At 64.7% G+C, this 230,686-nt stretch carries 191 protein-coding genes and 4 pseudogenes (2 of these 195 only partly in view); 97 read left to right on the top strand and 98 right to left on the bottom strand.

The genetic code is table 11. The features are described from left to right. From AC5QPF_RS13075 to AC5QPF_RS13190, 24 genes are all read left to right on the top strand, one after another. Positions 1–145, top strand: partial view of a DNA cytosine methyltransferase gene (locus AC5QPF_RS13075; RefSeq protein WP_494963612.1) — the 3' end only. 782 nt of this gene lie to the left of the window's left edge; only the last 145 of its 927 coding nucleotides appear in the window; its start codon lies beyond the left edge, outside the window; its stop codon occupies positions 143–145. After that, positions 142–1,725 (top strand): hypothetical protein, encoded by a 1,584-nt coding sequence (locus tag AC5QPF_RS13080; RefSeq protein WP_494963613.1) that lies wholly within the window; start codon positions 142–144, stop codon positions 1,723–1,725. The genes AC5QPF_RS13075 and AC5QPF_RS13080 overlap by 4 nt, the downstream gene beginning before the upstream one ends. Further along, complete coding sequence (locus AC5QPF_RS13085) at positions 1,725–3,278, top strand: phage portal protein family protein (protein WP_494963614.1); 1,554 nt, start codon at positions 1,725–1,727, stop codon at positions 3,276–3,278. The genes AC5QPF_RS13080 and AC5QPF_RS13085 overlap by 1 nt, the downstream gene beginning before the upstream one ends. A 405-nt stretch (positions 3,279–3,683) precedes the next feature. Then, the gene (locus tag AC5QPF_RS13090; RefSeq protein WP_494963615.1) at positions 3,684–4,964 is read left to right on the top strand and encodes a PBECR2 nuclease fold domain-containing protein; all 1,281 of its coding nucleotides are present in this window, start codon (positions 3,684–3,686) and stop codon (positions 4,962–4,964) included. Positions 4,965–5,066: 102 nt separating this feature from the next. Next, positions 5,067–5,615 carry a phage virion morphogenesis protein gene (locus tag AC5QPF_RS13095; protein ID WP_494963616.1) on the top strand — a complete coding sequence of 183 codons (549 nt, stop codon included), beginning with the start codon at positions 5,067–5,069 and terminating at the stop codon, positions 5,613–5,615. A gap of 292 nt (positions 5,616–5,907) precedes the next feature. Continuing rightward, on the top strand, positions 5,908–6,885 hold the full coding sequence (locus AC5QPF_RS13100; RefSeq protein ID WP_494963617.1) for a phage protease: 978 nt from the start codon (positions 5,908–5,910) through the stop codon (positions 6,883–6,885). 4 nt (positions 6,886–6,889) lie between these two features. Continuing rightward, on the top strand, positions 6,890–7,285 hold the full coding sequence (locus AC5QPF_RS13105) for a hypothetical protein (protein WP_494963618.1): 396 nt from the start codon (positions 6,890–6,892) through the stop codon (positions 7,283–7,285). A gap of 26 nt (positions 7,286–7,311) precedes the next feature. After that, positions 7,312–8,220: a Mu-like prophage major head subunit gpT family protein gene (locus tag AC5QPF_RS13110; RefSeq protein ID WP_494963619.1), complete on the top strand. Its 909-nt coding sequence runs from the start codon at positions 7,312–7,314 to the stop codon at positions 8,218–8,220. A gap of 3 nt (positions 8,221–8,223) precedes the next feature. Continuing rightward, positions 8,224–8,811, top strand: a complete 588-nt coding sequence (locus AC5QPF_RS13115) for an HI1506-related protein (RefSeq protein WP_494963620.1) — start codon at positions 8,224–8,226, stop codon at positions 8,809–8,811. After that, positions 8,808–9,299 carry a phage protein Gp36 family protein gene (locus AC5QPF_RS13120; protein ID WP_494963621.1) on the top strand — a complete coding sequence of 164 codons (492 nt, stop codon included), beginning with the start codon at positions 8,808–8,810 and terminating at the stop codon, positions 9,297–9,299. The genes AC5QPF_RS13115 and AC5QPF_RS13120 overlap by 4 nt, the downstream gene beginning before the upstream one ends. After that, a complete protein-coding gene (locus tag AC5QPF_RS13125) occupies positions 9,299–9,871 on the top strand; it encodes a phage protein Gp37 (protein WP_494963622.1) in 573 nt (190 codons plus the stop codon). Before AC5QPF_RS13120 ends, AC5QPF_RS13125 begins: the two co-directional genes overlap by 1 nt. Beyond that, a complete protein-coding gene (locus AC5QPF_RS13130; protein WP_494963623.1) occupies positions 9,872–10,081 on the top strand; it encodes a hypothetical protein in 210 nt (69 codons plus the stop codon). It abuts the gene before it with no gap. Further along, entirely contained in the window at positions 10,078–11,175 is a 1,098-nt protein-coding gene (locus AC5QPF_RS13135) for a phage tail sheath C-terminal domain-containing protein (protein ID WP_494963624.1), read from the top strand. Before AC5QPF_RS13130 ends, AC5QPF_RS13135 begins: the two co-directional genes overlap by 4 nt. An 11-nt stretch (positions 11,176–11,186) precedes the next feature. Next, the gene (locus tag AC5QPF_RS13140) at positions 11,187–11,558 is read left to right on the top strand and encodes a phage tail protein (RefSeq protein ID WP_494963625.1); all 372 of its coding nucleotides are present in this window, start codon (positions 11,187–11,189) and stop codon (positions 11,556–11,558) included. Positions 11,559–11,561: 3 nt separating this feature from the next. After that, positions 11,562–11,945, top strand: coding sequence for a hypothetical protein (locus AC5QPF_RS13145; protein WP_494963626.1), 384 nt, complete (start codon positions 11,562–11,564; stop codon positions 11,943–11,945). Between the two features lie 162 nt (positions 11,946–12,107). Then, positions 12,108–14,732 (top strand): phage tail tape measure protein, encoded by a 2,625-nt coding sequence (locus tag AC5QPF_RS13150; RefSeq protein WP_494963627.1) that lies wholly within the window; start codon positions 12,108–12,110, stop codon positions 14,730–14,732. Next, complete coding sequence (locus AC5QPF_RS13155; protein ID WP_494963628.1) at positions 14,732–16,204, top strand: DNA circularization N-terminal domain-containing protein; 1,473 nt, start codon at positions 14,732–14,734, stop codon at positions 16,202–16,204. Before AC5QPF_RS13150 ends, AC5QPF_RS13155 begins: the two co-directional genes overlap by 1 nt. After that, complete coding sequence (locus AC5QPF_RS13160; RefSeq protein WP_494963629.1) at positions 16,188–17,318, top strand: phage baseplate assembly protein; 1,131 nt, start codon at positions 16,188–16,190, stop codon at positions 17,316–17,318. Before AC5QPF_RS13155 ends, AC5QPF_RS13160 begins: the two co-directional genes overlap by 17 nt. Further along, positions 17,315–17,839 carry a phage baseplate assembly protein domain-containing protein gene (locus tag AC5QPF_RS13165; protein ID WP_494963630.1) on the top strand — a complete coding sequence of 175 codons (525 nt, stop codon included), beginning with the start codon at positions 17,315–17,317 and terminating at the stop codon, positions 17,837–17,839. Before AC5QPF_RS13160 ends, AC5QPF_RS13165 begins: the two co-directional genes overlap by 4 nt. Before the next feature lie 65 nt (positions 17,840–17,904). After that, complete coding sequence (locus AC5QPF_RS13170) at positions 17,905–18,255, top strand: phage GP46 family protein (RefSeq protein ID WP_494963631.1); 351 nt, start codon at positions 17,905–17,907, stop codon at positions 18,253–18,255. After that, entirely contained in the window at positions 18,255–19,325 is a 1,071-nt protein-coding gene (locus tag AC5QPF_RS13175) for a baseplate J/gp47 family protein (protein ID WP_494963632.1), read from the top strand. The genes AC5QPF_RS13170 and AC5QPF_RS13175 overlap by 1 nt, the downstream gene beginning before the upstream one ends. Further along, entirely contained in the window at positions 19,322–19,897 is a 576-nt protein-coding gene (locus AC5QPF_RS13180) for a putative phage tail protein (protein WP_494963633.1), read from the top strand. The genes AC5QPF_RS13175 and AC5QPF_RS13180 overlap by 4 nt, the downstream gene beginning before the upstream one ends. Before the next feature lie 41 nt (positions 19,898–19,938). After that, positions 19,939–21,522 carry a tail fiber protein gene (locus AC5QPF_RS13185; protein WP_494963634.1) on the top strand — a complete coding sequence of 528 codons (1,584 nt, stop codon included), beginning with the start codon at positions 19,939–19,941 and terminating at the stop codon, positions 21,520–21,522. Positions 21,523–21,537: 15 nt separating this feature from the next. Beyond that, entirely contained in the window at positions 21,538–22,128 is a 591-nt protein-coding gene (locus tag AC5QPF_RS13190) for a tail fiber assembly protein (RefSeq protein WP_494963635.1), read from the top strand. Positions 22,129–22,269: 141 nt separating this feature from the next. On the opposite strand, the gene AC5QPF_RS13195 is transcribed toward AC5QPF_RS13190, so the two are convergent. Together AC5QPF_RS13195 and AC5QPF_RS13200 are read right to left on the bottom strand one after the other, a co-directional pair. Continuing rightward, on the bottom strand, positions 22,270–22,764 hold the full coding sequence (locus AC5QPF_RS13195; RefSeq protein WP_494963636.1) for a GNAT family N-acetyltransferase: 495 nt from the start codon (positions 22,762–22,764) through the stop codon (positions 22,270–22,272). After that, complete coding sequence (locus AC5QPF_RS13200; protein ID WP_494963637.1) at positions 22,761–23,204, bottom strand: MaoC/PaaZ C-terminal domain-containing protein; 444 nt, start codon at positions 23,202–23,204, stop codon at positions 22,761–22,763. Before AC5QPF_RS13200 ends, AC5QPF_RS13195 begins: the two co-directional genes overlap by 4 nt. Before the next feature lie 110 nt (positions 23,205–23,314). On the opposite strand from AC5QPF_RS13200, the gene AC5QPF_RS13205 reads away from it, so the two are divergent. The 3 genes from AC5QPF_RS13205 to AC5QPF_RS13215 all read left to right on the top strand — a co-directional run bounded on the left by AC5QPF_RS13205 (position 23,315) and on the right by AC5QPF_RS13215 (position 27,178). Then, entirely contained in the window at positions 23,315–23,845 is a 531-nt protein-coding gene (locus tag AC5QPF_RS13205) for a sigma-70 family RNA polymerase sigma factor (protein WP_494963638.1), read from the top strand. Next, positions 23,842–24,672, top strand: coding sequence for a FecR domain-containing protein (locus AC5QPF_RS13210; protein ID WP_494963639.1), 831 nt, complete (start codon positions 23,842–23,844; stop codon positions 24,670–24,672). The genes AC5QPF_RS13205 and AC5QPF_RS13210 overlap by 4 nt, the downstream gene beginning before the upstream one ends. A gap of 100 nt (positions 24,673–24,772) precedes the next feature. Beyond that, a complete protein-coding gene (locus tag AC5QPF_RS13215) occupies positions 24,773–27,178 on the top strand; it encodes a TonB-dependent siderophore receptor (protein ID WP_494963640.1) in 2,406 nt (801 codons plus the stop codon). Positions 27,179–27,260: 82 nt separating this feature from the next. On the opposite strand, the gene AC5QPF_RS13220 is transcribed toward AC5QPF_RS13215, so the two are convergent. From AC5QPF_RS13220 to AC5QPF_RS13245, 6 genes are all read right to left on the bottom strand, one after another. Further along, a complete protein-coding gene (locus tag AC5QPF_RS13220) occupies positions 27,261–28,424 on the bottom strand; it encodes a diguanylate cyclase domain-containing protein (RefSeq protein ID WP_494963641.1) in 1,164 nt (387 codons plus the stop codon). 209 nt (positions 28,425–28,633) lie between these two features. Continuing rightward, a complete protein-coding gene (locus AC5QPF_RS13225; RefSeq protein WP_009407100.1) occupies positions 28,634–29,869 on the bottom strand; it encodes a saccharopine dehydrogenase family protein in 1,236 nt (411 codons plus the stop codon). Positions 29,870–29,895: 26 nt separating this feature from the next. Beyond that, positions 29,896–30,993, bottom strand: coding sequence for a carboxynorspermidine decarboxylase (locus tag AC5QPF_RS13230; RefSeq protein ID WP_494963642.1), 1,098 nt, complete (start codon positions 30,991–30,993; stop codon positions 29,896–29,898). A 276-nt stretch (positions 30,994–31,269) separates the two neighbouring features. Then, complete coding sequence (locus AC5QPF_RS13235) at positions 31,270–32,271, bottom strand: hypothetical protein (protein WP_494963643.1); 1,002 nt, start codon at positions 32,269–32,271, stop codon at positions 31,270–31,272. 89 nt (positions 32,272–32,360) lie between these two features. Beyond that, the gene (locus AC5QPF_RS13240) at positions 32,361–32,702 is read right to left on the bottom strand and encodes a hypothetical protein (protein WP_494963644.1); all 342 of its coding nucleotides are present in this window, start codon (positions 32,700–32,702) and stop codon (positions 32,361–32,363) included. Between the two features lie 5 nt (positions 32,703–32,707). After that, a complete protein-coding gene (locus AC5QPF_RS13245; RefSeq protein WP_494963645.1) occupies positions 32,708–33,319 on the bottom strand; it encodes an NAD(P)H-binding protein in 612 nt (203 codons plus the stop codon). Between the two features lie 133 nt (positions 33,320–33,452). Here AC5QPF_RS13245 and AC5QPF_RS13250 point away from each other — a divergent pair, with 133 nt between their 5' ends. Together AC5QPF_RS13250 and AC5QPF_RS13255 are read left to right on the top strand one after the other, a co-directional pair. Next, the gene (locus AC5QPF_RS13250; RefSeq protein WP_494963646.1) at positions 33,453–33,896 is read left to right on the top strand and encodes a CopD family copper resistance protein; all 444 of its coding nucleotides are present in this window, start codon (positions 33,453–33,455) and stop codon (positions 33,894–33,896) included. Positions 33,897–33,912: 16 nt separating this feature from the next. After that, a complete protein-coding gene (locus tag AC5QPF_RS13255; RefSeq protein WP_494963647.1) occupies positions 33,913–35,100 on the top strand; it encodes an NnrS family protein in 1,188 nt (395 codons plus the stop codon). Between the two features lie 34 nt (positions 35,101–35,134). Here AC5QPF_RS13255 and AC5QPF_RS13260 read toward each other — a convergent pair whose 3' ends face one another. Beyond that, a complete protein-coding gene (locus AC5QPF_RS13260; protein ID WP_494963648.1) occupies positions 35,135–36,142 on the bottom strand; it encodes an MsnO8 family LLM class oxidoreductase in 1,008 nt (335 codons plus the stop codon). Positions 36,143–36,373: 231 nt separating this feature from the next. Between AC5QPF_RS13260 and AC5QPF_RS13265 the strand changes: the two genes are divergently transcribed. From AC5QPF_RS13265 to AC5QPF_RS13280, 4 genes are read left to right on the top strand one after another with little or no spacing between them, the layout of a single operon-like run. Next, a complete protein-coding gene (locus AC5QPF_RS13265; protein WP_494963649.1) occupies positions 36,374–37,594 on the top strand; it encodes a putative DNA modification/repair radical SAM protein in 1,221 nt (406 codons plus the stop codon). After that, on the top strand, positions 37,591–38,448 hold the full coding sequence (locus AC5QPF_RS13270; protein ID WP_494963650.1) for a TIGR03915 family putative DNA repair protein: 858 nt from the start codon (positions 37,591–37,593) through the stop codon (positions 38,446–38,448). The genes AC5QPF_RS13265 and AC5QPF_RS13270 overlap by 4 nt, the downstream gene beginning before the upstream one ends. A gap of 6 nt (positions 38,449–38,454) precedes the next feature. Then, positions 38,455–39,156 (top strand): WYL domain-containing protein, encoded by a 702-nt coding sequence (locus AC5QPF_RS13275; RefSeq protein WP_494963651.1) that lies wholly within the window; start codon positions 38,455–38,457, stop codon positions 39,154–39,156. 38 nt (positions 39,157–39,194) lie between these two features. Then, positions 39,195–39,506, top strand: coding sequence for an antibiotic biosynthesis monooxygenase (locus AC5QPF_RS13280; RefSeq protein ID WP_494963652.1), 312 nt, complete (start codon positions 39,195–39,197; stop codon positions 39,504–39,506). A 7-nt stretch (positions 39,507–39,513) separates the two neighbouring features. Here the strand turns inward: AC5QPF_RS13280 and AC5QPF_RS13285 are convergent, their stop codons facing one another. The 3 genes from AC5QPF_RS13285 to AC5QPF_RS13295 form a co-directional block, all read right to left on the bottom strand. Then, positions 39,514–40,260: a TSUP family transporter gene (locus tag AC5QPF_RS13285; RefSeq protein WP_494963653.1), complete on the bottom strand. Its 747-nt coding sequence runs from the start codon at positions 40,258–40,260 to the stop codon at positions 39,514–39,516. 438 nt (positions 40,261–40,698) lie between these two features. After that, entirely contained in the window at positions 40,699–40,956 is a 258-nt protein-coding gene (locus AC5QPF_RS13290) for a hypothetical protein (RefSeq protein ID WP_494963654.1), read from the bottom strand. A gap of 141 nt (positions 40,957–41,097) precedes the next feature. Then, positions 41,098–41,778, bottom strand: a complete 681-nt coding sequence (locus AC5QPF_RS13295) for a phenylalanine--tRNA ligase beta subunit-related protein (RefSeq protein ID WP_494963655.1) — start codon at positions 41,776–41,778, stop codon at positions 41,098–41,100. A gap of 108 nt (positions 41,779–41,886) precedes the next feature. On the opposite strand from AC5QPF_RS13295, the gene AC5QPF_RS13300 reads away from it, so the two are divergent. The 3 genes from AC5QPF_RS13300 (at position 41,887) to AC5QPF_RS13310 (ending at position 43,772) form a co-directional block, all read left to right on the top strand. Beyond that, on the top strand, positions 41,887–42,348 hold the full coding sequence (locus AC5QPF_RS13300) for an NUDIX domain-containing protein (protein ID WP_494963656.1): 462 nt from the start codon (positions 41,887–41,889) through the stop codon (positions 42,346–42,348). 84 nt (positions 42,349–42,432) lie between these two features. Beyond that, entirely contained in the window at positions 42,433–43,260 is an 828-nt protein-coding gene (locus AC5QPF_RS13305; protein WP_494963657.1) for a hypothetical protein, read from the top strand. After that, on the top strand, positions 43,257–43,772 hold the full coding sequence (locus AC5QPF_RS13310) for a DUF4123 domain-containing protein (protein WP_494963658.1): 516 nt from the start codon (positions 43,257–43,259) through the stop codon (positions 43,770–43,772). The genes AC5QPF_RS13305 and AC5QPF_RS13310 overlap by 4 nt, the downstream gene beginning before the upstream one ends. Before the next feature lie 349 nt (positions 43,773–44,121). On the opposite strand, the gene AC5QPF_RS13315 is transcribed toward AC5QPF_RS13310, so the two are convergent. The 4 genes from AC5QPF_RS13315 to AC5QPF_RS13330 all read right to left on the bottom strand — a co-directional run bounded on the left by AC5QPF_RS13315 (position 44,122) and on the right by AC5QPF_RS13330 (position 48,405). Continuing rightward, a complete protein-coding gene (locus tag AC5QPF_RS13315) occupies positions 44,122–45,237 on the bottom strand; it encodes a class II histone deacetylase (RefSeq protein ID WP_494963659.1) in 1,116 nt (371 codons plus the stop codon). Positions 45,238–45,271: 34 nt separating this feature from the next. Next, on the bottom strand, positions 45,272–46,435 hold the full coding sequence (locus AC5QPF_RS13320) for an MFS transporter (RefSeq protein WP_494963660.1): 1,164 nt from the start codon (positions 46,433–46,435) through the stop codon (positions 45,272–45,274). Between the two features lie 16 nt (positions 46,436–46,451). Continuing rightward, positions 46,452–47,321, bottom strand: coding sequence for a transporter (locus AC5QPF_RS13325; protein WP_494963661.1), 870 nt, complete (start codon positions 47,319–47,321; stop codon positions 46,452–46,454). A 106-nt stretch (positions 47,322–47,427) separates the two neighbouring features. Further along, a complete protein-coding gene (locus AC5QPF_RS13330) occupies positions 47,428–48,405 on the bottom strand; it encodes a LuxR C-terminal-related transcriptional regulator (protein ID WP_494963662.1) in 978 nt (325 codons plus the stop codon). A 381-nt stretch (positions 48,406–48,786) separates the two neighbouring features. Here AC5QPF_RS13330 and AC5QPF_RS13335 point away from each other — a divergent pair, with 381 nt between their 5' ends. The 4 genes from AC5QPF_RS13335 (at position 48,787) to AC5QPF_RS13350 (ending at position 51,191) form a co-directional block, all read left to right on the top strand. Then, positions 48,787–49,794, top strand: a complete 1,008-nt coding sequence (locus AC5QPF_RS13335) for an AraC family transcriptional regulator ligand-binding domain-containing protein (RefSeq protein ID WP_494963663.1) — start codon at positions 48,787–48,789, stop codon at positions 49,792–49,794. 126 nt (positions 49,795–49,920) lie between these two features. Then, entirely contained in the window at positions 49,921–50,772 is an 852-nt protein-coding gene (locus tag AC5QPF_RS13340) for a hypothetical protein (RefSeq protein ID WP_494963664.1), read from the top strand. Next, complete coding sequence (locus AC5QPF_RS13345; protein WP_494963665.1) at positions 50,696–50,956, top strand: hypothetical protein; 261 nt, start codon at positions 50,696–50,698, stop codon at positions 50,954–50,956. The genes AC5QPF_RS13340 and AC5QPF_RS13345 overlap by 77 nt, the downstream gene beginning before the upstream one ends. A 25-nt stretch (positions 50,957–50,981) precedes the next feature. After that, a complete protein-coding gene (locus AC5QPF_RS13350) occupies positions 50,982–51,191 on the top strand; it encodes a hypothetical protein (RefSeq protein ID WP_494963666.1) in 210 nt (69 codons plus the stop codon). A 109-nt stretch (positions 51,192–51,300) separates the two neighbouring features. Here the strand turns inward: AC5QPF_RS13350 and AC5QPF_RS13355 are convergent, their stop codons facing one another. The 4 genes from AC5QPF_RS13355 to AC5QPF_RS13370 all read right to left on the bottom strand — a co-directional run bounded on the left by AC5QPF_RS13355 (position 51,301) and on the right by AC5QPF_RS13370 (position 55,132). Continuing rightward, the gene (locus AC5QPF_RS13355) at positions 51,301–52,167 is read right to left on the bottom strand and encodes an isocitrate lyase/phosphoenolpyruvate mutase family protein (protein WP_494963667.1); all 867 of its coding nucleotides are present in this window, start codon (positions 52,165–52,167) and stop codon (positions 51,301–51,303) included. A 71-nt stretch (positions 52,168–52,238) separates the two neighbouring features. Continuing rightward, entirely contained in the window at positions 52,239–52,847 is a 609-nt protein-coding gene (gene ttdB, locus AC5QPF_RS13360; RefSeq protein ID WP_494963668.1) for a L(+)-tartrate dehydratase subunit beta, read from the bottom strand. Continuing rightward, positions 52,844–53,743 (bottom strand): L(+)-tartrate dehydratase subunit alpha, encoded by a 900-nt coding sequence (ttdA, locus tag AC5QPF_RS13365; RefSeq protein WP_494963669.1) that lies wholly within the window; start codon positions 53,741–53,743, stop codon positions 52,844–52,846. The genes ttdB and ttdA overlap by 4 nt, the downstream gene beginning before the upstream one ends. 48 nt (positions 53,744–53,791) lie before the next feature. After that, entirely contained in the window at positions 53,792–55,132 is a 1,341-nt protein-coding gene (locus AC5QPF_RS13370) for a C4-dicarboxylate transporter DctA (RefSeq protein ID WP_494963670.1), read from the bottom strand. Between the two features lie 197 nt (positions 55,133–55,329). Between AC5QPF_RS13370 and AC5QPF_RS13375 the strand changes: the two genes are divergently transcribed. From AC5QPF_RS13375 to AC5QPF_RS13390, 4 genes are all read left to right on the top strand, one after another. After that, on the top strand, positions 55,330–56,244 hold the full coding sequence (locus AC5QPF_RS13375; protein ID WP_494963671.1) for a LysR substrate-binding domain-containing protein: 915 nt from the start codon (positions 55,330–55,332) through the stop codon (positions 56,242–56,244). A gap of 127 nt (positions 56,245–56,371) precedes the next feature. Next, complete coding sequence (locus tag AC5QPF_RS13380) at positions 56,372–57,280, top strand: LysR substrate-binding domain-containing protein (protein WP_494963672.1); 909 nt, start codon at positions 56,372–56,374, stop codon at positions 57,278–57,280. Positions 57,281–57,473: 193 nt separating this feature from the next. Beyond that, positions 57,474–58,313, top strand: a complete 840-nt coding sequence (locus tag AC5QPF_RS13385) for an AraC family ligand binding domain-containing protein (protein WP_494963673.1) — start codon at positions 57,474–57,476, stop codon at positions 58,311–58,313. 50 nt (positions 58,314–58,363) lie between these two features. Then, positions 58,364–58,969, top strand: coding sequence for a LysE family transporter (locus AC5QPF_RS13390; RefSeq protein ID WP_494963674.1), 606 nt, complete (start codon positions 58,364–58,366; stop codon positions 58,967–58,969). A 122-nt stretch (positions 58,970–59,091) separates the two neighbouring features. Here the strand turns inward: AC5QPF_RS13390 and AC5QPF_RS13395 are convergent, their stop codons facing one another. Beyond that, positions 59,092–59,508, bottom strand: coding sequence for a Rid family hydrolase (locus tag AC5QPF_RS13395; protein ID WP_494963675.1), 417 nt, complete (start codon positions 59,506–59,508; stop codon positions 59,092–59,094). Beyond that, a complete protein-coding gene (locus tag AC5QPF_RS13400) occupies positions 59,508–60,824 on the bottom strand; it encodes an NAD(P)-binding domain-containing protein (RefSeq protein WP_494964167.1) in 1,317 nt (438 codons plus the stop codon). Before AC5QPF_RS13400 ends, AC5QPF_RS13395 begins: the two co-directional genes overlap by 1 nt. Positions 60,825–61,736: 912 nt before the next feature. On the opposite strand from AC5QPF_RS13400, the gene AC5QPF_RS13405 reads away from it, so the two are divergent. The 3 genes from AC5QPF_RS13405 to argE are packed head-to-tail and all read left to right on the top strand — an operon-like array spanning position 61,737 to position 65,094. Beyond that, positions 61,737–63,230, top strand: coding sequence for an aldehyde dehydrogenase family protein (locus AC5QPF_RS13405; RefSeq protein ID WP_494963676.1), 1,494 nt, complete (start codon positions 61,737–61,739; stop codon positions 63,228–63,230). A 33-nt stretch (positions 63,231–63,263) separates the two neighbouring features. Next, positions 63,264–63,941: a DUF1028 domain-containing protein gene (locus tag AC5QPF_RS13410; RefSeq protein WP_494963677.1), complete on the top strand. Its 678-nt coding sequence runs from the start codon at positions 63,264–63,266 to the stop codon at positions 63,939–63,941. After that, on the top strand, positions 63,934–65,094 hold the full coding sequence (argE, locus tag AC5QPF_RS13415) for an acetylornithine deacetylase (RefSeq protein WP_494963678.1): 1,161 nt from the start codon (positions 63,934–63,936) through the stop codon (positions 65,092–65,094). Before AC5QPF_RS13410 ends, argE begins: the two co-directional genes overlap by 8 nt. A 95-nt stretch (positions 65,095–65,189) precedes the next feature. On the opposite strand, the gene AC5QPF_RS13420 is transcribed toward argE, so the two are convergent. The 4 genes from AC5QPF_RS13420 to AC5QPF_RS13435 all read right to left on the bottom strand — a co-directional run bounded on the left by AC5QPF_RS13420 (position 65,190) and on the right by AC5QPF_RS13435 (position 78,995). Then, positions 65,190–68,459: an RCC1 domain-containing protein gene (locus AC5QPF_RS13420; RefSeq protein ID WP_494963679.1), complete on the bottom strand. Its 3,270-nt coding sequence runs from the start codon at positions 68,457–68,459 to the stop codon at positions 65,190–65,192. 210 nt (positions 68,460–68,669) lie between these two features. Next, positions 68,670–71,888, bottom strand: coding sequence for an RCC1 domain-containing protein (locus tag AC5QPF_RS13425; RefSeq protein WP_494963680.1), 3,219 nt, complete (start codon positions 71,886–71,888; stop codon positions 68,670–68,672). A 13-nt stretch (positions 71,889–71,901) separates the two neighbouring features. Continuing rightward, the gene (locus AC5QPF_RS13430; protein WP_494963681.1) at positions 71,902–75,177 is read right to left on the bottom strand and encodes an RCC1 domain-containing protein; all 3,276 of its coding nucleotides are present in this window, start codon (positions 75,175–75,177) and stop codon (positions 71,902–71,904) included. A 224-nt stretch (positions 75,178–75,401) separates the two neighbouring features. After that, complete coding sequence (locus tag AC5QPF_RS13435; RefSeq protein ID WP_494963682.1) at positions 75,402–78,995, bottom strand: RCC1 domain-containing protein; 3,594 nt, start codon at positions 78,993–78,995, stop codon at positions 75,402–75,404. A gap of 506 nt (positions 78,996–79,501) precedes the next feature. Between AC5QPF_RS13435 and AC5QPF_RS13440 the strand changes: the two genes are divergently transcribed. Then, positions 79,502–79,744 (top strand): hypothetical protein, encoded by a 243-nt coding sequence (locus tag AC5QPF_RS13440; RefSeq protein ID WP_494963683.1) that lies wholly within the window; start codon positions 79,502–79,504, stop codon positions 79,742–79,744. A 118-nt stretch (positions 79,745–79,862) separates the two neighbouring features. Here AC5QPF_RS13440 and AC5QPF_RS13445 read toward each other — a convergent pair whose 3' ends face one another. Both AC5QPF_RS13445 and AC5QPF_RS13450 read right to left on the bottom strand, forming a co-directional pair. Continuing rightward, positions 79,863–83,420, bottom strand: coding sequence for a hypothetical protein (locus tag AC5QPF_RS13445; protein WP_494963684.1), 3,558 nt, complete (start codon positions 83,418–83,420; stop codon positions 79,863–79,865). Positions 83,421–83,537: 117 nt separating this feature from the next. Beyond that, complete coding sequence (locus tag AC5QPF_RS13450) at positions 83,538–84,950, bottom strand: cytosine permease (protein ID WP_494963685.1); 1,413 nt, start codon at positions 84,948–84,950, stop codon at positions 83,538–83,540. A 988-nt stretch (positions 84,951–85,938) separates the two neighbouring features. Between AC5QPF_RS13450 and AC5QPF_RS13455 the strand changes: the two genes are divergently transcribed. The 4 genes from AC5QPF_RS13455 (at position 85,939) to AC5QPF_RS13470 (ending at position 90,486) form a co-directional block, all read left to right on the top strand. After that, the gene (locus tag AC5QPF_RS13455; protein WP_494963686.1) at positions 85,939–86,448 is read left to right on the top strand and encodes a sigma-70 family RNA polymerase sigma factor; all 510 of its coding nucleotides are present in this window, start codon (positions 85,939–85,941) and stop codon (positions 86,446–86,448) included. Positions 86,449–86,451: 3 nt separating this feature from the next. Next, positions 86,452–87,387, top strand: a complete 936-nt coding sequence (locus AC5QPF_RS13460; RefSeq protein ID WP_494963687.1) for a FecR domain-containing protein — start codon at positions 86,452–86,454, stop codon at positions 87,385–87,387. Between the two features lie 106 nt (positions 87,388–87,493). Further along, positions 87,494–89,956: a TonB-dependent siderophore receptor gene (locus AC5QPF_RS13465; RefSeq protein ID WP_494963688.1), complete on the top strand. Its 2,463-nt coding sequence runs from the start codon at positions 87,494–87,496 to the stop codon at positions 89,954–89,956. 110 nt (positions 89,957–90,066) lie between these two features. Next, on the top strand, positions 90,067–90,486 hold the full coding sequence (locus AC5QPF_RS13470; protein ID WP_494963689.1) for an RDD family protein: 420 nt from the start codon (positions 90,067–90,069) through the stop codon (positions 90,484–90,486). A gap of 114 nt (positions 90,487–90,600) precedes the next feature. Here AC5QPF_RS13470 and AC5QPF_RS13475 read toward each other — a convergent pair whose 3' ends face one another. Genes AC5QPF_RS13475 through AC5QPF_RS13485 form a run of 3 tightly spaced genes read right to left on the bottom strand, consistent with a single transcriptional unit; the run spans position 90,601 to position 93,992 of the window. After that, positions 90,601–91,620, bottom strand: a complete 1,020-nt coding sequence (locus AC5QPF_RS13475) for an AraC family transcriptional regulator ligand-binding domain-containing protein (RefSeq protein WP_494963690.1) — start codon at positions 91,618–91,620, stop codon at positions 90,601–90,603. After that, entirely contained in the window at positions 91,617–92,537 is a 921-nt protein-coding gene (locus tag AC5QPF_RS13480) for a diguanylate cyclase domain-containing protein (protein ID WP_494963691.1), read from the bottom strand. The genes AC5QPF_RS13475 and AC5QPF_RS13480 overlap by 4 nt, the downstream gene beginning before the upstream one ends. A gap of 54 nt (positions 92,538–92,591) precedes the next feature. Beyond that, positions 92,592–93,992, bottom strand: coding sequence for a metallophosphoesterase (locus AC5QPF_RS13485; protein WP_494963692.1), 1,401 nt, complete (start codon positions 93,990–93,992; stop codon positions 92,592–92,594). A gap of 363 nt (positions 93,993–94,355) precedes the next feature. On the opposite strand from AC5QPF_RS13485, the gene AC5QPF_RS13490 reads away from it, so the two are divergent. The 5 genes from AC5QPF_RS13490 (at position 94,356) to AC5QPF_RS13510 (ending at position 100,778) form a co-directional block, all read left to right on the top strand. Continuing rightward, complete coding sequence (locus AC5QPF_RS13490) at positions 94,356–96,785, top strand: TonB-dependent receptor (protein WP_494964168.1); 2,430 nt, start codon at positions 94,356–94,358, stop codon at positions 96,783–96,785. 21 nt (positions 96,786–96,806) lie between these two features. Beyond that, positions 96,807–98,708 carry a phytase gene (locus AC5QPF_RS13495; protein ID WP_494963693.1) on the top strand — a complete coding sequence of 634 codons (1,902 nt, stop codon included), beginning with the start codon at positions 96,807–96,809 and terminating at the stop codon, positions 98,706–98,708. A gap of 80 nt (positions 98,709–98,788) precedes the next feature. Then, complete coding sequence (gene tolQ, locus AC5QPF_RS13500) at positions 98,789–99,502, top strand: protein TolQ (RefSeq protein ID WP_494963694.1); 714 nt, start codon at positions 98,789–98,791, stop codon at positions 99,500–99,502. 14 nt (positions 99,503–99,516) lie between these two features. Continuing rightward, positions 99,517–99,960: a biopolymer transporter ExbD gene (locus AC5QPF_RS13505; RefSeq protein ID WP_494963695.1), complete on the top strand. Its 444-nt coding sequence runs from the start codon at positions 99,517–99,519 to the stop codon at positions 99,958–99,960. Positions 99,961–99,962: 2 nt separating this feature from the next. Beyond that, entirely contained in the window at positions 99,963–100,778 is an 816-nt protein-coding gene (locus AC5QPF_RS13510) for a TonB family protein (RefSeq protein WP_494963696.1), read from the top strand. Positions 100,779–100,832: 54 nt separating this feature from the next. Here AC5QPF_RS13510 and AC5QPF_RS13515 read toward each other — a convergent pair whose 3' ends face one another. After that, positions 100,833–101,435, bottom strand: a complete 603-nt coding sequence (locus AC5QPF_RS13515; protein ID WP_494963697.1) for a YIP1 family protein — start codon at positions 101,433–101,435, stop codon at positions 100,833–100,835. 555 nt (positions 101,436–101,990) lie between these two features. On the opposite strand from AC5QPF_RS13515, the gene AC5QPF_RS13520 reads away from it, so the two are divergent. The 6 genes and pseudogenes from AC5QPF_RS13520 to AC5QPF_RS13545 all read left to right on the top strand — a co-directional run bounded on the left by AC5QPF_RS13520 (position 101,991) and on the right by AC5QPF_RS13545 (position 107,780). Then, positions 101,991–102,284, top strand: a complete 294-nt coding sequence (locus AC5QPF_RS13520) for a hypothetical protein (RefSeq protein ID WP_494963698.1) — start codon at positions 101,991–101,993, stop codon at positions 102,282–102,284. A gap of 331 nt (positions 102,285–102,615) precedes the next feature. Continuing rightward, positions 102,616–103,830 carry an SfnB family sulfur acquisition oxidoreductase gene (locus AC5QPF_RS13525; RefSeq protein ID WP_494963699.1) on the top strand — a complete coding sequence of 405 codons (1,215 nt, stop codon included), beginning with the start codon at positions 102,616–102,618 and terminating at the stop codon, positions 103,828–103,830. 9 nt (positions 103,831–103,839) lie between these two features. After that, entirely contained in the window at positions 103,840–105,213 is a 1,374-nt protein-coding gene (locus AC5QPF_RS13530; RefSeq protein WP_494963700.1) for an NtaA/DmoA family FMN-dependent monooxygenase, read from the top strand. Continuing rightward, positions 105,210–105,875, top strand: a complete 666-nt coding sequence (locus AC5QPF_RS13535) for an ABC transporter permease subunit (RefSeq protein ID WP_494963701.1) — start codon at positions 105,210–105,212, stop codon at positions 105,873–105,875. Before AC5QPF_RS13530 ends, AC5QPF_RS13535 begins: the two co-directional genes overlap by 4 nt. Positions 105,876–105,946: 71 nt before the next feature. Then, on the top strand, positions 105,947–106,723 hold the full coding sequence (locus AC5QPF_RS13540) for a MetQ/NlpA family ABC transporter substrate-binding protein (protein ID WP_494963702.1): 777 nt from the start codon (positions 105,947–105,949) through the stop codon (positions 106,721–106,723). Between the two features lie 72 nt (positions 106,724–106,795). Next, positions 106,796–107,780: pseudogene (locus AC5QPF_RS13545) on the top strand (methionine ABC transporter ATP-binding protein). Between the two features lie 111 nt (positions 107,781–107,891). Here AC5QPF_RS13545 and AC5QPF_RS13550 read toward each other — a convergent pair. The 5 genes from AC5QPF_RS13550 to msuE form a co-directional block, all read right to left on the bottom strand. Further along, positions 107,892–108,740 (bottom strand): amidohydrolase family protein, encoded by an 849-nt coding sequence (locus AC5QPF_RS13550; protein WP_494963703.1) that lies wholly within the window; start codon positions 108,738–108,740, stop codon positions 107,892–107,894. Continuing rightward, positions 108,737–109,867 (bottom strand): FMNH2-dependent alkanesulfonate monooxygenase, encoded by a 1,131-nt coding sequence (gene ssuD, locus AC5QPF_RS13555; RefSeq protein WP_494963704.1) that lies wholly within the window; start codon positions 109,865–109,867, stop codon positions 108,737–108,739. The genes AC5QPF_RS13550 and ssuD overlap by 4 nt, the downstream gene beginning before the upstream one ends. 61 nt (positions 109,868–109,928) lie before the next feature. Continuing rightward, complete coding sequence (locus AC5QPF_RS13560) at positions 109,929–111,029, bottom strand: sigma 54-interacting transcriptional regulator (protein WP_494963705.1); 1,101 nt, start codon at positions 111,027–111,029, stop codon at positions 109,929–109,931. Positions 111,030–111,038: 9 nt separating this feature from the next. Then, a complete protein-coding gene (locus AC5QPF_RS13565) occupies positions 111,039–112,223 on the bottom strand; it encodes an acyl-CoA dehydrogenase family protein (protein WP_494963706.1) in 1,185 nt (394 codons plus the stop codon). Positions 112,224–112,232: 9 nt separating this feature from the next. Continuing rightward, the gene (gene msuE, locus AC5QPF_RS13570) at positions 112,233–112,799 is read right to left on the bottom strand and encodes an FMN reductase (protein ID WP_494963707.1); all 567 of its coding nucleotides are present in this window, start codon (positions 112,797–112,799) and stop codon (positions 112,233–112,235) included. Positions 112,800–113,227: 428 nt separating this feature from the next. Between msuE and AC5QPF_RS13575 the strand changes: the two genes are divergently transcribed. Next, a complete protein-coding gene (locus AC5QPF_RS13575; protein WP_330075935.1) occupies positions 113,228–113,620 on the top strand; it encodes a DUF4280 domain-containing protein in 393 nt (130 codons plus the stop codon). 30 nt (positions 113,621–113,650) lie between these two features. Here the strand turns inward: AC5QPF_RS13575 and AC5QPF_RS13580 are convergent, their stop codons facing one another. The 9 genes from AC5QPF_RS13580 to tssB form a co-directional block, all read right to left on the bottom strand. After that, on the bottom strand, positions 113,651–114,193 hold the full coding sequence (locus AC5QPF_RS13580; RefSeq protein WP_494963708.1) for a toxin-antitoxin system YwqK family antitoxin: 543 nt from the start codon (positions 114,191–114,193) through the stop codon (positions 113,651–113,653). Next, on the bottom strand, positions 114,190–116,196 hold the full coding sequence (gene tssI / locus AC5QPF_RS13585) for a type VI secretion system tip protein TssI/VgrG (protein ID WP_494963709.1): 2,007 nt from the start codon (positions 116,194–116,196) through the stop codon (positions 114,190–114,192). Before tssI ends, AC5QPF_RS13580 begins: the two co-directional genes overlap by 4 nt. 67 nt (positions 116,197–116,263) lie before the next feature. Beyond that, complete coding sequence (gene tssH / locus AC5QPF_RS13590) at positions 116,264–118,819, bottom strand: type VI secretion system ATPase TssH (RefSeq protein ID WP_494963710.1); 2,556 nt, start codon at positions 118,817–118,819, stop codon at positions 116,264–116,266. 2 nt (positions 118,820–118,821) lie between these two features. Beyond that, positions 118,822–119,847, bottom strand: coding sequence for a type VI secretion system baseplate subunit TssG (gene tssG / locus AC5QPF_RS13595; protein WP_494963711.1), 1,026 nt, complete (start codon positions 119,845–119,847; stop codon positions 118,822–118,824). Beyond that, the gene (tssF, locus tag AC5QPF_RS13600) at positions 119,811–121,613 is read right to left on the bottom strand and encodes a type VI secretion system baseplate subunit TssF (protein ID WP_494963712.1); all 1,803 of its coding nucleotides are present in this window, start codon (positions 121,611–121,613) and stop codon (positions 119,811–119,813) included. The genes tssG and tssF overlap by 37 nt, the downstream gene beginning before the upstream one ends. Continuing rightward, the gene (tssE, locus tag AC5QPF_RS13605; protein WP_494963713.1) at positions 121,597–122,034 is read right to left on the bottom strand and encodes a type VI secretion system baseplate subunit TssE; all 438 of its coding nucleotides are present in this window, start codon (positions 122,032–122,034) and stop codon (positions 121,597–121,599) included. The genes tssF and tssE overlap by 17 nt, the downstream gene beginning before the upstream one ends. A 12-nt stretch (positions 122,035–122,046) precedes the next feature. Then, positions 122,047–122,544, bottom strand: coding sequence for a type VI secretion system tube protein Hcp (locus AC5QPF_RS13610; protein WP_494963714.1), 498 nt, complete (start codon positions 122,542–122,544; stop codon positions 122,047–122,049). An 80-nt stretch (positions 122,545–122,624) separates the two neighbouring features. Next, on the bottom strand, positions 122,625–124,118 hold the full coding sequence (gene tssC, locus AC5QPF_RS13615; protein WP_494963715.1) for a type VI secretion system contractile sheath large subunit: 1,494 nt from the start codon (positions 124,116–124,118) through the stop codon (positions 122,625–122,627). Positions 124,119–124,176: 58 nt separating this feature from the next. Beyond that, complete coding sequence (gene tssB / locus AC5QPF_RS13620) at positions 124,177–124,755, bottom strand: type VI secretion system contractile sheath small subunit (protein ID WP_494963716.1); 579 nt, start codon at positions 124,753–124,755, stop codon at positions 124,177–124,179. Between the two features lie 202 nt (positions 124,756–124,957). Here tssB and AC5QPF_RS13625 point away from each other — a divergent pair, with 202 nt between their 5' ends. The 7 genes from AC5QPF_RS13625 (at position 124,958) to AC5QPF_RS13655 (ending at position 133,593) form a co-directional block, all read left to right on the top strand. Beyond that, positions 124,958–125,428 carry a type VI secretion protein gene (locus tag AC5QPF_RS13625; protein ID WP_494963717.1) on the top strand — a complete coding sequence of 157 codons (471 nt, stop codon included), beginning with the start codon at positions 124,958–124,960 and terminating at the stop codon, positions 125,426–125,428. A 49-nt stretch (positions 125,429–125,477) separates the two neighbouring features. Continuing rightward, positions 125,478–126,818, top strand: a complete 1,341-nt coding sequence (gene tssK, locus AC5QPF_RS13630; RefSeq protein WP_494963718.1) for a type VI secretion system baseplate subunit TssK — start codon at positions 125,478–125,480, stop codon at positions 126,816–126,818. A 16-nt stretch (positions 126,819–126,834) separates the two neighbouring features. Next, positions 126,835–127,605: a DotU/TssL family secretion system protein gene (locus AC5QPF_RS13635; RefSeq protein ID WP_494963719.1), complete on the top strand. Its 771-nt coding sequence runs from the start codon at positions 126,835–126,837 to the stop codon at positions 127,603–127,605. Continuing rightward, on the top strand, positions 127,602–131,411 hold the full coding sequence (locus tag AC5QPF_RS13640; protein WP_494963720.1) for a type VI secretion protein IcmF/TssM N-terminal domain-containing protein: 3,810 nt from the start codon (positions 127,602–127,604) through the stop codon (positions 131,409–131,411). Before AC5QPF_RS13635 ends, AC5QPF_RS13640 begins: the two co-directional genes overlap by 4 nt. After that, positions 131,408–132,493, top strand: a complete 1,086-nt coding sequence (tssA, locus tag AC5QPF_RS13645; RefSeq protein WP_494963721.1) for a type VI secretion system protein TssA — start codon at positions 131,408–131,410, stop codon at positions 132,491–132,493. The genes AC5QPF_RS13640 and tssA overlap by 4 nt, the downstream gene beginning before the upstream one ends. 147 nt (positions 132,494–132,640) lie before the next feature. Further along, complete coding sequence (locus AC5QPF_RS13650; RefSeq protein WP_494963722.1) at positions 132,641–133,111, top strand: GNAT family N-acetyltransferase; 471 nt, start codon at positions 132,641–132,643, stop codon at positions 133,109–133,111. Then, positions 133,108–133,593 carry an AAA family ATPase gene (locus tag AC5QPF_RS13655; protein ID WP_494963723.1) on the top strand — a complete coding sequence of 162 codons (486 nt, stop codon included), beginning with the start codon at positions 133,108–133,110 and terminating at the stop codon, positions 133,591–133,593. The genes AC5QPF_RS13650 and AC5QPF_RS13655 overlap by 4 nt, the downstream gene beginning before the upstream one ends. Positions 133,594–133,652: 59 nt before the next feature. Here AC5QPF_RS13655 and AC5QPF_RS13660 read toward each other — a convergent pair whose 3' ends face one another. From AC5QPF_RS13660 to AC5QPF_RS13695, 8 genes are all read right to left on the bottom strand, one after another. Beyond that, positions 133,653–134,318 (bottom strand): LysE family transporter, encoded by a 666-nt coding sequence (locus AC5QPF_RS13660; RefSeq protein ID WP_494963724.1) that lies wholly within the window; start codon positions 134,316–134,318, stop codon positions 133,653–133,655. 169 nt (positions 134,319–134,487) lie between these two features. Further along, entirely contained in the window at positions 134,488–136,929 is a 2,442-nt protein-coding gene (locus tag AC5QPF_RS13665) for a TonB-dependent siderophore receptor (RefSeq protein WP_494963725.1), read from the bottom strand. Between the two features lie 97 nt (positions 136,930–137,026). Next, positions 137,027–137,968, bottom strand: coding sequence for a FecR domain-containing protein (locus AC5QPF_RS13670; RefSeq protein WP_494963726.1), 942 nt, complete (start codon positions 137,966–137,968; stop codon positions 137,027–137,029). Next, positions 137,965–138,489, bottom strand: coding sequence for a sigma-70 family RNA polymerase sigma factor (locus tag AC5QPF_RS13675; RefSeq protein WP_494963727.1), 525 nt, complete (start codon positions 138,487–138,489; stop codon positions 137,965–137,967). The genes AC5QPF_RS13670 and AC5QPF_RS13675 overlap by 4 nt, the downstream gene beginning before the upstream one ends. Positions 138,490–138,649: 160 nt before the next feature. Beyond that, complete coding sequence (gene mgtA / locus AC5QPF_RS13680; protein WP_494963728.1) at positions 138,650–141,364, bottom strand: magnesium-translocating P-type ATPase; 2,715 nt, start codon at positions 141,362–141,364, stop codon at positions 138,650–138,652. Between the two features lie 205 nt (positions 141,365–141,569). Further along, complete coding sequence (locus tag AC5QPF_RS13685) at positions 141,570–142,274, bottom strand: MgtC/SapB family protein (protein ID WP_494963729.1); 705 nt, start codon at positions 142,272–142,274, stop codon at positions 141,570–141,572. A gap of 433 nt (positions 142,275–142,707) precedes the next feature. Continuing rightward, positions 142,708–143,004 carry a DUF3144 domain-containing protein gene (locus AC5QPF_RS13690; RefSeq protein ID WP_494963730.1) on the bottom strand — a complete coding sequence of 99 codons (297 nt, stop codon included), beginning with the start codon at positions 143,002–143,004 and terminating at the stop codon, positions 142,708–142,710. A gap of 25 nt (positions 143,005–143,029) precedes the next feature. Further along, on the bottom strand, positions 143,030–143,746 hold the full coding sequence (locus AC5QPF_RS13695) for a phytanoyl-CoA dioxygenase family protein (RefSeq protein ID WP_494963731.1): 717 nt from the start codon (positions 143,744–143,746) through the stop codon (positions 143,030–143,032). 190 nt (positions 143,747–143,936) lie between these two features. On the opposite strand from AC5QPF_RS13695, the gene AC5QPF_RS13700 reads away from it, so the two are divergent. The 3 genes from AC5QPF_RS13700 to AC5QPF_RS13710 are packed head-to-tail and all read left to right on the top strand — an operon-like array spanning position 143,937 to position 146,590. After that, a complete protein-coding gene (locus AC5QPF_RS13700; RefSeq protein ID WP_494963732.1) occupies positions 143,937–144,332 on the top strand; it encodes a hypothetical protein in 396 nt (131 codons plus the stop codon). Next, entirely contained in the window at positions 144,325–144,639 is a 315-nt protein-coding gene (locus AC5QPF_RS13705) for a hypothetical protein (protein ID WP_494963733.1), read from the top strand. Before AC5QPF_RS13700 ends, AC5QPF_RS13705 begins: the two co-directional genes overlap by 8 nt. A gap of 7 nt (positions 144,640–144,646) precedes the next feature. Continuing rightward, complete coding sequence (locus AC5QPF_RS13710; protein ID WP_494963734.1) at positions 144,647–146,590, top strand: hypothetical protein; 1,944 nt, start codon at positions 144,647–144,649, stop codon at positions 146,588–146,590. A 94-nt stretch (positions 146,591–146,684) separates the two neighbouring features. Here the strand turns inward: AC5QPF_RS13710 and AC5QPF_RS13715 are convergent, their stop codons facing one another. Then, positions 146,685–146,978, bottom strand: coding sequence for a DUF3077 domain-containing protein (locus AC5QPF_RS13715; RefSeq protein WP_494963735.1), 294 nt, complete (start codon positions 146,976–146,978; stop codon positions 146,685–146,687). 408 nt (positions 146,979–147,386) lie between these two features. On the opposite strand from AC5QPF_RS13715, the gene AC5QPF_RS13720 reads away from it, so the two are divergent. Then, on the top strand, positions 147,387–148,442 hold the full coding sequence (locus tag AC5QPF_RS13720) for a transketolase-like TK C-terminal-containing protein (protein ID WP_494963736.1): 1,056 nt from the start codon (positions 147,387–147,389) through the stop codon (positions 148,440–148,442). On the opposite strand, the gene AC5QPF_RS13725 is transcribed toward AC5QPF_RS13720, so the two are convergent. After that, entirely contained in the window at positions 148,427–148,882 is a 456-nt protein-coding gene (locus AC5QPF_RS13725) for a MarR family transcriptional regulator (RefSeq protein WP_494963737.1), read from the bottom strand. The genes AC5QPF_RS13720 and AC5QPF_RS13725 overlap by 16 nt on opposite strands. A 136-nt stretch (positions 148,883–149,018) precedes the next feature. On the opposite strand from AC5QPF_RS13725, the gene aceE reads away from it, so the two are divergent. After that, positions 149,019–151,688: a pyruvate dehydrogenase (acetyl-transferring), homodimeric type gene (aceE, locus tag AC5QPF_RS13730; RefSeq protein ID WP_494963738.1), complete on the top strand. Its 2,670-nt coding sequence runs from the start codon at positions 149,019–149,021 to the stop codon at positions 151,686–151,688. A gap of 99 nt (positions 151,689–151,787) precedes the next feature. Here aceE and AC5QPF_RS13735 read toward each other — a convergent pair whose 3' ends face one another. Further along, on the bottom strand, positions 151,788–153,368 hold the full coding sequence (locus AC5QPF_RS13735; protein ID WP_494963739.1) for a hypothetical protein: 1,581 nt from the start codon (positions 153,366–153,368) through the stop codon (positions 151,788–151,790). Between the two features lie 116 nt (positions 153,369–153,484). Here AC5QPF_RS13735 and AC5QPF_RS13740 point away from each other — a divergent pair, with 116 nt between their 5' ends. Then, complete coding sequence (locus tag AC5QPF_RS13740; protein WP_494963740.1) at positions 153,485–154,024, top strand: histidine phosphatase family protein; 540 nt, start codon at positions 153,485–153,487, stop codon at positions 154,022–154,024. On the opposite strand, the gene AC5QPF_RS13745 is transcribed toward AC5QPF_RS13740, so the two are convergent. The 3 genes from AC5QPF_RS13745 to AC5QPF_RS13755 are packed head-to-tail and all read right to left on the bottom strand — an operon-like array spanning position 153,987 to position 156,677. Then, a complete protein-coding gene (locus AC5QPF_RS13745; protein WP_494963741.1) occupies positions 153,987–154,139 on the bottom strand; it encodes a hypothetical protein in 153 nt (50 codons plus the stop codon). The genes AC5QPF_RS13740 and AC5QPF_RS13745 overlap by 38 nt on opposite strands. Before the next feature lie 42 nt (positions 154,140–154,181). Then, on the bottom strand, positions 154,182–155,093 hold the full coding sequence (locus tag AC5QPF_RS13750) for a CorA family divalent cation transporter (protein WP_494963742.1): 912 nt from the start codon (positions 155,091–155,093) through the stop codon (positions 154,182–154,184). Positions 155,094–155,096: 3 nt separating this feature from the next. After that, the gene (locus AC5QPF_RS13755) at positions 155,097–156,677 is read right to left on the bottom strand and encodes a RimK-like ATPgrasp N-terminal domain-containing protein (RefSeq protein WP_494963743.1); all 1,581 of its coding nucleotides are present in this window, start codon (positions 156,675–156,677) and stop codon (positions 155,097–155,099) included. A gap of 96 nt (positions 156,678–156,773) precedes the next feature. Between AC5QPF_RS13755 and AC5QPF_RS13760 the strand changes: the two genes are divergently transcribed. Further along, positions 156,774–157,871: a peptidase C39 family protein gene (locus AC5QPF_RS13760; RefSeq protein ID WP_494963744.1), complete on the top strand. Its 1,098-nt coding sequence runs from the start codon at positions 156,774–156,776 to the stop codon at positions 157,869–157,871. A 3-nt stretch (positions 157,872–157,874) separates the two neighbouring features. Here AC5QPF_RS13760 and AC5QPF_RS13765 read toward each other — a convergent pair whose 3' ends face one another. From AC5QPF_RS13765 to AC5QPF_RS13795, 7 genes are all read right to left on the bottom strand, one after another. Further along, on the bottom strand, positions 157,875–160,403 hold the full coding sequence (locus AC5QPF_RS13765; protein ID WP_494963745.1) for a TonB-dependent siderophore receptor: 2,529 nt from the start codon (positions 160,401–160,403) through the stop codon (positions 157,875–157,877). 144 nt (positions 160,404–160,547) lie between these two features. After that, on the bottom strand, positions 160,548–161,516 hold the full coding sequence (locus AC5QPF_RS13770) for a DUF4880 domain-containing protein (protein ID WP_494963746.1): 969 nt from the start codon (positions 161,514–161,516) through the stop codon (positions 160,548–160,550). Further along, positions 161,513–162,022 (bottom strand): sigma-70 family RNA polymerase sigma factor, encoded by a 510-nt coding sequence (locus AC5QPF_RS13775; RefSeq protein ID WP_494963747.1) that lies wholly within the window; start codon positions 162,020–162,022, stop codon positions 161,513–161,515. The genes AC5QPF_RS13770 and AC5QPF_RS13775 overlap by 4 nt, the downstream gene beginning before the upstream one ends. An 81-nt stretch (positions 162,023–162,103) precedes the next feature. Next, positions 162,104–163,702: a histidine kinase famiy protein gene (locus tag AC5QPF_RS13780; RefSeq protein WP_494963748.1), complete on the bottom strand. Its 1,599-nt coding sequence runs from the start codon at positions 163,700–163,702 to the stop codon at positions 162,104–162,106. Between the two features lie 108 nt (positions 163,703–163,810). Further along, the gene (locus AC5QPF_RS13785) at positions 163,811–164,740 is read right to left on the bottom strand and encodes an HNH endonuclease family protein (protein WP_494963749.1); all 930 of its coding nucleotides are present in this window, start codon (positions 164,738–164,740) and stop codon (positions 163,811–163,813) included. Beyond that, positions 164,740–167,025: an AAA family ATPase gene (locus AC5QPF_RS13790; RefSeq protein WP_494963750.1), complete on the bottom strand. Its 2,286-nt coding sequence runs from the start codon at positions 167,023–167,025 to the stop codon at positions 164,740–164,742. The genes AC5QPF_RS13785 and AC5QPF_RS13790 overlap by 1 nt, the downstream gene beginning before the upstream one ends. 44 nt (positions 167,026–167,069) lie before the next feature. Next, positions 167,070–168,587, bottom strand: a complete 1,518-nt coding sequence (locus AC5QPF_RS13795; protein WP_494963751.1) for a hypothetical protein — start codon at positions 168,585–168,587, stop codon at positions 167,070–167,072. A 224-nt stretch (positions 168,588–168,811) separates the two neighbouring features. Here AC5QPF_RS13795 and yddG point away from each other — a divergent pair, with 224 nt between their 5' ends. Together yddG and AC5QPF_RS13805 are read left to right on the top strand one after the other, a co-directional pair. Next, positions 168,812–169,702 carry an aromatic amino acid DMT transporter YddG gene (gene yddG / locus AC5QPF_RS13800; protein WP_494963752.1) on the top strand — a complete coding sequence of 297 codons (891 nt, stop codon included), beginning with the start codon at positions 168,812–168,814 and terminating at the stop codon, positions 169,700–169,702. Positions 169,703–169,729: 27 nt separating this feature from the next. After that, positions 169,730–170,632 (top strand): LysR substrate-binding domain-containing protein, encoded by a 903-nt coding sequence (locus AC5QPF_RS13805; protein WP_494963753.1) that lies wholly within the window; start codon positions 169,730–169,732, stop codon positions 170,630–170,632. Between the two features lie 96 nt (positions 170,633–170,728). On the opposite strand, the gene AC5QPF_RS13810 is transcribed toward AC5QPF_RS13805, so the two are convergent. Together AC5QPF_RS13810 and AC5QPF_RS13815 are read right to left on the bottom strand one after the other, a co-directional pair. Then, complete coding sequence (locus AC5QPF_RS13810; protein ID WP_494963754.1) at positions 170,729–171,961, bottom strand: iron-containing alcohol dehydrogenase; 1,233 nt, start codon at positions 171,959–171,961, stop codon at positions 170,729–170,731. Positions 171,962–172,044: 83 nt separating this feature from the next. Beyond that, a complete protein-coding gene (locus AC5QPF_RS13815) occupies positions 172,045–173,529 on the bottom strand; it encodes an amino acid permease (protein WP_494963755.1) in 1,485 nt (494 codons plus the stop codon). 374 nt (positions 173,530–173,903) lie between these two features. Between AC5QPF_RS13815 and mqo the strand changes: the two genes are divergently transcribed. From mqo to AC5QPF_RS13830, 3 genes are all read left to right on the top strand, one after another. After that, positions 173,904–175,568, top strand: coding sequence for a malate dehydrogenase (quinone) (gene mqo / locus AC5QPF_RS13820; protein ID WP_494963756.1), 1,665 nt, complete (start codon positions 173,904–173,906; stop codon positions 175,566–175,568). A gap of 153 nt (positions 175,569–175,721) precedes the next feature. Further along, positions 175,722–176,558, top strand: a complete 837-nt coding sequence (locus AC5QPF_RS13825) for an AraC family ligand binding domain-containing protein (RefSeq protein WP_494963757.1) — start codon at positions 175,722–175,724, stop codon at positions 176,556–176,558. A gap of 31 nt (positions 176,559–176,589) precedes the next feature. Continuing rightward, complete coding sequence (locus AC5QPF_RS13830) at positions 176,590–176,958, top strand: cupin domain-containing protein (protein ID WP_494963758.1); 369 nt, start codon at positions 176,590–176,592, stop codon at positions 176,956–176,958. Positions 176,959–177,246: 288 nt separating this feature from the next. On the opposite strand, the gene AC5QPF_RS13835 is transcribed toward AC5QPF_RS13830, so the two are convergent. The 10 genes from AC5QPF_RS13835 to AC5QPF_RS13880 all read right to left on the bottom strand — a co-directional run bounded on the left by AC5QPF_RS13835 (position 177,247) and on the right by AC5QPF_RS13880 (position 190,980). Further along, complete coding sequence (locus AC5QPF_RS13835) at positions 177,247–178,857, bottom strand: dipeptide ABC transporter ATP-binding protein (protein ID WP_494963759.1); 1,611 nt, start codon at positions 178,855–178,857, stop codon at positions 177,247–177,249. Next, positions 178,854–179,699: an ABC transporter permease subunit gene (locus tag AC5QPF_RS13840; protein ID WP_494963760.1), complete on the bottom strand. Its 846-nt coding sequence runs from the start codon at positions 179,697–179,699 to the stop codon at positions 178,854–178,856. Before AC5QPF_RS13840 ends, AC5QPF_RS13835 begins: the two co-directional genes overlap by 4 nt. Beyond that, complete coding sequence (locus tag AC5QPF_RS13845) at positions 179,696–180,637, bottom strand: ABC transporter permease subunit (protein ID WP_494963761.1); 942 nt, start codon at positions 180,635–180,637, stop codon at positions 179,696–179,698. Before AC5QPF_RS13845 ends, AC5QPF_RS13840 begins: the two co-directional genes overlap by 4 nt. Before the next feature lie 2 nt (positions 180,638–180,639). Continuing rightward, positions 180,640–182,226 carry an ABC transporter substrate-binding protein gene (locus tag AC5QPF_RS13850; RefSeq protein ID WP_494963762.1) on the bottom strand — a complete coding sequence of 529 codons (1,587 nt, stop codon included), beginning with the start codon at positions 182,224–182,226 and terminating at the stop codon, positions 180,640–180,642. 9 nt (positions 182,227–182,235) lie between these two features. Beyond that, a complete protein-coding gene (locus AC5QPF_RS13855) occupies positions 182,236–183,555 on the bottom strand; it encodes an NtaA/DmoA family FMN-dependent monooxygenase (protein ID WP_494963763.1) in 1,320 nt (439 codons plus the stop codon). Between the two features lie 52 nt (positions 183,556–183,607). Beyond that, positions 183,608–186,043, bottom strand: a complete 2,436-nt coding sequence (locus tag AC5QPF_RS13860; protein ID WP_494963764.1) for a TonB-dependent receptor domain-containing protein — start codon at positions 186,041–186,043, stop codon at positions 183,608–183,610. Positions 186,044–186,205: 162 nt separating this feature from the next. Next, complete coding sequence (locus tag AC5QPF_RS13865; RefSeq protein ID WP_494963765.1) at positions 186,206–187,192, bottom strand: ABC transporter substrate-binding protein; 987 nt, start codon at positions 187,190–187,192, stop codon at positions 186,206–186,208. A gap of 10 nt (positions 187,193–187,202) precedes the next feature. Then, positions 187,203–188,012 carry a class II aldolase/adducin family protein gene (locus AC5QPF_RS13870; protein WP_494963766.1) on the bottom strand — a complete coding sequence of 270 codons (810 nt, stop codon included), beginning with the start codon at positions 188,010–188,012 and terminating at the stop codon, positions 187,203–187,205. A gap of 416 nt (positions 188,013–188,428) precedes the next feature. Next, the gene (locus AC5QPF_RS13875; protein ID WP_494963767.1) at positions 188,429–190,381 is read right to left on the bottom strand and encodes an ATP-binding protein; all 1,953 of its coding nucleotides are present in this window, start codon (positions 190,379–190,381) and stop codon (positions 188,429–188,431) included. Then, positions 190,291–190,980: a response regulator gene (locus AC5QPF_RS13880; RefSeq protein ID WP_494963768.1), complete on the bottom strand. Its 690-nt coding sequence runs from the start codon at positions 190,978–190,980 to the stop codon at positions 190,291–190,293. The genes AC5QPF_RS13875 and AC5QPF_RS13880 overlap by 91 nt, the downstream gene beginning before the upstream one ends. Before the next feature lie 221 nt (positions 190,981–191,201). Between AC5QPF_RS13880 and AC5QPF_RS13885 the strand changes: the two genes are divergently transcribed. From AC5QPF_RS13885 to AC5QPF_RS13895, 3 genes are all read left to right on the top strand, one after another. After that, entirely contained in the window at positions 191,202–197,252 is a 6,051-nt protein-coding gene (locus tag AC5QPF_RS13885; RefSeq protein WP_494963769.1) for a YDG domain-containing protein, read from the top strand. 3 nt (positions 197,253–197,255) lie between these two features. Then, complete coding sequence (locus tag AC5QPF_RS13890; RefSeq protein WP_494963770.1) at positions 197,256–198,908, top strand: ShlB/FhaC/HecB family hemolysin secretion/activation protein; 1,653 nt, start codon at positions 197,256–197,258, stop codon at positions 198,906–198,908. 274 nt (positions 198,909–199,182) lie between these two features. Then, entirely contained in the window at positions 199,183–200,358 is a 1,176-nt protein-coding gene (locus tag AC5QPF_RS13895; RefSeq protein WP_494963771.1) for a ShlB/FhaC/HecB family hemolysin secretion/activation protein, read from the top strand. 4 nt (positions 200,359–200,362) lie between these two features. Here the strand turns inward: AC5QPF_RS13895 and AC5QPF_RS13900 are convergent, their stop codons facing one another. The 6 genes from AC5QPF_RS13900 to AC5QPF_RS13925 all read right to left on the bottom strand — a co-directional run bounded on the left by AC5QPF_RS13900 (position 200,363) and on the right by AC5QPF_RS13925 (position 207,259). Further along, entirely contained in the window at positions 200,363–202,084 is a 1,722-nt protein-coding gene (locus AC5QPF_RS13900) for a hypothetical protein (protein ID WP_494963772.1), read from the bottom strand. 106 nt (positions 202,085–202,190) lie between these two features. Then, a complete protein-coding gene (locus AC5QPF_RS13905) occupies positions 202,191–203,078 on the bottom strand; it encodes a hypothetical protein (protein WP_494963773.1) in 888 nt (295 codons plus the stop codon). 154 nt (positions 203,079–203,232) lie between these two features. After that, entirely contained in the window at positions 203,233–204,576 is a 1,344-nt protein-coding gene (locus tag AC5QPF_RS13910) for an NtaA/DmoA family FMN-dependent monooxygenase (RefSeq protein WP_494963774.1), read from the bottom strand. 31 nt (positions 204,577–204,607) lie between these two features. Beyond that, entirely contained in the window at positions 204,608–205,300 is a 693-nt protein-coding gene (locus AC5QPF_RS13915) for a redoxin domain-containing protein (protein WP_494963775.1), read from the bottom strand. Continuing rightward, complete coding sequence (locus AC5QPF_RS13920; RefSeq protein WP_494963776.1) at positions 205,293–205,673, bottom strand: 4Fe-4S dicluster domain-containing protein; 381 nt, start codon at positions 205,671–205,673, stop codon at positions 205,293–205,295. Before AC5QPF_RS13920 ends, AC5QPF_RS13915 begins: the two co-directional genes overlap by 8 nt. Further along, positions 205,670–207,259 carry an FAD-dependent oxidoreductase gene (locus AC5QPF_RS13925; protein WP_494963777.1) on the bottom strand — a complete coding sequence of 530 codons (1,590 nt, stop codon included), beginning with the start codon at positions 207,257–207,259 and terminating at the stop codon, positions 205,670–205,672. The genes AC5QPF_RS13920 and AC5QPF_RS13925 overlap by 4 nt, the downstream gene beginning before the upstream one ends. 282 nt (positions 207,260–207,541) lie before the next feature. Between AC5QPF_RS13925 and AC5QPF_RS13930 the strand changes: the two genes are divergently transcribed. After that, the gene (locus tag AC5QPF_RS13930; RefSeq protein WP_494963778.1) at positions 207,542–208,648 is read left to right on the top strand and encodes an HNH endonuclease; all 1,107 of its coding nucleotides are present in this window, start codon (positions 207,542–207,544) and stop codon (positions 208,646–208,648) included. On the opposite strand, the gene AC5QPF_RS13935 is transcribed toward AC5QPF_RS13930, so the two are convergent. The 3 genes from AC5QPF_RS13935 to AC5QPF_RS13945 all read right to left on the bottom strand — a co-directional run bounded on the left by AC5QPF_RS13935 (position 208,621) and on the right by AC5QPF_RS13945 (position 212,182). Continuing rightward, positions 208,621–209,574, bottom strand: coding sequence for a LysR substrate-binding domain-containing protein (locus AC5QPF_RS13935; protein WP_494963779.1), 954 nt, complete (start codon positions 209,572–209,574; stop codon positions 208,621–208,623). The genes AC5QPF_RS13930 and AC5QPF_RS13935 overlap by 28 nt on opposite strands. Positions 209,575–209,758: 184 nt before the next feature. Then, a complete protein-coding gene (locus tag AC5QPF_RS13940; protein ID WP_494963780.1) occupies positions 209,759–211,114 on the bottom strand; it encodes an FAD-dependent oxidoreductase in 1,356 nt (451 codons plus the stop codon). Between the two features lie 12 nt (positions 211,115–211,126). Next, positions 211,127–212,182, bottom strand: coding sequence for a Rieske 2Fe-2S domain-containing protein (locus AC5QPF_RS13945; protein ID WP_494963781.1), 1,056 nt, complete (start codon positions 212,180–212,182; stop codon positions 211,127–211,129). A gap of 279 nt (positions 212,183–212,461) precedes the next feature. On the opposite strand from AC5QPF_RS13945, the gene AC5QPF_RS13950 reads away from it, so the two are divergent. Genes AC5QPF_RS13950 through AC5QPF_RS13960 form a run of 3 tightly spaced genes read left to right on the top strand, consistent with a single transcriptional unit; the run spans position 212,462 to position 214,208 of the window. Further along, positions 212,462–213,142 (top strand): hypothetical protein, encoded by a 681-nt coding sequence (locus AC5QPF_RS13950; RefSeq protein ID WP_494963782.1) that lies wholly within the window; start codon positions 212,462–212,464, stop codon positions 213,140–213,142. Beyond that, entirely contained in the window at positions 213,139–213,663 is a 525-nt protein-coding gene (locus AC5QPF_RS13955) for a hypothetical protein (RefSeq protein WP_494963783.1), read from the top strand. The genes AC5QPF_RS13950 and AC5QPF_RS13955 overlap by 4 nt, the downstream gene beginning before the upstream one ends. Continuing rightward, the gene (locus AC5QPF_RS13960; RefSeq protein WP_494963784.1) at positions 213,660–214,208 is read left to right on the top strand and encodes a hypothetical protein; all 549 of its coding nucleotides are present in this window, start codon (positions 213,660–213,662) and stop codon (positions 214,206–214,208) included. Before AC5QPF_RS13955 ends, AC5QPF_RS13960 begins: the two co-directional genes overlap by 4 nt. Here the strand turns inward: AC5QPF_RS13960 and AC5QPF_RS13965 are convergent. Continuing rightward, the gene (locus tag AC5QPF_RS13965) at positions 214,189–215,436 is read right to left on the bottom strand and encodes an oxidoreductase (RefSeq protein WP_494963785.1); all 1,248 of its coding nucleotides are present in this window, start codon (positions 215,434–215,436) and stop codon (positions 214,189–214,191) included. The two genes, AC5QPF_RS13960 and AC5QPF_RS13965, sit on opposite strands and share 20 nt — an antisense overlap. 78 nt (positions 215,437–215,514) lie before the next feature. On the opposite strand from AC5QPF_RS13965, the gene AC5QPF_RS13970 reads away from it, so the two are divergent. Continuing rightward, entirely contained in the window at positions 215,515–215,937 is a 423-nt protein-coding gene (locus tag AC5QPF_RS13970) for a MerR family transcriptional regulator (protein ID WP_494963786.1), read from the top strand. A 58-nt stretch (positions 215,938–215,995) separates the two neighbouring features. Here the strand turns inward: AC5QPF_RS13970 and AC5QPF_RS13975 are convergent, their stop codons facing one another. Next, positions 215,996–216,874, bottom strand: coding sequence for a LysR substrate-binding domain-containing protein (locus AC5QPF_RS13975; RefSeq protein ID WP_494963787.1), 879 nt, complete (start codon positions 216,872–216,874; stop codon positions 215,996–215,998). Between the two features lie 112 nt (positions 216,875–216,986). Here AC5QPF_RS13975 and AC5QPF_RS13980 point away from each other — a divergent pair, with 112 nt between their 5' ends. Further along, the gene (locus AC5QPF_RS13980) at positions 216,987–218,483 is read left to right on the top strand and encodes an MFS transporter (protein ID WP_494964169.1); all 1,497 of its coding nucleotides are present in this window, start codon (positions 216,987–216,989) and stop codon (positions 218,481–218,483) included. An 85-nt stretch (positions 218,484–218,568) separates the two neighbouring features. Beyond that, positions 218,569–219,174 (top strand): LysE family transporter, encoded by a 606-nt coding sequence (locus tag AC5QPF_RS13985; protein WP_494963788.1) that lies wholly within the window; start codon positions 218,569–218,571, stop codon positions 219,172–219,174. A gap of 14 nt (positions 219,175–219,188) precedes the next feature. Here AC5QPF_RS13985 and AC5QPF_RS13990 read toward each other — a convergent pair whose 3' ends face one another. The 3 genes from AC5QPF_RS13990 to hisD form a co-directional block, all read right to left on the bottom strand. Further along, positions 219,189–220,238 carry an alcohol dehydrogenase catalytic domain-containing protein gene (locus tag AC5QPF_RS13990; RefSeq protein ID WP_494964170.1) on the bottom strand — a complete coding sequence of 350 codons (1,050 nt, stop codon included), beginning with the start codon at positions 220,236–220,238 and terminating at the stop codon, positions 219,189–219,191. An 86-nt stretch (positions 220,239–220,324) separates the two neighbouring features. Further along, a complete protein-coding gene (locus AC5QPF_RS13995) occupies positions 220,325–220,804 on the bottom strand; it encodes a VOC family protein (protein WP_494963789.1) in 480 nt (159 codons plus the stop codon). Between the two features lie 172 nt (positions 220,805–220,976). Next, positions 220,977–222,284, bottom strand: coding sequence for a histidinol dehydrogenase (hisD, locus tag AC5QPF_RS14000; protein ID WP_494963790.1), 1,308 nt, complete (start codon positions 222,282–222,284; stop codon positions 220,977–220,979). Positions 222,285–222,359: 75 nt separating this feature from the next. Here hisD and AC5QPF_RS14005 point away from each other — a divergent pair. Together AC5QPF_RS14005 and AC5QPF_RS14010 are read left to right on the top strand one after the other, a co-directional pair. Continuing rightward, positions 222,360–222,593 (top strand): annotated as a pseudogene (locus tag AC5QPF_RS14005) (chemotaxis protein); the annotation flags it as partial. 22 nt (positions 222,594–222,615) lie between these two features. Next, positions 222,616–223,218, top strand: a complete 603-nt coding sequence (locus AC5QPF_RS14010; RefSeq protein ID WP_494963791.1) for a DUF1349 domain-containing protein — start codon at positions 222,616–222,618, stop codon at positions 223,216–223,218. Between the two features lie 127 nt (positions 223,219–223,345). Here the strand turns inward: AC5QPF_RS14010 and AC5QPF_RS14015 are convergent, their stop codons facing one another. From AC5QPF_RS14015 to AC5QPF_RS14030, 4 genes are all read right to left on the bottom strand, one after another. Beyond that, entirely contained in the window at positions 223,346–224,593 is a 1,248-nt protein-coding gene (locus tag AC5QPF_RS14015; protein ID WP_494963792.1) for an SLC13 family permease, read from the bottom strand. 33 nt (positions 224,594–224,626) lie between these two features. Continuing rightward, complete coding sequence (locus AC5QPF_RS14020; RefSeq protein ID WP_494963793.1) at positions 224,627–226,126, bottom strand: diguanylate cyclase; 1,500 nt, start codon at positions 226,124–226,126, stop codon at positions 224,627–224,629. Positions 226,127–226,277: 151 nt separating this feature from the next. Next, positions 226,278–227,051, bottom strand: a complete 774-nt coding sequence (locus AC5QPF_RS14025; protein ID WP_494963794.1) for an SDR family NAD(P)-dependent oxidoreductase — start codon at positions 227,049–227,051, stop codon at positions 226,278–226,280. A gap of 4 nt (positions 227,052–227,055) precedes the next feature. After that, on the bottom strand, positions 227,056–227,745 hold the full coding sequence (locus tag AC5QPF_RS14030; protein WP_494963795.1) for a DJ-1/PfpI family protein: 690 nt from the start codon (positions 227,743–227,745) through the stop codon (positions 227,056–227,058). A gap of 362 nt (positions 227,746–228,107) precedes the next feature. Between AC5QPF_RS14030 and AC5QPF_RS14035 the strand changes: the two are divergent. Together AC5QPF_RS14035 and AC5QPF_RS14040 are read left to right on the top strand one after the other, a co-directional pair. Continuing rightward, positions 228,108–228,764: pseudogene (locus tag AC5QPF_RS14035) on the top strand (MCP four helix bundle domain-containing protein); the annotation flags it as partial. Positions 228,765–229,070: 306 nt separating this feature from the next. After that, a pseudogene (locus tag AC5QPF_RS14040) lies at positions 229,071–229,670 on the top strand (methyl-accepting chemotaxis protein); the annotation flags it as partial. 96 nt (positions 229,671–229,766) lie between these two features. Here the strand turns inward: AC5QPF_RS14040 and AC5QPF_RS14045 are convergent. Next, positions 229,767–230,686, bottom strand: partial view of an FAD:protein FMN transferase gene (locus AC5QPF_RS14045; RefSeq protein ID WP_494964171.1) — the 3' portion only. Its footprint extends 46 nt past the window's final position; only the last 920 of its 966 coding nucleotides appear in the window; the start codon falls outside the window, past its right edge; it ends in the stop codon at positions 229,767–229,769.

The following is a 230,686-nucleotide window of genomic DNA, read 5'->3' on the forward strand; positions in this document are numbered from 1 at the left end:
GGCTGACGAGAATCTGCGTGCGATGACTTTCCCGGCAGATGTGAAGCGGCCCACCAATCACAGGCTCACGGTCCACATGGCGGGTAACGCCTTCCCGCCGCTTGCCGCCCAGCGCGTGATCACAGCTTTGAAGGCGGCAGCATGACCGCGCTTCGGTCTGGCGCAGCACCGCATCAGCGGTCACCGCTCGCGGACATCATCAGCGTCGGCGAGGTCGTCGACGTCCCGTCCGTCCTGCTCGACTATCAAAAGCGCTGGATCGGTATCCGAGCACCGCTGAAGGTCGGGGAGAAGTCTCGCCGGATCGGCCTGACCTGGGCGGAGTCAGCGGACAACGTTCTGGTTGCGGCATCGCAGAAAAAAGCCAACGGTATGAACGTCTACTACCTGGGCTACAACCAGGACATGACTGTCGAGTACATCCAGGCGTGTGCGATGTGGGCCCGCGCCTTCAACTACGCCGCCGGGGAAATCGAAGAAGGTATCTGGCCGGATGAAGACCCGGACAAGCACATCAAGACATACACGATCACCTTCCCCAGCGGGCATCGCATCGTCGCCTTGACCAGTCGCCCGAGCAACTTGCGGGGCCGTCAGGGCATCGTGGTCATCGACGAAGCTGCGTTCCACCAGGATCTTGCCGAGCTGCTGAAAGCCGCCCTTGCGCTTCTGATTTGGGGCGGTGAGGTGCATGTGATCAGCACGCACGACGGCACCGAGAATGCTTTCAATGAACTGATCGAGGAAATCCGTGCAGGCAAGCGCAAGGGCGAGCTGTTCCGTTGCACCTTCCGCGAGGCTGTCGAGGATGGGCTCTACGACCGTGTTTGTATGCGCAAAGGTATCCCGCTAGTGGAGGCCGAGCGCGACGCTTGGGTGCAGGACGTGTACGACTTCTACGGCGATGCAGCCAATGAGGAACTGGACTGCATACCCAGCCAGGGCGGCGGAGCCTACTTCTCGCTCGCCTTGGTCGAAAGCCGGACCAGCCGTGAGGTGCCAGTCGTACGGCTCAAGTACCCGCAGGGCTACGAAGCCACGGCCGAGCACCTGCGTATCGCCGAAACGAAAGAGTGGTGCGACAGCGAGTTGCTGCCGCTGCTGGAGAGCCTGCCGCCGGACGTACAGTCGTTTTACGGAATGGACTTCGCGCGATCTGGCGACCTGTCGGTGATCTGGCCTCTGCTGAAAGAGCAGAACCTGCGCAAGCGAGTCCCGTTCGTGCTGGAACTGCGAAACGTGCCGTTCAAGCAGCAGGAGTTCATCCTGTTCTACATCGTCCGGCGGTTGCCGAACTTCCTCAAGGGCGCGCACGACGCCCGGGGCAACGGCCAGCAGATCGCCGAGTCGGCCGCTGTTGAGTTCGGTTTCAACCGCATTGAGCAGGTGATGCTCACCGAGGGGTGGTATCGCGACAACATGCCGCCGCTCAAAGCCGCGCTTGAAGACGACACGCTCTACGACATCCCTGCGGACAAAGACGTGACAGGCGACATCCGGGCTTTCCGGGTCGTGAAAGGCGTGGCGCGCATTCCAGAGAAACGCACCTCGGAGAAAGGCGGCGACAAGCGTCACGGCGACGCCGGGGTCGCGCTCGCCCTGGCCGACTTCGCCAGCCGGCAAGAAGTCGAGATTTTCGAATATCACCGCGTCCAGCCAAGTGCCGATCACGACCGCCAGGTCAAGATGGGCGCCGGCTGGCGTTCTGGAAAAGGCATCTACTAATGGCTCGCTCACCAATCGTCGACCACTATGGCCGTCCAATCGAGTACGACCAACTCACCGAGGATGTTGCAGCGCCGCGCGTGGCCGGTGTGCGGCAGGTTTGGCACCCGTCCGTGGCCGGTGGCCTGACGCCCGGCCGACTGGCGACTCTGCTCCAGGCCGCCGCCGAGGGTGACGCCCGCGATTACCTGACCCTCGCCGAGGAAATGGAAGAGCGTGACCTGCACTACGCCTCCGTGCTCGGGACTCGCAAGCTCGCCTTGGCCGGCCTGAGCGTTCGGGTAGAGGCTGTCAGCGACGAAGCCGAGGACGTTCGCCGGGCCGACATCTTGCGCGAAGTCGTCGAGGCCGCCGAGTTCGGAGAGATGCAGACGGACCTTACGGACGCCTTGGGCAAGGGCTACTCTGTTTGCGAGATTGTCTGGGACCGCAGCGGCAAGACCTGGATGCCGGAGCGTTTCGAATGGCGCGACCCGCGCTTCTTCATGTTCGACCGGGAGACAGGCCAGGAGCTGCGCCTGCTCGATGAGGCCGATGTGGTCAATGGCTTAGCGCTCGCCCCCTACAAGTTCATCGTTCATCGCCCGCGCCTGCGTGCCGGCTTGCCGATCCGTGGCGGCTTGGCTCGTCTGGCTGCCGTGGGGTACATGTGCAAGGCTTGGACGTGGAAAGACTGGATGGGCTTCGCGGACATCTACGGTATCCCGATGCGGGTCGGGCGCTACGGTCCGAACGCATCCAAGGAAGACATCGGCATTCTGATGTCCGCCGTGGCGAACCTGGGCAGTGATGCTGCGGCAGTCATTCCGGATTCGATGCGCATCGACTTCACCAACGCCGCCAACGTTGCCGGCGCCGGGGAGTTCTTCAAGGGACTTGCCGAGTGGTGGGACAAACAAATTTCCAAGGCCATCGTCGGGCAGACGATGAGCACGGACGACGGCTCGTCCATGGCTCAAGCCAAGGTCCACAACGAAGTGCGTCTGGATCTGCTGGAGGCAGACGCAAAGGCGGAATCGAACACGCTCAATCGCATGTTTGTGCGTCCGTTCTGCGATCTGAACTTCACACCAGGTCGGCGCTATCCGCGACTTGTGATCGATGTCCCCAAGCCCGAAGACCTGAAGCTGCTGACCGATGCCCTGTCTGCGCTGGTGCCTCTTGGGCTGCGTGTCGAGCAGTCGGTCGTCCGCGATAAGTTCGGCATCCCTGAGCCCGCAGAAGGCGCCGAAATCCTAGGGAAGCCTGTTGAGCCGGGTGCACCGGCAGTAGCGACAGCGACCAACCGTGAGCAGCCAGGTGCCCCTGCAGGAGCGCTAGACATTGTGGACCTCCAGGCCAAGACCTTGGCAGCCGCAAGTGCATCAGCCATGGACGACATGGTTGATGTCATCCGCGAGCTGCTGGATTCGGTGTCGAGCCTGGAAGAGTTCAGAGATCGGCTGATTGAGGCGTACCCGGGAATGAGTCCGGATCAACTTGCCAACGCGATGGCGGATGGTATGGCGGCGGCGAGCATGGCTGGGCGGTATGACGTGCTGAGGGGGCTGTGATGCGAGGTAATGACGAGGGCTCCAAGACCAAGAAGAAAGTGGTCTCGTTCTACAGCACGGATGGGGTTGGCTTCTTGGTGTCCTGCAATGCAGACGGTAAGGCTGTATTCACCATACAGACCGAAGACGGATATCAGGACATCGAGCTGGCTCGCGCTGAGGCGATTGAGGTCGCCGAATTCATACGGCGTGGGGTGTGACGAAGGGGGTGATGGTGCCGCCAGTGAAGTGTAACTGCCGGCGCAGCGGCTCTTTACCGTAACGGGAGCTAGGCTCCGCTAGGCCTACAGCCGTGACTGGGTTAGTCAAGACTAGATCGGTCGTAAAGTATTTTGGGGCCGCCACATGTTCACACCCCCTTCGTCACCCAGTAATTCTAACGCAGCACACATCGCGGAATAAACAATGGCTGTCTCACACGGCTCACTTCCCTTTCAGGAACAGATCGACTACTTCAAAGGCAAGACCAACCTGCCGACTCGCGCCTGGACTGATGTCTACGCGGCCGAGCATGACTGGGCATTTGTCGTCGCCGGCACGACCAAGCGCGAGCTACTGGCTGACATGCGGGGCGCTGTCGACAAGGCGATCACGAAGGGCCTGACACTGGAGCAGTTCAGGACCGACTTCGACAAGATCGTCGGACAGCACGGCTGGCAGTACAACGGCGGCCGGGCATGGCGAACCCAAACGATCTTCGAAACAAACCTGCGCCAGTCGTACAACGCTGGCCGCGAAGCGCAGATGGCTGACCCCGAACTTCGCAAGGCCAGGCCGTACGCGATGTACCGACACGGCGACAGCGCGCATCCGCGACCGCAGCACAAAGCCTGGGACGGTACGGTGCTACCGCACGACGATCCCTGGTGGTCGACGCACTCGCCCCAGAATGGCTGGGGCTGCAAGTGCAAGAAGTTCATGCTGAGCGAGCGTGACGTGCAGCGCCAAGGACTGAAGGTCGGCCCGGCGCCGGCAATCGAGTACGAAGACCGTACCATCGGCGTGAACAGCCCGAACGGGCCCCGCACCGTGCGCGTTCCAGTTGGCATAGATCCCGGCTTTGAGTACGCACCAGGTCAATCGCGGCTGACGTCAGCAGTGCCACCGCTTCGCGCGTACGACCCGCTGCCTGAGCCGGGCAACCGTACCGCGGTACAAGGTGCCGGGCTGCCAAATCGGCGTCCCCCTGGTCCGCTACCAGCGCCCCGGCCTGCTGCGGCTGACCGCCTGCTGCCGGCCGGACTGTCGGATGAAGAGTACGTCGAGCGCTTCATGGGCGAGTTCGGCGCGACTTCGGCCAAGCCGGCTGTGTTCCGCGACAAGGCCGGCGACGGTGTGGTGATCGGGCGGGACTTGTTCACCAATGCCAAAACCGGCGCTCTTAAGGTGGGCAAGCGCGGCCATGCGCGCGAGCTGCTGTTGCTCGCCGATGCACTGAAGGAACCGGATGAAGTATGGGTGCGGCTTGAGTGGCAGTACGCGCAGAACAAGGCCGTTGTGCGTCGCCGCTATATAAGCCGGTTCCAGGTCGAGGGGGAGCCAGTCGCAGCGCTAGCGGTGTTCGAAGTCGGTCCAGATGGCTGGGACGGCATCACGACCTTTGCCCCTGACGCGAGTAATCCAGACTACCTGGAACAGCTTCGTCTTGGCGTGCGCCTGTACCGCCGCCCGGAAAGCGGGCAATAAAAAACCCGCGCCGCCGCACGGGTTCTAGCTCTGGCTGTAGGCTTGGAGGTCCCGGCGGGGACTGCTCAGCCAATGAACGTATATAGATAGTAGGAGGCATCGATGTCCGGGGCAATGCTTGATGTGACGATTGACGTGTCGAGCGTCGGCCGGGCGCTGGAGCAACTGGCCGAGCGACTGGGGGACATGCGCGTCCCTCTGCTGGACATCGGCGAGTACCTGCACCAATCCACCGATGCTCGGGCCCGTAACCAGGTCGGCCCGGATGGTAGGCCTTGGGCACCACTGTCACCGCGCACCTTGGCGAAGAAGAAAGGCAACAAGAAGCTGCGCGAGTCCGGTGCGCTGCTCGACACGCTTCGCCACAGTGTGGCGGGTGATGAACTTCAGTTCGGCACTGACCGCCCTTACGGCGCTATTCATCAGTTCGGCGGCAAGATCGAGCACGCTGCTCAGTCACGGCAGGTTTACTTCAAGGAGAAAGGTGGGGTTGTTGGCAACCGTTTTGTGAAGAAGCGGCAGTCGAACTTCTCGCAGTGGGTCACACATGGCGCACGCACAGTCGTGATGCCAGCCCGTCCATACCTCGGGCTCTCCGCCGAGGACGAAACGGAGCTGCTGGAGATCGTCGGGGCCTATCTGAAGGGTTAAACAACGCTCGCCTCCTGCGCGCCTCTGTGAGCGTTGTAGGAGCGTTAGCCGGTACATCCGGGCGAAAGTTGAAACGAAACAGCGTTAGACGTGCGTTAGATGTCGTTCCTGCCCTATAGGCGCAGCTCGGAAGCCGGCCAATTTCTAAGTTGGGCGAGAAAACCGAAAAATCACCTGGGCCGCCAAGCGAATCCGGGTAGTATCAGTCCCCCTCGATCCGCCCCCTCCATCGGCCTTTTTCTTGCGTCGAGCTTAAAAACACTTCCCCCGACATGCCGCCGACACTGGCGGCATGAAAACACTCGCACTCAATACCGACCTCTCCGCGCAGCCCTCCACCGAGGGCCAGGCGCCTGACTGGATCGAACTGCTTCCCTCCGGGCCGGTGATCAACGGTCGCGACGGGCGTAAATGGCTGTTTGACGAGCTGGCACAGCAGTTGGTCGATACCGCGTTCGTTGAGCGCGGTATCGACATGGTGATCGACTGGGAGCACGCAACTGAAAAGGTTGCCCCGCAGGGCGAACCCGCACCGGCGGCCGGCTGGATTGATCGCTTGGAAATTCGCTCGGGCGCGCTGTGGGGCCATGTCACTTGGACGCCTCGCGCTGGTGAGCAAGTCGCCGCCCGTGAGTACCGATTCGTTTCCCCTGTCTTTGACTACGACGACACCTATCGTCGAGTCCTTCGCATGGTCAGCGTCGGCCTGACCAACAAGCCCAACCTCGTTCTTACCGCCCTCAACCACGAAACCTCGGAGACTCCGAAAATGGCAATCCCTCTGGCATTGGCGGCGCTGCTCGGCCTGGACGCGACCGCGACCGACGAGCAGGCCGTCGCCGCTGTAACTCAACTGAAGGCCACCGCAACCGCCCGCAACAGCGAGCAACCGCCCCTGGACAAGTTCGTTCCTCGCGGTGACTACGAGCTGGCTGTGTCCCGTGCAACCAATGCCGAGCAAGCGCTCGCCACACGCAAGGCCGACGAGCACAAGGCCGTCGTTGAGGCCGAGATCGAGGCCGCTCTCAAGGCCGGGAAGATCACGCCGGCAACTGCTGACTACCACCGCGCCGCCTGTTCTGAACAGTCCGGCCTGGACCGTTTCCGCGAGTTCGTGAAGGCCGCTCCATCGGTCGCTGATCCGTCCGACCTGGGCGACCGCAAACCCGACGGCACCTCCATCGCCCTGAACGCCGAGCAGCAGGCTGCCTGCGCCCAGTTCGGCCTCGATCCGTTGGAATTCGCCAAAACCCTGAAAAGCGAGGGCTAGCCCCATGGCGTTGACCGCTGACCGCAATACTCCCAAGAAGAAATCCGACGTCCTGGTTGTCGGTGTCGGCACCGGCGTGCGCATCCAGGCTGGCGCGCTGGTTGTGCTGTCTGCATCCGGCTTCGCCGTTCCCGGCAAAACCGCTACCGGGCTGACCTACGCCGGGCGCGCCGAGGAATCCGTGGACAACGTGGCGGGCATCGACGGTGCGAAGTCCGTTGAGATCAGCCGTGGCGTCGCCTTCAAGTGGGACAACGACGGCTCCGTCACCCAAGCGCACCTGCTGAAACGGGCCTACGTCGTGGACGACGCCACGGTCAGCGCTACCGACGGCGGCGGGACGCGCTCAGCGTCCGGCCTGATCGTCGGCATCGACTCCGACGGTGTCTGGGTCGAGTAACCCCTCTATATAGGAGCGCACTGCGCATGCTGGTAAACAAGAGTTCCATCCAGGCGGCATTTGTCGCCATGAAAACGCTGTTCAACAACGCTTTCGCGGCAGCGCCGAGCAGTTGGCAGAAGATCGCCATGAAAGTGCCGTCCAGCGCCGGCAGCAACCTGTACGCCTGGCTCTCGGCATTTCCCAAGATGCGCCGCTGGGTAGGCGCCAAACACGTCAAAAACCTCCAGGCCTACACCTACTCGGTGGTCAACGAAGATTTCGAGGCCACCGTCGAGGTGGATCGCAACCACATCGAAGACGACCAGTTGGGCATCTATGAGCCTCAAGCCAAGATGGCCGGCCACTCGGCGAAGCAACTGCCGGACGAGATCGTCTACGAGCTGGTGAACAAGGCATTCACCACGCCGTGCTACGACGGTCAGTATTTCTTCGACACGGACCACCCGGTTGCAGGCCGGAGCGTGAGCAACATGGGCACCAAGCCTCTGTCCGTCGCCACGCTTGCGCACGCGGAAGAAAGCTTCGGCGCCGCGCTCACCGTCCTGCAGGAGTTGAAGGACGAGGACGGCCGCCCCATCGGCGTCATGCCGAACGTACTGCTCGTTCCGCCGGCACTGCGCGACACCGCACGCCGCCTGCTGACCTCGGAGAAGTTGGCAAACGGCGAAGACAACCCTTACAAGGGCGCCGCCGAAATGGTGGTCGAGCCACGCCTTATTTCGCGTACTGCCTGGTTCGTGCTCGACACCACAAAGCCAGTGCTGCCGTTCATCTACCAGGAGCGCAAGGCCCCGGTGTTCGTTCAGCAGACGGATGCCGAAGCTGACGACGTCTTCAACCGCAAGAAATTCAAGTTCGGCGCCGAGGCCCGAGCGGCCGGCGGCTATGGCTTCTGGCAACTGGCATACGGCTCCACCGGTACGGGGGAATAATCAATGGGCGTTGTTATCAAGGCCGTGGTTGACGGCTTCCGTCGCGGCGGCATCGCACATCGGGCTCGTGGCACCTACTACGAGGACGGCCACTTCACCGATACCGAGCTGGAACTGCTGCGGGCTGAACCCCTGCTGCTGATCACCGAGCAGGCTGAGTTTGCTCAGGGCGCCGACGAGGATGCCCAGTTGCTCCAGCAAATGGGCGACACCATCGCGCACCTGGAGCACTCCCTGGAACAGGCTCGCGCTGGACTCAAAACCGCCTCTGCCGATGTGGTCGGGTTACTGGATGGCCAGAAGCGCCTGCCAGGCCTGGTCCTCGATGCTATCCGCCTGCTGGAGCCGGCCCCGGTCGACGGAGTGATCACGATCAATGAGGACGCCCTGGTCGAGATCATCGGCCAATGCCTGAAGGAGATCCGTAGTGATGCAAGCCAATCGGCGCTCGAAAATTCCGGCGGCGATGACGCATCGTCGACTTCGGCGTCGGTTTCGCCAGTGGCTGCGCCACCTGGTGCTGACACGCCCGTGAAGGTCGAGAAGCCGACCGGCAAGCGCGGCAGCGAAAAGAAAGGAGCCGGTGAATGAACCTCTCGCTGCCGAGCGCCATATCGCTGATTACCCGTTTCGGTGCCAAAGAGATCGCGGACCTCGCGGTCCCCGAGATCAACCGGGCTATCTCTGGCGAGCTGATGGAAGCTGCCGCCAAGGGCGATCCGTTGGACGGCTGGGACGCCGAGGATGTGGCGTCCGCCATCGCGGCATTGGCTCGCATCGCTGATGCGGCCACACGGGCTCGCAGCGAGATCCAGTATTACCTGCGCTTTCGCCAGCCGGGGCAGGACGCCCCGGACTGGGTCACCGACGACATGCCCGAGCTGACCCGATTCCATCTGTACGGCGAAAAGGCCAACGCTGAATCCGCCGTGCGCCTGCGCTACCGCGACATCATCAAGCGTCTGGAAAAGCTGGCTGATGAAGACAAGCAAGGTGGTGCTGCGGAGTCTGGCCAGTCGGGTTTGCAGATCAGCCACCAGCCACGGTTGTTCGACCGGGCCAGGTTGCGGGGGCTGTGATGATTGGCGAATTGGAGGACGCCATCAAGGCCCGGCTGGACGAGTTGAAGAACCAGGTGCGCCGGCTGACTGTCGGCGACTACGGCGGCGAACTCAGTGACGACGACCTGCTGGTCGAGATGCTGAAGAACTCGCCAAGCGTATTGATCACGACGCCAAAGATCGTGTTCAAGCCGAAGTCGAACCGTCGCTACCTAGCCACTGTCGTGTTCCGCCTGGTCATTTCCAGCACCTCGGTCCGGGGTGAACGCGAAACCCGACGTGGCTCCGGCTCGGTTGCCAGTGATCCGGGCAGCTACTGGATCTGGGAAAGCTGCTTGCGGCTACTGGCGAACTGGCCGCACAAGCCGGACGGTGCTCTGGTGAAACCGACCGAGTTCACCAACCTGGTCAATGGCAAGTACCAAGGCAGCCACCTCTCTGTACTCGGCCAGTCCTTTGCAGTCGAGACGGACTGGGAGATTCCCGAGGGCGAGTTGCCGTGGCTTGAGGGCGTCGACATTGGCTACCACGTCCCGGCGGGCAACCCGGACGCCACCGTTACCGACTCAATCGACCTGGGAGAGCAATAGATGCTGGTGATCGCTACCAAACACCCTGTGCCGGTCCTGCCGGGCACTACCAAGGACGGCATCGAGTTCATCAAGCCGTCCCCGGGCAAGCCCGTGGACGTTGAAGAGCACCCTTACTACCTGCGCCGGATCACCGCTGGCGAGCTGGAGCGGGTGAAACCCAAGGGCGGTGCCAAACAGGCCGCTCAAAACGAAGAGGCCAACCAATGACCATTGCTTTTGACACGATCCCGGCGAGTATTCGCAAGCCTGGTGTGTACATGGAGTTCAACACCAGCTTGGCGGTGCGTAACCTGCCGACCAATGCTCAGCACGTTTGCCTGGTCGTTCCACTCGAAGAGGGTGCAACTGCCGGGGCAAATCTGCCCCAGCAGGTCTATAGCGCCGCCGAGGCCAAGACTGCGTTCGGGGCCGTGGCCGAGGAAATGGTTGCGGCGGCTATTGATGCCTATCGCTATGTAGCGATTTCGTGCGTCGGCGTGACAGTGGCCGGCGAAGCCGAACCGGCTATCGCCGAAGCCTTGGCCTCGACGGCCCAAGGCGGATTTACAATCGTGGTTCCGGCCTGGTACAGCCAGGTAGCCATGACCGCCCTCCGTACCCATATCGCGACCTGGACCAGCTCGATTGAGCAACAGTCGATTCTCGGTGTCGGTGCCGTCACTGGCACTCTGTCAGCCGCTACGGCGCTGGCTGCCAGCTTGAACGGCGGCGCGATCACCCTGGCCTTGCTTCCTGGTACTCCTTCCAGCGCTCGCCAGGTGGCTGCTGCCTACGCTGCGGTGATCGCGTCCGAAGAAGATCCGGCGCGGCCGCTGAACACTCTCGCGCTGGCCGGGATTGCCGTTCCTCCGATCGCCAGTCGTCTGGGTCGGGTCGAGCAGGAAACCTGCCTGGCGAACGGCGTGACCCCGCTGGAGGTAGGTCCCGGAAACGTGGTCCAGATCGTCCGCGCAGTCAGCACCTACACAAAGAGCGCTGCCGGTGCGACTGATGTGTCGCTGCTCGATCTGACCTCGATCCGCACCCTGTACTACGTCCGCCAAGCCTGCCGTGATCGCATTCGCCTGCGCTTCCCTCGCTCGAAACTCAGCAGCAAGACGCCGGACGCAGTGCGTGGCGAGCTGCTGGACGTGCTCAAGAAATGCGAAGAGCTGGAGATTCTGGAGAACGTCGACGACAACGCAGCAGGACTGATTGTCGAGCGCTCGGGCCAAGACGTGAACCGACTCAATGCCGCCATCCCCACTGACATCGTCAACGGCCTGCATGTGTTTGCCGGCCGCATCGATCTGCTGCTGTAGGAGCAAAGCCCATGTCTGACAAATTCGTCGGAATGATCGTTCTCGAAATCAACGGGAGCGAATACGAAGTGACCAGCGTTGAACCGTCGATCAAGACCGGCCGCAAGGTTGTCAAGACAATGAACCGTTCCGGGCGACCGACTGGCACGTCCAAGGGCATCGAAGAGTACGACCTGAAAATCTCGGTCGCGATTCCGAAGACTGGCGAGCCGGACTGGCGGGCTCTGATTGACGCGAAGATCACCATCTTCCCCCAAGACGGCGGCGGCAAACGCGAGACATACACCGGCTGCAGCCTGATCGAAGTCGGCAGCAAGTATGCAGTCGACAACGAAGCCACTCGCGACCTGACCGTCGTCGCCCTGAACTACTACACGGAATAAGCCATGAGCGAACAAGACAAGCGTTGGGACGGCCTGACGATCACCCGCGAGCTACCTATCGGCGTCTACTTCGGCGGCATGCGGCACAAGCAGTTCACCCTCCGTGCCGGCGTCACTGGCGATCTGATCGCAGCGCAGGAAGCCCACCCCGATGGCCCCATGCAACTGATTACTTTGGAGGTCTTCCGCCGCCAGTTGCTCAGCCTGGGGGACATCGAGCTGAAGTACCTGACCACGGATCTGCTGCGTGAAGAATTGCTGGAAACGGATCTGGCGGTCATTGCTGACGCGGACGTTGAACTGGAAAAAAAGCTGAAGCCGCAGAGCGCGGCCAACAAAGTTGGCGCCGCATCGAGCACAACCTCGCCCGACACGGCTACCGGCTAGACGAGATCCGCACCATGACCCGCCGTGAAGTTGAAACGCGGCTGGACCTGATTGCCGGCAAGACCAAGCGCGAGCGCATCGTCAGCAAGCGCACTGGCAGGCTTAAGCAATAACCAAAAGGCTCGGCAACGGGCCTTTCTTCTATCTGTAAGGTGAGTACCCATGTCTGATTTGCGCGTCGCGTTGCGCATCCAAGCCCATGCTGGTGACAGCCGGCGAGAGATCGGGCAGTTGAACCGTGACCTGCACAACGCCGGCAAGCAAGGGGCGCGGTCGCTCGCGGATGAAAGCTGGAAAGTGTCGACCGCAATCACCAGGATTGGCGCTACTGGTGCCACCAGTTACAAGGTCGTGCGTGACGCGATGCGGGACACGGCCAAAGCCAGCCGGACAGTTGCCGAGGAAAGCACCAGGTCTGCGGGGGCCATGAGGAAGGCCGGTACGGACGGCGCGACGAGCTATAAGGTCGTGCGCGAGGCTATGCGTGCGACGGCCAAGGAAGGCAGCGGCACTCAGTTCGTGGTGACGAAGACTGCCGCAGAATTCAAGAAGCTGTCGAACGACGCGCGCAAGGCCGCGCGCGATGCCAAGACCGAACTGAACAGCACGGAACGCCAGGGCGTCGAGCCGCTGCGGCAGAGCGTGGATCGGACGGAGCAGTCATTCCGTCGCCTTGCGCAGAATGGCGGCCGCAACCTGCGCGGCCTAAAGGCCGTAGCTGCGGGCGTGCGCTCGGAGTTTGAACGAATCAAGCGAGCAGGCAGCTCGGCTCAGGGGCAACTTGCCGGGCTCGGCGTCGGTATCGGTGTCGCCTCTGGATTGAAGTCGAGCGCAACGCTCGACCGCCAGTTGATCCGTACCCAGCAGACGGCGGGACTGAAGGCTGAGGAACGAGATGAATGGCGCGGCGGGCAATGGAAGCTGGCTCAGAAATATGGCGTTGAGCGTGAGCAGGTCCAGACCGGCTTCGACACGCTGATCGCAAGCGGCCTCTCTTACGCCGAAGCCAAGCCGAGTGCCGACGCTATCGCCCAGGCCAGCGCCGTGACTGGAGCCGATAGCGGGATTCTTGCGAAAGCAGTCGTGACCGGTGCGGGTGCGTTCGACATCGACTTGTCCAAGGCAGGGGCTGCGTTGGACATCTTGCAAAAAATGACCGTGGCCGGACGCCTGGGTAACGCTGAGCTTGAAAACCTGTCGAGCATCTTCCCGAAGATCGGCCAGGACGCGAAGTCCGCCGGCATGTCGATGGCGCAGGCGCTGTCGTTCGTCGAAACCCTGTCCCTGATCGAACTGGAGCCTGACCGCTTGGGTACGCTCGCGCAATCGACGTTGCGCATGTTCAACAACGGCAGCTACCGCAAGGAAGTGACCAAGGCTACGGGCGTAGAGTTCTTCAATAAAGACAAGAGCCTGCGGGACACGAAAGACGTGTTTGCCGACCTTCAGCGTAAGTACAAGGCTCTGAAGACCGACAAGGATCGCGCCAAGTTCATGGACGTGGCCTTCGGCAAAATGGACCAGGACACGCAGAAAGGCATCAAGGCATTTCTGACCGGCGACCGCCTGGAGAACTACGCAAAGGGCACCGAAACCATCGGCGGTGCCAAATCTATTTTCGAGAAGGATCTGGCGGACAACGTCGACAGCGCCACGGGTACGGCAGGCCGGCTGAAAGCAACGCTTGGTGCGGCGATTGACCGGATGTCGCAGCCCCTCAACAAGGGGTTGGCAGACATGGGCAACTACCTGCTCAACGACCTCAACCTGTCCGGTGAGCAGATGCTCGGCGCCGGACTGGCGACAGGCGTCGGTGGATACGTCGCCGGTCGTGGTGCGATGGCGGGAGGTGGTGCGCTGCTGAACAAGTTCCTTGGCGGTCCTGAGACCCTGAAGAATATTGCTGTCGGCAAGGTGCTGGAAGAAGCGACAGGTGTAACTTCTGTATTCGTGACGAACTGGCCCGGGGGTGACGGCGGTGGCATGTCCATGCCCGGTGGCCCGGACAAGAAGCCAAGCGGCACGAAGGTTCCGCCTGCCGGCCCTGTTGAGCAGTCGCCGAAGGCGAAAGTTGCCGGCGGTATCGCGCTGGCAACTGTGGCATCCGTCATCAGTGGTTCAACAGAAAACACGGACGAAGGGCGCCTGCGTGCGGCCGAGAACTCAAAGCTGCTGACCGAGGACCAGCGGTCCTACTACAGCGCGTTCTACCGCAATCGAATCGACCTCGCGCAGGCGAGTCCTGATGCTTCTGATGGATGGGTTTCCGACCAGGCTCGGCAGCTTGCGCAGCAGCAAACCGGACTGACGGCCTCGGGCGGTCGAGTATCCGAGGCTAACGCCTGGGCTCGCCGCATTGCCCTCGCTGGCCTGGCCGAGCCTGCAAAAGGGCTCGACCTGCTGCGCGCGGCGGAGCCAGGTCGCAACACAGTCGGAATCATGGCCGCAAAATCCAAAGCAGCCCCCTTTGGCCTAGAGTCCCCAATCGACGCCAGCCGCTTGATGCCAGGTATGCCTGCGCCAAGCGCTTCCTTGGCGCAATGGGCGAGCCAGGCCTTGGGTCGTATGGGAACGCAAACCCTATCTCAACCAGGTTCGCTCGGCATGGTGCAAAACGACGGCCAGGACGCCGAGACGTTGCGACAACTGTCAGAAACACTGCGTCAGCAGATCAACCAGCTCCAAGGTCTGGTTGGACGTCCGCTTGTGATCGAGGTGCGCAGTGACAGTGACAACATCTATGCCGAAGTTGAGCGGCGTGTCGGCATCCAATCGAGGCGCGGCTGATGAGCTGGAACGAAACATTACTGGACGCCTCCTTCCGGGGCGTTGCGCTGGAAGTCCTTGCCGAGAATCTTGGCGGTGGTCGGGAGCTGGCACAGCACGGCGTGCCGTACCGCGACGGCGACGACTTAGAGGACATGGGGCGCAAGGCCCGTGAGTTCTCGCTGTCGGTCGTCTTCTTTGGCACCAACTACGAGATCGCGTTGCAGAACCTCCTGGCGGCAGTTGATACGCCGGGCCCGGGAGAGCTGATCCACCCCATCTACGGCCGGGTGGATGTGCTGACCCGGAGCTGGAAAGTCGAGCATTCAGCCGAGCGCCCGGATTACACGCAGGTTGACCTTCAGTTTGTCGAGCGTACGCCCTCGGAACCGTTCTTCGCCCGCCAGTTCGAGTTTGTTGACGAGGGCGTGCTCACGGGTGAGGACGAGCGGCGCTGGCAAGACGGCCTGCTCGATCTTATCGGGCAGGTCGATGCCCTTGTCGCAGCGGTGCAGCAGTTGATTGGTGGAGGCTGGATCGGGCTGCTTGAGAACCTGCTCGGCCTGCCCGGGATTGGCCTGCGGCTGTTGCAGTTGCGTAGCCAGATCCTGGGCATCGTCTCCGGGCTTGCGAGTCTTTTCGGCAAAAGCGCAGGCGCGCAGTTCGACCCGCTTCTGGACCTGCACCGCACTCCAACTGAGATCCGCGCCGCGATTTCCGCGCACATCGACCCGTCTCCATACGACGGTTCCTCAGCCAGCACATTTGCTATAGCTACGGTTTCGAACGTCACGGACTCGTCCAGCTCGGGCAGTGTGATCGAGCAAACGAACGCAGCGCTTGAGCTGATCAATCAGCGCCTGGTCGCTCAGGACAATCTTCTGTTGGTGCTTCCCGGGGCGGATTCAATCGAAGCCAGTCCAGCTCGCGTCGGCACTGCGGTACTTGCGCAGGCCCGACTCGGCCTGGCTCTGGACGACACATTGTTGGCGGGGGTGCCGGTCGGTGGCTTGGTTTTGGGCTCTGCAAGCATGCTGCCACCAACCACCGCAGTTGCCTGGGAGTTGGTTCTGTTGGTCGTTACTGAAACTGCGCTCGCCCAGGCCTCGGCTGTCATCGCGTTGCTCGATGCCGAGCGCAAAACGCCGACGCTCACGCCGGAGCAGTTGGAAACGGTTGTCTCCAGCACTCGCGCGCTCGCGCAAGCGTCAATCGTGCTGCACCGCCAGTTGCTCGACGTCGAGAGCGCGTTGCGGGTCATCGAGCCTCTACGTGCAATCTCCGGAATCGTACAAGCCGCTGGGCGGCAGGTGCTGCAACTGCGGCCTCCGATTGTTCAGCGCACGGTTGGCAGTGAAACCAATCTGCGACTGCTCGCCCACCACTGGTACGGCGATCACTCCAGGGCTGCTGAGCTGCTGCGCTTGAATCCAACATTGCGAAGTCCACAGGCGATTAGCGCCGGGGAGGTGCTGCGTGCCTACGCTCAATAAGCCGCTTGAGCAAATCCGCCTTGCGGTCGGTGCCCATGCGCATGAACTCTGGGAGGGCTGGTCAGTGGAAAGCGATCTGCTGACACCTGCGGACGCTTTCCAGCTTGAGCTATTTACCCGCGAACCGGGGCCGCTGCCGGCGACGCTCCGGGAAGGTTCCCCGTGCACACTGAGCCTGGGCACCGACCGAGTGCTGACGGGCGTCGTTGACGAAGTTGAACTCGATATTTCTCGCAAGGGGCGCACGATACGCATCAACGGGCGCGATAACGCGGCCGTGCTTGTCGACTGCTCGACGCCCTTCGTCGCGATGCGAGAAGTCGGCCTGGCCGACATCATCGACAAGGTTGTCAAGCCGCTCGGAGTGGTCCGTGTTGAGATTCGCGCCGAGAAGATAAAGACGCGGAAACGCATACAGGTTGAGCCCGGCCAGAGTGCCTGGGAAGTGCTGCTCCAGGTCGCTGAAGCTAACGGTCTTTGGCCTTGGATGGAGCCCGACGGACGCCTGGTTATCGGTGGTCCGAACTACACCGCACCACCTGTCGCAACGCTGATCCTGCGTGAGAATGGCGTGGGTAACAACGTCGAGCAGCTATCTCTTCGCCGCTCGCTGCCTGGCCGGTTCAGCCAAGTGACCGTTCTCGGGCAGCACGGCCAGTACGACGCGGACGGTTACGACACAAGTCGAACGAAGCTGAAGACTGTCGTGCGCGATGATGCGCTGGCAAAGCGCGGGATCTTCCGTCCCAAGGTCGTGATAGACAGCTCGTGCGAGAACCAGGACATGGCTTCGTCCCGCGCCCGCAAGCTGCTCGCTGACAGTCGCTTGGAAGGCCTTGAGATCCGGGCAATCGTCATGGGGCACAGGGCCGGTAATGGGGCCGTATGGTCGCCCGGGCAGCGCGTCAACGTGTTCAGCGAGCCGCATGGCTTGAACGCGACCTACTTCCTCATGTCCCGCACGTTGCGCCTCACGCGGCGCGAAGGGGCAATTACAGAGCTGCGGCTGCGAGAGGACAAGACCTGGGTGCTGGACGGCAACCCGTCGAAGTCGAAGAAGAAGCGCAAGTCCGATGCTGACGCGGCATTCATCCAGGAGCTGCACAAGCTATGAGCATTCTCAAGACAATGCGAAATCAGGCACAGAACGCACAGCGTGGCATACGTCAGGCGTTCAGAGCTATCGCAGCGCGCAACAGCCATTCCGGCGCGCAGATCGGCGTAGAAATGGAAGGACTGGCTGGCGAGTCGGTTAGCGGTGAGCTGATGCAAGACTACGGCTTTGTCTCTGCACCGCTTCCGGGTGCCGAGTACATCGTCCTGCCCGTCGGCGGTGACACGAAACACTCGGTTGTGATCGCCAGCGGTGACGGTCGCTATCGGCTCCACGTGGCCGATGGTGAGGTCGCACTCTACACCGACGAAGGCGACCGCATACACATGAAGCGGGGGCGTCTGATCGAGGTCGAGACTGAAACGCTTGTGATTCGAGCGTCAACGAAAGTCGTGCTGGAAACACCTCTGGTCGACGCAACTGGAGAGATCAAGGACCAAGTGCGGACTATGCAGCAGGATCGTGATCTGTACAACGAGCATGTCCACGGCAACAGTCCGAAGCCCGCACCTCGGCAGTAGCGCGGCGCAGCGACTTACGTCGACAAGAAAGGCATTTTCTTGGCGATGTAAGGGACCATCGCTCAATGGACACAGGCATAAACCCAATTACAGGCGACACGACCGGCAAGCGCATTAGCTCCCTTGCCAACGCTGTCTATCTCCGACTCATGACCCCCTTGGGCAGCTACTGGGCGGACCCGTTGCTGGGCTCTCTGCTCCACACGCTTCGCCGAGAGAAAGACAGGCCTCGCGTGGGGCGTCTCGCGGTGCAATACGCCGAAACCGCACTCAAGCCGTTGCTCGACGATGGGCGGGCTACGGCGATCACAGTCACCGCAGAACAGCCTCACAACGGCTGGCTGCTTCTTGCCGTCGAAGTTGTCGAGGCAGATGGTCAAGTCCAAACATTCACACATAACGTTCGGGTGATTTGATGCCGTTTCAACCGCCAGCATACGACAGCATTCGGGATGCGATCCTGCGGGACATTCGCAGCCAGTTGCCCGACGCAGACATAACCAGCGACTCGGATAACTTCATTCGAAGTGCGGCTGTTGCTGCTGCAATCGAAGGTCTCTATCAGTACCAGGCCTGGATTTATCGGCAGATTTTTCCAGACACCGCAGATGAGGCGGAAGTGCTTCATCACGCCGCAAATCGCGGCATTCGTCAACGAGCGCCCGTAGCTGCAACAGGCGTTGCGCAAGTTGGGGGGGCATCTGGAGTTAGTCTTGGCGTCGGCAGCACGCTGAAGCATGTTGCCAGCGGTGCGCTGCTGACAACAGCGGAGGTAGTGAGCATCGGAAGTGCAGGCAATGCATTTGTGCCAGTAATTGCACAGTCGGTCGGAGTGAGCGCGAACGGTCTGACGGGGCAAGTCATCTTGACCAGTCCGCCGCTGGGCATCGACGCAGCGGCAACGATCACCGAGGCGCTTACCGGCGGTAGCGATATCGAGTCGCCGGCATCCGTACTTGTTCGACTGCTCGATCTGCTGCGCAACCCTCCAGCCGGCGGCGCGGCATACGACTACAAGCGCTGGGCGCTTGAGGTTGATGGTGTCGCGTCGGCCACTGTCCTGCCTCTTCGGCGCGGGCCGAATACCGTAGATGTCGTCATTACAGGCCAGGGCGGTGCGCCATCGGACCATGTAATCGACGCGTGTATTAGTCATATCGAATATCTGCGCCCGGTGACGGCTGAAGTATTCGTGTATGCCCCGGCGATTCGAACCGTTGCGGCCAGCGCGAATATTGAGCTTGTAGCTGGCTACAAGCTTGATGAAGTGCAACAGGCCGCTCAGGCGGCATACAACGAAGAACTCAACACACTGCCGATCGGTGCCCCTCTGAAGCGAAATCGCATCGGTACTGTCCTCGGCAACCTGGCTGGGGTCGCTGATTACCAGGTGCTGACGCCCGTCGCAAATGTGCCCGCGACTGACATCGCTGATGCTGTCGGCTGGATCAGGCCCGGTGCGATCACTCTGGGGCTGATGTCTTGAGCAGCTTGGCTACCCAGTTGCGTCTTCTGCTACCGCCGGAGACGTATGACGGCGCAGGGCCGGTTCTTTCGAAGTTGCTAGCTGCCGAGGCAAATGCGCTGGACGGGGCGCAGGTGAGTAGCAATCGACTCTATGACCGCATCTGGCCGGACTCTGGGGCGGCTCTGGACGAATGGGAGCGTGTCTTGGGGCTGCCGGACCCGTGCATGCTCAATGAGGCGCTGGCGGCCAGGCAGCGTATAGCGGCAGTCATGGCAAAGCTCAAAGGTGTCGCCGGACAATCAAATGCTCTCTTTATTCGTCTCGCTGAAAGTCTCGGTTACACCATCACGATCACAGAGTTCCGCCCGGCCCGGGCCGGATTCGCGCGTGCCGGTGACTCGATTTACGGAGACGGCTGGACTGGTGCTTGGATGATCAACGCCAGCGCTGTGAGTGTATTTCCGGCCCGGGCAGGCAACGCTGCGGCAGGAGAGCCCTTGGCGGTATGGGGTAATAAGCAATTGGAGTGCCGGATGCGCACAATGAAGCCGGCGCATACAACTTTACTTTTTAGCTATGGCGAAACTTAAAGCTCTGTGAGGTTTTGTTGGTCAATTTTTGGAGGCGATAAATGCAATTGATTGGAAGTAGTACGAGCACTGCGACTCCAACCGGCGAGTTTACTGAAGGTAGTGCAGCTGGGGGAGTACCCGCCACTCTGCTTAAAGCCACTTGGCTAAATTGTATTCAGCGCGAGTTAGTGGCCGTAGTTCAGGCGGCTGGTATTCAGTTGAGTTCCGTTGACGATACGCAGCTTTTAAAGGCACTCAGGACGTTTCTGAAAGACTACGTGCCTACATCTGGCGGGGCGGTGGCGGGATCAATCATCCTTTCAAACGGCACCGAGGATGCTCCCGAATTTGGCTGGAAAACACCTTCCGGCACTGTAAACGTCGACGTGCTAAACAGTCAGTTCCGAATCTCGGCAAGCTACGGAAGCACGTTTTCGACAGCGCTCTTGCTGGATATTCCCGGCAAAACTGCGGCCATTTTCGGGAGCAACATCTGGCATGCCGGAAACTTCAAACCCAGCGACAAGCTCAATGCGGATGCAAATGCGGTCTCTGCGTCGAGGCTGGTGACTCCCCGAACTATTTCTGTGACGGGGGCTGCAGCAGGTAGTGCTACTTTCGACGGAACTTCAAATGCCACGATAAATATTGCGCTGGCGGATATTGGTGTAGTTGCTGGCACTTACACAAAAGTCACGATTAACGGAAAAGGCCAGGTTATCGGCAGTTCTGTACTTGTGCCGGCTGATATCCCATCGCTGGACTATTCAAAGATAACCACAGGAAGGCCGACGACTCTAGCCGAGGCCGGTATCACTGATGCTTTGGGTAAAGACTCAAATGCGGTCTCTGCGTCGAAGCTGGCAACTCCCCGAACTATTTCTGTGACGGGGGCTGCAGCAGGTAGTGCTACTTTCGACGGAACTTCAAATGCCACGATAAATATTGCGCTGGCGGATATTGGTGTAGTTGCTGGCACTTACACAAAAGTCACGATCAACGGAAAAGGCCAGGTTATCGGTAGTTCTGTACTTGTGCCGGCTGATATCCCATCGCTGGACTATTCAAAGATAACCACAGGAAGGCCAACGACTCTAGCTGGTGCCGGCATCACTGATGCGCTTGGTATTTCAGCGAAAGCCACTCAGGCTGATATTGAGTCGGGTGCTAGTGCGAATAAATATATTGACCCTGCCGGCGCATTTGCAGCTACGCAAGACGTGTTTTGCGGAATGATCTTCTATCACGCAAGCAGCGCGCCGCCGCCTGGAAGCGTGAAGGCTAACGGTGCTGCCGTGAGCAGGGTTCTCTATGCGAAGTTGTTCGCGCGGATTGGAACGTATTATGGTGCGGGTGATGGTGTAACGACCTTTAATTTACCGGATGTTCGCGGCGAGTTCGGGCGATTCTGGGATGATGCGCGCGGCATCGATTTTGGTCGAGTATTTGGCTCATGGCAGGCTGGCGCATTAGAGTCACATACTCACACTTTGGCGGGTTCGGTTAACTTCACATATGTTGCGAACCCAGATTCAAACATGAAGCCGTTTCGGGACGGCGGAAGTACATATCAGACGGGCTGGACGGGTGGTAACGAAACCCGTCCGCGTAACTTGGCATTTCTTGGTTGCATCAAATATTGAATATTGAGGTGAAGCATGAGCAAACTTACTCCGCCAACAGTCTACCAGGCGCACCTAGTGACGGGCGAGTACATCGGAGCTTCGCTAGCAGACCCTGACCCATTAGACGAGGGTAACTGGCTGATACCGGGGATGGCGTTTCTTGAGGCCCCCCCAGACGCGCCGGTAGGTTTCGCTGCGGTGCATGTGAAGGGTGAGAGCGAGTGCTGGACGCTCTTGCCGGATTTTCGCGGCGACGTGTGGCGCACTGATACCGGACTACAGGAAAACTGGACAGCTCTAGGAGAATTGCCGGCGGGGCTGACCGCTAAGCCATACCCTGGCGCACACCACGTTTGGGCCGATGGGGAATGGCGTATTGACGCAGCAGCGGAAAGCGACGCGTTGAAGTCGGGGGCATTTGATGCCCGGGACCGGCTGTTGAGTGACGCAGCTACGCGCATTGCGCCGCTTGCGGACGCCGCCGATCTGGGGGAGGCGACGCCAGCGGAGGAAGCTGAGCTAAAAGCCTGGAAGCGGTATCGGGTAGATTTGAACCGAATTCAGCTACAACCTGGCTTTCCCTCGACGATCAACTGGCCTGTTGCGCCTGGCGCGCCGATCTGAGGTCCGGCCACGATGCCAAATCCGGCGCACGCCGGTGCCAAACCCGGCGCGCGCTTACACATCGCGGGCAACGCCCGCTCCCACAAGGACCGTATGCGCCGCGAAAACTGTGGGAGCGGGCGTTGCCCGCGATGAGGCCGGTCAATCCAGCCTCAATTCCATGGCCTGGCACATCAGCGGCGACCCCTCGCGCAAAGGCTCCAGTGTCCCGACCGGGCGGAATCCATGGCTCCGATACAAGCGCATCGCTGCGGACTCACTGGCCGTCACCCCCAGGCAAACCCTGGCCACGCCAAGCCCCCGCGCCCAGGCAACCACCGCTTCCAGCAAACACCGCCCGGCACCCAACCCCCGTGCCTGCGGATCGACCCACATCTGGAACACCTCCACCCTATCCTCGGCAACCCGCTTGCCCCAGACCAGGCCGCAGGCAGCCTCGCCATGAACGGCGAGCCAGGCCTGGTCGTCGTTGCCAGTCGCCGCCCGGATTGTCCGCTGCATCCAGTCCTCATCGGTGCGCACGATCTCCGCCGCCAAGGTACTGCCGAAGGCGTCCGGCGCATCCCGCAGCGCCCGCAGGCGCAGCTCGCGATACAACGGCCATTGCTCGGCCCGCAACGGACGCAGGGCGATCATTTGCGGAAACACAACACTTTCGAGGTCAGCTTCTGGCACACCTCATCCCGCTGGTTGGTGGTCAACGACTGCACCACCACCATCCCCCGATCCGGCTTCGAGCGCGACGGAATGATCTCCAGCACCGTGGTAGTGACCTTGAGCACATCCCCCGGCCGGGTCGCCTGGGGCCAGCTGATTTCACCACCGGCGCCGATCACCCCGCGGGCCAGGGGCAGGCTCTGCACCAGCAGCTTCATGGTGATCGCCGCGGTGTGCCAGCCGCTGGCAGCCAGGCCCTGGAAGAAGCTGTCCTTGGCCTCCTCGGCGTCGACATGGAAGGGTTGCGGGTCGAACTGCGCGGCAAATGCGACGATCTGGTCGGCATCCAGCGCATGGCTGGCACTGACGAAAACGTCGCCCACCTTCAGGTCATCCAGGTACACGGGCACTGCGGTCATGGCCTTCTCCGTCGATGAGTGCGGATCCCGATATTCCACCCTGATGGCTTGGCAAGCAAATTGCCATGTCTATAATGCGAACCACTTTCATTCGCACGCCTGTCCCCGTCATGTCCGACTCTTCCTCCAACCCCGAACTGATCGGGGCGCTGGCCTTGCATTACGACGACCTGGTCGCCTATATCCGCCGGCGCTTCCAGGGCAGCCAGTTCGCTCGCGAGGTGGTGCATGACGTGTGCGTGCAGTTGCTGGAGAGGCCGCCACAGCAGCCGGTGAAGCTGCCGTTCGCCTTCCTGCGCAAGGTTTCGTTCAACAAGGCCATCGACCGCCGTCGCGCCGATGGCACCCACGCTGCCCATATCGAGTTCACCGCCGAGGTGCCGGACTGGCATGTCCACGACCTGGACGGCGCCGCCAGCCTGGACTTCGAACAGCAATTGCATGCCTTGCTGGCGATCATCGACGCGCTACCAGCGCGGGCGCGCCAGGTCTTCCTGTTGCATCGTATCCATGGCATGCCGCAGAAGGAGATCGCCGCCGAACTGGGCATTTCCCTGAACATGGTCACCCAGCATTTCTCCCGGGCGATGCAGGCCATCGTCCGCGACTGGGAGCCGGCACGCCGGGCGCTGGCGAAATGAAGCAGCAGGACAAGCCCGCCAGCGACGCCCTGGGACCTTTCGAACAGGCCCTGCGCGACCGCGTGCCGTCCCGCGAGGCGCTGCTGGCCGAGGCCAAGGCGCAGACCGCACGACAACGGCGGCGCAAGCAGACCCTGGGTGGCGGCCTGTCGCTGCTGGTACTGGCGACCGGGCTGTGGTTCGTCGATCCGTCCTGGTACAGCGAGGACATCCACGTTCCGGTGGGCAGCCGAGACAGCCGGCAACTGGCCGACGGCAGCACGCTGATCCTCGACAGCGCCAGCCACCTGCGCATCGAACACCGCCTGCGCAGCCGCCAGTTCGAACTGCTCGAAGGCGAGGCGACCTTCACCGTGGCCCACGGACCACAGCCGTTCATCGTGCGCAGCCAGGGTGTGTCGGTGCGGGATATCGGCACGGTGTTCAATGTGCGCAGCGACAGCCGCGGCGTGGCCGTGGCGGTGGTCGAAGGCGAGGTGGAAGTGTCCAACCGGGCCGCCGGTTCCAGCCGTCTGCGCCAAGGCCAGGTGCTGCTGGCCAACGAGCAGCAGCTCAGTGCGGTGGGCAAGGTCGATCCGGCGCGGATCACCGCCTGGCAGCAGGGCAAGCTGCGCTTCGACGGCACGCCGCTGCGCGAAGTCATCGTCGACTTGCAACGCTATCGCCAGGCCCCCATCCGCCTGGCCGACGCACGGGTCGGACAGTTGCGCCTGTCCGGCGAGTTCGACAGCGTGGCGGTGGAAACCCTGCTCGACGGCCTGCCGGCGATTTTGCCGGTGAGCCTGCTGCGCGGCGAGGACGGCAGCCTGACGATTCGTGCCCGCTGACGGAAAAGAGAATATTTTTCATTCCCGACCTCAACATTTTCCCGGTGCCATTCGCCACTCCCTGTGAAGGTCACTTTCGAACCTGCATCTGGGGAGTCAAATGAGCACCATCGCATTCTCGCGCCGCCTGTCGTTGCTGGCCGCCGGCATCACCCTCGCCTCGACGCTGCATGCCCAGGAGGCCAGCCACGCCGTGAGCCTGCCAGCGCAACCATTGGACCAGGCGCTGAACGCCCTGGCCGGGCAGACCGGCGCACGCATCCTGTTCGCCACCGACAGCGCCGAGGGCCTGCGTGCCCCCGGCCTCAGCGGCGAGCTGACCGTGGAGCAGGCCCTGCAGCGCCTGCTGCGGGGGACGCGGCTGACGGTGCAGAAGACCAGCGATGGCAGCTACCTGGTCTCGCCGCCGCAGGGCGACAGCGCGGCACTGGAACTGGGCGCCACCAGCGTCAATGCCAGCCAGCTCGGCGCCACCAGCGAGGGCACCGGTTCCTACACCACCGGCACCATGAGCAGCGGCACCAAGCTGGCCCTGACCCCGCGCGAGACCCCTCAGTCGGTCAGCGTGGTCAGCCGCCAGCGCATCGAGGACCAGGCCATGAGCACCCTCGGCGACGCGGTGAAGTACACCACCGGTCTCACCGTGACCAAGTGGGGCGGCGAGCGTGAGCGCTACAACGCCCGGGGCTTTCAGCTGAGCAACCTGATGGTCGACGGCATTCCCGTGCAGTACGACGAGGCCAGCCTGTCCACCGGCCTGCTGTCGATGTACGACCGGGTCGAGGTGGTGCGCGGCGCCGCCGGCCTGATGGAGGGCGCCGGCTCCCCGGGTGGCTCGATCAACCTGGTGCGCAAGCGCCCGACCGACACCTTCCAGGGCAGCATCAGCGCCGGTGCTGGCAGTTGGGACGACGACCGCATCGAGCTGGACCTGAGCGGCCCGCTGAACGCGACGGGCAGCCTGCGCGGGCGCACGGTGCTGTCGTTGCAGGACAAGAACTCCTTCATCGACGACTACCAGAATCGCCGCAGCCTGGTCTATGGCGTGCTTGAAGGCGACCTGGACGAAGACACCACCGTGAGCCTCGGTGCCAGCTGGAGCCAGGACAACAACCCCGGCGCCGACTGGAACGGCCGCGGCACCAACCCCGACGGCAGCTTCCTCGACATTTCCCGCTCGCGGCGCCAGAGCCCCAACTGGTCGTACTGGGACAAGGAGACCAGCACGGTCTTCGCCGACATCACCCGGCGCTTCGCCAATGGCTGGACCGGCAAGCTCGCCGCCACCGCGCTGAAAAGCGAGATGGACATGTTCGGCTCCTACCTGTATCGCCCGGATCCCAGCGCCCGCGACTTCGGCTTCGGCTATGGCAAGTACCACTACGAAAACACCCAGGCCAGTCTCGACGGCTATGCCAGCGGGCCGTTCCAGCTGTTCGGCCGGACCCATGAGCTGGTGGTGGGCGGCAGCTACCGCAACCAGGACATCGACGACGGCCCTGGCGGCTGGCCGCTCGGCGCTGCGGCCTATGAATTCGATCCGTTGGGCTTCGACGGCAAGTCGGTGCCCAAGCCGACGATCACCTATGCCTGGTCGCGGGAGGGTGAGGTCAAGCAGTCCAGCGTCTACCTCACCACGCGTTTCAGCCTTACCGACCGGCTCAAGCTGGCCACGGGCGGGCGCCTGGACTGGTACGAGTACGAGTTGACCAGCCATGCGGGGACCTGGACCGGCAATGACGCGTACAAGGTCACCCGCGAGTTCACCCCGTACCTTGGTTTCACCTATGACCTCAACGACACCTACACCGCCTATGCCAGCTGGACGCGGATCTTCAATCCGCAGAACTACCAGACCCCGACCGGTGGCCTGCTCGACCCACAGGAAGGCAGCAATTACGAGATCGGCCTCAAGGGCGAATATTTCGACGGACGCCTGAATGCCAGCGTGGCGCTGTTCCAGATCGACCTGGAGAACCTGCCGGACCCGATCGTCGGCGGCTGCGGCGGTCGTGATTGCTACACCTCGGCCGGTGAAGTGCGCAGCCGCGGTATCGAGCTGGAAGTCAGCGGCGAGGTTTTGCCGGACTGGCAGGTGTCGGCGGGATACACCTACAACTATGCCAAGCACCAGAAACCGTCGGAGTATGCGCCGATCGGCACTTTGTCCAGCGGCGAGCGCTACGCCACCAACCTGCCGTTGAACCTGTTCAAGCTGGCCACCAGCTACCGCCTGCCGGGCGACCTGAACCGCTGGCGCGTGGGAGGCGGGTTGCATGTGCAGAGCGATGTGTACGCTACGGAAGGCAGTGCCCGGATCGAGCAGGGCGGCTATGCGGTGACCGACCTGTTCGCCAGCTATGACGTGGACGCCCACCTGACCCTGAGCCTGAATGCCAACAATGTGTTCGACCGGGATTACTACTCCAGCATCATGACCACGGTGGGCGGCAACTTCGTGGGGGATCCGAGGAACTACAGGGTAACGGCGAAGTATCGTTTCTGATCCCGCCGCAGACCTTGGACTGCCCCCCAAGGGTTGGATTGGTGTCCAGCTTCTTGGGGGCAGTCCACCTTGTGGGAGCGCTTCAGATCGGACCGCTGATCGTCCGGTCCACCAGCCGAATGCTGTCCCGCCCCCCACGCTTGGACTCGTACAACGCCGCATCGCTCTGCTCGATCAGCGCCGCCAGGCTCGCTGGCGGGTACTCGAACAGGTTGGCACCGATGCTCAGGGTCACCGGCTCCGGGGTGTCGAAGGCCGCCGTCGCCTCGCGCTGGAACTGTTCGCGCAGGGCGCTGCCGAGGGCGACGATCTGTTCGCTGGAGGCATTGCCCAGCAGGATCAGGAATTCGTCACCGCCCAGGCGCGCGGCCAGGGCGTCTTCCGGGAGCTGGGCGAGGATCATGTTGCTGAGGTTGACCAGCAGGCGATCGCCGGCCGGATGCCCGTAGAGATCGTTGACCAGCTTGAAGTTGTCGATATCGATCAGCAGCAGGGCGCCCGGCTGCTGCACCGAAACATTATCCAGCAGGCGCGGCGCACGCACTTCCAGGGCGCGGCGGTTGTACAGGGTGGTCAGCGGGTCGCGGGCGGCGAGGCGGGCGATGCGTTTTTCCCGGCGGTAGCGCTCGCTGCCGGTCATTGACAGGGCGATCAGCATCAGCGCCACCGCGCCTTCCACCAGCGACACCTGGATGATCTCGCCGCGGAACGACGCCAGGTCGAGCAGGGCCCCGGGCAGCACGGCGAGGACCGCCTTGACGCAATAGAAGACGCCATGGCTGAGCATCACATAACGCAACTGCACGGCACCGACGCTCAACGACTTGCCATGGGGGCGAAGCAGGAAGCTGGCGCGCAGGGCGAGCACACCGACCAGTCCCGAGTTGGCGAAGGTCATCACGTTCGACCACCAGGCGGCGTTGGGCAGGGCCAGCAGCGCCGTCCAGAGCACGAAGATCAGGTACCAGGCGCGGGACAGGCGGGTTTCGGTGAAGCGCGCGACGCCCAGCAGGAACAGCCAGTGGGCGGTGACCAGCAGGCCGTTGGCGAACCAGATGCCGAGGACCAGCAGGCCGTTCATGCGCATCAGGGCCAGGGTCGAGCCGACGGTGATGGTGGCGAAACCGGCGCTCCAGAACAGCAGGGACGATTCGCGCACGCTGGTCCACTCGATCGCCAGGTAGGCGGACGCGGTGGCGGCGAGCACGATGGTGAGCACCAGCATGGTAGGTGGATCGAGCGTCATGTACTGACGGGCCTTTCTTGTTAACTACGGAATGGGCGGGATTGTAAGCTGTTGAAACGATTTTTCAGAGGGGCGCAGATCGTTTTATCGTCGCACCCCTGAAGTCATCCGCAGACCCTGTGGGAGCGGGCGTTGCCCGCGATGAGGCCCTCGAGAACGAAAAAGGGGCGCCTGTGCGGGCGCCCCTTCCTTGTCACCTCATGAACCCATCAGGCCCACGGACGGTCACCGTTCTCGTCCTTGACGCGGGTCGGCAGACCCATCACGTCCAGGGCATGCAGGAACGGCTCGGCCGGCAGTTCCTCGACGTTGACCATGCGCTGCACGTCCCACTGGCCACGGGCGACCAGCAGGGCCGCAGCCACTGGCGGTACACCGGCGGTGTAGGAGATGCCCTGGCTGTCGGTCTCGGCGTAGGCTTCCTCGTGGTCGGCCACGTTATAGATGAAGACTTCGCGCGGCTGACCGTCCTTGGTGCCCTTGACCAGGTCACCGATGCAGGTCTTGCCGGTGTAGCCCGGAGCCAGCGAAGCCGGATCCGGCAGCACGGCCTTGACCACTTTCAACGGCACCACTTCCAGGCCTTCTGCGGTCTTCACCGGTTGCTCGGAGAGCAGGCCAAGGTTTTTCAGCACGGTGAACACGTTGATGTAGTGCTCGCCGAAGCTCATCCAGAAACGCACGTTGGGCACGTCGAGGTTCTTCGACAGCGAGTGCACTTCATCGTGGCCGGTGAGGTAGAGGTTTTGCGAGCCGACCACCGGCAGGTCGTCGGTACGCTTCACTTCGAACATGGTGTTGCTGGTCCACTGGCTGTTCTGCCAGCTCCACACTTGTCCTGTGAATTCACGGAAGTTGATTTCCGGATCGAAGTTGGTGGCGAAGTACTTGCCATGGGACCCGGCATTGACGTCGAGAATGTCGATCGAGTCGATGCGGTCGAAGTACTGTTGTTTCGCCAGCGCCGCGTAGGCGTTGACCACACCCGGGTCGAAACCGACACCGAGAATGGCCGTGATGTTCTTCTGCTGGCACTCTTCGAGGTGTTTCCACTCGTAGTTGCCATACCAGGGCGGGGTTTCGCAGATCTTGCCCGGTTCTTCGTGGATCGCGGTGTCCAGGTAGGCGACACCGGTATCGATGCAGGCACGCAGCACCGACATGTTGAGGAAGGCGGAACCGACGTTGATCACGATCTGCGATTCGGTCTCGCGGATCAGCGCCTTGGTCGCCTCGACATCGAGGGCGTTGAGCGAGAAGGCCTGGATGTCGGCGGGTACCTTGAGGCTACCCTTGGCCTTGACGCTGTCGATGATGGCCTGGCATTTGGAGATGTTCCGCGACGCAATTGCAATACGACCGAGTTCGTCGTTGTGCTGCGCGCACTTGTGGGCCACCACCTTGGCGACACCTCCTGCACCAATGATAAGAACGTTCTTCTTCAATTCTCTATCTCTCCTTATCTGCCAGCTCAGGAAAGGCTGGACAGGTAGTCTTCGAAACCGAACTCACGAACCAGCTCGACGCTACCGTCGAGTTGTTTCACTACGATGGACGGCATTTTCAGGCCGTTGAACCAGTTTTTCTTGACCATGGTGTAGCCTGCGGCGTCGACGAACGACAGCCGATCGCCGATGGTCAGCGGACGATCGAATTGGTACTCGCCGAAGATGTCGCCGGCCAGGCACGACTTGCCGCAGACCATGTAGGTGTGCTCGCCGTCGTTGGGGGCCATCTTGGCATTGAGTCGGTAGATCAGCAGGTCGAGCATGTGCGCTTCGATCGAGCTGTCGACCACGGCAAGGTGCTTGCCGTTGAACAGGGTATCGAGGACGGTGACTTCCAGCGAGGCGCTGTTGGTGATCGCCGCTTCGCCGGGCTCCAGGTAGACCTGCACGCCGTACTTCTCGGAGAACGCTTTCAGGCGCTCGCAGAAGGCGTCCAGGGCGTAGCCTTCGCCGGTGAAGTGGATGCCGCCGCCGAGGCTGACCCATTCGACCTTGTGCAGCAGGTGGCCGAAGCGTTCCTCGATGGTGCCGAGCATCTTGTCGAACAGGCCGAAGTCGCCGTTCTCGCAGTTGTTGTGGAACATGAAGCCGGAGACCTGCTCGATCACGCCTTCGACCTTGACCGGGTCCCACTCGCCGAGACGGCTGAATGGACGGGCCGGGTCGGCCAGCAGGTAGTCGGAGCTGCTCACCTGCGGGTTGACGCGCAGGCCACGGACCTTGCCTTCGGACTGCTCGGCGAAGCGCTGCAACTGGCCGATGGAGTTGAAGATGATCTTGTCGCAGTTGGCGAGCATCTCTTCGATCTCGTCGTCGGCCCAGGCCACGCTGTAGGCGTGAGTCTCGCCTGCGAACTTCTGGCGACCGAGCTTGAGCTCGTAGAGCGAGGACGAGGTGGTGCCGTCCATGTACTGCTGCATCAGGTCGAAGACCGACCAGGTGGCGAAGCACTTGAGTGCCAGCAGGGCCTTGGCACCGGATTTTTCACGCACGTAGGCGATCTTTTCCATGTTGCCCAGCAGCTTTTGCTTGTCGATCAGGTAGTACGGGGTCTGGATCATCGAGAGGCTCCGGGAAGGCCAGCCAAAAAAAGAGCCGCATTGTGCCCGTACTCGATACATATCGAAAGGGCGGGATGCGGATTTTGCAATGTCAATGGGCCAGCCAACTGCATTGCAGATGACTGGCCCTGAACGGGTTGCAAGATGTTACGTGAAGTAGGAGGGACGCGGCGGACCGTCAGGCCGGTCGAGGCGCCATGGGATGTCGAGACTCAATACTGATAGCGCAAGGTGACGGCGGAGTTACGGGCCGGTTAGCTGTTCGCTTTGTTCGAGTCATTTCTCGGAGGGAAGCTTGACCTGGCGATAGCTGAGCGGAAGTTTGAAGCTCTCAGAAAGGAAGCTGAGGTAGGCGTCACCGTCCGGACCCAGCGGGGTTCTGCCAACGGCCACCAGACGAACTTTCCTGGTTGCATGAGGTTCATGGAACCAGGCGTACTCAAGCAGTTGACCTATCGCCAGGCGCAATACCCTACGGGTGGAATAGTCGGACTTGACCTCGAACAGGATCCATTCGGCGTCGGTCTTGACAGTGACATCAACGTAGTTTTCTTCGCAGACGATGGTGGCTGCGGGATATTCCTTCGCCAGTTCCTTGCACAGCACGGCTCGCATCAGATCGTGCTCGGGAGAGCACTCGCGGCCTTCGCTGCCGTTTCGGAAGTAGTTGTTCTGCTGGGGTGGAATGGTCACGCCTTTGCGGCTGCGTTGCTGGTTTCCCACCACGGGCAAAGCGAAGTTGCTTCTTGGCCGGATGAGCTGATACCGATTCCAGCGCATCATTGGATCATCGGCCTCAGCGAATTTGTCGTGTTCGAACCATTCAACGTCCTCCGGCCGAAAGCGCACGTTGAAAATGTAAGGGGCCCAGTCAGCATTTCCCAGCCCCGACCTGTCGCCGTTCACGTCATCGACTTCTTTCAATATGCGCTCGTACCATCCTCGTTCCTTGTAAACCTCAAGGATTGCATTGCTCTGCGTATCATCCAGCAACTCGATGTGCCTGATTCTAGCGACGTAACGGCGTCCGCGTGGATCAAGGGTAAAGAGGACAACCTCTCCCGCTCGCTCCCTACGCTTGAGCCTGGACTTCCTGCCTTTGTTCACCCCTTGAAGAAAACCGTACTGCCAACCGCCGATCTGCCACTCGAAGCGGAACAGCCATTCCTCGTGGCCATAGCCGTGCTGGGAGTAGAAGGTATCTCCAGATTCCCGGGCCTCACCGGTCGGATGCTGCCAATTGGATTCGTTGTAGCAAATACGGGTGATGTAGGTCATTGCAGATCCCTGTCTGCGATAGTGTCTTTGTGATATTGCTGCAGGCGGGTCGAATCGCAAAGGCTGTTTCAGCGCGACCTTCGTCGGCTTTACCGCCGCGCTGATCGGTGGGCTGCTGGTCGTGGCCGTCGCCGCTCCAGCAGCAACAAGCGCAAGGTCTTCGCCACCAGCGCTCCGAGGATGCAACCCGCCGCCGTGGCGATCATCTGCAACAGCAGGCCAAGACCGCTGGCCAGCGACTGCTCTTCGACGAAATGCGCAACCTCCGGCCACAGTGCCAGCCACACGGCGATGAAGCCCAGCACCAGGTCGTACCAGCGGCTGCTGACACCGCTGGGCCGATAACCGCGCACGAAGAGGATGAACGCGCTGAAGGCCATGGCCAGCAACAGGGTGCCGAAGGTCTGGCTGAGGGCATCGGGTCCGGACATGGCATTTACCTCCCGTCGTTGTCGCGCAGGCGCAGGCATTGATGACGGTGCAGGCCCAGGTGTACTTCATCCAGCAGGGCCTCGGCGCAGTCGAGGGCGCGGCGGGCGTCGGCGGCGATGGTCGTGGCCGCGCCGCTGAAATCATCCACCCGCAGGCCCGGCGCCAGTGCCGGCATCTCCACCAGGGTCCAGTCCAGGCCGCTGACGTCCAGGCTGCGACGCAGGCCTGCACCCAGGGCTTCGTCATCGCTGTCGTCCGAATCCAGCAGCCATTGCCAGTGACCGACCAGGAACAGCCGCGCCACACCGGCGCTTCCCAGGCCCAGGGCACCGTCGAGCAGGTGGCCGCATTGCGGTGGCAGGTCTTCCTCGATCTCATCGCCCAGGCAGGCAAAGACCACGTCGAGGCCGGCAATGGCGCGCTTCACCGTTTCCACCGAATCCAGGCTGCCAAGCTTGCAACGCAGGCCGGGGCGGGCGGTGATGCCGTTGAGGTCGTCGAGCAGGGCGCTGACCTCGTGCTGGCGATGCAGCGCAGCGGCGATCAGGGCCTGGCCGAAGCTGTCCCGTGGATTGAACACGCCCAGCTTCAGGCGCGGCGTTTCGAGGTTATGCATGCAGCCTCCTGGCGAAAACGGGCCGATATGAGTTTCGAAGCCGGTCTTTCGCGCGGAGTTCCACTGGCTTGACGAGCGTCAAGCCCGGGCGGTCGTGGACGCGCTAGTCTGCCGCGCACAATGAGGCCCCGCCATGATCTATCCCGTTCTGCTCACGCTGCACCTGTTCGCCGCCATCGTTTTCATCGGCACGGTGTTCTTCGAAGTCCTGTTCATTGGTGGTATCCGCCAGCAACTGCCCGACCGTCTGATGATGATGCTGGAACACGCCATCGGCCAGCGTGCCCGGCGGTTGATGCCGTGGGTGTTGCTGGTGCTGTTCGGCGCGGGGGTGGGCATGGTCCGTGAGCGCTACCTGGCGCAGCTGTCGGCGCCTCTGGAGTCGCCGTTCGGCGCGTTGCTGGCGCTGAAGATCCTCGTTGCCTGCAGCGTGCTCGGGCATTTCGTCACTGCGCTCTGGCTGTTCCGCAGCGGGCGCATGACCGCGCGGGCGGTGCGCTTTATCCACGCCAGCGTCTTTACTCATTTGTTGCTGATCGTGCTGCTGGCCAAGGGCATGTTCTATATCAGCTGGTGAACCGCGGAGCCCCGCCATGCAAGTGATCGACCGCAAGACGGCATTGGCCATTCCACCCCTGTGGCGCCTGGCGTTTCGTCCATTCTTCCTCGGCGGCAGCCTGCTCGCGCTGCTGGCGGTGCCCCTGTGGCTGGTCGCCCTGAGCGGCAAGCTGGACTGGAGCCCCGCCGGCGGCTGGCTGGCCTGGCACCGGCATGAACTGCTGTTCGGTTTCGGCCTGGCGATCATCGCCGGTTTCCTGCTGACCGCCGTGCAGACCTGGACCGGCCAGCCTGGCCTCAGCGGCAAGCGCCTGGCAGCGCTGGCCTTGCTCTGGCTGGCGGGACGCCTGGCCTGGCTGGGGGCGGCGCCGTGGCCGTTGCTGGTGCTGCTGGAGCTGGGCTTTCCCCTGTTGCTGGCATGGATCATGGGACGGACCTTGTGGAAGGTCCGCCAGCAGCGCAACTACCCGCTGGTGGCGCTGTTGCTGCTGCTCACGCTGGTGGACAGCATCGCCATGGCCGGGCTGGTCGAGGGCCACGACGGCTGGCAGCGCCAGGGCGTGCTCGGTGGCCTGTGGCTGGTGGCGGCGATGATGGGTCTGATCGGTGGCCGGGTGATTCCGTTCTTCACCCAGCGCGGATTGGGACGGGCGGCGGCAGTGCAGCCGTGGGCCTGGCTGGACTGGCTGCTGCTGGGCGGCTCGGCGCTGGTGGCGGTGTTGTATGCGACGGGGCCGGGGCTGCTGCCCAACCTGTTGATCGGTGTGCTGTTCGCCGTACTGGCGATCGGGCATGGCGTTCGTCTTCTCCGCTGGCATGACCGCGGCCTGTGGCGGGTGCCGCTGCTGTGGTCGCTGCACCTGGCCTATGCCTGGCTGTTGCTGGCGTGTGCCGGCATGGCACTGTGGCATTTCGGCGTGCCGCTCAACCCGAGCCTGGCCGTGCACTGCCTGACGGTGGGGGCCATGGCCGGGCTGATCCTGGCGATGATCGCCCGGGTCAGCCTCGGGCATACCGGGCGGCCGTTGCAGCCGCCGAAGTGCATGACCCTGGCCTTCGTCCTGCTCAACCTGGCCGGGTTGAGCAGGGTGTTGCTGGTGCCGCTGCAGACCCACATGGGCCTGGGCATCGCGGCGCTGTGCTGGGCACTGGCCTTCGGGCTGTTCGTGCGGGGCTACGGGCCGATGCTGATGCAAGCGCGGCTCGATGGCCATCCCGGCTAGGTGTGAGCGGCATCGCTGCTTCGGTACTGCGGAGTCAGCAGGCGTTGCCGAGCAACTCGTAGCTGCGCAGCCTGTCCTCCAGCCGGTAGGTGACCGTCACGATGCCGACTTCTTCGCAGCCGAACTCGCCGGCGATCCGTTGGATCTGCCGGTGGCAGGTTTCGGGAGCGCCCACCACCATATCGCTGAGGGTGTCATCGAACGCCTGTCGTTGGTGCGGGGGCATGAGCGCGTAGCGACGTTGCACCTCGTGAGGATCGAGCAAGGGCTCCCTGGGCGTGACGCCTGCCATCAACTTTCTGTAGACCGCCGTGCCGGCGATGAAGCGAGCTTCTTCATCCGATCCGGCACAGATCACGGCCAGCGCCACCAGGCGAGGTGGCGCAGTAGTGATGCCGGACAGTCGGTACGTGTCGGCGTGGTGCTGGAAGATCGCCGGGGAACAGGCCTTCGGCGCGATGAACCTGGCCAATGCCAGCCCCATGCCGAGCTGCCCGGCCAGGGTCGAGCTGCCGCCGCCCGAGCCGAGCATCCAGAGCGACGGCAGGGTGGCAGGATCGACGTTGCAGGCGAGCGCGGCGTAGGCGTGGCCTGCTGGAAAATCACCGCGCAGAAAGGCGCACAGCTCTGCCGCCTGTCGAGGGAAGTGATCGTGCTCCGGCACATGCCCCGGGGCGGCAAGCGCAACCGAACTCAAGTGGCTGCCGCCGGGGGCTCGCCCGATCCCCAGGTCGATGCGGCCAGGGAACAGCCCGCCGATCAGGGCAAAGGTCTCGGCCACCTTGTAGGGACTGTAGTGGGTCAGCATAACGCCGCCGCTGCCGACTCTCATCCGCGTGGTCGCGCTGGCGATGCGGGTGAGCAGGATCTCCGGTGCCGCCCCCGCGAACTGGATGCTGTCGTGATGCTCCGCGACCCAGTAGCGGTGATAGCCCCAACGGTCGCACTCGATGGCCAACTCCACCGAGGCGCCAACTGCCGTGGCAGCGGTGCGGTGTGCGTGGATAGGGGTTTGGTCGATCACGGTCAATTTCAACGACACTGCTTTTTCCATTCCGAGGCGAGTGAAGAGCGCGGGGCGGTCGATCGAGGCCCGCGTCATTAATTGTGTCGATGTTAACTAATTTTGTGGTGGTATAGCGACGGCTGGCGACTTTGCGGGGATGAGCCATGGCCTGTTTACCGTTCGTCATCTGTCGTCGCTGAAGGCCCTTGCATCCCGATTGAACTCGAAATACTGTATGTAAATCCAGTATTCGGGAAAGGCTCCCCCATGCAACTCATCGCCAAGCTCGGCATCCTCGCCGACGCCGCCAAGTACGACGCCTCGTGCGCCAGCAGTGGCGCCCCCAAGCGCAGCTCGAAGGGGCGCGACGGGCTTGGCGCGACCAGCGGCATGGGCATCTGTCACAGCTATACCCCCGACGGGCGCTGCGTCTCGCTGCTCAAGGTGCTGCTGACCAACTTCTGCCTGTACGACTGCCAGTACTGTGTCAACCGCCGCTCCAGCAACGTGCCGCGGGCCCGTTTCAGCCCCGAGGAAGTGGTGCGCCTGACCCTGGACTTCTACCGGCGCAATTGCATCAGCGGGCTGTTCCTCAGCTCGGGCATCATCCGCTCGGCGGACTACACCATGGAGCAACTGGTGCGGGTGGCCCGGTTGCTGCGCGAAGAGCACGACTTCCGTGGCTACATCCACCTCAAGACCATTCCCGATGCCGACCCGCTGCTGATCGAGGAGGCCGGGCGCCTGGCCGACCGCCTCAGCGTCAATATCGAGCTGCCCAGCGACGCCAGCCTCCAGCGCCTGGCCCCGGAAAAGCAGGCGGGCACCATTCGCCAGGCCATGGACACCATCCACCGTGGCCAGCAGGCGGTGGCTGGCGAGCTGCGGGCGCCGCGCTTCACCCCGGCGGGGCAGAGCACGCAGATGATCGTCGGCGCCGACACCTCGGACGACCGCCTCATCCTCGGCAACGCCGAGTCGCTGTACCAGGGCTATGGCCTCAAGCGCGTGTACTACTCGGCCTTCAGCCCGATTCCCGACAGCCCGGACAGCGTGCCCCTGGCCGCTCCGCCACTGCTGCGCGAACACCGCCTGTACCAGGCCGATTTCCTCATGCGCGGCTATGGCTACAAGGCCGGCGAGCTGCTGGGCGAGGCGAGCAACCTGGCCCTGGACATCGATCCCAAGCTGGCCTGGGCGCTGTCCAATCGTGAGGTGTTCCCGGTGGATATCAATCGCGCTGAGCCAGCCCTGCTGGCACGTATTCCGGGCATCGGCCTGCGCAGCGTGCAACGGCTGGTGGCGCTGCGTCGTGAACGGCGGGTGCGCTATGACGACCTTATTCAGTTGCGCTGCGTGCTGGACAAGGCGCGGCCATTTATCGTCACCAGCGACTATCGCCCGCCCCTGGCAGAGATGCGCAGCGGCCTGCTGCGCGCCCGCCTGCGCGAGCCGCAAGCGCCAGTGCAGATGGGGTTGTGGGGATGATTGCCCTCGACTGCGACGACGACTTCGCCACCTGGCGCGACCAGGCGCGGGTGTTGCTCGGCCATGGCATCGATCCGGTCGAGGTGAACTGGGGGCAGGGGCCGATTCAGGACCTGCTGGCCATGCCTGATGCCTTGCCCACGGGGCCAGGTCCGTTCAGGGCGCGGGTACCGGCGGAACTGATCGTGCAACTGCAACTGGCCGCGCGCTACTGCGGCGAGCAGCGCTGGAACCTGCTCTACGAAGTGCTCTGGCGCGTGGCTCATGGCGACCGTACCGCCATGCTTGCCGGGGATCGCCTGGGCAGCGAGCTGCAACGGCGGATCAAGCAGGTCACCCGCGAGGCCCATCACCTGCACGCCTTCGTGCGCTTCGTGCCGTTGCCGACGATGCTGGCCGAGCGTCTGCAACTGGACCTGGTTGCGTTTCATGAGCCAGCCCATGACATCCTCGAAAGCGCCAGCAACCATTTTGCCGAGCGCCTGGGACGACAGCGCTGGCTGATCGCGACATCTCGGGATGGCATCCGCTACGACGGTGAAGGGTTCGACTACCGCCGCCGCTGTCCCGGGGAATGGCGGCAATGGGCGGAGCAGGCCGACGACCCGGATGCCGACCTGTGGCTGACCTATTACCGGCACACCTTCAACCCGGCCCGGGTCAACCCCGATGCCTTGCGTCTGCATATGCCCGGGCGCTTCTGGCGGCACCTGCCGGAAGGGCCGCTGATTCCGCGACTGGTGGGATTGGCCAGGCAGGGCAAGCAGCGGGATGGGCAGGCGCAGGAGGTGGCCATGCGCAGTGGTAAACGGATTGTCGCGAAGGACCGCGAAGCGGTCACAGAAATGAGGTAATTGCCAATGCACAAAGCCGACCGCCTGTTCCAGCTGGTCAACCTGATCCGCGTGCATCAGCCGATCACCGCCGAACGCCTGGCCGAGCGCATCGGCGTGTCGGTACGCTCGATCTACCGCTATATCGACGACCTGTCCCTGAGTGGTGTCCCGGTCTATGGCACCACCGGCGTCGGTTACGCCCTCGATGCCGGCTTCGAGATGCCGCCGCTGCGCCTCAGCCGTATCGAGGTGGATGCGCTGATGCTCGGCATGGAAATGCTCGCTACCAGCGCCGACAACCAATTGGCCGGTGCCGCGCGTACCCTGCTGAGCAAGGTCTCGGCCAGCGCACCTGAGCAGGCGGTCGATCCGCAGCAGAGCCCGGTGCGTGCTCTGGGCAGCATCAACGCCAGCACCCGCGGCCACCTCAGTGCCCTGCGCCAGGCCATCGAGCACAAGAGGGTACTGCAGATCACCTACACCAGCCTCGACGGGGCGGTCTCGCGGCGTCTGATCCAGCCTATCGGCCTGTTCTACTGGGGCGGCAAATGGACAGTGGGCAGTTGGTGCAACACTCGTGCGGCGTACCGCGATTTTCGCGTCGACCGTATCGCCTCGATCCTTACTAGTGAAGAACCCTGGCGCGACAGCCCACAGATCGCCTTGCGCACCTACATGCGCCATCAATCCAGTAACTGGCGGACTGACAGTACGCTGTCAGGATGACCTGCGGATACTGGGGCCTTCTCAACCACGCAAGACCCATGACCATGCACGACACTGTCCTCGAACTCGCCATTTTCACCGTCAAACCGGAGCATGTGGCGCGGATGCCGCAATTGCGTGACGGCCTGCGCGAAGCGCTCAAAGGCTTTCCCGGATTGATCGAATACCGGGGTTATTCACCGATGAATGAGGGACGCACCTTCGTCGACCTGGCCAGATGGGAGAACCTCGAATGCGCAGCGGCGGTCGCCAGGGCCTTCAATGACGGTGATCCGCGTTTCGGCCCTTACAGCGCGGCAATCGAGCAACTGACATTCATGGAGCACTTCGCGCCGGAAGGGGCTGACTGATGCGGCATCAGCGCAGCAGGTTCGGCAGTGACGAACAGAGCAGGGCGATCCCGGATGCGGTCAGAAGACCGAGCACGACCTGGCGAAAACGGACATCGCTGATACCGAAGTACACCCGCGTGCCGAGGAACGTCGGGATCAGCATGGCCGGGGCGACGATGGCGAACATCGGCCACATGTCCCGGGTGACGAGCCCGGTGCCGAGGTAGGTGGCCATGGTCACCAGCAGCATCGACAGGTTGAAGTTCTGGATGATCGAGCGCTGGCTGTCGCGGTCATAGCCGCGCAGGGTGCACCACAGCGTTGGCAGCGTACCGGTGAAACCGCCGAGTCCACCCATGATGCCACCGGCGAGGCCAACGCCGCCGTTGGCCCACCGTCCGCCGGAGGTGATCACGGGCAGTCGCCTGGCCATCAGCATCAGCGGGCACCACACCACCAGCAGGGTGCCGAGAATGACCTTGAACCAGTCCATGTCCAGTCGCGGCAGCAAGGCCACGCCAAGGGGAATACCGAGCAGGCCGCCAAGGATGAAGGGGGCCAGTTGGCGGATATCGAAACCTCGCCGTACCGAGATTGCTGCGACCAACTGGCCGAGCAAGGCGCCGAATACTGCCAGGGTCGCCGCGACTTTCGGGTCCAGCACCCAGGCCCAGAAAGACATGGCTACCAGGCCGAAGGCAAAACCCGACAGGCCCTGTACGAAGCCTGCGACCACAGCGCCCAGGGCCACCATCAGGTAGATCGAATCCATTCGTCATGCTCCTTGCGATCGTCAAAAGTGATGTGTCCTGCCGGCATTGTGGATGGGCGAATGACGATGAGAGAAATGCCAACGCGGAATATCGATATGGCGCGCAGGTGAGCGCCAAGGTGCTACAGGTCGTCCTTCAAGGCGTTTTTCCGGTAGTGCTCAGGCGGTGTTTTTTGGTTCTTCACGGAATTTCGGGGTTGCAGGGAGTGGCAGTCGGTGTCGGTCGCGCGAGATTATCCATCGCAGGCGGTGACGCTACCGGCCCCTTGCGCAGGGACGGCCAGCGGCTCGCCGGGTACCAGGTGGCGGCCCTCGGTATCAATAGGTGATAGCCAAATTAGCGGTATGTGAGCGCCAGGCGACCCACCCACATCATGAACAAAGGCCACGCGAGCCTTCGGTCCGCGCGGCCTTTCAGGTATCACGGTTCAGCGCCGATCAGCGCTTCTGCTCATCCTTGCCACCGCCCTGGCGGCCTTGCTGATTCATGTCGGTGGAGCGCTCAGGCTTGTTGTCTCCCGACATGTCCTTGCCACGCTGGCCACCCTCGGCGGTGCGGTCGGTGCCGTGACGCTGTTCGCCGCCGGAGGTCTGACCGCCCTGGCGACCCTGGTCAGACATCCTGTCCTTGTCGGTACCGGTGGTGGTACCCATCCCGCCTTGCTTGCCACCTTGGTTGTCTTGATTACCAGCCATGATCTTGCCCTCGTTTCGGTTGACACAGCTTGGTCTGTGTTCAGTTTCGACGAGGGGCAGGGGCGACCTGCTCAAGGTATTTCGCCACTGGCTGACCAAGGGTTGCAAAGGACGGGCCCGAGGTATTTCGCGCCCATGGCATCAGACCTGCACGCACGCCATCTGCGCGCCGGGCATCATCGCGCGCAGGTCGTCCATCAGACGCTCACCAGCCGCGTGCAGGGCATCCAGCGGCATCGCGGGCAGGCTTTCCAGAACGAACCACATGTGCTGTGCCTGCGCATCCAGACGGGTACGCACGCCTTGGCGCCAGTTCCAACGGCGGCAGGTGACGCCGCTGTCGTCGCGCCAGACCACTTCGCCGGGGTCGGGGGATTCGTGGTTCGGCTGGCCGTCCTTCATCGTGTCGAAGGTCTCGCTGCCGTCGGCGACCACCAGCTGCGGCATGCCGTTGTAGGCGGCGAGGTTTTCCCCACCCACCGCAATGGCGTATTCCAGGCTGATGGCGTTGTACAGATCGACAACCGGATCGATGCCCGGTAGCCTCCCGTCGCGCAAAAAACGCTTGCGCAGCGCCTCCGCGGAACAGGGCGTGCGCTGTGGCTTGGCGCCAAAGCCACGGAATACGTCGGCCCAGGCGGCAAGGTGGGCATCGGCCCAGGCCGGGCCATTGTCGGCCAGCGCCTCGGCAGCACGTTGCATGGCCTGCGCGGCGACCTCGGGGCGGCTCAGGCCCGCCGCTTCGACGGTGATGCTCAAGGCGCGGAAGCCCGGTGCCAGCTGGATGACTTCCGGGGCGATGTGGGGAATGACGGCAAACATGGGAAAACGTTTCCTGAGACATGGACCGGGCAGTTCTACCATTGCCGTACATCAGTGCTGATGAATAGTACGAATCGGAAATCAGTTTTTCTAATAGGGATCTGCGTCATGCGTGAAAGGAAATCGGCCCGTCTCCTGGTGATCGACCCCCAACAGCGGGTACTGCTGTTCCATTTCGTGCACACCAACGACGCCCTGGCCGGGCATTCCCACTGGGCAACACCCGGCGGTGGCCTGGAAGCGGGCGAGGATTTTCGCCAGGCGGCGATTCGTGAGCTGCGCGAAGAGACCGGTATCGCCGTCGACGACGTCGGCGATACCGTGGGCGAGCGGCGTTTTGTCATGCGCCTGCCCAGTGGCGAGGATGTCATTTCCATGGAGCGCTACTACGTGGTGCGGGCCACCTCGCGGCAGCTCAGCCGCGATGGCTGGAGCGAGCATGAGCTGCGGGTGATGGCGGCGCATCGCTGGTGGTCGGCCGAGGACCTGCTCCAGACCACGGAAACCGTCTACCCCGAGCGGCTTCTGGAGATGCTGGCGGTTGTGCAAATGCCAGGGCGATCTGGCTAAAGGCCATCGCGCGCGGTAGTGTGTCGGGCCACACTCAATCTCTTTGTTCATTGCCCCGGCCTACCGGCGCTCCAGGGACGGATCATGCGATTATGGCTCGCCGATGGCGTGGAACAGATCGGCCTGTGTGAACAGGCCGAGTTCGATGCCATTCCCGGTGATGACGCGAGCCTGGCCTGGCAACACCGCATCGAACTGCGCGATGCCTGGCAGGTTGATGCCTTCGTTGCCCGGCATTTTCGCGAGCCCGGCCAGGTGCATGCGTTGCGCGGCTGGCTGGCGCGCCAGGTCCTGCTGATCCACCGCCTGGCTGACGACCAGGTGTTGCGCCAGGTGGCCAACGAGCTGCAGTTCGGTAATCTGCGTGCGGATCTATATGCCTGGCGGCCGCAGGTCATTACCCGCGCCGCCGAAGCCAGCGTTGCGGTGGTGGCGCCGACCTCCGCGCCACCACCGACCCCGGCACGGGCCGAAGTGGCCCCCGAACCCGTTGCCGTGGCGCCGGTGGAGCAGCCGGTGGTTGTGGAGCAAGTGGCAGCGGTCGAGCAGTCGGCGCAACAAATTGCCGCCCAGGACACCCTCGCGGCCATGCTGGAGACAGCGGCACAGGAGGCCACGCCATTCTGCGAGGAATGCGAACAGGCCAAGGCGCGTCAGGCAGCGACGTCGCCCGTCGTCCCGCCAACACCGGAAGAAGCCCGCCAGGATGCCCAGGCCGCCGTGCTCGAACAGGCGGCGCGGCAGGCCATTCCGTTCTGCGAGGTTTGCCAACTGGCCGAGGCGCAACCCATGCCGCCACCCGCTGCCGCGCCAACGCCGGTCGAGACCGCGCAAGGCGCCCAAGCGAGCGTGTTGGAGCAGGCAGCGAAGAACGGTACGCCATTCTGTGAAATCTGCGAGCAAAAACCATGAACGAAACCCTCCAGCGCCTTATCGAACTGCTCTGGCCGGCGGATGCCCCGGCGCCGCCGGACCAGGTCTACATGCTGCTTGACGGTGCCCGCGATCCGGCGCTGGTCGATTGGCTGGAACACAGCGGTTTGCACTGCGATTGTCTGTACGCCGGCCCGCTGATCCCGCGCCTGAAGGCCGCAGCGCCGTGGCTGGCCAGGCTCGAGGCGGATGCTCCCGCCAGCCTGGAACTGTTGCGCCGCGGTTGGGGCCAGGCCTGGGGCATTCTGCTGGTGGCGCCTGCCGGATTGTCGATGGACCAGTTGCGCCGCCACTGCAAGAAATTCCTGCGGGTGCGCACCGAAGACCGGCGGGTGCTGATGTTCCGCTTCTACGATCCGCGGGTGCTCAGCGTGTTCCTGCCGACCTGCGACGCCGAGCAGTACCGTGCGTTGCTCGGTCCACTGCGGCGCCTGGTGGTGGAAAGGGACGAGGGTGCCACCTGGCAGGTCTTCGAGCAGGGAGCCCTGTGATGCTGGTGATCTGCGCCGAACAATTGAAGACGCTGGCCCGCGACCACCGATGAGCTGTTCCTCGAAGATGCCGCCGCGCGCCTGACCGTGCATTGGCCCAAGCGCGTCGAGCGGCTGGGCCATGATGCTGGTGCGCTTGCGTGCGGTGCGCCGGCTGGCGCTGGCCAACGGCATCAAGGAGCGGGCGCTCTTGTCGACCCGCCAAGCCTTGATCCGCAGGCTTTCCCGATCGCTCAGCCGGATCTTCGCGATACGGTGGGGGAGCGGGTGTAGAGGCCTTCCTCGCCCGGCAGACGCTCGAGGACTTCGACCTTGCAGTCCCACGGGCTGGACTTGCGCCACATCGGCGTCAGAGGCGGGTCAACCTGCCTGCCATGTCATCCACCAGCCCCCGCTGGAATGCCGTCACTGCCGTGTTCGGCTGTTGCAGACCGACGAACTCCAGCATCGGATCACTCACCTCGGTCCTGACTCCCGCCAGTTCCTCGATCGTCGCCAGGCCGCAGAACGGCACGTAGGCCTCCGAGTACCCCCCTTCATGCACCAGCACCAGGCGGCCCTGGCACAGGCGTTCGGCCGCCTCGCGCACCAGGCGGGTCATGGCGCGGAACGAGTCGCTGTGCAGCAGCATCCGCGCCAGGGGGTCCACCGCATTGGCGTCGTAGCCGCAGGCGACGATGATCAGTTCCGGCTCGAAACGCTCCAGCGCCGGCACCACCAGGCGCTCCATCGCGTGGAGATAGGTGTCGTGGCCGCTGCCCGGCGGCAGCGGGATATTGAGGTTCGCCCCCAGACCGGCGCCACGCCCGCGATCGTCTTCACCGCTGTAGCCGGCCGGGAAGCAACCGTCCTGGTGCAGGGAGAGGGTCAGTACGTCGGCGCGTTCCTCGAAGATCGCCTGGGTACCGTTACCGTGGTGCACGTCCCAGTCGATCACCGCCACCTTGCCCAGGCCGCGCCGGGCCTTGGCCGCCTCGATTGCGATAGCGATATTGGCGAGGAAGCAGAAGCCCATGGCGCCGTCGGCCAGGCAGTGGTGCCCCGGTGGTCGGGACAGCGAATACGCATTGTCCACTTCACCGGCCAGCACGGCGTCGACCGCCGCCATGGCCAGGCCGGCGGAGAGCTTGGCGATCTCGTAGCTGCCCGGGCCGATCGGCGCATGGTGGCCGAGTTCGCCGCCGCCGGCATCGCTGAGGGCCTTGAAACGTTGCAGATATCCGGGGGTGTGGACGCGCAGCAGATCGTCCTCGGTAGCCGCTACGGCGCTGCGTACCTGCAACTGGCGGGTCAGGCCGGATACATCCAGCAGGCTTTTCAGGCGCCGCTTGGTTTCCGGCGATTCGGCGTGGCCGGCGGCCGCTGGTGGCTGCACCCAGCCACCCACGGGGAGAGTCAGGGCATGCAGGCTGGCGCTGTGCCAGAGGCTCAGTTCGTCGAAGAAAAAGGCAGTGGTTCGGCTCATGGTGGTTCCGTTTTTCCAGGGTAAAAGGGGCTGCTCAGGCGCCGCGGCGGCAACAGAGGATCAGTAACAGGGAGGCGAACGTGGTGATGGCGGCACCAATCAGCAGGGACTGGAAGCCGCCGCTGTTCTCGATCAGGCGCCCGGCGATGGCCGGTCCGATGGCCAGGCCGCCGCCGATCACCAGGTTGGAGGCGTTCATCAGCTTGCCGGAGCGGTCAAGGTCGGCCAGGCAGGCGAGGATCAGTGGCAGGATGAAGGTCCAGGTGAACTTGAAGGCCAGCGCGGCCACCGCCAGGCGTGCCAGTGTCGGTTGACCGAGCAGGAGCAGGACTGCGCCGACCATCAGGCCATAGCCCAGCAGCAACAGCAGGCCCCGCGGCAGCCGATCGCCGATCAGCGAGGCGCAGCCGGCGCCGACGATGCCCATCACCGTGGCGATGGCCAGCACCTCGCCGCTGGCCTCGGCGGAGATTCCCGCCGCCGCGCTGATCGCGCCGATGAAGGTCCACACCGCGCTGAGGCTGATGTAGAAGGCGAGGATGCCCAAGATGCCGAGGGCGACCTTGCCCTTGGCCAACTGCACCGCGTTCCCGGTGGTCTGCTCCGTCACGGGCGCGCCTTGGGGGAAACAGCGGGCCAGGGGCAGGAAAGCCGCCATCAGCAGGGCCAGCAGCAGGTAGCAGGCCGCCAGTCCGTAATGCTCGAACAACCGAGGCAGCACGCTCAGTCCGATCGCCCCGACCACCAGTTGGCCCATCACCCACAGACCGTAGACCCGGCTTGGATTGGCCGTGGACGCGGCGCTGGACAGGCAGACGATCATCAGCGAACCGCCGGCCAACGCGCTGCCGAAACGCAGGGCGAGCAGCATCGGGTAGCTGACGGCCCAGATCGACAGCAGGTTGGCTGCAATGAAGGCGACCCCGGCGACCAGCGCCGCGCGACGCCAGTCGACGCGCTTGAGCCACCAGAAGGCGGGCAGGGTAGCCAGACTCATGGCGCCGAGTTCGGCGGAAAAAAGGTCGCCGATCTGCGAGGGCGCCAGGTGCCATTGCGTGGCCAACTGCGCAGCCACTGCCGGGGCGGTCATGAGGATGGTCGGGGTGATCGCGGCGAACAGCACGATGGCCGCGAGCAGGGCCAGTTGGGAGGTGGCCTGGGGTTGGACGGTGGACAGCGGTTTGGAGTCGGTGGTCATGTGCATCTCCCCTGGCTCAGAAGACGTGGACCAGACGCAGCAACGCGTCGGTACCGTGGTAACCGTTATCGGTCGCAACGTTCTGCGAGAGGCTGAACATCACCTGGTTCTGCTTGTCCAGCCAATGACCCACCTCGAAGCCCACCTGGGTATAGCGCTTGTGGGTGTCGTCGATACGCTGGTCATTGATGCGCAACTCGCCGCCATCGGCATGGATCAGGCGCAGGGCGCCATAGGTGGCGGGGGTGAAGTCGTAGGAGGCGAAGGCTTGCAGGCGATACAGCGGATCCTGCTTGAGGTCGGCGCCGAAGTAGTCGTCGTTCTTGCCATAGAGCTGGGCTTCGAGGTTGGCCTCCAGCACCCAGTTTTCGCCGACGCCCTGGGTGTAGTTGTAGACGAAGGTGGCGCCCCAGCGGTTGGCCCCCGGCGAGACGTCGGGGTTCTGCCCATGGTATTCGCCAACGGGCAGGGTGATCAGGGTCAGCAGGCCGCTGTAGGTGCGCGACGCCGCGTCATTGATGAAGAACAGCGTGCCGCCCACCTGTGGATCGCCGAAGCCGCTTTCCCCGGTGTGCTGCGTCGCTCCGGGCAGGCGCGCGTCGATATCGGCGAAGGGCACGATGAACTGCGGGGTGCACAGAGTGCCGCAGAGGTCGGTGAAGAACACCTGGCGGTAGGCCACGGCATTGACCTTCAGCTCGGCCTTGCCGGTGCTGTCGGCCGGGCCGTGGAAGTCGCCGGCACGGGTGGCCGGCAGGTACAGCACGCCGAGGCTGGTGCCGGAGGGCGCGCCGAAGAAGTCGCGGGCGTTAAGGTCGGCGGCGGTGGCGTGCAGGCTCGACAGGCCGCAGGCGAGCGCCAGGGCGCGGAGGGCGGTGTGGGTCATGGGCATTGCGTCTCTTTTTGGTGTTGTTGTGGGCGAATGGCAGGCAAAGCGAGGCCGTCACCGGCGCGGGGCCGGCTAAGCGAAAGGGTTGGATCAGCGCTGTGGGTCAGTCGGGCGGGGCGTGCAGCAGATGGGCGATGCGGGTCTTATCGTTGACCCCGAGCTTGTGGTAGATGGCACGGATATGGTGACGCACGGTGTTCGGCGACATGCCCAGGTCGCGGGCAATTTCCTTGTAGGTCTTGCCCTCGCCGAAGCCCTGGGCCACATCGTTTTCCCGCGGGCTCAACTGCGCCAGCGGCGTGCGGGCGCGGGCGGCGAGGAGAAACAGGTCGCCTACCGCCGAGGCTTCGATATGCAGGTGCTTGCCGTCATGCCCGCGGGCATCCAGCGTCACCGGCAGCAGCGGACCACTCCAGTCCGGCCATTCCCCTAGCAGCAGGTCGACGAAGCCGGTTTCCGCGCAGTGCAGGGTGCCGCGCTGGTCGCACACGGCCAGGGCCAGGTTGCGCGAGGGCGTCAGCGACTCGCGCTTGGCCACCAGGGTACGGATATGGTTGGCCGACACCGCCGCCACCAGGTGCAGCATGGCGTTGTCGAGGATCAACTGATCCTGTTCGTTGAAGCGCGGTGCGTCCGGGGCGCGGTACAGGGCCAGGTGGTCGCTGAGTCGGGTCTGCGGATCGATGGTCACCACGCACAGCAGCTCGCCGATGCCATAGGTGTCGCCGAGCCAGTTGAGGCCGGTGCCGTTGGCCGGGTCGGCCATGTCGATGATGACCGAATGACCGGGTCGTGCATGGACGCGACTGACGGTGACGTCGACATGGCGGATCGACTGCCAGTCCGGCAGGTAGCTGGCCGGCAGGTTGTACAGGTATGAGCTGTGTTCCTCGGGCAGTCCGTCGATCAGCGCCGCGCGGCCCCACCAGGCACTGGTGAAGGGCAGCAACCGGGCGATGCAGTCCAGGGCGGGCTGGTGGAAGTCCTCGATGTCGTTGTTCTGCGCCAGGCGCTGCAGTTCCAGGGTCATGGCGCTGAAGGCCTGCAACAGACGGGCGGGAGCGGGTGCGTGCCGGGTCATTGGCGGGTACCTCTGTGCGACTGTTCTTATTGGTTTCGTCAGGGGTTCGAGAAGGACCGTAGCGTCCCGGGGGACGTTGGCAGGGCCTGTTGAGAGTGTCGGCGCAATGCCGATCATTCACTATCCTACAGATGCAGGATGGCAGGGTGCTTGTTCGTCGCTGCCAGGATCGAGTGGTTGCATGAACCGCAGTCATGCGATGACTTCCTGTGTCGGGCCAAGTTTGATGGTTTTCCCTAGGCTCGCTCCAGCCCGCTCGGGAAAAGCCTTACGCCACTAAAGATCGACGATCCGACGACGATCAATTGAGTCAAATGCTCCAGCGGTGGTCATATGACTGACGTTGAATACGCTTGACTCCTTCGCTCTTCGGATTCCTGTATGCCTACCGTTTCCCGGGCCTTCGCCAGCGCCCTGATCACTGCGCTGGGTGGCGCCCAGCCCGCCGTCCGTGACCTCTGCCAACGCCTCGCCGAGCCGTTGCTGGGCGCGTCCGGCCCAGACTTCATTCCCCTCGCGACCCTCGACGGCGTGTTTGCCCAGGCCTGCGTCTTGAGTGGCGACCCAGGCATCGGCCTGCGTGCTTTCGACTACGCCCATCCGGCCAATCTCGGGCCGCTGGGCTACGCAGTCATGTCCAGCCCGACCCTGAAGAGCGTGCTGGTCAGCCTGGCCGAGCATCATCAACTGGTGGGCACCGGTTTCTGCCTGTTCGTCGAGGAACGGGTCGAAGGCGTGCGCCTGGTCGGCGTCCAGACCAGCCCCGGACAGCACCCGCTGGCACGGGTGTTCATCGACGCGGTGGCGGCGATCACCCTGGGCCTGCTCAACTGGCTGGTGCCGGGACGGACGATCCGGCCCCTGCACGCCGAACTGAGCTATGCACAGCCCACAGATGACCGCGCCTGCGAGCGGGTGTACGGCGCGAACATCCACTACGGCGCGTCGCAGAATGCCTTGCTGTTCAGCCATGCCGATGCCGCCCTGGTGGTTGCCAGTCACGACCCGCTGCTGCATGCGGTGCATAGCGAATACCTGGCGCGCTGGCAGCGCGAGGTCGGCGGCGAACGACTCAGCCTGAAGGTCCGCGGGGTGATCAGCGAGCAACTGGCCCAGGGCCGCACGGTGACCCTGGCAGCGGTGGCCGAGGCCCTTGTCCTCAGCCCGCATCGCCTCAGCCGCGGCCTGGAAAGCGAGGGCCACAGCTTCCTGCGCCTGTTGGACGAAGTGCGGTTGCGGGACAGCCATCACCTGCTACGCAACAGTGAGTTAAGTTTCAAGCAGATCGCCTATCAGGTCGGCTTTCGCCACCAAAGCGCGTTCAACAAGGCTTGCGAGCGCTGGTTCGGCATGGGCCCGGGACGTTATCGCGAGCAAGGACGGGCCTGAGCGGCTTTCGTTTATCCCCGGGGCGCATTCATTTATCCCTCGATGCGTTCCCCCTCCAAGGACGGGGAAAACCGGCCACACTATGACGCACACGTTTGCGCAGCCGTCGAAGGACCTTCCGCCCGCATGCCCGGTTTCATCCCCTCCCTGACTGATGCCCTGTTGATCCTCCTGCCTGTGCTGTTCGCCGTCGGCTGGCGCCTGCGCGGACGTCTGCGCGAGCAGCGCGCCGAAGCCCGGCGTCTGCGTCAGCGTAGCGAGCAGTTGCAACGCGACAGCCAGCGCTGCCTGGGCGAACTGCGCGAAGAACTGGAACGCCTGGCCGGGTTGGCCCATCAGGTCGGCACCCTCGGCAACGAATGCGACACGGCACTGCAACAACAACAGCGCAAGCTCGATGAGGTCGGCGCGGCGCTGGTGCAGATCAAGGTGGAAAGCCGGCAGCTGGAAGACGATGCCCGCCTGGTCGGCAGCGAGTCGCGCCAGTCGATGCGCCTGGCGACCCAGGGCCAGGCCGGGCTCAGTGCCACGCTGATGGCTTTTCGCTGTGTGGAGCGCCGGGTGCAGGATGCCGGAGTCGTACAGGCCGAGCCCAGCCAGGAGCTGCGGGTGCTGGCTCGCCAGGGCCGCGACCAGACCTACGACGCCAACCTGGCCCTGGCCGGGATCACGGCGGCGGCGAGCACCATCGAGGAGCGTGCGCTGTCCATCGGTGTGGCCTGCGAGGCTCAGGCGCGCGGAGTCGAGTCGCTCGACGCGGCGCTGTCGGACGTTCAGCGCCTGGCCTTTGCCTCGGCCTGGCGCTCGCGCCAGGCACGTGCTGCCAGCGAGGCCCTGCTGGACGGGGCACGGCAGCTGGAGGCACGAATACATGACCTTCAACAGGATGACGGAGGTACAGATGCTGCTGTTCAAGACCCTGATTCGTCGCTACCACGACCTGATGCGCTGCCTGGCCCGGGAACCGGCGCCCGCTGACCGCGAATCCGCACAGGCGCTGGCCGAAGCCCTGCGCCAGTTGGCCACCGAGGCCGACCGGCTGGAGGCGCAGTTGCGCCAGCTGACCGAGAAGCGTCAGGTCGCTCCGCGGCCCGTGGGCCCGCCGGTACTGCGGCTGGTGCGCTGCGGTACGAAAGGTCCTGAAACGCACCGACAATGTTGACTTTATCGGTCACAAATTCACCCAGGTGCTGTTGTTCAACGAGAAAAAACTGAAGAACATCGCGCTGTTCGTCGAGCCTTTCGAGCAGTCGGTATATGCCTCTGCCTCAGCTGCCCTGGCCAAGACCTTCAACCTGACCGTGCTGGCCGACGGCAAGTCGCAGTTGGACCTGATCGAACTGGCGCGCCAGACCAGCGACCGCAACGCCTACGTGACCCAGCTCAGCAACTATTAGAGCCAGGGCCTGAACGCGGGCCAGCTAACCTACACCTTCGTCGAAGGTGAACTGAGCAAGAGCTACACCAGTGCGGCGGCAATGGGCCGGGATAGGCCCGAGGCTTCGTTCAGGCAATGACCCCCATGTATTCCCGCGCCAGCCCCAGGTACTCCTCGGCCAGGCTGTACCTGGCAACCAGTTCCGTGGGCTTGAGCTCAGCCTCTGTGGCAAGCCCGCGCTGGGCCCGCAAGGTGTCGTAGGTGGCCTTGATCGCCGCGAAACACGCCGCATGTCCATCCACCACGAGCCTTACGCCGCGCCCTGCCAGCCGCTGTTCATCCCAATGCTGCTGACCCGCGTAGGTCACCAGCATCAAGGGGACCTGCATGCCCTCGGCAATCGCGTCGAGCTGCTCGAAGTCTCGCACGCCGACCAGGCAGATAGCGTCCGCCCCGGCCGCCTGGTAAGCGCGCGTACGTTGAATCAACTGCGCCAGTGACTGGGCCCCGGCATGGGTCCTGGCGATCAGCGCCAGGCTGCGATCCTGTCGCGCCCGCTGTGCCGCACGCAGTTTGCCGACGCCTTCATCGACACTGATCAGCTCCGCCAACGGCTCCTCGAAGCGTGCCGGCAGCAAGGTGTCCTCCAGGGTCAACGCGGCGACCCCGGCCCGTTCCAGTTCGGTGACGCAGCGCATGACATTGAGGGCATTTCCGTAGCCGTGGTCGGCATCGGCGATCACCGGCAGGCGCGCGACCCGGCCGATACGGGTGGCCTGTTCGACGAATTCGCCGAGGCTCAGCAGGGCGATATCCGGCGCACCGAGTACCTGTAGCGAGGCTACCGATCCGCCGAGGATGCCGACCTCGAAACCCAGGTCGGCGGCGATGCGGGCGCAGAGCGGATCGAATACCGAGGCGGTGCGATGGCAGACCTGGCTAGCGAGCAGGCCACGGAAGGTCTCGCGCAGTGCATGATGACTGGCTGGGTACATGGCGATTTCTCGTTGTTCCGTGAAAGAAGGGGGAATCGGCCAGGGCGGCGTGGGCCCTGGCCGGTACCGTCTTACTTGATGAAGCGCACTTGGGCGTTGATCTTCTCGATCACCGAGCCCTTGCGTTCGTTGAAGCGCTGCTTGTTCTGCTCGAACAGGTTGTTGCCCTTGGTATCGATGGAAATGATCAATGGGCCGAACTCCCGCACGCGATTGACCCACAAGGTTTCCGGCATGCCCAGATCCTGCCATTCGGCGCGCTCGATCTCTTCCACCTTGGTCGCCGCCAACACCGCGCAGCCACCGGGGAATACTGCATGCACGGCCTTGTTCTCCAGGCAACCGGTGGTGGTTTCCGGGCCCATGCCGCCCTTGCCGACGATCAGCTTGACGCCGGTCTGCTCGATGAATTCCTTCTCGAATTTCTCCATGCGCATGCTGGTGGTCGGGCCGATGGAGACCATTTCGAAGCTGCCATCGTCCCTCTTCCTGACGATGGGGCCGGCGTGGAAGATCGCGCCACCGCGCAGGTCCACCGGCAACTCGCGGCCGAGTTCGATCAAGCGGCGGTGCGCGACGTCGCGGCAGGTGACCAGCTGGCCGGTGAGGTAGACCACATCACCCACGTTGAGCGTGGCCAGGTCTTCGTCTTTGATTGGGGTGCTGAGGATCTTTTTCACAGGACTACACCTTCGTGGGAAAGGATGTCGTAGGACAGGTCGGCATTGATGCGGATCTTGCCGCGGCGGTGGGCCCAGCAACCGGTGGACACTGCCACGCCGATGGTTGATGGGTGGCGCGCCGAGGACTCGATGTTCACCCCCATCACGCTGCTGTTACCGGTCAGTCCCTGGGGACCGATACCGATTTCGTTGAGGCCGTCTTCCAGCAGTTTTTCCATCAGCGCGGCACTTTCATTCGGGTGGCTGGAATCCACTTCACGCAGGATCGCTCGCTTTGACAGGCGTGCCGCGGTTTCCACGGAGGTGGACACGCCAACGCCAACCAGCAGCGGCGGGCAGGCATTGATGCCCCGCGAGGTGATCACGTCAAAGACGAACTCGGTGACGCCTTCGTAGCCTTGGCCGGGCATCAGGACCTTGGCCGAGCCGGGCAGGGTGCAGCCGCCACCGGCCATGTACACATCGACGATGGCGTAGTCGGCGTCCGGGAGGATTTCCCAGTCCAGCCAGGGGATTTTCGAGCCGGTGTTGGTGCCGGTGTTCTTCTCGACGAAGGTTTCCACGGCGTTATGCCGTAGAGGGCCCTGGATGGTTGCTTCCTTGGTCGCGTTCTCGAGGATGCCTTCCAGCTCGCCTAGCAGCGGGAAGCGCGCGCCGGCCGATATGAAGTACTGGATCACACCGGTGTCCTGGCAGCTTGGTCGGTTCAGCTTGTCGGCGTAGTCCTGGTTCTCGGCCATCGAGTCGTACACGGCGATGGCCAGCGGGTTGGTTTCTGCCGCGCGCAGCTTGGCGGTTTTCTCCTTGACGTCCTTGGGCAGGCGTTTTCCGATGTAGGCGGTGAACTTCGCCAGGGTATCGGTCAATGATTGAACGGCTTCTTCTCTTTCCACGTTTATTCTCCTTAACGGCATCACAAGGCGGGTTGGTTCGGGTGCGGGTCAGGCACCACTGGCGGTGGTCGCCGGCTTCACGGTTTGGCTTTCGGGCTGTGTGGTGATCGCTTCGGCGCGTTGCGCTGCCGGCTCGCAATGACCGTCGAGGACCCTTTCGAGCCGGGCGCTGTCCAGCGCTCCGACCCACTTGGCGATGGCCAGGGTGCCGACGGCGTTGCCGATGGTGTTGGTGATGGCGCGGGCTTCGGACATGAAACGGTCGACGCCCAGAAGCAGGACCATGCCCGCGACCGGGATGCTGCCGAGGGAGGCCAGGGTCGCGGCCAAGGTGATGAAGCCGGAGCCGGTCACTCCCGCCGAGCCCTTGGAGGTCAGCAACAGAACGCCAAGCACGATCAACTGGTCGGTCAGGCTCAAAGGTGTGTTGGTCGCCTGGGCGATGAATATGGCTGCCATGGTGTAGTAGATGCATTGGCCGTCGGGGTTGAAGGTCAGCCCCGACGGAATCACCAGGCCTACCACTGGTTTGGACACTCCGGCCTTTTCCAGCTTGCCCATCAGTTGCGGCACAACGGACTCGGAGGAGCTGGTGCCAAGCACGGTGAACAGCTCTTCCTTCAGGTACTTGAGGAATTTCCACAGGCTGAAGCCGGACAGGCGCGCGACGAAGCCCAGCACGATCACCACGAACAGGAAGCAGGTGATGTACATGGTCGCCATCAACTTGCCGAGGGATACGATCGAACCCAGTCCGTACTTGCCCACTGTAAACGCCATGGCGCCGCAAGCAGCCAGCGGGGCGACGCGCATCACCATGCCGACGATATGGAACATGCCATGAGAGAAACTCTCCAGCACGTCCACCACCGGCTTGCCACGTTCGCCCAGATGGGACAGGGCGATACCGAGCAGGCTAGAGAACAGCAGGATTGGCAGGATCTCGTTCTTGGCGAAGGCGTCCGTGACGCTGGCCGGGATGATATGCAGGAGAAAGTCGGTAAAGCTGCCGGAACCGGCCGCCGCCGCCGAGGTATAGCTGGCGATGCTCTTGGTATCCAGGGTCGCCGGATCGACGTTCATGCCCTGGCCGGGTTGCACCAGGTTGACCACCACCAGGCCCAGGACCAGGGCGAAGGTGGAGAGCACTTCGAAGTAGATCAGTGCCCGTGCGCCGACCCGGCCCAGCTCCTTCATGTTTTCCATTTTGGCGATGCCGAGCACCACCGTGGCGAAGATGATCGGCGCGAAGACCATCTTGATCAGCTTGATGAACGCATCGCCCAGGGGCTTGAGGTCGACGCCGACTTCGGGCCAGAACACACCGAGCGCAATACCGATGCTGACGCCGATCAACACCTGCACATACAACTTGCCTAGAACTTTCATGGCCGTATTTCTCCGCTTTATTGTTGTGAGTCGGATTTTTTCTTGTCGGCCGGGCTTGTCGCGCCGCTGCGATCAGGCAGATCGGGGCAACGGGATAGCCCAGTTTTCGTGGGGTAATCACGGGAGGGAAAGGTAAGGCTTTTTATGAAATGTGGTAATACAATGAAATTCACTTCATTGTTTACCTGGGGTTACTAATGAGCCCGGTCTCGGAATTGGCTTTTTTTGCCCAACTGGTGCGTGTGGGCAGCCTCACGGCCACGGCTCGGGAACTGAACCTGACACCGCCGGCGGTTTCCAAGCGTCTTGCGCAACTGGAGCAACGCCTCGGTGTGCGCCTGCTCAATCGCACCACGCGCAGCATCAGCCTCACCGCCGAGGGCGAGATGTATCTGGTCAATGCCCAGCGCATCCTTGGCGAGATCGAAGAGCTTGAGCGCCAGGTCTCCAGCAGTCGCGCCGAGCCCAAGGGACTGTTGCGGGTCAATGCGCCGCTGGGCTTCGGGCGCACCCATGTCGGGCCGGCGATTTCCACGTTCGTGCAACGGCATCCGGAAGTGGAAGTGCAACTGCAGCTCACCGACCGGCCGATCAACCTGCCGGACGATGCCATCGATGTGGCCATCCGTTTCGGCGATCTGCCGGACTCGCGGCTGATCGCGCGCAAGATCGCCAGCAACCGGCGGCGCTTGTGTGCATCGCCAGCCTACCTGGAACGCCACGGCGTTCCCCTGACGCCACGGGACCTGGCGGAGCATGCCTGCATCGTCCTGCGCCAGAACGAGGCGGCGTTTGGCAGTTGGCGCCTGAACCGGGGCAAGCAGGCGGAATCGGTGAAGGTGCGTGGCAGTCTCAGCACCAACGACGGCGAGGTGGCGCTGAACTGGGCGCTGGAAGGACACGGCATCCTGATGCGGGCTGAGTGGAACCTGGCCCGCTACCTGCGCTCCGGCGAGTTGGTGGAAGTGCTGGGAGACTACGAAACGCCGCCGGCGGATATTTATGCGGTGTACCTGGAGCGGCTCAACCTGTCGGCCAAGGTGTCGTTCTTCATCGAACACCTGCGTGACTTCTTCGAGCGCAATGCCCAGGGACCGGAAGCCTGGCAGTAGGGCGAAGGAAAAATATCGTTTGCAGGCAGGAAAATCATCGGTGGGCTCCTTCGGCGGCTAGGGTAAGGTGATGAGTCAAATGTCTTACCACGCTGCGGGAAGCTGCCGGCAGCCAGGAGAAGTTCACGTGGCTTCCTACACCTTGCGACAACTCAAGTACTTCGTCACCACCGTGGAGGCCGGCAGCGTTGCCGAGGCCTCGCGCCAGCTGTACATCGCCCAGCCGTCGATTTCCACGGCGATCAAGGGGCTGGAAGAAAGCTTCGGCGTACAGCTGTTCATCCGCCATCACGCCCAGGGCGTGTCCCTGACCCCCAGCGGCAAGCGCTTCTACAGCAAGACCAAGGCCCTGCTGCAGATGGCTCGGGAGTTCGAGCAGAACGCCCTGGCCGACAACGACACTGTGGCCGGGCAGATCGATATCGGCGTGTTCGAGACCGTTGCGCCGTTGTACCTGCCGCGGCTGATCGCGGGTTTTCGCGAGCGCTATCCGGGTGTCGATATCCGCCTGCGCGACGGCGAGCAGCAGGAGTTGATCCAGGGCCTGACCTCCGGGGCCTTCGACCTGGCCTTTCTCTACGACCACTACCTGGACAACACCATCGAGACCGAGCCGCTGATGCCGCCGCAGAAGCCCTACGTGCTGCTGCCGCACAAGCATCGCTTCGCCAGCCAGAGCCAGGTGTCGCTGCGTGATCTGTGCCCGGAGCCGATGATCCTGCTGGACGTGGCGCCGAGCCGGACCTACTTCGTCAGCCTGTTCAACGAGCTGGGGCTGACGCCGAACATCGTCTTCAGCTCGCCGTCGATCGAGATGGTGCGCGGCATGGTGGGGCAGGGCTTCGGCTTTTCCCTGCTGGTGACCCGGCCGAGCTCCGAATGCACCTATGACGGGCAGAAGGTGGTGGCGGTGGACATCACCGAGCCGGTGGAGACCTCGGGCCTGGTGGCCGCGCGGCTCAAGCGCGTGCAGTTGACCCGGCCGGCGCAGTTGTTCGTGGATTTCTGCCGGGAGGAACTGGCGCGCCTGGCTTGAGCTCCCCGGGCCCGCTGTGCGGGCCTTTCGCCGGCAACGCCGGCTCCCACAAGGTCCGCAGGCGCCACCGACCCCTGTGGGAGCCGGCGTTGCCGGCGGTTGGACCGCGCAGCGGTCCCCCTGCACAAATCTTCCAGACACGGCATTTCCCCCGGGCATAAGATGACCCACTCCATCCATCTCCTGACCGCCCATGACCCCCAACAGCTGGATCAACGTCAGGCAAGACCCTGAAAGCGGCATCGAGACCATCCGTGCCCACTTCGAAGGCCATGCCTACGATCCGCACTGGCATGACAGCTACCTCGTCGGCTTCACTGAGCAGGGCGTGCAGCAGTTCAACTGCCGCAAGCAGCTGCACAGCAGCACTGCCGGCCAGGTCTTCGTCCTCGAACCGGGAGAGCTCCACGACGGCCATGCGCCGACCCCGGGGGGCTTCACCTATTCGATGCTCTATCTCGACCCGCAGTGGATCGAGCGGGAAATGCGCGGGCTGTTCGCCAATGCCCCTGATCACTGGCGGCCCGCTGTCGACCGCACCCTGCCTAGCGAGCCTGACCTGCTGCCGTTCATCGCCAACGCCTTCCGCACCCTGCACGGCGACGAGCCGCGCATGCTGCGTCAGGCCAGCCTCGACGCCTTGCTCGAACGCCTGTCCCGGCAACTGGTCTGGCGTGCCCGCGACACCGCCGACCCGCGCATGCCCGCCGTGGCCCTGCGTGCCCGTGACTACCTGCAGGAGCATTTTCGCAGCGACATCAACCTCGACGACCTGGCCCGTGCCTGCGGTGTCGACCGCTTCCGCCTGACCCGTGCATTCAAGCGCGCATTCGGCCTGGCACCCCATGCCTACCTGGTGCAACTGCGCCTGGCCCGTGCACGGCGCCTGCTGGCAGCTGGCTGGTCGCCAGCGGCGGTGGCCATGGACCTCGGTTTTGCCGACCAGAGCCACCTCGGTCGCTGGTTCCGCCGCGCCTACGGCCTGACCCCGGCCACTTACCGCAAGATCTGCACAAACCTTCAAGACGGCTGAGGGCGGGGTTCGCACAATCGATTCCAGTCAAACTGCCTGGAACTGCCTTGATGAATGTCTCCCTCGTGCAACTGCTGCCTTTCGTGGTTTTCGCCTTCGTTGCTTCAATCACCCCCGGTCCGACCAACCTGCTGATCCTGGGCAGTGCCATCAGTCGCGGACTGCTGGCCGCGATGCCGCTGGTGCTCGGCGCGGCGCTGGGGGCGGCAGGGTTGGTGGTCGTGGTGGGGCTGGGACTGGGCGAGGTGTTTCTGCGTTATCCGGTCCTGCAGCAGGTCATGAGCTGGGCCGGGTTGGCCTGGATCAGCTGGCTTGGCTGGCAATTGTTTCGCGCGCCGGCCAGCGCGCTGGAAGGGGACGAGGGCCATCGACGCCTGGGTGCCTTGCAGGGTGCGGGGCTGCAACTGGTCAATCCGAAGACCTGGATCATGGCCCTGTCGGTGGTCAGCGTCTTCGTCGGAGTGGGGGCGGGGATGGCGACCTATTGCCTGTATGCCGGGGTCTTCCTGCTGGTGGCGCTGCCGTGTCTGGCGCTGTGGGCCGTGCTTGGGGTGGGGGCGGCGCGGGTGCTGCGTTCGGCGGTGGCGGTGCAGCGGTTCAATCGGGGTATGGCGGTGCTGCTGGTGGTGTCGGTGTGGGTCGGGATGTTCAGTTGAGTTCGGGGACCGCTGCGCGGTCCATCGCCGGCAACGCCGGCTCCCACAAAGATCGCGAACACCGCAAAACCTGTGGGAGCCGGCGTTGCCGGCGAAAGGGCCGCACAGCGGCCCCAGCGATCTCATGCCTCGTCCGGTACCACCGCGATCACATCGATCTCCATCAGCCACTCCGCCTGCGCCAACCCGGCTACCACCAGCCCGGTGGAGATCGGGAACACGCCCTTGAGCCACTTGCCCACTTCCCGGTACACCGGCTCACGGAAGCGCGGGTCGGTGATGTAGGTGGTGGTCTTGACGATATGCGACAGGTCCGAGCCAGCTTCTTCGAGCAACTGCTTGACGTTCTTCATCGCCTGCTCGGCCTGTGCCCGCGGGTCGCCCAGGCCCACCAGGTTACCCTCGAAGTCGGTGCCGACCTGGCCGCGCACGTAGATGGTGTTGCCGGCGCGGACCGCCTGGCACAGGTCGTTGTCCAGGGTCTGGTTGGGGTAGGTGACCTTGGTGTTGAACATGCGGATGCGGGTATGCGTTGGCATCAGTTGACTCCCATGAGACTGGCTTTTTCAGATGATTGAGTGTGGGCGGCAGCCTCGCGCTGGTCCTTGTCCTGGTAGGCCAGGTAGGTGCGCTGGGTGGCGATATGCCCGGCGACATGCTTGGCGTCGTGCCACACGCCCCAGATGAACGACGAGCCGCGGCGCGACAGCCATGGCAGGCCGACGAAGTACACGCCCGGCTCGCTGGACACGCCGCGCTGGTGCTTGGGCTTGCCGTTGGCATCGAAGGCGTCCACCGCCAGCCAGCTGAAGTCCAGGCCGTAGCCGGTGGCCCAGATCACCGAGGTGACGCCGGCCTGGGCCAGGTCCAGTTCGAGGATCGGGTGGGTGACGCACTCCGGGTCGGCCAGGCGCTTGCGTGCCTCCGGCTCCAGCGGCAGATCGAGGCCGTTGCGCTCGACATAGGCATCGGCAGCGTCCAGCAGGGCCAGGTAGTTCTCGTCGCCACGCTGGATGTTTTCCGCGAGGTTGTCCTGGAAGCGCGCCACGCCGCCAGCGAACGACTGGGTCAGGCCGACCAGGGTCATGCCCTGGTGGGCAAGGGCGCGGAAGTCCACGGTATGGCCGCCGCGTGCGCCGCTGACGGCGATGGTCACGTGCTCGCGACCGGGCTTGGCGATTTCCGCGTCCCACTCGCCGAGCACGCCGAGCCACCAGCAGAAGTCACGGTTGCGGTAGCTGCGCGGCGGGCGGTCGTGGGCACCGACCGAGAGGTAGACCTTGCGTCCGGCGCGCATCAGCTCGTCGGCGATCTGCACCCCGGAGGAGCCGGCACCGACCACCAGCACGGCGCCCTCTGGCAACTGCTGCGGGTTGAAGTAGGCGGCGGAGTGGATCTGGTGCAGACCGGCGTCGTTCGGCGCGATGGAAGGGATCACCGGGCGCTGGAACGGACCGGTGGCGGCGACGACGCGGTTGGCGCGGATCGTGCCCTCGCTGGTCTCGATGGTGAAGCCTGGACGGTCGGCGTTGCGCACCACCTTCTTCACCTCGACGCCGGTACGGATCGGCAGGTTGTACTTCTTCACGTAGTTTTCGAAGTAGTCGGCCACCTGGTCCTTGCCGGCGAAGGCATCGGCATCGAGATCGAATTCCAGGCCGGGGAAGCGGTCGTGCCAGACCGGGCCGTTGGCTACCAGGGAATCCCAGCGTCCGCTGCGCCAGGCTTCGGCGATACGGTTGCGCTCCAGCACCAGGTGCGGCACGCCCAGCTTGCTCAGGTGTTCGCTCATGGCCACGCCGGCCTGGCCGGCGCCGACCACGAGGGTATCGATGTCAAGGTTGTTCAGTGTCATGTGCATGCCCTGTCTTGTAGGCGTTCTTGTTCGGGGAGTCAGACTAGGGGGGCGGGTGCTTTCGCGAAAATAGTAATTAGCTGGGGATTGCCGATAAAAAGGCGAAGGGGTGGTTGTGCTTGCTGGCCATTTTTTTGGTTCTTCACGGTATATCGGGAAACTTGGGGGTTGAATGTTCGGTGTCGGTGTCGGTGTCGGTGTCGGTGTCGGTGTCGCGAGCTTATCCATTGCGGGCGGTGACGCCACCGGCCCCTTCCGCCTTTACGGCGGGTCCATTTTGTTGCGGCAAAATGGACGAAAACCGCCCGCTCCCACAGCCGGCCCTGCGCTTCGCTCCGGGTCCCCTCCTTCCGGCGCCTCGCGTGGGCCCGCGGCCTACGACTTGCTTCGCAAGTCTTCACCTCGCGCTTCGGCTTCGCCGAAGGGTGCTGCGCACCTGCCCCCGCAAGACACCTCCACTCGGCCGGCCGAGGTCGCAATTTGCGGCGTCTGAACCTTCGCGCACCAAGAGCAAAAGCAAGAGCGCGGCGTCTTGTTATGTTGGGCTACCGATGCCGATCTTGTTTCCACCCGTAACTCGCGACGTCAGGAGGCCGGCAGGCGCCGGAGGGAGGGGACCCGGAGCGCAGCGCAGGGCCGGATGCAGGAGCAAGCGGTTTTCGTCTATTTTGCCAAGACAAAATGGACCCGCCGTAGAGGCGGAAGGGGCCGGTGGCGTCACCGCCCGCAATGGATAAGCTCGCGATACCGATACCGCCACTAAACCCAAAGCTTCCCGGTATTCCGTGATGAACCATTTTTTTCCTATGTCCCAACCACATATTTCATCGTTTTCCCGCCGCTCCATGTCCCGCACCATCTGCCCGAACAGCAACAACAAACGGGCCGCGCGACGGTCCTCAGGGAGAGCATGTGCAAGACCTCGGCTACTGGCAGCAACAGGCTGCGCGACAGGCATTCATCGACAAGGCGCTGATCGGCGGGCGGCAGGTCGCCGCGCAGTCCGGCGCCACTTTCGATGCTATCAACCCCGCCACCAACCAGTTGCTGGCCAGGGTCGCGGCCTGCGGCGAGGCGGAAGTGGACCTGGCCGTGGCCAGTGCCCGCCGTGCCTTCGAGCACGGCCCCTGGGCACGCATGGCCCCGGGCGAGCGCAAGAAGGTGCTGCAGCGCCTGGCCGAGCTGATCATGGCCCACCGTGAGGAACTGGCCCTGCTCGACTCGCTGAACATGGGCAAGCCGGTGATGGACGCCTTCAACATCGACGTACCCGGCTCGGCCCATGTCTTCGCCTGGTATGGCGAGGCCCTCGACAAGCTTTACGACCAGGTCGCGCCCACCGCCGCCAACGCCCTGGCCACCATCACCCGCGAGGCCCTTGGCGTGGTCGCCGCAGTGGTGCCGTGGAACTTCCCCCTGGACATGGCCGCCTGGAAACTGGCCCCGGCGCTGGCCGCCGGCAACAGTGTGGTGCTCAAGCCCGCCGAACAGTCGCCGTTTTCCGCCCTGCGCCTGGGTCAACTGGCCCTTGAAGCCGGGCTGCCGGAAGGCGTGCTCAACGTCGTGCCGGGCCTCGGTGAAAGCGCCGGCCGCGCCCTCGGCCTGCACCCGGACGTCGATTGCCTGGTGTTCACCGGCTCGACCCAGGTCGGCAAATACTTCATGGGCTACTCCGCGCAGTCCAACCTCAAGCAGGTCTGGCTGGAATGCGGCGGCAAGAGCCCGAACCTGGTCTTCGACGACTGCCGGGACCTCGACCTCGCCGCCGAGAAAGCTGCCTTCGGCATCTTCTTCAACCAGGGGGAAGTCTGCTCGGCCAATTCCCGGTTGTACGTGCAGCGCTCGATCCACGATGAGTTTATCGAGCGCGTGCTGGCCAAGGCCCGCGACTGGCTGCCCGGTGACCCGCTGGACCCGGCCAGCCGTGCCGGCGCCATCGTCGACAGCGAGCAGACCGCGCGCATCACCCGCGCCATCGGCCAGGCGCAAGAGGAGGGCGGCCGCCTGTTGTGCGGCGGAGGTCAGCTGACCTTCAACGGCTCCAGCAACTTCATCGAACCGACCCTCTTCGCTGGCGTCGACAACGACATGAGCCTGGCCCGCGAGGAAGTCTTCGGTCCGGTGCTGGCGATCAGCGCCTTCGACACCGAAGAACAGGCCATCGCCCTGGCCAACGACAGTATCTACGGCCTCGCCGCCTCGGTCTGGAGCGACGACCTCAACCGCGCCCACCGTGTGGCCCGGGCGCTGAAGGCCGGCACGGTGTCGGTGAACACCGTCGATGCCCTCGACGTGAGCATTCCCTTCGGCGGCGGCAAGCAGTCCGGCTTCGGCCGCGACCTGTCGCTGCATTCGTTCGACAAGTACACCCAGCTGAAGACCACCTGGTTCCAGTTGCGCGGCTGATGTCCTTTTCTTCACCTGTTTCAGGAGCAGTACATGACGTTTTCCATCATCGGGCGCTGCCCGGAAACCGGCCAGGTCGGTATCGCCATCAGTTCGTCGAGCATCGCCGTCGGCGCCCGTTGCCCTTGGGTGCGGGCCGGGGTCGGCGCGGTGTCGACGCAAAACATCACCCTGCCAGCGCTGGGCCCGCAGATCCTCGACCTGCTGGAGCGCGAGCAGGTGCCGCCCAAGGAGGCGCTGGCGCGGGTGCTCGGCGCCAATGGCTGGAGCGAGTACCGCCAGGTCACGGTGATCGACAGCCACGGCAACGTGGCCCTGTTCACCGGCCAGGAAGCCCTTGGCGTACACAACGCCGTGGCCGGCGAGCAGTGCGCGGCGGCGGGCAACCTGCTGTCCGGTGTTCATGTGATCGAGGCCATGGTCGCGGCCTTCGAACAGGCCCACGGCCATCTGGCCGACCGCCTGCTGGCAGCGATGCATGCCGCCATGGCCGCCGGCGGCGAAGCCGGGCCGGTGCATTCGGCGGCGTTGAAGGTGGCCGGCGAACTGACCTGGCCGCTGGTGGACCTGCGGGTCGACTGGGCTGATGAAGATCCGATCGGCCAGCTCGATGCCTTGTGGCAGGCCTATCGCCCGCAGATGCAGGACTATGTGACCCGCGCCCTCGACCCGACCGCGGCGCCCAGCTATGGGGTCCCGGGCGATGAATGAGATGCGCAGTCGCGAGCTGCTGGAGCGGCTGATTGCCTTCCCCACGGTCAGTCGCGAATCCAATCTGGCGCTGATTGGCTTCATCCGCGATTACCTCGCCGGGCTGGGTGTCGATAGCGAGTTGTTCCACAACGAGGACGGCACCAAGGCCAACCTGTTCGCGACTATCGGCCCGCGGGACCGGGGCGGCGTGGTGCTGTCCGGGCACACCGACGTAGTGCCGGTGGACGGCCAGGCCTGGACGGTGGAACCGTTCGTCATGAGTGAGAAGGACGGCCGTCTGTACGGGCGTGGCGCCGCCGACATGAAGGGCTTCATCGCTTGCGTGCTGGCCGCTGTCCCGGCGTTTCTCGCCGAGCCGCTGCGTATTCCGGTGCACCTGGCGTTCTCCTATGACGAGGAAGTCGGCTGCCTGGGCGTGCGCTCGATGCTGGCGGCGCTGGAACAGCGGCCGCACAAGCCGACCCTGTGCCTGATCGGCGAGCCCACTGAGCTCAAGCCGGTGCTGGGCCACAAGGGCAAGCTGGCGATGCGTTGCCAGGTGCATGGCGCGGCCTGCCATTCGGCCTACGCGCCCTATGGGGTGAATGCCATCGAGTACGCCGCGCGATTGATCGGCAAGCTGGGCGAGATTGGTGAGCGCCTTGCAGTGCCCGAGCGGCACGACGAGCGTTTCGACCCGCCGTTTTCCACGGTGCAGACCGGCGTGATCAAGGGCGGCAGGGCGTTGAACATCGTGCCGGCGGAATGTGAGTTCGACTTCGAGGTGCGTGCCTTGCCGGGCTTCGACGCGCAGGGGGTGGCGGATGAGCTGGAGCGATTCGCCAAGACCGAGCTGCTGCCGAAGATGCAAGCGGTGCAGGCCGGCACGGGTGTCAGCCTGCGGCCATTGAGCGCTTATCCCGGGCTGGCCACGCCGGCGGACAGCGAGGCGGCCCGCCTGCTGGCGTTGCTCAGCGGGTCGAGCGACTTCGGCACGGTGGCCTTCGGTACCGAGGGCGGGCTGTTCGATCAGGCGGGGATTCCCACGGTGGTGTGTGGACCGGGAAGCATGGATCAGGGGCACAAGCCGGACGAGTTCGTCAGCCTGGTGCAGTTGGACGGGTGTGAGGCGTTGCTGGGGCGGTTGGCGAGATACCTGCGCAAGGGGTGAATGGGGGCTGTGTGTCGGCCTCATCGCGGACAATGCCCGCTCCCACAGGGTTGTCTGGCGCAAGAACTGTGGGAGCTGGCTTGCCAGCGATGGCGTCAGTGCTGGCCTACACCCTGTGCCGGGTTATCGCCGAACAGCTCCCGCACCTCGTCGGCGGGCAGCAGGCGTCGCGCCGTGACCTTGCCGGCCAGTTGCGGTTGCACGGAGCTGCTGTCGCCACCGGCGCCCGGGAAACCCCAGGTCACGACACGACCGTCCCGGGTCAGGGCGGTGAAGGCACTGCCATTGCCGTAGATCGCCCGCACTTCGACCAGTTGCTCAGCGACGCTGGCGATATCACCACCGGTCTCTGGCAGCCCCCAGGCGACCACCGTACCGTCGCTGCACAGGGCAGCGAAGGCGTTCAGATTGCCGCAGACCTGGACGATATCGGACTTGCCGGACACTTCATCGGTGATGCTTCCTCCGTAGGTCGGGTCGCCCCAGACGACCACGTGTCCGTCGCTCAACTGTGCGCAGAAGGCATGGTGGTTGGCCGTCACGTCCACCACGTTTGTCAGTTGGCTGATGGCATCCGGTATCTGGCCACCCCTTGAGGTATCAGGCCAGGCTTTCACCTCGCCGGTCTCCAGCAGGATGCAGAATGCGTTGGCGACGCCACCGCATATTGTCCTGACGTTGGTCAGCCTGGCGATATCGTCGGGCACGATGCCCCCAAATTCGTCTTGCCCCCAGGCGATCACGCTCCTGCCGCCTACATGTTCCCGAATTGCGGCGAAGGCGCGGTTGTTGCTGGTGATCGTGACGATGTCGTCGAATTCTTCCTGGCCTGGCTGCAGTTGTCCGCCCCAGTCAGGGTGGCCCCAGGCTACTATATGGCCGCTGGCACGCAGCCCCACGAAGGCAAACCCGCCACCGTACAACTGGACATAGTCCTTGTGTTGCAGAACGTCGGGAGGGACGGGTACTCCATAGTAAGGGTTGCCCCAGGCGAACAGCTCGCCGTCGAGACGACGACCGACGAAGGCAGCGTCATTGCTCCTGACCATGTCGAACGTGCCGGGCACCATCGATGGGGGAGTGGAACCGGACATCAAGCCCCACCAGCCGACTGAGCCATCCTTTTGACGGGCCGCCAGGGCCATCATGGTGCCACTGACCTCCACCACGCTCTTGAGATCGGCCATCGGGCCCAGCACGCCACCGTATTCCGGGGTTCCCCAGGCGACCATGTCGATCACTGGTGTCGAGCCGTTCATCACTTCGTCGCGTATCGCGACGAAGGCGGAGTAACCTCCGAGAGGTCCGTTGTGGTAGCCATTGCCGATAATATTGGCCGGTTGCGACTCCCAGACCTCGACACTGTTACGGGTATAGAGCTTCAGCCAGGGTTTTTCGTCGAACCAGGTGCTTCCCGAGCCCCATTCTTCCTCGCCCTCGTAGCGCCATTGGGCGACCACCGGCTCCAGGGATTCAGCATCCAGGGCAGTCAGTGTGCGTGGCGAGATCAAAGGGGACCAGGTGCTGAGTGTGCTACGTGCCCCCATGACCCGCAGCGTTCCCTCCGTATCGATACGGAACTCGGCCAACTCGGAGCCCCGGGTCGGTTCGTCGCTGCTGTCCACCCGGTACAACAGCCTGATCTTCGCCTTGAAGTTGCTCTCGACATGCGCCCGGTCCAGATAGAACACCATTTCGTGGCCGACCAGCGCAGGGCTGACCGGGATGAAGTCATTGAAGTGCGGACCGCTGCTGGCATTCCAGACCACGTACAGCGTCTGGCCGGCTGCCATGTTCGGCCAGGGTGGGATAACCAGTTCCACCTGGTCGGGCAGTTTCTCGGGGTCGAGCACGCCATCCCGCGCCGCAGGCCGTGTAAAGGGTGCCGGTAGCCCGGGGCGGGCCTGGCCGACACGCAGTTGCTCGCGCGCCGACTCCAGCACCGGCCCGGACGCTTTCTCCAGGGTGTAGTAGAGGATCAGGCTGCCGCCGTCGAGCGGGGCGATAAGTGCGGCGCCATCGATGGCGATGTTCAGCGGCTTGCCGGCACCGCCGCCACTGATCGGGCGGCGGATGCTTTGCACCCACGGGGTGCCGTTGGCACGGATGCCGAGCCAGGTGAGGACCACACTGTCGCCGGCTTCCAGCGCAGCTCCCGGCACGGTCACCGTGGTAACGGCCAGGGTCGGGTCGAGCTTGCCATCGACGGCATCGGCCACGACCGGTTTGGCCAGGCGCTGTTCGTCACCCATGAAAGTCGCGAATCTGCTCCGCGACTCCCCGGCGCTGCTGCCGCCGCGGGTCACGGTGTAGGAGGCCAGGCCGTGGCCACGGACCAGCAGCCGCAGGTCGGCGTTGGGAATGAGAAAGACCAGCACGGTCGGGACCCGTGGTACGGTCTGGGGCGGCGGCTCGACCAGGATGAGCTGATCCTGGGGCGTGGTACCGACCCATTTCACGGCGATTTCATCGCCGATCAGCAAGCCACCTTCCTCCGACACCAGGACACTGACCAGCAGGTCGGCCTCGCCCAGCAGGTCGAGGTCGATCACGTCGTAGGGATCAGCCTCGGGATCGGGGTTCTCGATGATCGGGGCGTTGAACAGGTCCTTGCCGATCTCCACCGCCACGTAGGTGCGGATCGACCAGTCGCTGGAGGGGTTGTGAACTTCGTCGGTGACCTTGTAGACCAGCACCAGTTGGTCGCTGTCGCCGGCGGCGAGGATGGTGTCCTCGGTGACCAGGATTTCCACGACCCCGGCGTCGACTTCGGCCTGGCTCACCTCATGATCGAGCAGGATGCCGCCCCAGCTGAAGGTGATGGTGTCGAACCGGCGCATGTTGGGGTAGGCACCGATGCTGACCTTGATGCCGTTCTTCGCAGCCTCCTCGTCGATGATCTCGCCGGGGGGCAGTTCGGGTTCGGGGGCTGGGAGGTTCTGGTGCCCGGGCAGGTCCGGCTCGGGATCGGTGCCGCCGGGGAACAGGGTGCGGACCAGGATCGCCAGGGGCGGGGACTCGCCGCCATTGCCGCCGCCGGAGCGTGTCACTTTGGCGTAGACCTCATTGACCCCCTCCGGCACGCGGTTGGCCGGGATGAACAGGCCGAAATCCTCGCCGACGTCCTCGGGCAGGACCAGGTTGGAGGCGACCGCGTTGTCGTCATCGCCCCAGAAGACTTCGATCCAGTCGTTCTCCTGCATGTTGAGGTAGGCCTGCACGACCACGAGCAGGCCGGCGGTGTTGGCGTGCAGCAGATGGTAGTTGACCCCGCCGACGGCACCGTCGGTTTGTACGTCTTCGATCATGCCGGGGATATAGAGGGGGTCGAGGTTGAGGAGGTCGGTGTCGGCAGCGCGGGGCATGGCGGTTCTCCAATCCTGTGGGGGCCGGTGGGGCTGAGGAGATTGAAGAGCCAATCGGGCAGGGGGCACAACTGGCAGAAATGCTAGGTGGGGTTGCCTGCGACGGCGTCATCGCGGGCAAGCCAGCACCGACAAGAGCCTCGCCGGACCTGGGCTTGCGGCCGGCTGCGGGATCTTGTGGGGGCGGGTGTTGCCCATGACTGCGGCCTGTCAGTTCAACAGGCGCCTGGTCGTCACGCGTCCGGTCAGGTCAGGCTGCACTGGGCCACTGTAGCCACCACCATCGCGTGTGCCCCAGGTCACGACCCGGCCATCCTTCGTCAATGCGGTGAAGGCACAGCCATTGGCATAGATCGCCCTGACATCCACCAGATAGCCGGCGACGGCGGAGGTGTCTGCGCCACAGTAGTCTTGTCCCCAGGCGACCACGGTACCGTCGCTGCATAGCGCGGCGAACGCACCGAAGTTGCCGGTGACCTGGACGATATTGGATTTGCCTGCGGCTTCGCTTGTCAGCTTTCCGCCCACGGGCTCGTTTCCCCAGGCAACCACCTGGCCAGTGCTCAGTCGTGCGCAGTAGGCCTGGGAGGTCGAGGTGACTTCCACCACATTGGTCAGCCGGGCGATGGCGTCGGGTAGGTCACCACCTAACGCTTCTTTGGGCCAGGCCATGATCGCTCCGGTTTCCAGCTGGATGCAGAACGTGCTGCCGCTGGTCGCGGCGAGCCGTCTGACATTGGTCAGGCGTGCGATATCCTCGGGGATCAGACCGCCCTGGTCGCTCTCGCCCCAGCCAATCACGCTCTTGCCGTCGCCAAGGTCGCGCAGCGCGATAAAGGCGCCCAGGCCACCCAGCACATCAATGATGTCGTCCAAGCGCTCCTGCCCCTGGCGCATCTGCCCGCCGTTGTGAGGGTCACCCCAGGCCACCACGTGCCCGCTCTTGCGCAGTGCCGCGAACGCCTGGGCGGCGCCGTAGAGATTGATGTAATCCTTGTGCTGCAACACGTGTTCGGGCACTGGAACGACGGGCGAATCACCCCAGGAGAAAAGCTCACCGTCCCGCCTGCGGCCCACGAAGGCATCGCGAGCACCTCTGACCTGAACGTAATCGCCGTAGATCATCTCCGGCTTGCCCGTGCCGGGCTTGCCCCAGCAGGCCACGTCGCCCGCACGCAGGCGAGCCGCGAACGCATTACCACTAGACGAGACCTCCACGACCGTATCAAGGTCGATCAACCCCACATCCAGGGTGCCGCCATAGTTCGGATCACCCCAGGCGATCATGTCCACCACCCCCTCGTCGCCATCCATGACTTCGTCGCGCATGGCGACGAATGCTCCGCCATCGGTGCCATTCAGGTGCTCCCCGTTACCGGTGATGTTCATTGCCCGGCATTCCCAGGTCTCCGTACTGCTGCGCACATAGAGTTTCAGCCAGGGTTTGACGTCCAGCCATTCGCTGGCTGCAGTCCAGCGCTGGCTGTCTTCGTAGCGCCAGGCGGCGATCATCGGCCGTAGCGATTGGTCGTGTAGCGCACTGAGGATGCGCGGCCTGGTCGGGCCGCGCCAGACGTTCAGGTCGTAGCGCGCTCCCATGATCCGCAGTGGCCCTGCGTCGATCGGCAACTGGCGATCGACGACGAAACGACTGGCCTCGGATACCTGGCCCGGTGCGTCCGGACTTTCCACCCGGTAGGTGATTTCGATGTTGGCACCGAGGTTGGCCTCCACATGCGCCTTGTCGAGGTAGAACACTACTTCTTCACCGACCAGTGGGGCGCTGATGGGGATGAAATCGTTGAACTGCGGTCCGCTGCTGGCGCGCCATTGCACGTAGACTGTCTGGCCGGCCGCCATGTGCGGCCAGGGGGCAACGACGATGGCCAGTTCCTGTGACAGATCCTCGGGATCGAGCACGCCATCCTGTGCGGGCGGGCGAGTCACGGGGGCCGGTAGTTCGGCGCGGGTTTCGCCGACGCCCAGTTGCTCGCGTGCCGACTCCAGTTCCAGGCCGGAGGCCTTGAACAGGGTGTAGTAGACACTGACGCTGCCACCCTCCAGGGGCGCGATCAGCGTGGCGCCTTCGATGGCGAAACTCATTGGCTCGCCGGCGCTGCCACCGCTGACCAGACGGTCGATGGTCTCTATCAGTGGGGTCTGGTTGGCACGGATCCCCAACCAGGTCAGGCGGACCTTGTCGCCGGCTTCCAGGGCTTCACCCGGGACGATCACCGTGGTCTCGGCCAGGCCCGGATCGAGCACCCCGTCCACGGCATCGCTCACCGCAGGTTTCGGCAGCAACTGTTCCTCGCCAAGGAAGGTCACGAAGCTGCGTTTGGAAGCGCCAGCAGGACTGTCGTCACGGGTCACCGAGTAGGAGGCGACGCCGCGACCGCGGGCCAGTTGCCGCACGTCGGCATTGGGCACGAGAAATTCCAGATTGATGGGAATGCGCAACACGGTCTTGGGTGCCGGCTCGACTGTGATCGGTTGTCCCTGGGCGGTGGTGCCGGTCCATTTCGGCGCCACCACATCGCCGATCTGCAGCTTGCCACCAGGCTCGGCGTAGACGCTGATCATCAGGTCGGCCTCGCCCAGCAGGTCGAGGTCGATCACGTCGTAGGGATCGGCCTCGGGGTCGGGGTTCTCGATGATCGGGGCGTTGAACAGGTCCTTGCCGATTTCCACCGCCACGTAGGTGCGCACCGACCAGTCGCTGGACGGGTTGTGCACTTCGTCGGCGACCTTGTAGACCAGCACCAGTTGGTCGCTGTCGCCGGCGGCGAGGATGGTGTCCTCGGAGACCAGGATTTCCACGACCCCGGCGTCGACTTCGGCCTGGCTCACCTCATGATCGAGCAGGATGCCGCCCCAGCTGAAGGTGATGGTGTCGAACCGGCGCATGTTGGGGTAGGCACCGATGCTGACCTTGATGCCGTTCTTCGCAGCGTCCTCGTCGATGATCTCGCCGGGGGGCAGCTCGGGTTCAGGGGCGGGGAGGTTCTGGTGCCCGGGCAGGTCCGGCTCGGGATCGGTGCCGCCGGGGAACAGGGTGCGGACCAGGATCGCCAGGGGCGGGGACTCGCCGCCATTGCCGCCGCCGGAGCGTGTCACTTTGGCGTAGACCTCGCTGACCCCCTCCGGCACCCGGTTGGCCGGGATGAACAGGCCGAAATCCTCGCCGACGTCCTCGGGCAGGACCAGGTTGGAGGCGACCGCGTTGTCGTCATCGCCCCAGAAGACTTCGATCCAGTCGTTCTCCTGCATGTTGAGGTAGGCCTGCACGACGACCAGCAGGCCGGCGGTGTTGGCATGCAGCAGATGGTAGTTGACCCCGCCGACGGCACCGTCGGTTTGCACGTCTTCGATCATGCCGGGGATATAGAGGGGGTCGAGGTTCAGTGGCATGTTTTGTCGAGTATTCATGGTCGTGCTCCGTTCAGTCCGGATTCATCGGGTTATCGCCGAACAGCTCCCGCACCTCGTCGGTGGGCAGCAGGCGTCGCGCCGTGACCTTGCCGACCAGTTGCGACTGTACGGAGCCGCTGTTGCCACCGCCATCCGGAATACCCCAGGTCACCACCCGACCGTCCCGGGTCAGGGCGGTGAAGGCATTGCCATTGCCATAGATCGCCCGCACGTCGACCAATTGCGCAGCGACACTGGCGGTATTGCCGCCAGTCTGAGGTAGTCCCCAAGCGACCACCTTGCCGTCGCTGCACAGAGCTGCGAAAGAGGTCAGGTTGCCGCAGACCTGAACGATATTCGACTTGCCGGAGACTTCATCCGGGACTGCACCCCCATAGGTCGAGTGTCCCCAGGCAACCACCCGTCCGTCGCTCAATCGTGCGCAGAATGCATAGTTATTGGAGGTTACTTCCACCACGTTGGTCAGGCGGCTGATGGCATCCGGTATCTGGCCAGCAGCAGTGGTGAGAGGCCAGGCCTTCACCTCACCGGTCTCCAAGAGAATGCAGAACGCGTTGAGGTTGCCTCCACAGAGGGTCCTGACATTAGTGAGCCTGGCGATATCCTCGGGCACTATTCCACCGTGATTGATGTGTCCCCAGGCGATCACGCTTCTGTCGCCTTCGTGTTCCCTAACCGCGCCGAAGGCACCGTGGTTGGAGGCAACCGTGACGATGTCGTCTAAGACCTCCTGGCCTTGCCGCAGCTTTCCGCCCATCTCCGCGTTGCCCCAGGCCACGACATGGCCGCTGGCACGGAGTCCGACGAGCGCGCTCCAGGAACCCAGCAACTCAACATAGTCTGTATGTTGCAGAACTTGGTCGGGGACGGGTACCCCAAAGCCAGGTTCGCCCCAGGCGAACAGCTTGCCGTTGGGCCGACGGCCGACGAAGGCCTGGGCGTTGCTCCTGACCATGTCAAACGTACCGGAAACCATCGAAGGGGTGGTGACATCACCCAGGGTACCCCAGTAGCCAACCGAGCCATCTCGTTGGCGAGCGGCGAAGGCGGATGCGGTGGCGCTTATTTCCACTACATTCCTGAGATTGGCCATGACGCCTAGCGTGGCGCCATATCCAGGGACACCCCAGGCGACCATGTCCACTATCCGGGTCGGACCGCTCATGACCTCGTCGCGCATCGCGACGAAGGCCGCGGCGCCCACAGTCGGCGAGGTGAAGGGGCCGTTACCGATAATATTGGCCGGACGCGACTCCCAGGCCTCTGTACTGTTGCGCGTGTAGAGCTTCAGCCAGGGTTTCTCGTCGAGCCAGGTGGCGCCTGAGCCCCATTCCTCTTCGCCTTCGTAGCGCCATTGGGCAACCACCGGCTTCAGGGTTTCGTCATCCAGAGCAGTAAGTGTTCTTGGTGATACCAAACCATTCCAGGTGGTGAGGCTGCTACGCGCTCCCATGATCCGCAACGGTCCCGTACCCACCTCACCCTCGCCCTCGATACGGAATGCAGCCACCTCCGAGACCCGGGTCGGTTCGCCCGGGCTTTCGACCTGGTACGACAGCTCGATCTGCGCCCCCAGATTGGCCTCGACCTGGGCCCGGTCGAGCAGGAATACGACCTCCCGGCCCACCAGCGGCGCGCTGATCGGCATGAAGTCGTCATGGTGCGGTCCGCTGCTGGCGCGCCAGAGCAGGCGTACGGTTTGTCCGGCCTGCATGCCCGGCCAGGGCGCGACGATGATTTGCAATTGCGCGGGCAGGTCCTCGGGGTCCAGGCTGCCGCCGTCGGCAGGAGGGCGCGTGCTGGGAGCCGGCAGCGTTTCCCGGACTTCGCCCACGCCCAGGCGCTCGCGCGCCGACTCCAGCTCCAGTCCGGAGGCCTTGATCAAGCGGTAATAGACGCTGACCGATCCTCCGTCCAGCGGAGCGATCAGTTTGTCGCCGGGAATCACGATGGACAGCGGTTTGCCAGCGTTGCCGCCACTGATGCCCTGGATGAAATCCTCGACCAGCGGGGTGTTGTTGGCGCGAATGCCCAGCCAGGTGGCGATCACGGTATCGCCGGCTTCCAGGACCTCGCCTGGAACGATCACCGTGGTCTCGGCCAGGGTCGGGTCGAGAACGCCATCGACGGCATCGCTTACCGTAGGTTTCGGCAGCAACTGCTCCTCGCCAAGGAAGGTCACGAAACTGCGTTTGGAAGCGCCAGCAGGACTGTCGTCACGGGTCACCGAGTAGGAGGCGACGCCGCGACCGCGGGCCAGTTGCCGCACGTCGGCATTGGGCACGAGAAATTCCAGATTGATGGGAATGCGCAACACGGTCTTGGGTGCCGGCTCGACCGTGATCGGTTGTCCCTGGGCGGTGGTGCCGGTCCATTTCGGCGCCACCACATCGCCGATCTGCAGCTTGCCACCAGGCTCGGCGTAGACGCTGATCACCAGGTCGGCCTCGCCCAGCAGGTCGAGGTCGATCACGTCGTAGGGATCGGCCTCGGGGTCGGGGTTCTCGATGATCGGGGCGTTGAACAGGTCCTTGCCGATTTCCACCGCGACGTAGGTACGGATCGACCAGTCGCTGGACGGGTTGTGCACTTCGTCGGCGACCTTGTAGACCAGCACCAGTTGGTCGCTGTCGCCGGCGGCGAGGATGGTGTCCTCGGAGACCAGGATTTCCACGACCCCGGCGTCGACTTCGGCCTGGCTCACCTCATGATCGAGCAGGATGCCGCCCCAGCTGAAGGTGATGGTGTCGAACCGGCGCATGTTGGGATAGGCGCTGATGCTGACCTTGATGCCGTTCTTCGCAGCGTCCTCGTCGATGATCTCGCCGGGGGGCAGTTCGGGTTCAGGGGCGGGCAGGTTCTGGTGCCCGGGCAGGTCCGGCTCGGGATCGGTGCCGCCGGGGAACAGGGTGCGGACCAGGATCGCCAGGGGCGGGGACTCGCCGCCATTGCCGCCGCCGGAGCGTGTCACTTTGGCGTAGACCTCATTGACCCCCTCCGGCACCCGGTTGGCCGGGATAAACAGGCCGAAATCCTCGCCGACGTCCTCGGGCAGGACCAGGTTGGAGGCGACGGCGTTGTCGTCATCGCCCCAGAAGACTTCGATCCAGTCGTTCTCCTGCATGTTGAGGTAGGCCTGCACGACGACCAGCAGGCCGGCGGTGTTGGCATGCAGCAGATGGTAGTTGACCCCGCCGATGGCACCGTCGGTTTGTACGTCTTCGATCATGCCGGGGATATAGAGGGGGTCAAGGTTGAGGAGGTCGGTGTCGGCAGCGCGGGGCATGGCGGTTCTCCAATCCTGTGGGGGCCGGTGGGGCTGAGGAGATTGAAGAGCCAATCGGGCAGGGGGCACAACTGGCAGAAATGCTAGGTGGGGCTGCCTGGAGTTGTGTCCAGCCTGATCGTGGACAAGTCGGATCGACGAGCCGCAGCTCCCACAGGTTCGCGCCAGGCCGGAGCCTTGTGGGAGCGAGCTTTGCCCGCGATGGTGTTCACGTGGGACCGCGGCTATCGATTTTTCCCAGACACCTCGGTTCCCATCGCGGCAGCCTCGGTAGCAGTTAGCACTCGGTTATGGGTGAGCTTGTTCCTCAGTTCGATCTGAACACCTTCGCTGTCACCACCGCCCCTCTCGTTGCCCCAGGTGACCACCCGGCCGTCTTGGGTCAAAGCGGCAAAACACTGGCTGTTGGGGTAGATCGCCCGCACATCGACCAACTGATCGTCGACGAGTGATGTATCACCGCCGGTCATGGCGTTGCCCCAGGCTACTACCGTACCGTCTCTGCACAGGGCGGCGAAGGCATGCTGGTTACCTGTGACCTGCACGATATCGGTTCTTTGCATGGCTTCCTCCGATGCGGGAGGGTTGCCCCAGACGGCGACACGTCCGTCGCTCAAGCGTGCGCAGAAAGCAGCAGCACTTGACGTAACTTCGACCACGTTCGTCAGTCTGGCGATCTCATCCGGAAGATGTCCTCCAGATTCGTTGGCCGGCCAAGCCCGCACGCTGCCTGTGTCCAGCAGGATGCAGAATGAGGTGTTGTTGGCAACCAGTGTTCTGACGTTGGTGAGCTGGGCAATTTCTGCAGGCACGACCCCGCCGTAGCTGATATCGCCCCAGGCGATCACGCGTCGTGCATCGCCATTGTCACGCAGCGCGGCAAATGCGTAGGCCGAGGCGGCGAGGAAGCGGATGTCACTGAACTGATCCTGTCCGATTTGCAGCTCACCTCCTCTATCCGGATGCCCCCAGGCCACGACTTTCCCGTTCGCACGTCGTGCGGCGAAGGCATGGCCCGAGCCGCAGACGTCGACATAATCGCGATGCTGGCGGACGCTGTCCGGAACCGGGACCTCATTGCCACCCCCCCAAGCGAGAAGCTCGCCATTGGACTGGCGGCCACAGAATGAGCCGAATGTTCCTCGAACCTGAACGTAGTCCCCGACGATTATTGGCGGTTGGTCGCCTCCGTCATCCGTGCCCCACCAGGTCACGTTGCCGTTACGCAGGCGGGCGGCATAGCCGTAGTAGCTCGCCGAAACCTCCACCACGTTCTTGAGCCCTTTCAAGCCGCTACCCAGCTCCCCGCCATACCTGCTGTCGCCCCAGGCGATCATGTCGACCTGGGTATCGGAACCAATAACGACTTCATCGCGCATCGCGACAAAGGCCGACGCTCCAAGGATTCCACTGCTCGTACCGTTACCGACGATATTGGCCGGCCAGCACTTGCGGGTCTCGGTACTGCTACGGACATACAGGGCCAGCCAAGGCTTCTCATCGTTCCAGGTTGTTTCGGCCTGCCATTGCTCGCTGTCCTCGTACCGCCACTCGACGAGCATGGGGGCGAGGGTGTCGTCACGCAACGCCGTGAGCATGCGCGGTGCCCATGAGGCACGCCAGATATTGGCGGTGAAGCGTGCGCCCATCACTCGCACAGGCCCCGCATCAATTGCACTGAAGATCAGATAACTGACCGTCCCCGATTGCTCTACCGGCCCGCCCGCAGCCCGGTTGATCTCGTAGCGCAGGTCGACACGAGTGCCACGGCTGACGTCGATCACCCCGTAGGAAATGGTCAGCATCACCGCCTCTCCGGCGGCACCGGTCGGTACCACATGCTCGATATTGGTACTGCCGCCCGATACCGTGCTGATGACCCGGACGGTTATCTTGTCGCCGTCTTCGAATAAGGCCGCAGCATCCAGGCGCACTGTGGCGCCAAGCAATACGTCGTTGGGGTCGAGTCGATCGCCTTCGGCTTCGATGATCTCCGGCAGCGGCAGCGGGGCCTGGGCGGCCTCGAGGGTGAAGGCGGCGATCGCGGACACCCGGCTCGGCTCATCCGGGATTTCCACCCTATAGGACAACTTAATGGTCTCCCCGATATTGGCCTCCACCAATGCCCGATCCATGTAGAACACGATCTCGCGCCCTTCCATCGACTCGTTGATCGGTATGAAGTCGTCATACTGCGACCCGCTGCTGGCCCGCCAGAGCAGGTACAGGGTCTGGCCGTCGCTCATACCCGGCCAGGGCGGGACGACGATCTGCAACTGGTCCGGCAGTGCGCCAGGGTCCAGCACGCCATTTTCCGCCGGCGGCCGGGTGGTGGGCGCCGGCAGGTCGCCGCGGGCCTCGCCGACCTGCAGTGTTTCGCGTTCGGAATGCAGTTCCAGGCCGTTGGCCTTGACCACTCGGTAGTAGACGGCGAGGGAGCCGCCATCCAGTGGTGCTATCAATTGCCCACCGTCGATATTGAGGGTGATGGGTTTGCCGGCGCTGCCGCCGCTGATATCGCGCTTGAACTCCTCCACCAGCGGAGTGCCATTGGCGCGGGTGCCGAGCCAGGTCACATAGACGCTGTCGCCGGCTTCAAGAGCCTCGCCCTCGACGATCACCGTGGTACTGGCTAGCCCCGGATCGAGCTGGTCACCCTGGGCATCGGTGACGACGGGCTTAGGCAGGCGCTGCTCGTCACCGATGAAGGTCACGAAGCTGCGCCGGGAACCCCCGGCGACGCTGCCACCCCGGGTCACCGTGTAGGAGGCGAAGCCCCGGCCATGGGCCAGTTGCCGTAGGTCGGCGTTGGGGATGAGAAAGACCAGCACGGTCGGTACCCGGGGTATGGTCCTGGGCGGTGGCTCGACGACAATGATCTGGTCCTGGGCCGTGGTGCCGACCCATTTCAGGGAGATTTCGTCGCCGACCTGCAGGCCACCTTCCTCGGACACCAGAACACTGACCAGCAGGTCGTCCTCGCCCAGGTCTTCCAGGTCGATGACGTCGAACGGATTGGCGTTGGGATCGGGGTTCTCGATCATCGGTGCGCTGAACAGGCCGGCACCGACTTCCACCGTCACCAGGGTGCGTACCGACCAGTCGCTGGAGGGGTTGTGCACTTCGTCGCGGACCTTGTAGACCAGCACCAGTTGGTCGCTGTCGCCGGCTTCGAGGATGACGTCCTCGGTCACCAGAATTTCCACCGGGGCGCCATCCACTTCGGCCTGGGTCACCGTGTGTTCCAGCAAGTCGCCACCCCAACTGAAGGTGATCACATCGAACGCGCGCATGTTGGGGTAACCGGGAATCACCACCTTCACGCCATTCTTCGCGACGTTTTCGTCGATGATGCCGCTGGGTGGTAGTTCGGGCGCTGGCGGCAGCAGGTTCTGGTGGCCGGGGAGGTCGGGCTCGGGGTCGGTGTCGCCGGGGAACTCGGTGCGCACCAGTATCTCGAGTGGCACAGACTCGCCGCCATTGCCGCCGCCGGAGCGGGTGACGGTGCAGTACAGTGTGTGGATACCTTCCGGGATGCGGTTGCCGCGCACGAACAGGGCGAAGTCCTTGCCCACATGTTCGGCCAGCACCGAGTCGGCGGCGGCAGGGGAGTCGTCGTCGCCCCAGAATACCTCGATCCAGTCACCCTCCTGCATGTTCTGGTAGACCTGGACAATGATCAGCAGGCCAGCGTCGTTGGCGTGGATCATGTTGTAGTTGACCCCGCCCATGGCGCCTTCGGTGTATACCGGAGTGATCAAACCGGGGATGTAGAGGGGGTCAAGGTTGAGGAGGTCGGTGTCGGCAGCGCGGGGCATGGCGGTTCTCCAATCCTGTGGGGGCCGGTGGGGCTGAGAAGATTGAAGAGCCAATCGGGCAGGGGGCACAACTGGCAGAAATGCTAGGTGGGGGTGTATGTGCTCGCCTCATCGTGGTGGTCCGGCGTTCTGGTCAATCCGTTGCACACGATTGTGCCGTCCAGTTCAACGCTCCATAAAATGTTGCATATAAGCCGGAAGCTTCACCCTATTCCGGCTTTCTTGTAGGCAATTTCCCAAGCATACTCCCCAGCCCGCTTTTTGGTTGCGTGGCCTGGAAAGGGTGCCTAGTCTGCGTCGGTCGTTGCCAAATCAACGACCGGATTTAGCAGTCCGCAGTTTCAGGCCTCACCAGTCCCCTTCTATGGCGGCTGTACGCGTGGGCACCTTCGGGTGCGCCGGGTATTTGAGTCCTGAGCTCGGTCTGCTAACCCGCGTACAGTCGCCACCCTTCGTTTAGCAGCGAATTGTGGTTTTTCATCCTCATCAATCAGGACTCTAAAACCATGAAAAAGCTCGTCCCCGATCCACCCTATGCGCTTCATACCCTCCCAGGCCTTTCCCGCGAGGACGCCATGCGCCACGCACTGGAATACCTCGAAAAGGCCCTCGCCAACCTGGCCCGCCTACCCGACCCACCCACGGAACATGAGATGCAGATGCTCACCGACGCCTTGATCGACCTGAGGGTGAGCAAGGCGATGATGACGGTGGCGATTGCGGCTTCGACGCTCAGCGTTCCCATCTGAGCGATCCGGCACGAACCAGGTGGGAGCGGTTTGCTCCTGCCTGGCATCGCCGACAACGCCGGCTCCCACGGGATTCGTGTCACTCCCGAGCACAGGGGGAGCCAGCGATGTTCCTGAGTCAGTTACGATCAACCGCTTCGGCCTCGGCCGCAGTCAGCAGGCGACTGTGGGTGACCTTGCCGTGCAGTTCGGGCTGGACCTTATCGCTGTTACCGCCACCCTGAGCTATGCCCCAGGTCACGACCCGGCCATCGGCGGTGAGCGCGGTGAACGCTTGGGGATTGCCGTAGATCGCACGTACGTCGACCAGTTTCCCTGCAACCGGTCGAGTGTTTCCGCCTGCACCATTGTTTCCCCAGGCCAGCACCGTTCCGTCGCGGCGCAGCGCGGCGAAGGCCCAGAGATTGGTTGTTACCTGGACGATATCCGAGGCTTCGGCAGCCTCGGCCGACAACTTCCCTCCGGAGCCATGGTCGCCCCACGCAACGACATGTCCGGTGCTCAAGCGAGCACAGAATGCGTGGAGGGTGCCAGAGACCTCCACGACGTTGGTCAGCTGTTCGATAGCTTCGGGTATATTGCCGACAACGTTGTCAGGCCAGGCTCTCACCTCTCCGCTGTCCAGCAGGACGCAGAAGGCGCTGCCTGCGGCTACAAGACTTCTGACGTTGGTTAACACGGCAATGTTCTCGGGCACAACGCCACCGCCGTTGACCGAGCCCCAGGCGATTACGCTTCTCGAACCAGCGTGCTCGCGGATCGCCGCAAAGGCGTACTGATTTCCGACGACATGCACGATGTCGTTGAGCTGACCTTGTCCTGGATTCAGCGTCCCGCCATCGCTCTCATCACCCCATGCCACGACCTGGCCTGTGGCCCGCCGTGCTGCAAAGGCAAGGCTCGCGGCATAGACCTCGACGTAGTCCTTATGCTGCTGAATTGGTTTTGGGAGGTCAGCGTCGGTACCCCAACCCAGTAGTTCGCCGTTGCTCCTTCGTGCGACAAAGCCCAGGCGACTGCTCCTGACCTGGACGAAATCCCCGGTGATGAGGGATGGCTCGCCACCGAATTGCCGATGGCCCCAGCAGGCGATATTGCCATCGTTCAGACGTGCGGCGAAGGCATAGGCTGTCCCCGACACCTCCAGCACGCTGTCGGGGTCAAGCTGACCGGGCTCCAAGACTCCACCAAGTTCTTGATCGCCCCAGACCACGATATCGGTTCCAGAATCGCTCGCGTCCTGATCGTGCAGCGCGGCAAAGGCGGTATACCCCGCGCTCATGTGCGGAAAGCCATTCCCGACGACATTCGCCGCGCGACACTCCCAGGTCTGGCTGGCGCTGCGGGCATAGAGTTTCAGCCACGGCTTGTCGTCGTTCCAGGTGGTGCTGGCGCGCCATTGCTGGCTGTCCTCGTAGCGCCATTCGACCAGCATCGGGGCCAGGCTGTCTTCTGCCAGGGCGCTAAGCATCCGCGGTGTATAGCCTGCCCACCAGACGCTGGCACTGTAGCGTGCGCCCATGACCCGGAACGCTCCCGCATCGAGTTCGCTGTAGACCGAATATTCCACTGTCGCCGACGTCTCCACCACGCCACCAGCGGCCCGCGTGACCTCATAGTGCAGTTCGATCCGTGTCCCCACGCTGGCCGCGATCACCCCGTGCGGTACTGTCACCGTCACCGCCTGCCCGGCCTCGTCCGGCGCCACAGGATGGCTGATGCGCGTACTACCGTCTTCGGCGCTGCTGACGATGACCACGGTCACCAGGTCGCCTTGCGCGACGTCGATCTTGGCAGCGATCTGCACCGTAGCGCCCTGCAGCACATCGTTGGGATCGAGGTGGTCGTCGTCCGCTTCGAGGATCTGTGGCAGTGGCAGCGGTATCTGCCGGACGCCGACAGCGAAGGCATGGGTGTCGGAGACCTGGGTCGGCTCGTCGGGGCTTTCAACCCGATAGGAAATCTCCACCGTCGCCCCGCGGTTCTCTTCGAGCCGTGTCCGATCCAGGGTGAATACCACTTCCTGGCCTTCCAGGGGTTCGCTGATGCGCAGCGAGTCATTGAGGTTCGGCCCGCTGCTGGCCTGCCAGAGCAGGTGTACGGTCTGCCCGGCACGCATGTCGGGCCAGGGCGCAATGACGATTTCCAGATCGCCGGTCACGTCTTCGGGGTCGAGCAGACCGTTTTCTGCAGCAGGCCGGGTGCCAGGCGCCGGCAGGTCGGCGCGAGGTTCGCCGATGCTGAGTGGCTCGCGCTCGGATTCCAGTTCCACGCCGGACGCCTTGAACAACTGGTAGTAGACGCTGAGGGTGCCGCCGTCCAGAGGGGCGATGAACTCGTCTCCCGGGATGGTGAAGCTCATCGGCTTGCCGGCGTTGCCAGGAGTGACCCCGCGCACGACCTGGTGCAGCAGTGGCGTGCCATTGGCGCGGGTGCCAAGCCAGACCAGGGTGACGGTGTCGTTGGCCTCCAGCACCTCGCCGGGAACGATGGCGAGGGTCTGTTCGAGGCTCGGGTCGAGTATGCCGCCGATGGCGTCGGGCACCGTGGGTTTGGGCAGGCGCTGCTCCATGCCAAGGAAGCTGACGAAGCTGCGCTTGGAGGCACCGACGGGGCTGTCGTCGCGGGTCACCGTGTAGGCGGCGGCGCCACGCCCGCCCGCCAACTGACGGGCTGCGTCGTTGGCAATGGCGAAGTCGAGGCGCGACGGTATCCGCGTCACCGTCAGCGGTGGCGGCTCGACGACGACGGGCAGGCCTTGGGCCGTGGTGCCGATCCAGGTCAGCGCGACGACATCGCCGGCCCGCAACGGTCCGCTGGACTCGGCATACACCTCGATCAGCAGATCATCGTCGCCCAGCGCCTCGAGGTCGATCACGTCGAAGGGATCGGCGGCGGGATCAGGGTTGACGATGACCGGGGCAATGAACAGGTCCTTGCCGATCTCGACGATCACATAGGTGCGCATCGACCAGTCGCTGGACGGGTTGTGGACCTCGTCGATGACCCGGTACACCAGCACCAGCGCATCGCTGTCGCCGGCGGCGAGGATGGTCTCCTCACTGACCAGGATCTCCACCGATCCGGCATCGACTTCGGTCTGGGTGACCTCGTGCTGCAGCAGTTCACCGCCCCAGCTCAAGGTGATGGTGTCGAACACGCGCAGATTCGGGTAGCCGGGAATGGTCACCTTGACGCCGTTTTTCGCGGCGTCTTCGTCGATGAAGTCGATATCCGGTTCGGGCGGCAGCAGGTTCTGGTGGCCGGGGGCGTCGGGTTCGGGGTCGGTGTCGCCAGGCATTTCGGTGCGCACGAGGATGGCGATGGGAGGGGATTCGCCGCCGTTGCCGCCCCCGGAGCGGGTCACCGTGCACCACAGGTCATGCACGCCTTCGGGGATGCGGTTGGCCCTTACGAACAGGCCGAATGGCCGGCCGACATGCTCCTCCATGACCAGGTCGGAGGCGACCGGCGACGGGTCTGTACCCCAGAACACCTCGATCCAGTCACCTTCCTGCATGTTCAGGTAGGTCTGGACCTGAATCAGCAGGCCGGCGTCGTTGGCGTGGATCATGTGGTAGTTGACCCCGCCGACGACACCGTCGGTCTTCACGTCTTCGATCAGGCCGGGGATGTAGATGGGGTCGAGGTTCAGGGGGCTCTGGGCGGTGGTCATGAAGGATCTCCAATCCTGTCGAAGCCGTGAAGGGCTGAGCAGATTGAAGATCCAAGGGCACGGCGGGCACAACTGGCAGAAATATCAGGTCCGGATGGACGGTTGCCAGGTTCGTCCTCAGTGACTGGCCGCCAGCTTCGCGCCGGTCTGGCGACGACGGTAGGCACTGTCACGGGTTGCCAGCCACCAGTACAGCGGCGAGGTCACCAGCAACCCCACCAGCCACGACAGGTCGGCGCCATCGATATGCGCCGACACCGGTCCGACGTACAGCGGCGTGTTCATGAACGGAATCTGCACCAGGATGCCGATGGCATAGGCCAGCAGCGCCTGCGGGTTGTAGCGCCCGTAGATGCCGCCATCGACCTTGAAGATCGAGGCGATGTCGTAGTCGCCTTTGTGGATCGCGTAGAAGTCGATCAGGTTGATCGCCGTCCACGGCACCAGCACCACCAGCAACACCAGGACCATGTCGACGAAGTGGCCGATAAAGTCCGCCGAGGCGCCCACCGCCACCACGCAGCAGCCCAGCAGCACGACCAGCGACAGTACCGCACGGCTCTTCGCCGTGGGGATCCAGCGGTAGGCGAAGGTCTGCACCAGGGTGATCAGCGACAGCACCGCGCCATACAGGTTGAGGGCGTTGTGGCTGATCACGCTGAGCAGGAACAGCACCAGCATCAGCGGGCCGATGGCACCGGTGGCGAGCTTTACCGCGTCCATGCTGTCCATCCCCGCCGGCACGGCCAGCACCGCCACGGCACCGAAGGCGAAGGACAGGCTGGAGCCCAGCGCCGACCCCAGGTAGGTGGTCCAGAAGGTCGCCGCCACCGGTACGTTGGCCGGCAGGTAGCGCGAGTAGTCCGAGACATAGGGCGCAAAGGCGATCTGCCAGAGCGCGGCGAGGGATACCGTGGCCAGCCAGCCGGACAGGTTGAAGCTGCCGCGGGTGAGGAAGTCGTCGCTCTGCACATGGGTGAGGATGTAGCCGAAGCCGACCACGATGCCGATCCCCAGCACCCAGGTGCCGATGCGGTTGAGCACGTGGATGAAGCGGTAGCCGATGATGCCGATGATCCCCGAGCCGAGGGCGCCGACGACGATACCCACGGGCACCGGCACGCTGTCCGCCACGCCGTGCAGTGACTTGCCGGCCAGGACGATGTTGGAGGCGAAGAAGCCGATGTACATCAGCCCGGCGATCACCACCACCAGCAGCGCACCGAGAGAGCCGAACTGGGCACGGCTCTGGATCATCTGCGGGATGCCCATCTGCGGGCCCTGGGCCGAATGCAGGGCCATGAGCACGCCGCCCACCAGGTGGCCGACGAGGATGGCGACGATGCCCCAGACCAGGTTCAGGTGGAACAGCTGGACCCCGAGGGCCCCGGTGACGATGGGCAGCGGCGCGATGTTGCCGCCGAACCAGAGGGTGAACAGATCCCTGACCTTTCCGTGGCGATCTTCCGGTGGCACATAGCCGATCGTATGTTTTTCGATGAGCGGGGTGGGTGACGCTGCGTTGGTCATGACGGACTCCAAGGCAAGGATGAGTACGCTCGGCGTACTTCGGTTGGCGTCGGCAGGGCGACGCCTTTTCTTGTAGGGGGCCGATCTTGAGCGCAGCGGGGCGGGGGCGAAATTAGTAAATATGTGCTCCCAGACCTTAAAAAAGGTTCTTCACGGTATATCGGGAAACTTGGGGGTTGAATGTTCGGTGTCGGTGTCGGTGTCGCGAGCTTATCCATTGCGGGCGGTGACGCCACCGGCCCCTTCCGCCTTTACGGCGGGTCCATTTTGTTGCGGCAAAATGGACGAAAACCGCCCGCTCCCACAGCCGGCCCTGCGCTTCGCTCCGGGTCCCCTCCTTCCGGCGCCTCGCGTGGGCCCGCGGCCTACGACTTGCTTCGCAAGTCTTCACCTCGCGCTTCGGCTTCGCCGAAGGGTGCTGCGCACCTGCCCCCGCAAGACACCTCCACTCGGCCGGCCGAGGTCGCAATTTGCGGCGTCTGAACCTTCGCGCACCAAGAGCAAAAGCAAGAGCGCGGCGTCTTGTTATGTTGGGCTACCAATGCCGATCTTGTTTTCGAAGATGGGTCTTTCGTGTCGCCACCCGTAACTCGCGACGTCAGGAGGCCGGCAGGCGCCGGAGGGAGGGGACCCGGAGCGCAGCGCAGGGCCGGATGCAGGAGCAAGCGGTTTTCGTCTATTTTGCCAAGACAAAATGGACCTGCCGTAGAGGCGGAAGGGGCCGGTGGCTTCGCCGCCCGCAATGGATAAGCTCGCGATACCGCCACTAAACCCAAAGCTTCCCGGTATTCCGTGATGAACCTAAAAAAACTGGGGGGACGCACTGGCTCCTGTGGGCGGGTTCACCCGCGATTGCGCTAGTGAATTCACCGACACCATCGCGGGTGAACCCGCTCCCACAGGGTCCGCGTCGGGCGCTCGCCCTTGCCATTCTTTGGTTTACTCATGTTAAATGCGAGTCATTACCATTTATTTCAGCCGGTCCTCCATGTCCTCCGCCGACCTCTCCCAGCAAAAAGCCGTGCACGCCCTGTACGAGGACCACCATCCCTGGCTGTGCAACTGGCTGCGCAACCGCCTTGGCTGTGTGGAGCACGCGGCGGACCTGGCGCAGGACACCTTCATCCGCGTCATCACCCTGCGCAAGGCCGCCGACCTGCGTGAGCCGCGGGCCTACCTGAGCAGTGTGGCGCGCAGCCTGATGATCGATGCCTTCCGCCGTCGCGCCCTGGAGCAGGCGTATCTGGAAGCCTTGGCAGCGCGCCCGGAAGCGCTGGACATTTCGCCTGAAACCCGTTTGCAGATCCTCGAGACCCTGACCGAAATCGACCGCTTGCTCGACGGCCTCGGCGCCCGTACCCGCGAGATCTTCCTCATGGCCCAGCTCGACGGCCTGAGCTACGTGGAGATCGCCCGGCGCCTGGAGGTGTCGGTGACCACGGTGAAGAAGCACGCGGTACGCGCGCTGACCCACTGCCTGCTGCTGGTGGAGGACTGAGCCGTGAGCCTTGGTCGGGACATCCTCGAACGCGCCGCGCACTGGTACGTCGAACTGCGCTGCGAGCCAGACGCGGCGACCCGCGCGGCGCACCAGCACTGGCTGGACAGCGACCCGCGCCACCAGCAGGCCTGGGCGCGCCTTGACCGCCTGCAGGGTACCTTTGGCGGGGTTGCGCCACAGCTGACGCGCAGTACCTTGTCCGGGGCGCGGGCCAAGCGCCGCGAAGTGCTCAAAGTCCTCTCCCTGCTGCTGGCTGCCGGTGGCGCCGGTGGTCTGGCCTGGCGCAGCACGCCGGTGCAGGGCCTGTTCGCCGACCAGCGCACCGCCACCGGCGAACACCGCGCCCTGGCCCTGGACGATGGCACCCGCCTGCACCTCAACACCGCCAGCGCCGTGGATATCCGCTACAGCGCGCAACTGCGGCAGATCGACCTGCTGCAGGGCGAGATCCTCGTGGAAACCGCCCGTGATGCGTTGAGCCGGCCCTTCGTCGTGCACAGCGCCGAGGGCAGCATCCGCGCCCTCGGCACGCGCTTTCTGGTCCGGCGCGAGGGTGAGCTGACCCGGGTCTGCGTGCTGGAGCATGCGGTGGAAGTACGCTGCACGGCGTCGTTGGCGGCGCTGCGGGTCGAGGCCGGGCAGCAACTGGCGTTCAGCGCGGACCAACCCGGACCGTTGCGTCCCGCCGCGCCCCAGGCCGATGCCTGGATCCGCGACATGCTGGTGGTCAACGACTGGCCGCTGGGGCAGTTCATCGCCGAGCTGCAACGCTACCGCCGTGGTCATCTGGGCTGCGCCGACGGCATCGCCGGGCTGCGCCTCTCCGGGGCCTTCCGCCTCACCGACAGCGATGTCGTGCTGGACAACCTGACCACCACTTTGCCCGTGCGTATCCGCCGTTTCGGCGGGCTCTGGGCGCGGGTCGAGGCGGCCTGAAGAAATTTTCCGAAGAGGGGTTATCGATTGCGGAACTGCTTCGACTTGTAGGTAGAGGCGCCACAGAGACGCCGTTCATCACTGCCACAGGGCCAAAGGAAACCGCATGTCCCGTTCCATCGATCGCACCCCGCTGAAGACCCCAGCCTCGGCCCTGAGCCGGGCCATCCATGCCGCGCTGCTCGGTGCGGCCCTGGCGGTGCCGGCCAGCCTGCTGCCCGGTATCGCAGCGGTCCAGGCAGAAACCCGCGCCGAGACCGCCTTCGACATTCCCGCAGGTCCCCTGGACAGCGCCCTGACCGAGTTTGCCGCCAGTGCCGGGGTCACTGTGTCTTTTGACCCGGCTCATGCCCGCGGCCTGAAATCACCGGGGTTGCGCGGTCGCTACAGCGTCGACGCCGGCTTGCGCCAGTTGCTCGCCGGCAGTCGCCTGCAGGCGCTGCGCCAGGCCAATGGCAGCTACTCGCTGCTGCCGCAGGTGGAAGAGGGCGCCTTGCAGCTGGACAGCACCACCATCAACAGCAGTGCCGGTGAGTCGGCCTGGGGCCCGGTGGACGGCTATGTCGCCACGCGCAGCGGCACCGCGACCAAGACCGACACCCCGATCCTGGAAATCCCCCAGAGCATCAACGTGATCACCGCCGAGCAGGTTCAGGTCCAGGGTGCGCGCAACCTGACCCAGGCCCTGCGCTACACCCCGGGGCTCAATGTCGGCGGCTTCACCGACCGCAACGCCATCGCCGACGAGATCACCAGCCGTGGCTTCGCCCCGACCCCGTTGTACCTGGACGGTGCCTACGTACCCTATGCCGGCAGCCTGGGCGGCGCACCGCAGATCGATCCCTACACCCTGGAGCGCATCGAAGTGCTCAAGGGCCCGTCCTCGGTACTGTTCGGCCAGAACCAGCCAGGTGGCCTGATCAACATGGTATCCAAGCGCCCGACTGCCGAAGCACGCAACCAGGTGAAGCTGGGTGCCGGCAGCTACAACCGGGTCAATGGCGCCGTCGACAGCAGCGGACCTCTGGATGAGCAAGGGGAATTCGCCTATCGCCTGATCGGCGTGGCCAACAAGGGCAACGATCAGGTCGAGCACACCCACGCCGAGCGCGTGCTGCTGGCGCCGAGCCTGAGCTGGACGCCGAACGATGCCACTTCCCTCACCCTGCTGGCCCAAGTGCAGCGCGACGATGGCGCTGCCGACTACCAGTCGCTGCCGCGCATCGGTTCGCTGGATCGCGGACCGAATGGCCAGCGTATCGACCGGGACTTCTTCTCCGGCGATTCGCGCTACAACGACTACAAGCGTGACCAGCTGATCTTCGGCTACGACCTCAGCCATGCCGTCAACGATGACCTGACCCTGCGCTCCACCGCACGCTACATCGACATTCGCGACCGCTATCGCGGGTTCTACCTGCGCAGTTTCGTCAACGACGGTGGGGTCACCGACTACACCCGGGCCACGCGCACCAAGGTCGACTGGCGCCAGCACAACATCGCCTGGACCCTGGACAACAACCTGCAGTACACCTTCGCCACCGGTGCCCTGCAGCACACCGCCCTGGCCGGGATCGACTACCGACATTTCAGCCGTCGCTACGACGGCTTGAACGCCTACGACGCAACGCCGGTGAACCTCTACGGCAAGAACAACGGCGATACCTCCGCGACCGTCCCGGTGCTGGGCACCCAGTGGGACAACACCGTGCGTCAGGTCGGCGCTTACTTCCAGGACCAGATCCGCTTCGATCAGTGGATCCTCACCGTCGGCGGGCGCCAGGACTGGGCAGAAATCGACAACAAGGACCTGCTCGCCCATTCCATCGTGTCCCAGCGCGACAACCAGTTCACCGGGCGCGTGGGCCTGACCTACGTCACCGCGTTCGGCCTGGCGCCTTACATCAGCTACTCGCAGTCGTTCCTGCCCACCGTGGGCGCCGGGGCGCCGGAGCGCGGCGGCAAGGCTTTCGAACCGACCGAAGGCGAGCAGTACGAGGTGGGGGTGAAGTACCAGCCGCTGGAGAAAACCCTGATCACCGCGTCGGTGTATCAGGTCAAGCAGAAGAACGTGCTCACCGGTGACACCCTCTACCCCGAATACCAGATCCAGAGCGGCGAAGTGCGTTCGCGCGGTGTCGAACTGGAACTGAAGACCAGCCTCGACAAGCTCGATGTGTTGGCGGCGGCGGGTTACATCGACTCGTTCTATACCAAGAGCACCTATGGCGACGAAGGCAATCGCAACGAAGCCCAAGCCCCGGTTTCCGCCAGCCTGTGGCTGGACTACCACCTGGTGGATGGCCTGACGGTCGGTGGCGGTGCACGCTACACCGGGCGCAAGCCGGGGGATTCGTCGAGTTCGTTCCAGGTGCCGTCGTACACCGTCTACGATGCCACCCTGCGCTATGACCTGGGCCGCTTCGACCCGAGCCTGCGCGGGCTGCAGGCGAGCCTGAACGTGCAGAACCTGTTCGACCGGGAGTATGTGTCTGACTGCAACTACGCGTTCGGTTGCTACTACGGGCAGGAGCGGGTGGCCTCGGTGCAGATGACCTACGACTGGTGAGCCTGGTTTGCCAGCCGCTTGTCTTGAGCGGCTGGCGACGGGGCAGGTATGATTCGTGCCCAGTGGCATATCGCCACTAATCTGTGTCTTACTGCAGGAGCATTCGATCCATGGATGGCAGCAGCACCCCGCTTTCTCCCGAAGCACCGCAAAACCTGGCAAGCCTGTGGCAGAGGCTGGCGGCGCGGCTGATCGACACCTTCATCCTGCTGCTGATCCTTGTTCTGTCGAGTTACTTCAGCAGCCTGCTGTTTTACTACAGGATCTTCGGTGTCTCGTGGATCTTCGATTTTCTCGCTCTGGCGTACTTCCTTGGCGCCGACGCCTTCAAGGGCCAGAGCCTGGGCAAGCGGGCGATGAAGATTGTCGTCGTCGATGCGCAGACCTACGTCGAATGTGGTTTTCTCCAGTCGGTGGTGCGCAATGTTTCGCTATCGATGCTCTCGCTGCTGGACGCGGTGTTCATCTTCTTCGGCTGGCGCCGGAGACTGGGTGACATGCTTGCCAGTACGCTGGTGCTGCGCAGCTGAAACCTTCAGTGCATCGGCGGCCCTCATCGCGGGCAACGCCCGCTCCCACAAGGACCGCGTACACCGCGAACCCTGTGGGAGCGGGCGTTGCCCGCGATGAGGCCGGTCCGGCGTTTAGCCAAACCACCGCGCCAACCCGCTCGGGGTCAGCCCGGTCCAGCGCTTGAACGAGCGCCTGAAGTTGGTCGTGTCACTGAAGCGCAGGTAGTTGCACACCTCCTCGTTGGTGTACCCCTTCATCTGGTACAGGTACAGCGCCACATGCCGGCGCACCAGGTCCAGTTGCTGCTGGAAGTGGGTGCCGTGTTTGCTCAGCTTGCGCTTGAGCGTGGTCGGGCTGGTGCCGAATGCCTCAGCCACACGGTCGAGGTTGATAGGCTCGTGGATATGCCCGTGCAGATGATCGAACAGGCAATCGAGAAAACTCGACCCGCCACCCAGCGCCTGCAGTTGTCCCAGGCACGCCTGACGCGCCACCAGTCCCGGCGTGGCCGCGGCATTGGGCAGCGGCCGATGGATGAACTCTCGGGGTAGCGAAAGCAGGGTGATCTGCGCATCGAAACGCACTTCTTCCCCCAGGTACACCCAGTACTGCTCGATATGCCGCGGCTGGCTCCAGGCACACTGGATCCGCCATGGCAGGTGCTCGCCGACCAGGCGCCGGCTCATTGCCAGGACCGAACCGAGGCAGGCCTCGCCTAGGAACTGCGCCTGGCTGCCGGCGCCGCAGCCGTCCTGCCAGTACAGGTGCAGGTAGTGCTCTTCCAGCAACAGCCGCGGCGTCAGCAACGGGCTGAGCAGGGCGTGGAACTCGCAGAGGTTTTCCAGCGCCTGGTACAGGTCGCGGGCATGCAGCAGGGTCTGGCTGGCATCGCCATAGTGCCCTGGCAGCAGGCGCTGGCCGAACAGAAAGGCGCTGTCGTCGGCATCCAGCAGGCGCCGGGCGTTGTCGATCAGGGTCAGGAACTGCTCCTGGCTGAACCGCGCGCTGCCGCGACTGATGTCCTCGTAGAACACCTCGCAGCCGCGTAGCAGGCGGTGGCTGTCGATACCGCGGGACAGGGCCAGGTCGATCAGGCTCGCCGGCTGGTAGTGGCCGACGATGAAACGCTGGTCACGCTCGTAGCCGCTCATGCCGCCCCCTGCTGCGGCGCCCGCCGCTTGGCCTTGGCGATGCCCAGGTTGACCCGCTTGAGCAGGCCTTCGACGTCGTCGTCATGGGCCATGGCCACCGCCACGCTGGCACTCAGGTGCACGCGTTCGCCATGCCGGCGGGTCTTGTGCGCCAGGCTGGCCACCGCCTGTTGCAGTTCGTCCGCCAGCCCGCGAGCCTGGGTCTCGCCGGTGTTGGGCATGACCACTACGAAGCGATCGCCGGCCAGGCGGCAGAGGACGTCCTGCTGGCGCAGGTTGAGCAGCAGCAGTTGCGCCAGCACCTGCAGCAGGTGGTCGCCCTCGGCCTCGCCATGCACCAGGTTGACCGCGCTGAAGTCATCGATGTCCAGCACCACCAGCGACAGCGGCTGCTCTTCGCGCCGTGCCTGTTCCAGGGCCAGGCGCACATGCTCGCGCAGGTACTGGGCGCCGCCCAGCGGGGTCAGCTTGTCGAACAACAAGTGCTCACGAAACAGCCCTTCGCGCTTGCTCATCTGCGCGTTGATCGCCTGCTGTTCCTTGTGCAGGTGATAGACACCGAAGGTCACCAGCAGCAGGCCCACCGGCATCGGCGCGGTTTCCAGCCAGTTGTCCCAGACCGCGCCGGGAGCGAGGCGGATGAATTCGTCGAGCACGTCCATCCACCAGGAAAAGCACACGCAGGCCATGCCGATGGCGAGCATGCGGGTGACACGCCCGGCAGGGCGACTGCGCAGCAGCATGACCAGCCATATCAGCCAGATCAGCCCCGAGCCGCCTTCGCCGACCACGTCCATCCAGTTGATCTGTGCCCAGGGCTTGACCTCGCCGAAGGCCAGGTAGAGCTGCACACCAAGGTTGGCGGCGATGGCCAGGCCAACGAAGGTCAGGGTGTGCAGTTTGAGCAGTGATTTCATCGCGAGTCTCCAGGCCGGGCCCGCCCAGCGTGCCCGACCAAGGTCACAGGGGTATTACAGGCTTTTGCTGCGGGACTTGCAGGGCAACTGGTCCGGGCCTTGTGCGCCGTTGCAGAAGCGTTCCGCCGGCAGGTTCTTCACCGGCTGGCCCAGGCGGTTGTTGCCGTGCTTGTCGCGGGTCAGGTCGAAGGCGTCGTAGAGCGTGCCGTTGGCGGTGTAGCTGCGTACCTCAAGGCGCGAGGCGAGCACTTCGACTGTCTGGTACAGCTGGGTTTCCTCGGCGCTGCGGTCCGGTTGCTGGCGGGCACGATCATTCAGTCCGTACATCTTCGAACCCGCCACCGAGACGATGTAGACCGGTCCCTGGACCTTGCCGGCGGCTTGCGCCTGCTTCGCTGCACTGCGCCCTTCGGCGTTGCTCAGGCGGCTGTAGCAGTGGTCGTGGCCCTGCAGCACCAGGTCGACCTTGTAGCGCTCGAACAGCGGCTTCCACGCGGTCTTCAGCGGCTCGGTGTCTTCCGGGCGGGCACAGGTGTAGATCGGCTGGTGGGTGACCACGATATTCCAGCGTGCCTTGCTTTCCTTCAGGCGCTGCTCCAGCCACTGGGTTTGCGGGTCGAGGGTGTTCAGGTCCAGCGCCGCGGTGCCGTCGAGCACGATGAAGCGTACGCCCTGGTAGTCGCTGAAGTACGTCGTGCTCTCCAGGCCCTTTACGCCATTGCCGGGCAGGGCGAACTGGCGCGCCCAGTGCGGGCCGAGAGTACGGCTTTCGCTGCCGTCGGGGTTGGTGCTGTCGAGGTACTCGTGGTTGCCGCTGGCGACCAGCTGCGGGATGCCGGCGTAGTGGAAGCCGCCGGCCTGGTTCCATTCGCCCCACTCGTCGTCGTGGACCAGATCGTCGCGCTGCGAGGTCAGGTCGCCGGCGTGTACTACCAGCGCCGGGCTGGCGGTGGCCTGCAGGGCCTGGCGTACGGCGCGCGAGGCGATGGAAAGGATGTCGTTCTGGGTGTCGCCTAGGTAGATGAAGCGGAACGGTTTGAAGCCGGTGGCGGCGGTACGGAACTGCAGCCACTCGCTCCAGCCGTCGGCGCCCTTGACCCGGTAGACGTAGGCGCTGGCCGGTTGCAGGTCGGTGAGGCGGACCTGGTGGTACAGCGCCGCGCCGTTCTCGGTGTCCAGCGGCTGGCTGCTGCCTTCGATCAGGCGGGCGCGCTTTTCCAGTTGCGGGCCGTCCAGGGCCGGGGCCAGTTGCAGTTGGGTCGGGCCCTGGCGGTTGTCGGTGCGGAAGGTCACGGCCATTTCCCGGGACGGGTTGGCGCCCGGGGTCAGCACGATACGGTCGGCCAGGCCGCTGGCGGCATAGGGCGCGCCAGGGGAGTGGGGCAGGGGTTCGGCTGCGGTGGCGCTGCCGATGCAGGCGGCGAGGGCGAGGGCCAGCAGGCTCAGGCGGGACATGGAGGATCCTTGGGTCGGTGAGTTCTGGCGGCCAAGGAAACAAAGGCAAATGACGCTTGGGTTACAGGGTGGGGGGTCTATTTGGACGCTGGCAGATGTGAAAAAAATGTTGGTTTTTTCAGTGTTCTCCAGGGCCTCATCGCTGGCCAGTCCAAACGATGGAGAGCCAAAGGGGGTCATATCAGGCCAATTCCCCGCGAAAACCACCCGAAAATGCCCCGATCCGACCGCTGTGAAAATCCCTGTCATAGATCTGCCACACGCCACCCCTAGCGTGCCCCTCAGTTTCCGCCGGGTGTGGCGGATCGACTTCAGGGGAGCAACAACGTGGCAATCGTCAGATTCAAGATCAGCCTGCTCAGCATGGCCATCGCCGCCAGCCTGCCGGCCTTCGCCGAAGACAAGGTGGAACACGTCAATGTCGTAGGCCAGGCCGCGAGCCTGGACCAGGCGCTGAAGGAGCAGAAAGCCTCCGACACCATCCGCAGCGTGGTCCACGCCGACGCCGTCGGCCAGTTGCCCGACGATAACGCCGCCGAAGCCCTGCAACGGATTCCTGGCCTGTCGGTGGAACGCGACCAGGGCGAAGGTCGCTTCGTCAGCGTGCGCGGCATCGGCCCGGACCTGAACAGCGTGACCATCAACGGCACCCTGCTGCCCGCCCCGGAAGCCGACCGCCGCGCCGTGGCCCTCGACGTGCTCCCCACCGAACTGGTGCAGTCGCTGTCGGTGGTCAAGTCGCTGACCCCCGACATGGACGCCAACTCCCTTGGCGGTACCATCGAGGTGGAAAGCCTCTCGGCTTTCGATCACCCCGGCCTGTTCTACACCCTCAGCGGCGAAGCCAGCCACGACCAGAACACAAGCCAGGACAGCCCGAAGTTCTCCGGCGCCTTCAGCAACAAGTTCAGCCTCGGCGACGGCATCGACAATTTTGGCGTCGCTGCGGCGTTCAGCTGGCAGCAGCGCGACTTCGGCTCGGACAACGTCGAGACCGGCGGTGCCTGGGACTTCGACGGCGACCAGCCGCGCCTGGAAGAAGCCGAGCAGCGCGACTACCGCATCCGCCGCGAGCGCACCGGCGCCGGTCTGAACTTCGACTACCGCCCTGACGACTTCTCCAGCTACTACCTGCGCACCCTCTACAGCCGCTTCAAGGACACCGAGACGCGCAACGCCGCCGGGGTCGAGTTCGAAGACCCGCAGGCTTCCGGCGAGCGTGGCGACGGGGAAGGCTGGCGTGCCCTGAAGTCCCGCGAGGACACCCAGGAAATCCGCTCCTACGTGTTCGGCGGCGAGCGCCTGATCGACGCCTGGACCCTCAGCGGCCAGGTCGGCTACAGCAAGTCCACCGAGAACGATCCGGGTGGTATCGCCAACGCCAGGTTCGAGGGGGATTTCAGCGATGTCGGCTTCGACGGCACGCGCACGCCGCGGCTGAGCACCGGCAGCGCCTTCTACGACCCGGCGGCCTTCACCCTGGACAAGGTGGAGTGGGAAAAAGCCCGCTCCAGCGACGAAGAGAAGAACATCCGCTTCGACCTCGCCCGCGACTACGAGCTGGCCGGCAATGCCTCCCAGGTCAAGTTCGGCGCCAAGGCCAGCCGCCGCGACAAGCGCAGCGACACCGACGTCTGGGTCTACGACGATTTCGACGACATCACCCTGGCCGGCTACCAGGGCGGCAAGGTCGATTATTCCTTGGGCAACTTTGGCAACGGCATCAGCGCCGGGGCGATCAAGGGCCTGATCGGCGGTCTCGACCGCGACGCGTTCTACGACGAGGAAGAATCGCGAATCAACGACTTCACCATGCGCGAAGACATCAACGCCGCCTACCTGATGAACACCGTCGACATCGACGCCTGGCGCTTGATCGGCGGCGTGCGCTACGAGGGCACCGAGTTCGAGGCCAAGGGCACCGGCCTGCGCGACGGCGTGTACAGCCCGACCGAGAGCCGCAAGCGCTACGACCACTGGCTGCCGGGCCTGCACGCGCGCTATCAGTTCAGCCCGCAGACCCAGCTGCGCGCGGCCTGGACCAACACGGTGGTACGCCCGACCTTCGGCCAGCTGGCGCCGGGCTTCATGATCGACGACAGCGAAGGCGAGGCCGCCTTCGGCAATCCGAATCTCAAGCCGCTGGAGTCGATGAACCTCGACCTCGGCATCGAACACTACATGGGCCGCGCCGGCACGGTATCGGCGTTCCTGTTCTACAAGGACATCGAAAACTTCGTCTACAACACCGACCTCGCCGGCAGCGGCGAGTGGGTCGACTTCGACGAGGCCAAGACCTTCGCCAACGGCGACCGCGCCAAGCTGTACGGCCTGGAACTGGCCTACTCGCAGAAGTTCGACTGGCTGCCGGCACCGTGGAACGGCCTGCTGCTGGGCGGCAACCTGACCCTGAGCAAGTCCCGCGCCGAGATCGAGGGCCAGGGCCTGACCCGGCGCATCGACCTGCCGAACCAGTCCGACACCGTCGGCAACCTGACCCTGGGCTGGGAAGACGACAAGCTCAGCCTGCGCCTGGCGGCCAACTACAAATCCAGCTACCTGGCGGAAGTTGCTGCGGCGGATGACAAGGCCCACGACCTGTACTCGGACGACCAACTGTTCGTCGACTTCAAGGCCGGCTACTTCATTACCCCGGAGCTGCAACTGACCTTCGAGGCGCAGAACATCACCGACGAGTCCTATTACACCTACACCGGGCGCTCGCGGTTCAACTCGCAGTACGAGGAATACGGTCCGACCTACAAGATCGGCCTGACCCTGACCCACTTCTGACGCTGTCTTCGAGAATCGAACATGTTCAAAGCAAGACCTTATCCGCTGCTGGGTGGCCTGTTGCTGTCCCTGGCGGTATCCCAGGCCGTGGCGCAGCCGGTGCTGACCCTTGGCGAGCGCCTGCCGGGCGCAGTGGAAAATGCCCGCCTGCTGGGCAACGACGGCTTCTGGCCGGGGGCCGAACGGCTGATGACCGGCAAGCAGGGCCTGCAACTGTTGAATGCCGATGGCCAGGTGCTGAGCCAGTTGGACGGCCGCTACAAGGGCCTGGACCTGCGGGCCAAGGGTGATGGCCTGCTGGTCGCCAGCCTCGACAGCAAGCGCCAGCAAGCCTTGCTGGTTGGCCTGAGCCGGGAGAAGGGCTGGAGCACGCCGCTGTACCTGCCCAAGCGTGATTTCGCTATCGAGGGGCTGTGCCTGTACCGCGACAGTGCGCGCAACAGCTTCCTGTTCCTCATGGGCGCCGAAGGGGTTGGCGAGCAGTGGCTGGTGGCGAGCGCCGACGTGCCGCTGGCCGCTGCGCAGCGGGTGCGCGGGCTGAGCCTGCCGCCCCAGAGCGAGCACTGTCAGGCCGACGACGCCAGCAACAGCCTCTATGTCAACGAAGAGAACGTCGGCCTGTGGCGCTATGGCGCCGCTGCCGAAGCGCCGTTGCAGCGCCGGCCGGTGGACCTGCGCGCGCCCTTCGGTTCGATCGGCAAGCAGGCTGCCGGCATGGCCGTGGTGCCCGGTGGCCTGCTGGCCCTGGACCCGGCCAGCGCGACCCTGCACCTGTACCGCCAGGAGGGCACGCGCTGGAAAGGCGAAGCCGCGCTGCCGATGGCCGGGCTCAAGGACCCGGAGCAGGTCAGCTTGCGCCAGGACGGCAAGGGTCTCGACCTGCTGCTGGTCGACGACCAGGGTCAGCAGCGCGCCCGTCTCGACTGGACGCTGCCCGCTGTTGCCGCGACTCCGGTGGTTCCGGTACTGCCGGCCCAGGTCCAGACCGAGCCGGTGCCGAGCTTCGGCGATGCGGCCGATGACCCGGCGATCTGGGTCAACGCCGCCGACCCGCAGCACAGTCGTGTGCTGGGTACCGACAAGAAGGGCGGCCTCCTGGTCTACGACCTGGACGGCAAGCAGGTGCAGGACCTGCGCATCGGCCGGGTCAACAACGTCGATGTGCGCAACGGCTTCCGCCTTGGCGAGCGCACCGTGGACCTGGCGGTGGCGAGCAACCGCGACCACAACAGCCTGCACGTCTTCAGCATCGAGCCGAAGACCGGCGAGGTCGCGGTGCTCGGCGAAGTCGCCACGCCGCTCAAGGACATCTACGGCCTGTGCATGTTCAAGGACGCCACGGGCGCCATCCACGCCATCGTCAACGACAAGGACGGCAGCTTCCTGCAATACCGCCTGGGCGCGCCGAAAGGCGAGATCCAGGGCGAGCTGGTGCGCCGCTTCGCCACCGCCACGCAACCGGAAGGCTGTGTCGCCGACGACCGTGGCCAGCGCCTGTTCATCGGCGAGGAAGACAAGGCGGTCTGGGCCCTGGACGCCCGCGCCGAAGCACCGACCACGCTGGAGCAGGTGATCGCTGTCGGCGGGCTGGTCAAGGCGGATATCGAGGGCCTGGGTTTCTACCAAGGCAAGCAGCGCGACTACCTGGTGATCTCCAGCCAGGGAAATGACCGCTACGTGGTGGTCGAGGCGAAACCGCCGTACCGCCTGCGCGGCGCCTTCTCGATCGGCCTGAATGCCGAGCGCGGCATCGATGGCGCCTCGGAAACCGACGGCCTTGATCTCACCTCGGCCAACCTCGGCGGGCCGTGGAGCCAGGGCCTGCTGGTGGTGCAGGACGGCCGCAAGCGCATGCCCGAGGGCAAGCAGAACTTCAAGTACCTGGCCTGGAGTCAGGTGGTCGAGGCGCTGAAGCTGGATTGAGCGGCTGTCATCAACCGGCAATGCCGGTGTCATCCAATTACGTGAAAGGCCCCGCGAGCAGCGGGGCAGGGGAGCAAGACATGCATGCAAGCGAACACATGAGCATCTGGGGCCTGGTCAGCGACGCCAGCGGGGTGGTGCAGGCGGTGATGGCCTGCCTGGTGCTGGCCTCGTTGCTCAGCTGGTACCTGATCGTCCAGCGCGGCACCAGTCTGCGCCGTAGCGAGCGCGCCTCGGACGGCTTCCTCCAGCGCTTCCGCGCCAGCGGCGACCTGGCCTTGCTGTACCGCGAGAGTCAGGCCAAAGCGGCGGACGGTGAGGTGGAAACGCCGTTGCAGCAGATCTTCGTCGAGGGCTACCAGAGCTTCGCCCAGTTGCAGCGCCAGCCGCAGATCGATCCGGCCACGGTGCTCGAGGGGGTTGAGCGCAGTCTGTACGTGGCGGTGGCGGAGCAGGACGAGCGTCTGGACAAGGGCCTGGCGTTCCTTGCCACGGTCGGTTCGGTCAGCCCGTACATCGGCCTGTTCGGCACGGTGTGGGGGATCATGAATGCCTTCCTCGGTTTGTCCCAGGTGCAGCAGGCGACGCTCAACACCGTGGCCCCGGGCATAGCCGAAGCGCTGATCGCCACCGCCATCGGCCTGTTCGCGGCGATCCCTGCGGTAATGGCCTACAACCGCTTCAGTGCTCGCGGGCAATTGCTGAGCGCGCGCAACTACAGCTTCGCCAATGAATTGCAGGCGCGGCTGCACAAGCGCCTGCACTGCACACCGAGCATGGCCGCGGTGGCCTGAGAGGAGAGCGCAGAATGTTGGTCAAACCCCAGCGCAAACACGCCGTGAAGGCGGAAATGAACGTGGTGCCCTATATCGACGTGATGCTGGTGCTGCTGGTGATCTTCATGGTCACCGCGCCGATGCTGGTGCAGGGCGTCAAGCTCGAATTGCCCAAGGTCGCCGCCCGGGCGCTGCCGGCGGACAGCGAGCGCCAGGTGTTGACCCTGTCGGTGCAGGCCGATGGCGGCTTCTACTGGAACGTCGGGCCGGACCTGAAGCTCGACGGGCAGAGCGACAGCGCGGTGAGCGTGGAGGAAATGCGCGACAAGGTCGGGCGGATCATCGCCGAGCGCGGCGACACCCAGGTCTACGTGCGCGCCGACCACGGCGCCGACTATGGCCGGGTGGTGGCCGGGATCGCCGAACTGCAGCGGGGCGGGGTCAGCAACCTCGGCCTGATCACTGAGGAACCTTGAGGATGAGCAGCCTGAGCCTGCCGGTGAATACGACGCTTCCTGCTTTCAGTCTGCCGCGTTGGCGTGGCCATGCCGGTGCCGCCGGGGTGGCCGTGGCCCTGCACGTGGCTGTGGCGGTCACCCTGTTGGGGCATGACTACCGACCCACGTTGCCGGCGCCGGTGGTGCCGGTGATCACCACGCAATTGGTCAGCGTGCCGGTGCCTGCGCCCGAACCCGAGCCTGTTGCGCCGGTCGTCGAACCGCCGCCGCCCGTGATCGAGCCGCCAGCACCTCCCGAGGTGGTGAAGGCGCCAGCGCCCGTGGTGCCGACGGAAGCGGAGCTGGCGTTCAAGCGTGAGCAGCAGCGCGAGAAGCAGGAGCGGGTGGCGGAGCAGAAGCGTCAGCGCCAGGAGCAGCAACGCCAGGAACAGGTGCGGCAGGAACAGCAGCGTCAGGAGCAGTTGGCCCGCGAGGCGGCCGAGGCGCGGGAGGTGCAACAGCGCCTGGCCGCGGAACGTCGTGCTGCCGACGAGCGTGCCCGCGCGGCTGCGGCGAGCCAGCAGTACCTGCCGGTGTCGAAGAAGGCCCCGGAATATCCGCAGCGCGCGCTGGACAAGGGCGTGCAGGGGGATTGCACGGTGAGCTACACCGTCGATCCCCAAGGGCGGGTGCGTGATCCGCAGGTGATGGATGGGTGTCATCCGTGGTTTGCCCAGCCTTCGTTGCAGGCGGCGCGCAGCTTCCGCTATCAGCCGCGGGTGGTGGATGGCCGGGCGGTGGAGGTTCCAGGTGTCAAGAACACCTTCCACTACAGCATCGAGCAGGGATCGAGGTAAGTGTGTGCGGGTGAACCCGCACACCGTCCCTGCCAAATCAATGAGAGAGCTGTCTCAAGGCCTCAGGTACTCCGGCTGCAAGGTGTTGAACCAGAACAGGATCATGCTCACCAGGATGGTCACCAGCACCAGCAGCCCCACACCCCACACCGAGGCGGCATAGAGGAAGCCCTTGTCCTGGGTCAGGCGCATGAACTTGGGCAGCCCGACGAACAACAGGTAGGTCGCATACGCCCCGGCAACGATCAGCGCCGCCACCGCCAGCCAGCGGCTCGGATAGAGCCCGGTAATCCCGGCGAGGAAATACGGCGTGGTGGTGTAGGCGACGAAGCCGATGCACTGGTTCAGCGTCGGCCGTGCCTCGAAGGTCCGAGACATCCAGCGGATGAACCCGCCCATGATCAACGTGCCGAGCAGCAGGGTCACATACAGCAGCACCGCCAGTTGCAGGCCACTGGCAACGCTGACCCGCACCCGCTCGCTACCGGCCAGGCTCCAGCCGGTCCAGGTCACGCCAATGAACAGGCATAACGCCGGCAACAGCGCCCAGAGCAGCAGGTGCGGCAGATAATGGCGGGGCTGGCGTTCTTCCTCGCTGCGGATATCCACCCAGGCGTAATCCGGATGGGTCATGAGTTTCATGAAGTGAGCTTTCATCGAGCCATCTCCTGATCGATGACCACCGAGGGTCGTGATCATTGGAGGCGGCTGCTTTTTCGGCTGTTCCGTTTTTGTTCGCCCCGCAGGCCGAGTGGTCGCCGGGCCTACCGTCGGTCGCCGCGAGGAACCTTTTGCCAAGCGAAGCGGGTCGGTGTTCTGAGCGCTTTCCTCAGGAGGATACGAGCATGCCAGCAAACAAACACACCGGTGCCGCACCGGACCAGCATCGACCCGGCGAAGTCGAACGCGACAACGATGCCCGACGCCCTGATCAACCGGGTCGCGGATCGCGGGACTCCACTGCACAGGAGCATGCCAAACAGCAAGGCAGTAGTGGCAGGAAACCTTCGAAATAAATAGCGCAATCGTTTGTCCTGGCGGATATATCAATATTCCGCAAGTTATTTGTTACCTGTCGTTTTTCCGTTATTGCAGTGTGAACTTACCGGCGGTCCGTTAATTGATGAAAAGCGGTCTTGCTTGTTTGCGGATTGTTCGCAGCGCATTAGTCTCACTTGACCACCTTGAATATTCCAGCCTGGGAGCATGGCCATGAAATATCGCGGTAAACATTATTGGGCCTGGGCCGAAGCACCCCTGATGAGTCGTGCCCACGAAGAAGTACTGGATAGCGGCAACACCGTCGATGTGCAGGTGCGGTTGTCGCGTATTGGCGCGACCCAGTTGTTCATCGGCGTCTATTCCGCGGGTGGAGCACTGATGTTCGAGGAAATCTACGATTCGCGGCCGGGTGAAAGCATGACCCGGGCGATGAACTGGGGCACGGCACGGGCGCGGCATCTGGCCAGTGAATCGGCGGGTAGTGGTATTGCCGCAGTATCCTGAAGTGCACGGTTAGTTGGCGCGGCGGCTACTGTCGCCGCGCTCTGGCTTTCCCGAAAGTTGAACTTTCGCTTATTTGATTTGAACCCGTCGATCTACCCCATGACCCCAAAGTGAAAGACAGTCAATTTCAGGAGGGCCGGGATCTGTCGTTATTGACGACCAACCACCAGCCAACTGTTCACTCAGCAACACCAGCCCAACATTTTGCTGCCCGTCCAGGCTGCCCTGTTGTTGACCTGTTTCTATAACTAATTGAAAAACAAGGTTTTTTACCCTTGGCATGGGAAATGCGATAGGTCTCGTACCCATCGCATTACAAGGATCGACCCCCATGCCCGTCTCCGCCCATTACGACCTCGATACACCCGCTGCCCACCTCATCCGCGACGACGCCGAGGCGATTGCGGTCGCCCACCAGGTCGCCGCGCTGCTGCGCCAGGGCGCCGCCGAGCGTGACCGCGAGCGCCGCGTTCCTCCGGAGGTGGTCGATGCCTTCTCCAACAGCGGCCTCTGGGGCATCACCGTACCCCGCGCCCAGGGTGGCGCCGAAGTGTCCTATGCCACCCTGGCCCGGGTGATCGCCATCGTCTCCGCCGCCGATCCGTCCCTCGGCCAGATCCCGCAGAACCATTACTGCCTGCTGGAAGACATCCGCCTGCAGGGCACCGCAGAGCAGCAACGCTTCTTCTTCGACCTGGTGCTCAAGGGGCATCGGTTCGCCAATGCCCTGTCGGAAACAGGCGGCAAGACCGTGCAGGACATCCAGACCCGCCTGGTCAGCGAAGACGACGGCTACCGCATCGACGGCCGCAAGGGCTACTGCACCGGCTCGCTGTACGCCCACTGGATCGGCGTGCTGGCCCTGGACGAACAGGACCGCGCCCACCTGGCCTTCGTCGAGCGCGGTACCCCGGGCCTGGTGGTGGTCGACGACTGGGACAGCATCGGCCAGCGCACCACCTCCAGCGGCACCGTGCTCGCCGATGGCCTGCGGGTCCCGGCGTTCAACGTCTTCCCCAGCTACCGCTCCTACGAAAGCCCGACCCTGGCCGGCCCGTTCGCCCAGTTGACCACCGCCGCCATCGACGCCGGCATCGGCCGTGCGGCACTGGACGACACCATCGCCTTCGTGCGCGAGCAGGCCCGGCCCTGGGTCGATGCCAAGGTGGAGAAGGCCGGCGACGACCCGCTGACCATCCTTCAGGTCGGCGCCCTGGAGATCCGCCAGGAAGCCGCCGAAGCCTTGCTGGAGCGCGCCGGCTGGGTGCTCGACGCGGCCCGGCCGGTACCGGACGAGGACAACGTCGCCGCCGCCTCGGTGGCCGTGGCCAAGGCCAAGGTGCTGACCACCGAAGCCGCGCTGGAAGCCAGCAACCGCCTGTTCGAACTGGGCGGCACCCGCTCGTCCCTGGCCCGCCACGGCTTCGACCGGCACTGGCGCAATGCTCGGGTGCACACCCTGCACGACCCGGTGCGCTGGAAATACCACCTGGTCGGCAACTGGGCGCTGAACGGCATCAAGCCGGCGCGTCACGACTGGAACTGAGGGCCGGCCATGAGCAAGCAGATCCGCCTCAATGCCTTTGCCATGAACACCGTCGGGCACCTGTCGCCCGGTCTCTGGCGGCATCCCCGCGACCAGTCGCGGCGCTACACCGATATCCACTACTGGGTGGAACTGGCCAAGACTCTGGAGCGCGGCTGCATCGACGGCCTGTTCATCGCCGATGTGCTCGGCGTGTACGACGTCTATGGCGGCAACGCCGACGCGGCGCTGAGTAACGCCGCGCAGGTGCCGGTCAACGACCCGCTGCAACTGGTCCCGGCCATGGCCGCGGCCACCGAGCACCTGGGCTTCGGCGTCACCGCCTCGGTGTCCTTCGAGCATCCGTTTCCCTTTGCCCGGCGCATGTCCACCCTCGACCACCTGACCCGGGGCCGCGCCGGCTGGAACATCGTCACCTCGTACCTGAGCAGCGGCGCGCGCAACCTGGGCCAGCGTGAACAGCTGTCCCACGACCAGCGCTATGCCTTGGCCGAGGAATACCTGCAGGTCTGCTACAAGCTCTGGGAAAGCAGTTGGGACGAAGACGCGGTGCGCGCCGACGCGGCCAGCGGGGTCTATGCCGACCCGGCCAAGGTGCATGGCATCGGCCATGAGGGCGAGTACTTCAAGGTCCCTGGCTTTCACCTCAGCGAGCCGTCGCCGCAGCGCACCCCGGTGCTCTACCAGGCTGGCGCATCGAGCCGGGGCAGGGCGTTCGCCGCAGCCAATGCCGAGTGCGTGTTCGTCGCTGCGCCGAGCAAGGCGGTGCTGAAGAAGCAGGTCGCCGACTTCCGCGCTGCCGCCGTGGCTGCCGGTCGAGCGGCGGAAGACATTGTCATCCTCGAACAGCTCACGGTGATCGTTGCCCAGACCGACGAGGCCGCTCTGGCCCGCCTGCGCGAGTACCGCGAGTACGCCAGCGCCAGCGGGGCACTGACCTTGATGTCGGGCTGGACCGGCATCGATTTCTCACAGTACGACCCGGAGCAAGTGCTGCGCGAAGTGCCCAGCGACGCCATCCAGTCGGCCGTGGAAGCCTTCACCCGCGCCGACCCGACTCGCACCTGGACCACTGCCGAGATTGCCGACTACTGCGCCATCGGTGGCGACGGCCCGGTGCTGGTGGGTTCGGCGCGGACCGTGGCCGATCAGTTGCAGGAATGGGTCGAGGACACCGGTGTCGACGGTTTCAACCTGGCCAGCGTGGTCGCCCCGGAAACCTTCGTCGCCGTGGTCGATCTGCTGGTGCCGGAGTTGCAGGCACGGGGTCTGTTCAAGCGCGAATATGCCCAAGGCACGTTGCGCCACAAGCTGTTCGGCCAGGGCGACCGCCTGCGCGCACCGCATCCGGTGGCGGCACTGCGCCGGGAGCGCGGGCAATGAACGATCTGCTGGCCAATCTCAACTGGAGCGAAGTCGGCCAGGCCAGCCTGGAGACCCTGAGCATGCTCGCCGCCGCCCTCGGCTTCACCGTACTGCTCGGCCTGCCGCTGGGGGTGTTGCTGTACCTCACCGGGCAGCGCCAGTTGCTGTCCAGCCCTGGGCTGTACCGGATCATGTCGCTGGTGGTCAACGTCCTGCGTTCGCTGCCCTTCATCATCCTGCTGATCGTACTGATCCCGGTCACCACCTTGCTCACCGGCACCTCGCTGGGCGTGCGCGGCACCATCCCTCCGCTGGTGGTGGGCTGCACGCCGTTCTTCGCGCGGCTGGTGGAAACCGCGATGCGCGAAGTCGACCGCGGCCTGGTGGAAGCCAGCCAGGCCATGGGCGGCAGCACCTGGCAGATCATCCGCTACACCCTGTTGCCGGAGTCGCGCACCGGGCTGATCGCTGCGGTGACGGTGACGGCCATCGTCCTGGTCGACTACACCGCCATGGCCGGGGTGATCGGCGGCGGCGGCCTCGGCGACCTGGCGATCCGTTTCGGCTACCAGCGTTTCCAGACCGATGTGATGGTGGTCACCGTGCTCCTGCTGATCCTGCTGGTGCAGGCCCTGCAGATGAGCGGCGACCGCCTGGTGCGGCACTTCACCCGCCGCTGAAACACCCTTTACCTCACTGGCCCCACGTTCGCCCTACGACGGCCGCCTTTTTGAAAAACGGGAGTCAGTCCATGTTCAAGCAATCCCTGGCGGTCCTGGCCGCCGCCATCCTCAGCTTCTCTGCCCAGGCCAACGAGAAGATCACCGTCGGCGCCACTCCGGTGCCCCACGCCGAGATCCTCGAGTTCGTCAAACCGGTGCTGGCCAAGGAAGGCGTCGACCTCGACATCAAGGTCTTCACCGACTTCATCCAGCCCAATCTGCAACTGGCGGAAAAGAACCTCGACGCCAACTACTACCAGTACCGGCCGTTCCTCGACGACTTCAACAAGACCCGCCACACCGACCTGGTGCCCGTGGTGGGCGTGCATATCGAGCCGTTCGGGGCCTACTCGACGAAGATCAAGGACCTCAAGGACCTGCCGGACGGCGCCAGCGTCGCCATCCCCAATGACCCGGTGAACACCGGTCGGGCCTTGGTGCTGTTGCACGAGGCAGGGCTGCTCAAGTTGAAAGACCCGAGTAATACCCTGGCGACCCAGCGCGACATCGCCGAGAATCCGAAGCACCTGAAGATTCGCGAGCTGGAGGGGGCGCTGCTGGCCCGTGCGGTGAACCAGGTGGACCTGGCCTTCGTCTTCGCCAACTACGCGCTGGAGGCCGGCATCGATACCAGCAGTGCGCTGATCGTCGAGAAGGGCAAGGACCTGTATGTCGAGTACCTGGTGGCGCGGCCGGACAATATCCAGGACCCGGGCATCCAGAAGCTGGCCAAGGCTTTGAATACGCCTGAGGTCAGGCAGTTCATCCTGACCCGCTACAAGGGGCAGATTGCGCCCGGCTTCTGACCTTCAGGGCCTCATCGCTGGCTTGCCAGCGATAGGGCCGGTACAGGCAACCTCCCTCTGGAACCTGCATCCATGACCCGCTTCACCTCGGAACTGCAAACAGCCACCCCCGTTCAGTTGCGTGGCATCAGCAAGCACTACGGCGATCTCGTTGCCCTTGAGGACATCGACCTCCAGGTCCAGCGCGGCGAGATCTTCGGCATCATTGGCCGCAGCGGCGCCGGCAAGTCCAGCTTGCTGCGCCTGCTCAACCGCCTGGAAACCCCCAGCGCCGGCCAGGTCCTGATCAACGGCGAGGACATCGCCCGTCTCGACGCCGCCCAACTGCGCCCGCTGCGCCGCCAGGTGGCGATGATCTTCCAGCACTTCAATCTGATGGCCACCCGTACCGTGGCCGAGAACATCGAGCTGCCGCTGCAGATGGCAGGCATTGCAGCTGCGCAGCGGGCGCACAAGGTCGAGGAATTGCTGCAACTGGTCGGCCTCGGCGAGCGTCGTGATGCGTATCCGGCGCAGCTCTCCGGCGGGCAGAAACAGCGGGTCGGTATCGCCCGAGCGCTGGTGCTGGAGCCGCAGGTCCTGCTGTGCGACGAAGCCACCTCGGCGCTGGACCCGGAAAGTACCCAGGCGATCCTCCGCTTGCTACGCGATATCAACCGGCGGCTGGGCCTGACCATCGTCCTGATCACCCACGAGATGCGACCTCTGCCACCGCGTCGCGGTGCTGGAGCGCGGGCGGGTGGTGGAACAGGGTGAGGTGTGGCGGGTGTTCGGCGATCCTCGGCATGAGGTCAGCCGGATCCTTCTGGCGCCTTCGCAGCATCATGAGTCGATCGAGGTGGAGGGCGAGCAGGTGCTGGACCTGCATTACACCGGGGAGCGCGGGCTGGAGCCGGACCTGGCGGCGTTGACGGCGGCACTGCCGGGATTGCGTTTGCTGGAGGGTGGCGTGGAGCGGATCCAGGGCCGGGCGCTGGGACGGTTGCGAGTGGCGGTGCGGGGAGGGGATCTTCAGCAGGTGCACCAGCTCGCCGATCAGGTCGAACAGCTTGGTTGAGCATGCCGACCTCATCGCGGGCAACGCCCGCTCCCACAAGGCCTGCGTGCACCGCGAAACCTGTGGGAGCGGGCGTTGCCCGCGATGAGGCCGGTACAGACGCCCCGCTAATCAAGCGAGCCCGAACAGCCTCACCCCATTGCCATAGAAGAACTTCTCCACCACCTCATCCCTGAACCCCAGCCGCTGCGCATCCTCGATGCTCTGCCCGATCGGCCGGAAGGTGTACGACGAACCGAACAGCAACTGATCCGCCAGGAAGCCGTTGGCTGCCTGCACATACCCCTCGCTGCCGGCCTGGAACAGGTACATGTCCGGCACCAGGTGAATGTTCTCGTAACGGAACGCCAGGCCGATCGCTTGCTGCACATTCGGCCAGTAGCCATGGCTGACCACGATCTTCAACTGCGGAAACGCCCGTGCCACTGCGGCCAGGCGCCCGGGATCGTTGTACGCCGGGTCCGGCGTGGTTGGCCCGCTCATGATGAACAGCGGCACGCCGCGCTTCTCCAGGTGCTCGTAGACCGGCCAGTACAGCCGATCGTCCGGATGCCGCGCCGGTTCGGCGAAGCCGGGTTCCAGGTCGATGCCGGCCAGGCCCAGCACATCGATGGCCCGGTCGATCTCGGCGAGGGCGCCTTCGATGCCCTGCAGCACCGGCTCGATCGCGCCGATGCCGAGCAGTTCGGCCTGCCCGTGCACCACGCTATGGATCAGGTCATTGGACAGGTGCTGCCCCGGCGTATGCCGGCCCACCACCACGGCCTTGTCCAACCCGGCCTCGCGAATTTCGCCGAGGAAGCCTTCCTGGGTCAGCGAACGCTCGAAATGGTTGTCCGCGCCACGGGTGCCGACCCGGCGGTTGAGCCAGCGTGCGGTGTCATGCTCGGGCGAGCCCGGCACGCCACCGAAGAATGGGTGCAGGTACGCCGGGCGGCAGCGCAGGTCGATGATCTTCATGCCGCCTGCTCCTTGCCTGCCCGCACATCGAAGGCGCCACCGGTGAAGGCACCGTCCACGGTGACCTTGCCCTTGCCCGGCAGCAGCGGGAACACCAGTTCGGCGAAGCGATAGGCCTCTTCCAGATGCGGATAGCCGGACAGCACGAAGCTGTCGACGCCCAACCCGGCGTATTCCAGCAGGCGTGCGGCGACGGTCTCGGCATCGCCCACCAGCGCGGTGCCGGCACCACCGCGTACCAGGCCGACGCCAGCCCACAGATTAGGCGCCACTTCCAGCTTGTTGCGGTCGCCGCCATGCAGGGCAGCCATGCGCCGCTGACCCTCGGAGTCCATCTTCGCGTAGTTGGCTTGGGCGGCGGCGATAGTGGCGTCGTCCAGATGACTGATCAGTTCGTCGGCAGCAGCCCAGGCGGCTTCTTCGGTCTCGCGCACGATCACGTGCAGGCGCACGCCGAAACGTACCGTCCTGCCGTGCTGCGCGGCGCGGGCACGGACGTCGGCGATTTTCTCGGCCACCGCTGCCGGCGGCTCGCCCCAGGTCAGGTAGGCATCCACATGCTTGGCCGCCAGTTCATGGGCGGCCGGCGAGGAGCCACCGAAATACAGCGGCGGGTAGGGCTGCTGCACCGGCGGGAAGAAGTTCTGCGCACCTTCGACCTTGAGGTGCTTGCCCTCGAAATCGACGGTTTCGCCTTGGAGCAGGCGACGCCAGATGGTCAGAAACTCGTCCGAGGCTTCGTAGCGCTCGTCATGGTGGAGGAACACACCGTCGGCGGCCAGTTCGGTGGCGTCGCCGCCAGGCACCACGTTGAGCAGCAGGCGGCCGTTGCTGGCCTGGTCCAGGCTCGCCGCCTGGCGCGCCGAGGCGGTGGGGTTGCCGAGGGAGGTGCGCAGGGCCACCAGCAGTTTGATGCGCTGGGTCACCGGGACCAGGCTCGCGGCGGTGACCCAGGGATCCAGGCAACTGGCGCCGGTAGGGATCAACAAACCGTCATAGCCAAGCTGGTCGGCAGCCACGGCGATCTGGCGCATGTAGGCATTGGTCGCCGGGCGTCCGCTGCCGGAGTGGCCAAGGTAACGGGTGTCGCCGGAGGTCGGCAGGAACCAGAAAATATCGAGACTCATTGCAGTGTCCTTGTTGCCATCGTTAGTAGGTAGGCACGCGTAGCAAGGGATTTCTTGGAATTCAGATCGACAGGTTGATCACCCGGCCATCGAAGCCGCCGGGGGCAGGGCGGCGCTTGTTCACCACCAGCTCGCCGATGCGGATCAGGTGGGTGCGGGTGATGTTGCGCGACAGCCCCAGCAGTTGGGCGGTGTGCACCTGGTTGTAGTGGCAGAAGTGGTAGGCGGCGCGCAGCAGGGCGTCCTCGACCTTTTCGTGCAGGCCTTCGCCCTGTTCCTCGAAGAGTTGCAGCAGGGCCCGTTGCAGTAGTTCGTCGGCGCTTTCCGGGCGCGGCCGGCTGCCGTCCTCGCGCTCGATGCGCAGGTTCGACAGGTGCAGGTCCTCGGCGCGGATCACCTGGTCGCGGCACAGCAGCAGGGTGTGGTGGATGACGTTTTCCAGCTCGCGGATATTCCCCGGCCAGTCGTAGCTGGCCAGGCGCTGACGGGCTTCTTCGCTGAGGCTGACCTCGGCATAGCCGAGGCGCCGGCTGTACTCGGCGATGAAGTGCCGGGCCAGGGGCAGGATGTCGCCGGGCCGCTCGCGCAGCGGGTGCAGTTGCAGGCTGACCACGTTGAGGCGGTAGTACAGGTCCTCGCGGAAATGCCCGGCGTTGATGGCTTTTTCCAGCTGCACGTTGGTCGCCGCCAGCACCCGCACGTTGATCGGGATGCTCTTGCGCGAGCCGAGGCGCACCACTTCCCGCTCCTGCAGCACCCGCAGCAGCTTGACCTGGATCGGCATCGGCAGGTCGCCGATCTCGTCGAGGAACAGGGTGCCGCCGTCGGCCTCCTCGAACCAGCCGGCCTTGGCCGCCAGGGCACCGGTGAAGGCGCCTTTCTCGTGGCCGAACAGTTCGGCTTCCACCAGCGACTCGGAGAAGGCGCCGCAGTTGACGGCAACGAACGGCCCGTTGCGCCGTCCGCTGAGGTTGTGGATGTGCCGTGCCACCAGTTCCTTGCCGGTCCCGGTGGCGCCGATGATCAGCACGCTCGCCTCGCTGGGCGCGACCTGTTGCAGGTGAGCCAGCAGCGCTTGCGAGCGCGGATCTTCGAAGACCTGCGCGGTGGCGCGGATCGAGGTGGCCAGGGTCGGGGACGGGGGCAGGGTGAGCAATTGCATGGCGGGGCCTTATGAATAGAAGGTCGGGGTCGGGCGCGTACCGTTCAGCGCCCATTCACCGAGCTCGTGGACGCGGTAGTCCACCGGGTCGTGCAGGGTCTGGGTGCGCAGGTTGCGCCAGTGCCGGTCGAAGCGCAGGGAAGCATGGGTGGCGCGGGCGCCGGTGACTTCGAACAGGCGGTTGCAGATATCCAGGCCATGGCGGGTCGCGGCCACCTTGGCCGTGCCAATGGCCAGGGCCAGTTGCCCGCGTTCCTCGGCACCCAGGCCGGTGCCTTTGGCCCAGGCCTGGTCGAGCAGGGCGGCAGCGCGCTCGATCAGCAGGCGCACGCTTTCCAGACCGACCCAGAACTCTCCGTAGTGGCGCAGGACGTGGGGGTCTTCGCCGCTGTGCCGGGCCGTGGAGCGGAACCAGGGGCGGCTTTCGTTGAGGGTGTAGTCGCGCGCCTCGGCGAAGGCACCCTCAGTGATGCCGAGGAACAGGTTGGCGAAATGCAGCTGGGCAATCAGCGGACGCAGGCAGGCAAAAGGCGTGCTCAGGGGGCCGGGATCAAGCAGCAACTCACTGTGCTCGACGCGAACCCGCTCGAAGGTGGCGCTGCCGCTGTCGGTCTGGCGCTGGCCGATGTTGTCCCAGTCGCCGTGCAGGGTGATGCCGCTGCGCGCGCTGGGCACGGCGGCGATCAGCAGCTTGCCGCCGGCGCTTTCGTCGATGGCCGAGGCGATGAGCATTTCCGAGTCGCTGGCGCCGGAGCAGAAGCTCTTCTTGCCGGAGAACTCGCACCAGCCGTCGAAGCGCTTGACCACGGTGCGGGTGTCCAGCGGGTTGAGGGCATTGCCCCAGAACCAGTGCTTGCGCGCGGTCTGTTCGAACCATGGCTCCCACTGCTCGGGGCGGGCAAACAGGCGCACGGTGGCCAGCATCAGGTGCTGGAAGCCGAAGACATGGGCGATGGAGCTGTCGACCCGGGCGAATTCACGGGTCACTTCGAGGGTGTCGCTCCAGCTGGCGCCGAGGCCGCCGTACTGGGTCGGGATGATCAGGCCGAGCAGCCCGCTGGCGCGCAGGGCATCGCGCTCGGCTTTCGGCGTGCCACCGCGAGCGTCGCGTTCGACGGCGGTTTCGGCGAAGCGTGCCGCCAGTTCACGGGCGGTTTGCAGCGGGGTTTGCAGGTGCGCGGAAGGCAGGGTCATGGGTTGGCCTCAAGCGATCTTGCGCGGAGCAGTTTCGATCACCCCACCGAGCACGGCGGCGGCGCGCTCGGCGGCCAGGGCGATACGCGCCTGCAGGGCCGGGCTGCTGATCCGGTAGTCGTCGAAGTCGGCCTGGGCGGCGTAGACACCGATGGGCAGGGTGAGGGCCTGGAAGAAGCTGAACAGGGGGCGCAACTGGTGATCGATGACCAGCGCATGGCGCTCGCTGCCGCCGGTGGCGGCGAGCAGCACCGGGGTGTCGATCAGTGCGTCCTGGCCGATCAGGTCGAACAGGTGCTTGAACTGGCCCGGGTACGAGCCGCGGTACACCGGGGCGGCGACGATGAGCAGGTCGGCCTGTTCGATCGCAGTCAGCTGGGCTTCGACATCCGCGGGCAGTTCGCTGCGCGACAGGGCGCCACCGACCGGGCGGGCGATGTCACCGAGTTCGATGATCCGCACGTTGAAGTCCAGGTGCTGGCCGAGGGCGGCGACCAGGGCTTCGGTCAGGACCAGGGTGCGCGACGGGCGCCAGGCGCCACCGGAGACGGCGACGATGTTGAAAGCGGTGCTCATGGTTCGGATTCCTTGGCTGCGTTGATGTCCTGGCTTGAGCAAGAGCTGTTCCAGTTTTTGAAAGCCTTATGAATCAATGAGTTGTGTTGGTTTGTGGTGTGCCGGGGTGTTGGCTTGGTGGGGCAACTGTTGATTGGGTGTTGGTTGGTGAACAGTTGGTTGGGCAACAGTGACCGGGTGGAGGGAGTTTTAGGGGGAGATGATATTCAGTCCAATTATTAATAAAGATAAATTAATAACTTAATCGAATATTGAGGCGTGCGCGGACCTTGTGTGCGGGTTTACCCGCGATTGCGGTGGTGAGTTCAGCATCGCAATCGCGGGTGAACCCGCTCCCACAGGGTCCGCGTCGTTTTATCCAGATGAGGGAAATTTCCTACAGATGGGCTACAGTCGAGCTCCACACAGACCAACCCACGGAGTCAGGCATGTCGTGTCCCCAGGTCGTTACCGGCGCCTTGATGCAATGCAGCTTCGGCGCTGCACCCTGTGCCCTGAACGTGTTGCCGGTGAACCGGGTGATGGTCGGTGGCGTGCCGGCGGCGAACATCATGGACCATATTCCCCTGGTCAATATTCCCACTTTCGGCATGTGCATGAGCATGGCCAACCCCATGGTCGCTGCTGCCACCGCAGCGGCCCTTGGCGTGCTGACGCCGATGCCGTGCATCCCGGCCACCGCCGCACCCTGGATCCCAGGAGCGCCGACGGTGTTGCTCGGCAACATGCCGGCGCTGGATGCCAACTGCACGCTGATGTGCAACTGGGCGGGGGTTATCAAGATCAATTTTGCGGGGCAGGTGCAGACCTTGATTCCTTGAGGCCCTCAAGGTCAAAGCAGATCCCGGACCTTATTCCGCCCCATTGCTCCACCACCACTTCAACCGCGAAACCGGCTTCCCCGCCGCATTCAGCGGCCGCCCGTCCTCTGCATACTTCTGCCCCGGATCCAGCGCTTGGCCATTGAGGTACTGGGTCCTCATCGCCAGCTTGCCGTTGGGGTGATAACGCTGCTGCAGGCCCTCGCGCACGCCGTTGTTGTACAGCTCGCGCTCGGCCACCGCACCATCCGGGAAGTAGCTGACCGCCTCGCCATGCAGCACCCCCCGGCGATATCCCGCCGAGCGCAGCAACTGGCCGTCCTCGCCATAGAAACTGGCCACGCCCTCCAGCTTGTCATTGCTGAAGGGCAACTGCGCCGAGACCCGGCCATTGGGATGGAAGGTCTGGCTGACCCCATGCAACACCCCGCCGGCATAGTTGAGGGCGGCCTGGGGCCTGGCGTTTTCCTCGATGCGCAGCGGGCCGTTCAGCTCGCCTTCGAGCAGGCGCCCGCTGAGTCGCGAATCGCCACGCTCCAGTTGGAAGGCATCACCACGGGTCGTGGTCTTCAATTGATCTTCACCAGACCACCCTTGATGGTCAGCATGCCGCCACCGTCGACGGTCTGCTCGGCGCCGCCCTTGTTGGTCAGGCTGACCCCGGCGTCGTTGGTCATGGTGGTGCCGGCCTTGTTCTCCAGCGAGGTGCCCGCCTGGTTGGCGAAGGAGGTGCCGGCCTTCTGCGCGATGGAGGTGCTGGCCTGCACGGCGAGATCAGCGCCGCTCTTGATGCTGAAGCTGGCCCCGCTCTGCAGGGTGATCTTGCCGGTGACCTTGATGCTCAGGTCGCCATCGATGGTCAGGCTGTAGTCGCCACTGACCTTGTCGGTGTAGTTGCCGCCGGTCTTGTGGGTCTGGTCGCCGCCGACGGTGACGGTGCGGGTGTCCTTGACGTCGAGGCTGTCGCTGCCGGTCTGGATTTCCACCGTGCGCTTGCCCTTTTCCAGGGTGATGGTCTCGTCGCCTTCCTTGACTGTCCGCGTGCGCGCGTTCTTCACCGTCTGGGTCTCGTCATGGCCGATGTCTACGGTGACGTCGTTGAGCACATTGGTCTTGAAATCCTTCTGCGCCTGCAGGAAGACTTCCTCGTTGTCCTTCTTGTCCTCGAAGCGCAAGGCGTTGAAGCCGCCGCCGCCTTTCGACGAGTTGGTCTTGATCCCGGACTGGGTCTGGTTGTCCGGCAGGGTCCAGGGCAGGGTGTTGTCGCCGTTGTAGACGCAGCCGCTGACCAGCGGGCGGTCCGGGTCGCCGTCGATGAAGGTGACGATCACCTCCTGGCCGACCCTGGGCACGAACTGCATACCGAAACTCTTGCCGGTCCAGGGCAGGACCACACGCACCCAGCAGGAGCTGGTTTCGTCGCTCTTGCCTTCGCGGTCCCAGGGGAACTGGATCTTGATCCGGCCATGTTCGTCGGTCCAGATCTCCTCGCCGGACTTGCCCACCACGATGGCGGTCTGGGTGTGCATGCGTGGCTTGGACGTGGTGCGGGGCGGGCGATAGGTGGTGGCCTTGGGGATCGCCTCGAAGCGGTTGCGGTAGTGTGCGTGGCTGACGTCGTGGGTCACCGAGGTCACGACCCAGTCACTGTTCAGGCTGTCGTCGTCATGCCCGCTCAGGGTGAAGTAATGCCCGGGGACCAGCCAGCGGCAGTCGCTTTCGCCGACGAAGCGTTGCTCCTGGCTGCGCAGGCCGTCCACGCGCTGCTTGGTCAGGGCGTCGCCGCGGGATTTCTCGATATAGCCGCCGGGATGCTCGTACAAGGTCAGCGGCCCGGCCTTGGCCTCAGCCTGGCTGTAAAGCGCGGTGGTCGGTGTGGTGAAGGTGTAGTCGTTGGCCGAGTAGACCCCGGCCACCGCCTGCAGCACCAACTGCCCGGCACGGATGCCATGCAGTTCGCGGCCGCCCATGTCCTGGCCCAGGTACTTCAGGGCGGGGCCATTGGGGATCGCCGGGAAGGCGTCGTTGTTGTCGGCCAGGACCAGGGTGTGCACGCCGTCCTCGTGAGTGAAGAACCAGAAAATGCCGTCTTCTTCCAGCAGGCGCGAGACGAAGGCGAAGTCGCTTTCGCCGTATTGCACGCAGTACTCCCGCGCCGTGTAGCTGCCGGTCAGGGACAGCTTGTAGTCGCTGAAACCGTGCGCGTCGAAGATCTTCGTGGCGATGTCGGAGGTAGTGAGGTTCTGGAACACCCGGTTGTTGCTCGCCAGGTTCAGCCACCACAGCCAGGGCCGCAGCAGCAGCTGGTAGCGGTCGGCGCTGGCGTCGCCGGGCATCTGGCGGATCTCGGCCACCAGGCCATCCAGCGGGCGCTGCTTGTCGTCGTTGTGCAGGGTCGCGGTGACATGGCTGGCCACGGCGCTGGTCAGGGTCAGGGTGGTTTCCGAGTGTCCGCGCAACCATTGCGTGCCCAGGCCGTTGAGCAGCTCGGTACCGCTCAGCGACTCGGGATAGAGGTCGCTGAGGGCGCTGGCGCTCAGGGAGAGGCTGGTGTTGCTGTCGGTGGTGCGGGGCATCGGGGATTCTCGGAACGGTCAGGCGAAAACCGCGACTTTACACGGTGCTGGCAGGATCATCGCAGTTTTACTCCAGGGCCCACTCCGCCAGGGTCCCGGTGACCTGCTTCATCAACACATTCTCGATATCCCGCGCCCCCGCACCACTGCACTTGGCCAGCACTGCCTTGACGATGCCCCGGTCGAAATCGAACTGCTTGCCGGTGGCGGCCTTGTAGCGGTCGCGCAGCTTTTCCAGCTTGTGCAGGACGATGCCTTCCAGGGTCGCTTCGTCCAGCGGGTGGTAGGGCACCACCGTCATGCGTGCGAGGAACGCCGGGCGGAAGGCTTGCAGCAGGACCTTGTGCAGGCGCTCGTTGAACACTTCGCCGTCCAGCTCGGCCTTGGGTGTGTCGAGGATCAGTTCGGCGCCGACGTTGCTGGTGGCGAGCATGACGGTGTTCTTGAAGTCGACGATCAGGCCGCTGCCGTCTTCCATCACGCCCTTGTCGAAGACGTTGTAGAAGGCTTCCAGCACATCCGGGTGGGCCTTCTCGATCTCGTCCAGCAGCACCACCGAATAGGGTTTGCGCCGTACGGCTTCGGTGAGCACGCCGCCGCTGCCATAGCCGACATAGCCGGGCGGGGCGCCCTTGAGCTGGCTGACGGTATGCGCTTCCTGGTACTCGGAAAGGTTGATGCTGATGAGGTTGCGTTCGCCGCCGTACAGGGCGTCAGCCAGGGCGTAGGCGGTCTCGGTCTTGCCCACGCCGGTCGGGCCGGGGAGCAGGAACACACCCACCGGCTTCTGCGGATCGGTCAGCCCGGCGCGGTAGGCCTGCAAGCGCTGGGCGATAGTGTCGAGGGCAGCCTTCTGGCCCATTACCCGCTGGCCCATGCGCTGGCCGAGGGTGCGCACGGCATGGGCTTCGTCGGCGAGCATCTTGCCCACCGGGATGCCGGTCCAGCCGGAAATCACTGCGGCGACGATCTTTGAATCGACCTGCTCGGGCACCAGCGGGTCGTCCTGGCGGATGGCGTCGAGGCCGGCTTCCAGGCGCAGCAGTTCGGCGGCCAGGTAGTCGATGCGGCTGTCGGTGTCCGGGTCGCGCTTGTCGCTGTCGGCGTCGGCGCGCTCGCTCAGGGTCAGCAGCTCCTCGCGGGCTTCCAGCAGTTCGCGTACCGCCTCGCGTTCCTCGCTCCAGCGTGCTTCCAGCTCGCGCATGGCGTCCTGATTGACGCTCAGTTCCGCCTCCAGACCGGTGATGCGTTCACGATGGTCCTGGCCGGTGGCCTGCTCGCGACGCAGACGCTCCAGTTCTTCATTCAGGCTGTGCTGGCGATGGCGCAAGTGCTCCAGCGGTGGTGGCACGTCGTGCTGACCGAGGGCAACCCGGGCGCAGGCGGTGTCGAGGATACTGATGGCCTTGTCCGGCAACTGGCGGCCGGAAATGTAGCGGTGCGACAGCTTCACGGCATCCTGGATCGCGCTGTCCAGCACCTGCACGCCGTGGTGCTGTTCCAGCTTGGCGGCGATGCCACGGAGCATCTGCACACAGGTGGCCTCGCTGGGTTCCTCGACCTGCACCAGCTGGAAGCGCCGGGCCAGGGCCGGGTCCTTCTCGAAGTACTTCTTGTATTCCTGCCAGGTGGTGGCGGCCAGGGTGCGCAGTTCGCCACGGGCCAGGGCCGGCTTGAGCAGGTTGGCCGCGTCGCTGCCGCCCTCGGCACCGCCGGCACCGATCAGGGTGTGGGCTTCGTCGATGAACATGATGGTTGGCTTGGGCGCGTTGCGTACCGCGTCGATCACGCCTTTCAGGCGTTGCTCGAACTCGCCCTTGACCCCGGCGCCGGCCTGCAGCAGGCCAAGGTCGAGGACCCGCAGGCAGACGTCCTGCAGCGCAGGGGGCACGTCGCCGGCGGCGATGCGCAGGGCCAGGCCCTCCACCAGCGCGGTCTTGCCCACGCCCGGCGCGCCGACCAGGATCGGATTATTCTGGCGGCGGCGCAGGAGGATATCGATGCACTGACGGATCTCGCCTTCGCGGCCGATGATCGGGTCGATGCGCCCGGCCCGGGCGTCGGCGGTGAGGTCCTGGGTGTACTGCTCCAGCACCGGGTCTTCGGCGCCTTTACCGCCAGCCTTGCCGCGTTTGGCCGGGGCGTTGGCGGCGGGCTGTTCGCGGGAGTTGCGGGTCAGCTCGGCGAACTGGCCGCGCAGGCGGTCGAGGGGGATGGCCAGCAATGCCGCGGCGCTATTGAGCAACTGACTGCGCAATTCGTCGCGCTCCAGCAGGGTCAGCAGCAGTTGCCCGGAGCGGATGTTCTGTTCGCCGCGCATGCTGGCCTGAAGCACGGTTTCCTTGAGCAGGTTGACGGTCTGCGCCGACAGCGAGGGCGTGCGCGTACTGCCGCCTTTGAACAGCTCCAGGGCGCGGTTGATCTGCTCGCCCAGGGCGTCGCGCTCGACCTTGAAGGCTGGCAGCAGGCAGGCCAGGTCGCCGCCGTCGATCTCCAGCAGTTCCAGGAGGAAATGCTCGATCTCGACGAAATGATGGCCGCGCTGCAGGCAGCGCTGCGCCGCACGTTCCAGGGCATCACGGGTGTCGCTGTTCAAGCGGGCGATCAGGCTGCCGAGTTCCATGTTCAATCCTTGGTCGAGGGGCGCAGTCGGGTTTCGATTCGCTGACGATGAGCCGGGTTGCTCGCGCGTTGCAATCCGGTGTTCCAGTTCAACTGCGGGCGTTCGTCGCGCTTGAGATACAGCGGCTGTGCGCCTTCGATCTCCAGCACCAGGGTGCAATCCAGATCGGGGCCGAAGTAGAGCGCGGCGAGGTCGGCCAGCTGGCTGTGTACCTCGCTGCCGGGTAACAGGCTGTCCGCTTGTTCGGCGTTCAGCGGGCCGAACACCAGGGTGATGCCGGCGTGCTCGTCCCAGATGCGCTTGCCGGCGATGGCCGTGCGCCCGAGGCCAAGGTTGCGCCGTCCGCGACCGAGGACGCTGCGGCTGGCGGGAGGAATCTCGCACCAGGCGCCGGTGTAGGGCTCGATGCGCAGGGGCAGGGCGAAGTGATGACGGACAATGGCGGTGAACCCGGCCAGGGAGCGACGCCCGCCCGCGAGCAGGGCGGTGCGCGCCAGCAGGGCGGCATCCGGCAGTTGCTGGCGGTTTTGCAGGCCCTGCGGCAGCAGGCCGGTGAGGGCGCGCAATTGTTGGTGTACCGGGCTGGCGCCGGGTTCGGCGAAGCCGAGGGCAACGCGGTGCTTGCGCAGGGCACGATAGAGCAGGCTGAGCAGGCGGTGCTGGAACAGGTCGAGGAATTCCGCCGGCGCGTGGTCGCGGGCCAGTGCACGCTGCTGCAACCATTCCTGGAAGGCGTAGGGCAGCGGGCCGTCCGGGCCGCCGAGGCCAAACACCGGGGTGCTGAGGATCGGTCGCGGGTCGTGGGCATCGTGGGCGAGCTTTTCCACCTGGCTGGCGGGAAACACCGGCGTCAGCGGCCCGCGCAGGCGCACCGCCTCGTTCTGCGGCACGCTGCCACAACCCAGCGAGGTGGCCTTGCGGTTCTCGTGTTCGAGGATCAGCAGGGCCTGAAGCAACTCGAAACCTTCGGGCCGGCCGCGCAGGGTGTCGCTTAGAGGCTCAGGGGCATGCCAGCTTGCGGGCTCCATGTCTTGATCTCCTTGGTGGCGTCATCGGCGTCGACCAGTACCGTACTGACGTAGCGGTTGGCGGTGGCGTACAGCGAGAAGAACTGCGCCAGCACGGCGGAAAACAGCACGGTGCTGTGCCCGACGAAGTGCGCCGGGTCCAGTTGCACCCGCACTTCCAGGCCTTTGCGCCAGCCGCGCCAGGCGTCGTCACCGACATGAGCGACACGGCGCTCGCTGCTCAGGCTTTTCAGGCCATCGATCTGCCGGCTGGCGCTGGCCTCGTTGCGCAGGTTGTGCAAGGTCAGCATTTCGCGCAGGGCGTCCAGGGCCTGCGGGCCTTCCACCAGCGACAGGTGATTGAGGGTCAGTTGCGAGACCAGGCGCCAGCGTGATTGTCCGTCGAGGTGCGGCACGCCCTGCGAACTGGGCGGATTGACCAGGCGCGCGCTGGCGGGGGCTCCGGGACGTTCGAACGACAGCAAGGTGCCGGCGGCCAGGCTCTGCGCCAGGTGCCGGTTGGTGCACAGCAAGTCGGCGCTGAGGCTGAAGTTCCAGGACTGGCGTAGCGGGTCGAAGCCCGGATCGACCAGGCTCAGCAGCAAGTCGCTGCCAATGCGGTTGGGCGTCAGGCCAGTGATCCGCCGCGCATGCCAGTACAAAGCGGCGGCGCTGTTGTGCTGGCTACCGTAGTAGGGCGCCAGCGGACGCACCGTGCCGTCGCTGCCAAGGGCGCGGATGCTGCGGATACTGTGGATCTCCACGCTGTTTTCGCGGTGGCTGTCGGCGACCAGGCGGTATTCGCTGCTGCGTCCGTCCGGGCGCAACGGCTCGGAGGTTCGCCGGAACAGATTGATCGCGGGTGCGCAGCCCAGGGCGATGTCGCTGGCCTGAAGGTGCAGGTGCGGCGGCGCCGGACGGTCGAAGACCAGATACAGGTACAGGCTGTTGCCTTCGACCCGTGAAGGGTCGACCGGTACATCGAAGAAGTGGAATTTCTCCGGAAAAGCGAAGTACTCGGCCAGCAAGCGCAGGCCGGGGTGAACGCCGTCCTCGTCGGGCAGCAGGGCCTGGTCGTCGGCGAAACCCACCCCCTGCGGCAGGCCTGGCAGGCGCTGCAGCTTGTCGCGGCTGCTGCCGTTGAACACCGCCAGGGTATGGGCGCCCAGCAGGTCGTAAAGGGTCGCATTGACCATTGGCGAGGCGTCGAGGTGCAGGCGCAACTGGCGCACCTTGAGCTCGGCCCAGGACGCCTTGCCCACGCAGTCGATGCGCAGGCGCAGGGCGCAACCGGCGTCATACCGGCCGCTCAGTTCGCGGGCCTCGTCGCCGCCGAGAAGAACCGCCTCGGCGATCTGCAGCGGCCACAAGGTGGCCTCGGCGCCGGTGCGCAAATGAATGCTGTCGCCGCGGGTGGTGGTGACGAACAACGGGGTGTCCCGTGGCAGCAGGTAGCCGGTTTCCAGCGCACCCTTGGTCGGGTCCGGCTCGAAGCGCACGATGGCGCACGAGGGCAAGGGGCGCAGGGCCAGCGGATAGAGCTGTTCCAGCAGGGCGTCGCTGAACTCGGCGTAGTCGTCGTCGAGGCGGCGTTGCAGGCGTCCCGAAAGCAGGGCGAAGCCTTCCAGCAGACGCTCGACGTGCGGGTCCTGGCTTTCCCCCGGCGACAGTTCCAGGCGCCGCGCCACCTTCGGGTAGCGCTGGGCGAAGGCACTGCCAGCGTTGCGCAGCCAGGTCAGTTCACGTTGGTAGTAATCGAGTAGTTGCGGGTCAATCGAGTCGCTCATGGCGGACCTCCAGCCCCGAGTCGCCGGTCTCCAGGACAAAGGCCACCGGCCATTGCTGGCCGGCCTCGCGAAGCATGCCGCTGAGCAGGATGTTCAGATTGCGCGGTTGCCCGGCTACCAGGCGCACTTCCACCTCACCCAGACGCAGGCGGGGTTCGAAGTGGCTGATGGCGGCACGGATTTCCCGGGCGATGCGTCGGCGATCATCGCTGTTGCTGGCCTGCAGGCCGCTCCAGTCGCCGATGCCGTAGTCGAGCACGGTGGGTGGCGTACTTAGTGCCGGCCCCGCGCGGCGACTGTTGAGCAGGCGCGACAACTCCTCGCGAACCGAAGCGGCCAGGGCATGGCGGTCGAGCTGATGAGCGTCGCCCGCCGTCCCGGCCAGGCGTTCGAAGAGCAGGGGGCGCAGGCCGCTGGACATCTAGTCGAGACCTCAGCTGCCAGCCTTGTTCAGGGTCATGTCCCAACTGGTGCCCGCCACACCCTCTTTGCTGCCGTCGTCTTTCTGCGTGGTCAGTTCCCATTTGATCTTGGTGAAGTTCAGGGACATGGTTTCCACCGGCTTGCCGCCGGTACCGCCGCTGACGCTGAGGTTGGAGAGGATCACGTTGTCCAGGGTGTAGACGATGAACGGCATGATCTGCCCGTTGCTCTCGGCGGCGTTGCGGCCGATGGTGATCTTGGCCTGGGTGATGGCCTTGCCGGAGACGCAGTACAGGTTGAGGTTGGGGGTGGAGGTGTCGATGAACTTGGTCAGGGTGAATTCGCCAACGAATGGCTTGCCCGAGGTCCGCTCGGTGTTGCTGACGTCGTTGGTCACCTGCATGGAGACGCTATGGCTGAAGGACATGATCTCGATCTTGTCCTTGTAGCCCTCGATGAGCGAGTCGCCTTTGATGTCGTCGCCCAGGTCCAGAATGATCGCATCCATCGCATGAAGCTCCTGCAGTCAGAAAATTGGCAATTAAAGAAGGGGAACGACTCCCGCGGGTGTACCCGCGGGAGCGAAGGTCAGGCCGCGGCCGGCGGTGGCAGGGTGGCTACCAGACGGATCGACGCGGTCAGCTCTTCCAGCTGGAAGTGCGGACGCAGGAACACCGTGGCACGGTAGGCGCCCGGTTTGCCGGCCACCTCGGTGACGTCGATGCGCGCTTCGCGCAGCGGGTACTGGGCCTTGATTTCCTGCGGTGCGTTGTCGTTGACCAGCACGTAGTCGGCGATCCAGTTGTTCAGGAAGGTCTGCACGTTGTCGCGGGTCATGAAGCTGCCCACCTTGTCGCGCATGATCACCTTCAGGTAATGAGCGAAGCGCGACGAGGCCAGTACGTACGGCAGCATCGAGGACACCCGCGCGTTGGCGTTGGCCTCGTTGGTGTTGTAGGTGCGTGGCTTGTTGGTGGTCTGGCCGCCGAAGAACACGGCGGTGCCAGTGTTTTTCTTGTGGCACAGGGAAATGAAGCCGAGGTCGTTCAGTTCCTTCTCGCGGCGGTCGGTGATCGCCACTTCGGTCGGGCACTTCAGGCTCAGGTCGCCGGAGGCGGTCTTGAAGGTGTGTTGTGGCAGGTTGGTCAGTGCGCCGCCACTTTCGGCACCGCGGATCGCCGCACCCCAGCCGTATTTGGCATAGGCGTCGGTGATGCGTTGGGCCAGGGCCCAGGCAGCGTTGCCCCACAGGTACTGCTTGCCATCCGGGTTGCCGACTTTCTCGGTGAAGTCCATGCCTTCCACCGGCAGAGTGTCCGGGCCGTAGGGCAAGCGCAGGAGGAAGCGCGGCAGGACCAGGGACACATAGCGCGAGTCCTCGGTTTCGCGGAAATCGCGCCATGGGCCCAGTTCCAGGCTTTCGAAGACCTTCGCCAGGTCCTTCGGCACCGCCAGGTCGTTGAATTGCTTCATGTCGAAAAGCAGCGGGCTGGCTGCGGCGATGAATGGGGCATGGGCCGCAGCGGCGACTTCGGAAATCTTGCGCAGCAGCTTGATGTCCTGCGGGTGGCGGCCGAAGAAGTAGTCGCCGACCAGCACGCTGAACGGATAGCCGCCGAAGGTGCCGTATTCCTCTTCGTAGATCTTCTTGAACAGCACGGTCTGGTCGAAGTCGACGGAGCGGGTCAGGTCTTTGCTCAGCTCGTTTTGCGAGACGTTGAGCAGGCGCAGCTTGAGGCGGGTGCTGGTTTCGGTGTTGCTGACCAGCATGTGCAGACCGCGCCACGACGCTTCGAGCTTCTGGAAGCCTTCGTCGTGGAGGATCTCGTTGAGCTGGTCGCCGATCAGCTTGTCGATCTCGCCGATGCGGTGGTTGATCAGGGCGCGGGTGTCAGGGTCCTGGCCCTGGCTGACGCTGAGGGCCTTTTCGAGCACCTGGCTGGCGAACTCGGCGATCATGTCCTGGGCGTAGATCTTCTGACTTTCGTCATGAACGATCTGGCCTTCCTGGATGATCTTTTCGAGCAGGGTCAGGGTCTGGGTGCTGCCTTCGCTTTGATTCTCGGTGCTGGACGCGGGCATGGTGAAGTCTCCGGAAACAGGGGGCATGAACGGGCGGGCGATTCAGACGGCGGACCGGTTATTCGGTCTTGGTCTCCGGGGTCTCGCCGGTGTCCGCTGCATCGTTCTTGTCATCGGTGGCGGCGTCCTGCTTGGCGACGCTGGCGCCGGAGCGGGCGGCCTTGATCGCTTCGAGGTCCTTGTCGGCGCTGGCCAGGACTTCCTTGAGCAGTTCGTCGAGCTTATCGTTGCCGTCAAGCTTGGTCAGCAGGTCGCGCAGGCGCTCGCGGGCTTCGAACAGCACCTTCAGCGAGTCGACTTTCTTCACCAGGTTGATCGGGTCGAACTCTTCGATCGACTTGAAATCGAGCTTGGCGCTGAGAGTGCCGCCGTCCTTGGCCAGGGTGTTCTTGACGTTGACGGTGACGGCGGGGTTGATCGAGGCGAGGACGGTGTCGAAGTTGTCGCTGTCGATCTCGACGAAACGACGCTCGTTGAGCTTGTGCGGGTTGGGCTGGGAACCGGACAGGTCGGCGAGGATGCCAACCACCAGCGGCAGTTCCTTTTTCTCGATGGCGTTACCGGTTTCTACGTCATAAGTGATCTGCACGCGAGGCGGGCGAACCCGGTCCAGCTTGTGCTGAATACTCTCTTCCATAGTGGCGAACTCCGATGCAGAAGGCGGGCGCAATGCAACGGTTTCCCACTGATCGCATTCCCTTGCTTAAGACCGCGGCGCGGACACACTCGCGTTGGAGGATCCTGTTTTCCGCAATCACCTCAATTCGTCATGGTGGCGAATTGGCATGGATGCTATAACAGGCATGCCGAAATGCAAATAAAACTTTTATCGGATCATCATGAGTCTTAAAAAGTTCATATCTATCAAGGTTTTGGTTGTACTTTTAAGCGTTGCCAGCATTGCTGGCTGCTCGTTGTTTGGATCCAAGGTTAGTGTCGATGGAGTTACACTCGATGTTGCTTTGCGTGCAAATGATGACTCGCCCATTGCGGTGGACTTTATTGCTGTCAATGATGTTGATTTGCTCGCAAAGTTGTCTGGACTGACAGCAAAACAATGGTTTGCAACACGCGATCAATACCAGCGTGATTTTCGTCAATATCTGCACGTTTGGGGACTTGAGCTAGTACCTGGACAGTTGATTGAATCGTCAACTTTCCCGCTGGATGGAAAACCCTCGGTGGGGTTGTTGGCGTTTGCCAATTATCAAAGCCCCGGTGCACATCGTTTGCGTCTGGAAGATCAACGCAGTCTCCGCTTGAAATTCGACGCGCGGGAAATGACCCTGCTGGACCAGAACATTCGCTGAGCGCGGCGCGCCCGGCCACTACGCCAAACACAGGATGTCAAGGGAACCTATGAGCGTGCGACCTGATGTGGTCTGCTGGTACGAAGGCATGCAACTGCTGCCCCAGCATTTTCAGTTGCAGGGGCTGCGGGCCGAGGCCATGGCGGCCCACCTGGCCCAGGCTGCCAACCCCTGGTACTGGGGGGTATCCCGTTTGGCCCTGGAAAAACCCGCGCTGGTTGCCGGCAAGCTGAGGGTGCTGAGCCTGGAGGCGACACTGCCTGACGGCATGCCGATCAGCATCGAGCCGGGGCAGGGCGCTCTCGCCGAACTGGATATCGCCGAGGCGGTGGCCGCCTCCAGCACCTCGACGGTGACTGTCTATCTGGCGGTCAATCCGCTCTGGCAAGGGCAGCGCCTGCGCAGCCTGGAGGGCCGCTGGCGCTCGGCACAGAGCGAGCCGGTGCCGAATCTTGACAACCGCCTCGACGAAGAAGCCATCACGGTGTGGAAACCCAGCCCGCGCCTGGTCACCGACGCCGACAAGGCCGACACTGTGTGCCTGCCGCTGCTGCGGGTGCGCAAGGATGACGGCGGCTACAAGATGCTCGACGATTTCATCGCGCCGACTCCACGCATCCTCCCCGAATCGCCCCTGGGCCAGCGGATCTTCCAGCTCTGCGCGATGATCCGCGAGAAATGCGTGTTCCTCGGCGCGCGCCTGCGCGATGTGCAACTGGATGGTGATCCCACCAGCGCCCTGGAACTGCGCCGACAATCGTCGGCGCTGTGGGCTCGCCTGCCGGAAGTGGAGGGCGCGCTGAACAGCCGCATCGCCACTCCGCAAGGCTTGTACGGCCTGCTGTTGGGCATGGCCGGAAGTTGGTCGGTGCTCGACCCGATCCGGGGTGTACCGGCGTTCGCGCCCCTGGATTTCCTCGACCTGTACCGCGGCTATGACGAGGTCCTGCGCTGGATGGAACAGGTGCTGGGCAAGCTGCGCCTGGGCTTTCGCAGCCAGCCGTTCGAACAGAAGGGCAATGTCTACGAGATCCAGCTGCCATCCCCGGGCAGCAGCCAGAAACTGGTCATCGGCCTGCGCATGCCGGCCGGTTCGCCGGAGCAGGACGCCAGTCTGTGGCTGAACCGCACCATCATTGCTTCCGCCGCCCATGTTCCGGAACTGGCGCGTCAGCGCAGCCCGGGCCTGGCGCAGAGCGCCATGAGCCGCAAGGACCAGGTGGCCTATGGCGTCGGCGACGACACCCGCCTGTTCGTCATCGAGGCGAACGGCAAATCCTTCGATCCACAACTGCCGCTGCAGATCGTGTCCGCGGGGGGCGGAGAAACCTTCCGGCCCTGGCAGATCGTTCTGCTGATCGACGACAACCACGAAGAACAAGACGCCTGACACGGTAGGGAAGCCTATGCCAGAAGGGATTGCCGTTTCGCGATTTCGCGGCGTGCAGGATGCTCCGTTGACCAGTGCCTTTCGCGAGGCCTGGCAGGAATGGTCGCAGGCCTGGGACGAGCTGGACAAACGCGTCGAGGACAGCGAAAAGCTGATCGACGAAGTGGTCGAACTGTCCACCGGCGCCACCCGACGCCTGTGGCGAGCGGCTTTTGCCAGCGTCGGCGACTCGGCGCCGCTGCAGGTCAAGTCGATGGTCTATGCGTTCGTCGCGCTGGTCGACGAAACCCTGCTGTTCGCCGACTGGCCGGGCCAGCCGGCCTGGCAGGAGCGGCCGCTCGAGCTGCGCCTCTATTCCAGCCGTCAGGCCGGTGACCGTCTGCCTGTGGAGATCAAGCGCCTGCTCGACGAGCAGGCGCCCACCAGCCAGGACCTCGGCAATGTCTACCTGCTGTGCATGATCCTCGGTTTCCATGGTCGCCTGCGCGGTCCGGGCGGCGAGGCGCTGCACGCCAAGTGGCGCCACGCGTTGTTCAACTTCACCCGCCAGCGTGATCCGGACTACGCCAATGTCAGCGCCTTGCTGGCGGAGCCCGCCAGCGTGCAGCCGCACCAATTGCCGGTCCGTGAGTCCATGGGGGACAGCCTGCGCCTGGCCCTGATGATCGTCGGCGTGACCCTGCTGCTGATCGGCGTCGGTCATCTGTTCTGGCGCGATATCGGCCAGCAGCTGTCGCCGGTGCTGCACCTGGCGACGCCGTACCAGACCCAGGAGCCGACTTCATGAGCTTGTCCATGATTGGCTGGGTGGCCGGCATCCTCGTTCTTTTACTGGTCCTGGTGCTGCTGGTGCTGTGGTTGCGCAATCGCAACGGCGCGGCGGTGCGCAGCTTCTATCTGGCCGTGCGCCAGATGGAGCACGAGCAGGGCGTCAGTGACCGCTACCAGGCGCCCTGGCTGCTGATGCTCGGCGACGAGGTCGAGGGCAAGCGCCTGTGCGCCAGTTGGAACCTCAACCCGGTGGACAAGCCGGCCTGGTTCGGTCGCTGGTGGTCCGACCCCAGCGGCGCCGTGCTGGTAGTACCGCAGGCGCTGTTCATGCCAGGCGAAGGGATGAAACAGGCCAGCGGCTGGTGGAACCTGATCGGCCTGCTCCTGCGCCTGCGCGCGCGGCGGCCGCTGGACGGCGTGGTATGGACCATCGCCGCCGCCGACCTGCTCGACGCCGATCGCGCCGCCAGCCTTGGTCTGGACGCACGCCGCCGTTTCATCGACCTGCTGCAGCGCCTGGGCATCAGCTTGCCGGTGTACGTGGTCATCACCGGCATGGACGAAGTGCCGGGCTTCCAGGAGCTGGCCCGGGCGTTGCCGGAAGAAGCGCGCAAGCAGGTGCTCGGCTGGTCGTCGCCGTACCCGGCGGATGCCGCCTGGCAGTCGCAATGGACCGACGATGCCTTGGACCGCATCATCTACGCGCTGTCCGAGTCCATCGTGCAGATGGGCACTCTGGCCGGGCAATTGAATGGCGACCTGGATGCGTTGCCGACCCGTTTCGAGGCCATGCGCCGCAACCTGCAAATGCTTCTGTGGCCGGTGTTCCAGGGTAATACCCATGGCGAGGCACCGGCCCTGCGCGGGCTGTACTTCACCGGGGCCCAGGCGTTGCCGACAGGGGCCGACGTGCTCAGTGCGCTGGACCAGGCGCCCGTGCAGAACGTCTTCGCCCAAGGCCTGTGGCAGCAGCGCATCAATGCCGAGCGCGGCCTGGCCCGGCCGATTCCGCGCCTGCTGCAGCTGCGCCAGCGCTGGCAGCGGGTGGTGGCGATCAGCGCCGCCGTGGTCGGGGTGATCTGGGCCATCGCCATGGTCTGGGTCTGGCGCGACTCGCTGCGCGATGCCGGCGAGCTGGCGCGACTGTTGCAAAACGCGCAGAACGACTACATCAGCATCAGCGACGACAACCACCGCCAGGAACTGACCCGGCACAACGTGCAGAGCTTCTGGACCGTGCTGGAGCGCGCGCCGCGCTGGCACTTCACTTCGCTGGCCTATCCGACGTCGTGGTTCTCGTCGCTGGACGACGATATGGACCAGGTGCTCCAGCACACCTCCATGAGCCACATGCGCCAGCCGATCCATGACCTGCTGCAGGCCGAGTTGCGTGACGTCCTGGCGATCGCCGAGACCAGCCGCCGCGGGGGCGCCCCTCAAGGTGGCGATCCGGCGCAATGGCCAAGTTACCTCAAGGCCCGTGAACTGGTGCGCAAGGTGCTGCGCCTGGAGCAGGCCGCGAGCCTGTACGCCCAGGCCCAGGCCAACCAGAAGACGCCGCTTGACCAGCTCATCCCGCTGAGCAACCAGACCCTGGACATGAACCTGAATGCCGGGACCTTGCCCAACGAGAAGTTCTACAACCGCCTGCTGGTGAACCAGGGCATCAGCCCGCTCAAGCCGCTGGACCTGTCGATCTATCGGAGCACGCTCCAGGGCAACTTCAACCAGTTGATGGAAAACTGGCTCGGGCACTACTTCCGTACCGACGGCTACGTGGTCTCGGCGGGCTACCTGCGCCTGTACCTGGAGCGTCTGGAGAATGGTGCGGCGCAGAGCCTGACGGAACTGGAGCATATCGATGCGCTGATCGAGGACCTGCAGGATTCCGTCGACCTTACCAATGCCACCTGGAGCCGGGGCAAGGGCCAGGACCTGGTGGCCGGGTACAGCGACCTGCTGGACAAGATCCGCCAAAGCAAGCTGCTCGGCCCGGCAGTGGCCGAGGAAACCGAACGCCTGGCCGAACAGATGCAGTACAGCTTCAAGGAGCAGTGGGTTGCCCAGGGCGTGGCGGGCAAGAGCCTGCTGGTGCAGAGCAGCACCGGGCAACTGGCACTGCAGGATCGCATCGGCCACCTGAAGAGCGCGATCAACCTGCTGCTCAAGCGTGACTTCGTCGCTCGTGCACTGCGCGAGGATTCGGTGCGCGACTCGGAGCAACTGACCCATGTCGACGGCGAGGGCTTGCGTCTGGCGCAGAGCTACTACGACAGCTACAAGCTGTATTCCCATGAGTCCCTTTCGGGCATTCCACCGGCTTACCGCAACGCCTTGCTCAAGACGGCGGAGAACACGGCGGGAGATGCCATGTGGGCCAGCCTCAACCGCAAGACCCCGGAAAGCGAAATGGCTTCCACGCCGACTTTCCAGGTGCGCACCGACCAGGCCCTGGCGGTGCACCGCGCCTTTGTCCAGTTACAGCGTCCGGACCTGGCCAGCGGCTTGCAAAGTGCGCTGAACCAGAGCGCCCTGGCAGACATCTCCCTGGCCATCGACGAGATCGACCAGCAACCGGTGTTCCGTGACCGCGCCGACATCAACCAGTGGGACGGTTCGAAGGAGTTCGGCCTGCGCCTGTTCCGGGCGGTGGATGTGCAGGACCTCAAGGCCAGCCTGGAGCAGCAGTTCGCCGTGATCACCGCGATCACCGAACAGGCAGGGCCGGCCAAGGAGTGGCTGATGACCCAACTGCCGAGCCTCAATCTCACCGAGTCGGAGCTGGTCAACCACTTCAATTCCCTCGGCGAGGAAATGGTCAAGTACAAGGCGCAGAACCCTTCCAGCTCGCCGGCACTGATTACCCAGTTGATCGTTCGCGACTTCAACGACATGGACCAGGGCAGTTGCGTGAAGATCCTCAGCTCTGCCAGTGCACCCCGGGCCACCGGGCAACTGACCCAGCGCTGGGCCAGTCTGCAACAGGCTGCCATGCAGCGTTGCCAGTTCCTCCAGCGCCAGGCGGTGTCTTCGGCGTGGAACGATCTGGCCGGGTATTTCAATCAGTACCTGGCCAACCGGTTCCCGTTCAGCACCGACCTCCATGCGCCGGATGCCGATCCTGCGCGGGTGCAGTATTTCCTCACCCTGACCGACAACCGTCTGGCCGCGGCCCGCGATGGCCTGTCCCTGCTGTCCCTGCGCGAGCGCGCTGCGGCCAGCGAATTCCTCGACCGCATCGCCCTGGCGCGGCCGTGGCTGGGGGCCATGCTGGTGCGCGACAAGGCCGGTTTGTCAGGCATCGACATGGAAGTCACCTGGCGCACCGACCGCGACAGCGAGCGCGGTGCGGACCAGGTGATCGCCTGGACCCTCGGTGCCGGCAACCGCGAGATCGTCTTCCCGGGCGACGAGCAGGTGCTGCACTGGAGCGTCGGCCAGCCGCTGAGCCTGCGCCTGCGCTGGGCTCGCGACGGCACCCAGCGCCCGGTCAACGACCCGGTGCAGCAGCAACTGCATGTCAGCGGCCTGGAAGCCGAGTGGCAATACGAGGGGCCGTGGGCGCTGCTGCGCATGATCGCCGCGCACAGCTCGATGCTGCGCCAGCCGAACGTCGACTACACCGAATTCCCGTTGAGCCTGGCGGTGCCGGTGCATGCCCAGCCTGAGGAAGAGAACCAGACCCTGATGTTCCTGCGCCTGTCGTTGATGAGCCAGGGCGGCAAGGCACCGCTGTCGTTGCCTCCGCTGCCGGTGCAGGCGCCACGTTCACCGTTCGGCTACGCACCGCGCTCCGTGGCCGATGCAGGAGACTACCCATGATTACCCCCGGCTTTTCCGAGCGGGTCAGCCAACTGCTCGAGCCGCTTTGCGGCGAGCAGCCGTGCGGCATCAACCTCACCTATGACGCGGCGTACCACCGTTTGCAGGATCTGCGGCGTGAGGACGACACCAGCCTGCCAACCGGCAAATGGGTGCCGTCGGAAATCAAGCGCGCTGACTGGGGCGGGCTCGAACGCTTGGCCACCCAGCTGTTGCGCGAACGCAGCAAGGACGTGCAGATTGCCGCCTGGCTGGGCGAGGCCTGGCTGCACCGCGAAGGCCTTAACGGTATCGCCGATGCCCTGGCCCTGGTCGGCGGCTTGTGCGAGCGCTACCCCGACGACGTCCATCCGCAACCCGAGGACGGCGACCGTGCATGGCGTGCTTCGCCGCTGATGTGGATGGCGCGGCGCTACGAACAGATCCTGGTCACCCGCTTGCAACTGTTCCCCGAGCCGCCGGCGGACCTGGACGGTTTCTGCCTGTACCAGTGGCAGCAGATGAAAGTACGCCAGGTGCAGATCAACGACAGCAAGCCGGCCAAGACCGCTGCCGAGGCGGCCCAGGCACTGCAGAAGAAAGTGACTGAGCTGGCACGCGCGACCACGGTGAACTGGTGGCTGCAGGGGGTGAAATCGATCCAGACGGCGCAGGCGCAACTGGTCCTGATGGATGGCTGGTGCGACCGTCATCTCCTTGACGAGGCGCCGAGTTTCACCGCGTTGCGCAAAACCTTGCACAACCTGGAGGACCTGCTCAAGGAGTTCATCGCGCTGCATCCGCCACAACTGCTGGCGCCTGAACCTGTCCAGCCACAACCGGAGACTTCTGTACCGATGGATGTTCCTGTCACCGCGCAAAGCCGTGCGCCTTTCGCCGAACCGCGTAGCCGCGACGAGGCCTATCGCCAGTTGCTGGTGATCGCCGATTATCTGGCGCGTACCGAACCGCACAGTCCGGTGCCGTACCTGATCCGGCGGGGGGTAGAGTGGGGGAACAAGCCGTTGCGGGACCTGCTGGCGGAACTGATCGAATCGGACGCGGAAGCGCGGCGGTTGTGGACGTTGCTGGGGGTGTTGTAAACGGCTGGAGGGCCTCATCGCGGGCAACGCCCGCTCCCACAATGACCGCGAGCACCGCCGAACCTTGTGGGAGCGGGCGTTGCCCGCGATGAGGCCCTCAAGACTGGCGTGATGGCCTTGCAGAACCACCGAACGAAGGAATGTCCCATGCTTCAACTCGACTGGCTGGCCCGGCACATGAGTCACAGCGACACCCTGGCCACCTGGCTGCACCGGCAGTTCACCTATGAATTCGAGCAACCGCTGGAGCAGTGGCAACGGGAGTTTGCCGAGGGCCAGCACAATGGTGACTGGCAATCCCTGATCGCGCTGGAGGAAGGCCGTTTGCTGGGTGGTGCCGCACTGGCGCGGGATGATCTGGCGGAGCGTCCCGATCTCGGGCCCTGGCTCGCTTGTGTGTTCGTCACGCCAGAAGCCAGGGGCCGGGGCCTGGCCGAGCAGTTGATCGAAGGTATCTGCGCGCGAGCCCGGGAAACCGGCGTTTGCACCCTGTACCTGCACACCCACGACAAGAGCGCCTACTACGCCAGGCGCGGTTGGACCGTGCTGGAGCGCTTCGAAGCCTGGGGCAAGGAGCAATGGCTGATGTCCCGCGACCTGCAAGGAGGTGCACGATGACCTCGGTAACGCTGCACCTGCTCTGTGGCAAGATCGCTGCCGGCAAGTCGACCCTGGCCCGCAACCTGGTCGCCGAGCATTCGGCGATCCTGCTGGGTGAAGACCAGTGGCTGGCGCGTCTGTACCCTGGCGAGATCAATTCGGTCGCGGACTACGTGAAGTACGCCAAGCGTGTGCATGAGGTTCTCGGTCCGCTGGTGATCGACCTGCTGCGGGCCGGGGTACCGGTGGTCCTCGACTTTCCCGCCAACACCCGCGCCGCCCGCCACTGGTTGCGCGACCTGGCGGAGGCGGCGCAGGTGTCGCATCGCCTGCATTACCTGGATATCGACGACGCTACCTGCCGCGCCCGCCTGCATGCGCGCAATGCCCGTGGCGAACATGAGTTCGCCGCCACGGATGCGGAGTTCGACCTGATCACCCGTTACTTCGAAGCGCCGGTGCAAGACGAGGGGCTGCAGATCGTGCGGCATGGCGGCTGAACCTGATAGGCTCGCCGGCCTCATTGCCGGGCAGGCACTGATCTGGGCAGGCTCGCGGGTCAGCGACTGAAGATCCGCTGTACTCCAAGCGCCACTAACGCCCCACCGGCACAACCGTTGATCCAGCGTTCGATGCGCAGGTACAGCCCGCGCAGACGGGAGGTGCCGAAGACCATGCCCAGCCCCACATGCCAGCCGAACGACAGCACGCCGATCAGCACCACGGTGACCACGTAGAACCACAGTGGCGGGTGGGTCGGGAAAATGGCGGCGAAGGCGCTGGTCCAGAAAGCGGCGCCCTTGGGGTTGGTCACGCAGGTCAGCAGGCCGGTACGGAAGGCAGCCAGGCGCGAGCCGTCCAGTTGCGGCTGTTCTATTGCCAGGCTGCGTGGCGTCGGCTTGAAGGCCGACCAGAGCAGGCGCGCGCCATACCAGACCAGGTAGCTGGCACCGAGCAGGCGCACCGCCGAGGACAGCCAGGGGTGTTGCGAGAGCAGGGTGGCCAGGCCGGCGATCGAGACGATGACCCAGAACACCGAGCCGGTACCGATGCCGAAGGCCACGTAGCGGGCGTCGCGGCGACGCCGGGCCAGGGCCATCTGGCTGAGGATGAAGAAGTTCGGCCCCGGGCTGGCGAGGACTGCCAGGTAGATGCCGGTGATCAGCAGCAGGGAGTAGAGGTAGGTCATGGCGGGACCGGGGGCGGGCAGGGGAAAGAGTTCCATAGTGCCCAAATCCAGCGGCGACATCCATTGGCTCTGTTGTGTTCCTTATGGCCTCATCGCGGGCAACGCCCGCTCCCACAGGGACCGCGTGCACCACGAACCTTGTGGGAGCGGGCGTTGCCCGCGATGAGGCCGGGCCTGGCGACGCAGTCACCAGGCCCGGTACAGGTCAGAACTCCCCGCGCAAGGTCAGCATGTAGTTGCGCGGCTCGCCATACAGGTTGACCCGGTCCAGCCCGTCCGCGGCTACGTAGTACTTGCGGTCTGCGAGGTTCTCCCCGACCAGGCTCAGGGTCCAGTGCTCGTCGAGCGCATAGGCGACCCGCGCATCCCAGATGGCCCGGCCGGCGGCACCATACTTGTCGCCATCCTCGGTCTTGTTCAGGTAGCCCGACTGCGCCTGCACCCCGGCCCCCACGGTCACCCGTTTCCACTCACCCGGCAGGGTGTAGCTGGTGGAAAGCTTGGCCAGGTGCTTCGGTGTTTCAGTGGACAGGGGCTCGCTGCCGGAGCTGGCGGTCAGGTTGTAGGTGTAGCCGCCGAACACCTGCAGCCCCGGCAGCAGCTCGCCGCTGGCCTCGACATCGATGCCCTTGCTGCGCTTGAGCACGCCACTCAGGTAACAGGCATCGCCGGGGTTCTGCGGGCAGATATGGTCTTGATCGGCGTCGTAGTAGGAGGCGTCCTTTTGCTTGATGTAGAACAGCGCCACGGACAGGTTCAGTGCCTTGTCGAACAGCTCGCCCTTGATCCCGGTCTCGTAGTTGGTGCCGATGGCCGGCTTCAGCGGCGAGCCGGTGTAATCCACGTAGTTGCTTTGTGGCATGAAGATGTCGGCATAGCTGGCGTACCACGACCAGTTCTGGCTGAAGTCGTAGATCAGGCCGGCGAAGGGGGTGACCTGGCCGGTTTCCTTCGACTCGTAGTCCGGGGCGTTCTGGAGTTTGTACCTGAAGGCGTAGTCATACCAGCTGACCCGCCCGCCGAGCACCAGGGTCAGGGGCTCGGCCAGCTTCAGCCGGGCGTTGGCGTAGAGGCCATAGCGCTCGTCGTCCAGCCTGTTGTTGGAGGTCCAGGCCGGGCGCTCCGGTTTGGCGATGGCGTGATGATCGGGGTCGAAGACATCGACCGGAACCCGGGGATCCAGCTCGATATCTGCGGTCCGGTCCTTGATCCGCTGGCGCGACCAGTTGGCACCCAGGGTGATCTGGTGTGTCAGGCCGAAAGCCTCGAAGTTGCCATCCACGTGGCTGTCCAGGCCATTGCTGTCGATGCTGACCCGGTGGAACTCGATGCCGCGAAAGGTCGAACCGCTGTTGCTCACCGGGTCCACCGAACCACGGGCAAAGGCGATGGCCTGGTCTATGGTGCCCAGAGAGTGGGTGACCGAGGTGGTGGTGCTCCAATTGTCGTTGAAGCGGTGATTCAGTTCGACGAAGGCCTCGTTCATTTCGCTGTTGTGGCTGTTCCAGTCCTGCACCAGTGCGGTGGAGCGGGGCAGGTCGAGGGACTTGCCGTTGCTGTAGCGCGGCAGGCCGAAGATCGAGTAGCCGTTGATGTCGCCGGTCTGGTGGCGCAGGCTGGCGGTGAGCGTGGTGTCGTCGTTCAGGTCCGCTTCGATCACGCCGTACAGCAAGGGTGTGCGTGATTCGTATTCATCCAGGTAGGAGCGACGGTCTTCATAGGCGGCGACGAAGCGTCCGCGCACCGTGCCGCTGTCGTTCAGTTTGCTGCTGCCGTCGAGGTCGACGCGGTAGTTGTTCCAGGAACCGGCCCGGGCGGTGACGGAAAAGCGCGGCTCAGCGGTGGGCCGTTTGCGCACCAGGTTGACCGCGCCACCCGGGTTGCCGGCGCCCACCAGCAGGCCGCTGGCGCCGCGCAGGACTTCGACGCGGTCGAACACCGCCATGTCCGGCGGCAACCAGCCGGTAACGGTATAGGCCTGCCCCGGCACGCCATCCATCAGGTAGCTTTCCTCGCCCAGCACGAAGCCGCGGGACTGGAACACGTGGGCGCCGTAGTTGCGCTGGCTGAAGGTGATGCCCGGGGTCTTGCTCATGACCTTGTCGAGGCTGTTGAGGTTCTTGTCGTCCATCAACTGGCGGGTCATCACCGTCACCGATTGCGGGGTCTCGCGCAGGGTCTGGGCGGACTTGCCGATGCTCACGCCCCCGGTGGCGTAGGAGCGGGTGCCATCGGTGGTGGTACCGAGGCCGGCGGCATTCACGCTGGTGGCGCCCAGCTCGACGGCACCCTCGTCACTGCGCGGCAGCAGCACGTAATCGCCGTTGCTGCTACGCAGCACCTGCAAGTCATTGCCGCGCAGCAGACGGGCGAAGCCTTCCTCGACCGAGTAGCTGCCCTTCAGGCCGGGGCTGCTCTTGTCCTGGGTCAGGCGCGCATCGAACGACAGCACCACCCCGGCATCGCTGGCGAAGCGGCTGAGCACCGCGCCCAGCGGGCCGGCGGCGATGGTGTAGCTGCGCTGGGCTTCCCCGGCACGGGCCTGGCCGGTGGCGCTCAGTGGCTGGATCAAGCCGACCTGCAGGCCCAGCGCGGCGCCGAGCAGGGCGATGACCAGGGGTTTTCGGGGAAAGGCGTGGCGTTGCATGAACAGCTCCTTCAAGTGCAATGACGGCGATTTGAAGGAGGGGTCGAACGAGCGGCTCAAATCGACAAATGAAAATGAAAATATTTTTCAGCTCGGCTCAGGCGCGTCCGCGAACCCGTACCCAGTAGCGGGTGCGGAAGTCGACGCGCACCGGCAGGACCCGGGCGATGGCGGCCAGGGCGCGGTCGCTGTCATCCAGCGGGAAGGCCCCGGACAGGCGCAGCGCCGCGACTTCGTCGGCGCACTGGATGAAGCCCGGACGATAGCGCTGCAGCTCGGCGAGGGTGCGGTCCAGGCGCCAGCCGTCGATCACCAGGCGGCCGTTGCTCCACTCGGACTGGTTCGAGTCGAGGGGCTGCGGAGCCGGCAACGGACCGTCGCCGAAGCTCAGGCCCATGCCGGCGTCCACTCGCACTTCAGGCATGTCCGGGCGGTTGCGTACCGCGACCGCGTGTTCCAGCACTGCCAGTTCGGTGTGGTCGGCTTCCTGGCGCACGTCGAAGCGGGTACCGAGGGCGCGCATCTGGCCATGTCGGCTGCGCACGCTGAGGGGGCGCGGGTCCTTGCCGGTGGTCAGGAGGATTTCCCCGGCACGCAGGATGATCAGGCGCTGGTCGGCGCTGAAGCGGATGTCCACGGCGCTGGCGGTGTTGAGGATCAGCTCGCTGCCGTCCGCCAGCACCAGGCGCCGGCGTTCGCCGATGGCGGTACGGGCGTCGGCCAGCCACAGCGGCGTCTGGCGGTAGCCGGTCCAGGCCAGACCGGAGACGCCGAGGCCAAGGACCAGGCCCTTGAGCAAGGTACGGCGCCCGGGGTGGCCGAGGTCGCTGGCCAGGGTGCCGCGGGCCAGGGCCGGCGAGACACCGCGCAGCTCGCTCTGCAAAGCTTCGAGGCGCTGCCAGGCCCACGGGTGCAGAGCGTCCTGTTGCAACCAGGCCTGCCACTGGCCCTGGGTGCGCGGGCATTGCGGATCGGCGCCGAGCCGTGCGTACCAGCGGGCCGCCTCGCGCAGGGCCTGGCGTTGACTGTCGGCGTTCACCGTTCGGCATCCAGGGCGAACAACAGGCACTGTTCGGTGGCGCGGGCGATGTACTTGGTTACCGAACTGACGGAGACGCCGAGACGGTGGGCGATCTCGCTGTAGGGCAGGCCCTCCAGTTGGGCGAAGAAGAAGGCCTGGCGCACCTTGTGGTCGAGGCCGTCGAGCATGGCGTCCAGGTGCAGCAGCGTTTCCAGCATCAGCAGGCGTTCTTCGGGAGAAGACGCCAGCAGTTCCGGTTCGTGGGCCAGGGCCTGCAGGTAGGCCTGTTCAAGGCTACGCCGGCGCAGGTGATCGACCATCACCCGCTTGGCCACGGTGGCGAGGAAATTGCGCGGCTCGCGCAGCGGGTGGGCGACAGTGCTGGTGAGCAGGCGCAGGAAGGTGTCGTGGGTGAGGTCGGCGGCGCGGTCGCCGTCTCCCAGGCGCCGACGCAACCAGCCGCGCAGCCAGAGACTGTGGTCGCGGTAGAGCTCACCGAGGGTGTCCTGGGTGGATGAGGGCGGTAGCACAGAGGACACCCGGATCTCCTGACAATCGGATGCAATTAAGAATTGCTCGCAATCATAATGGGGTTCGGGGGGAAAGCAAAGCCTCGCTCCAGCGGTTGACCGAGATCCCTGCGGGAGCTGGCAAGCCAGCTCCCGCAGGGTCATGCAGTGTTCTCAGGTGAGGATTTCACTACCAGCCATACCGCCGGGTAAACCAGCCCTTCATTGCCTGTACCACCCCCACATACCCCACCAGGATCGCCACCAGGAATGGGAAGTACGTCCACGGCAACGCCTGCAGCTTGAAGTATCCTGCCAGCGGCGACATTGGCAGCAACAGCCCGATGGCCACGATCACAGCGGTCATCGCCATCAGCGGCCAGGCTGCGCGGCTGTGCACGAAGGGCAGCTTGCGGGTGCGGATCAGGTGCACCACCAGGGTCTGCGACAGCAGCCCTTCGACGAACCAGCCGGACTGGAACAGGGTCTGGTGTTCCGGCGTATTGGCAGCGAACACGAACCACATCAGCGCATAGGTGAGGATGTCGAAGATCGAGCTCAGCGGCCCGAAGAACAACATGAAGCGCCCGATATCCTCGGCATTCCAGCGTTGCGGTTTGCTCAGTTGCTCGGCGTCGACGTTGTCGAACGGAATCGCGGTCTGTGATACGTCGTACAGCAGGTTCTGCACCAGCAGGTGCAGCGGCAGCATCGGCAGGAACGGCAGGAAAGCGCTGGCCACCAGCACGCTGAAGACATTGCCGAAGTTGGAGCTGGCGGTCATCTTGATGTACTTGAGCATGTTGGCGAAGGTCTTGCGGCCTTCGACCACGCCTTCTTCCAGGACCATCAGGCTCTTCTCCAGGAGAATGATGTCCGCCGCTTCCTTGGCGATGTCCACCGCCGAATCCACCGAGATCCCCACGTCCGCCGCACGCAGCGCCGGGGCGTCGTTGATGCCGTCGCCCATGAAACCGACCACATGTCCGCGCTGGCGCAGCAGGCGCACGATGCGTTCCTTGTGCGCCGGGGTGAGGCGGGCGAACAGGTTGCATTCGGCGGCGCGCTCGCTCAGCTGAGGGTCGCTCAGGGCATCGATATCGCTGCCCAGCAGCAGGCCTTTCAGCGACAGACCGACTTCACGGCAGACGCGCCGGGTGACGCGCTCGTTGTCACCGGTCAGCACCTTCACGTCCACGCCCTGGCTGGCCAGCGCGCGCAGGGCCGCGGCGGTGGTGTCGCGGGGCGGGTCGAGGAAGGCGATGTAGCCGGTCAGCAGCAGGTCGCTTTCATCGGTCACCTGGTACTGCTCGCGCGCCGCCGGCAGTTGCTTGATCGCCACGGCGACCACCCGCAGGCCCTCGTCGTTGAGGCTGGCGGTGTGCTTGCGGATACGCTCCAGCAGTGTGGCGTCGAGCACTACGTCCTGATTGCCGATGCGCACGCGGCTGCACACCGACAGCACCTCCTCCAGCGCGCCCTTGCAGATCAGCCGATGGCCGTCGCCACGCTCGCCGACCACCACCGACATGCGCCGGCGCTGGAAGTCGAACGGGATCTCGTCGACCTTGGCGAAGTGCTCGCCGAGACGGGCCATGCGCCCGGCATCGGCGTGTTCCAGCACCGCAACGTCGAGCAGGTTCTTCAGACCGGTCTGATAGTGGCTGTTGAGCCAGGCGTCGTCGAGCACGGCGTCACACGGGGTGCCGAGCACATCGGTATGCCGTTCCAGGACGATGCGGTCCTGGGTCAGGGTGCCGGTCTTGTCGGTGCACAGCACGTCCATGGCGCCGAAGTTCTGGATGGCGTCCAGGCGTTTGACGATGACTTTCTTGCGCGACAACACCACCGCGCCCTTGGCCAGGGTCGAGGTGACGATCATCGGCAGCATTTCCGGGGTCAGGCCGACGGCGATGGACAGGGCGAACAGCGACGCCTCCAGCCAGTCGCCCTTGGTGATGCCATTGAGCAGCAGTACCAGCGGCGCCATCACCAGCATGAAGCGGATCAGCAGCCAGCTGACCTTGTTCACCCCTTGCTGGAACGCGGTAGGTTCGCGGTCACTGCTCAGCACCCGCTCCGCCAGGTTGCCGAAATAGGTGTGCTGGCCGGTGCCGACCACCAGTGCGCGGGCGCTGCCGCTGACCACATTGGTGCCCATGAAGCACAGGTTGTCACGCTCCAGCGGGCTGCCGGCAGCGCCGCGGTGGGGTTGGGCGAACTTCTCCAGCGGCAGCGACTCGCCGGTGATCGCCGCCTGGCTGACGAACAGGTCCTTGGCTTCCAGCACGCGCAGGTCGGCGGGAATCATGTCGCCGGCGGAGAGCAGCACCATGTCGCCGGGTACCAGGTCGCGGAAGGGGATTTCCACCGCGCCACGCCGGTCGGCACCGGGCACGCCAGGACGCAGCACGCTGGCGGTGTTGGCCACCAGGGTTTTCAGGCGTTCGGCGGCGCGGTTCGAGCGCGACTCCTGGACGAAGCGCAGAAGGGTCGAGATCAGCACCATGCTGCCGATCACGGCAGCGGCCTTGACGTCCTCGGTGATCCACGACACCACGGCGAGCAGGGTCAGCAACAGGTTGAAGGGATTGCGGTAGCACCACCACAGGTGGCGCAGTGGCGAGACGGGCTTTTCCTGGTCGACCACATTCGCCCCGACCTCGGCGCGGATGGCGTCCACGCGGGCGTCGTCGAGGCCTTCGGCACGGCTGCCGAAATGCTCGAAGAGGGCGTTGCTGTCGAGTTCCGCGACATGCGCCAGCTGGCGCACGAAGTCCGGTGGCAGGTGCCCGCGGGCCTGGCCGTTGCGCAGCAGTTCAAGGATCGCCTGGCGGCGGAAGTGGCGGCTCAGGCCATGGTCGAACAGGGCCAGCAAGCGCTGGCTGAAGGTTTTGAAGAGCATGATGCACTCCTGGGCGGCCGCGTCAGTGCAACCACCAAAAGGGTTTTGCGCAGCGCAGGGTGCGCGCTGCCGCCGGTCTGGCCGGGCGACAGCGCGAGGGAAACTCGCTAGCGGCCGCCCGGCCGGGGTCTGGGTGTTACGGGACTGGGGTCGGGATTCATGGCCGGGCTCCGGATACTCCTGTCGGGTGGGTGGGATGGTCGCTTCAGTCAGCGGCCAGTTCGAAGACTTGCCAGCGCACCGAGCTGACACCTTTTTCCAGGCTGATGCGGCTGACCAGGCGTTCCAGCTGGCTGCTGGCGTCGTGATTACCGAGCAGTTCGGCGCGCACTTCCAGCTTCACCGGGTTGGCCTGGTCCTCGCTGTGCAGCGACTGCAGGCGCAGGCTGGCGCCGTCGAAGCTGTGCAGCATCAGGCTGCGCACCTGGATTTCATCCTCGGCGCGGCAGACGATCTCGACGCTGTAGCGTTGTTCGGATTCGTTGGCTGGCACCACGTCCTGATGATTCAGACGCTGGGCGATATCGCGCAGCAGGATGTTGGCGCAGAGCACCACCAGGCTGCCGAGGGCGGCCTCCAGCAGCAGGCCCATGCTGCACAGCACGCCGATGGCAGCGGTGCACCACAGGGTGGCGGCGGTGTTGAGGCCGCGCACGTTGAGGCCGTCGCGCATGATCACGCCACCGCCGAGGAAACCGATACCGGAGACTACGTAGGCGGCGATGCGCGAGGCGTCGCTGGCCAGGCCCGGTACGCTTTGGGTCATCAGTACGAAGAGGCAGGCGCCGGTGCTGACCAGGGCGTTGGTGCGAAGACCCGTGAGGCGCTGACGCAGTTGCCGTTCGGCGCCGATCAGGGCACCGAGGACGAGGGCTGCGGCGGCGCGCAGCAGAAAGACTTTCCAATCCATGATTCACCTCTTTCTCCGGCCAGGGGCCGGCGTTTACGCAGGTCTTCGACCGGCGCGAATTCGGGTTATGGATGGCGAAAGGTCACCGGGCGTCGCCGGGCCGCGCACGTGCGGCCAGGGGAGGCGGGGAGGGAGAATGGGGATGCGTCATCCCGGACGGGATGCGGATCGCCACTGTCCGCTGTGATCAGCGAGACAGTGGCAGGAGAAAGGCTGCCGGACGTGCTCGCTGTTCAGACCTGTCGCAATCGACTGGGACAACTGTCCAAGGCAGGACTCCTGTGTGATGAGAAATTGCGGCGCACCATACGCCCGCGATCGTGACCGGTCAAGCGCTTCGCTTCACCTTTCACAGGCTCAGTGTAGAGCCGCCGCGCGGGCTGTGAAGGGCGGCTTCGATGAAAGATTCGACATGTTCGCGAGGCGGGGCGGATCAGTCCTGCTTGCCGAGCATGTAGCGGTCGAAGTTGGCGATGTGATCGTCGAGGTTGTCTTCCAGCATCATGCGGTACTGCTCGCTGAAGTACTTGAGCAATTCCTCGCGCGCTGCGGCCATCTCGGCGGCGGACTTGAAGCTGCGCGCGCTCATCCAGGCGTTGAAGCGGCTGGCGCCGAAGGTCATCGAGGCGCTGACCTTGCCCAGGTCCTGGAGGCTTTCGATCTGCTGGTTGGCCAGGTTGATATGGGCGTCGGCGCGGTCGTAGAAGGTGTCGTCGGTGGCTTGGGACATGGAGGCAGGCCTTGGGGCGTGTGGATCAGGCCGGCGATTGGAGCACGTTTGCACCATCGGCGCCATGCGCCCTGTAGCGGTAGTCCGCGGGCTCGAAACGCTCGTGGCTGTCCATCCTCACGTTGCGCAGGTGCCGGGTTTCCATCAGGGACGCATACAACGGATTCGCCGCGTAGCCGATGAGGATGGAACGCCGTGGCGCACCGGACGGGTTGTGGCTGCCGCCGTGGATCAGGTCGGCGTCGAAGACCAGGATGTCGCCCGCCGAGCCCGACAGTTGGATGACGCCCGATTCGTCGTCGAAATCCACAGGCGCCGCCCCGGGGGCCGGGCGATGGCTGGCGGGGACCAGGCGGGTCGCGCCGTTGGCCGGGCCGTAGTCATCGAAGAAGGCCATGGCCAGCGCCAGGTCGCCCGGGCGCTGCAGGTACAGGTCGCGGTGCAGCTTCTGGTGGCCGCCACCGGCGCGGGGTGCGCGGCCCTCGACCTGGGACAGGAAGAAACCCTCGCCGATCAGTTCGCCCACCGCCGCCAGCACGGCCGGCAGGCGACACACCGCCTGGACCCGGGCATCGGTATCCAGCAGCGAATGCAGCCAGCCCGGGCCACGGGGCACCGGCCATTGGTCGGACGGCACGGCCCCGGCGTCGAAGGTCTGGCGCAGGTCGTCCAGCCACCCGCCAGGGATCACCTGGCGCAGCAGCACGTAGCCGTCGTGGTGGAGTCGTTCGGTCGGGGTCATGGTTTTCGCAGTCCTTGCCTTGGGCGTCTTGGCGCGCCGGCAGAGCGTAGCGCCGGGCATTTTGCGATGTCAATTTGATGTCTTTGCCGCAGCGGGCTGGGTGATGGCAGTTTGCCGTTTGGCGCAGTAAGCTAGCGTTTCGACCTGTGCCGGCAGCAGCCAGGCGGGCGTGTCAGGGGAGGACGGCAGGATGCTGGTGATACGTGACGAACAGATGGCCGCGCTGGCCGAGGAGGGCCGCAGGGCCTTTCCGGCACACCTGGTGGCCCACGGGCTGAAGCACTTTCCGGCGCAGTTCGAAGGCCTGCCGATGCCCGCCATGCTGGCGCTGGCGCAGCGCATCGTCGAGCGCGCGGAGCGCTACCAGCTGTGTACCGAGCGGGACGTGGGCAAGTACTTCAACCTGGCCTGCGTTTTCGGCCAGGCGTTCGACGCCGATCCGGCGCTGCCTTGGGCCGCGGCGATCCTCGGCGACGCGAGACTCGGCCCGACCCTGAAGATCAACCGCCTGTACCTCGCCGCTGCGGATCACGAAGGCGAGGGGCGCGGGCTGCACGCCGGGATCGAGGAGGCACGCCATGACTGACCCGGACAATGGCTGCCCGGCCCTGCAGCGCAGCGGCGATGACGCGGACAGCCGTTTCCGCGCGCAGTCGCCCAGCGAGCCGGTGGTGGCCTGCACGCAGCGCACCTGGGTGGAGATCAGCCTGGTGGATGCCGATGGCAAGCCGGTGCCCAACGAGCCCTATCGCCTGGAGTTTCCGGACGGCACGGTGCTGGAAGGCCAACTCGACGAAAACGGCCTGGCCGGGGTGGACGGCATCGATCCGGCCACCGAGGGCAAGCTGACCTTCCCGCGCCTGCTCCAGGCGGCCGCTTCGTTGAAGAGTTGAGGGTGCCATGGCCTATGTGGTGAATGCCCAGGCGGGCGACACGCTGTGTTCGATTGCCCGGGCCAATGGCTACAGCAATTGCGGTACGGTGCGCTCCCATGCGGCCAACGCCGGGTTGCTGGCCCGGCCCCTGGTGGTGGGTGACCAGGTGACCATCCCCGGATTCCGGGATACCTGGTTTTACGGCAAGGTCGCCACGGGGAGGCGCTGGACGGTCGTCTGGTACAACCCTCCCGTCGCCCCGGTGGCCGCGACCATCCAGCTGGTGCGCAAGACCGCCGCCGCGCCTGCTATCGCTGCCGCGCTGGTGGATATCGGCATCAGCCGCTTCGTCCCCAATGCGATCACACCGGCCGGCGTGAACGACTGGTGCGATCACACCGTGCTCGATTTCGACGGTCCCTCCAACGGCGATCCCTGCACCTTCAGTATCGAAGTCAATGACCCGGCGGCTACCGCCGGCACCGTTTCGGTCTATCTCGAAGCCTTGCAACCCTTGTATCCGGCACCCCTCGCGCACCAGCGATTCGCCCCGGGCGCGAGGCGCGACGAGCGTACCCTGTGGGTCACTGCGCAGCACCTGGGGGCGTTGCCCGCCGGCCGCTTCTGGTCGTGCGAGCTGCGCCTGGTGACCTGGCCGTTCGACAAGGCGCTGCGCGCCCAACAGACCCTGCTGGTCAGCGACCTGCATGACTCCCAGGGCATGGATATCGAGATCCTCGACCAGAACATCCGCGCGGTCTATGAGGATGCCTCCTGCCCGAACGCCCCAGGTTCACGCTGTATCAAGGCCTGGCATGAAATCCCCTTGCGCCGGGGCCGAAGCGTCACCCTGGATGGGTTCATCATGAGGTTGGCCGCCGATGGCACGAACCAGGACAACGGGGTGGTGTCCCACGACGCCTACCGGCAGCGCGTGCGGGTCAACTGTCGACGGGTGTTTGCCCAGGAAGAACTCAGCTTCACCTTCGGCGACCTGCGCACCATCGACCCGCCTTCGGACATGCTGGTGGTCGCCGAAGCCGACGATGACCGGGCGAATGGTGCCAATGCCCGTGGCAACAATGGCCAGGGACAGCAAGGCCAGATCGGCTTTACCTTGACCTACACGCCGTTCGCGGGGGTTGCCCAGGCGCATGTCATCGGCCCGCTCGACATCCCTGCCGGCAACACCCCCGTGCAAACGGCGGCGCTGCTGGTACAGGCACTGACGGTGCCGCCGCGGGCCAACATCACGGCGCTCGCCATGCCGAATCCGCCGGACGCCGGGACTGTCCAGGGCAGTGTCGACATCATGATCACGGCGGCCAATGGCACGGCGCGTATCACCGGCCTGACGGCGGATGAGCAACAGGATGCCGACCAGAAGGTGCAAAACGTACACTTCGATACCAATTGGCTCGTCAGCGACCAGGATGCCTTGTCCCTGCGTAAGGCCGGGTCGCCGACGCGCCGGCAACTGTTCAAGTCGCAGCCGACCAATCCCCAGCACATCAGTATTTTCGTGGTCAGGCAGGGCCATGGCGGCCTGACCGCCATGGCCCTGCACCCATTGGCAGTGCGGGGATTGGGCACCGATCCTGCCGTGTGCAATTGCCTGACGATGAACTACGGCTTCATGGACGACGATCTTGCCTTCGGACTCCTGACCCTGCCCCACGAACTCGGGCATGCGCTGAGCGATGCGGATCACTTGCCGAGGAATCTCGAAATCAGATCGCTGATGGTTGCCGGACTTTCACAAAACCCTGACGGCACTGGCAACTTCCGCATCTCCGGGCCCGGCTATGCCCCTCACCCCTACCAGCTCGTCGGCGATAACGTGTTGCGGCTGGCCAGGGCAGCGACCTGGGTCGAGCCCGTGCCTGCGGCACTCGATCTGATCGAGTACAACACCACCATGCACGACCTCATTGCCGCCAACGGTAGCATCCTGTTCACTCCGCGCTGAAGTCCGCGTCGGGAGGGAAACCCGGTTTCCGCAGGAATGAAAACGCCCGATGACGGGCATCGGGCGTTCGGTTGTCGCCGGCGTTGGGCGCGTGTTACCCGGAGTGTGCCTGTGCCCTGATGCCTTGCAGCAGCGACGCCACCACCGCCTCCGAGATCTCCAGCGAATGCTGGGTGGCCCAGAGCAGTCCGGCGAAGCGCCGGTCCACCATTTCGCAGGCCTGGGCATTGGTTTCGAAGGCCGCCTTGAGGGTCATCGCCAGATGCACCAGTGCATCCTCGACAGGGGTGTCGGCGCAGACGGCGAACAGCGGCGCATGGGCGTCGTTGCAGGTGCCGAAGTGGGTGTGGGCGGTCTTGATGGAGGAAGGTTCAAGGGACTTGCTCATCGCTCACCCCCTCTCGGGGTGTCCGGCATTCTCAGCAGCGTGGCCGTCGCCGATCAAGCCTGAGCAATACAATCAGGGCTGGCTTTATTGTTGCATTTGCAATTAGATTGTTTTCTCCCAGGCCACTCAAGGGCCTTATAGGCATCGGTATTTACACATCTTCTGGCAAGAGTTGTTCGCCAGGAAAGTCGCGTAAATCTAAGGCAATACGGTCGGTGTGTGCGGATTCACCGGAACGCCGCGATTGGGCGCGAAGCGGCCATGAAACCTGAGTCCGCAGTGTGTCAGGCAGACTCGGGACTCAGGTGTTACGGCGGCTGTGCCGCCGATCGCGTCGTTTCAGGTTCATGCGACTTCCTGACGGATCGAAGATGTGTAGATACCCATGCCCCACAGGAGACGACAGCAATGGACACCCTGCACCTGCAACGCACGCCACGCACCGGACGCGCCGCCTCTGCCTGCCTGCACGGCATCGAGCAGGCAGGCGGCACGCGACAGACGCCGCTGCTGGCGATGCGCGAGCTGATCGGGGCCCTTCAGCGCGACCCCGCCAGCAAGGACCAGTTCTGGCTGATCGACGACCGTGCCGAGCGCGATCAGGCCACCACCGCGATCAGCGCCTGGCCACTGTGGTTCAGCGAGCACGCCCGCGAGGACGAGCGCCCGCTGTTCTACCTGACTCGTTCACGCACCTCGGCGCACCTGTCGATGCTGGCCGCACAGACGGCGGAGCGCGGCATCATCCTCAACGATATCGAGTCCTCGCCGTCGCGCTGGGCCAAAGGCGCGCATCCGTGGTTGCCGTTGTGGCTGGCGGCCAATCGGCGTTGCCTGCCGTTCGATCCGGCCTGCGCCGAGGAGGCCCGGGCGATCGTGGGCGGGGCACTGCGCGAGTTCTATCAGGAAGGCCGGCCAGGCTTCTGCTATCTGACCCTGCACGATGCTCCCGGCGAACCCCTCGATTGCGCGCGTGAGCAGGCTTGGCTTGGCATGTATCGAGTATCAGGACCGAGTGCTGGCATGGCACAGGTGCGCTTGCTGGGCGCAGGACGAATGCTCGAAGAAGTCCGCGCCGCCGCCGTCCAGCTCAAGCGCGGCTGGGGAATCGACAGTGAAGTATGGAGTTGCCCCAGCTACACCCGCTTGGCCCGGGACGCCGCAGTGGTCCGGCGCTGGAATCGCAATCCGCGCCACGTTCCTCGTCGCGCCCACCTGCACGACTGCCTGGCAGGCAGCCAGGCGCCGGTGATCGCGGTGACCGGTTACGCCGAGTTCGTCGCCGCGCAACTGGCCGCACAGGTCGAGGCACCATTCATCTCGTTGGGCGCCGACAGCCTTGCGCCGGGCCAGCGCCTGGAGCGCAACTGGATCGCCTACAGCGCCCTGCAGGCCCTGGTGGCGCAAGGCAGCCTCGCCACTGCCGACCTGCGCGAGGCGCTACGCCGCTACGGTTTTTCCTGATCGCCGAGACGGGCATTGCAGGCGGCGCCTTCCAGGGCGCTGGCGAAGGCGCGTTGCTGCGCCTCGTCGAACTCGGCAAGGAACAGCTCGTCGACAGCTTGCTTGTACACCGTCCACATGCGCTTGCGCAGCATGCGGCCCTCATCGGTGATCCGGGCAATGGCGCCGCGGCCATCGCCCTGCGCCTTGAGCCGTTGCACCAGGCCGTCCTTCTCCAGGCGATCCACCAGACGGGTGAGGTTGTAGCGCTCGATCGCCATGACATCGGCCAGCTCATGCATGCGCCGTGCACCGTCGATGCCGCTTTCGATGCCCCACAGGGCGTCGTACCAGGCATAGGGTGGTAGCTCCTGTTCGGCAAGGCGCCGCTCGATCTCGCGGATCAGGCAGCGGTGGGCGCGGACGAAGCTGAACCAGAGGTCGGGCGCAGGTTGGGTCATGCAGTCTCCAAGGGGTTATGTGATTGCATTTGCAATCAAGTGCGAAATGAGAGGATATTGTTGCAGCTGCAATCATATCCGTCCGGCCGTGGCATTACAGCGCGGCGGCGCCTTTCACACAAGGAGTCCTTCACCTATGAGCCCGCATTCCCTACTGCAAGACGCTGACCCGCAGGAAACCCGCGAGTGGCTGGATTCGATCGCCTCGGTGGTCGAGGTCGAAGGGCGTCCGCGTGCGCATTTCCTTATCGACCAGTTGCTGGATTTCGACGTGTCACTGCATGGCGACTTGCACGGGCGCATCACCACGCCCTATATCAACAGCATCGTGCCGGAGCGGGAGCTGCACTATCCGGGCGATCTTGAGGTCGAGAAACGCCTGAACGCCTATATCCGCTGGAACGCCCTGGCCATGGTCCTGCGCGCTGGCAAGCACTCCGGGGTCGGCGGCCATATCGCCACCTACGCCTCGGCGGCGGTGCTGTATGACGTGGGCTTCGATCACTTCTTCCGGGGTCGCACCGAGGACTTCGCCGGCGACCTGGTGTACATCCAGGGCCACTCGGCACCGGGCATCTATGGCCGGGCCTTCGTCGAGGGGCGGCTGAGCGAGGAACAGCTGGACAACTTCCGCCGCGAGACCGACCGCGACGGTATTTCTTCCTACCCGCATCCGCGGCTGATGCCCGACTTCTGGCAGTTCCCCACGGTGTCCATGGGCCTGGGGCCAATCACCGCCGCCTACCAGGCGCGTTTCATGCGCTACCTGGAAGACCGTGGCCTCAAGCAGCACCAGGGGCGCAAGGTCTGGGCCTTCCTCGGCGATGGCGAGATGGACCAGCCGGAATCCCTGGCGGCGATTTCCCTGGCCGGGCGCGAACGCCTCGACAACCTGATCTTCGTGGTCAACTGCAACCTGCAGCGCCTCGACGGTCCGGTGCGCGGCAACGGCAAGGTCATCCAGGAGTTCGAAGCGCTGTACCGCGCGGCAGGCTGGAACGTGATCAAGGTGGTCTGGGGCAGCGGCTGGGACGCGCTGCTGGCCAAGGATGCCAGCGGCCTGCTGCGCCAGCGCATGATGGAATGCGTGGATGGCGAGTATCAGGCCTACAAGGCACAGGATGGCGCCTATGTGCGCGAGCATTTCTTCGGCAAGTACCCCGAACTGCTGGAGCTGGTCAGCGACATGAGCGACGAGCAGATCTGGAAACTCACCCGCGGTGGTCATGATCCGCTCAAGGTGTTCAACGCCTATGCCAGTGCGATGCGCCAGGAAGGCCGGCCGACGGTGATCCTGGCCAAGACGGTGAAGGGCTTCGGCATGGGCGAGGCGGGCGAGGCGCAGAACATCAACCACCAGTTGAAGAAAATGGGCGATGCGGCGGTCAAGGCCTTCCGCGATCGCTTCGGTCTGGAGCTGAGCGACGAACAACTGGGCGACCTGCCGTACCTGCGGCCGGCCGCCGACAGCGCCGAGGCGCGCTACCTGGCCGCCCGCCGAGCAGCACTGGGCGGGCAGGTGCCGGCGCGGCAGGCGCGGGTGGAGTCGCTGGCGGTGCCGTCCCTGGCGTCACTGGAAAGCCACCTCAAGGGCACCGGTGACCGGGCGATTTCCACCACCATGGCCTTTGTCCGCCTGCTCAGCGCATTGCTCAAGGATCCGCAGATCGGGCGTCAGGTGGTGCCGATCGTCCCCGATGAATCGCGCACCTTCGGCATGGAAGGGATGTTCCGCCAGATCGGCATCCATTCCCACGTCGGCCAGCTGTACACGCCGCAGGATGCCGGGACGCTGTCGTATTACAAGGAAAGCGTCGACGGCCAGATCCTCCAGGAAGGGCTGAACGAGTCCGGGGCGACGTCCTCGTGGATCGCCGCCAGCACGGCCTATGCCAACCACGGCGTGATGATGCTGCCGTTCTACATCTTCTACTCGATGTTCGGTTTTCAGCGTGTCGGCGACCTGCTCTGGGCGGCGGGCGATGCCCGGGCCCGGGGCTTCTTGCTGGGAGCTACCTCGGGCAGAACCACGCTGATGGGCGAGGGGCTGCAGCATGACGACGGCCACAGCCATGTGCTGGCGGCCACGGTGCCGTGCTGTGTCGCCTACGACCCGACCTATGCCTACGAGCTGACGGTGATCGTCCAGGACGGCATGCGTCGCATGTATGGCGAGCAGGAGGACATCTACTACTACATCACCGTGCTCAACGAGAACTACCCGCACCCGGACATGCCGGAAGGCGTGGAGCAGGGGATTCTCAAGGGGCTGTATCGCCTGCCGATCGACAAGCCGGGGCAGGGTGAGCGGCATGTGCAGTTACTCGGCAGTGGCGCGATCCTGCCGGAAGTGATCGCGGCGGCCGACATCCTCGAACGGGACTATGGCGTGAGCAGCGGGGTGTGGAGCGCCACCAGCCTGACCGAGTTGCGCCGCGAGGCACAGGCGGTGCAGCGCTGGAACCTGCTGCATCCGTTGGAGGCGCCGCGGGTGCCGTACGTGCACCAGGTACTGGAAGGGCATGCCGGGCCGGTGGTGGTGGCGACGGACTACATGAAGGTGCATGCCGAGCAGATCCTGCCGTGGCTGACGGATCGGCGTTTCGTTGCGCTGGGCACCGACGGCTTTGGCCAGTCTGACACCCGGGAGGCGCTGCGCCGGCATTTCGAAGTGGACCGGCAGTTCATCGTACTGGCGGCGCTCAAGGCGCTGGCCGATGACGGGGTGTTCGAGCGGGCGGTGCTGGAAGAGGCGCTGATGGCGTTGGGTATCGATACGGATAAAGCTGACCCGGCGCGAGTTTGAAAGAGGATCCTGGTTGTTCTTGCTGGCCTCATCGCGGGCAACGCCCGCTCCCACAGGTTTTGCGTCGGGCCAGGACTTATTGGCCTGGCCGCGATGGGGTCAGCGCCGGATCCCGCTCGGGTCAGCCTGCAGCAACCACTCACTGCGCTTGCTGCTCAGTTGGCTTTCCAGGATCGACACCCCGCGCTCGCGCAACGAAGTCCGTTCACGCTGGAACGCTCCATCGATCAGCCCCAGCAGATTGCGACTCTGCGCCGTCGAGCGCGGCGTGTTCACGTCATCGCTCAGCACGCCATCGACGTAGGTACGTACCCGTTCGTTCTGGCTGGCCTGCTGGCTGGCGCTGGCTTCCACCAGTTTGTTGTCCTTGTTGAAGGCCAGGCGCGTGCTGCTGCTCGCCCGGTCGTCGATCTCGTGGTAGCGGTAGTTCTGCGACTTGAAGTCGGTGCCGAGTGCCAAAGGCACCAGCGGGTTGAGGCCTTCATGCCAGGCGGCGCTCAGGTGCGACTGCTGGTCCTGCTGCACCGAGCGGGTCGACTGGGCCGTGCCGCTGACCTTGGTCGACTGCGAGACTTCATAGTCGAAGCGATCGGTCTCCGCCGGCAGCAGCGGATTGACCGACTGCTCGGCCTTGCCGACCTTGGCGGTGAAGTCGGCCAGGCCGCTGAGCAGCACCCGGTCGTTGCCCTTCAGCACCGTGCCGCCGGTGGTGGCGCGGTCGTCGTCGGCACCGTTGAGCTGGACGAAGGCGTCCTTGAACAGCCCCATCAGGTCCTTGTCGCCCTTGCCCCGTGCCTGCGCGGCATCGAACTGGTCCAGGTAGTTGCTTACCGCCGCCTGGCGCTGGCTGGCATTGCCGAGTAGCGAGGCATCGCGGGTATCGAGGTTGAGCTCCAGGTTGCCGGACGGGCCGCTGAGGCTCAGGGAGCGCGCGCTGGCGCTGATGTCCAGGGCGAAGGTCTGCTGCTCGCCGCTGGCGGTCTTCAGGTTGGCATCCAGCTTCAGCGAACTGAACAGCGCCGGGTCGGGCTTGACCAGTTCGCCGAGCTTCAGCTTCGGCGGCTCCTCGGTCAGGCCGTTGATGGCCGTCTGGAAGCTGTCGGCCAGGTCGGCGAGGCCCTTGAGCTGGTTGGCATCGAGTTCGCCGTCCTGCACCTCGGCGCTGACCGCCAGGCCTTGCTCGTCGGCGACCAGGGACAGACGCACGGTGGCGCCGCTGGTGGTGGTGAGGCTCAGGGTGATGGCGTTGGCCGGGTCCTGGCGCAGGCTGTCGGCGCGCAGTTTCAGGGCTTCGGCGCTGGGCTGGGTGTCTCCGGCATAGCCGAATACCGATTGCGAGACGGATTGTCCGCCCTTGATCACCAACTGCTCCAGCAAGGCCGCGCCGACGCCCTGGAACCGGGCGTTGTTGGACGCGGACTGGACGCCGGTCATCATGGCGATGCTCAGCTTGTTGGTGGTGTCGTCCTGCAGCGCGTAGCGGCTCGCCGAGGCGAGCAGGGCGCCGCGGGCACTGTAGGTGCTGGCGTCGTCGTTGCGGGTGGTCTGGCCGAGGTTGACGCTGGTGCTGGGGATGACGCTGGCCTGTTGCGTCGCGCTGGTGCTGGCGGTATTGGCCGCAGCCGTTTGCGGCGCGGTGTAGACCGGCGTGATGCGCAATCCTGCGATGCTGAGGGTCATGGTGGGAGCCCGTGATTTCCGTACGTGTTCAAGGGGTATCGGCAGCAGGGCAGGAAGCTTGACAGGCAACCTGTAACAAAGATGATGAAGCTGATCTTGTGCAGGCAGGTTTTCCCATGAAGAACACTCAACTGACATTCATCTGTCACGCCCGGACTGACGCGCAGCGGGTGGGGCGTTTTCATTTGATGGAGGATGGACTGATTGACCGCGTCGAGCCGCGGGACATGTCGGAGCAGGGCATGCGGGTGCTGATCGCTCCGGAGTTGCGCACCCGACAGACTGCCGAAGGGCTTGGCCTGACGGGGCAACTGGATTCGGCTCTGCGCGATTGCGATTTCGGGGGGTGGCAGGGGGTGTCGCTCAAGCGCCTGGAGCAGGAAGACCCGATCGGCTTGCAGCAATGGCTGGGTGATCCACATGCCGCCCCTCACGGCGGGGAGTCGGTGGCGCAGGTCTGTACGCGGGTGGCGCGCTGGATGGATGGTGGCTTGCAGTCGGGCTCGTGGCGCGTGGTGACTCATCCCATGGTGATTCGGGCGGCCTTGTTGCATGTGCTGGAGTGCCCGTTGGCGGTGTTCCAGCACATCGATGTGATGCCGTTGGCCGAGGTTGATTTCAGCCGCTTCGGTCGTTGGCGTTTGCGGGTGGGGTGAGTCCATCGTCCGCAGGCGGCCGCTCGGGTTTGATGCGGTGGTCCAGCAGACTGATGAGACTGCCGGTGATGGCAACAATCACCAGCATCAGCAGGCCGATTTGTGAAGGTTCCATGGGGACTCCAGTCAAACAGGAAAAGGAAGGGCTGTTGCGTCTTCAGGTCATGCGCCGCAGGGCAAACACCATGCCCACCCCCAGCACCGCCATCCCTGCTAGCAGCGCAGGAAACGACAGCCACCACGGCATCCCGGCGGTCATCATGCTGAACTCCGACATGCCGCCAATGCTGGCAATCAGGTTCAGCGGCAGGAACACCACGTTGATCAGGGTCAGGTTGCGCAGGGCCAGGTTCATGCCGTTGTTGGCCAGGTTGCCGCGCGCTTCGATCAGGTTGGCGAAGACCCTGGCGTGGATCTTCGCCTGCTGGTAGCTCTGTTCGTTTTCGATCACCAGGTCATCGAGCACGGCCAGCTGGCCGATGCTGAAGCCGTGGCGCTGGCCATGGCTGCGCAGCAAGGCGAGCACCGCGCCGTTGCTGTGGATGGCGTTGACGTAATACACCAGACTCTCGCTGAGGTTGTACATCTGCACCAGGTGGGCGTTGTCCATGCCGCGGGTGAACTGTTGCTGGATCTCCCGCGCCACCTGCTTGACCACCCGCAGGTGGCCAAGGTAGTGGTGCACGCTTTCCTCCAGCAGGGCCATCAGCACGTCCAGCGGGCTGCCCAGGCCTTGCCCGCCGCGCAAACCGGCGAGCAGCGAGTCGCTGGCGCAGATCACCACCAGGCGCCGTTCGCTCAGCACCACGCCGAACGAGGCGACGTGGAAGGCTCGACCGTCGAAGCTGCGCGGGCGCTTCCAGACCAGGAACAGGTGGTCCGGTTTGATCTCGATGCGCGCCACTTCGTCCGGGTCCAGTGACGACTCCATGACATGCTCGCCAATGCCCAGCCGTTCATGCAGCGCGCGTCGCTCCTCAGGGGCCGGGGCGATGCAGAAGCAGATACTGGCCTGGTCCTCGGGCGCCGGGCGCAGTTCGCCTGCGACGATGCAGTAGGTCTCGATCATGGCTTACCCCGCCTGCCCACGGTGCTTGAGTTCGAGCCGAGCGACGAAGGCCTGCAGGACCCGGTGGTAGAGTTCGTCGCCGAGCGCGGCGTCCTCGATGCCGGCATCGAGGTTGGGGTTATCGTTCACTTCGATCACCACCACGCGTTCGCCAGCCTGCTTGAGGTCGACGCCGTACAGGCCGTCGCCGATCAACCGTGCGGTGCGCACTGCCAGTCGCACCACCTCGGCCGGCGCCTGGTCCACCGGCACTGCACGGCATTCGCCGTTGACCTCGCCGGCCACTGCCTTGTGGTTGTAAATCTGCCAATGGCCCTTGGACATGAAGTACTGGCAGGCATACAGCGCCTCGCCGTTGAGTACGCCAATGCGCCAGTCGAACTCGGTGTAGCAGTACTCCTGGGCCAGCAGCAGGACCGAGTGCTGGAACAGTTCCTCGGCTGCGGTGGCCAGTGCGGCGGCATCGGCGACCTTGATCACGCCACGGGAGAAGCAGCCGTCGGGGATCTTCAGCACCAGCGGGAAACCCAGGCGACGACCGACCGCTTCCAGTTCCTGTGGCCGGTCCTTGTAGAGGATTTCCGTGGCCGGGCTGCCGAGGCCGTGGCGGCGCAACAGGTCGGCGAGGTAGACCTTGTTGGTGCAGCGCAGGATCGACGACGGATCGTCGATCACCACCAGGCCCTCGCTCTCGGCCTTCTTGGCGAAGCGGTAGGTGTGGTCGTCGACCCGCGTGGTTTCGCGGATGAACAGTGCGTCGTATTCGGCCAGGCGCGCATAGTCCTTCTTCTCGATCAGCTCGACGTCGATGCCCAGTTGCTCGCCGATCTCGACGAAACGCTGCAAGGCAAGCGGGTTGGACGGCGGCAAGTCTTCCGCAGGGTCGCGCAGGATCGCCAGGTCATAGCGGGCCATCCGCTTGGACGCGGGCTGGCGCCAGGTGCGGCGGTTGAAGGCGTCGAGGGCATCGGCGAACAGGTGCTGCTGCTCGTCGCGCAATTTGTGCAGGGCACCGGGCTTGATCCCGGCGATCTGCCAGGTATCGCCGCGGCGGAACTCCACCAGCAGCACCGGACAGGGGAAGGTCTCGAACAGTTGGCGGCCGATATCCTGCAACGGCTCGATGATGGTCTTGCCGAAATACAGGGTGAGGGTGAAGGCCTCGGTGCTGCCGTAAGGGTGGTTGGCCAGGGCCCGTTCGATGACCTTTTCCAGATCATCGAGTCCCACGCCGTACAGCGACTTGCGCGACAGTTCACTGATGGTCCGCACCGAGGGCAGCACCTTGTGCCCGCGAGCCTCGGCCAGCAGCGAGCAGTAGTAGCCCTGGCCCAGGTATTTGTAGTTGCGGCAGAGGTTGATCACCTGGGTGCGGCTGGCGCTGTCGTCGCTGCGCTCCAGATACTCCTGGGCAAGCATCAGGCTTTCGCTGGGCAGGTAGCTGGCCCAGTCTTCCTTGCGTTCGACGAGGATCAGCAGGCGGCTGCCGCCGCGCTGTCGACCGGGTGGTTCCTCGCCGAGAGTGATTGTGGATTGCCGGGTTTTGTCCAATACTTCGGCCACGTTGGTCTGCACCGCTGACATGAGTTGACGATCCCTGGTTGGAAGAACACGCCGCTTCCATAAACCACGAACCACACGGGCTGTCCCGTTTCGTTACTCACTCTTTACGGTGTGACCATGTCCTTTGATTTTCGCGTTGCATCCACGGCCGATATCGCCTCCTTGGTGGCCCTGGAGCAGGAATGCTTCACCCTCGATCGCTTGCGTTCGCGCAACTTCCACTGGCTGCTCGGTCGCGGCAATGCCAGCCTGATCGTCGCCGAGCGCGACGGGCACCTCGCTGGCTACGCGCTGTTGCTGTTCCATCGTGGCACTTCCCTGGCCCGGCTGTATTCCATCGCGGTGAGTCCGCGCTGGCGCGGGCAGGGCCTGGGCCCGGAGCTGCTGCGCATGGCGGAGGGCAGCGCGCTGTCTCGGGACTGCGCCTGGCTGCGCCTCGAAGTACGGCCTGACAATCCTGCCGCCATTGCCCTCTACGAGGCCCACGGCTACCGGCGCTTCGCCGTGGTCGAGGACTACTACGAAGATCACGCCCGGGCCCTGCGTTACGAAAAACGCATCCTGTGCCAGGCGCCGCCGCCGGCGCGTCAGGTGCCGTACTACCCGCAGACCACGGGGTTCACCTGTGGCGCTGCCTGTCTGCTGATGGCGATGGGCGCAATCGACAAAGGGCGACAGCTGCAGCGCAGCGAGGAAATCCAGTTATGGCGCGAGGCGACCACGGTGTTCATGACCGCTGGCCATGGCGGTTGCAGTCCGCAAGGCCTGGCGCTGGCAGCGTGGAGGCGGGGCATGGGCGTACGCCTGGTGGTCAGCCAGACGGGGTCGCTGTTTCTCGATGGCGTGCGCAATCAGGAGAAGAAGACCGTCATGCGCCTGGTGGAGGAGGGCTTTGCCGACAGCCTGGCGGCGACTGATGTGGAGCACGTGATCGCGCCGACCCTGGATGTCTGCGCGGCACTGGCGGACGGGTTCTGGCCGCTGGTGCTGATCAGCAGCTATCGCCTGACCCGGCTCAAGGCGCCGCACTGGGTACTGGTCACCGGCTGCGACGATGACTTCGTCTACCTGCACGATCCGGACGTCGACCACAGCCGGCAACGTCATGCCCTCGACTGCCAGCACCTGCCGGTGAGCCATGGCGAGTTCCAGCGCATGAGTGCCTTTGGCCGGCAGCGGGTGCGGGCAGCGGTGTTGCTGCGCGCCCGCGGGTAGGCCTCAGTCGAACGTGCCGCGCAAGGTCAGCACGAAATTGCGCGGCTCGCCGTAGTAGTTGCCGTACTCCGAGGTCCCGAGGCTCTCGTAGTAGCGGCGGTCGAACAGGTTGTTGCCCTTCAGCGCCAGGGTCCAGTGGTCATCCACCTTGTATTCCACCAGGGCGTCGTACACCGCATAGCCGGATTGGGTGAAGTCGTAGTCACGGCTGTCGATGGCGTTGCCCACGCTGTCGAAACGGTAGGCCTTGCCGGACACATAGGTGGTGCTCTGCGCGGTCACGCCGGCGCCGACGCGGAGGTCGGAGAACGCACCGGGCAGGGTGTACACGCTCCACAGCTTGAGCAGGTGCTTGGGCGTGATGGTGCTGTAGAGGGTTTCCTCGGTGTCGTTGATCACCCGGTTGTAGGTGTAGCCGGCAAGCACCTCCCAGCCCGGGGCGATTTCGCCGCTGGCTTCCAGGTCCAGGCCCTTGCTGGTGATCCTGTCCTTGGCCAGGTAGCAGCAGGCGCCGCTGTAGCTGAACACCGGGTTGGGGTAGGCCGGGTCGATCGCCGCCTGGTTTTCTCGGACGGTGTGGAAGAGCGCTGCGCTGACGTTCAGCGCGCCATCGAACAGTTCGCCCTTGATACCGGTTTCCCAGGTCTTGCCGGTCATGGGTTCGATCGAGGTCGGTGCGTCCTTCGGCCCTTGCAGCTTCTGCGCCTGGGGCTTGAACACCTCGGCGTAGCTGACATAGGTCGACCATTGCTCGTCGAGGGCCAGGATCAGGCCGCCGAACGGCACCAGGATGGTGGGCTCGCGATCGGGAACGCGGTCCTCCAGCGCCCACGGACCGGTGCCATCGTTGTTGCGCATGTAGTAAGCCTGCTCGAACTTGTAGCGCTGAGCGCGGGCGCCGGCCACCAGCTTGAGCGGGTCGCTCAGCTGCAGGCGTACGGTGGAATAGACGCCGTACTGCTCGCGGGTGTTCGGCGAGTAGTCGCGCCAGAACACGTGGCTGCTGGCGTCGCCGTCCAGCGGCGTGGCCTTGGGGTTCCACAGGTCGATCAGGCCGCCCTTGCCGAGCATGCCGTTGGCTGCCCGCCAGCGGCTGGTGACTTTCTGGTAGTCGGCGCCGAGCAGCAGTTCATGACGTCGCTCGAAGGCATCGAAACCGCCGGACAGGTTGATGTCGAACACTGACTGCTTGCTCCAGCTGGAGACATAGCTGCCCCACCAGTACGGACCGTTGTTCGTGGTCTCGTCCACCGAGCCGTAGGGGATTACACCCTCGGTGACGGAACGGTTGTAGGTGTCCGTGTAGGAGGCGTTGAGCTTCCAGTCTTCGTTGAAGTAGTGGTCGACCTTGGCAAACCACTCACGTGTAGATCCATCGTTCCAGGCCTGATCGGTGGTGTACCAGGTGTGCCGCGGCAGGTGCACGTCGCCGCCTGTGCTGTAGCGCGGCAGGCCGTCGCCGGTGCCGGTTTCCTTGACCTTGTCGTAGCTGCCGCCGACGGTGAGCATCGTGTCGCTGCCCAGGTCGGCTTCGAGGATGCCGTAGAGCAACGGCTTCTCGGTGGCGCGGTTGTCCATGAAGTACTGGCGGTCGGTGTAGGCCGCCACCAGGCGCCCGCGCAGCGCGCCGTCGAAGGCCATGGGACCGGTGACGTCGACCTGGCTGCGGTAGTTGTCCCAGGAGCCGGCGGAGGTTTCCAGCTTGAGCTGGTAGTGGTCCAGCGGCCGCTTGCGCACCAGGTTGACGATGCCGCCCGGGTCGCCGGTGCCGCCGAGCAGGCCGCTGGCGCCGCGCAGCACTTCGACGTGGTCGTAGGCGGCCATGTCGTACATGCGGTCGCTGTAGAAGGTGCCGACACCGTTGCCGATGTCCATGGGCGCGGCACCGTCGATCTGCACGTTGTCGATGCCGAAGCCACGGGAGTAAAACTGCTGCGAGTGATAGGTGGAGCTGCGGGTGGTGATGCCCGGGGTGCGTTTCATCGCCTCGGGGAGGTTGGTGATGCGCTGGTCCTCGATCAGTTTCTGGGTGATGACCGAGACCGACTGCGGGGTGTCCTTGAGGCTGACCGGGGTCTTCGAGCCGACGCTGATCAGGCCGGTGCTGTAGGCCCCGGAGTTCTCGGTCATCTCGCCCATGCCCTGGCCGCTGATGGTAGTGGTGCCCAGCTCCAGGGTGCCGGCGGCGTTGTCCCGGCGGCGGACGAGGCGGTAGCCGCTGCCATCGTCGATCGCTTCGAGGCGGGTGGCCTGGAGGGTGCGGGCGAGGCCGTCGTGCACCGAGTAGTTGCCTTCCAGGCCGTCGCTGCGCAGGTCGGCGGTGAATGCCGGATCGACGCCGATCATCACCCCGGCCTGCTGGCCGAAGGCGCCGAGGACGCTGTCCAGGCTGCCGGCGGGGATCTGGAAATGGCGGGTCTGTTGCTGGAGGGTGTCGGCCATGGCCGGCAGCGGTTGGCTGGCGGCGTGCAGGGTCAGGCCGAACAGCGCCAGGCGCAGGGCGCGGGCCAGGGGGGCAGGGCGGTTGTGCATGAAGACGATCCGTGTGTTGGCAGGGGATAGGCGCTGTGTTTGTCAGCGTTCTGCCTGTCTTGATGCGTGAGGTGGGGGAAAACTGCCGGACTCTCGCAAGATTATTTGCGCGTGGTCGATGGTTCATTGAGCTGGCGCCTATGGTCAGGCCGCCACCACCGTCGCCCACACCCCCAATACCCGCTCCACCTTCACCGGCAACACCCGGGTCAACAGCTCCAGGCTCGCCTCGGGATGCTCCAGCGAGTACGACCCCGATACTGGCAACCCCGCCACCTCCGGCGCGCAGCGCAGCACGCCGCGGCGGTAGCGGTCCAGATGGGCCAGGAGCAGGCCCAGCGGCATGCGCTCGACCACCAGCAGACCGTCGCTCCAGGCCAAGGCCGAAGGGTTCAGCACCTGCTGTGCACCGCTGAAGTCCGCTTGCTGCCCGCTGCCCAGCACCAGGGTTTCGCCACGGGGCAACTCCAGCGTCGCGCTGCCGGCGAACACCTGGACCTGGCTGCCGGTGATCCCTGGCAAGCCCCGTCCGACCACCACGTGGCTCGACATGCCAAGCCGCAGCCAGCCCTCGGCAGTACGGATACGCACAGCGGTCTTGCTGCCGGCACTGACCAGCACCCGACCCAGGTTCAACGCCAGCTCAAGTCCCGCCGGAGTCATCTCCCTGTCCAGAGCGGTACGCGTGTCCAGCTGCACCTGCACCCCGGCGGCCAGTTCCAGGCGCTGGCGCTCCCCGGTACCGGTGCGGTAGTCGCTGAAGAACTCCGGCAACAGGGTCCTTTCACGCACGCCGACGCCGGTTGCCATGAGTACCGCGAACCCGGCCAGGCCCTTGAGCAGCGCCCGCCGCGAGGTGCCGCCACGGGCTCGCAGCAGGCCTCGTGCATCGGCTGGCGGCAGGGCCCGGGTGGTCTGGCGCAGGTCGTGGTTGAGTGCGGCCAGGCGTTGCCAGGCCAACTCGTGCGCCGGGTGCTGCGCCCGCCACGCCTCGCAGGCGAAGCGTTCATCGGCAGTGTTCACCCCGGATTGCACCAGCACCATCCAGTGCAGCGCCTGTTCCAGCACCTGTTCATCGACGGGCTGCTGATCGACCGGCTGGAACAGCTTCATGCCGCGTAGACCTGCGCGTAGCACAGGCGATAGGCCTTGAGCATGGCCTTCTGCACCACGTTGACGCTGACCCCGAGCCGTTCGGCGATCTGTGGGTAGGTCAGGCCATCCAGTTGCGACATGAGGAAGATCTCCCGTGTCCGCGCCCCCAGACCATCCAGCAGCCGGCCGACCCTGTCGAGTGTTTCCAGGACCTGCAAGCGGGTTTCCGGCGATGGTGCTTCCTCAGGGGCCAGGGCCGCCAGGGACTCCAGGTAGGCCTGCTCCAGCGCGCGACGGCGGAAGAATTCGGCACACAGCCGCGTGGCCACCGTCGCCAGGTAGGCACGGGGTTCGCGAAAGGCGGGAAGGACGTCCTGGCGCATCAGACGGATGAAGGTGTCCTGCGCCAGGTCCTGGGCCTGCTGGTGATTGCCCAGTCGCCGACGCAGCAACTGGACAATCCAGCTGTGATGGGCCAGGTAGAGTTCACCAACGGCGTGATGGGGGGAAGCGGGAGAGGGCATGCGCGCGGCTCCAGTCGGGACGGGGCGGAGTACTGCGCATGATAATGCTTCCTATTAACTATTTTGCAAGAAAATCTTTCCTCAGGCCACGCCACCCTTCGAGTCCAGCACCTGGCGGACCTTGCGCGCCAGGTCATGGGGCAGGTAAGGCTTGGAAATTACCTCGAATTCCGAGCCGCCGATGTCGGTGCGCTCGATGGAGTTCTCGGCGTAGCCGGTGGTCAGCAGGACCTTGGTCACGGGATGGCGGCGACGCACTTCGCGGGCGAGCATCACGCCGTTCATGCCGCCGGGCATGATCAGGTCGGTGAACAGCAGGTCGTAGCGTTCGCCGGCCTCGAAGCGTTTCAGCGCTTCACGGGCGTTGAGCACGATCTCGGCGTGGTAGCCGTAGTCTTCCAGGACCATCTTGGCCAGCTCCGCAACATCCGGGCGGTCTTCGACGATAAGAATGCTTTCCGAGCCGTGCCGGGAGTCCGGCGCAGGGCGTCGCTCCACGGGTAGCAGGGCGCCGCTGTCTACCGGGAAATACAGGCGAAGGGTAGTGCCGATGCCTTCCTCGGTGTAGATCCGTGCGGCGCCACCGGACTGCTTGGCGAAGCCATAGACCATGGACAGGCCGAGCCCGGAGCCCTTGCCTTCCTCCTTGGTGGTGAAGAACGGGTCCATGACCCGGTCGCGGATGCTCGCCGGCATGCCGATGCCGTTGTCGGTGATCGCCAGGCTGACGTACTGGCCGGGCAGCAGGCCGTCGTAGGAGGTGACGAGGTCACGCACGGTGACGTTGCGGGTTTCGATGGACACGTGGGGCTGCGGGCGGCCGATCAGGGCGTCCCGCGCGTTGATGAAAATATTGAGCAGGGCCATCTCCGCCTGGGTCGGGTCGATCCGGCAGTTCTTCAGGCCGTGCTCCAGGTCATAGTCCACCTGCACGCCGGCGCCGAAGGTGCGGTTGACCAGCGACTGCACGGTCTCCACCAGCTGGTTGAGGTTGAGCACCCGGCCTTGCAGCTTCTGCTTGCGCGAGAAGGCCAGCAGTTGCTTGGTCAAGGTGCTCGCCTTGTCTATGGCGGAACGGGCGTGGAGGGTGCTGCGGCGGATGCGATCGAGGTCCGGCTCGGGTTTTTCCGCGGCGCTGCGGATCAGGTCGATGTAACCGCCCATGACCTGCAGCAGGTTGTTGAAGTCATGGGCGATGCCGCCGGTCAACTGTCCCAGCGCCTCCATCTTCTGCGACTGGTGCAGGGCATCCTCGGCGTCGCGGCGGCGGCTGACATCCAGCTGCGAGGCGAAGAAATAGATCAGCTCGCCGGCCTCGTTGAAGATTGGCGAGATGAACAGGGCATTCCAGAAGCTGCTGCCGTCCTTGCGGTAATTGAGTATCTCGGTGGAGAAGTCGTAGCGGCCCTCGATGGCTTCGCGGATCGAGTCGACCACCTCGCGGTCGGTGTCCGGGCCCTGGAGGAAGCGACAGTTGCGTCCGACGATTTCCGTCGAGGTGTAGCCGGTCATGTCGAGAAAGGCCTGGTTGGCGAAGATGATCGGGTTGTCCGTGGCATTCGGGTTGGTGACGATCATCGGCATGCGCGTGGTTTCCACCGCTGCGAAGAAGATGTCCTTGGGATGGCTGGAGAGGTCAGCTGTCGAGGAGTCGTCGACGCGGGTGGGGGTGTTCGGCACGGGCAGGTCCTTGACGGGTGTCGTTCAGCGGGCCGCCGGGCAGTCCGGCGGCCGTTGAACATGCAGACCACAGGCGAAGCGGTTGGTTGCCCGCGTTCGTCGATCCCGTCAGAGGTGGGCGAGGTATTGCTTGAGCCAGGTCTTGACCATCACGGAGTAGGGCGCGTCGTCGGCGGCCATGCCCTTGATTTCCTGGAACAACCGGTCCTGCATCAGTTGCAGACGCTTGCGGGCCTTTAGCACCGTGGGGTCGGTCAGGGGTGCCAGGTCTTCGATGATGTCGCCAAGCTCGACCACCAGCTCGCCGAGCAGGTGCAGGTGACGCAGCAGGCGCGTGCGCTCCTGGACCAGGCCGAGGCGGTTCAGGCCATAGGTGTGGATCGAAACGGCGCCACGGTCGCTGTCGTGACCCGGCCCGCGACCGGGCAGGACGAGACTGATGGGCAGCGTATGGTCGACATGGAAGCGCAGGTGGTCGCTCGGGTCGTCGCGGGTAGGATCGAGCAACAGCGCTTCTTCGGCGGCGTAGTTGTATTGCTCGGCCGTGAGACGTGTTCCGGTGTCACGGATGGGAAAGCTGTCGTGCTTGCCGCCATAGTCCAGGGGAATCCCGCCCCGTCCGCCCGGGTTGGGGCTGTACAGCTTCGCCAGGCTGCTCGACAGGCTCACAAGGCGTTGCTTGCGGCGGCGGTTGCAGTCGATGCAACTGGGCAGCAGGTTGTCCCAGCTCATGGCCAGCCACCAGTATCCCGTGTGGCCGGGCGCTTCGTTGACCGACCCCTTGGGCCGGTAGTGCTCGATGTCCACCGGCGCGGAGGCGTTGTAGAAGGTCTCGCAATAGGCGCATTTGTTGTGGAACAGCTCGGCGAGCTTGTTCTTGACCGCCTGCAGCTTGTAGGCCTTGTAGGTGAAGCTTTCTTTTGGGGGCGTAGTGCTGTTGTGATGGGCCCGCGCCCGGTCACGCTCGCTGTGGCCGTTCTTGTCGAGGGCGTCGAGGCCTGCGGGGGCGCTGTTTTTCGGCCTGGTCACGCGACGCATCAGATCAAGTCCTTCAGTGCTTCGATAATGCGCTTCCTGACCGCCTCGCGGGTCGGCTTGCTCGGGTCGGTGGTGGGATTCGCCCGCGCCTGAAGGTACTCGGCGACGGCCGACTGGACGAGCCGATGGGCCTCGGATGTGCCGATCGGCAGGGCCGAGATGACGTCCTTCTGGAAACGGTCGACCACGGCTTGCTGTGCCTTGTCGCGCTTTTCCAGGGCCAGCAGGTCGGCGATATGAGCGAGCTCGTGCTCCATTTCAGGATCGTCGGTGGAGTGCAGCTGGAACAGGTCGGATGTCAGCAGTTGCTCGACGCGTAGCTCCGAGGCCGGCGGCAGGTCGGTGACCAGTTCGGTCCGCATTGGCAGACCTGCGGCAGTGGTCCCTTCCGCTACCCGAACCCTGCGCAGCACCACGGTTTCGCCGTCGTCCATGCCACGCAGGCACAAAGGGTCGTGGGTGGTGACGATGAAGGTGACCTTGGGCAGGGCCCGGCGCAGGCCGCGCATGATCTGCATCTTCCAGCGTGGATGCAGGTGGGCCTCGACCTCGTCGATCAGGACCACGGCGCGCGAGGTTTCCAGGCTGTCGAAATTGGGATAGACCTCGCGGTCCATCATGCCGCGCATGATGTCGCAGACCATGGCGAGCACTGAGCGGAAGCCTGAGGAGGCGGCGTCTAGGGTTGTTTGCGCGAGTACGCTCTGGTCACTGTTGCGAGCTGTGACGATGAAGCATTGCTGACGCTCGGTGTCAGGCGTGATCACGTCGAATTCGTTGTCGAACGTCAGAATGTGGCGCAGGGCGCGAGCGACCATGGCGAAGCGGTCGGTCGTCAGGCCCAGCAACCATTCCTGCGGATTGGCCAGCAGCCCGCCGTCGAACAGGTTATGGATGAAGTTTCCTGCCCCGTCGATGCTTTTGTTCTGGTACTGGCGAAAGGCGCCGTAGGCGAACACTGGGACGGGAGGCTGGTGGTTCGACGTCGAGCGGTGAGGGTGTCCGTGTTTGATGTGCAATTCACGCCGGGACTGATCGGAAAGCCCGATTTCGATGCGCGCGGCAAGATTCGTCTTAGGGGGCGGGGCGCCAAGCAGTTGCGGATCGAGCACGAAGTGCTCTGCACTGAGTCCGAGCAAGTCGATCGTAGCTTCGCTGGACAGTCCCAGCGCGATGGCTTCGAGGATTGAACTCTTGCCGGCGGCGTTCTCGCCTAGCACCAGCAGTGCCGGGGTACGTGCTTCTGGTTCTTCGCTGGTGATCGGTCGTGGCTCAGGTAAGTTGAATTCTAGGTGCTCGATCAACTTGAAATTTTCGATGAATACGCGTGTGACCGCCGCGTCGCTCGGGAGTGAGGCCTGGGTGCGGACACCTGAATACGGCTCTGGAGGCTCTGATTCGATCTTGGCCCAACAGTCGCGCAAAAGCTGGTCGGCTTGACGAGTTTTGCGTAGTGATTTGAATACCAGCTTGATGCGGCCCTTCGACAGTGGCGGCCGTACTCCTTTTTTCACCCACAGCAGGACTGCCAGGCGCCGGAGCAGCAAGTACCAGGAACCGGCGAACGCTATGTTGGAGAAGTCAAAGAATCCCGGCAGAACTTGCAATTCTGGACGACAGACCCAGTTGCACAGGTCTTGGAAGTAATTCCAGTAGGCTTCGGCCCTCTCGTTCACCCGCTCTTCGGCGTTCAGGGAAAAGTGCTCGATGGTCACCACGCCACGCTCGCTGAGACCAACTAGCCGGCCATCAGTCCGGACGCCGATATGCCTTTTCAGGTCTTGGTCCACGCAGGGATCGATCAGGACCGGCTTTTCCTTGAGCGGATAATTGGGCCAGAGACCGGTACCTTCCTTGGCGTACTGCTCGAATCGGTCCACCGAGGGCAGTGGAGCGCGCTTGCCGAACACCGGAAAATACCCGGCATTGCTTGGCATGCACGACGAGCAGATGGCGTAGAAGTTCTGCCACGCGGCGTCCATCCAGAGGTAATACAGGTGAGCGTGCTCGCTAGCCTGGTAGGGTTGGGCGTTTTCGAACGGGCGCAACCGGTACGGCTGGATGGGAGTATCGGCTTCGCAGAAGGCGCAGCGACCGCCGAACAATTGGTTCAGAGCCTTGGCCATGCTTTCGTGGCCGAGGTTCAGCGAGGAGCGCATCAGCGAATGCTGAGACAGTTGCTCACCGCTTTGGCGCATGAAGCTGGCCGCACCGTCCCTGTACATCTGCGCAGCACTGCCGGTGAGAATCGAAGGCGGGGGTACCGATCTTGGGATGTATTGCATCAGGGTTCTCGTAGCAGGACATTTCAGAAGGTGCACGGCTCAAGCTACTGGCTCACCTTGTAACGCAAGGTCTGGGCCTGGGTCGTGCCGTTCACGGGATAGAACAGCGCGACCTGGTAGTCCCCGGCGGTCATGGCAGTGGCTTTGGCGTCGAAGCAGGTATTGTTCGGTGTCGATCGCCCGCTGGCGGCGGTGATATCGCTCAGCAACTGCGGGGGCTGGTTGGCGATCAGGCGATAGAAATGCGCCTGGAGGCGGCTGCTGTCGATGCTGTCCGGGTGGGCAAGGCAGATTTCCTTGGCGCCGGCGGCGAAGGTGTAGTTGCCCTTGTCATCGAAGCCGGTTACCAGCTTCACCGGTGCCTGGAGACTGCGTTCCTGGGTTTGTGCCGCCGCCACTGCACGAAGGGCGACGTCGTAGTCGGTGGACTTCTGGATGCCGGTGCCTGTGGACTTGCCGATTCGCTGGACGGCTTCCTCGGCGCTCAGCAGGAGCTTGCGCTTCTCCCAGAGGCTGGGATCACCACCCTGGACCACCGAAAGGGTCAGCCAGGTCTTGTCGGTGTAGTTTTCCTTCTTGCCATTGTCGAGGTGGACGACTCGCTGCCCTTCGTTGCGTAACTGCGTGGCGTCGATGTCGCTCAAGGCCTTGCCATCCGGTGAGTCGGTCAGTCCGCGACGCAGTGCCACCGGAATCGACAACAGGGCATCGCCCACGTAGGCCACCGGATTGTAGGTGGTGGCGTCCTTGCTCAGGTAACCGAAACAGGTGCCCAGCGAACAGCCTTCCTTGTTTATCAGGACGTAGTCGCCTGCCAGCAGTGGTACGAACGAACCGTTCTGCTCCCGGCTCGACAGTGTCCCGACGTTGCCGACCAGGTCGAAGGTGGTGCGCAGGACGACGTCATCCTTGTTCAGGGTCAGCAGGGTCTTGGCGATTTCCTTGGTGAACGCGCGCTCGGTGGCGGTTACCGGATTGACGAAGGAAAACGCCTGGCCGGCCGAGGTGATGAAGTCGAGGAAGGCGGCGGCATTGTCGTTTTCACCCTGGTCGTATTCCAGCACCGTGATGGTCACGCTGATCTGGTCGGACTCCAGCTTCTTCGGCCCATACAGCAGCTTGTTGAAGGCTGGGGAATGGGTACGGTCGGCGACACCGTTGAATGGACCCAGCACGGTGGTGATGGTGTCACCTTTCGTGCCCGAGCTGACCTCGGTGAACTCGGCGATGACCACCACTTCGTTGACGCCGCTGAAATCCGGCAGGTACTTGAAGAAACCATCGGATAGGAAGATCTGGTACACGTCGTCGCCGTTCATCTCGACGCCGGGGACAGTTTTCTTGATCCAGTTACTGGCATTGGCCGGGGGTTTGCTGAACGTGGAGGCGAGCCTGTCCTCGGTGGTTGTCCTGCCGGTGCTGCTGTCGGTGGTCGTTTCCTGCTGCATCCGGTACAGCGTGGCCGACCCTGAGGGACCGGCACAGCCTTGCAACAGCAGCGCTCCTGCCAATGCCGTGCCGATGAACGACTTTGCAAGCCAATCCATTGTTGAAAGCGACATCACGATCACTCCTTTGATTGTTGGTCGTCAGTATCGAAAGATAAGTGGCACTTTGCTAGCTTCCTGTGGTCGAAAATTCGTTTATCCGCAAACTATGGGCCTTGTGGACGAAACCGGACCGGCTCGACAGTTAAATGTCATTTTCCGCTCTGCGCGGCGTCTTTCAGGGGCGGTTTCCGGGCATGGGTTTCCGTTAGACTCGGCGCTTTTTCAGGGAGAACCCCATGCCTGTCACCGGAGCGCGCCTGGCCACTGTCTACGGCCTGCTCGCCATCCTGCTCTGGAGCACCGCCTCCGGCCTGATCCGCAGCATCAGCCAGGTGTTCGGTCCACTCGGCGGCGCGGCGCTGATCTATTCCCTCGGCACTGTGCTGCTGGTGCTGCTGCTCGGCCGCCCACGGCTGCGCACGGTACCGCGGCTCTACCTGTGGGTCGGCAGCGCACTGTTCGTCGCCTACGAGATCTGCCTGTCCCTGGCCCTGGGCTTTGCCAGCAACGCCAACCAGGCCATCGAAGTCGGCATGCTCAACTACCTGTGGCCGTGCCTGACGGTGGTCCTGGCCATCTTCATGAACGGCCAGCGCGCCCGCTGGCTGATCGTGCCGGGCAGCGTGCTGGCCTTGACCGGGATCGTCTGGGTGGTCAGCGGCAACGGCATTTCCCTGGAGCGGATCCTCGCCAATGTCGGCTCCAACCCGCTGAGCTACGGCCTGGCCTTCAGCTGCGCGATCACGTTCGCCCTGTACTGCAACGTCACCCGCCGCTATGCCAACGGGCAGAACCTGGTGGTGCTGTTCTTCTTCATCACGTCCTGCCTGCTATGGATCAAGTACGCCCTCAGCAGCGAGCACCTGCCGGCCTTCACCCCGGGCAACAGCCTGGAACTGCTGGCCGCCGGCGTGGCCATGGCCGGCGGCTACGCGCTGTGGAACCTGGGTATCCTGCGCGGCAACCTGACCTTGCTGGCCACCGCTTCGTACTTCTCGCCGGTGCTGTCCTCGGCCTTCGCCGCACTGTGGCTGGGGGCGCAACTGAGCGGGCAGTTCTGGCAGGGGGCGGCGCTGGTGGTGGTGGGTTCGCTACTGTGCTGGCAGGCGACGCGGCAGGTAGACTGACAGCCCTTTTGCCGAGCACCGCCGACCATGCTCCGAACCGTCACCGACCTCGACCTGCGCCTGCTGCGCATCTTCGCTACCGTGGTGCGCTGTGGCGGCTTCACCGCGGCCCAGGCCGAGCTGAACATGAGCCAGTCGAATATCAGCATGCATATCGGCAGCCTGGAAAAACGCCTGGGCTATCGTCTGTGCGAGCGCGGCAAGGGCGGTTTCCGTTTGACCGCCAAGGGCCGGCGCATCCTCGATGCGTCGCGGGCGATGTTCGATGCTATCGGCCTGTTCCGCGATGAAGCGCAGGCGCTGTCCGGCAACCTGGTGGGCGATCTGTACGTGGGCATGGCGGACAACGTGGCGACCCTGCCGCAGGCCCGCTTTGGCGAGGCGCTGGCGCGCTTCCACGGGCGCGAGCAGGATGTGCAGTTGAATTTGTACGTCAACTCGCCGACCGAGCTGGAGCTGGCGGTGATCGACGGGCAACTGGACCTGGCGGTGTCGTATTTCAGCCGCTCGCGGCCGAGCCTGGAGTACCTGCCGTTGTACACCGAGGAGATCGGCGTGTTCTGTGGCGATCGTCATCCGCTGTTCGCCGAGGCCGAACCGGACCTGGCGCGGATCGCCGCCTGCAACTGGATCAGCCACGGCTTTCTTCCGGAAAACCAGGAACTGCCGCTGCGCCCGGAACGCAGCCGGGCCACGGCCTACCATATGGAAGCCGTGGCCCATGCGGTGCTTGCGGGGACGCATCTGGGCTATCTGCCGACCCACTATGCGCAGATCTGGCTCGAGCGCGGGCGGATGCGCGCGTTGCAGCCCGAGCGGCTGAAGTACGAGGTGGTGCACAGCATGATCACCTACAACGGCCGGCCGCAGAGCGAGGCGGCGCGGGCGTTCGTCGAAGATCTGCTGGCGGTGCACGGGCTGACCGTCTAAGGGGTTCAGCTCAAGTTACAGGTTTTCATTGGACCCTGTGGGAGCTGGCTTGCCAGCGATTTGGCCGGATCTGACAACCGCTTTGTCATGCTGGCCTCATCGCTGGAAAGCCGCCTCCAACAGGTACTTGTGTTCAGTCTTCAGGCCTTGTTTCAAGTGCCCGGCCACCGCATTCCTGTAGATCCGCGCGTAATCAGCCGCCACCAGCGGCAACGTATTGCTCTGCGACGACGAGATATCCGCCACCGCCTGCTCGCCGACCCAACCCGCATCCTCGCCATTCAAACCCAACGCCTCCAGGGTCGACGGAATCCCCACCCGTGCCCGCAACTCCAGCACCCAGGCCAGCAAGCCATCGAAACTCGCATCCTCCAGTTCCAGGTAGCGCGCCAGCCGCGCCGCATCGCCTTCGATGGCACTGCGATTGGCCACCAGCACATAGGGCAGCAGCACCGCATTGAGCAGCCCATGATGCAGGTGATGCCGTGCGCCCAGCGGATGGGCCAGGGCATGCACGCCACCCAGTCCCTTCTGGAAGGCCACGGCGGCGCTGGACGAGGCGATCAGCATGCCTTCCCGCGCCACCAGGTCATTACCATCGCGCACGGCATTCTCCAGGTGCAGCTTGACCAGCCGCACCCCCTCCACGGCAACCCCTGCCGACATCGGATGGCACAGCGGCGAAAACAGCGCTTCAAGGTGGTGGGTGAGGGCATCCATCCCGGTGGCGGCGGTGAGCTTCGCCGGCAGGCCGGTGGTCAGCAGCGGGTCGAGGATTACGCTGCGGGCCAGCAGTTCGCGGTGGCCGATGACCTTCTTCACCCCGTGCACGGTGTCGGTCAGCACGGCCTCGCGACCCAGTTCCGAGCCGGTGCCGGCGGTGGTCGGGATCGCCACGAGAGGCGGCAGGCCCAGTGCGGGGTAGTCGCCCAGGGTCGGGTAGTGTTCCAGCATCTGCGCCCATTCGAAGCGCTCCAGTCCCTGCGGATCGCGGCTGAGCAGGGCGATGCCCTTGGCCGCGTCCAGCGCGCTGCCGCCACCCAGGGCGATCAGCGAGTCGTGCTCGCCTGCGGCAAACACCGCCACGCCGGCACGGGCTTCGTCGAGGCTGGGGTTGCCGGACAGACCGTGGAACAGCGCGTAGTCGATGCGGGCGGCCAGCAGGTGCTCGCGTACTGCCTGCAGGGGCGGCAGGTCAAGCATGCCGGGGTCGGTCACCAGCAGTGGTCGGCGAATGCCGGCCAGGGCGCAGCGCTGGGCCAGCAGGTCGAGGGCGCCGGCGCCGCAGAAGATTTCGGTGGGGTAGTTCCAGTAGTGGATCGTGGACATGGCCAATTCCTGTTGTCGAGCACGAACCCACCCCGCCGGCCAACGACACCGGTGAACAGGGGCGGGAAACAAGGGGGAGGGGATCAGTCGACGGTGCGACCGGCGAAGCTGAGGCTGGTGGCGATGCGTCGATGGGGCTTGGCCAGCAGCAGGTAGGCGAGGCCGAACAGCGCCAGCGCCGAGAACACCACCACCACCGCCCACACCTGGAACCACGGCGCGCCCGGCGGGGCCAGCAGTTCCCGTGGCCAGGCCACGTTGATCGCCTCGAAGAGCAGCCAGCACACCGCGAAGACATTGATCGCCAGGCCCTTGCGTCCCAGTTGCAGGGCGCCCTTGGCCGGGTCCCAGCGGCCGCTGAGGCGGGCATACAGGGCGCTGACGGTGACGATCAGGAAGACGAAGAAGAAACCACCGCTGCCGAAGGCGATCAGCGTGCCCACCGCCGTAGCGTTGAGCCCCAGGCCGAGGCCGAGGCTGGCCAGCAGGGTGCTGCAGACCATCGCTGCCATGGGCACCTTGCGCCGGTCCACCCGGCGCAGCAGGGTCGAGGCCGGCAGGATGCCGTCGCGGGCCATGCCGAAGATGGCCCGGCCGATATAGGTCTGCACCGAGACCACACAGGCGACGAAGGCGATCAGCACGATGGCGACGAAGGGCCGCTCGGCCCAGGCGCCGAAGGCGTCGGTCACCGCTGGAGTCACCGGGTCGATGATCTGCCCGCTGACCACCGCGGCCGGGTCCTTGAACGACAGGGTCACGGCGAAGGCGGTGAGCATCACGGTCAGACCCACCACCAGCATCGAGCGCAGGATTGCCCGAGGCGTGGACGCCCGCGCATCGGTGGTTTCCTCGGACAGCTGCGAACAGGCATCGAAGCCGAGGAACGCCCAGCCGCACACGGCCATGGCGGTCAGCAGGCCGCTGACATAGGAGCCACCGGAGGCACTTTCCGCGCCCATGCTGCTAAACAGCAGATCGAACGAATGGTTGCGGAACAGCAGCAACAACAGCACACCGATGCCGATGGAGGCAATGGCCTCGGCGAAGATCCCGGCGTTGACGAAGTACTTCAGCGGGTTGATGCCCAGCAGGTTGACCCCCAGGCCCAGCGCCAGCAGGGCCGCAGCGCAGGCCACCTGGGCATTGGCCGAGGGCGGCGCGTCGAACAGCAGCAGGCCGAGCCAGAAGCCGCCGAGATAGGCCACGGTGGTCAGCGAAGCCAGCGCGGCGGCGAGGTACAGGAAACCGGTGAACCAGGCCAGGCGGTCACCCACCAGGCGCCGTACCCACTGGTAGCAGCCCCCGGCCAGGGGAAACTGCGAGGACAGCTCGGCGTAGACCAGCGCCACGCTTAGTTGCAGCAACAGGCACAGCGGCACGATCCACACCCAGGACGGCCCGACGCTGATGGCACCCAGGGACATCACCGAATAGATGCCGACCACGGGAGAAATGGTGGCGAAGCCCACGGAAAACGATGACCACAGGCTCAGGCCGCGGTCCAGCTCCTGGCGGTAGCCGTGGCTGGCGAGCAGGTGCTCGTCGGGATTGGAGGGAACGGACATGGAGGATCCTCGGCAGGTATTGGAGTTGTTATCGAGATCCGGTGCCTCTGTGGGCACTCGAGGTTCTGTCGCAGGTTATGCCGGGTACGCGTCAGGAAAAATTCATGAATGCTTCGGCTGGCATCAGGATTTCTTGATGTATGGCGGGTAGCGAACTAAAGGCCGGAGTCCGTCGTTCGTGATATTGACAAGCAAGCCCGGCCCCGGCAGGTCCGGGAGTCTCAGCTAACCTTTGAACTGTTCGTCGATGGCGGGCCTCGAAGTCCGTGTCTGTCATCGAGCTCGTGCCTTGCGTGCAACCAGGGGCGGGCAGTCGGTCCATCGGGCAGGGAACCTACGCCAATCACACCGAGGCGCGCCTCGTGGGAGAGAAGATGAATATGCGGATCAAATGGACGGGCGCACTGACCGGCCTCGCGCTGGCCTGCAGCCTCGCCAGCGTCCAGGCGGCGGAGCCGAAGAAGGTCGACGTGCTGCTGGTGGGCGGCGGCATCATGAGTTCGACCCTGGCCATCTGGCTCAACGAGCTGGAACCGGGCTGGTCGATGGAAATGGTCGAGCGCCTGGACAAGGTCGCCGAGGAAAGCTCCAACGGCTGGAACAATGCCGGCACCGGCCACTCGGCCCTGGCTGAACTGAACTACACCCCGGAGAAGGACGGCAAGATCGACATCACCAAGGCGGTGGAGATCAACGAGTCGTTCCAGATCACCCGGCAGTTCCTCGCCTGGCAGGTCAAGGCCGGGGTGTTGAAGAACCCGCGCTCGTTCATCAACACCACGCCGCACATGAGCTTCGTCTGGGGTGACGACAATATCCGCTTCCTCAAGAAGCGCTACGAGGCCCTGCAGGCCAGCCCGCTGTTCCGTCCGATGCAGTATTCCGAGGACAACGCGCAGATCGCCAAGTGGGTGCCGCTGATGATGGAAGGCCGCGATCCGCAGCAGAAACTGGCGGTGACCTGGACCCCGATCGGCACCGACGTCAACTTCGGCGAGATCACCCGGCAATACGTGGGCTACCTGCAACAGCAGAAGAACTTCAGCCTCAAGCTGTCCAGCGAGGTCGAGGACATCACCCGCAACGCCGATGGCTCGTGGCGGGTCGAGTACAAGAACCTCAAGGACGGCAGCAAGAGCACCACCGATACCAAATTCCTGTTCATAGGTGCCGGCGGCGCGGCCCTGCCGCTGCTGCAGAAATCGGGGATTCCCGAGGCCAAGGACTACGCCGGCTTCCCGGTGGGTGGTTCGTTCCTGGTCACCGACAACCAGGACATCGCCCTCAAACACATGGCCAAGGCCTATGGCATCGCCTCGACCGGCGCGCCGCCGATGTCGGTGCCACACCTGGACACCCGGGTGCTGGATGGCAAGCGGGTGATCCTGTTCGGCCCGTTCGCCACCTTCTCCACCAGGTTCCTCAAGGAAGGTTCGCTGCTGGACCTGTTCGCCAGCATGTCGGTGCACAACGTGTGGCCGATGGTGCGGGTCGGCGTGCGCGAGTTCGACCTGGTGAAATACCTGATCGGCCAGCTGATGCAGAACGACGACGACCGCTTTGCCGCGTTGCAGACCTACTTCCCTCATGCGAAGAAGGAAGACTGGCGCCTGTGGCAGGCCGGCCAACGGGTGCAGATCATCAAGAAGGACGAGAACCAGGGCGGCGTGCTCAAGCTCGGCACCGAGGTGGTGACCTCCAGGGACGGCAGCATCGCCGGCCTGCTCGGTGCCTCGCCGGGCGCTTCCACCGCGCCGCCGATCATGCTCGACCTGATGGCCAAGGTGTTCAAGGATCGCCTGGCGTCGTCGGCCTGGCAGGAGAAGGTCAAGCAGATCATCCCGAGCTACGGAACGCACCTGAACGACGACCCGGCGGCTGTCGAGAAGGAGTGGGCCTACACCAGCGAAGTGCTGCAACTGGCTCCGGCGCCGGGCATCGACCAGCGCCAGGATCCGGCCAATCCGCAGAACATCGATCCCCTGGGGCAGAAGCATGGGGATGAGGATCCGGACCTGGATCCGGATGCGGCTCAATAGGGACTTCTTCGCTAGCCTCAAGGGCCCCATCGCTGGCAAGTCAGCTCCCACAAGGACCGCGTACACCGCGAACCCTATGGAAGCTGACTTGCCAGCGATGGGGCCCTTGAGGTTATATCCTCGCCCTTGGTCTTCACTCTGGACGGAGCGGCCATGCCGCAAGACGCTGTAAAAACCGACTGGGTCTTGCGCACCGCCGAACCTGGCCGTATCGAGCGCATCGAAGCCTGGTTCGGTGGTCACGGCTACGACCCCCATCGCCACGACACCTATTCCATCGGCCGCACCCTCTCTGGCGTGCAGAGCTTCCGCTACAAGGGCGCCCAGCGCCACGGCGTGCCGGGCAACACCCTGGTCCTGCACCCGGACGAGGTACACGACGGCATGGCCGGCACCGATGCCGGTTTTCGCTATCGCATGGCCTATATCGACCCCGCGCTGATCCAGCAGGCGCTGGGCGGCGAGCCGCTGCCGTTCATCGCTGGCGGCCTGTCCGCCGACCCGCGCCTGTACCACGCCAGCGAAGCCTTCGTGCAGGCCATGGATCATCCGCTGGAGCCGATGGAAGAAGAGGACGCGCTCTACGACCTGGCCATGGCCCTGCGTGCGGTGGCCGGCAAGCCCCGCGGGCGCAAGCGCCTGGACTGCGTGGCCGCCGAGCGTGCCCGCGCCTTCATCCTCGAACACCTGGACACCAGCATCACCCTGGACATGCTGGAGCGCGCCAGCGGCCGCGAGCGCTGGAGCCTGTCGCGGGATTTCCGCGTGCTCTACGGCACCAGCCCTTATCGTTTCGTCACCCTGCGCCGGCTCGACCGTTTCCGTGGGCTGATCCTCGCCGGCTTTGCCCTGGTGGACGCGGCGCTGATCGCCGGTTTCCATGACCAGAGCCATATGACCCGGCATTTCACCCGCTGCTACGGTCTGCCACCATCGCGCTGGCTGGAACTTGCAGGATCGTACAAGAAGCTCGTCCCGGCCCTTCGCTAGGCTTGCCGCTCCAACCAACGAGGAGCCAAGCATGACCACCGACACCCCTATCGACCTGCGCCACAAAGCCTCGCTGATCCAGGCGCAATGGAGCCCGCGGGTGGTCGCCGAGATGAACGACTACCAGTTCAAGGTGGTGCGAATCGAGGGCGATTTCATCTGGCATGACCACCAGGACACCGATGAGGCCTTCCTGGTGCTGGAGGGCGAACTGCGTATCGACATGCGCCACGGCAGCGTGCGCCTGGGGCCGGGCGAGTTGTTCGTGGTGCCCAGGGGCGTGGAGCACAAGCCGTATGCCGAGAAGGAGGTGCGGCTGATGCTGATCGAGCCGCGCGGAGTGCTGAACACCGGGAATGAAGGGGGAGAGCGGACGGCGCAGAACGATCTCTGGATCTGAGCCCGGCACCGATAATGGCGCCGGCTCGCTAGCCTCCGCTACTGGCCAGGCCTTGCAGAGGATTTGACGTACCGTTTTTCGAGCATCACCGTGCGTAGTATTTTCAGCAGCTTCTGGTCGTCGACCGGGGCTGCGAATATCGGGTTGCCCTGCATACCGCGAAGCGCCGGCAAGCCTATTGCCTGGCCTACGTAAGGGGCAATTTCCACAAGGCCTGGGGCGAGCCGATATCCTGCGGCTGGCAGTGGACCTGTGGGAGCGGGCATTGCCCGCGATGGCGTCCGCACGCTACACACCGACCAGGCGCAATTCCTCGCCCTTCACCACCAACCGCCCCGGCATATCCTCCAGCAATCGCCGCGTGTACTCGCTCGCCGGCCGTTCGAACACCTGCTCGGTCGGCCCGGCCTCCACCAGCCGCCCCTGGCTCATCACCAGCACCTGGTCGCTGATTCCGCGCACCGTCGCCAGGTCATGGGAGATGAACAGGTAGGTCAGCCCAAGGTCCTTCTGCAGTTGCTGCAACAGCTCCAGCACCTGCGCCTGCACTGGCGCATCCAGCGCTGACAGCGGCTCGTCCAGCACCAGCAACTCTGGCTGCACCGCCAGCGCCCGGGCAATGGCAACGCGCTGGCGCTGGCCGCCGGACAGTTGCGCGGGACGCCGGTGCAGCAGCTCGCCCGGCAAACCGACCCGTTCCAGCAATTCCAGCACCCGCCGCCGGTCATCCCGGCGTTCGCCAATGCCGAAGGCACGCAGCGGCTCGCTGACGATCGTCAGCAGGTCATGGCGCGGATCCAGTGCGGCATAGGGATTCTGATAGACCAGTTGCACCCGTCGCCGATAACCGTGCAACTCGCGCCGACCGGCTCCCAGCACCTCCAGCCCGTCGAAGCGCACGCTGCCGGCACTCGCCTGTTCCAGGGCAAGAATGATCCGCGCCGTAGTGGACTTGCCCGAGCCGGACTCGCCCACCAGGCTGGTAGTCGTCCCCCGTTGCAGGCTGAAGCTGACCCCGTCGACTGCCGCCGATCCTTGCCGAGTGAAGCAGCGCTGAAGGCTGGTTACCTGCAACAACGGCACCTCCCGGCTGACCACCGGGGCGGCACGCCGTTGCTGCAACCGCGCCAGCGGCGAGGCCTGCAGCAACTGCCGGGTATAGGGATGCCGCGGCGCATGCCACAGTTGTGCCGGCGTGCCGCTTTCCAGCAGGCGGCCATGGCGCATCACCAGGATGCGGTCGGCACGGTCGAGGGCCACGGCCAGGTCGTGGGTGATCAGCAGCAGGCTGCTGCCACGCTCGCGCACCAGTTGCTGCAGGCGGTCGAGGATCTGCCGCTGCACGCTGACATCGAGGGCGCTGGTGGGCTCGTCGGCGATCAGCAGCGGTGGATCGTTGGCCAGGGCGATGGCGATCAGCACCCGCTGGCACATGCCGCCGGAGAGCTGGTGGGGATAGCGCGCCAGCTGCTGCTCCGGGGCCGGCAGCCCCACCTCCTGCAACAGCGCGACGGCCCGCAGGCGCGCCTCGGTCCTGCGCACGCCGTGCACGGTCATGGCTTCGATCACCTGCTCGCCGATGGTCTTCACCGGGTCCAGCGAGGTTCCGGGATCCTGCGGCACGAAACCCACCAGGCGGCCGCGGCGCTGGCGCCAGTCGCGTTCACTGAACTGCTCCAGCGACTGCCCGTCGAGCCACAGTTGCCCCTGCTGGCGCGCACCCGCCGGCAGCAACCCGGCCAGGGCGGCGGCGGTGGTGGACTTGCCCGAGCCGGACTCGCCCACCAGGCAGACGGTCTCGCCAATGCCGATCTCCAGGTCGAGCCCGGTCACGGCGGGCTGCGCCGCCCCCGGATAATCCACGCCGAACTGGCGGATACGCACCCGTGGTGAACTCATGACGCTTCTCCTTGCAGACGTTGCAGGCCGCGGGCCAGTTGCTGGGTGGCAAGAACCACCGTGGCGACCACCAGCCCCGGCAGGGTGGTGTACCACCAGGCCACTACCAGGTAGTTACGCCCTTCGGCGATCAACAGGCCCCATTCCGGTTGCGGCGGCGGCGCGCCGAAGCCGAGGAAACTCAGCGCCGATACCGCCAGTACCGCACTGGCGAACTCCAGCGCGGCCAGGGCCAGCAAGGGCCCGGCGGCGTGGGGCAGGACATGCCGGCAGAGGTTGCTCCAGGGGCCGACGCCGACCACCCGCGCCGCCTCGACGAACACCCGACTGCGCCAGCGCAGCACTTCGCCACGGGCCAGGCGGGCGAACACTGCCACCGACGACAGGCCCACCGCCAGGGCGATTTCCAGGGTGCCGAAGCCCAGCGCGGTGACGATGGCCATGGCCAGCAGCAGTGCCGGGATCGCCATCAGCACTTCCACCAGCACCGCCAGCACCCGGTCCGCCCAGCCGCCGAACCAGCCGGCGATACCGCCCAGCAGGCTGCCAAGGACCAGGGCGATCAGCACGGCGATGCTGGTGGCCTGCAGCGACAGTGCTGCGCCGTGCACACAGCGGCTGTAGAGATCGCGGCCGAGGTGATCGGTGCCGAACCAGTGCTGCGCCGAAGGCGCCTGCAAGGTCTGGGTCGGATCGGCGAGCAGGGGATCGAGGCGGGTGAAGAGTCCGGGCCAGAAAGCCCAGCCCAGCAGGATCAGGAACAGCACCAGGCTCAGTGCCACGGGGAGCCCGGGCCAGATTCGGGCAACACGGCCCGGGGAAAGGACGGCGTGCAGGATCATGCTCGGTGCTCCGGTTGGCGCAGGCGTGGATCGAGATGCGGGTAGACCAGGTCCACCAGCAGGTTGCTCAGCACATACAGCGCCGCCGCCAGCAGGACCACGCCCTGGACCACGGCGATGTCCTGGCTGGCCACCGCGGCCTGGGCCAGGCGACCGATGCCGTCGCGGGAAAACACGGTCTCGGTGACCACCGCCCCGGCCAGCAGGTTGCCGAGCAGGGTGCCGGTCAGGCTCAGCACCGGGATCGCCGCGTTGTGCAGGACATGCCCGCACAGCAGTCGCCAGGGTCCGACGCCTTTGCTGCGCAGGGCCTGGACGAAGGGCTGCTGGCTGACGCTGGCGATCGAGCGACCCAGCACCTGGGCGATCATCGCCGCGCAGGGCAGGGCCAGGGTCAGCGCCGGCAAGACCAGCCCGGCCAGGCCGTGGTCGCCCATGGCCGGCAGCCAGTGCAGGCGGAAGCTGAACAGTTGCAGCAACAGCAGACCGACCCAGAAGGTCGGCAGCGACACCACTACGGCCGGGGCGTTGTGCAACACCCGCGAGCGGAAACGTTGCGCCAGCAGCGCTACGCCGATGCCTGGCGGCAAGGCGATCAGCAGTGCCGCCGCAGCCAGCGCCAGAGTGCCCGGCAAGGCGGCGGAGAGGGCCTGGCTGACCGGCTTGCCGGTTTGCAGCGAGGTGCCCAGGTCCAGGTGCAGCACGCGCCACAGTGCGCCGCCGTACTGTTGCCAGAGGCTGCCGTCGAGGTGGTAGCGGGCGCGCAGTTCGGCGGCTTTCACCGGGTCCGCCAGCCCCGGCTCGCCGCCCTGGGCCAGGAGGATCGCCACCGGGTCGCCGGGCAGCGCGTAGAGAATGGCGAAGGACAGGCTGAACGCTGCCCACAGCACCAGCGCGGCCTGGGCCAGGCGCCAGGCGAATCGGCTCGAAGTGTTCATTGTCAATGACCTCCCAGCCACGTGTCGTAGAACTGCAGGCGGGTCGAGGCCTCGTAGTGCAGGCCGCGTACCTCGTTGCGGAACGCCGTGACCGTGGCGGCCTCCACCAGCGGGATCACCAGGCCCTGCTCCAGCAGTTCGTTGCTGGCCTGCCGGACCAGCGCACCGCGCTTCGCCGTCTCCAGGCTGGCGGCGGAGTCCAGCAACAGCGCATCCACCGTTCCGGGGGCACGCACGTTGACGTTGCGCCCGGAGGCGAGGAATACCGTGCGCAGCACGTCGGGATCGGCGCGGGTCAGGTTGAAGAACCACAGGCTGTAGTTCTGCCCGGCCTGCAGGGCGGTGACCTGGCCGATGGTGGACTTGTTCAGGTGCAGCTCGATGCCGACCTGGCGCAATTGCTGTTGCACCAGTTCCAGCACCGGCGTGGTGGCCTGCCAGTAATCCACGCTGAAGCCCAGGCGCTTGCCGTCGCGCTGGCGCCAGCCGTCGGCGCCTTTGTGCCAGCCGGCCTGGTCGAGCAGGCGTGCGGCGCCGTCTGGGTCGTAGGCCAGTTGGCTGCTCTGGTCCTGGTAATAGGGCGTGCTGCTGGCCAGTACCGAGGTCGCGGGCTTCTGGTAGCGCGAGATCACGCCTTGCAGTTGCGGGCGATTGATCGCCTTGTTCAGCGCCTGGCGCACCGCCAGTTCGTCCAGCGGTGCCCGCGAGACGTTGGGCGTCAGATTGAAGACGATGCCCGGGTTGGGCCGGTTGATCGACGGCACACCCTGGTCTTGCAGCACGGACTCGTCCTGCACCGCCACGCTGGTGTTCACGTCGATCTGCCCGGACAGCAGGCTGCCCAGGCGTACGCCGGACTCCGGCAGGATGTGGAACTCGATGGCGTCGACCCAGGCGCGACCATGGTGCCCGGCCAGGGACGAGGGCCAGGCGTAGTCCGGCCGCGCGTCGAGACGCACCACCTTGTTGTGCTCGAAACGGTTGACGGTGAACGGCCCGGACCCCACCAGAGCACCCTGGCAGCGTTCCTCGGCGGAGCGCTTGAGGGTCGCCGGCGACAACAGGCCCAGGCTCATGGTCGAGCTGGCCTGGAGGAACTGGGCATTGGCCTGCTTGAAGGTGACCTGCACGCTCAGCGGTGCGGTGACCTCCACCGATTCCAGCCCGGCCAGGTAGGTGCCGGCCAGTTGCGCCAGGGCGCCGAGGGCGAGGATGGACTCGAAGTTGGCCTTGACCGCCGCCGCGTCGAGCGGAGTGCCATCGGCGAAGGTCACGCCTTCGCGCAGGTGGAAAGTGAACTGCCGCGAATCGTCGCTGACCTCCCAGCGCTCGGCCAACCAGGGCACGATCTCGGCGCTCTGTGGGTCCTGGTCGGTCAGCGAGTCCACCAGTTGCCGGCCAACGTTGAGCGCGGTGTTGTTGCCGGCCTGTTGCGGGTCGATGCAGTTCGGGTCGCCGTCGAAGGCCACCCGCAGTACCCCGCCATGGCGCGGTTGCGCGGGGTTGCCGGCGCTTGCCGCCTGCTCGGGCGTGCCGTCGCAGCCGGCCAGCAGCAGGGCGAGGGTCAGCGTTGCCAGGGGTCGGATCATGGACACTCCTCAGAAGAACCGGTTGGCGCGGTAGGGCAGGCCGAGGTTTTCCCGCAGCGTGGTACCGGCGTATTCGCGCTGGAACAGGCCACGGCGTTGCAGCTCGGGCACCACCCCGTCGACGAAGTCGTCGATGGCCGAGTGCAGGCCGCTGAACATGATGTTGAAGCCGTCGGCGGCGCCGGCCTCGAACCAGGCCTGGAGGTCGTCGGCGATGCTTTCAGGGGTACCGATCAGGATGCGATGGCCGCCGGAGGTGAGCTGGTTGAACAGCTGGCGCACCGTCGGGCGCTCGCGGCGGATCAGGTCGAACACCAGCTTCTGCCGGCTCTGGTGGGTGTTGGTGGTAAAGCTTTCCGGGGGCAGCGGCACCACCTCGTCGAAGGGCAGTTCGGAGAGGTCGTAACCGAGGCTGACGAACTTCGAAATTGAGCTGAGGAAGGCTTTGGGTTCCAGCAGTTCCTGCTGGCGGTCGTACTTGGCCTGGGCTTCGGCGAGGGTCTTGCCCACCACCGGAGACACGCCGGGGAGGATCTTCAGCTCGTTGGCACCACGGCCGAAGCCGGCGGCCGCCTGCTTGGTTTCCGCATAGAAGGCCCGGCCCTGCTCAATGGTGTGCTGGGCGGTGAAGATCAGCTCGCCGACCCGTGCCGCCAGGCGCTTGCCGGCCACCGAGGCGCCGGCCTGGGCCACCACCGGATGGCCCTGGGGCGAGCGCGCCACGTTGAGCGGGCCGCGTACCTGGAAGTGCTCGCCCTGGTGGTCGAGCACATGCAGCTTGTCGATATCCAGCCAGGTGCCGCTGGCCTTGTCCTGGACGAAGGCGTCATTGGCCCAGCTGTCCCACAGGCCGCTGACCACGTCGTAGAACTCCTCGGCGCGGGCGTAGCGGTCGTCGTGCTCGACATGGTCCTGGCGGTTGAAATTCTCGCCTCCGCCGAGGGAGGTGACCAGGTTCCAGCCGGCACGGCCACCGGTGAGCTGGTCCAGCGAGGCGTATTTGCGCGCCACGTTGTAGGGCTCGTTGTAGGTGGTGCTGGCGGTGGCGATCAGGCCGATATGGCGGGTGCTGGTGGCCAGCGCCGGGGCCAGGATCAGCGGGTCCCAGCGCACGCTGTTGGGCCCGCGCTGCAGGGCCAGGTCGAGCTTGACGTCGAGGGTGTCGTTGAAGAACAGCGAATGGAAGCGCCCGGCCTCCAGTTTGCGTGCGATGTACTGGTAGTGCGCAAGGCTCTTGAAGGTGTCCAGCGGCGCTTCCGGCAGGCGCCAGGCGCTGCCGCTGAGGGTACCGGGGATGAACGCGCCGAGGACGAACTGGCCATGGCTCATGGGGTTTCTCCTGGCGCCCGCCGACGACGGCGGGCGCGGTGGTCGGTGGGGGTCAGAAGTTGTAGGCGATGCGCGTGTACCAGAAGCCGCCATAGGGATCGAACGGCGAGATCGAGCCGAATTTCGGGAAGCCGTTGACGTCGCCCGCCGGGTACGCGGCGTTATCGGCGCGTACGTCGAACAGGTTGTTGGCGCCCACCGCGATATCGAAGTGATCGGTCAGGGCGTAGGCCACTTCCAGGTCGGTCAGCCACTTGGCGCCGAAGGTCACGTCGTAGTTAGGGTTGGCGTCGCGGGCGGTGACCTTGTCGTAGCGGGTCACGGCGGCGTTGATGGTGAAGCGCTCGATCTGCCAGTTGGCGCTGAGGATCAGTTTGGTCTTGGGGTTGGCCACGGTGAGGTAGCCCTGGGCGACGCGGTCGAACAGCTCCAGGTTGTTGCCGGCGGCCTTGAGCGCGCCAGGCGTTTGCTTGATGTCGTCGATCTCGGTCTTGTTGTAGTTGGCGCCGAGGCCGTACTTGACCTGGCCGAAGCGGCCATAGTCGACCCGGTAGTCGGCCACCAGGTCGATGCCGCGGGTGGTGGTGTCGGCGGCGTTAGTGAAGTATTTGATGCGGTAGCCAGGCTTGTAGCCGTTAGCGACCAGGGCCTGGTCGACGCCGTTGCCGTAGAGGAAGCCGGTGAGGGCGATGCGATCGCGGATCTCGATCTGGTAGGCGTCGAGGGTCACGCTGGCCTGGGGCAGTGGCTGCCAGGTCAGGCCGAGGCTGATGTTGCGCGATTTTTCCGGGGACAGGTCCTCGGCGCCCAGGGCCCGAGCCAGGGCCGAATCGACCCGTGCGGTCTTGGCTTCGACGAACTGGGCGACGCCATTGACGGTGGTGTACTGGTTGGCGGTCTGGGCATACACCGACTGCGACAGTGACGGGGCACGGAAGCCATTGCTGACGGTGCCGCGCAGGGCGAAGGTCGGGGTGAAGTCATAGCGCGCGGTGAGCTTGCCGCTGCGGGTGTTGCCGCTGCTGTCGTCGTATTTCTCGAAGCGCGCGGCGGCGCCCAGGTACAGCTTCTCGGTGGGGTTGAGGCCGACGTCGAGGTAGCTGGCGTAGCTGTTGCGGCTGGCCTGGCCGGCATCCTCCGGGGTCAGGGTGATCGCGCCCTGGGCGCCCACTGAGCCGGGCTGCCCGGCCAGTGGTCCGCTGGGGTAGATATAACCGCCATTGATGTAGGACAGCGGATCGTCTGACTCGGTCTTGTAGCGCTCGTGACGATGCTCCAGACCCCATGAGACTTGCAGCGGCTTGCTCAGTCCGACTTCGAAGGCACGGGTCAGGTCGAGGTTGTTGGTCCACTGGTCGAAGGTGTTGGTGTAGGTGTCGAAATGGGTCGGGCTGGTCGGGCCGAGGGAGGCGTTGAGGGTTTCGTCGGCGCCGGCCTGGCTCTTGGCGCGGCCGAAGGTGGAACTGAGGTCCCAGTGCCACTCGGCGAGCTCGCCCTTGCCGCCGGCGGCGGCCTGGTAGTCGGTTTCCTTGAGGGTGTAGAAGGGCGCGGTACCGTCCGGGTAGATCTCGGGAATGATGTTGGTCGAGTTGGGCCGGCGGTAGTTCTGCCCGCCCTTGGCATCGCGCTGGCTGACGGTGGAGAAGGAATACAGGGTCAGGTCGTCGCTCACCGGCAGCTCGGCGTTGTACGACAGGTTGATCGCCTTGATCTTCGGCAGGCCGTTCTTCTGCACCTCGCGGTCGGCGGTGGCGTTGCGCGGGTCGCCTGCGAAGTACAGGTTGCCGGTGGCCTCCCGCGAGCGGGTTGCGGTCTGCACCGACTTGGCGTCCAGGGCGTAGTTGAAGAAGCCGCCGTTGTCGCCCAGGGCCAGACCCTGGTTGAGGGTCTGGCGCAGGTTGCCGCCGTCGCCGTTCTCGTAGTACTCGCCGTACTGGGTGCTGACCGAGCCGCCGTTGTCGTTCTGCTTGAGGATGATGTTGATCACCCCGGCGATGGCGTCGGAACCGTATTGCGCCGAGGCGCCATCGCGCAGTACCTCGATATGGTCGATGGCGCTGACCGGGATCAGGTCCAGGTCCACCGGGTTGGTGCCGTAGGCGGCAGTGGAGTCGAGGTTGATCACCGAGCTGTTGTGGCGACGCTTGCCGTTGACCAGCACCAGCACGTTGGAGCCGTTCAGGCCGCGCAGACTGTAGGGGCGGGCGACGCTGTCGTTGGAGGTGCCGGAGGGGCGTTGGGAGAACGACGGCAGGGTTTTCTGCAGGGCTTCGCGCAGGCTGCTGGAGCCGGTCTGCTCAAGCTGCTTGCTATCGATCACGTCGATCGGCGCCGGGCTGCTGGTGACGGTGCGCACTTCGCTGCCACGCGAGCCGGTGACGATCACCGTGCCCAGCGCGGTGTCGTCGGCGGCCTGGGCCAGCGGGGTGAAGAGGTAGCCGGCAAGCAGCGCCGGGGCCATGGACAAGGGGGTGAATACGGACTTCATGACGGTTCCTAAGGGTTCGATTGGCAGTCAGGCCCTGGATGTGCGATCGAACGGGCTCTCATCGGTTGCTTTCAGGTTTTCCAGGCATGGCCGGGCCCGCGGGAGGTCCATTGCTCCCGTGGTCTGGCATGCCTGTGTCTCGTCCGGCGCGCGCCGGTACGCTTATGCCGCGGCGGATCCCTGGCCGCTGAGCAAGGAAGTGAAGCGCCGGTCCCAGAAGTCGCGGACCGCCAGTGGTTGCCTGAGCAAACCGCTGTCGTGGAACAGGTCGGCGATGCGCTGCTGGGCGGCGATGTCCTCTTCGCTCACCGGCAGCAGCCGGCAGGGGCGCTGGCGCTGGTTGAACTGTTGCAGGTAGAGCGTGCGGGAAATCCCGGTCAGGGCTTCGTTGCGCTCGGCCCAGGCCTCGGGGTTGCGCTCCACCCAGTCCCAGGTGGCGCGCTCGCGTTCGAGAAAGTCGGCGATCTGCGCCTGCCTGCCTGGCTGCTCCAGCACCCTGGCGCTGGTGGCGATCAAGTAGTTGCCGCACTGGTAGCGGCTGGCTTCGTCCAGCACCTGGCCGTCCATCTGCGCGAGGGCCTGCAACGCGCCGATACCGCCGGCGACGATGGCGTCGAGATGGCCGTTCTGGAAGGCGACCAGCGCATCCCGCGCCGGCATGGGCCGGGCCTGGATATCGGCGAGACCCAGGCCGTTGTCGCGCAGCAGGTTGAGCACCAGGTAGTGGGTGTCGGTGGCACGCACGAAGCTGATGCGCTTGCCCTTGAGGTCGGCGAGGGTGCGGATGCCGCTCTCGCGCTTGACGATCAGGGCGCTGCGGTTCTGCTCGCCCTGATAGCTGGCAATCAGCACCAGCGGGTTGCCGGCGGCACTGGCGAACAGCGGCAGCACCGGACTCATGAAGGCGTAGTCGAGGCTGGCGCTGGCGAAGGCTTCGAGAACCATGGCGCCGCCGGGGATATCCACCCAGTCCACGGGGTAGGGCGTGCCGGCCTGGCCGGCATCGGCAAGAAAACTCGCGGCCTGGCCCTTGTAGCGCCAGACGCGCAAGGCTTCGCTGCTGCCGGCCAGCGCGGAGACGGCGCCTGCGGCCAGGCCGAGCACTGCGCTGTGGCGCAGGAAGCTGCGGCGGTTGAGGTGGATCGCCATGGCGGGCTCCTCAGTCCAGCAGGTCGGGTTGTTGCTGGACGATGCGATCCCACAGCGGCAGGAAGTTCAGCCAGCCGAACAGCTCGCGCTGGGCCGGGTTGAAGCTGTCCTCGCCCAGCTTGGGGATGCGCGGCTGGCCGGCGGCGTAGGCGAGCAGGTGGGCGCGGGCGGTGTCGTCGGCGAGGATGAAGCGCCAGGCGGCGCTCTCCACCGTCTGCCCTGTGGTCCACAGGCCGTGGTTCTGCCAGACCAGCAGGTTATTGTCGGCGAAGGTCTCGACGAAGGCCTGGGCCACGGCGTCGCGGTCCTGCAGCAAGCCGCCCTCGGCATTACGCAGGGCGTGGCGGTCGAACAGCACCTGCTCGCCGACGAAGGCCGAGGACTCGGCGGTGATCGGTTGGAACAACTGGCCCAGGGACGACCACACGCGGCCATGGAAGCCGTGCAGGTGGGCGATGCCGACCACCTCCGGGCGGGCCCGCTGCAGTTCGTAGTGCAGTTCCAGGGCGCTGGTGTTGAGCAGGCCATCGCCTTCCACCACTTGGCCCTGGCCGTCGACCCGCAGCAGGTCGCGGGTGCGGATCTGCGAGAAGGGCACGCCCAGCGGGTTGATCCAGTAATGGTCGGTTTCGATCGGGTCGCGGGCGGTGAAGTGCCCGGCCAGGCCGACTTCGAAGCCCAGTTCGGCGAACAGGCGATAGGACGCGGCGAGGCGTTGCTTGCGATGCAGGCGCTCGTTGTGGAGGTCTTCGCGAACGGGTGGGGTGCTGAGTTGCAGGCGATGGTTGTGGTTCGGCAGGCTGGCGATGCTATGGCTCATCACGGGTACTCGCAGGTGGGGCTGTAATGGGTCCTCCACCGTGCGAGGGGTCGGGTCTGGAGGGACTGTAGCAAGGGGGGAGGGAAGGGAAGAAATACCGTTTCGATCTATTTTTATTATTATTTTTCAGAATAAAAAATCTTCTGATTATTTAAGTATTGCATTTTTATGGTTGGCCTCATCGCGGGCAACGCCCACTCCCACAATGTCCACGGCGACACCGAACCCTGTGGGAGCGGGCTTGCCAGCGATGAGGCCCCAACCAACACCATGAACAGACAAGGCCGGACTCCGATCCGGGGCTGCGTTCGAACTACCAGCGCGACATCGACGAGAACCGCCTGATCATCAGCTACACCCTGCCGCTGCGCTGAGGGTGCCCGGCAATACCCTTCATGTACGAGGATGACCGCCGATCATTGGTGGTGGGGCCGGCCAAGGCTTTGGCCGGCCTGGCTTTTTTTGCCCCCGGCCAACAGCGGTGCGCCGTGGATGACGGCGATCAATCGGGTTTCCCCCGGCCGCGACTGGATACGCAACTGCCCGCCCATGCGCTCGATGCGCAGGCGCATGCTGCTCATGCCGACCCCGGTGCCTGCCGCCAGCACCTTGTCGACATCGAAGCCGCGGCCATTGTCGCGAACCTCCAGGCCCAGGCCGTTCTGCGCTTCAGCCCGCACCTCGATATCCAGGCGGGAGGCGCCGGCGTGCTTGAGCACGTTGGTCAGGGCTTCTTCGAGAAAACGCGTGAGGGCCAGCAACTGTGCCGGCGTGAACGTGCCCGGCCAGTGCTCCGGCAGGTGCCATTGCGAGGCTATGCCGAGGTCGTCGAACAGATCGATGAAGCGTCGCCGCGACGCTGCCAGCCACTCTTGCGGCGATTGCCAGGCGGGCACGGCGGAGGAACCGTCGATGGCGTCGCGCAGGTCGCTGCGCAGGGTCTTGAGCACGGAGAGGAACTGGCCGTCGTTCAAGCCTTCGCCGTGCTCCATGCGGGTGATCGAGCGCATCAGCGAGCTGCCCAGGCCGTCGTGCAGGTCGTGGGTCAGGCGCAGGCGCTCGTTGAGGCGGATGTTGTCGGCTTCCAGGCTGTGTTCGCGCTGCAGGGTACGGGTCAGTTCCGCTCGGGTGCTGTCCACGGTGGCTTGCAGTTCATCGTTGAAACGCTCGATGCGCAGCAGGCTGCTGGAAAAGCGCGTCGCCAGGACCAGGAACATCAGGATCGACATGAGCGGGGCGGACAAGAGGGCGTAGACCCCCTGGATGCCCAGCACCCCGGTAAGGGTCAGGAACTCGAAGATGGACAGCCCGGCGATACCCAGCCCCAGCAGGACCTGGTAGCGATCGCGGATCCGCACGGCGCGCCACAGCAGTTGCAGGCAGGCCACGAACAAGGCCAGGCGCAGGGAAAACGCCGACACTACCTGCAACGACGACAGGTAGCGGTCGGGCACCAGCATGATGGTCAGGCACAGCAGCAGGGCAACGCTCCACAGCAGTTGCTCGAAACGCTTGAAGCGCATGCCGCCGAATGACCAGATGAACATGCAGAACGCCGGGGAGTACAGGGCGAACGCCACCAGGCTGAGGCGATCCCAGATTTCGCCATGGCTGAATGGCCAGGATGATGTCACCAGCATGTTGAGGATGCCGACCGACCAGAGCAGCGAGGCCAGGGCGAACCAGCCGAAGGTGCGTTCCTGGCGGCGGAACAGCCAGAACGTCAGGAACAGCACCCCCAGCACCACGGAAATCAGCAGGCTGACGAAAATCAGGTCGCGCTGTACCAGCAGTTGGCGACGGTACTCCGGCCAGACCTGCGCGTGGTTGCCCAGGCGTACCGTGCCCAGCCCGGGTGCTGCATGTTCGGAGCCCACCAGGCGAATCCACAGGGTATGCCGCTGCTGTTCGCCAGACAGCGGCAGCAGCCAGTAGCGCGGCAGGTTCCAGCCGCGGGACAAGGGCTCCACCAGGCTTTCGTCACGCCATAGCAGGCGCTCGTCGAGCCAGACCTCGGCGGCCATGGCCATGCGGTCGATGTTCAATGCCAGCGGCTCGCCCGGGCAGTCGGCCTGCCAGTCCAGCCGGTACCACACCGCGCCCTGGAAGCCGGGCCAGTGCCGCTGCCACAGGTCCGGCAGGCTCACCGGCTGCCAGCCGTCGAGCGGGCGCGCGCCGTCGCCGTTGCGCTCGGGGGCGACGAGGACGCGGCTGATGCTGGTCTGGCAGCTCGCCTGCGCCAGGCTCGCAAGCCACGGCAGCAGGACCAGCAGCAGGCTCAGGACAACAAGCCGCGCTGCCGGGCCTCGTTGACCGCGCGGGTACGCGAGGACACGGCCAGCTTGCGGTAGATCCGTTTGATATGGCATTCGACGGTATAGCGGGAAATGGTCAACTGTTCGGCGATTTCCCGGTTGCTCAAACCACGGGAAACCCATTCGAGAATCTCGCTCTCGCGGACGCTGAGGGCTTCGCTGTCGCCGCTGTCGGCGGGCTTGTGCAGCGGTTCGCTGGGCAGCAGGGTGAGGATGCGCCGGGCGATGAACGGGTCGATCGGCGCGCCGCCACGCAGCACGCTGCGGATCGACAGGCTGACCTCCAGGTCGTCGCGCTCCTTGAGCAGGTAGCCGGTGGCGCCGGCGCGCAGTGCACCGAGGATCGCCTCTTCGGTGCTCCAGGCGGAAATCACCAGGATCCACAGCGCCGGCTCCTGCGCGCGCAACTCGCGGATCAGCTCGATGCCATTGCCATCGGGCAGGCCGAGGTCGACCAGGACCATCGCCACCGGCTGCTGGCTGACATGGACACGGGCCTCGGTCAGGTTCACCGCAAAGTTCACCGCTTCGTCGGCATAGCCGATTTCGCCCAGCACCCGCGCCAGCCGTTGGCGCATCAGGGCGTCATCCTCGACCACCAGGACGGGTGCGGGCAGCAGGCTGTCATCGGGAGGCGGGCGGGTGGTCGACATGGGCGGCAGGCATTCCGTGGCAGTGAATGGAAGATGCGCGAGTTTGACATGCCATAGTGGCCTTCGACCATCACCAGAATCAGGTATAGCCCTGCGGCGCGCCGGGGTGAAATTACCTAGTTTCAGTGATAGCCAGTGGCCAATACCTTCACGTCCAATAGCGTTTTGCCAGGCCGGCTGGTCCGCACGTGCCTGCGTCTCGATTGCTGAAGGGAGCCCCCATGAACCGCACCTATGCCCTCGTCTGGAACCCAAGCCTCGGCGCCTGGAGCGTTGCCGATGAACATGCCCGTCGACGGAGCAAGGGCGCTGGCGCAGTGCTGGCGGCGATCCTGCTGCTGCCGGCACTGGCCAGTGCTGCCGATCTGCCGACCGGCGGCCAGGTGACGGCGGGGCAGGGGAAGATCGGCTTGCCGGCGAACAACCAGATGGTCATCGACCAGGCCAGCGACAAGCTCGCCATCGACTGGCAGAGCTTTGATATCGCTGCCGGCAACAAGGTCACCTTCAATCAGCCTGGCCGCGATTCTGTTGCGCTGAACCGGGTTCTGGGCGCCGATGGCTCGAAGATCATGGGCCAGCTCGATGCCAATGGCCGGGTGTTCATCGTCAACCCCAACGGCGTGCTGTTCGGCAAGGACGCCCAGGTCAATGTCGGCGGCCTGGTGGCCTCGACCCTGGACATCAGCAACCGCGACTTCGAGGCCGGCAACTACGCGTTCAAGGGCAACGGCAAGAACGCTGCGGTGGTCAACAACGGCAAGATCAGCGCCACCGATGGCGGCAGCGTCGCCCTGCTCGGCGGCACGGTCAGCAACAACGGGGTGATCGTCGCCAACCAGGGCAGCGTGGCCCTGGCGGCGGGCAACGCCGTGACCCTGGACTTCGCCGGCGACGGCCTGCTCAACGTGCAGGTGGACGAGGCGGTGGTCGATGCACTGGTGGAAAACCACCAGCTGATCAAGGCCGATGGCGGCCAGGTACTGCTCACCGCCAATGCCGGTGACGCGCTGATCAACACCGTGGTCAACAACACCGGCACCATCGAAGCGCAGACGGTTGGCGAGAAGAACGGCAAGATCGTCCTGCTTGGCAGCTTCGATGGCGGCAGCGTACAGGTGGCCGGCACCCTCGACGCCAGTGCGGCGAGCGGCGGCAACGGCGGTTTTGTCGAAACCTCGGGTGCTCACGTCAAGGTGGCGAACAGCGCCAAGGTCACTACCCAGGCACAGAATGGCAAGACCGGTACCTGGCTGATCGATCCGACCGACTTCACCGTCAGCGCGGGCGGTACAGCCAAGACTGACAGTGGCATGGGCGCCGACACGCTCTCCAGCAACCTGGCGACCACCGACGTCACCCTGCAAACCGTCGCCACCAATACCGGCGCCGAACCGGGCGATATCCACGTCAACGCCGCCGTGACCTGGAATGCGGGCACCACGCTCACCCTCAGCGCCCATAACAACATCAATATCAACGCCGCCATTACTGCCCGGCACGCCAATGGCAAAGTCGCGCTGAAGTACGGCCAGGCCAGCATCAGTGGTGGCACGGCGGACTACAACCTCAAGGCGCCGATCAATCTGCAAAGCGGGCTGAACTTCAGCACGCAGAAAGGCCTAGCCGGCAACACGTTCACCTACAACGTGGTCAACGATGCCCAGGCGCTGCAAGCCATGAACGACAACCGACACGGCAACTACGCCGTGGGTAGCTATATCGACCTGGGCAGCATCAGTAACTGGGTGCCGGTGGGGACCTGGAATGAAGCGTTCGTTGGCCGACTGGTCGGGCTGGGTCATACCCTCTCCAACCTCACCATCGACCGTAGCGGGACCGACAATGTCGGTCTGGTCGGTTACGCCGACAGCGGCAGCGTGATCCGCGATATTGGCCTGGTCGGTGGTAGCGTCACAGGCAGGAACACAGTTGGTGGGCTGATCGGAGTCAACCAGGCAGTAGTCAGCAACGTCTTTAGCACTGCCACAGTCAATGGCCAGGCGGGCGTCGGAGGGCTGGTCGGGATCAACGACGGCCCCATCACCAACGCCTATGCCGCTGGCAGCGTCACGGGTCAAAATTCCGTCGGAGGGCTGGTCGGGGTCAACAGGGGCATCATCAACAACGTCTATGCCGCTGGCAACGTCACGGGCCAGGTAGAGGTCGGCGGGCTGGTCGGAAGCAACGAAATGATCGTCAAATACGTCTATGCCAGCGGCCTCGTCCAGTCGGGAGATGTCTTCTTCGGTGGTCTGGTCGGAAGCAACACCGTCTTCGGCTTGGTAGCCGAGTCCTACTGGGACAGCGACAGCACTGGCAGCGCCAAACCCAACTTTTCCGACTTCTTCAATAGCGTAAACGTGAGCGCCGTCACCTCCAGCAACCGCTACAACCACAGCAGCTATGGCAACCTCGGCACCTGGAGCCTCGTCGCCGGCACTGGCAACGTCTACACCACAGGTGCGAATGGCTGGATCATGATCGAGGGCCAGACGCGCCCCTTCCTCGCCAGCGAATACAGCACCAGCGTCGGCAACGACCACCAGTTGCAATTGATGGCCTACAACCTCGGTGCCAGCTACACCCTGGCACGCGATATCGATGCCAGCGCTACCGCGGGCAGCAATGCCAGCGGCATGTGGAGCACGGCAGGCTTCGTTTCGGTGGGCGACACCGGCAACCGTTTCACCGGGCAATTGGACGGCGGCAGCCATGCCGTGACGGGGCTCACCATCAACCGCACGGGCACCGACTCCGTCGGCCTGTTTGGCTACACCAACGTCGGGAGTGTGATTCGCAATATCGGTCTGGTGGGCGCCACTGTCGTGGGCAATAACGACGTCGGCGGCCTGGTTGGCAGAAGTTACAGCGCCCTCAGTAATGTCTATGTCACGGGCAGCGTGACGGGCAATAGCAACGTCGGCGGTTTGGTGGGTAGCAGTGGCGGGCTGATCAATAGTGCTTATGCCGCTGTCGCGGTGAACGGCAACTCCAGTGTTGGCGGCCTGGCTGGCTACAGCGAGCAAAACGTAATCAACACCTATGCCTCCGGCAACGTGACAGGAGGCGCCTATGTTGGCGGTCTGATCGGCTTCAATGGCGCCCGGATCGATGACTCATTCGCAACCGGTAGCGTGAGTGGCACTGGTGCACTCGGTGGTCTGGCTGGACTGAACAATGGCGGCGGCGTCGTGGCGCGCAGCTTCTACGCCACCACCGACGCCAATGGCGCGGAAATCAACAACGGCGGCGCCAATACGGGATTATTCAGCGGCAACTCGCTCGGCACTGGAAAAAACCGGAATCAGCTGACCCAGGCTTCCACCTTCACTGGCTGGAGCATCGCCACTACCGGCGGTTCGAACGCTGCCTGGCGAATCTATGACGGCTATTCTGGCCCGCTGCTGCGCAGTCTTCTCAAGTCAGTGACTGTCACGGTCGACGATGTTACCGGCAAGACTTATGACGGCACGAGCGGCACGGTCGCAGGGGTAAGCCACAGCCTCTCCGACAGCAGTGCCAACCTGCAGGGCAGCGCCAGCTACTCCAGTGTTTCCACGCGCAATGCAGGCACTTATGGCCTGGGGCTGACCGGTTTGTATTCCGATCAGCAGGGCTATGACATCGAGGTTGTCGAGGGCAGCTATGTCATCGGCAAGGCCAGCATCAGTGCCGTGACCGGTATTACCGCGCAAAACCGCACTTATGACGGCACTACCGATGTCAGCCTCAACACTGGTAGCGCCGGCTTCACCGGTCGTTTCGGCAATGACGAGTTGAGCGTGACCTCGGCCAGCGGTGCCTTTGCCGACAAGAGCGCTGGTGACGGCAAGACCGTCGACATCGGCAATATCGTCCTGGGCGGCGCCGACGCCGGCAACTACACGCTGGCTGACAACACCGCCACCAGCAGCGCCGATATCGCCAAGGCCAGCATCAGTGGCGTGACCGGTATCACCGCGCAGAACCGCACTTATGACGGCACCACCGATGCCACTGTGAATACCGGCGCCGCCGCGTTCACTGGTCGTTTCGGCAATGACGAGTTGAGCGTGGCCTCGGCCAGCGGAGCCTTCGCCGACAAGAACGCTGGCGATGGCAAGACCGTCAACATCGGCAATATCGTCCTCGGCGGTGCCGATGCCGGTAACTACACCCTGGCTGACAGCACCGCCAGCACGACCGCCGATATCGCCAAGGCCAGCATCAGTGGCGTAACCGGCATCACCGCGCAGAACCGCACCTACGACGGCACCACCGATGCTGGACTGAACACCGGCGCTGCCGCGTTCACCGGTCGTTTCGGCAATGACGAGTTGAGCGTGAGCTCGGCCAGTGGCACCTTTGCCGACAAGAACGCCGGTAACGGCAAGACGGTCGATATCACCGGAATCGTCCTGGGCGGCGCCGACGCCGACAACTACACGCTGGCTGACAGCACCGCCACCAGCAGCGCCGATATTGCCAAGGCCAGCATCAGTGGCGTGACCGGCATCACCGCGCAGGACCGCACTTATGACGGCACCGCCGATACCACGTTGAACACCGGCGCCGCCGCGTTCACCGGTCGTTTCGGCAACGACGAACTGAGCGTGGCCTCGGCCAGCGGTGCCTTTACCGACAAGAACGCCGGCGACGGCAAGACCGTCAACATCGACAATATCGTCCTCGGCGGTGCCGATGCCGGTAACTACACCCTGGCTGACAGCACCGCCAGCACGACCGCCGATATCGCCAAGGCCAGCATCAGTGGCGTGACCGGCATCACCGCGCAGAACCGCACCTACGACGGCACCACCGCTGCAGGGCTGAACACCGGCGCTGCCGCGTTCACCGGTCGCTTCGGCAACGACGAGCTGAGCGTGGCCTCGGCCAGCGGTGCCTTTACCGACAAGAACGCTGGCGACGGCAAGACCGTCGACATCGGCAATATCGTCCTGGGCGGCGCCGACGCCGGCAACTACACGCTGGCTGACAACACCGCCACCAGCAGCGCCGATATCGCCAAGGCCAGTATCAGTGGCGTGACCGGCATCACCGCACAGAACCGTACTTATGACGGCACCGCCGGTACCACGTTGAACACCAGCGCCGCCGGGTTCACCGGTCGTTTCGGCAACGACGAGTTGAGCGTGGCCTCGGCCAGCGGTGCCTTTACCGACAAGAACGCCGGCGACGGCAAGACCGTCAACATCGGCAATATCGTCCTCGGTGGTGCCGATGCCGGTAACTACAGCCTGGCTGACAGCACCGCCAGCACGACCGCCGATATCGCCAAGGCCAGCATCAGTGGCGTGACCGGAATCACCGCGCAGAACCGCACCTACAACGGCACCACCGATGTAGGACTGAACACCGGCGCTGCCGCGTTCACCGGTCGTTTCGGCAATGACGAGTTGAGCGTGAGCTCGGCCAGTGGCACCTTCGCCGACAAGAACGTCGGCAACGGCAAGGCGGTCGATATCACCGGAATCGTCCTGGGCGGCGCCGACGCCGGCAACTACACACTGGCTGACAACACCGCCACCAGCAGCGCCGATATCGCCAAGGCCAGCATCAGTGGCGTGACTGGCATCACCGCGCAGAACCGCACCTATGACGGCACCACCGATGCCAGCCTGGACACCAGTGGTGCTGGCTTCAGCGGCCGTTTCGGCAACGATGAACTTAGCGTGGCCTCGGCTAGCGGCACCTTCGCCGACAAGAATGCCGGCACCGCCAAATCGGTCGCCATTACCGGGATCACCCTCGGCGGTGCCGATGCCGGCAACTACGTTCTGGCCAGCGATACCAGCACCACCCAGGCCGATATCGCCAGGGCGGCACTGACCATCGCCGCGAATAACGCCAGCAAGATCGCCGGGCAGAGCATCGTCCTGAACGGCTACAGCACTCGCGGTCTGGTCGCCGGCGACAGCGTGTCGTCGGTCAGCCTCGCCAGCAGCGGCGAAGCGGCCAGTGCCGCCGCCGGCTCCCACGCCATCGTGGCCAGCGCCGCCACCGGTGCTGACGTGAGCAACTACACCATTCGGTACGAAGAGGGCATCTTGTTCGTGCTCCCCGCACTGAGCGAGCCGAGCCAGCCGGTGATGGCCCAGGACTACCTCGGCGTACTGGCCTCCAACGGCCAGATCGTATCGGGCCAGGCCACGCAACAGGCTAGCGAACCTCAGGGCCTGAGCCACGACCTGCTGATCACCAACCCCTCCGATGAGCGCCTGAACCTGCACGTCGTCAACCAAGGCATCCGCCTGCCAGAAGGAATCTGATTCATGCGTTTCGTTCGTTCTTTGATCGGCGGTGGCCTGTCCCTGCTGTCGCTGTCCGTGATGGCGGCCACCTTGCCGGACGCCGGCCAGTCGCAACAGAACATCGACCAGCTCCCGCTGCAACTGCCTGGCAAGCAGCGCCTGGAGTTGAACCTGCCCGATACGCCGTCGGCCGCAGCGACGGCCAACGGTCCCAGCCTGCAGGTCAACGGCTTCACCCTGGAAGGCAACGGCGTCATCGGCAGTAACGAACTGCTGCCCCTGCTTGGCGACCTGCAAGGCCGCACGGTATCCCTGGGCGAATTGCAGGCTGGCGCCAACCGCATCACCCGGCTGTACCGCGAGCGCGGCTACCCGCTGGCCCGAGCCTACGTTCCGGCGCAGGAGATCGACGGCGGCGTGGTGCGGATTGCCGTGATGGAAGGCCGCTTCGGCGAGGTCGGCCTGAACAACACCTCGCGGGTCTCGGATACGGCGCTGACGCCGCTCACGGCACTGAAGAGCGGCGACGCCGTGCGCTCGGCCGAGCTGGAACGCAGCCTGCTGTTGCTGTCCGATACGCCAGGAGTGGAGGTGAAATCCACGCTCAAGCCGGGTGCTTCGGTAGGTGCTACCGATCTGTTGGTCGATGTCACGCCGGGCCCGCTGCTGTCCGGTTCGGTGGATGCTGACAACTACGGCAACCGTTTCACCGGCGAATACCGCCTGGGCGGCACGCTCAACGTCAACAGCCCGCTGGGTTTGGGTGATCGCTTGACCCTGCGGGCCATGGGCTCGGACGAAGACCAGCAGTACGGGCGCATCGCCTACCAGTTGCCGATCGGCCCCTGGGCCACCCAGGTCGGTGTGGCCTATTCGGACATGGACTACCAGCTGGCCAAGGACTTCGACGACCTCAGGGCCCACGGCAATGCCCGGATCGGCAGCCTGTACGCGATCCAGCCGCTGGTGCGCAGCCGCGATTTTTCCCTCTACGCGCAAGTGCAGTTCGACGACAAGCGCCTGAAGGACGATATCGACCTGTTCGGCAGCAAGAGCGACAAGCGCGCGCGGGTGGTCATCGCCACCCTCAACGGCAACAGTCGCGACAACCTGCTCGGCGGTGGTGTGAACAGTTTCGCCCTGGCCTGGAGCCAGGGCAGCCTGAATATCGACGGCCAGTTGAACCAGGCCATCGACGACCTGACCGCTGGCACGCAAGGCCGCTTCCACAAGCTCAACCCCAGCGTGGTGCGCCTGCAACGCCTGACCGAGCGTTTCAGCCTGTATGGCCAACTGCAAGGCCAGTGGGCCGACGGCAACCTCGACAGTTCGGAAAAGATCAGCCTTGGTGGTGCCTACGGCGTGCGTGCCTATCCGCAGGGCGAGGCGTCTGGCGACCAGGGCTGGCTGGCCAACCTCGAATTGCGCTACGCCCTGACCGATGCCTGGCAGTTGAGTACCTTCGTCGACCACGGCGAAGTGCGCCTGAACAAGGACACCTGGAGCAATGGCGAAAACCACCGCAGCCTGTCGGCGGCGGGTATTGGCGCAAGCTGGGCCGCGTATGGCTGGCAGGTCAATGCGGTGGCCGCCTGGAAGCTGGGCAATGCTGACCCGCAGAGCGATGTCGACCGCAGCCCGCGGGTATGGGCGCAAGTGGTGAGGTTCTTCTAGGCTTTGTACGGAAAGTGCCTGCGCGACGATCAGGCTGCGTTGAAAACAGGCTCGGAATGCTCATTGACAACCAGTCAACTCCGCTTCCTCGCCTGTTTTCGCCTTGCCTGATCGCCGCTCGGCGACTTTTCGTACAAACCCTAAGCCGCAGGATCGGCCAGCGACAAAGGGCTTGTGTAGAAGTGGCACAAAGCCATATCTTGCCGGCTTCCGGGGTGAATGCAGGGACGCCGCCCGGGCCACGTCCTCCGACCATCATCCCGGTATTGCCTGTATGCGCCTGGCGTCCTGCCTGTTGTCCGCGTTCTGCCTGCTTCCTCTTGCCTGTCTGGCCAATGGCAACGGGGAGGGGTTGCTGCCGTTCCAGCAGATCCCCGACCTGCCGTCCGCCACCAGCCTGACCCAGGGCGACACCTCCTATGAGCCGCCGGATAACCTGGAGGCCATGCCGTTCTTCAGTGGTGGCGTGGCGCTGGACAACTTTGGCGGGCATGAAGACCAGGCGCGCCTGGCCACGGCGATCAACTTCCACGGCCTGCTGGCCTCGAACGATCTGCTCAGCCTGCGCAGCATGGGCTCGGCGGAGCAGGGGCATTACCACTGGGCGGCTTACCACCTGGATATCGGGCCCTGGTCGACGCGCGCGGGCGCCATGGTGTCGGATTTGTCCTATGAACTGGATGACGAACTGAAGATCCTTGAGGCCAAGGGCACGACCCGTACTGCCAGCGCCTTCATCATCCAGCCGCTGCTGCAAGGGCGGGGGTTCGGCCTCAAGGCCCGGTTGCAGTACGACGAAAAGCACCTGCAGGACGAAATCGGGCTGCTGGGCATGGACAGTGACAAGCGTTCCCGCGTGGTTGACTACAGCCTGACCGGCAGCGTGCGGGATGGGGTGCTCGAAGGAGCCGACAGCAGCCTGACCCTGAGCTGGAGCGAGGGCCATCTGGATATCGATGGTGCGCCCTGGTCATTGGTTGGCCAGTCGGATCCGGGACATTTCAGCGTGCTGCGGGTCAAGCTGGCGCGCCTGCAGCAACTGGGTGGGCGCCTGGCCCTGTATGTGCGGGCCATGGGCCAATGGAGCGATGACAATCTGGATGATTCGCAGCGGCTGTACATTGGTGGTGCCTTCGGTGCGCGCTCGACCTACCAGACGGCGGCCTTCGGTGACCGCGGCTGGCTGGCCAGCGCCGAGCTGCGCTACGCCCTGACCGATAACTGGCGCCTGGTTACCTTCGCCGACCACGGCGAGGCGCGCCTGAATGCACCGGCCCTGAGCATCGATACCGCGCCCCGTCGGCTGTCTGCCGCCGGCCTGGGCGCCGGCTGGTCGACCCAGGCGTGGAGCGTCAGTGCGTTGGCAGGCTGGAAGCTGGGTGAGCAACCGGCTGCGGCTGCCAGCGAACGCCAGCCACGCCTGTGGGCGCAGTTGGCGTATTTCTTCTGACGACTCAAGCTTTCTGGATATTCGCGCTCAACGAGATATAGCCGCCGTGGTCGGTACACAGGCTGATGCTGGGGCTGCCGAGGCAGATGCCGTCGAAGGAGGGCAGTGGCAGGCCACGGCTGCCGATATCCCGCAGTGCAATGTCCAGGTTGGCCGAGAACAGCGCCCAGACCACATCCAGGAGAAGCGCGGCGGCACCATCGAGTTCAGGGACGAAGAAGCTGACATCGCTGATGGTATCGGCATTTTGCTGGCTGAATTCGAAGCCGAGAATATCGCTGCTGCCGCTTGGATTGCTCAGGGAGAGGCTGGACAGCACGTTGCTGCGATTGATCGAGAAGGCCAGCAGCGGCTGCCAGCTGCCCTGGAACATGTAGTTGAAGGCAATGTTCACGGTAAAGGGGGCGCTCAGCACCGGCTCGTCCGCCGTCGCCGTGACGGCATCGGTGATGAGACTGCCGTAGTCGCTGACCTCGGCCGGCGTCAGGTACAGCGTCAGCGCCTGGCTGAATTTGTCTGCTGAATTGAAGATGAGGCCGACCATGTTGCCCAGGTTGCCATAGGTGGTCGGGTCGAGTTTGGACTGCAGGCTGGCGTAGATCGCCTTGCTCAGTTGATAGACCGCCCCGATGGTCAGGGTTGGCGCTTGCGCTATGTCGACGATGACTTGCAGCGGCAGGCCGCCGGGACTCTTGCTTTGGCCGAATGCGCACAGCTCGGGCCAGATCACGCTGTAGTAACTGGTGTTCAGCGTTTCGCTGTCGCTGTCGCTTTCCGGCGTCAGGTTCAGGGAGAAATCGCCATTCAGGTAGGCGGCCCAGAGCAAGGCATTGAGTTCGTAGGCGGCGACGTTGAGGCTGACGTCCAGGTCCGGGTCGATGGTCGGCAGGGGGATGCTGACCGGGCTGCCGGCATAGCTTGTGTCATTGAACTGAACGGCGCCGGTGATGCCCAGCACCATGCCGTTCTCCCCGGGGTAGGTCGGGCTGCAGGAGGGGGCGAACTGATAGATGATGCTGGAGGTGAGGTGGCCGCTGTTGGGAATATTGCCCAGCACGCCATTGAGGGTATCGCCCACCTTGCCAGCAAAGTCGACGGAGGCGATCTTCGAGTCGACGACGCCGTTGATCCTCCCCTGGATGCACTGGCCCAGGTCGCTGCCATTGATTTCGGAGGCCGAGGGAACCGCCACGTTGGCCACGCTGACACCGTTCTGCTGGGGGTTGTACACCGTGACTTTCCACTCCAGTGGCGAGGAGGGTGTACCGCCTTGGATGTAGAAGTTGAAGGAAAGATCGACATTGGTGATGTCGAAATCGAAAGCACCGCAATTCACCGAGTAGGAGCTCGGCATGGTGTTGCCCTCGGTAAAGGTGCTGCCTTGTTCGAACCACTCATCATAGTGCACATGCATGCCGCCCCCGAGCTGGACGCAGGGCATCAGGGTGAGCGGGGCGCTTGAGCTGGGGTGGAGGTTGGTGTAGCTGATGCTCGGCGTGGAGGCTACGTGGATATTGCTGATTTTGCCGCCCGACAGGGTGATCTGGTTGATGTCGATGCGTTGATCGGTGCTGGGAATGTTGACCGGGCTGGAGAGCACCGATTCGCTCGAAGCGGTGAAACCGTTGCCTATCAGCACAGGGGTGATGGTCTTGAACAGATTGTTGATGCCCTTGTTGGACAGGGCCAGTGTGACCGACTGCAAGGTGCTGGTGCTTTTACTCACGACTTAACTCCTTTCTGGACGTGTGAATGCCGGTGTTGCGGGTTGGCAAGTGCCTTGGTTGAACCCCCGCGGTGATCCTCGTGGCGGGGTGGCGAGCGCCTGGAGCTCAGCCCACGACGCTCGTTTCTATGGCCTGCACGATCACCACCTTGTGGCTTGCCGGCAGGGAAACCTGGGTGGCGACGGCGTCGTCGAGGTAGTCCACCAGCAGCGGTGGACGCTCGCCCAGAAAGGTCTTGGGCAGGAACAGCCCGGACGCCAGCTCCAGGTTGTCGAACTCGCCATACTCGCGAAACAGCACCGGCACGCGGTCTACGCCGTTGGCCAGCAGGCCCAGGGCACGATGATTGCCGTCGCGCAGCATGTAGCGGCCGCGGTGCTTGATGACCTGCAGCAGGGACAGCGTGGTGACGTTCACGAAGCCCACGGCGATGCCCACCTGTCCCTTGGCGGCCATGGCGTTGTTGAACGAACCGACGATCCGGAAGTTGGGGTTGCGCGAGGTCAGGATGAAACGCTGGTGGGTGCTGTCGAAGGCGGTGGAGAACTCGCTCGACGATTGCTCCATGGGCAGGGTGATGCGCGCCAGCGCATCGAGGTCGTCCGGCCGGGCGGCGCGGGCGCGCTCGGCGGCATGATCGAGAAACACGGCGGGCTGGATGCTGCACAGCTTGCGCAGGTTGGCCAGGCAGACCCGCCATCCCTCCTTGGTGAACTGCTCCATCACCGGATGCTGGTACAGGGCCGTGATGTAGTCCTGCAGCTCAGCGGGCGGCTCGGTGATGGCGTCGCTCTGGTCCACGCCGCTTTCACGCTCGGCCACCCGCGCCTGGGCTGCGTGGATCAGGCCGAGGCGGTCGGCCTCCGAAAGTGCACCGGGATCATGGCCGAGCATGCGCATGGCCGAGGATTCGTTCATCCAGCCAATCAGCGCCCTTGCCGGACGCATGACCTGCTGGATTCCGGGGGTTGCGCTTGCTGTGTCTGCTTGCATGAAGGAAGTCCAATGCGCCGTCGATACGACGATTGGACAGGACTTGATGGCGATTGGGTATCACTGAAACTGGGTAATCTGTGGCCGCTCGCCAGGGCGCAGGCAGGGCGCGTCAGTCAGGCCGGCGAAGCGCCAGGCTTCGCCGGCATCTCGTTCAGGCGGTCGCTCGGGCCAGGTCGCCTGTCGTTTGCACCTGGTAGCGATTGACCGGCACCTCCAGTCCCAGGTGATGCCTCAGGGTGCTGCCTTCGTAGTCCTCCCTGAACAGGCCTCGCGAGCGCAGGATCGGTAGCACCTCATCGGTAAACCGGGCAAATGCCGCCGGTGCGCCGACATGGATGTTGAAGCCATCCACCGCACCTTCGCGGAACCAGCGCTCGATCTCGTTGGCGACGGTTTCCGGCGAGCCGGCGAAACCGGTGAAGGGCCGGGCAAAGCGCAAGGCCGTCTCGCGCAGGGTCAGCCCCTGTTCCTTCGCCACCCGCTTGATCTTTTCCGCATGCCCGCGATAGCCATTGCTGCCCAGGTCTCCCAGTTCGGGGAATGGCGCGTCCAGCTCGTACTGGCCGAAATCGTGGTAGTTGAACGGCCGGCCCAGTTGCACCAGGGCTTTGTTCAGGTCCAGCTCGCCATGCCGCGCCTTGAGCAGGGCCTGCGCGTCGTCGTCGCTGTCGGCGATGATCGGCGAGATGCCGGGGAACACCAGCACCTGGTCAGGATCACGCCCGGCCGCGGCGGCGCGGCGCTTGATATCGGCGTAGTACTCGCGGGCGTCCTCGAAGTTGTCGACGCCGGCGAAGATGCCCTCGGCGATCTGCGCGGCCAGGCCACGGCCCGACTCCGACACGCCAGCCTGGAAGATCACCGGCTGGCCCTGCGCGGAGCGGGAGATGTTCAGCGGCCCGGTGACCGAGAAGAATTCGCCGCGATGGTCCAGACGGTGCTGCTTGCTCGGGTCGAGGAAACGCTTGCTGGCGCGGTCATGGGGAAAGGCGTCGTCCTCGTAGGAGTCCCACAGCCCCTGGACCACCGCTACATGCTCATGGGCGCGACGGTAGCGCTCGCCGTGGTCGATATGCTGCTCGCGGCCGAAGTTGCCAGCGGCACCCTCCAGCCCGGTGGTGACCACGTTCCAGCCGGCGCGGCCATGGCTGATCTGGTCCAGCGAGGCGAACTGGCGGGCGACGTTGAAGGGCTCGGTGTAGGAGGTGGTCAGGGTCGCCACCAGGCCGATCCTGTCCGTGGCCCCGGCGAGCGCCGAAAGCAGGGTCAGGGGTTCCAGGCGATTGAGGAAGTGCGGCGCCGAGTCCGGGGTGATGTAGGGGCTGTCGACGATGAAGACGAAGTCGAACTTCGCCGCCTCGGCCGCACGGGCCTGCTGCTTGTACCAGTCGATATCGATGCTGGCGTTGCCGGGGATCTGCGGGTCCAGCCATTCCTGCTGGTCGGTGCCGACGCCGGTAAGGATGGCGCCGAGGTGCAAGTGTCGTGTGCTCATGGTTCGCGTCCTGTCGGAAGAAATCGGGAAGTCAGGCCCAGGCATGCCGGACCAGCAGGCTGTCGGCATCCAGCGCCGCATCCACGGCGTCGATGATCGGCTGTGCCTCGCTGCGCACCAGCCAGTCCGGGCTGACCTGGGCGAAGTGCACGCGACGGTCGCGGCCGATCACCACCACCGTCGGTTGCGGCAGTTCCCAGGTTCCGGTGCCGGTGACTTCGCCGATGCTGCTGCCCTTGGCCAGCGCCGCCTGGCGCGAGGCTTCGTCGAAGCTGTAGAGCACGCCGAAGCGTCGGCCCAGGGCGTTGTCCGGGTCACTGGCGACCTGCAGGGTCAGTTGGTGCTTGTCCTTGATCTCCACCAGTCGCTCCGGCACCTGCGGGCTGACCGCCACCAACGGCACGCCACGCCGCTGCAGGGCCGGCTGCAGGTTGCGCTGGTAGTAAGGGAGGGCAATGTTGCACGCCGGACAACCGGCGAAACGGAAGAACACCAGCACGGCCGGGCCGTTACCCAGCAACTGGTCGAGGTCGAGGCTACCGCCTTCGACCTTGAGCAGGGTGAAGGGCTCGACGATATCGCCCGCCTTGATGAAACGCTGCGGATCGGCTTCATCCACCAGGCGCTGGCGCTGGTCGATGTTCACTTGCAGGGCCTCCGGGGCCCAGGTGCGCTGGCGCTCGGCGTGCAGTTCGGCGAGCAGTTGGTTGAGGGATTCACTCATGGCGGGGTCCTGTGACGGGGGAAGGGGTGGCCAGGTCGCGGGCGAGGGCGAAGATGCCCTCCATGCGCCAGTGCTGGTTGACATAGCGCGGGTCGTCGGCGAATTCGTCCCAGCCGGAATCGCGGCGGTACTGGCCGAGCAGGCCGCTGGCGAGAATCTGCACCGGGTCGGGGTGGGTCAGGCGTTCGCAGTCCGGGTGCACGTAGAGGGCATCGCTGGTGCAGTACAGTTCGCACATGAAGCAGGTCTGGCAAGCGGCCTGGTCGGCGATGCGCGGTTTGCCGTCTTCGCTGATGGCGAGGACGTTGCTCGGGCAGACCGTCACGCAGCGGGCGCACCCGCTGCAGCGTTCGCTGAAAATCAGTTCGATCATGCCGGGACCTCCGCGCGTACTGGATCGTGTCGAACCCAGGGCGTATCGAAACCGCCGCTACGCAGGTGGGCGTCGAAGCGTTGTGACTGGCCGGGCGCATCCTCGCGTTGGTGGATGCCGCGGCTTTCCTTGCGCGCCAGGGCGCTGCTGTAGCACCAACGGGCGCTGGCCAGCAGGGCGGCAGTCTCGCGCCAGCGCAGCAGGGCGGTCGGGTCGGCAACGCTGCGCTGGGTGCGCAGACGGTCCCAGTGGTTGTCGAGCGCATCCAGCGACCGCTGCAAACGGGCGCCAGTGCGGAACAGGTTCTTGTCGTAGGGGTGCAATTCGTCCTGCACGGCGCGGACCGTGTCGCGGTGATCGTGGCCGGGATTGCCGACGGGAAGTATTCCGTAACGTGCCACGCTACGTATCGCGGTATGAATGCTTGCCCGTGACAAGGCATGCCGTGCCGCGCCTGCACCGGCCCATTGGCCGCTGGACAGGGCCCAGGACGAATTCACCGCACCGCCACCGGAAATTGCCCCGGTCACCGCCTCGCGACTGGCTGCGTCGCCGGCAGTGAACAGGCCGGGCACGGTGGTCTGGCAGTCGTCATCGACCACCCGCAGGCCGCCGATGCCGCGAATGGTGCCTTCGCCATGCAGGGTGACCGGGAACCTGTCGCGGTAGGGATCGATGCCCTGGCGGTCGAAGGGCAGCATCAGGTTCGGCTGTACCTGGGGCAGGCGCACGCGGATATCGGCGGGGATGCGATCGAGGCGGCAGAACACCGGGCCTTGCAACAGGGCGCGGGCGAGGGCGTCGTTGAAGGCGGGACCCTGCGGGATCTCCAGTTCGCGCCCGGCGGCATCGAAGTAGCGGCCGAAGGTATAGACCATCGAGCGGGTCATGGTGCTGCCGGCCGGGGCGATGCAGTAGTAGCTGGAGAACTCCATGCCGGACAGCTCGGCGCCGGCCTCCACGCCCATCAGATAGCCATCGCCGGTGTTGGTCTGGCTGCCCAGCAGGCGTGAAGCGAAGCCGCAGCCGCCGGTGGCGAGGACCACCGCGCCGGCCCTGACTCTCCATTCGCGTCCGGCCTGTCGTTGCCAGCCCCGGGCGCCAGCGAGCTGGCCGGTCTCGGTCTGCAACAACTCCAGGGCCGGGCTCTGGTCGAGCAGGGTGACCTGGTGCTCAAGCGCCAGCTGGCGCATGGCGCGCAGGTACTCCGGGCCGCGCAGCGCTCGGTACTGCTTGCGACCCTGCTCGTCGCGGGGGAATCGATAGAGGCGGTCCAGTTGTGGCAAGGAGTGCCAGGTGGTGTCGAGGATGCGTGTCATCCAGCGGGCATCGCCGAGTTTCGCCGCGCTGGTTACGCGCTTGTCGATGGCGCTGGCGCGTTGCTCGGGCGGCACCCACCAGTGGCCGGGGCCGGCGGTGGCGGTCACGCCGCTGGTACCGCAGTAGCCTTTTTCGGCCAGCACGACCCTGGCGCCTTCGCGCGCTGCAGCCACCGCCGCCCAGGTGCCGGCCAGGCCGCCGCCGATCACCAGCACGTCGGCGTCCAGGTGGAGCGGGGCGGGGGCGTTGTGAAGCAGGGGAATCATGAAAGGACACACTCCTTGGCGAGGTCGTTGGGGGACGGCCTCCGCCGGGAGTGGGGTCGGGTCTTGCACAGACGATATGCCTTGATGGATGGGCTGGGAAAGGCTTTTTGGTTCTAAGCTAATTATGTGTTTTTTGTATTTATTTGATTTTTAAAATCAGTAATTTGTATTTAAAGCCGTTGTGGTTCCGGGGCGGAATCGCTGCTGTCTTTTTGATATCATTGCTCCCCACAAAGAGCCCCCCCTGCCGACAGGCGGCTGAGACAAGGGATGAAAGGTTAGATGGCGCTATTCGTACAAAAGCCGGTTTTCTGGAACACCAATGGCTACAAAGCACCCTCGGGCGGCTTCGCCACCACGGGCTACCCCAAGGAAAACGGTTACGGTCACGAAGAATGGAACAACTCGTCGCGCTTGCTGCTGCGTCGTGGCAACCAGCGCTACCGGGTGTTCCATACCGAAGGCTTCGCCACTGCGCCGCTGGCGGAGAATGCCGGGCAGACCTTCGTCTTCATGACCGCCACCCACAACGGCATCCAGCAACTGGTGGGCATTGCCGGCAACGCCGTCGGCCTGTTCGATGACGTCCTCAAGCCACAGCGCCAGGACATTGTCGACAAGCTGGCCCTGCAGGATCTGTGGGAGGAGGCCTGGGCCGTGACCAAGGTGCGGCGGATCCACGAGGACGACCGTCATCACTTCCTTCGCGGCTGGAAGCAGAACTTGCACCGCATCCCCAGCTGGATCTGCCCGGAAGAATACTTCTGGTGGTTCGACGAACCCGTGACCCTCGACCCCCGTACCCTGACCGGCAAACAGAAACTGCCGGACCAGCCCGGCATTCCCACCGAACTCGACCTGGCCCTGGTGGGGCGGATCATGGATGCCATTCCCGAAACGCAGCGTGGCGAGAAATGGGTACGGCTGATCGACGCCATCCACTGCGCGCCGACCGAGCCGGTAGTGGCCTCGGACCGCGATGCATTGCTGGAGGGCAACGAGCCGGTGGCCGATCTGCTGACCACCATCCTGACGCGCCGTGGCCGCGGCAAGTTCCGCGAAGACCTGCTGGGGATCTGGGGTGGTGCCTGTGCGGTGACCGGGCTGGCCTGCACGGAAGTGCTGCGTGCTTCGCACATCAAGCCCTGGGCCGCATCGAGTGCGGCGGAGCGCCTGGACAGCAGCAACGGTCTGCTGCTGGCGGCCAATCTGGATGTGCTGTTCTATCGTGGGCTGATCAGCTTCGACCAGAAGGGCGACATGTTGGTGTCGCGCTGGCTGGACGCCGGGCATCGCCAGGCGCTGGGGTTGCCGCAACCGCTACGGTTCATGCCGGGTGAGCTGGCGCAGTACCTGGGTTATCACGAACAGTACGTGTTCCAGCGCTGATCCTCTCGCCCCAGGCCGCGCGCCGCCTCCAGCACCACCCCGCGCAACCACCGCGACGCTTGCGAGCGGTGCTTCCTCGCATGCCACAGCTGGTAGTAACGCAGCGGCTGTACCTCTACTGGGAACGGTTCGATCCTTAGCGGCAGCAGTTCGCTGTAGTGCTTGGCGAACGAGCGCGTGGTGGTGAACAGCAGGTTGGACTTCACCAGCGCATAGGGCGCGATGCAGAAGTAGGGCAGGGTCGTGGTGACGCGCCGGGCAAGGCCGTTACCGGCCAGTTCGTCGCCGAGGGTGCCGTGGCCGCTGGCGTTGTGGGTCATCACCGCCAGATGGTCCGCAGCGTTGTAGGCCTCGCGGGTCAGGCCGCCCGGCGGGATCGGGTGTTCGTCGCGCAGCAGGCAGACCAGGTCGTCATCGCACAGTGGCTGCAGGTGCAGGTGTTCTGCCGGCGTGCGCCAGTTGCCGATCACCAGGTCCAGGTGGCCATCCTCAAGTCCCTTGGCGTAGCCGCCTTCCGCTTGCAGGTGGGTGAGTTCCAGGGTGGCGAACGGGGCCTGGGCGTTGATGCGCTCGACGATGGCCGGGACGAAGAACACGCTGAGGTAGTCCGGGGTGCTGATGCGGAAGGTCTGGCGGGTGGTGGCGGGGTCGAAGCGGTCGATGGGGTGGAGGATCTGCTCGATGCTGGCCAGGGCACGGGAGGCGGGTTCGATCAGGGACTGGCCGTGGGTGGTGAGGACCATGCCGCGACCACTGCGTACCAGCAGTTGATCGCCGGTCAGCTCGCGCAGGCGGCGCAGGGCGACGCTGACGGCCGGCTGGGTCTGGCCGAGCAGGTCGGCGGTGCGTGACACGCTGCACTCGGTAAGCAGGGTGTGCAGGGTGCGGATCAGCTGGGCGTCGCAGTTGGGGAGGTTGCTGGGCACAGGTGGACTCGGGCTTTGTTTTAGGTATCCGGGTCTGGTGTCGATGCCACTGGCCTTATCGCAGGCTCCCACAGGTTTTGCGGTGCACGCGGTCCTTGTGGGAGCTGGCGAAGCCTGCGATAAGGCCGGATGCCTCGACATCAATCGGCTCGATATGTATATGACTATATAGCGACACGCCCGGCTAGCGCCAATCCGGCAACCCTTTCAGCAATTCCGCCTTCTCCTGCACCGCCGCCCCCATCAGCACGAAGCCGAGCATCCGGCTGTCCGCGTCGTGGTACAGCGAGCGGACATTGGCGATGCCCTTGTCACACGGCGCCTCCAACCGCGTCGACCACAAGCCGCCCGTGTCCAGCGGCGAGGCCACCACGGTGGGCAGCACGCTGGTCTTGATGGTCACCGGCATCGCCGGATAGGCCACCGCCGTCGGCTGGCCGGCCAGGGTCTGCGCCAGTGCCCGTGCCTGCAACATGATCGGCGCCACATAGGGCAGCACCAGATCATGCACCTGCGCACAGTCGCCCAGGGCATAGATGTCCGGCGCACTGGTGCGCAGGTACGCATCGGTGACGATGCCGCCGCCTGTTTCGAGCCCGGCGGCGCGGGCCAGGGCGACCCGCGGTTCGAGGCCGATGGCGCAGAGCACGTAGTCCACCTCGACCGTCCGGGCGTCCGCCAGTTGCAGGCGATAGCCGTCCGCCTGCCGGTGCACCGCCACCGGCCCGTTGCCCAGCGCCAGGCGCACGCCGATGGCGCCCAGTGCCTGCGCCATCGCCTGGCCGGCTTCCTCTGGCAGCAGGCGGCTCAAGGGCCAGGTGGCGCGGTCGACCACGCACACCTCATGCCCGGCATGCCGCAGGTCGTTGGCGAACTCGCAGCCGATCAGTCCGGCGCCGAGGATGGCGATGCGGCTGGCCGTGCCGATCCGCCCGCGCCACAGGCGATAGTCCTCCAGGTCATTGACGGTGATGATCGCCTCCGCGCCATCGCCGTCCAGGGTCGCCCGCCGGGCATCCGCGCCCAGCGCCAGGACCAGGGCCGCGTAGGGCTGCGGCTGGCCGCCGATGTAGACCCGGTGCGCCTCGCTATCGATACGCTCGACCTCGCTCCAGGTCCTCACTTGCGCTTGCAACTGGGTCGCCATCTGCTCGGCGCTGGAAGTCACCAGTTGCTCGGGCAGGCGTCCGCTCTGGCAGGCGTTGGACAGCGCCGGCTTGGAGTAGAACTCGCCGCCGTCGCGGGTGACGATCAGGATCGGTGTCTCGCGATCGAGCTTGCGCAGCTCACGGGCCACGGTATAGCCGGCGAGACCTGAGCCAAGGATGACCACGGGGTCGGGCTGCGCCGAAGGCTGTTTTTCCGCGGCATCCAGGGGCAGGCGGACCATCTCGAAATCGGCCTTGCCCACGCCGCATTCCGGGCAGTACCAGTCCTCTGGCACATCCTCCCAGCGCGTGCCGGCGGCGATACCGTCCTCCGGCCGGCCCAGGGCTTCGTCGTAGAAGAAGCCGCATACCAGGCATTCCCACTTGTACATGACGTGCACTCCTCAGCTGGTAAAGGCCCGGCCCAGGCCCAGGGCGCTCAAGGCGCGGCGGTAGGCGGTGGAGGAACGGTCGGCGGGGATGTGGATTTCCAGGGACAGGTCCAGTGGCAGGTCTTCAGGACGGCACAGCTCGACGATGTCGCGGTCTTCCTCGAACACCTGCTGGTTGAAGGCGTAGACATCCGCCAGCGGCAGGTCCTGGTCGAAGTTGCGGGTGATGGCGCAGAACATGCGGGTCTTGCGTGCCGAGATCGGGCTGGCGGCGTTGAGAATCACCAGGCGTTCGCCCGGGGTGGGGAAATCGACGCTCAACCTTGCAGTGAAGGGCGCGAAGACATCGAAGGTGCGCGTCCACAGGAAGTCGTCCGGCGCGCGGTGCTGCAAGGCTTTGGGGAAGTTGCTCACGCTGCTGACGTACTCGGCGTGCACGCCATAGGGCGTGACCTCGGCCTTGTAGGTCGGTACCACCGGGTTGTCGCGTTCGGCGAAGGCCTCATGGTGGATCCAGGCGAAGTGGGCGACATCGATGAAGCCCTCGACCTGGCGTCCCGCCGAGGCGGCGATATCGATGGAAGGCGGCAGGATGCGCTGGAAATCGCTGTCGTGCCAGGTCGGCATCTCGGCGAAGGGCGCGCTGTCGCCGGCCATCAGCACCCAGATCAGGCCGTATTCCTCGCGGGCCTGGTACATCTGGATGCGATGGCGTTCGGTGAGGTTGGCGTTGGGTTCGGAGGGGATGCGCGTGCAACGGCCGTTGGTGCCGAAATGCAGGCCGTGGTAGGGGCAGATGAGGTTGTCGCCCTGCACCCAGCCCTTGCTCAGCGGCGCACCGCGGTGGCTGCAGATGTCGCGGGCGGCGTTGATGCGCTTGCCGGTGCGGTAGAGAACCACGGGTTCGTCGAGCAGGATGACGGCGTGGGGCTTGTCGGTCACCTCTGCCGAGAAGGCCACGGGGTGCCAGTGGCGGGTGAGGATCTCGCGGTCCTGCGGGGTGAAGGTGCTGGTCTTGGTGATGGGGTTCCAGGTGATGTCCTGGCACGCAATGGCGGGGCTGTTCATGTTGTTTTTCTCCTGGCATTGGCTGACACGGGAGCAACGCGGCTTTGCGGTCGCTTGCCTCGACCGTGTGAGCTTGCATTGCCCGGTCATGCTAGCGAGGCCAGCGGCTCCGACCCATGGCGTGGAACGTATGGTTGCCATGTGCGTTGGCGCATGAGCACTGGCGAGTCCGGCGGCATTGCCTATATGATCCTTGCCCCGCGACGGACAGGAAACTTTGCCCCGGCTGTTTCGCTGTCGCGGTCATCGACGGAACGCATTTCACCCCAAGGACCCTTCATGCCTGGATTCATCCGTGCATTCGCACGTCTGTTACCTGTTGCCCTGATCGCCGGCTGCGCCGCCCAACCCTCCAGTCTCGTCAGCGAGCCCCTGCAACCGACAGCGGGCGGCCCGGTCGCCTACCTGGTCGGCAGCATCGGCCCTCTCGGTCGCGACGCTGCGTATACCAACCAGCGTATTCTCCTGCGCGAGCGCGGATCGCAATATGGCGCGGCCGCCTGGTGGGGGCATGCCGACGCCGCCCACACGCCCAAGGACATCGAGGACTCCCGCAGCAGCGACAAGGCCGCGCTGCCGGGTGAGGCCAGCGTTTTCGTCATGCCGCTCAAGCCGGGTGACTACGAGTTCTACGACTTCCAGTTCTTCTGGAACGGCTACAACAGCAGCTTCCGCTCGCTCCAGGCCCGTGAGCAGTTCCTTGTGCCCCTGCGCCTGGAGCCGGGCAAGGCGTACTACATCGGCGAGTTCCGCTCGCGTTGCCTGAGCACTGCCGCCTGCCTGTTCTTTCACGGTGACCAGCAGCCGCGGGACGAAGCCATCGCTCGCCGCTACAACCCCGTCCTGCCAACGCTGCAGGCACTGAATCTGGATCTGGCGCCGGCGTTTCCCTTCGTCGTGCCTTCGACCACGACCGGCGCGGCTGCCGATGCCGCCATCAGCAAGGAAAGCAAACAATGAACAAGCCTCTGACCCTCGTCGCCGGCCTGCTGCTCGGCGGCTGCGCCGGCACCCAGACCTTGCCCGACCCGCAGATCAAGACCGGACAGGATTACCTGCCGCCCGTAACGGTCATGGTGGACTCGCTGGAGCACAGCTCCGAATTGCGCAACTACCTGCGCCAGAGCGGTGTGTTCAGCAAGGTCGAGAGTGGCTCGGCGGCACAAGGTGAGACCCAGGTCATGGTCAAGCTCGACGCCCAGCGCAAGGTCGCTCCGGCGCCGGTACTGCTGCTCAGCGCCGCAACGCTGTTCCTCCTGCCGATTCAGAACGACATGGATACCAAGGCGGAGTTCACCGTGATGCGCGACGGCAAGGTGCTCAACCGCTATCACTACGAGAACTACATGACCAAGTACTCCTGGCTGCTGGATCTTGGCATTCCCGAGCGCCAGGAAAACATCCGCAGGGTGGCGCGTGCTTTCGCCCGCGACATGCAGGCGGCAAGCCTCGCCGAGCCGTCGCAGGAGGTCCGTCGATGAATGCGCTGCTCAAGGTCGGGTCGCTCGCGGTCGGGCTGTCGCTGCTGGCGGGCTGCAACCCTTCGATGAAGCCGCTGGGCTACCACGCTGAAAAACCCTATGTGCCGATGAGCCTGATGGTGGTTCCCCGTAGCTACACCCGCCTGGATGTTGCCGAGCGTGACCTGCTGGTGACGGCGGTGAAGAGCTCCGGTGCGTTCTCGTTCACCGACCATGGCTGGGCGCGCAAGGGCTACGGCCTGGTGATCAGCGAGCCTCCAGGCAAAGGCGCGGGCGTGCTGGTGGCCTTGAATGCGATTACCTTGCTGACCTTGCCCGTGCCCTACGGCTATGTGCAGAACCTTGAAGGCAAGGTGTTCAAGGACGGCAAGTTGTTGCGCACGTTCACCTACCGCCGTGAAGGCACCGGAGTCGCTGCCTGGTACGTGCCGCCGCCCAACACTGAGAACCGGCGACAGATGCTCACCGAGCTGATGCGCGACCTTGAAGCCAGCGCGTTGATCCCCCATGCCGACGAGGCGACGATCACTGCGCCGGGCAGTTGATGCCGCGCTGCTCCATCCAGCGCCGATAGCGTCGCGCCTGGCGGGCCGTGGCCAGTTGTTGCAGCAGCAATGCCCAGCCTGGTGCTACCTGCGGGACGGGCGCCTTGCCCCGGCTCAACCGGCGCAGTTGAAACTTCACCGCCGCCATGTTCCCCAGCGACGCCAGTACCTTGTTCTTCCAGGTGATCGGCCGCAGGGCGGGCGCGCTGTCCCGGCCTTCGCGCCAATGCCGGGGCAGGGCAGGCTCCAGGGCCAGGGCGGTGCCGATGCCGGCCATGGCCACCCCGGAAGCGAGGACCTGTTCCGCCACCGAGCGCCGGCGAATGCCACCGGTGACCATCAGCGGCATCCTTGCCACATCCTTCAGTTGCCGGGCGAACTCGATGAAGTAAGCCTCCCGGGCCAGGGTCCGGCCGTCGCGGGCATCGCCCTGCATGGCCGGCGCTTCGTAGCTGCCGCCGGACAGTTCAACCAGGTCCACCGCCAGCCCGTTGAGTCTTAGCAGCACCTCGCGGGCATCCTCGGCGCTGAAGCCACCACGCTGGAAATCCGCCGAATTGAGCTTCACTGCCACGGCAAAGGTCGGCGAGACTACCGCCCGCACGGCCTTGACCACTTCCAGCAGCAGCCGTGCGCGGTTGTCCAGCGTGCCGCCCCATTGGTCGCTGCGTTGGTTGCTCAGGGGCGAAAGGAACTGGCTGAGCAGGTAGCCGTGGGCGGCGTGGATCTGCACGCCATCGAAACCGGCCTGTTCGGCGAGGCGGGCGCTGTTGGCGAAGCGCCGGATCACTTCGGCGATCATCCCGTCGTCCATGGCCTGGGGCAAGGCGAAGTGTCTGGACATATTACCCAGCGCCAGCGGTACCGCCGACGGCGCCCAGGTCGGTTGGCCGAGGTTGGCGGGCATCTGCCGACCCGGGTGGTTGAGCTGCAGCCAGAACTGCGTGCCTTGGGCACGTCCCGTGTCCGCCCATTGGCGGAAACGCTGCAACTGGCGATCATCCTCCAGCACCACGCCGCCGGGGCCGGTCATGGCCCGGCCGTCGATCATCACATTGCCGCTGATCAGCAGGCCTGCGCCACCTTCGGCCCAGGCCTGGTACAGACGAATCAGTTGCGCAGAGGGCGCGTGCTCGGCATCGGCCATGTTTTCTTCCATGGCGGCCTTGGCCAGGCGGTTGGGAATGATCGCGCCATTGGGCAGGGTGAGGGGATCGAACAGGTTCATGGGGCACACCTCGGTTGGTCGTGGCTCAACCTTAGGTTTAAAGTGAACTTTAAGGTCAAGCACTTTTGGAGACGGGTCATGAAGATTGGCGAGTTGGCAAAACGCAGCGGGCTGACGGCGTCGAGCATTCGCTTCTACGAGTCCAGGGGGCTGCTCACCGCAGTGGAGCGCACGGGCAATGGTTATCGCAGCTATGGGCCGGAGGCGCTGTGGATGCTGGAGATCATCACCGGGGCGCAGAGCGCCGGATTTTCCCTTGATGAGATTCGCAGTCTGCTGCCTGTCTCCAGCGGGGGCTGGCAGCACGAGGAACTGCTGGCCGGGCTGAAACGCAAGGTCGCGGAAATCGAGGTGCTGCAGGAGCGGCTGGCACGGAACAAGGCGCAGTTGCTGGTAGCGATCGAGGGGATCGAGCATCCGCCGGTGGGGCAGGATTGCGTGGGTAATGCGCAGCGGGTGCTGGAGCGGCTGCGTGAAGAGGGGAGTGCCCGAAAATCGTAGTGCAGGTCCGGCGTCCCGTAGAGCAGTGCGCGGCAAATCAATCGGTTGAGGGGCTCGATCACCCCTGTTCCGCGATCAGGGCATCCCTCAACCACGCCCCCGCCGGCCCCAGCGAGCGCTGTTTCGACCACACCAGGTCGAGCGGATAGTGGCGAGGCCAGCCCGGCACCTGCAGTTCCACCAGCAGATGCGCCGCATAGGTGCGCACCAGCCAGCGTGGCAGGATTGCCCAGCCGAAACCTTCGCTGGCCAGTTCCATCAGGATCAGGTAGCTGGGGGCCGACCAACTGCGCTGTCGGGTGAGGGAGTCCAGGCCGCGCTGCGGCAGGTCGTCCAGGGTGTTGAGGCGCAAGGCGCGGTAGGTGCCGAGGGTTTCCTGGTTGAGCGGACGCAGGCTGGCCAAGGCATGGTCCTTGGCCACGAAGACGGCGAACTCGGCTTGTTCGGCCAGGGTCACATGGCCGATTTCCGGCGGATAATCCGGCTCCGACGGCAAGATGCCGAGCGCGGCGCGGCCGGTACGCACCAGGTTCAGTGCGTCGCTGTACTCGGCGAACACGCATTCGAATTCCAGCTCCGGGTAACGCTCGCCCAGCACGTGCAGGCGCGCCTGGAATTCCGGTGAATCGTAGGCGTCGGAGATAACCAGCGTCAGCCGGGACTCCACCCCGGCGTTCAACAGGTCGGCGGCCTGACGCAGGCGTTCGGAGGCGGACAATACGTCCTCGGCCCTTTGCAGCAGGGCTCGGCCGGCGTCGGTCAACACTGGCAGCTTGGCGCTGCGGTCGAACAGCTCCACGCCCAGGTCGATTTCCAGGCGGGCGATGGCCTCGCTGATGGTCGACTGGCTTTTGCCCAGCTTGCGCGCGGCAGCGCTGAAAGTGCCGAGGTTGGCGGCCTGCATGAAAGCTTCGAGGGATTCGGTCGAATAGCTCATATCGGTATTCCCGATGGTTCCTATCTTTATTCAACCCTATCACCGATGGAAAATCCGCCCCACGATTTTTTCGGTTGGGAAAGGACAGGAAACCATGAGCCTCGATACAGGAATGACTGGCTACCGGCGCTGGCTGGTGCTGGCGGTGGTGTCCAGTGCGCTGCTGCTGATCGTGATCGACATGACCGTGCTCTACACGGCGCTGCCAATGTTGACCGAAGCGCTGTCGGCGAGCGCCTCGGAAAAGCTCTGGATCATCAATATCTACTCCCTGGTCTGCGCCGGCCTGCTGCTGGGCATGGGCACCCTGGGCGACCGGCTCGGGCATCGCACGCTGTTCGTCTGGGGCCTGGTGGTGTTCGGTTTGGCCTCGCTGGCGGCCGCGTACTCCACCAGTTCCGCGTTGCTGATCGGCGCCCGCGCGGTGCTGGCCATTGGCGCGGCGATGATGATGCCGGCGACCCTGTCGATCATCCGCCTGACCTTCGAGGACGAGCGCGAGCAGGCCTTCGCCATCGGTGTGTGGGCGGCCGTGGCTTCCGGCGGCGCGGCTCTCGGCCCGGTGGTGGGCGGAGTATTGCTGGAGCACTTCTGGTGGGGGGCGGTGTTCCTTATCAATGTGCCGGTGGTGCTGGTTGCGCTGGTTATGACCCTGCTCTATGTCCCGACATCCGTGGTCCGCTCCAACCGCACATGGGACCTGCTCGGCTCGCTGCAGGTGATGGTCTGCCTGATCGGTTTCGCCTATGCGATCAAGGAAGTCGGCAAGCGCGAGGCGTCATTCACGGCAGCCTTGGCGGCACTGCTGATCGGTATCCTGTTTGCCGTGCTGTTCGTGCGTCGCCAGCGTCGCAGCGAGCATCCGCTGATCGACTTTGCGATCTTCCGCAACCGCACCTTCTCCTCGGCCGTGGCTGCGGCGGTGATTGCCGCTGCGACCTTGATCGGTATGGAGCTGGTGTTCAGCCAGCGGCTGCAACTGGTGCTGGGCCTGTCGCCACTGGAGGCCGCGCTGTTCATCCTGCCACTGCCGCTGGCGGCCTTTGTCGCCGGGCCGTTGGCGGGTCTTGCGCTGCCACGGGTAGGCGCGAAGACCGTGTTGTCGGCGGGACTGCTGCTGTCGGGGATCGGCATGGGCCTTTATTTGCTGGTGCACGATGCCAGCACTGCGGTGCAGATGCTCACGCTGACAGCCCTTGGCGTCGGCATCGGCGCCACCTTCACGGCGGCATCGAGCACCATCATGGGCAGCGTGCCGGCGGAGCAGGCCGGGATGGCGGCCTCTATCGAGGAAGTCTGCTACGAGTTCGGCGGCGCGGTCGGTGTGGCCTTGCTCGGCAGCGTGCTGTCGGCGGTGTACAGCGCGGCGATGGCGGTGCAGCGTGTGACGGTCGAGGCCACGGTGAAAGACAGCCTGGACGAGGCGCTGATCGCCGCCAGGCATCTGCAACCGGCCGAGGCCGCCGTCTTGGTCGAGGCGGCCAAGGCGGCGTTCGACGGCGCGTTCCTGGTGGTCATGGCCGTGTGCGCCGGGTTGTTGGTACTGGGCGCGGTACTGGTACGCCGGTACGCTGTGGACAGCGCATCGAAGCATTCGATTACCGAATAGTGTCGTTGCGCATTATGCGTTTCGCTCAAGACGGCGTTGCGCGCGATGATAGTGTTTTGATTCGCTGACCTTCGGAGACCCCTCCATGCAGTTCGAAACCTGGTTGCTGCTCGTCCTTACCTGCGGCGGTATCGCGGTGGTGCCCGGACCCAACGCTTTGCTGGTACTGACCCACGGCGCCCTGCACGGCAACCGCCGGGCGTTGTTCACCGTGGCCGGTGGGGTGATCGGTTTCATGGCCATGATTTCCCTGTGCGCGCTCGGCCTTGCGGCGTTGATCCAGGCATCGCTGTCGCTGTTCACCCTGTTGAAGATTCTCGGCGGCCTGTACCTGATCTGGCTGGGGATCAGCCTGTGGCGGGCAGCGCCCATGAGCATGGACCTGACGGTACAGGCGCGTTCGAGCAACGCCGCGCTGTTCCGCCAGGGCCTGCTGTCGGCAGTGTCGAATCCCAAGGCGTTGCTGCTATTCACCGCGTTCATCCCGCCATTTCTCGATCCGCAGCGCAATGTGCTGGTACAGACCGCGGTGATCGCGCTGACCTATGCGGCGGTGGAGTTTTGCGTGGAGTGTCTGGTGGTCAATGCCGCACACCGGGTGCGGCCATGGCTGGCGCGCACGGGGCGGCGTTTCAACAAGGTCTGCGGTGGTTTCTTCATGCTGTTCGGGGCGTTGCTGCCGGTGCGCTGAGCACCCACAATCTGTCAGCCCGCCAGCGTCGCGTTGTCGATCACGAACCGGTACTTCACCTCGCCCTTGAGCATCCGCTCGTAGCTCTGGTTGATCTCATCCGCCCGAATCAGCTCGATATCGGCCACGATCCCGTGCTCGGCACAGAAATCCAGCATCTTTTGGGTTTCCGGGATCCCGCCGATCATCGAGCCGGCAATCGCGCGGCGCTTGAAGATCAGGTTGAACACGTTCGGCGAGGGGTGATTGCTGGCCGGCGCGCCGACCAGGGCCAGGGTGCCGTCGCGCTTGAGCAGGACCAGGAAGGCATCCAGGTCATGGGGCGCGGCGACGGTGTTGAGGATCAGGTCGAAAGACTTGCCGTGAGCGGCCATTTCCTGCGGGTTGCGCGATACCACCACCTCGTCGGCCCCCAGCTCCAGCGCCGCTTCACGCTTGGACTCGGACGTGGTGAAGGCCACCACGTGGGCGCCCAGGGCATGGGCCAGCTTGATGCCCATATGGCCCAGGCCGCCGATCCCGACCACCCCGACCTTCTTGCCCGGCCCGGCGCCCCAGGTGCGCAGCGGCGACCAGGTGGTGATTCCGGCGCAAAGCAGTGGCGCGACCGCCGCCAGTTGCGAGACCGGATGCGTGATGCGCAACACGTAGCGTTCATGCACGACGATCTGCTGCGAATAGCCACCCAGGGTCCAGCCGGGCGCGTCCGGCGTCGGGAAGTTGTAGGTGCCGACCAGGCCGTCGCAGTAGTTTTCCAGGCCATCGTCACAGTCGGCGCAGTGCTTGCAACTGTCGACGATACAGCCGACACCGACCAGGTCGCCGACCTTGAAACCGCTGACATGGCCGCCGACGCTGGTCACGCGGCCGACGATTTCATGGCCGGGCACACAGGGGTATTGAGTGCCTTCCCATTCCGAGCGCACCTGGTGCAGGTCGGAGTGGCAGATGCCGCAGTAGGCGATGTCGATCTGCACGTCGTGGGCACCGGGTTCGCGGCGGGTAATGGTCAGCGGCTCAAGCGGCTGGTCGCTGGTGTGGGCGCCATAGGCGATGACTTGCATGGGGTATTCCTCGAAGCGGTGGAAGACCTTGCCATCTTCGTTGAGCAAGACAGGGCGCCGGTAACCCGATTCGACCCTGTTCTTGCCTAATCCTTCAGCGCCGCCTCGATCCCGGCGATATCGATCTTGCCCATCTGCATCATCGCTTCGAAGGCACGCTTGGCCTTGGCCGGGTCGGGGTGGGTGATGGCCTGGGTGAGTACACGGGGTGTGATTTGCCAGGAAATGCCCCAGCGATCCTTGCACCAGCCGCAGACATTGGCTTCGCCGCCGTTGTCGATGATCGCGTTCCAGTAGCGGTCAGTCTCGGCCTGGTCGTCGGTGGCGACCTGGAAGGAGAAGGCTTCGTTGTGCTTGAACATCGGCCCGCCATTGAGGCCCAGGCAGGGCAGGCCCATGACGCTGAACTCGACGGTGATGATGTCGCCCTGCTTGCCGGCAGGATAGTCGCCGGGGGCCGGATGGGCGGCGATGACCCGGCTGTCGGGGAAGGTGGCTGCGTAGAAGGTGGCGGCATCGAGGGCATCGCCGGTGAACCAGAGGCAGATGGTGTTTTTCGGGGTCATGATGGCGGGCTCCGGGGAATGGAAGGTTCAGTCTAGACCTTGGTCCCGGGAGTGCTCATCACGCTTGGTCGTGGACGAACGCGCCCCCACCAGGTTCGGCGGTGTACGCAAAACCTGTGGGGCGGGCATTGCCTGCGATGGCGCCCGTCCGGACGACATCAGGGCAAGGCGATCAGAGCGCCGGCTCGCCGAAGCCCACTTCCTTCTTGCCGTAGCGGCGCACACGGATGTTCGCCTGCTCGGCATGGCCGACGAAGCCCTCCATCAGGCACAGGCGCGAGCAGTACTCGCCGATCTGCGACGAGGCTTCGTCGGTCAGGATGCGCTGGTAGGTGCAGGTCTTGATGTACTTGCCGACCCACAGCCCGCCGGTGTATCGCGCAGCTTTGTTGGTGGGCAGGGTGTGGTTGGTGCCGATCACCTTGTCGCCATAGGACACGTTGGTCCGCGCGCCGACGAACAGGGCGCCGAAGTTGGTCAGGTGCTTCATGAAGTAGTCGTCGTCGTGGGTCATGATCTGCACGTGCTCTGACGCGTACTCGTCGGAGAGCTTGACCATCTCGGCGTAGTCCTCGCAGAGAATGATCTCGCCGAAGTTGTCCCAGGCTTCGCGGGCGATCTTCTCGGTGGGCAGCTTGACCAGCAGGCGCTCGATCTCCTTCAAGGTATCGAAGGCCAGCTCGCGGGACGTGGTCAGCATTACCGCCGGGGAGTCTACGCCGTGCTCTGCCTGGCCCAGCAGGTCGGTGGCGCACAGCTCGCCGTCCACCGAGTCGTCGGTGATCAGCAGGGTTTCGGTCGGGCCGGCGAACAGGTCGATGCCCACGCGTCCGAACAGCTGGCGCTTGGCTTCGGCGACATAGGCGTTGCCAGGGCCGACGATGATATCCACCGGGCTGATCGATTCGGTGCCGATGGCCATCGCCGCCACCGCCTGGATCCCGCCCAGGCTGTAGATGGCGTCGGCGCCGCCCAGGGCCTGGGCCGCGACGATGTAAGGCGCCGGCTTGCCCTGGAAGGGCGGGGCGGCGGTGGTGATGTTCTTCACGCCGGCGGATTTCGCCGTGACGATGGACATGTGCGCCGAAGCCAGCAGCGGGTACTTGCCGCCCGGAACGTAGCAGCCGGCGGCATTCACCGGGATGTGCCGGTGGCCGAGGATCACCCCGGGAATGCTTTCGATTTCCACGTCCAGCAGCGACTGGCGCTGGGCATCGGCGAAGCGCTTGACCTGGGCCTGTGCGAAGAGGATGTCGTTGTACTCGCGCTCGGTCAGGCGTGCGACGCACTCTTTGATCTCGGCCTCGCTGAGGCGGTAGTCGGCGCGGTCCCAGCCATCGAACTTCACCGACAGCTCACGGACCGCCGCGTCGCCGCGCCTTTCGATGTCCAGCAGAATGCGGGATACATCGCGTTTAACCTGTTCGTTGCGTTCTACCTGTTGTTCGGCAGGGTTCGCTTTTTTTATCCACTCAGCCATGACTTACCTCGATCGGGCGCCTACGTTTGTTCGGTTTTGGAGCAGCATTCGCCGCTTTCGAAAAACTACAGGCGAGCCCTGGGCGACATCGGCCAGTCGATCTCCACCATCAGCGAGATGAACCTGCAGATCGCAAGTGCGGCGGAGGAGCAGAGTGTCGTGGCCGAGGAACTGAATCGAAACGTCGCGGCGATTCGTGGCGTGACCGAGGCCCTGACGGACCAGGCCGATGGCTCGGCGCGTGCAGCGGCACAACTGGATGTGCTGGCGCAGGAGCAACTGGCGCTGGTCGAACAATTCAAGGTCTGAGGACTGCAAGGGAGAAACCGTGATGAAAGCGTTGCAGATAGAAGGCGCCGCCAATGGCAGCGCTGAATGGGAAGGCGAAGGTCTGAGGCTTACGGTAGCGGCATGCACCGACGGGTTCTTCCACCCGGCAGGGGAGGTACGGCGGGCCAACGTGATCTGCGCCGGGATGACCGTGGATGCAGACGTTTTCACCCTGTCGGCCAGGGTATCGGTGGATTTTTGCTCCGCCTTCGATGCGAGAGCCTTGTTCGTCCAGGTGGACGAGGATAACTGGGCCAAGCTGGCCTTCGAATTGTCCGGCGCCGGGGAGCCGACGGTGGTCAGCGTCATTACCCGGGGGACATCGGATGATGCCGACGGACCGTCGCTTCAGGGGGATACCCTATGGCTGAGGGTGCATGGCAATGGTGACACGCTGGCCTTCCATTTTTCCGTGGATGGCCGGTATTGGCGGTTCCTGCGCTGGTTCACCTTGCGGGGCAGACAGCGCAAAAATCAGCGGGCCTTCTCGGTGCGATCCAAGGCCTCATCGCTGCATGGGTATCTTCACAACTCCGAAGCCTGGCGGAACCCTTGTGGGAGCGAGCTTGCTCGCGAATGGGCGCAAAACGGCCACAAAACCTGAGTCCCGGGTGTGTCAGTCAGACTCCGGACTCAGGTTCTACGACGGCTGCGCCGCCGTTCGCGAGCAAGCTCGCTCCCACAGGGTTTTGTATGCAGTCGGCATTTTTCCGGCGTGTCGGGGGATAGAATCACAGCAACGTCAATGCCCCGACCAATGCCGGCGGCATCACCACCAGTCCCAACCGCAGGAACTGCCACGCCCCCACATGCTCGCCTTCACGCCGGATCGCCACCAGCCACAGCAGAGTGGCCAAGGAGCCGGTGATCGACAGGTTCGGCCCCAGATCGACGCCGATCAGCAGCGCAGCCGTGGTCTGCTGCGGCAGATCGACGATATGGCCCATGGACCCGGCGATCAGCCCGCTGGGCAGGTTGTTCATCAGGTTGCTGGCGATGGCCACGCCTACCCCGGCGGCCCAGTTGGCTTGGGTCGGTGAGTCTGTCGCGAGTGCCGCCAGGGCGTGGGCCAGGCGCTCGATGACCCCGGTCTGCGCCACCGCTTCCACTAGCACGAACAGGCCCGCCACCAGCGGCAGTACGCCCCAGGCCACATGGCGCAGTACCGGCATCGGGCTGCGGTGCTGCAGCAGGTGGATCAGCGCGGTAGTCGCCACCCCGGCGCAGAAGGTTGGCAGGCCCAGCGCCACGTCCAGTGCCGAGGCGCCCAGCAGCAGTGCGCCGGTCACGGTAATGCCGGCGGCGCAAAGTCGTGCACCCCGGGACAGGGGCTGGTCGTCGATGGTCAGGGCCAGAGGCTGGCGGATCTGCTTACGCTGGGTGAGTCGCAGCATCAGGTAGGTGAGGATGATCGCCGCCAGCGAGGGCAAGGTGAACTGGCGCAGCCAGTCCAGCAGCGGCGGCATCTGGCTGCCGAACACCACCAGGTTGGCCGGGTTGGAGATCGGCAGCACGAAGCTCGCGGCGTTGGCGATAAAGGCGCAGATGAACAGGTACGGCAGGGGTTCAGCCCGGGCCGCCTTGCACGCGGCGTACACCGCTGGGGTCAGGACCACGGCGGTGGCGTCGTTGGAAAGAAACACGGTGACCAGCGTGCCGACCAGGAATACCAGGTCGAACAGGCGCTGTCCCGAGCCGCGGGCATGGCTCACCGCATAGCGCGCCAGCCAGTCGAACAGCCCTTCCTGGCGCGCCAGTTCCGCCAGCACCATCATGCCGATCAGGAACAGGTAGACGTCGCCGCCTTTGGCCACCGCAGCCAGCGCGTTGTGCGGGCTGATCAGTCCGAGGCCAGCGAGCAGCAGCGCGCCGCCCATGGCCCAGACGTACTCGGGGATACGCCAGGGGCGCAGGATGACGCCAGCGGTGGCCAGGGCGGCCACGGTCCAGATGATCAGCGAGGTGTCGAAGGCAGGCATGGTGTCATTCAGCGTCCGGCTCAGGGGGGGGCCTCAGCCGACGTGCAGGCGGTTGCGGCCGGTTTGCTTGGCAACATACAGCGCCTGGTCGGCGCGTTCGAGCAGTGTCTCGCCGTTCTCGGCTGCGCTGTCGGTGGCGCAGGCGATGCCGATGCTGACGGTCACCCGTGCCAATGGACTGCCTTGATGGGCGACCGGTTCCTGGACCAGGCATTCGATCATCGCCCGGGCGATGGCGGTTGCACCGGCAGCATCGGTATCGGGCAGGATCGCCACCAGTTCCTCGCCGCCGTAACGGGCCAACAGGTCGCAGGGGCGCCGCACGCAGGCCGAGAACAGGCGAGCGACGTGTTGCAGGCAGGCATCGCCTGCCGGATGGCCGTAGGTGTCGTTGAAGCGCTTGAAGTGATCGATATCGATCATCAACAGGGCCAGGGACGCGCCGCTGCGCCGGGCCCTGGCGCTTTCCTGGGCCAGCGCCTGGTCGAAACAGCGCCGGTTGGCCAGCCCGGTCAGGGCGTCGTGGCGCGCCAGGTGCTCCAGTTGCTGGTTGCTGTCGAGCAACTGCTGCTGGGCCAGGCGCAGCTCGCCTTCGGCCAGGTCGCGCCGGCGCATGGCGCGGATCAGCAAGCCGCCGATGGCGCCGGTCAGCACCAACAGCCCGGACACCACACCCGCCGACAACAGTGCTTCCAACTGCCAGGCGGCCAGGGCTTCGCGTTTGCCCAGGGCGACGGTGGTCACCAGCGGCAGCTTGTCGCTCTTGCGAAACGCATACAGGCGCTCGACGCCATCCAGGCTGGAAGTGAAGGAGGCGGTGCCCACCGACTTGTCCACCAGGTACTTGGCGTAGATCGGCGACTGGGAGAAGTTGCGCCCCATGTCCTGCTCGCGGAACGGATAGCGCACCAGCAGCGCGCCGTCGGTGTAGGACAGGCCGATGGCGCCCTCATGACCCAGGTCGATCTGGCCGAACAGGCGCAGGAAGTTCTCCACCCCGAGGGTCACGGCCACCACGCCAGCGAACTCGCCCTGGGCGTCGTTGAAGCGCCGGCTGATGGTGATCACCCATTCATTGTTGGCACGGCTGCGGATGGGCAGGCCGATGAAGGGCTCGCGGGACGGGTCGTCGCGGTGATGGATGAAATAGGCGCGGTCACTGCTGTTGGCGCCGGCGGGGATGGGGCGATTGGAGGACATCAGCCAGCGCCCGTCGCGGTCATACACGGTGATGCCGCTCAACTGCGGCATCAGCGGCTGCTGGCGGTCGACCAGTTGTTTCAGGCGTTCGATCTGCCGCGGCCCGCTGCCTTCGGTCTCCAGGCGTTCGACCAGGCCAAGCAGGATCAGCGCGCTCTGGCGCACGATGCCTTCGGAATAAGTGGAGAGCGCCTGGGTGAGGTTCAGGCTGTGGGTGTCGATTTCTTCCAGCGTACGCTCGCGGGAGGCCATCACCTTCCAGAGCGTCAATGAAGCGAGCGAACAACCAATGACCGACAACAAGAGCACAACGAGGTGGATGTCACGCTTCACGTTAATACCTGATGGAAAATCCTGATTCCGCGCTTGCCAAAGGTCGTGGCATATAGCCAGTCCTGGCGTCGGGCAAGGATACAAGGAGTCATCGGTGAGCGCAGTAACTAATTGGTTCAACTGCCCGGTGGCGCAGCCTGGAGAAAGGGGCTCACCACTCGATCCTCTCGCCGTCCCAGCTCCAGAAGCTGCCGCTGTTCGCAGGCCCGAACCGTGCTACCTGCTCGAGGATGCAACGGGCGGCGAAATCCGCCTGGAACAGCTTGCCCTCCGGTACGTTGCCTTGAAACGGACGGGACAGCTCGGTGTCGGTGGTGCCGGGGTGCAGGGCCAGTACGGTGGCGGCGGGGTTGAGTCGCTTCAGTTCGATGCTGGCGGTGTGCAGCAGCTGGTTCAGCGCTGCCTTGCTGGCACGGTAGCTGTACCAGCCCCCCAGGCGATTGTCGCCGATCGAACCGACCCTGGCCGACAGCGCGGCGAAGGTCGCTGGATGGTTGCGCAGCAGTGGCAACAGGTGCTTGAGCAGCAGGATCGGCGCGAAGGTGTTGCTGGCGAAGCTGGCCTGCAACCCGGCCAGATCCAGCTGCGCCAGGGACTTTTCCGCTTTTGCGCCATCCTGGTGAAGGATGCCCAGGGTGCTGATGACCAGGTGCAAGTGGGGACAGGACTGTTTCACGCCCACCGCAAGGCGGGCGAGGGCGGCTTCGTCGCGGGCATCGCAGTCCACCAGGACCAGGCGCTGGCCGTAGGTTTCGAGCAATGCCGCCAGGCCGGCCGCCTGGGTGGCGCGACGCGAGACGGCCCAGACCTGGCTGACATCGTCACGAACCAGCAGGGCGGCGCACAGGGCCAGACCGATGCCCCGGCTGGCACCGCCTACCAGGACCGCAGCGGGGCCTGTCAGTCCTGGAATCAGCGGGCTCATGGCCTTATTGCTCCTGAGCAAGGCGTTCGAGCAGCGCCTTGGCCGTCGCCTCGGACGATGCCGGATTCTGTCCGGTGATCAGGTGCCCGTCCGCCACCACATGGCTGGCCCAGTCCGCGGCCTTGCTGTAGCTGCCGCCGTTGCCCTTGAGCATGTCCTCCACCAGGAACGGCACTACGTCCGTCAGCCCCACCGCCTCTTCTTCCGTGTTGCTGAACCCGGTGACCTGCTTGGCCTTGACCACTGGTTGGCCGTCGGGTGCCTTGACGTGTTTCAGCACGCCCGGTGCATGGCAGACGGCGGCGATGGGTTTGTTGGCGGCGTAAAAGGTTTCCAGCAGAGTGCGGGAATGCTTGTCCTCGGCCAGATCCCACAGCGGGCCATGACCGCCGGGGTAGAACACGGCGTCGAAGTCGTAGGGGTCGATTTCAGCCAGGGGGAGGGTGTTGGCCAGTGCCGCCTGGGCCTGGGTGTCGCTGCGGAAGCGGCGGGTGGCCTCGGTCTGGGCGTCCGGCTCGTCGCTCTTCGGGTCCAGAGGTGGCTGGCCGCCCTTGGGGGAGGCGAGGGTGATGTCGGCTTTGGCGTCGACGAACAGGTAATAGGGAGCGGCGAATTCCTCCAGCCAGAAACCGGTTTTCTTGCCGGTGTTGCCGAGTTGGTCATGGGAGGTGAGGACCATCAGGATCTTTTTCATGGAAGGCGGTTCTCCGTTGTGGATGGGGGTGTGCCGTTCATGCTGCATCTTTGTGGGAGCGCGCGCAGTGGCGGATGTTCCGTGAGCTTTGCAGGGTGAGCGTTTTGGACGCATTCACTAAATCCGTGTTTCCCGAAACGCCTGGATTTTTTCGCTATGAGCCCTAAGAAAACAGCACCGGTGGCCGATACGCTCAACGAGTTGAATAACTCTCGAGCATAGTCTTCAGGCTATCAGGGCATGAGAGTAGATAGATTGATCGCATAATAATAAGCAGCATATTTCAGAGAGAAATTCTCATGTCGCTACGCAATATGAATATTGCCCCTCGTTCCTTTCTCGGTTTTGTATTTGTTGCGTTGATGGTGATTGTGCTGGGCGTGTTCGCACATACCCGCATGACGGTGATCCGTCAGGCATCGGTCGATATGGAGGTCAATCAACTGCCCAGCGTTGGCTACCTGGGTAATCTGATCGAGGGTGTGCTTCGGATGCGTATTCTGTCCTTTCGTGTCCTGACCAATCGAGAGCCTGCATCCCTGGACGAGGCTTACGCGCGCATTGCGTTTCTGGTGGACAAGCTGCACAAGGACAAGAAGAGCTACGCTGACCTGCCTGCCGAAGGCGAGGAGTTGGCCAGGTATCGAGAGTTTGCTGCCACGCTTGACACCTACCTCAAGGATCAGGAGCACATGCTGGAGCTGTCCCGGCAGAATCAGCTCGATGAACTTCGCAACCTGATCAACAAACAGATCAAGGCTGGCACCGACCTGATGGGCGTACAGCTCAACCAGTTGGTGGACATCAACAAGGCCAGCGCCAAGGCCGCTTCCGATGAGGCCGGCAGACAATATGACAACGCCAGCGCCGGGATTGTCATGGTTTCGGTGATTGCCTCGCTGATGACCGTGTTGCTGGCCTGGCTGCTGACCCGCAGCATTGTCACGCCATTGAAGACGGCCGTCGAAGCTGCCGAGGTCATCGCCAGTGGCAACCTGACTGCACCGATACCTGCCGGAGGGACGGATGAGCCGGCTCGTTTGCTGGCCGCTTTCTCCATCATGCAGGGCAACCTGCGCAAGACCATAGAACAGATCTCCGGCTCGGCTACGCAGTTGGCTTCAGCCGCTGAAGAGCTGAGTGCCGTGACCGAAGAAACCTCTCGTGGCCTGCAACAGCAGAACAAGGAGATCGAGCAGGCGGCCACTGCGGTCAACGAGATGACCAGCGCCGTGGAGGAGGTGGCGCGCAATGCCGTTTCGACGTCCGAGGCGTCCCGGCAGTCCAATCATGTCGCACATGAAGGGCGTGATCGGGTCGTGGAAACCGTGGAGGCGATCCAGACCATGACCCATGACGTGCAGAGCACTTCAGCCTTGATCGAGGGGCTGGCTGCCCAAGGCCGCGACATCGGTCAGGTCCTGGACGTGATTCGGGCGATTGCCGAGCAGACTAACCTGCTGGCGCTCAACGCCGCTATCGAGGCGGCCCGTGCCGGTGAGGCCGGTCGTGGTTTTGCGGTGGTAGCCGATGAAGTGAGGGCGCTCGCTCACCGCACCCAGCAGTCGACCAGCGAGATCGAGAAGATGGTGGCGGGCATCCAGAATGGTACGAGCGAAGCCGTGCAGTCGATGCAACAAAACAATCAGCGAACCCAGGACACTCTTGAGCGCGCCCGGGCGGCGGGGATGGCGCTGGAGCAGATCACCCACTCGATCAACCAGATCAACGAGCGCAACCTGGTGATTGCCAGTGCATCAGAAGAACAGGCACAGGTTTCACGTGAGGTAGACCGTAACCTGGTCAATATTCGCGACTTGGCCAGCCAATCGGCTGCCGGGGCCAACCAGACCAGCGCTGCCAGCCATGAGTTGTCGCGCCTGGCGATGGACTTGCGCGCCATGGTTGCTCGCTTCGTCATCTGATGGGCAGTTGCAGGTCGTTGGCGGCGGTCTGGCTTCGACCGTCGCATGCGACAGTGGAGCACCGATTCATATGAGTGTTACTTGCGAAATACCACGCTAGCGGGATTGAATCTGTGCCTGCAACTGTCCGCCGACAATGGAAACTTCTTTGAATCGTTCACCCTCGCGCAGCACGAACAACGCGTCCATCCCGCGCTCCTGAGCCAGACGCAGACCCTCGGTTTCGCCCAGGACCATCAGCGCTGTCGCCCAGGCGTCGGCGAGCATGCACGAAGCCGCCACCACGGTCACGGCGGCGAGCGAGTTGCGCAGAGGCGTGCCGGTGGCCGGGTCCATGGTGTGAGCATAGGACTGACCGGCCACGTCGACCCAGTGTCGATAGTCGCCGGAGGTCGCGATCGAGGCATCGCTGAGCTCCATCACGCCCATGACCTCACGCACACCCCGGTTGGGCTTTTCCAGGGCCACGACCCAGCACTGCCCGTCAGGTTTGGTGCCTCGGGCGCGCATCTCTCCATCGATACCAACCAGATAGCGAGTGATGCCTGATCCCTCCAGGCAACGGGCCAACTCATCCACGCCAAAACCTTTGGCGATGCCACTCAAGTCAAGGTTCAGCGGCGCGCGCTTGCGCACCCGATAGTGATGCGGCTCAACCACCAGCGCGTCGCTGGCTGATCGCCGGGCGGGCGGCGTAGTCGTATCGATAGAATGCGCGGTAACGGTCTGCTCCCCGGGGCCGAAGCCCCAAGCGTTAACCAGGTCACCGACAGCGATGTCGAAGGCGCCGCCGGATTGCTGGCTGACGCGCAATGCAGCAGAAAGCACCGTGGCAAGCTCCTTGGGCACCGTTACCCATACCTGCTCGGGAGCGGCATTCAGGCGGTTGAGGTCGGAGTCGGGCTTCCAGGTGGACATTTGTTGGTCCACCCTGGCCACGGCGCGGGCCAGGTGCTGACCGACTTCGTCGGTATCGATCCCGGTTCCGGCATAAAACAGGGCGGTGTAGCGGGTGC

The sequence above is a fragment of the Pseudomonas sp. Con_6 genome (assembly GCF_059379395.1).

Coding starts and splice junctions, on each gene's coding strand:
- AC5QPF_RS13915 (WP_494963775.1), bottom strand. CDS start 205,300: ATGAGTGAATCCCTCAACCAACTGCTCGCCGAACTGCACGCCGAGCGC.
- AC5QPF_RS13745 (WP_494963741.1), bottom strand. CDS start 154,139: ATGGAACCTTCACAAATCGGCCTGCTGATGCTGGTGATTGTTGCCATC.
- AC5QPF_RS13490 (WP_494964168.1), top strand. CDS start 94,356: ATGGCCATCGCCGCCAGCCTGCCGGCCTTCGCCGAAGACAAGGTGGAA.
- AC5QPF_RS13240 (WP_494963644.1), bottom strand. CDS start 32,702: ATGTCCGGACCCGATGCCCTCAGCCAGACCTTCGGCACCCTGTTGCTG.
- AC5QPF_RS13955 (WP_494963783.1), top strand. CDS start 213,139: ATGAACAAGCCTCTGACCCTCGTCGCCGGCCTGCTGCTCGGCGGCTGC.
- AC5QPF_RS13995 (WP_494963789.1), bottom strand. CDS start 220,804: ATGACCCCGAAAAACACCATCTGCCTCTGGTTCACCGGCGATGCCCTC.
- tssB (WP_494963716.1), bottom strand. CDS start 124,755: ATGGAAGAGAGTATTCAGCACAAGCTGGACCGGGTTCGCCCGCCTCGC.
- AC5QPF_RS14025 (WP_494963794.1), bottom strand. CDS start 227,051: ATGAGCCCGCTGATTCCAGGACTGACAGGCCCCGCTGCGGTCCTGGTA.
- AC5QPF_RS13790 (WP_494963750.1), bottom strand. CDS start 167,025: ATGCAATACATCCCAAGATCGGTACCCCCGCCTTCGATTCTCACCGGC.
- tssE (WP_494963713.1), bottom strand. CDS start 122,034: ATGTCCAGCGGCCTGCGCCCCCTGCTCTTCGAACGCCTGGCCGGGACG.
- AC5QPF_RS13810 (WP_494963754.1), bottom strand. CDS start 171,961: ATGTCCACGATCCACTACTGGAACTACCCCACCGAAATCTTCTGCGGC.
- AC5QPF_RS13770 (WP_494963746.1), bottom strand. CDS start 161,516: ATGAAGCTGTTCCAGCCGGTCGATCAGCAGCCCGTCGATGAACAGGTG.
- AC5QPF_RS13305 (WP_494963657.1), top strand. CDS start 42,433: ATGCGATTATGGCTCGCCGATGGCGTGGAACAGATCGGCCTGTGTGAA.
- AC5QPF_RS13195 (WP_494963636.1), bottom strand. CDS start 22,764: ATGATCGCCCTGCGTCCGTTGCGGGCCGAGCAATGGCCGTTGTATCGC.
- AC5QPF_RS13700 (WP_494963732.1), top strand. CDS start 143,937: ATGCTGGTGATACGTGACGAACAGATGGCCGCGCTGGCCGAGGAGGGC.
- AC5QPF_RS13520 (WP_494963698.1), top strand. CDS start 101,991: ATGAAATATCGCGGTAAACATTATTGGGCCTGGGCCGAAGCACCCCTG.
- AC5QPF_RS13220 (WP_494963641.1), bottom strand. CDS start 28,424: ATGACGCTCGATCCACCTACCATGCTGGTGCTCACCATCGTGCTCGCC.
- AC5QPF_RS13950 (WP_494963782.1), top strand. CDS start 212,462: ATGCCTGGATTCATCCGTGCATTCGCACGTCTGTTACCTGTTGCCCTG.
- AC5QPF_RS13105 (WP_494963618.1), top strand. CDS start 6,890: ATGGCGTTGACCGCTGACCGCAATACTCCCAAGAAGAAATCCGACGTC.
- AC5QPF_RS13920 (WP_494963776.1), bottom strand. CDS start 205,673: ATGATCGAACTGATTTTCAGCGAACGCTGCAGCGGGTGCGCCCGCTGC.
- AC5QPF_RS13315 (WP_494963659.1), bottom strand. CDS start 45,237: ATGAGCCGAACCACTGCCTTTTTCTTCGACGAACTGAGCCTCTGGCAC.
- AC5QPF_RS13235 (WP_494963643.1), bottom strand. CDS start 32,271: ATGACCTACATCACCCGTATTTGCTACAACGAATCCAATTGGCAGCAT.
- AC5QPF_RS13685 (WP_494963729.1), bottom strand. CDS start 142,274: ATGGATTGGAAAGTCTTTCTGCTGCGCGCCGCCGCAGCCCTCGTCCTC.
- AC5QPF_RS13855 (WP_494963763.1), bottom strand. CDS start 183,555: ATGAGCCATGGCCAGTTCGTCCTCGGCGCGTTCATCCCCGGTACCCTC.
- AC5QPF_RS13400 (WP_494964167.1), bottom strand. CDS start 60,824: ATGACACTGAACAACCTTGACATCGATACCCTCGTGGTCGGCGCCGGC.
- AC5QPF_RS13115 (WP_494963620.1), top strand. CDS start 8,224: ATGGGCGTTGTTATCAAGGCCGTGGTTGACGGCTTCCGTCGCGGCGGC.
- AC5QPF_RS13940 (WP_494963780.1), bottom strand. CDS start 211,114: ATGTACAAGTGGGAATGCCTGGTATGCGGCTTCTTCTACGACGAAGCC.
- AC5QPF_RS13465 (WP_494963688.1), top strand. CDS start 87,494: ATGTCCCGTTCCATCGATCGCACCCCGCTGAAGACCCCAGCCTCGGCC.
- AC5QPF_RS13750 (WP_494963742.1), bottom strand. CDS start 155,093: ATGATCGAGACCTACTGCATCGTCGCAGGCGAACTGCGCCCGGCGCCC.
- AC5QPF_RS13635 (WP_494963719.1), top strand. CDS start 126,835: ATGCCAGAAGGGATTGCCGTTTCGCGATTTCGCGGCGTGCAGGATGCT.
- AC5QPF_RS13795 (WP_494963751.1), bottom strand. CDS start 168,587: ATGTCGCTTTCAACAATGGATTGGCTTGCAAAGTCGTTCATCGGCACG.
- AC5QPF_RS13720 (WP_494963736.1), top strand. CDS start 147,387: ATGGACACCCTGCACCTGCAACGCACGCCACGCACCGGACGCGCCGCC.
- AC5QPF_RS13165 (WP_494963630.1), top strand. CDS start 17,315: ATGAGCATTCTCAAGACAATGCGAAATCAGGCACAGAACGCACAGCGT.
- AC5QPF_RS13910 (WP_494963774.1), bottom strand. CDS start 204,576: ATGAGCACACGACACTTGCACCTCGGCGCCATCCTTACCGGCGTCGGC.
- AC5QPF_RS13200 (WP_494963637.1), bottom strand. CDS start 23,204: ATGACCGCAGTGCCCGTGTACCTGGATGACCTGAAGGTGGGCGACGTT.
- AC5QPF_RS13310 (WP_494963658.1), top strand. CDS start 43,257: ATGAACGAAACCCTCCAGCGCCTTATCGAACTGCTCTGGCCGGCGGAT.
- AC5QPF_RS13495 (WP_494963693.1), top strand. CDS start 96,807: ATGTTCAAAGCAAGACCTTATCCGCTGCTGGGTGGCCTGTTGCTGTCC.
- AC5QPF_RS13840 (WP_494963760.1), bottom strand. CDS start 179,699: ATGATCCTGCACGCCGTCCTTTCCCCGGGCCGTGTTGCCCGAATCTGG.
- ssuD (WP_494963704.1), bottom strand. CDS start 109,867: ATGAGTCTCGATATTTTCTGGTTCCTGCCGACCTCCGGCGACACCCGT.
- AC5QPF_RS13345 (WP_494963665.1), top strand. CDS start 50,696: ATGCTGCTGTTCAAGACCCTGATTCGTCGCTACCACGACCTGATGCGC.
- AC5QPF_RS13140 (WP_494963625.1), top strand. CDS start 11,187: ATGTCTGACAAATTCGTCGGAATGATCGTTCTCGAAATCAACGGGAGC.
- AC5QPF_RS13440 (WP_494963683.1), top strand. CDS start 79,502: ATGAAAAAGCTCGTCCCCGATCCACCCTATGCGCTTCATACCCTCCCA.
- AC5QPF_RS13650 (WP_494963722.1), top strand. CDS start 132,641: ATGCTTCAACTCGACTGGCTGGCCCGGCACATGAGTCACAGCGACACC.
- AC5QPF_RS13340 (WP_494963664.1), top strand. CDS start 49,921: ATGCCCGGTTTCATCCCCTCCCTGACTGATGCCCTGTTGATCCTCCTG.
- yddG (WP_494963752.1), top strand. CDS start 168,812: ATGCCTGTCACCGGAGCGCGCCTGGCCACTGTCTACGGCCTGCTCGCC.
- AC5QPF_RS13410 (WP_494963677.1), top strand. CDS start 63,264: ATGACGTTTTCCATCATCGGGCGCTGCCCGGAAACCGGCCAGGTCGGT.
- AC5QPF_RS13375 (WP_494963671.1), top strand. CDS start 55,330: ATGAGCCCGGTCTCGGAATTGGCTTTTTTTGCCCAACTGGTGCGTGTG.
- AC5QPF_RS13095 (WP_494963616.1), top strand. CDS start 5,067: ATGTCCGGGGCAATGCTTGATGTGACGATTGACGTGTCGAGCGTCGGC.
- tssI (WP_494963709.1), bottom strand. CDS start 116,196: ATGCCCCGCACCACCGACAGCAACACCAGCCTCTCCCTGAGCGCCAGC.
- AC5QPF_RS13835 (WP_494963759.1), bottom strand. CDS start 178,857: ATGAGTTCACCACGGGTGCGTATCCGCCAGTTCGGCGTGGATTATCCG.
- AC5QPF_RS13385 (WP_494963673.1), top strand. CDS start 57,474: ATGACCCCCAACAGCTGGATCAACGTCAGGCAAGACCCTGAAAGCGGC.
- AC5QPF_RS13985 (WP_494963788.1), top strand. CDS start 218,569: ATGCAGTTCGAAACCTGGTTGCTGCTCGTCCTTACCTGCGGCGGTATC.
- AC5QPF_RS13990 (WP_494964170.1), bottom strand. CDS start 220,238: ATGCAAGTCATCGCCTATGGCGCCCACACCAGCGACCAGCCGCTTGAG.
- AC5QPF_RS13880 (WP_494963768.1), bottom strand. CDS start 190,980: ATGTCGACCACCCGCCCGCCTCCCGATGACAGCCTGCTGCCCGCACCC.
- AC5QPF_RS13805 (WP_494963753.1), top strand. CDS start 169,730: ATGCTCCGAACCGTCACCGACCTCGACCTGCGCCTGCTGCGCATCTTC.
- AC5QPF_RS13230 (WP_494963642.1), bottom strand. CDS start 30,993: ATGATCCAGACCCCGTACTACCTGATCGACAAGCAAAAGCTGCTGGGC.
- AC5QPF_RS13510 (WP_494963696.1), top strand. CDS start 99,963: ATGAGCAGCCTGAGCCTGCCGGTGAATACGACGCTTCCTGCTTTCAGT.
- AC5QPF_RS13860 (WP_494963764.1), bottom strand. CDS start 186,043: ATGAAGTCCGTATTCACCCCCTTGTCCATGGCCCCGGCGCTGCTTGCC.
- AC5QPF_RS13845 (WP_494963761.1), bottom strand. CDS start 180,637: ATGAACACTTCGAGCCGATTCGCCTGGCGCCTGGCCCAGGCCGCGCTG.
- AC5QPF_RS13565 (WP_494963706.1), bottom strand. CDS start 112,223: ATGACCCTGCCTTCCGCGCACCTGCAAACCCCGCTGCAAACCGCCCGT.
- AC5QPF_RS13715 (WP_494963735.1), bottom strand. CDS start 146,978: ATGAGCAAGTCCCTTGAACCTTCCTCCATCAAGACCGCCCACACCCAC.
- AC5QPF_RS13435 (WP_494963682.1), bottom strand. CDS start 78,995: ATGCCCCGCGCTGCCGACACCGACCTCCTCAACCTTGACCCCCTCTAC.
- AC5QPF_RS14015 (WP_494963792.1), bottom strand. CDS start 224,593: ATGCCTGCCTTCGACACCTCGCTGATCATCTGGACCGTGGCCGCCCTG.
- AC5QPF_RS13480 (WP_494963691.1), bottom strand. CDS start 92,537: ATGAAATCACTGCTCAAACTGCACACCCTGACCTTCGTTGGCCTGGCC.
- tssK (WP_494963718.1), top strand. CDS start 125,478: ATGAGCGTGCGACCTGATGTGGTCTGCTGGTACGAAGGCATGCAACTG.
- AC5QPF_RS13665 (WP_494963725.1), bottom strand. CDS start 136,929: ATGCAACGCCACGCCTTTCCCCGAAAACCCCTGGTCATCGCCCTGCTC.
- AC5QPF_RS13560 (WP_494963705.1), bottom strand. CDS start 111,029: ATGCAATTGCTCACCCTGCCCCCGTCCCCGACCCTGGCCACCTCGATC.
- AC5QPF_RS13660 (WP_494963724.1), bottom strand. CDS start 134,318: ATGGAACTCTTTCCCCTGCCCGCCCCCGGTCCCGCCATGACCTACCTC.
- AC5QPF_RS13695 (WP_494963731.1), bottom strand. CDS start 143,746: ATGACCCCGACCGAACGACTCCACCACGACGGCTACGTGCTGCTGCGC.
- msuE (WP_494963707.1), bottom strand. CDS start 112,799: ATGAGCACCGCTTTCAACATCGTCGCCGTCTCCGGTGGCGCCTGGCGC.
- AC5QPF_RS13610 (WP_494963714.1), bottom strand. CDS start 122,544: ATGGATGCGATCATTCTGGACCTGGGCGACGACATCAAAGGCGACTCG.
- tssF (WP_494963712.1), bottom strand. CDS start 121,613: ATGAGCGACTCGATTGACCCGCAACTACTCGATTACTACCAACGTGAA.
- AC5QPF_RS13420 (WP_494963679.1), bottom strand. CDS start 68,459: ATGCCCCGCGCTGCCGACACCGACCTCCTCAACCTCGACCCCCTCTAT.
- AC5QPF_RS13450 (WP_494963685.1), bottom strand. CDS start 84,950: ATGACCAACGCAGCGTCACCCACCCCGCTCATCGAAAAACATACGATC.
- hisD (WP_494963790.1), bottom strand. CDS start 222,284: ATGGCTGAGTGGATAAAAAAAGCGAACCCTGCCGAACAACAGGTAGAA.
- AC5QPF_RS13970 (WP_494963786.1), top strand. CDS start 215,515: ATGAAGATTGGCGAGTTGGCAAAACGCAGCGGGCTGACGGCGTCGAGC.
- AC5QPF_RS13825 (WP_494963757.1), top strand. CDS start 175,722: ATGCCGCAAGACGCTGTAAAAACCGACTGGGTCTTGCGCACCGCCGAA.
- AC5QPF_RS13760 (WP_494963744.1), top strand. CDS start 156,774: ATGTCCTTTGATTTTCGCGTTGCATCCACGGCCGATATCGCCTCCTTG.
- AC5QPF_RS13710 (WP_494963734.1), top strand. CDS start 144,647: ATGGCCTATGTGGTGAATGCCCAGGCGGGCGACACGCTGTGTTCGATT.
- argE (WP_494963678.1), top strand. CDS start 63,934: ATGAATGAGATGCGCAGTCGCGAGCTGCTGGAGCGGCTGATTGCCTTC.
- AC5QPF_RS13865 (WP_494963765.1), bottom strand. CDS start 187,192: ATGGCGATCCACCTCAACCGCCGCAGCTTCCTGCGCCACAGCGCAGTG.
- AC5QPF_RS13425 (WP_494963680.1), bottom strand. CDS start 71,888: ATGAATACTCGACAAAACATGCCACTGAACCTCGACCCCCTCTATATC.
- AC5QPF_RS13245 (WP_494963645.1), bottom strand. CDS start 33,319: ATGCATAACCTCGAAACGCCGCGCCTGAAGCTGGGCGTGTTCAATCCA.
- aceE (WP_494963738.1), top strand. CDS start 149,019: ATGAGCCCGCATTCCCTACTGCAAGACGCTGACCCGCAGGAAACCCGC.
- AC5QPF_RS13130 (WP_494963623.1), top strand. CDS start 9,872: ATGCTGGTGATCGCTACCAAACACCCTGTGCCGGTCCTGCCGGGCACT.
- AC5QPF_RS13285 (WP_494963653.1), bottom strand. CDS start 40,260: ATGGATTCGATCTACCTGATGGTGGCCCTGGGCGCTGTGGTCGCAGGC.
- AC5QPF_RS13270 (WP_494963650.1), top strand. CDS start 37,591: ATGATTGCCCTCGACTGCGACGACGACTTCGCCACCTGGCGCGACCAG.
- AC5QPF_RS13280 (WP_494963652.1), top strand. CDS start 39,195: ATGACCATGCACGACACTGTCCTCGAACTCGCCATTTTCACCGTCAAA.
- AC5QPF_RS13575 (WP_330075935.1), top strand. CDS start 113,228: ATGTCGTGTCCCCAGGTCGTTACCGGCGCCTTGATGCAATGCAGCTTC.
- AC5QPF_RS13540 (WP_494963702.1), top strand. CDS start 105,947: ATGTTCAAGCAATCCCTGGCGGTCCTGGCCGCCGCCATCCTCAGCTTC.
- AC5QPF_RS13850 (WP_494963762.1), bottom strand. CDS start 182,226: ATGATCCGACCCCTGGCAACGCTGACCCTCGCCCTGCTGCTGGCCGGC.
- tssC (WP_494963715.1), bottom strand. CDS start 124,118: ATGCCCGCGTCCAGCACCGAGAATCAAAGCGAAGGCAGCACCCAGACC.
- AC5QPF_RS13485 (WP_494963692.1), bottom strand. CDS start 93,992: ATGTCCCGCCTGAGCCTGCTGGCCCTCGCCCTCGCCGCCTGCATCGGC.
- AC5QPF_RS13330 (WP_494963662.1), bottom strand. CDS start 48,405: ATGACCCGGCACGCACCCGCTCCCGCCCGTCTGTTGCAGGCCTTCAGC.
- AC5QPF_RS13870 (WP_494963766.1), bottom strand. CDS start 188,012: ATGAGCCATAGCATCGCCAGCCTGCCGAACCACAACCATCGCCTGCAA.
- AC5QPF_RS13215 (WP_494963640.1), top strand. CDS start 24,773: ATGAGCACCATCGCATTCTCGCGCCGCCTGTCGTTGCTGGCCGCCGGC.
- AC5QPF_RS13725 (WP_494963737.1), bottom strand. CDS start 148,882: ATGACCCAACCTGCGCCCGACCTCTGGTTCAGCTTCGTCCGCGCCCAC.
- AC5QPF_RS13965 (WP_494963785.1), bottom strand. CDS start 215,436: ATGAACCTGTTCGATCCCCTCACCCTGCCCAATGGCGCGATCATTCCC.
- AC5QPF_RS13135 (WP_494963624.1), top strand. CDS start 10,078: ATGACCATTGCTTTTGACACGATCCCGGCGAGTATTCGCAAGCCTGGT.
- mgtA (WP_494963728.1), bottom strand. CDS start 141,364: ATGCTCTTCAAAACCTTCAGCCAGCGCTTGCTGGCCCTGTTCGACCAT.
- AC5QPF_RS13100 (WP_494963617.1), top strand. CDS start 5,908: ATGAAAACACTCGCACTCAATACCGACCTCTCCGCGCAGCCCTCCACC.
- AC5QPF_RS13155 (WP_494963628.1), top strand. CDS start 14,732: ATGAGCTGGAACGAAACATTACTGGACGCCTCCTTCCGGGGCGTTGCG.
- AC5QPF_RS13535 (WP_494963701.1), top strand. CDS start 105,210: ATGAACGATCTGCTGGCCAATCTCAACTGGAGCGAAGTCGGCCAGGCC.
- tssH (WP_494963710.1), bottom strand. CDS start 118,819: ATGGAACTCGGCAGCCTGATCGCCCGCTTGAACAGCGACACCCGTGAT.
- AC5QPF_RS13355 (WP_494963667.1), bottom strand. CDS start 52,167: ATGTACCCAGCCAGTCATCATGCACTGCGCGAGACCTTCCGTGGCCTG.
- AC5QPF_RS13550 (WP_494963703.1), bottom strand. CDS start 108,740: ATGAAGATCATCGACCTGCGCTGCCGCCCGGCGTACCTGCACCCATTC.
- AC5QPF_RS13785 (WP_494963749.1), bottom strand. CDS start 164,740: ATGCGTCGCGTGACCAGGCCGAAAAACAGCGCCCCCGCAGGCCTCGAC.
- AC5QPF_RS13905 (WP_494963773.1), bottom strand. CDS start 203,078: ATGCAAGCAGACACAGCAAGCGCAACCCCCGGAATCCAGCAGGTCATG.
- AC5QPF_RS13690 (WP_494963730.1), bottom strand. CDS start 143,004: ATGTCCCAAGCCACCGACGACACCTTCTACGACCGCGCCGACGCCCAT.
- mqo (WP_494963756.1), top strand. CDS start 173,904: ATGAATATGCGGATCAAATGGACGGGCGCACTGACCGGCCTCGCGCTG.
- AC5QPF_RS13980 (WP_494964169.1), top strand. CDS start 216,987: ATGACTGGCTACCGGCGCTGGCTGGTGCTGGCGGTGGTGTCCAGTGCG.
- AC5QPF_RS13335 (WP_494963663.1), top strand. CDS start 48,787: ATGCCTACCGTTTCCCGGGCCTTCGCCAGCGCCCTGATCACTGCGCTG.
- AC5QPF_RS13885 (WP_494963769.1), top strand. CDS start 191,202: ATGAACCGCACCTATGCCCTCGTCTGGAACCCAAGCCTCGGCGCCTGG.
- AC5QPF_RS13925 (WP_494963777.1), bottom strand. CDS start 207,259: ATGATTCCCCTGCTTCACAACGCCCCCGCCCCGCTCCACCTGGACGCC.
- AC5QPF_RS13960 (WP_494963784.1), top strand. CDS start 213,660: ATGAATGCGCTGCTCAAGGTCGGGTCGCTCGCGGTCGGGCTGTCGCTG.
- AC5QPF_RS13875 (WP_494963767.1), bottom strand. CDS start 190,381: ATGCCATATCAAACGGATCTACCGCAAGCTGGCCGTGTCCTCGCGTAC.
- AC5QPF_RS13455 (WP_494963686.1), top strand. CDS start 85,939: ATGTCCTCCGCCGACCTCTCCCAGCAAAAAGCCGTGCACGCCCTGTAC.
- AC5QPF_RS13705 (WP_494963733.1), top strand. CDS start 144,325: ATGACTGACCCGGACAATGGCTGCCCGGCCCTGCAGCGCAGCGGCGAT.
- AC5QPF_RS13830 (WP_494963758.1), top strand. CDS start 176,590: ATGACCACCGACACCCCTATCGACCTGCGCCACAAAGCCTCGCTGATC.
- AC5QPF_RS13250 (WP_494963646.1), top strand. CDS start 33,453: ATGATCTATCCCGTTCTGCTCACGCTGCACCTGTTCGCCGCCATCGTT.
- AC5QPF_RS13190 (WP_494963635.1), top strand. CDS start 21,538: ATGAGCAAACTTACTCCGCCAACAGTCTACCAGGCGCACCTAGTGACG.
- AC5QPF_RS13525 (WP_494963699.1), top strand. CDS start 102,616: ATGCCCGTCTCCGCCCATTACGACCTCGATACACCCGCTGCCCACCTC.
- AC5QPF_RS13290 (WP_494963654.1), bottom strand. CDS start 40,956: ATGGCTGGTAATCAAGACAACCAAGGTGGCAAGCAAGGCGGGATGGGT.
- AC5QPF_RS14030 (WP_494963795.1), bottom strand. CDS start 227,745: ATGAAAAAGATCCTGATGGTCCTCACCTCCCATGACCAACTCGGCAAC.
- tssA (WP_494963721.1), top strand. CDS start 131,408: ATGATTACCCCCGGCTTTTCCGAGCGGGTCAGCCAACTGCTCGAGCCG.
- AC5QPF_RS13170 (WP_494963631.1), top strand. CDS start 17,905: ATGGACACAGGCATAAACCCAATTACAGGCGACACGACCGGCAAGCGC.
- AC5QPF_RS13145 (WP_494963626.1), top strand. CDS start 11,562: ATGAGCGAACAAGACAAGCGTTGGGACGGCCTGACGATCACCCGCGAG.
- AC5QPF_RS13185 (WP_494963634.1), top strand. CDS start 19,939: ATGCAATTGATTGGAAGTAGTACGAGCACTGCGACTCCAACCGGCGAG.
- AC5QPF_RS13150 (WP_494963627.1), top strand. CDS start 12,108: ATGTCTGATTTGCGCGTCGCGTTGCGCATCCAAGCCCATGCTGGTGAC.
- AC5QPF_RS13110 (WP_494963619.1), top strand. CDS start 7,312: ATGCTGGTAAACAAGAGTTCCATCCAGGCGGCATTTGTCGCCATGAAA.
- AC5QPF_RS14010 (WP_494963791.1), top strand. CDS start 222,616: ATGAAAGCGTTGCAGATAGAAGGCGCCGCCAATGGCAGCGCTGAATGG.
- AC5QPF_RS13210 (WP_494963639.1), top strand. CDS start 23,842: ATGAAGCAGCAGGACAAGCCCGCCAGCGACGCCCTGGGACCTTTCGAA.
- AC5QPF_RS13930 (WP_494963778.1), top strand. CDS start 207,542: ATGGCGCTATTCGTACAAAAGCCGGTTTTCTGGAACACCAATGGCTAC.
- AC5QPF_RS13090 (WP_494963615.1), top strand. CDS start 3,684: ATGGCTGTCTCACACGGCTCACTTCCCTTTCAGGAACAGATCGACTAC.
- AC5QPF_RS13370 (WP_494963670.1), bottom strand. CDS start 55,132: ATGAAAGTTCTAGGCAAGTTGTATGTGCAGGTGTTGATCGGCGTCAGC.
- AC5QPF_RS13945 (WP_494963781.1), bottom strand. CDS start 212,182: ATGAACAGCCCCGCCATTGCGTGCCAGGACATCACCTGGAACCCCATC.
- AC5QPF_RS13320 (WP_494963660.1), bottom strand. CDS start 46,435: ATGACCACCGACTCCAAACCGCTGTCCACCGTCCAACCCCAGGCCACC.
- AC5QPF_RS13430 (WP_494963681.1), bottom strand. CDS start 75,177: ATGCCCCGCGCTGCCGACACCGACCTCCTCAACCTTGACCCCCTCTAT.
- AC5QPF_RS13390 (WP_494963674.1), top strand. CDS start 58,364: ATGAATGTCTCCCTCGTGCAACTGCTGCCTTTCGTGGTTTTCGCCTTC.
- AC5QPF_RS13395 (WP_494963675.1), bottom strand. CDS start 59,508: ATGCCAACGCATACCCGCATCCGCATGTTCAACACCAAGGTCACCTAC.
- AC5QPF_RS13255 (WP_494963647.1), top strand. CDS start 33,913: ATGCAAGTGATCGACCGCAAGACGGCATTGGCCATTCCACCCCTGTGG.
- AC5QPF_RS13530 (WP_494963700.1), top strand. CDS start 103,840: ATGAGCAAGCAGATCCGCCTCAATGCCTTTGCCATGAACACCGTCGGG.
- AC5QPF_RS13515 (WP_494963697.1), bottom strand. CDS start 101,435: ATGAAAGCTCACTTCATGAAACTCATGACCCATCCGGATTACGCCTGG.
- AC5QPF_RS13475 (WP_494963690.1), bottom strand. CDS start 91,620: ATGAGCGGCTACGAGCGTGACCAGCGTTTCATCGTCGGCCACTACCAG.
- AC5QPF_RS13655 (WP_494963723.1), top strand. CDS start 133,108: ATGACCTCGGTAACGCTGCACCTGCTCTGTGGCAAGATCGCTGCCGGC.
- AC5QPF_RS13080 (WP_494963613.1), top strand. CDS start 142: ATGACCGCGCTTCGGTCTGGCGCAGCACCGCATCAGCGGTCACCGCTC.
- AC5QPF_RS13640 (WP_494963720.1), top strand. CDS start 127,602: ATGAGCTTGTCCATGATTGGCTGGGTGGCCGGCATCCTCGTTCTTTTA.
- AC5QPF_RS13890 (WP_494963770.1), top strand. CDS start 197,256: ATGCGTTTCGTTCGTTCTTTGATCGGCGGTGGCCTGTCCCTGCTGTCG.
- tolQ (WP_494963694.1), top strand. CDS start 98,789: ATGCATGCAAGCGAACACATGAGCATCTGGGGCCTGGTCAGCGACGCC.
- AC5QPF_RS13755 (WP_494963743.1), bottom strand. CDS start 156,677: ATGTCAGCGGTGCAGACCAACGTGGCCGAAGTATTGGACAAAACCCGG.
- AC5QPF_RS13815 (WP_494963755.1), bottom strand. CDS start 173,529: ATGTCCGTTCCCTCCAATCCCGACGAGCACCTGCTCGCCAGCCACGGC.
- AC5QPF_RS13295 (WP_494963655.1), bottom strand. CDS start 41,778: ATGTTTGCCGTCATTCCCCACATCGCCCCGGAAGTCATCCAGCTGGCA.
- AC5QPF_RS13505 (WP_494963695.1), top strand. CDS start 99,517: ATGTTGGTCAAACCCCAGCGCAAACACGCCGTGAAGGCGGAAATGAAC.
- AC5QPF_RS13325 (WP_494963661.1), bottom strand. CDS start 47,321: ATGACCCACACCGCCCTCCGCGCCCTGGCGCTCGCCTGCGGCCTGTCG.
- AC5QPF_RS13175 (WP_494963632.1), top strand. CDS start 18,255: ATGCCGTTTCAACCGCCAGCATACGACAGCATTCGGGATGCGATCCTG.
- AC5QPF_RS13740 (WP_494963740.1), top strand. CDS start 153,485: ATGAAGAACACTCAACTGACATTCATCTGTCACGCCCGGACTGACGCG.
- AC5QPF_RS13975 (WP_494963787.1), bottom strand. CDS start 216,874: ATGAGCTATTCGACCGAATCCCTCGAAGCTTTCATGCAGGCCGCCAAC.
- AC5QPF_RS13445 (WP_494963684.1), bottom strand. CDS start 83,420: ATGACCACCGCCCAGAGCCCCCTGAACCTCGACCCCATCTACATCCCC.
- AC5QPF_RS13265 (WP_494963649.1), top strand. CDS start 36,374: ATGCAACTCATCGCCAAGCTCGGCATCCTCGCCGACGCCGCCAAGTAC.
- AC5QPF_RS13205 (WP_494963638.1), top strand. CDS start 23,315: ATGTCCGACTCTTCCTCCAACCCCGAACTGATCGGGGCGCTGGCCTTG.
- AC5QPF_RS13775 (WP_494963747.1), bottom strand. CDS start 162,022: ATGCCCTCTCCCGCTTCCCCCCATCACGCCGTTGGTGAACTCTACCTG.
- AC5QPF_RS13895 (WP_494963771.1), top strand. CDS start 199,183: ATGCGCCTGGCGTCCTGCCTGTTGTCCGCGTTCTGCCTGCTTCCTCTT.
- AC5QPF_RS13300 (WP_494963656.1), top strand. CDS start 41,887: ATGCGTGAAAGGAAATCGGCCCGTCTCCTGGTGATCGACCCCCAACAG.
- AC5QPF_RS13735 (WP_494963739.1), bottom strand. CDS start 153,368: ATGACCCTCAGCATCGCAGGATTGCGCATCACGCCGGTCTACACCGCG.
- AC5QPF_RS13470 (WP_494963689.1), top strand. CDS start 90,067: ATGGATGGCAGCAGCACCCCGCTTTCTCCCGAAGCACCGCAAAACCTG.
- AC5QPF_RS13120 (WP_494963621.1), top strand. CDS start 8,808: ATGAACCTCTCGCTGCCGAGCGCCATATCGCTGATTACCCGTTTCGGT.
- AC5QPF_RS13275 (WP_494963651.1), top strand. CDS start 38,455: ATGCACAAAGCCGACCGCCTGTTCCAGCTGGTCAACCTGATCCGCGTG.
- AC5QPF_RS13125 (WP_494963622.1), top strand. CDS start 9,299: ATGATTGGCGAATTGGAGGACGCCATCAAGGCCCGGCTGGACGAGTTG.
- AC5QPF_RS13085 (WP_494963614.1), top strand. CDS start 1,725: ATGGCTCGCTCACCAATCGTCGACCACTATGGCCGTCCAATCGAGTAC.
- AC5QPF_RS13625 (WP_494963717.1), top strand. CDS start 124,958: ATGAGTCTTAAAAAGTTCATATCTATCAAGGTTTTGGTTGTACTTTTA.
- tssG (WP_494963711.1), bottom strand. CDS start 119,847: ATGGAGCCCGCAAGCTGGCATGCCCCTGAGCCTCTAAGCGACACCCTG.
- AC5QPF_RS13765 (WP_494963745.1), bottom strand. CDS start 160,403: ATGCACAACCGCCCTGCCCCCCTGGCCCGCGCCCTGCGCCTGGCGCTG.